The sequence below is a fragment of the Sporosarcina sp. FA15 genome (assembly GCF_051550195.1).
Lineage (GTDB): Bacteria > Bacillota > Bacilli > Bacillales_A > Planococcaceae > Sporosarcina > Sporosarcina psychrophila.
On the sequence record NZ_CP188818.1, the window covers coordinates 1,328,945 to 1,559,630 of the forward strand.

234 protein-coding genes, 15 pseudogenes, 2 riboswitches and 1 other annotated feature (2 of these 252 cut by a window edge) are annotated in these 230,686 nt (G+C 38.4%); of the genes and pseudogenes, 47 read left to right on the plus strand and 202 right to left on the minus strand.

What is annotated here, in order from left to right:
• The 4 genes in view from ACP8HG_RS06330 to ACP8HG_RS06345 are tightly spaced (at most 45 nt apart) and all read right to left on the minus strand, a layout consistent with a single transcriptional unit that may run on beyond the window.
• A protein-coding gene (locus tag ACP8HG_RS06330; protein ID WP_438298368.1) for an ABC transporter ATP-binding protein crosses the window boundary here: on the minus strand, positions 1–1,003 show its 5' portion. Its footprint begins 860 nt before the window's first position; 1,003 of the gene's 1,863 nt are visible here — the first part of the coding sequence; the start codon lies at positions 1,001–1,003; the stop codon falls past the left edge of the window.
• On the minus strand, positions 1,000–2,724 hold the full coding sequence (locus ACP8HG_RS06335; RefSeq protein ID WP_438298369.1) for an ABC transporter ATP-binding protein: 1,725 nt from the start codon (positions 2,722–2,724) through the stop codon (positions 1,000–1,002). The genes ACP8HG_RS06330 and ACP8HG_RS06335 overlap by 4 nt, the downstream gene beginning before the upstream one ends.
• Positions 2,725–2,769: 45 nt before the next feature.
• Positions 2,770–3,804, minus strand: coding sequence for a HAMP domain-containing sensor histidine kinase (locus ACP8HG_RS06340; RefSeq protein ID WP_231885836.1), 1,035 nt, complete (start codon positions 3,802–3,804; stop codon positions 2,770–2,772).
• Between the two features lie 5 nt (positions 3,805–3,809).
• On the minus strand, positions 3,810–4,484 hold the full coding sequence (locus tag ACP8HG_RS06345; RefSeq protein ID WP_067209392.1) for a response regulator transcription factor: 675 nt from the start codon (positions 4,482–4,484) through the stop codon (positions 3,810–3,812).
• 589 nt (positions 4,485–5,073) lie between these two features.
• Here ACP8HG_RS06345 and ACP8HG_RS06350 point away from each other — a divergent pair.
• The gene (locus ACP8HG_RS06350) at positions 5,074–5,373 is read left to right on the plus strand and encodes a DUF3243 domain-containing protein (RefSeq protein WP_067213947.1); all 300 of its coding nucleotides are present in this window, start codon (positions 5,074–5,076) and stop codon (positions 5,371–5,373) included.
• A 519-nt stretch (positions 5,374–5,892) separates the two neighbouring features.
• Here ACP8HG_RS06350 and ACP8HG_RS06355 read toward each other — a convergent pair.
• A pseudogene (locus ACP8HG_RS06355) lies at positions 5,893–6,120 on the minus strand (hypothetical protein); the annotation flags it as partial.
• A 210-nt stretch (positions 6,121–6,330) separates the two neighbouring features.
• Positions 6,331–7,641 (minus strand): GntP family permease, encoded by a 1,311-nt coding sequence (locus ACP8HG_RS06360; RefSeq protein WP_438298370.1) that lies wholly within the window; start codon positions 7,639–7,641, stop codon positions 6,331–6,333.
• A gap of 409 nt (positions 7,642–8,050) precedes the next feature.
• On the opposite strand from ACP8HG_RS06360, the gene ACP8HG_RS06365 reads away from it, so the two are divergent.
• The gene (locus tag ACP8HG_RS06365; protein WP_255428695.1) at positions 8,051–8,668 is read left to right on the plus strand and encodes a TetR/AcrR family transcriptional regulator; all 618 of its coding nucleotides are present in this window, start codon (positions 8,051–8,053) and stop codon (positions 8,666–8,668) included.
• 321 nt (positions 8,669–8,989) lie between these two features.
• On the opposite strand, the gene ACP8HG_RS06370 is transcribed toward ACP8HG_RS06365, so the two are convergent.
• The 15 genes and pseudogenes from ACP8HG_RS06370 to ACP8HG_RS06440 form a co-directional block, all read right to left on the minus strand.
• Positions 8,990–10,009 (minus strand): ketopantoate reductase family protein, encoded by a 1,020-nt coding sequence (locus tag ACP8HG_RS06370; RefSeq protein WP_187044870.1) that lies wholly within the window; start codon positions 10,007–10,009, stop codon positions 8,990–8,992.
• A gap of 92 nt (positions 10,010–10,101) precedes the next feature.
• The gene (locus ACP8HG_RS06375; RefSeq protein WP_354313097.1) at positions 10,102–11,013 is read right to left on the minus strand and encodes a fumarylacetoacetate hydrolase family protein; all 912 of its coding nucleotides are present in this window, start codon (positions 11,011–11,013) and stop codon (positions 10,102–10,104) included.
• A 297-nt stretch (positions 11,014–11,310) separates the two neighbouring features.
• On the minus strand, positions 11,311–12,018 hold the full coding sequence (locus ACP8HG_RS06380; RefSeq protein WP_067209409.1) for an ABC transporter ATP-binding protein: 708 nt from the start codon (positions 12,016–12,018) through the stop codon (positions 11,311–11,313).
• A gap of 4 nt (positions 12,019–12,022) precedes the next feature.
• Positions 12,023–13,837: a branched-chain amino acid ABC transporter ATP-binding protein/permease gene (locus ACP8HG_RS06385; RefSeq protein ID WP_438298371.1), complete on the minus strand. Its 1,815-nt coding sequence runs from the start codon at positions 13,835–13,837 to the stop codon at positions 12,023–12,025.
• Positions 13,791–14,678 carry a branched-chain amino acid ABC transporter permease gene (locus ACP8HG_RS06390; RefSeq protein WP_067209413.1) on the minus strand — a complete coding sequence of 296 codons (888 nt, stop codon included), beginning with the start codon at positions 14,676–14,678 and terminating at the stop codon, positions 13,791–13,793. Before ACP8HG_RS06390 ends, ACP8HG_RS06385 begins: the two co-directional genes overlap by 47 nt.
• 32 nt (positions 14,679–14,710) lie before the next feature.
• Positions 14,711–15,454: an SDR family oxidoreductase gene (locus tag ACP8HG_RS06395; protein WP_438298372.1), complete on the minus strand. Its 744-nt coding sequence runs from the start codon at positions 15,452–15,454 to the stop codon at positions 14,711–14,713.
• Positions 15,455–15,724: 270 nt separating this feature from the next.
• Positions 15,725–16,939 (minus strand): ABC transporter substrate-binding protein, encoded by a 1,215-nt coding sequence (locus ACP8HG_RS06400; protein ID WP_438298373.1) that lies wholly within the window; start codon positions 16,937–16,939, stop codon positions 15,725–15,727.
• Positions 16,940–17,258: 319 nt separating this feature from the next.
• The gene (locus tag ACP8HG_RS06405) at positions 17,259–18,443 is read right to left on the minus strand and encodes an acetyl-CoA C-acetyltransferase (protein ID WP_438298374.1); all 1,185 of its coding nucleotides are present in this window, start codon (positions 18,441–18,443) and stop codon (positions 17,259–17,261) included.
• A complete protein-coding gene (locus ACP8HG_RS06410; RefSeq protein ID WP_399632400.1) occupies positions 18,440–19,405 on the minus strand; it encodes a 3-hydroxyacyl-CoA dehydrogenase family protein in 966 nt (321 codons plus the stop codon). Before ACP8HG_RS06410 ends, ACP8HG_RS06405 begins: the two co-directional genes overlap by 4 nt.
• Before the next feature lie 52 nt (positions 19,406–19,457).
• Positions 19,458–20,111, minus strand: coding sequence for a 3-oxoacid CoA-transferase subunit B (locus ACP8HG_RS06415; protein ID WP_438298375.1), 654 nt, complete (start codon positions 20,109–20,111; stop codon positions 19,458–19,460).
• Entirely contained in the window at positions 20,098–20,784 is a 687-nt protein-coding gene (locus tag ACP8HG_RS06420) for a CoA transferase subunit A (RefSeq protein WP_342538247.1), read from the minus strand. The genes ACP8HG_RS06415 and ACP8HG_RS06420 overlap by 14 nt, the downstream gene beginning before the upstream one ends.
• 997 nt (positions 20,785–21,781) lie before the next feature.
• Positions 21,782–22,414 (minus strand): type 1 glutamine amidotransferase family protein, encoded by a 633-nt coding sequence (locus ACP8HG_RS06425; protein ID WP_438298376.1) that lies wholly within the window; start codon positions 22,412–22,414, stop codon positions 21,782–21,784.
• 72 nt (positions 22,415–22,486) lie between these two features.
• The gene (locus ACP8HG_RS06430; RefSeq protein ID WP_187044879.1) at positions 22,487–23,452 is read right to left on the minus strand and encodes a helix-turn-helix transcriptional regulator; all 966 of its coding nucleotides are present in this window, start codon (positions 23,450–23,452) and stop codon (positions 22,487–22,489) included.
• A 99-nt stretch (positions 23,453–23,551) separates the two neighbouring features.
• Positions 23,552–23,915: pseudogene (locus ACP8HG_RS06435) on the minus strand (DUF6262 family protein).
• Between the two features lie 146 nt (positions 23,916–24,061).
• Positions 24,062–24,730 (minus strand): DNA alkylation repair protein, encoded by a 669-nt coding sequence (locus tag ACP8HG_RS06440; RefSeq protein ID WP_438298377.1) that lies wholly within the window; start codon positions 24,728–24,730, stop codon positions 24,062–24,064.
• 276 nt (positions 24,731–25,006) lie between these two features.
• Here ACP8HG_RS06440 and ACP8HG_RS06445 point away from each other — a divergent pair, with 276 nt between their 5' ends.
• Together ACP8HG_RS06445 and ACP8HG_RS06450 are read left to right on the plus strand one after the other, a co-directional pair.
• The gene (locus tag ACP8HG_RS06445; protein ID WP_354313108.1) at positions 25,007–25,207 is read left to right on the plus strand and encodes a hypothetical protein; all 201 of its coding nucleotides are present in this window, start codon (positions 25,007–25,009) and stop codon (positions 25,205–25,207) included.
• A 12-nt stretch (positions 25,208–25,219) separates the two neighbouring features.
• Positions 25,220–25,447, plus strand: a complete 228-nt coding sequence (locus tag ACP8HG_RS06450) for a tyrosine-type recombinase/integrase (RefSeq protein WP_438298378.1) — start codon at positions 25,220–25,222, stop codon at positions 25,445–25,447.
• Between the two features lie 136 nt (positions 25,448–25,583).
• Here the strand turns inward: ACP8HG_RS06450 and ACP8HG_RS06455 are convergent, their stop codons facing one another.
• The 5 genes from ACP8HG_RS06455 to ACP8HG_RS06475 all read right to left on the minus strand — a co-directional run bounded on the left by ACP8HG_RS06455 (position 25,584) and on the right by ACP8HG_RS06475 (position 29,805).
• Complete coding sequence (locus ACP8HG_RS06455; RefSeq protein ID WP_067209436.1) at positions 25,584–25,829, minus strand: hypothetical protein; 246 nt, start codon at positions 25,827–25,829, stop codon at positions 25,584–25,586.
• A gap of 841 nt (positions 25,830–26,670) precedes the next feature.
• Positions 26,671–27,081 (minus strand): MarR family winged helix-turn-helix transcriptional regulator, encoded by a 411-nt coding sequence (locus tag ACP8HG_RS06460; RefSeq protein WP_067209437.1) that lies wholly within the window; start codon positions 27,079–27,081, stop codon positions 26,671–26,673.
• Positions 27,082–27,226: 145 nt separating this feature from the next.
• Positions 27,227–27,610 (minus strand): sporulation protein, encoded by a 384-nt coding sequence (locus ACP8HG_RS06465; RefSeq protein ID WP_067209440.1) that lies wholly within the window; start codon positions 27,608–27,610, stop codon positions 27,227–27,229.
• A gap of 3 nt (positions 27,611–27,613) precedes the next feature.
• The gene (locus ACP8HG_RS06470) at positions 27,614–28,819 is read right to left on the minus strand and encodes an AI-2E family transporter (protein ID WP_187044880.1); all 1,206 of its coding nucleotides are present in this window, start codon (positions 28,817–28,819) and stop codon (positions 27,614–27,616) included.
• A gap of 26 nt (positions 28,820–28,845) precedes the next feature.
• Positions 28,846–29,805, minus strand: a complete 960-nt coding sequence (locus ACP8HG_RS06475; RefSeq protein ID WP_067209453.1) for an LCP family protein — start codon at positions 29,803–29,805, stop codon at positions 28,846–28,848.
• A gap of 256 nt (positions 29,806–30,061) precedes the next feature.
• On the opposite strand from ACP8HG_RS06475, the gene ACP8HG_RS06480 reads away from it, so the two are divergent.
• Together ACP8HG_RS06480 and msrA (ACP8HG_RS06485) are read left to right on the plus strand one after the other, a co-directional pair.
• On the plus strand, positions 30,062–30,160 hold the full coding sequence (locus ACP8HG_RS06480) for a YjcZ family sporulation protein (RefSeq protein ID WP_082786576.1): 99 nt from the start codon (positions 30,062–30,064) through the stop codon (positions 30,158–30,160).
• Positions 30,161–30,325: 165 nt separating this feature from the next.
• Positions 30,326–30,856, plus strand: a complete 531-nt coding sequence (gene msrA, locus ACP8HG_RS06485; RefSeq protein ID WP_187044881.1) for a peptide-methionine (S)-S-oxide reductase MsrA — start codon at positions 30,326–30,328, stop codon at positions 30,854–30,856.
• A 217-nt stretch (positions 30,857–31,073) separates the two neighbouring features.
• Here msrA (ACP8HG_RS06485) and ACP8HG_RS06490 read toward each other — a convergent pair whose 3' ends face one another.
• Positions 31,074–31,592, minus strand: coding sequence for an NUDIX hydrolase (locus tag ACP8HG_RS06490; protein WP_255428430.1), 519 nt, complete (start codon positions 31,590–31,592; stop codon positions 31,074–31,076).
• Positions 31,593–31,678: 86 nt separating this feature from the next.
• Here ACP8HG_RS06490 and ACP8HG_RS06495 point away from each other — a divergent pair.
• Together ACP8HG_RS06495 and ACP8HG_RS06500 are read left to right on the plus strand one after the other, a co-directional pair.
• Positions 31,679–32,691 (plus strand): annotated as a pseudogene (locus ACP8HG_RS06495) (IS30 family transposase).
• Positions 32,692–32,781: 90 nt separating this feature from the next.
• Entirely contained in the window at positions 32,782–33,555 is a 774-nt protein-coding gene (locus tag ACP8HG_RS06500) for an alpha/beta fold hydrolase (protein ID WP_187044882.1), read from the plus strand.
• 473 nt (positions 33,556–34,028) lie between these two features.
• Here the strand turns inward: ACP8HG_RS06500 and ACP8HG_RS06505 are convergent, their stop codons facing one another.
• The 9 genes from ACP8HG_RS06505 to ACP8HG_RS06545 all read right to left on the minus strand — a co-directional run bounded on the left by ACP8HG_RS06505 (position 34,029) and on the right by ACP8HG_RS06545 (position 47,282).
• On the minus strand, positions 34,029–34,175 hold the full coding sequence (locus ACP8HG_RS06505; protein ID WP_156476029.1) for a hypothetical protein: 147 nt from the start codon (positions 34,173–34,175) through the stop codon (positions 34,029–34,031).
• Between the two features lie 377 nt (positions 34,176–34,552).
• Positions 34,553–36,472 (minus strand): threonine--tRNA ligase, encoded by a 1,920-nt coding sequence (gene thrS / locus ACP8HG_RS06510; RefSeq protein WP_342538252.1) that lies wholly within the window; start codon positions 36,470–36,472, stop codon positions 34,553–34,555.
• A 49-nt stretch (positions 36,473–36,521) separates the two neighbouring features.
• Positions 36,522–36,746, minus strand: a binding site (T-box leader).
• A gap of 921 nt (positions 36,747–37,667) precedes the next feature.
• On the minus strand, positions 37,668–39,518 hold the full coding sequence (asnB, locus tag ACP8HG_RS06515; RefSeq protein ID WP_354313117.1) for an asparagine synthase (glutamine-hydrolyzing): 1,851 nt from the start codon (positions 39,516–39,518) through the stop codon (positions 37,668–37,670).
• Positions 39,519–39,581: 63 nt separating this feature from the next.
• Positions 39,582–40,907 (minus strand): type I glutamate--ammonia ligase, encoded by a 1,326-nt coding sequence (glnA, locus tag ACP8HG_RS06520; RefSeq protein ID WP_342538254.1) that lies wholly within the window; start codon positions 40,905–40,907, stop codon positions 39,582–39,584.
• Between the two features lie 2 nt (positions 40,908–40,909).
• A complete protein-coding gene (gene dapF, locus ACP8HG_RS06525) occupies positions 40,910–41,821 on the minus strand; it encodes a diaminopimelate epimerase (RefSeq protein WP_438298379.1) in 912 nt (303 codons plus the stop codon).
• Between the two features lie 13 nt (positions 41,822–41,834).
• The gene (locus tag ACP8HG_RS06530; RefSeq protein WP_438298380.1) at positions 41,835–43,073 is read right to left on the minus strand and encodes an LL-diaminopimelate aminotransferase; all 1,239 of its coding nucleotides are present in this window, start codon (positions 43,071–43,073) and stop codon (positions 41,835–41,837) included.
• A 247-nt stretch (positions 43,074–43,320) separates the two neighbouring features.
• On the minus strand, positions 43,321–44,115 hold the full coding sequence (locus ACP8HG_RS06535) for a helix-turn-helix domain-containing protein (RefSeq protein WP_438298381.1): 795 nt from the start codon (positions 44,113–44,115) through the stop codon (positions 43,321–43,323).
• Positions 44,116–44,559: 444 nt separating this feature from the next.
• Positions 44,560–45,072 carry a GNAT family N-acetyltransferase gene (locus ACP8HG_RS06540; protein ID WP_438298382.1) on the minus strand — a complete coding sequence of 171 codons (513 nt, stop codon included), beginning with the start codon at positions 45,070–45,072 and terminating at the stop codon, positions 44,560–44,562.
• A 1,061-nt stretch (positions 45,073–46,133) separates the two neighbouring features.
• Positions 46,134–47,282, minus strand: coding sequence for an MFS transporter (locus ACP8HG_RS06545; RefSeq protein ID WP_438298383.1), 1,149 nt, complete (start codon positions 47,280–47,282; stop codon positions 46,134–46,136).
• Positions 47,283–47,399: 117 nt separating this feature from the next.
• On the opposite strand from ACP8HG_RS06545, the gene ACP8HG_RS06550 reads away from it, so the two are divergent.
• Positions 47,400–48,269, plus strand: a complete 870-nt coding sequence (locus tag ACP8HG_RS06550) for a LysR family transcriptional regulator (protein WP_187044888.1) — start codon at positions 47,400–47,402, stop codon at positions 48,267–48,269.
• A gap of 129 nt (positions 48,270–48,398) precedes the next feature.
• Here ACP8HG_RS06550 and ACP8HG_RS06555 read toward each other — a convergent pair whose 3' ends face one another.
• Positions 48,399–49,598 (minus strand): MFS transporter, encoded by a 1,200-nt coding sequence (locus ACP8HG_RS06555; protein WP_438298384.1) that lies wholly within the window; start codon positions 49,596–49,598, stop codon positions 48,399–48,401.
• A gap of 666 nt (positions 49,599–50,264) precedes the next feature.
• Positions 50,265–50,507 (minus strand): hypothetical protein, encoded by a 243-nt coding sequence (locus tag ACP8HG_RS06560; RefSeq protein ID WP_338656604.1) that lies wholly within the window; start codon positions 50,505–50,507, stop codon positions 50,265–50,267.
• Between the two features lie 378 nt (positions 50,508–50,885).
• Here ACP8HG_RS06560 and ACP8HG_RS06565 point away from each other — a divergent pair, with 378 nt between their 5' ends.
• Both ACP8HG_RS06565 and ACP8HG_RS06570 read left to right on the plus strand, forming a co-directional pair.
• Positions 50,886–51,125, plus strand: a complete 240-nt coding sequence (locus tag ACP8HG_RS06565; RefSeq protein WP_438298385.1) for a hypothetical protein — start codon at positions 50,886–50,888, stop codon at positions 51,123–51,125.
• Between the two features lie 178 nt (positions 51,126–51,303).
• Positions 51,304–51,921 carry a cupin domain-containing protein gene (locus tag ACP8HG_RS06570; RefSeq protein WP_438298386.1) on the plus strand — a complete coding sequence of 206 codons (618 nt, stop codon included), beginning with the start codon at positions 51,304–51,306 and terminating at the stop codon, positions 51,919–51,921.
• Between the two features lie 352 nt (positions 51,922–52,273).
• Here the strand turns inward: ACP8HG_RS06570 and ACP8HG_RS06575 are convergent, their stop codons facing one another.
• Together ACP8HG_RS06575 and ACP8HG_RS06580 are read right to left on the minus strand one after the other, a co-directional pair.
• Positions 52,274–52,516 carry a hypothetical protein gene (locus ACP8HG_RS06575; protein WP_438298387.1) on the minus strand — a complete coding sequence of 81 codons (243 nt, stop codon included), beginning with the start codon at positions 52,514–52,516 and terminating at the stop codon, positions 52,274–52,276.
• Positions 52,517–52,607: 91 nt separating this feature from the next.
• A complete protein-coding gene (locus ACP8HG_RS06580; protein ID WP_338656599.1) occupies positions 52,608–52,850 on the minus strand; it encodes a hypothetical protein in 243 nt (80 codons plus the stop codon).
• 607 nt (positions 52,851–53,457) lie between these two features.
• On the opposite strand from ACP8HG_RS06580, the gene ACP8HG_RS06585 reads away from it, so the two are divergent.
• Positions 53,458–54,093: a pentapeptide repeat-containing protein gene (locus tag ACP8HG_RS06585; protein WP_438298388.1), complete on the plus strand. Its 636-nt coding sequence runs from the start codon at positions 53,458–53,460 to the stop codon at positions 54,091–54,093.
• 378 nt (positions 54,094–54,471) lie between these two features.
• Here ACP8HG_RS06585 and ACP8HG_RS06590 read toward each other — a convergent pair whose 3' ends face one another.
• The 13 genes and pseudogenes from ACP8HG_RS06590 to ACP8HG_RS06650 form a co-directional block, all read right to left on the minus strand.
• Positions 54,472–54,909, minus strand: a complete 438-nt coding sequence (locus ACP8HG_RS06590; RefSeq protein ID WP_338656598.1) for a GNAT family N-acetyltransferase — start codon at positions 54,907–54,909, stop codon at positions 54,472–54,474.
• Positions 54,910–55,069: 160 nt separating this feature from the next.
• Complete coding sequence (locus ACP8HG_RS06595) at positions 55,070–55,405, minus strand: hypothetical protein (RefSeq protein ID WP_438298389.1); 336 nt, start codon at positions 55,403–55,405, stop codon at positions 55,070–55,072.
• A gap of 575 nt (positions 55,406–55,980) precedes the next feature.
• Positions 55,981–56,307: a MazG-like protein gene (locus ACP8HG_RS06600; RefSeq protein ID WP_338656595.1), complete on the minus strand. Its 327-nt coding sequence runs from the start codon at positions 56,305–56,307 to the stop codon at positions 55,981–55,983.
• A 128-nt stretch (positions 56,308–56,435) separates the two neighbouring features.
• Positions 56,436–56,654, minus strand: a complete 219-nt coding sequence (locus ACP8HG_RS06605) for a hypothetical protein (RefSeq protein ID WP_338656594.1) — start codon at positions 56,652–56,654, stop codon at positions 56,436–56,438.
• A gap of 299 nt (positions 56,655–56,953) precedes the next feature.
• Complete coding sequence (locus ACP8HG_RS06610; protein ID WP_438298390.1) at positions 56,954–57,190, minus strand: hypothetical protein; 237 nt, start codon at positions 57,188–57,190, stop codon at positions 56,954–56,956.
• An 81-nt stretch (positions 57,191–57,271) separates the two neighbouring features.
• The gene (locus ACP8HG_RS06615) at positions 57,272–57,658 is read right to left on the minus strand and encodes a hypothetical protein (RefSeq protein ID WP_438298391.1); all 387 of its coding nucleotides are present in this window, start codon (positions 57,656–57,658) and stop codon (positions 57,272–57,274) included.
• A 338-nt stretch (positions 57,659–57,996) separates the two neighbouring features.
• Positions 57,997–58,698 (minus strand): class I SAM-dependent methyltransferase, encoded by a 702-nt coding sequence (locus ACP8HG_RS06620; RefSeq protein ID WP_438298392.1) that lies wholly within the window; start codon positions 58,696–58,698, stop codon positions 57,997–57,999.
• Between the two features lie 76 nt (positions 58,699–58,774).
• Complete coding sequence (locus ACP8HG_RS06625; protein ID WP_438298393.1) at positions 58,775–59,257, minus strand: GNAT family N-acetyltransferase; 483 nt, start codon at positions 59,255–59,257, stop codon at positions 58,775–58,777.
• A gap of 1,371 nt (positions 59,258–60,628) precedes the next feature.
• A complete protein-coding gene (locus ACP8HG_RS06630; protein WP_399632462.1) occupies positions 60,629–60,859 on the minus strand; it encodes a DUF3953 domain-containing protein in 231 nt (76 codons plus the stop codon).
• Between the two features lie 101 nt (positions 60,860–60,960).
• Entirely contained in the window at positions 60,961–61,593 is a 633-nt protein-coding gene (locus ACP8HG_RS06635) for a histidine phosphatase family protein (RefSeq protein WP_438298394.1), read from the minus strand.
• Between the two features lie 555 nt (positions 61,594–62,148).
• A pseudogene (locus tag ACP8HG_RS06640) lies at positions 62,149–63,234 on the minus strand (IS3 family transposase).
• Between the two features lie 123 nt (positions 63,235–63,357).
• Positions 63,358–63,699, minus strand: a complete 342-nt coding sequence (locus ACP8HG_RS06645; RefSeq protein ID WP_438298395.1) for a hypothetical protein — start codon at positions 63,697–63,699, stop codon at positions 63,358–63,360.
• 674 nt (positions 63,700–64,373) lie between these two features.
• A complete protein-coding gene (locus ACP8HG_RS06650; RefSeq protein WP_438298396.1) occupies positions 64,374–65,039 on the minus strand; it encodes a GNAT family N-acetyltransferase in 666 nt (221 codons plus the stop codon).
• Positions 65,040–65,423: 384 nt separating this feature from the next.
• Here ACP8HG_RS06650 and ACP8HG_RS06655 point away from each other — a divergent pair, with 384 nt between their 5' ends.
• Positions 65,424–65,978 (plus strand): GNAT family N-acetyltransferase, encoded by a 555-nt coding sequence (locus tag ACP8HG_RS06655; RefSeq protein WP_438298397.1) that lies wholly within the window; start codon positions 65,424–65,426, stop codon positions 65,976–65,978.
• A 106-nt stretch (positions 65,979–66,084) separates the two neighbouring features.
• Positions 66,085–66,567 carry a GNAT family N-acetyltransferase gene (locus ACP8HG_RS06660; protein ID WP_438298398.1) on the plus strand — a complete coding sequence of 161 codons (483 nt, stop codon included), beginning with the start codon at positions 66,085–66,087 and terminating at the stop codon, positions 66,565–66,567.
• Between the two features lie 212 nt (positions 66,568–66,779).
• On the opposite strand, the gene ACP8HG_RS06665 is transcribed toward ACP8HG_RS06660, so the two are convergent.
• The 5 genes and pseudogenes from ACP8HG_RS06665 to ACP8HG_RS06685 form a co-directional block, all read right to left on the minus strand.
• Positions 66,780–67,391, minus strand: a complete 612-nt coding sequence (locus tag ACP8HG_RS06665; RefSeq protein WP_438298399.1) for a hypothetical protein — start codon at positions 67,389–67,391, stop codon at positions 66,780–66,782.
• A 106-nt stretch (positions 67,392–67,497) separates the two neighbouring features.
• Positions 67,498–68,321 (minus strand): annotated as a pseudogene (locus ACP8HG_RS06670) (methyl-accepting chemotaxis protein).
• Between the two features lie 297 nt (positions 68,322–68,618).
• Entirely contained in the window at positions 68,619–69,122 is a 504-nt protein-coding gene (locus ACP8HG_RS06675) for a hypothetical protein (RefSeq protein ID WP_342538269.1), read from the minus strand.
• Positions 69,123–69,505: 383 nt separating this feature from the next.
• Positions 69,506–69,946 (minus strand): NUDIX domain-containing protein, encoded by a 441-nt coding sequence (locus tag ACP8HG_RS06680; RefSeq protein WP_438298400.1) that lies wholly within the window; start codon positions 69,944–69,946, stop codon positions 69,506–69,508.
• A gap of 544 nt (positions 69,947–70,490) precedes the next feature.
• Positions 70,491–70,694, minus strand: coding sequence for a hypothetical protein (locus ACP8HG_RS06685; protein WP_399632476.1), 204 nt, complete (start codon positions 70,692–70,694; stop codon positions 70,491–70,493).
• Positions 70,695–71,298: 604 nt separating this feature from the next.
• On the opposite strand from ACP8HG_RS06685, the gene ACP8HG_RS06690 reads away from it, so the two are divergent.
• Together ACP8HG_RS06690 and ytzI are read left to right on the plus strand one after the other, a co-directional pair.
• A complete protein-coding gene (locus ACP8HG_RS06690; RefSeq protein WP_338656575.1) occupies positions 71,299–72,159 on the plus strand; it encodes a manganese catalase family protein in 861 nt (286 codons plus the stop codon).
• 192 nt (positions 72,160–72,351) lie between these two features.
• Positions 72,352–72,504 carry a YtzI protein gene (gene ytzI / locus ACP8HG_RS06695; RefSeq protein ID WP_338656573.1) on the plus strand — a complete coding sequence of 51 codons (153 nt, stop codon included), beginning with the start codon at positions 72,352–72,354 and terminating at the stop codon, positions 72,502–72,504.
• Positions 72,505–72,634: 130 nt separating this feature from the next.
• On the opposite strand, the gene ACP8HG_RS06700 is transcribed toward ytzI, so the two are convergent.
• The gene (locus tag ACP8HG_RS06700) at positions 72,635–72,790 is read right to left on the minus strand and encodes a DUF6877 family protein (RefSeq protein WP_354313136.1); all 156 of its coding nucleotides are present in this window, start codon (positions 72,788–72,790) and stop codon (positions 72,635–72,637) included.
• A 376-nt stretch (positions 72,791–73,166) separates the two neighbouring features.
• On the minus strand, positions 73,167–73,397 hold the full coding sequence (locus tag ACP8HG_RS06705; protein WP_342538271.1) for a hypothetical protein: 231 nt from the start codon (positions 73,395–73,397) through the stop codon (positions 73,167–73,169).
• A 296-nt stretch (positions 73,398–73,693) separates the two neighbouring features.
• Between ACP8HG_RS06705 and ACP8HG_RS06710 the strand changes: the two genes are divergently transcribed.
• The 3 genes from ACP8HG_RS06710 to ACP8HG_RS06720 all read left to right on the plus strand — a co-directional run bounded on the left by ACP8HG_RS06710 (position 73,694) and on the right by ACP8HG_RS06720 (position 76,183).
• On the plus strand, positions 73,694–74,092 hold the full coding sequence (locus tag ACP8HG_RS06710) for a hypothetical protein (protein ID WP_340742155.1): 399 nt from the start codon (positions 73,694–73,696) through the stop codon (positions 74,090–74,092).
• A gap of 213 nt (positions 74,093–74,305) precedes the next feature.
• Positions 74,306–74,391: riboswitch (cyclic di-GMP riboswitch) on the plus strand.
• Between the two features lie 57 nt (positions 74,392–74,448).
• Positions 74,449–74,790 carry a response regulator gene (locus ACP8HG_RS06715; protein ID WP_438298401.1) on the plus strand — a complete coding sequence of 114 codons (342 nt, stop codon included), beginning with the start codon at positions 74,449–74,451 and terminating at the stop codon, positions 74,788–74,790.
• 913 nt (positions 74,791–75,703) lie between these two features.
• On the plus strand, positions 75,704–76,183 hold the full coding sequence (locus ACP8HG_RS06720) for a BclA C-terminal domain-containing protein (RefSeq protein ID WP_338656566.1): 480 nt from the start codon (positions 75,704–75,706) through the stop codon (positions 76,181–76,183).
• Between the two features lie 169 nt (positions 76,184–76,352).
• Here ACP8HG_RS06720 and ACP8HG_RS06725 read toward each other — a convergent pair whose 3' ends face one another.
• The 3 genes from ACP8HG_RS06725 to ACP8HG_RS06735 form a co-directional block, all read right to left on the minus strand.
• Positions 76,353–76,559 (minus strand): hypothetical protein, encoded by a 207-nt coding sequence (locus ACP8HG_RS06725; protein ID WP_342538273.1) that lies wholly within the window; start codon positions 76,557–76,559, stop codon positions 76,353–76,355.
• Complete coding sequence (locus tag ACP8HG_RS06730) at positions 76,552–76,743, minus strand: hypothetical protein (protein WP_338656562.1); 192 nt, start codon at positions 76,741–76,743, stop codon at positions 76,552–76,554. The genes ACP8HG_RS06725 and ACP8HG_RS06730 overlap by 8 nt, the downstream gene beginning before the upstream one ends.
• Before the next feature lie 632 nt (positions 76,744–77,375).
• On the minus strand, positions 77,376–77,879 hold the full coding sequence (locus tag ACP8HG_RS06735; RefSeq protein ID WP_067209635.1) for an RrF2 family transcriptional regulator: 504 nt from the start codon (positions 77,877–77,879) through the stop codon (positions 77,376–77,378).
• 210 nt (positions 77,880–78,089) lie between these two features.
• On the opposite strand from ACP8HG_RS06735, the gene ACP8HG_RS06740 reads away from it, so the two are divergent.
• Complete coding sequence (locus ACP8HG_RS06740) at positions 78,090–78,533, plus strand: carboxymuconolactone decarboxylase family protein (protein ID WP_067209638.1); 444 nt, start codon at positions 78,090–78,092, stop codon at positions 78,531–78,533.
• Between the two features lie 164 nt (positions 78,534–78,697).
• Complete coding sequence (locus ACP8HG_RS06745) at positions 78,698–79,333, plus strand: FMN-dependent NADH-azoreductase (protein WP_438298402.1); 636 nt, start codon at positions 78,698–78,700, stop codon at positions 79,331–79,333.
• A 608-nt stretch (positions 79,334–79,941) separates the two neighbouring features.
• On the opposite strand, the gene ACP8HG_RS06750 is transcribed toward ACP8HG_RS06745, so the two are convergent.
• Both ACP8HG_RS06750 and ACP8HG_RS06755 read right to left on the minus strand, forming a co-directional pair.
• Positions 79,942–80,331: a YybH family protein gene (locus ACP8HG_RS06750; RefSeq protein WP_067209643.1), complete on the minus strand. Its 390-nt coding sequence runs from the start codon at positions 80,329–80,331 to the stop codon at positions 79,942–79,944.
• Between the two features lie 731 nt (positions 80,332–81,062).
• Positions 81,063–81,947, minus strand: a complete 885-nt coding sequence (locus ACP8HG_RS06755; RefSeq protein ID WP_067209646.1) for a GNAT family N-acetyltransferase — start codon at positions 81,945–81,947, stop codon at positions 81,063–81,065.
• Positions 81,948–82,817: 870 nt separating this feature from the next.
• Here ACP8HG_RS06755 and ACP8HG_RS06760 point away from each other — a divergent pair.
• Complete coding sequence (locus ACP8HG_RS06760) at positions 82,818–83,486, plus strand: toxin C-terminal domain-containing protein (protein ID WP_438298403.1); 669 nt, start codon at positions 82,818–82,820, stop codon at positions 83,484–83,486.
• Complete coding sequence (locus ACP8HG_RS06765; protein WP_354313143.1) at positions 83,455–84,039, plus strand: hypothetical protein; 585 nt, start codon at positions 83,455–83,457, stop codon at positions 84,037–84,039. The genes ACP8HG_RS06760 and ACP8HG_RS06765 overlap by 32 nt, the downstream gene beginning before the upstream one ends.
• 302 nt (positions 84,040–84,341) lie before the next feature.
• Here the strand turns inward: ACP8HG_RS06765 and ACP8HG_RS06770 are convergent, their stop codons facing one another.
• Genes ACP8HG_RS06770 through ACP8HG_RS06780 form a run of 3 tightly spaced genes read right to left on the minus strand, consistent with a single transcriptional unit; the run spans position 84,342 to position 85,972 of the window.
• Entirely contained in the window at positions 84,342–84,953 is a 612-nt protein-coding gene (locus ACP8HG_RS06770) for an FMN-binding negative transcriptional regulator (RefSeq protein WP_354313144.1), read from the minus strand.
• Between the two features lie 22 nt (positions 84,954–84,975).
• A complete protein-coding gene (locus ACP8HG_RS06775) occupies positions 84,976–85,494 on the minus strand; it encodes a GNAT family N-acetyltransferase (protein WP_338656550.1) in 519 nt (172 codons plus the stop codon).
• Positions 85,495–85,519: 25 nt separating this feature from the next.
• Entirely contained in the window at positions 85,520–85,972 is a 453-nt protein-coding gene (locus ACP8HG_RS06780) for a MarR family winged helix-turn-helix transcriptional regulator (protein WP_067209658.1), read from the minus strand.
• A 113-nt stretch (positions 85,973–86,085) separates the two neighbouring features.
• Between ACP8HG_RS06780 and ACP8HG_RS06785 the strand changes: the two are divergent.
• Positions 86,086–86,716 (plus strand): annotated as a pseudogene (locus ACP8HG_RS06785) (YczE/YyaS/YitT family protein).
• Between the two features lie 564 nt (positions 86,717–87,280).
• Here the strand turns inward: ACP8HG_RS06785 and ACP8HG_RS06790 are convergent.
• Entirely contained in the window at positions 87,281–88,156 is an 876-nt protein-coding gene (locus tag ACP8HG_RS06790) for a LysR family transcriptional regulator (RefSeq protein ID WP_438298404.1), read from the minus strand.
• A gap of 145 nt (positions 88,157–88,301) precedes the next feature.
• Between ACP8HG_RS06790 and ACP8HG_RS06795 the strand changes: the two genes are divergently transcribed.
• A complete protein-coding gene (locus ACP8HG_RS06795; protein WP_438298632.1) occupies positions 88,302–89,060 on the plus strand; it encodes an NAD-dependent epimerase/dehydratase family protein in 759 nt (252 codons plus the stop codon).
• 294 nt (positions 89,061–89,354) lie between these two features.
• Here ACP8HG_RS06795 and ACP8HG_RS06800 read toward each other — a convergent pair whose 3' ends face one another.
• The 9 genes and pseudogenes from ACP8HG_RS06800 to ACP8HG_RS06840 form a co-directional block, all read right to left on the minus strand.
• Positions 89,355–89,480 carry a hypothetical protein gene (locus ACP8HG_RS06800; protein ID WP_257722477.1) on the minus strand — a complete coding sequence of 42 codons (126 nt, stop codon included), beginning with the start codon at positions 89,478–89,480 and terminating at the stop codon, positions 89,355–89,357.
• A 56-nt stretch (positions 89,481–89,536) separates the two neighbouring features.
• Positions 89,537–89,935, minus strand: a complete 399-nt coding sequence (locus ACP8HG_RS06805) for an N-acetylmuramoyl-L-alanine amidase (RefSeq protein ID WP_438298405.1) — start codon at positions 89,933–89,935, stop codon at positions 89,537–89,539.
• Between the two features lie 37 nt (positions 89,936–89,972).
• On the minus strand, positions 89,973–90,461 hold the full coding sequence (locus ACP8HG_RS06810; RefSeq protein ID WP_438298407.1) for a glycoside hydrolase family 73 protein: 489 nt from the start codon (positions 90,459–90,461) through the stop codon (positions 89,973–89,975).
• Between the two features lie 89 nt (positions 90,462–90,550).
• Positions 90,551–90,817: pseudogene (locus ACP8HG_RS06815) on the minus strand (holin).
• Positions 90,818–90,909: 92 nt separating this feature from the next.
• Positions 90,910–91,119, minus strand: coding sequence for a hypothetical protein (locus ACP8HG_RS06820; RefSeq protein WP_438298408.1), 210 nt, complete (start codon positions 91,117–91,119; stop codon positions 90,910–90,912).
• Between the two features lie 147 nt (positions 91,120–91,266).
• Complete coding sequence (locus ACP8HG_RS06825) at positions 91,267–92,112, minus strand: GNAT family N-acetyltransferase (RefSeq protein ID WP_338656542.1); 846 nt, start codon at positions 92,110–92,112, stop codon at positions 91,267–91,269.
• 330 nt (positions 92,113–92,442) lie between these two features.
• The gene (locus ACP8HG_RS06830; RefSeq protein ID WP_067209675.1) at positions 92,443–93,456 is read right to left on the minus strand and encodes an alpha/beta hydrolase; all 1,014 of its coding nucleotides are present in this window, start codon (positions 93,454–93,456) and stop codon (positions 92,443–92,445) included.
• 209 nt (positions 93,457–93,665) lie between these two features.
• On the minus strand, positions 93,666–95,036 hold the full coding sequence (locus tag ACP8HG_RS06835) for a sensor histidine kinase (protein WP_342538282.1): 1,371 nt from the start codon (positions 95,034–95,036) through the stop codon (positions 93,666–93,668).
• Positions 95,033–95,707 carry a response regulator transcription factor gene (locus tag ACP8HG_RS06840; RefSeq protein ID WP_342538283.1) on the minus strand — a complete coding sequence of 225 codons (675 nt, stop codon included), beginning with the start codon at positions 95,705–95,707 and terminating at the stop codon, positions 95,033–95,035. The genes ACP8HG_RS06835 and ACP8HG_RS06840 overlap by 4 nt, the downstream gene beginning before the upstream one ends.
• Positions 95,708–96,800: 1,093 nt before the next feature.
• Here ACP8HG_RS06840 and ACP8HG_RS06845 point away from each other — a divergent pair.
• Positions 96,801–97,718, plus strand: a pseudogene (locus ACP8HG_RS06845) (beta-propeller fold lactonase family protein); the annotation flags it as partial.
• 244 nt (positions 97,719–97,962) lie between these two features.
• On the opposite strand, the gene ACP8HG_RS06850 reads toward ACP8HG_RS06845, so the two are convergent.
• The 11 genes from ACP8HG_RS06850 to ACP8HG_RS06900 all read right to left on the minus strand — a co-directional run bounded on the left by ACP8HG_RS06850 (position 97,963) and on the right by ACP8HG_RS06900 (position 104,309).
• Entirely contained in the window at positions 97,963–98,085 is a 123-nt protein-coding gene (locus ACP8HG_RS06850) for a hypothetical protein (RefSeq protein WP_342538284.1), read from the minus strand.
• A gap of 361 nt (positions 98,086–98,446) precedes the next feature.
• On the minus strand, positions 98,447–98,692 hold the full coding sequence (locus ACP8HG_RS06855) for a hypothetical protein (protein WP_342538285.1): 246 nt from the start codon (positions 98,690–98,692) through the stop codon (positions 98,447–98,449).
• A gap of 468 nt (positions 98,693–99,160) precedes the next feature.
• Positions 99,161–99,637 (minus strand): hypothetical protein, encoded by a 477-nt coding sequence (locus ACP8HG_RS06860; protein WP_342538286.1) that lies wholly within the window; start codon positions 99,635–99,637, stop codon positions 99,161–99,163.
• Positions 99,638–99,648: 11 nt separating this feature from the next.
• A complete protein-coding gene (locus ACP8HG_RS06865; RefSeq protein ID WP_438298409.1) occupies positions 99,649–100,473 on the minus strand; it encodes a hypothetical protein in 825 nt (274 codons plus the stop codon).
• Positions 100,474–101,026: 553 nt separating this feature from the next.
• Positions 101,027–101,350 (minus strand): hypothetical protein, encoded by a 324-nt coding sequence (locus ACP8HG_RS06870; RefSeq protein WP_354313147.1) that lies wholly within the window; start codon positions 101,348–101,350, stop codon positions 101,027–101,029.
• Between the two features lie 219 nt (positions 101,351–101,569).
• Positions 101,570–102,505 carry an alpha/beta fold hydrolase gene (locus ACP8HG_RS06875; RefSeq protein WP_342538289.1) on the minus strand — a complete coding sequence of 312 codons (936 nt, stop codon included), beginning with the start codon at positions 102,503–102,505 and terminating at the stop codon, positions 101,570–101,572.
• A 500-nt stretch (positions 102,506–103,005) separates the two neighbouring features.
• Positions 103,006–103,236 carry a hypothetical protein gene (locus tag ACP8HG_RS06880; RefSeq protein WP_342538290.1) on the minus strand — a complete coding sequence of 77 codons (231 nt, stop codon included), beginning with the start codon at positions 103,234–103,236 and terminating at the stop codon, positions 103,006–103,008.
• An 11-nt stretch (positions 103,237–103,247) separates the two neighbouring features.
• Positions 103,248–103,412, minus strand: coding sequence for a DUF3954 domain-containing protein (locus tag ACP8HG_RS06885; protein WP_342538291.1), 165 nt, complete (start codon positions 103,410–103,412; stop codon positions 103,248–103,250).
• Between the two features lie 67 nt (positions 103,413–103,479).
• Complete coding sequence (locus ACP8HG_RS06890; protein WP_354313149.1) at positions 103,480–103,773, minus strand: hypothetical protein; 294 nt, start codon at positions 103,771–103,773, stop codon at positions 103,480–103,482.
• Positions 103,770–104,075 carry a hypothetical protein gene (locus ACP8HG_RS06895; protein WP_342538293.1) on the minus strand — a complete coding sequence of 102 codons (306 nt, stop codon included), beginning with the start codon at positions 104,073–104,075 and terminating at the stop codon, positions 103,770–103,772. Before ACP8HG_RS06895 ends, ACP8HG_RS06890 begins: the two co-directional genes overlap by 4 nt.
• Positions 104,076–104,117: 42 nt before the next feature.
• Positions 104,118–104,309, minus strand: a complete 192-nt coding sequence (locus ACP8HG_RS06900) for an IDEAL domain-containing protein (protein WP_438298410.1) — start codon at positions 104,307–104,309, stop codon at positions 104,118–104,120.
• A gap of 187 nt (positions 104,310–104,496) precedes the next feature.
• Here ACP8HG_RS06900 and ACP8HG_RS06905 point away from each other — a divergent pair, with 187 nt between their 5' ends.
• Entirely contained in the window at positions 104,497–104,673 is a 177-nt protein-coding gene (locus ACP8HG_RS06905; protein WP_156476032.1) for a hypothetical protein, read from the plus strand.
• Between the two features lie 148 nt (positions 104,674–104,821).
• On the opposite strand, the gene ACP8HG_RS06910 is transcribed toward ACP8HG_RS06905, so the two are convergent.
• The 3 genes from ACP8HG_RS06910 to ACP8HG_RS06920 form a co-directional block, all read right to left on the minus strand.
• Positions 104,822–104,971, minus strand: coding sequence for a hypothetical protein (locus tag ACP8HG_RS06910; protein WP_342538295.1), 150 nt, complete (start codon positions 104,969–104,971; stop codon positions 104,822–104,824).
• Between the two features lie 37 nt (positions 104,972–105,008).
• A complete protein-coding gene (locus ACP8HG_RS06915; RefSeq protein ID WP_338656534.1) occupies positions 105,009–105,140 on the minus strand; it encodes a DUF6877 family protein in 132 nt (43 codons plus the stop codon).
• Between the two features lie 639 nt (positions 105,141–105,779).
• On the minus strand, positions 105,780–106,139 hold the full coding sequence (locus tag ACP8HG_RS06920; RefSeq protein ID WP_338656532.1) for a hypothetical protein: 360 nt from the start codon (positions 106,137–106,139) through the stop codon (positions 105,780–105,782).
• Positions 106,140–106,239: 100 nt separating this feature from the next.
• Here ACP8HG_RS06920 and ACP8HG_RS06925 point away from each other — a divergent pair, with 100 nt between their 5' ends.
• The gene (locus ACP8HG_RS06925) at positions 106,240–106,728 is read left to right on the plus strand and encodes a GNAT family N-acetyltransferase (protein ID WP_338656530.1); all 489 of its coding nucleotides are present in this window, start codon (positions 106,240–106,242) and stop codon (positions 106,726–106,728) included.
• Between the two features lie 292 nt (positions 106,729–107,020).
• Here ACP8HG_RS06925 and ACP8HG_RS06930 read toward each other — a convergent pair.
• The 8 genes and pseudogenes from ACP8HG_RS06930 to ACP8HG_RS06965 all read right to left on the minus strand — a co-directional run.
• Positions 107,021–107,179 (minus strand): annotated as a pseudogene (locus ACP8HG_RS06930) (RusA family crossover junction endodeoxyribonuclease); the annotation flags it as partial.
• Positions 107,180–107,993: 814 nt separating this feature from the next.
• A complete protein-coding gene (locus tag ACP8HG_RS06935) occupies positions 107,994–108,350 on the minus strand; it encodes a hypothetical protein (RefSeq protein ID WP_342538296.1) in 357 nt (118 codons plus the stop codon).
• Between the two features lie 274 nt (positions 108,351–108,624).
• A complete protein-coding gene (locus ACP8HG_RS06940) occupies positions 108,625–108,804 on the minus strand; it encodes a YolD-like family protein (protein ID WP_342538297.1) in 180 nt (59 codons plus the stop codon).
• A gap of 1 nt (position 108,805) precedes the next feature.
• On the minus strand, positions 108,806–109,069 hold the full coding sequence (locus ACP8HG_RS06945) for a YolD-like family protein (protein WP_067209680.1): 264 nt from the start codon (positions 109,067–109,069) through the stop codon (positions 108,806–108,808).
• Positions 109,070–109,074: 5 nt separating this feature from the next.
• Positions 109,075–109,449: a hypothetical protein gene (locus tag ACP8HG_RS06950; RefSeq protein ID WP_067209682.1), complete on the minus strand. Its 375-nt coding sequence runs from the start codon at positions 109,447–109,449 to the stop codon at positions 109,075–109,077.
• Positions 109,449–109,670, minus strand: a complete 222-nt coding sequence (locus ACP8HG_RS06955) for a transcriptional regulator (protein WP_067209684.1) — start codon at positions 109,668–109,670, stop codon at positions 109,449–109,451. Before ACP8HG_RS06955 ends, ACP8HG_RS06950 begins: the two co-directional genes overlap by 1 nt.
• 203 nt (positions 109,671–109,873) lie before the next feature.
• On the minus strand, positions 109,874–110,314 hold the full coding sequence (locus ACP8HG_RS06960) for an NUDIX hydrolase (protein ID WP_187044901.1): 441 nt from the start codon (positions 110,312–110,314) through the stop codon (positions 109,874–109,876).
• Between the two features lie 218 nt (positions 110,315–110,532).
• A pseudogene (locus ACP8HG_RS06965) lies at positions 110,533–111,015 on the minus strand (DinB family protein).
• Positions 111,016–111,568: 553 nt separating this feature from the next.
• Here ACP8HG_RS06965 and ACP8HG_RS06970 point away from each other — a divergent pair.
• A complete protein-coding gene (locus tag ACP8HG_RS06970; RefSeq protein WP_338656519.1) occupies positions 111,569–111,739 on the plus strand; it encodes a hypothetical protein in 171 nt (56 codons plus the stop codon).
• 2,178 nt (positions 111,740–113,917) lie between these two features.
• On the opposite strand, the gene ACP8HG_RS06975 is transcribed toward ACP8HG_RS06970, so the two are convergent.
• The gene (locus tag ACP8HG_RS06975; RefSeq protein WP_187044907.1) at positions 113,918–114,580 is read right to left on the minus strand and encodes an MBL fold metallo-hydrolase; all 663 of its coding nucleotides are present in this window, start codon (positions 114,578–114,580) and stop codon (positions 113,918–113,920) included.
• A gap of 462 nt (positions 114,581–115,042) precedes the next feature.
• Between ACP8HG_RS06975 and ACP8HG_RS06980 the strand changes: the two genes are divergently transcribed.
• A complete protein-coding gene (locus ACP8HG_RS06980; RefSeq protein WP_438298411.1) occupies positions 115,043–115,765 on the plus strand; it encodes an SDR family NAD(P)-dependent oxidoreductase in 723 nt (240 codons plus the stop codon).
• A gap of 440 nt (positions 115,766–116,205) precedes the next feature.
• Here ACP8HG_RS06980 and ACP8HG_RS06985 read toward each other — a convergent pair whose 3' ends face one another.
• From ACP8HG_RS06985 to ACP8HG_RS07005, 5 genes and pseudogenes are all read right to left on the minus strand, one after another.
• The gene (locus ACP8HG_RS06985; RefSeq protein ID WP_438298412.1) at positions 116,206–117,594 is read right to left on the minus strand and encodes an MFS transporter; all 1,389 of its coding nucleotides are present in this window, start codon (positions 117,592–117,594) and stop codon (positions 116,206–116,208) included.
• 136 nt (positions 117,595–117,730) lie between these two features.
• The gene (locus ACP8HG_RS06990) at positions 117,731–118,156 is read right to left on the minus strand and encodes a MarR family winged helix-turn-helix transcriptional regulator (RefSeq protein WP_342538303.1); all 426 of its coding nucleotides are present in this window, start codon (positions 118,154–118,156) and stop codon (positions 117,731–117,733) included.
• A 160-nt stretch (positions 118,157–118,316) separates the two neighbouring features.
• Positions 118,317–118,799, minus strand: a pseudogene (locus ACP8HG_RS06995) (UV damage repair protein UvrX); the annotation flags it as partial.
• Positions 118,799–119,020, minus strand: coding sequence for a transcriptional regulator (locus tag ACP8HG_RS07000; RefSeq protein ID WP_342538304.1), 222 nt, complete (start codon positions 119,018–119,020; stop codon positions 118,799–118,801). The gene ACP8HG_RS07000 and the pseudogene ACP8HG_RS06995, both read right to left, overlap by 1 nt.
• A gap of 134 nt (positions 119,021–119,154) precedes the next feature.
• The gene (locus ACP8HG_RS07005) at positions 119,155–119,355 is read right to left on the minus strand and encodes a dihydrofolate reductase family protein (RefSeq protein ID WP_438298413.1); all 201 of its coding nucleotides are present in this window, start codon (positions 119,353–119,355) and stop codon (positions 119,155–119,157) included.
• A 382-nt stretch (positions 119,356–119,737) separates the two neighbouring features.
• Here ACP8HG_RS07005 and ACP8HG_RS07010 point away from each other — a divergent pair, with 382 nt between their 5' ends.
• The 3 genes from ACP8HG_RS07010 (at position 119,738) to ACP8HG_RS07020 (ending at position 123,424) form a co-directional block, all read left to right on the plus strand.
• Entirely contained in the window at positions 119,738–120,907 is a 1,170-nt protein-coding gene (locus tag ACP8HG_RS07010) for a tyrosine-type recombinase/integrase (RefSeq protein ID WP_438298414.1), read from the plus strand.
• 99 nt (positions 120,908–121,006) lie between these two features.
• Positions 121,007–122,623, plus strand: a complete 1,617-nt coding sequence (locus ACP8HG_RS07015) for an ABC-F family ATP-binding cassette domain-containing protein (RefSeq protein ID WP_187044951.1) — start codon at positions 121,007–121,009, stop codon at positions 122,621–122,623.
• Between the two features lie 132 nt (positions 122,624–122,755).
• A complete protein-coding gene (locus ACP8HG_RS07020) occupies positions 122,756–123,424 on the plus strand; it encodes a hypothetical protein (protein ID WP_338656517.1) in 669 nt (222 codons plus the stop codon).
• Between the two features lie 130 nt (positions 123,425–123,554).
• On the opposite strand, the gene ACP8HG_RS07025 is transcribed toward ACP8HG_RS07020, so the two are convergent.
• On the minus strand, positions 123,555–123,851 hold the full coding sequence (locus ACP8HG_RS07025; protein WP_067209719.1) for a DUF1033 family protein: 297 nt from the start codon (positions 123,849–123,851) through the stop codon (positions 123,555–123,557).
• Between the two features lie 201 nt (positions 123,852–124,052).
• Between ACP8HG_RS07025 and ACP8HG_RS07030 the strand changes: the two genes are divergently transcribed.
• Positions 124,053–124,715: a 5-bromo-4-chloroindolyl phosphate hydrolysis family protein gene (locus ACP8HG_RS07030; RefSeq protein WP_438298415.1), complete on the plus strand. Its 663-nt coding sequence runs from the start codon at positions 124,053–124,055 to the stop codon at positions 124,713–124,715.
• Complete coding sequence (locus tag ACP8HG_RS07035) at positions 124,702–125,886, plus strand: toxic anion resistance protein (RefSeq protein ID WP_187044954.1); 1,185 nt, start codon at positions 124,702–124,704, stop codon at positions 125,884–125,886. Before ACP8HG_RS07030 ends, ACP8HG_RS07035 begins: the two co-directional genes overlap by 14 nt.
• Positions 125,887–125,937: 51 nt before the next feature.
• On the opposite strand, the gene ACP8HG_RS07040 is transcribed toward ACP8HG_RS07035, so the two are convergent.
• The 6 genes from ACP8HG_RS07040 to ACP8HG_RS07065 all read right to left on the minus strand — a co-directional run bounded on the left by ACP8HG_RS07040 (position 125,938) and on the right by ACP8HG_RS07065 (position 134,742).
• Positions 125,938–127,845 (minus strand): hypothetical protein, encoded by a 1,908-nt coding sequence (locus ACP8HG_RS07040; RefSeq protein WP_399632532.1) that lies wholly within the window; start codon positions 127,843–127,845, stop codon positions 125,938–125,940.
• A 10-nt stretch (positions 127,846–127,855) separates the two neighbouring features.
• The gene (locus ACP8HG_RS07045) at positions 127,856–128,719 is read right to left on the minus strand and encodes an ATP-binding protein (protein ID WP_342538392.1); all 864 of its coding nucleotides are present in this window, start codon (positions 128,717–128,719) and stop codon (positions 127,856–127,858) included.
• A 325-nt stretch (positions 128,720–129,044) separates the two neighbouring features.
• On the minus strand, positions 129,045–129,242 hold the full coding sequence (locus ACP8HG_RS07050) for a DUF6501 family protein (protein WP_186670502.1): 198 nt from the start codon (positions 129,240–129,242) through the stop codon (positions 129,045–129,047).
• A gap of 107 nt (positions 129,243–129,349) precedes the next feature.
• Complete coding sequence (gene odhB, locus ACP8HG_RS07055) at positions 129,350–130,570, minus strand: 2-oxoglutarate dehydrogenase complex dihydrolipoyllysine-residue succinyltransferase (RefSeq protein WP_067209736.1); 1,221 nt, start codon at positions 130,568–130,570, stop codon at positions 129,350–129,352.
• Positions 130,571–130,653: 83 nt separating this feature from the next.
• Complete coding sequence (locus ACP8HG_RS07060) at positions 130,654–133,464, minus strand: 2-oxoglutarate dehydrogenase E1 component (protein WP_438298416.1); 2,811 nt, start codon at positions 133,462–133,464, stop codon at positions 130,654–130,656.
• 201 nt (positions 133,465–133,665) lie between these two features.
• Complete coding sequence (locus ACP8HG_RS07065; protein WP_187044959.1) at positions 133,666–134,742, minus strand: undecaprenyldiphospho-muramoylpentapeptide beta-N-acetylglucosaminyltransferase; 1,077 nt, start codon at positions 134,740–134,742, stop codon at positions 133,666–133,668.
• A 118-nt stretch (positions 134,743–134,860) separates the two neighbouring features.
• On the opposite strand from ACP8HG_RS07065, the gene ACP8HG_RS07070 reads away from it, so the two are divergent.
• Positions 134,861–136,207 carry an MATE family efflux transporter gene (locus ACP8HG_RS07070; protein WP_067209744.1) on the plus strand — a complete coding sequence of 449 codons (1,347 nt, stop codon included), beginning with the start codon at positions 134,861–134,863 and terminating at the stop codon, positions 136,205–136,207.
• A 40-nt stretch (positions 136,208–136,247) separates the two neighbouring features.
• On the opposite strand, the gene ACP8HG_RS07075 is transcribed toward ACP8HG_RS07070, so the two are convergent.
• From ACP8HG_RS07075 to ACP8HG_RS07135, 13 genes are all read right to left on the minus strand, one after another.
• Positions 136,248–137,318 (minus strand): Ger(x)C family spore germination protein, encoded by a 1,071-nt coding sequence (locus ACP8HG_RS07075; protein WP_187044960.1) that lies wholly within the window; start codon positions 137,316–137,318, stop codon positions 136,248–136,250.
• Positions 137,315–138,334, minus strand: coding sequence for a GerAB/ArcD/ProY family transporter (locus tag ACP8HG_RS07080; RefSeq protein WP_187044961.1), 1,020 nt, complete (start codon positions 138,332–138,334; stop codon positions 137,315–137,317). Before ACP8HG_RS07080 ends, ACP8HG_RS07075 begins: the two co-directional genes overlap by 4 nt.
• Positions 138,331–139,761 carry a spore germination protein gene (locus tag ACP8HG_RS07085; protein WP_338656509.1) on the minus strand — a complete coding sequence of 477 codons (1,431 nt, stop codon included), beginning with the start codon at positions 139,759–139,761 and terminating at the stop codon, positions 138,331–138,333. The genes ACP8HG_RS07080 and ACP8HG_RS07085 overlap by 4 nt, the downstream gene beginning before the upstream one ends.
• Positions 139,762–139,937: 176 nt before the next feature.
• On the minus strand, positions 139,938–140,756 hold the full coding sequence (locus ACP8HG_RS07090) for a CAP domain-containing protein (protein ID WP_399632548.1): 819 nt from the start codon (positions 140,754–140,756) through the stop codon (positions 139,938–139,940).
• A 146-nt stretch (positions 140,757–140,902) separates the two neighbouring features.
• The gene (locus ACP8HG_RS07095; RefSeq protein WP_067209754.1) at positions 140,903–141,826 is read right to left on the minus strand and encodes a CobW family GTP-binding protein; all 924 of its coding nucleotides are present in this window, start codon (positions 141,824–141,826) and stop codon (positions 140,903–140,905) included.
• A 246-nt stretch (positions 141,827–142,072) separates the two neighbouring features.
• Positions 142,073–143,572 (minus strand): S41 family peptidase, encoded by a 1,500-nt coding sequence (locus tag ACP8HG_RS07100; protein WP_067209755.1) that lies wholly within the window; start codon positions 143,570–143,572, stop codon positions 142,073–142,075.
• Positions 143,573–143,767: 195 nt separating this feature from the next.
• Positions 143,768–144,472 carry a purine-nucleoside phosphorylase gene (gene deoD / locus ACP8HG_RS07105; RefSeq protein ID WP_067213956.1) on the minus strand — a complete coding sequence of 235 codons (705 nt, stop codon included), beginning with the start codon at positions 144,470–144,472 and terminating at the stop codon, positions 143,768–143,770.
• Positions 144,473–144,553: 81 nt separating this feature from the next.
• Complete coding sequence (locus tag ACP8HG_RS07110) at positions 144,554–144,775, minus strand: YozE family protein (RefSeq protein WP_067213957.1); 222 nt, start codon at positions 144,773–144,775, stop codon at positions 144,554–144,556.
• A 30-nt stretch (positions 144,776–144,805) separates the two neighbouring features.
• Entirely contained in the window at positions 144,806–145,225 is a 420-nt protein-coding gene (gene msrB / locus ACP8HG_RS07115) for a peptide-methionine (R)-S-oxide reductase MsrB (protein WP_067209758.1), read from the minus strand.
• Positions 145,222–145,752 (minus strand): peptide-methionine (S)-S-oxide reductase MsrA, encoded by a 531-nt coding sequence (msrA, locus tag ACP8HG_RS07120; RefSeq protein WP_438298417.1) that lies wholly within the window; start codon positions 145,750–145,752, stop codon positions 145,222–145,224. Before msrA (ACP8HG_RS07120) ends, msrB begins: the two co-directional genes overlap by 4 nt.
• Positions 145,753–145,764: 12 nt before the next feature.
• Positions 145,765–146,340: a YpmS family protein gene (locus ACP8HG_RS07125; RefSeq protein ID WP_067209763.1), complete on the minus strand. Its 576-nt coding sequence runs from the start codon at positions 146,338–146,340 to the stop codon at positions 145,765–145,767.
• 11 nt (positions 146,341–146,351) lie between these two features.
• Positions 146,352–147,167 carry a GDSL-type esterase/lipase family protein gene (locus ACP8HG_RS07130; protein WP_438298418.1) on the minus strand — a complete coding sequence of 272 codons (816 nt, stop codon included), beginning with the start codon at positions 147,165–147,167 and terminating at the stop codon, positions 146,352–146,354.
• A 38-nt stretch (positions 147,168–147,205) separates the two neighbouring features.
• Entirely contained in the window at positions 147,206–148,045 is an 840-nt protein-coding gene (locus ACP8HG_RS07135) for a DegV family protein (RefSeq protein WP_438298419.1), read from the minus strand.
• 73 nt (positions 148,046–148,118) lie between these two features.
• Here ACP8HG_RS07135 and trhA point away from each other — a divergent pair, with 73 nt between their 5' ends.
• Positions 148,119–148,754: a PAQR family membrane homeostasis protein TrhA gene (gene trhA / locus ACP8HG_RS07140; protein WP_338656500.1), complete on the plus strand. Its 636-nt coding sequence runs from the start codon at positions 148,119–148,121 to the stop codon at positions 148,752–148,754.
• A gap of 57 nt (positions 148,755–148,811) precedes the next feature.
• On the opposite strand, the gene ACP8HG_RS07145 is transcribed toward trhA, so the two are convergent.
• The 5 genes and pseudogenes from ACP8HG_RS07145 to ACP8HG_RS07165 form a co-directional block, all read right to left on the minus strand.
• Positions 148,812–149,291 (minus strand): dihydrofolate reductase, encoded by a 480-nt coding sequence (locus tag ACP8HG_RS07145; RefSeq protein ID WP_438298420.1) that lies wholly within the window; start codon positions 149,289–149,291, stop codon positions 148,812–148,814.
• Between the two features lie 16 nt (positions 149,292–149,307).
• Positions 149,308–150,249, minus strand: a complete 942-nt coding sequence (locus ACP8HG_RS07150) for a thymidylate synthase (RefSeq protein WP_067209777.1) — start codon at positions 150,247–150,249, stop codon at positions 149,308–149,310.
• A gap of 280 nt (positions 150,250–150,529) precedes the next feature.
• Complete coding sequence (locus tag ACP8HG_RS07155) at positions 150,530–152,761, minus strand: YcdB/YcdC domain-containing protein (protein WP_187044972.1); 2,232 nt, start codon at positions 152,759–152,761, stop codon at positions 150,530–150,532.
• Positions 152,762–154,271: 1,510 nt separating this feature from the next.
• Positions 154,272–154,688, minus strand: coding sequence for a VOC family protein (locus ACP8HG_RS07160; protein ID WP_399632559.1), 417 nt, complete (start codon positions 154,686–154,688; stop codon positions 154,272–154,274).
• Between the two features lie 388 nt (positions 154,689–155,076).
• Positions 155,077–155,635 (minus strand): annotated as a pseudogene (locus ACP8HG_RS07165) (cysteine hydrolase family protein).
• A 166-nt stretch (positions 155,636–155,801) separates the two neighbouring features.
• Between ACP8HG_RS07165 and ACP8HG_RS07170 the strand changes: the two are divergent.
• Positions 155,802–156,365: pseudogene (locus ACP8HG_RS07170) on the plus strand (ATP-binding domain-containing protein); the annotation flags it as partial.
• 371 nt (positions 156,366–156,736) lie between these two features.
• Here ACP8HG_RS07170 and ACP8HG_RS07175 read toward each other — a convergent pair.
• Entirely contained in the window at positions 156,737–157,510 is a 774-nt protein-coding gene (locus ACP8HG_RS07175; protein WP_187044976.1) for an SDR family oxidoreductase, read from the minus strand.
• Positions 157,511–157,890: 380 nt separating this feature from the next.
• On the minus strand, positions 157,891–158,223 hold the full coding sequence (locus tag ACP8HG_RS07180) for a hypothetical protein (protein ID WP_438298421.1): 333 nt from the start codon (positions 158,221–158,223) through the stop codon (positions 157,891–157,893).
• 482 nt (positions 158,224–158,705) lie between these two features.
• Here ACP8HG_RS07180 and ACP8HG_RS07185 point away from each other — a divergent pair, with 482 nt between their 5' ends.
• The 3 genes from ACP8HG_RS07185 to ACP8HG_RS07195 are packed head-to-tail and all read left to right on the plus strand — an operon-like array spanning position 158,706 to position 160,401.
• Positions 158,706–159,248 carry an RNA polymerase sigma factor gene (locus ACP8HG_RS07185; RefSeq protein WP_438298422.1) on the plus strand — a complete coding sequence of 181 codons (543 nt, stop codon included), beginning with the start codon at positions 158,706–158,708 and terminating at the stop codon, positions 159,246–159,248.
• A complete protein-coding gene (locus ACP8HG_RS07190) occupies positions 159,238–159,792 on the plus strand; it encodes an anti-sigma factor family protein (RefSeq protein ID WP_438298423.1) in 555 nt (184 codons plus the stop codon). The genes ACP8HG_RS07185 and ACP8HG_RS07190 overlap by 11 nt, the downstream gene beginning before the upstream one ends.
• A 6-nt stretch (positions 159,793–159,798) precedes the next feature.
• Positions 159,799–160,401 (plus strand): hypothetical protein, encoded by a 603-nt coding sequence (locus tag ACP8HG_RS07195; protein WP_438298424.1) that lies wholly within the window; start codon positions 159,799–159,801, stop codon positions 160,399–160,401.
• A 671-nt stretch (positions 160,402–161,072) separates the two neighbouring features.
• Here the strand turns inward: ACP8HG_RS07195 and ACP8HG_RS07200 are convergent.
• Positions 161,073–161,186: a GNAT family N-acetyltransferase gene (locus ACP8HG_RS07200; RefSeq protein ID WP_187047900.1), complete on the minus strand. Its 114-nt coding sequence runs from the start codon at positions 161,184–161,186 to the stop codon at positions 161,073–161,075.
• Complete coding sequence (locus ACP8HG_RS07205) at positions 161,158–161,358, minus strand: hypothetical protein (protein ID WP_438298425.1); 201 nt, start codon at positions 161,356–161,358, stop codon at positions 161,158–161,160. Before ACP8HG_RS07205 ends, ACP8HG_RS07200 begins: the two co-directional genes overlap by 29 nt.
• Positions 161,359–161,874: 516 nt before the next feature.
• Between ACP8HG_RS07205 and ACP8HG_RS07210 the strand changes: the two genes are divergently transcribed.
• Entirely contained in the window at positions 161,875–162,705 is an 831-nt protein-coding gene (locus ACP8HG_RS07210; RefSeq protein ID WP_187044981.1) for a squalene/phytoene synthase family protein, read from the plus strand.
• A 296-nt stretch (positions 162,706–163,001) separates the two neighbouring features.
• Here the strand turns inward: ACP8HG_RS07210 and ACP8HG_RS07215 are convergent, their stop codons facing one another.
• The 4 genes from ACP8HG_RS07215 to ACP8HG_RS07230 form a co-directional block, all read right to left on the minus strand.
• Positions 163,002–164,183 carry a NupC/NupG family nucleoside CNT transporter gene (locus ACP8HG_RS07215; RefSeq protein ID WP_187044982.1) on the minus strand — a complete coding sequence of 394 codons (1,182 nt, stop codon included), beginning with the start codon at positions 164,181–164,183 and terminating at the stop codon, positions 163,002–163,004.
• 138 nt (positions 164,184–164,321) lie between these two features.
• Entirely contained in the window at positions 164,322–165,245 is a 924-nt protein-coding gene (locus ACP8HG_RS07220) for a pseudouridine-5'-phosphate glycosidase (RefSeq protein WP_438298426.1), read from the minus strand.
• Position 165,246: 1 nt separating this feature from the next.
• Positions 165,247–166,311, minus strand: coding sequence for a carbohydrate kinase family protein (locus tag ACP8HG_RS07225; protein WP_438298427.1), 1,065 nt, complete (start codon positions 166,309–166,311; stop codon positions 165,247–165,249).
• 491 nt (positions 166,312–166,802) lie between these two features.
• A complete protein-coding gene (locus ACP8HG_RS07230) occupies positions 166,803–167,675 on the minus strand; it encodes an EamA family transporter (protein WP_187047901.1) in 873 nt (290 codons plus the stop codon).
• A 284-nt stretch (positions 167,676–167,959) separates the two neighbouring features.
• On the opposite strand from ACP8HG_RS07230, the gene ACP8HG_RS07235 reads away from it, so the two are divergent.
• Complete coding sequence (locus ACP8HG_RS07235) at positions 167,960–169,051, plus strand: carbohydrate kinase (protein ID WP_187044985.1); 1,092 nt, start codon at positions 167,960–167,962, stop codon at positions 169,049–169,051.
• A gap of 247 nt (positions 169,052–169,298) precedes the next feature.
• On the opposite strand, the gene meaB is transcribed toward ACP8HG_RS07235, so the two are convergent.
• The 11 genes from meaB to ACP8HG_RS07290 form a co-directional block, all read right to left on the minus strand.
• A complete protein-coding gene (meaB, locus tag ACP8HG_RS07240; protein WP_438298633.1) occupies positions 169,299–170,333 on the minus strand; it encodes a methylmalonyl Co-A mutase-associated GTPase MeaB in 1,035 nt (344 codons plus the stop codon).
• Positions 170,334–170,374: 41 nt separating this feature from the next.
• A complete protein-coding gene (scpA, locus tag ACP8HG_RS07245) occupies positions 170,375–172,534 on the minus strand; it encodes a methylmalonyl-CoA mutase (protein ID WP_067209838.1) in 2,160 nt (719 codons plus the stop codon).
• Positions 172,521–174,203 carry a methylmalonyl-CoA mutase family protein gene (locus ACP8HG_RS07250; protein WP_438298428.1) on the minus strand — a complete coding sequence of 561 codons (1,683 nt, stop codon included), beginning with the start codon at positions 174,201–174,203 and terminating at the stop codon, positions 172,521–172,523. The genes scpA and ACP8HG_RS07250 overlap by 14 nt, the downstream gene beginning before the upstream one ends.
• A gap of 121 nt (positions 174,204–174,324) precedes the next feature.
• Complete coding sequence (locus ACP8HG_RS07255; protein WP_187044988.1) at positions 174,325–175,641, minus strand: dihydrolipoamide acetyltransferase family protein; 1,317 nt, start codon at positions 175,639–175,641, stop codon at positions 174,325–174,327.
• Positions 175,642–175,661: 20 nt separating this feature from the next.
• On the minus strand, positions 175,662–176,645 hold the full coding sequence (locus ACP8HG_RS07260) for an alpha-ketoacid dehydrogenase subunit beta (protein WP_067209847.1): 984 nt from the start codon (positions 176,643–176,645) through the stop codon (positions 175,662–175,664).
• Positions 176,645–177,652: a thiamine pyrophosphate-dependent dehydrogenase E1 component subunit alpha gene (locus ACP8HG_RS07265; RefSeq protein ID WP_067209849.1), complete on the minus strand. Its 1,008-nt coding sequence runs from the start codon at positions 177,650–177,652 to the stop codon at positions 176,645–176,647. Before ACP8HG_RS07265 ends, ACP8HG_RS07260 begins: the two co-directional genes overlap by 1 nt.
• A gap of 60 nt (positions 177,653–177,712) precedes the next feature.
• Positions 177,713–179,140: a dihydrolipoyl dehydrogenase gene (gene lpdA, locus ACP8HG_RS07270; protein ID WP_187044989.1), complete on the minus strand. Its 1,428-nt coding sequence runs from the start codon at positions 179,138–179,140 to the stop codon at positions 177,713–177,715.
• Positions 179,141–179,168: 28 nt separating this feature from the next.
• A complete protein-coding gene (gene buk / locus ACP8HG_RS07275; protein ID WP_067209854.1) occupies positions 179,169–180,269 on the minus strand; it encodes a butyrate kinase in 1,101 nt (366 codons plus the stop codon).
• A gap of 172 nt (positions 180,270–180,441) precedes the next feature.
• Positions 180,442–181,536, minus strand: a complete 1,095-nt coding sequence (locus ACP8HG_RS07280; RefSeq protein ID WP_067209859.1) for a Leu/Phe/Val dehydrogenase — start codon at positions 181,534–181,536, stop codon at positions 180,442–180,444.
• 212 nt (positions 181,537–181,748) lie between these two features.
• A complete protein-coding gene (yqiS, locus tag ACP8HG_RS07285; RefSeq protein WP_338656478.1) occupies positions 181,749–182,654 on the minus strand; it encodes a phosphate butyryltransferase in 906 nt (301 codons plus the stop codon).
• Between the two features lie 28 nt (positions 182,655–182,682).
• Positions 182,683–184,725, minus strand: coding sequence for a sigma 54-interacting transcriptional regulator (locus tag ACP8HG_RS07290; RefSeq protein WP_338656477.1), 2,043 nt, complete (start codon positions 184,723–184,725; stop codon positions 182,683–182,685).
• Positions 184,726–184,852: 127 nt separating this feature from the next.
• On the opposite strand from ACP8HG_RS07290, the gene ACP8HG_RS07295 reads away from it, so the two are divergent.
• A complete protein-coding gene (locus ACP8HG_RS07295; RefSeq protein WP_067209866.1) occupies positions 184,853–185,089 on the plus strand; it encodes a DUF2627 domain-containing protein in 237 nt (78 codons plus the stop codon).
• A gap of 89 nt (positions 185,090–185,178) precedes the next feature.
• Here the strand turns inward: ACP8HG_RS07295 and ACP8HG_RS07300 are convergent, their stop codons facing one another.
• The 26 genes from ACP8HG_RS07300 to ACP8HG_RS07425 all read right to left on the minus strand — a co-directional run bounded on the left by ACP8HG_RS07300 (position 185,179) and on the right by ACP8HG_RS07425 (position 207,976).
• Positions 185,179–185,886, minus strand: a complete 708-nt coding sequence (locus ACP8HG_RS07300; RefSeq protein WP_187044993.1) for a glycerophosphodiester phosphodiesterase — start codon at positions 185,884–185,886, stop codon at positions 185,179–185,181.
• Positions 185,879–187,441: a DUF342 domain-containing protein gene (locus ACP8HG_RS07305; RefSeq protein ID WP_438298429.1), complete on the minus strand. Its 1,563-nt coding sequence runs from the start codon at positions 187,439–187,441 to the stop codon at positions 185,879–185,881. Before ACP8HG_RS07305 ends, ACP8HG_RS07300 begins: the two co-directional genes overlap by 8 nt.
• A 1,251-nt stretch (positions 187,442–188,692) precedes the next feature.
• On the minus strand, positions 188,693–189,484 hold the full coding sequence (gene spo0A, locus ACP8HG_RS07310; protein ID WP_067209873.1) for a sporulation transcription factor Spo0A: 792 nt from the start codon (positions 189,482–189,484) through the stop codon (positions 188,693–188,695).
• Positions 189,485–189,737: 253 nt separating this feature from the next.
• Positions 189,738–190,706 carry a SpoIVB peptidase S55 domain-containing protein gene (locus ACP8HG_RS07315; protein ID WP_067209875.1) on the minus strand — a complete coding sequence of 323 codons (969 nt, stop codon included), beginning with the start codon at positions 190,704–190,706 and terminating at the stop codon, positions 189,738–189,740.
• 163 nt (positions 190,707–190,869) lie between these two features.
• On the minus strand, positions 190,870–192,567 hold the full coding sequence (gene recN, locus ACP8HG_RS07320; protein WP_067209878.1) for a DNA repair protein RecN: 1,698 nt from the start codon (positions 192,565–192,567) through the stop codon (positions 190,870–190,872).
• 15 nt (positions 192,568–192,582) lie between these two features.
• Positions 192,583–193,032, minus strand: coding sequence for a transcriptional regulator AhrC/ArgR (gene ahrC / locus ACP8HG_RS07325; protein WP_067209880.1), 450 nt, complete (start codon positions 193,030–193,032; stop codon positions 192,583–192,585).
• A 91-nt stretch (positions 193,033–193,123) separates the two neighbouring features.
• Positions 193,124–193,945: a TlyA family RNA methyltransferase gene (locus ACP8HG_RS07330; RefSeq protein WP_438298430.1), complete on the minus strand. Its 822-nt coding sequence runs from the start codon at positions 193,943–193,945 to the stop codon at positions 193,124–193,126.
• A complete protein-coding gene (dxs, locus tag ACP8HG_RS07335) occupies positions 193,942–195,843 on the minus strand; it encodes a 1-deoxy-D-xylulose-5-phosphate synthase (RefSeq protein WP_067213960.1) in 1,902 nt (633 codons plus the stop codon). Before dxs ends, ACP8HG_RS07330 begins: the two co-directional genes overlap by 4 nt.
• A 96-nt stretch (positions 195,844–195,939) precedes the next feature.
• Positions 195,940–196,824: a polyprenyl synthetase family protein gene (locus ACP8HG_RS07340; RefSeq protein WP_338656471.1), complete on the minus strand. Its 885-nt coding sequence runs from the start codon at positions 196,822–196,824 to the stop codon at positions 195,940–195,942.
• Positions 196,817–197,059: an exodeoxyribonuclease VII small subunit gene (locus ACP8HG_RS07345; protein ID WP_082786596.1), complete on the minus strand. Its 243-nt coding sequence runs from the start codon at positions 197,057–197,059 to the stop codon at positions 196,817–196,819. The genes ACP8HG_RS07340 and ACP8HG_RS07345 overlap by 8 nt, the downstream gene beginning before the upstream one ends.
• Complete coding sequence (gene xseA / locus ACP8HG_RS07350) at positions 197,060–198,415, minus strand: exodeoxyribonuclease VII large subunit (protein WP_338656470.1); 1,356 nt, start codon at positions 198,413–198,415, stop codon at positions 197,060–197,062.
• Between the two features lie 72 nt (positions 198,416–198,487).
• Positions 198,488–199,363 (minus strand): bifunctional methylenetetrahydrofolate dehydrogenase/methenyltetrahydrofolate cyclohydrolase FolD, encoded by an 876-nt coding sequence (gene folD, locus ACP8HG_RS07355; protein ID WP_338656838.1) that lies wholly within the window; start codon positions 199,361–199,363, stop codon positions 198,488–198,490.
• 24 nt (positions 199,364–199,387) lie between these two features.
• The gene (nusB, locus tag ACP8HG_RS07360) at positions 199,388–199,768 is read right to left on the minus strand and encodes a transcription antitermination factor NusB (protein ID WP_067209891.1); all 381 of its coding nucleotides are present in this window, start codon (positions 199,766–199,768) and stop codon (positions 199,388–199,390) included.
• A gap of 114 nt (positions 199,769–199,882) precedes the next feature.
• The gene (locus tag ACP8HG_RS07365) at positions 199,883–200,284 is read right to left on the minus strand and encodes an Asp23/Gls24 family envelope stress response protein (protein WP_067209894.1); all 402 of its coding nucleotides are present in this window, start codon (positions 200,282–200,284) and stop codon (positions 199,883–199,885) included.
• 17 nt (positions 200,285–200,301) lie between these two features.
• Complete coding sequence (gene accC, locus ACP8HG_RS07370) at positions 200,302–201,648, minus strand: acetyl-CoA carboxylase biotin carboxylase subunit (protein ID WP_338656468.1); 1,347 nt, start codon at positions 201,646–201,648, stop codon at positions 200,302–200,304.
• A 13-nt stretch (positions 201,649–201,661) separates the two neighbouring features.
• Positions 201,662–202,171, minus strand: a complete 510-nt coding sequence (gene accB, locus ACP8HG_RS07375) for an acetyl-CoA carboxylase biotin carboxyl carrier protein (protein WP_067209900.1) — start codon at positions 202,169–202,171, stop codon at positions 201,662–201,664.
• Between the two features lie 389 nt (positions 202,172–202,560).
• Positions 202,561–203,106: a SpoIIIAH-like family protein gene (locus tag ACP8HG_RS07380; protein WP_067209902.1), complete on the minus strand. Its 546-nt coding sequence runs from the start codon at positions 203,104–203,106 to the stop codon at positions 202,561–202,563.
• Complete coding sequence (locus ACP8HG_RS07385) at positions 203,093–203,563, minus strand: hypothetical protein (protein WP_338656462.1); 471 nt, start codon at positions 203,561–203,563, stop codon at positions 203,093–203,095. Before ACP8HG_RS07385 ends, ACP8HG_RS07380 begins: the two co-directional genes overlap by 14 nt.
• Before the next feature lie 22 nt (positions 203,564–203,585).
• Positions 203,586–203,753, minus strand: coding sequence for a hypothetical protein (locus ACP8HG_RS07390; RefSeq protein WP_156476043.1), 168 nt, complete (start codon positions 203,751–203,753; stop codon positions 203,586–203,588).
• Positions 203,754–203,761: 8 nt separating this feature from the next.
• Entirely contained in the window at positions 203,762–204,661 is a 900-nt protein-coding gene (locus ACP8HG_RS07395; RefSeq protein WP_187044999.1) for a stage III sporulation protein AE, read from the minus strand.
• Between the two features lie 15 nt (positions 204,662–204,676).
• A complete protein-coding gene (locus tag ACP8HG_RS07400) occupies positions 204,677–205,054 on the minus strand; it encodes a SpoIIIAC/SpoIIIAD family protein (protein ID WP_067209909.1) in 378 nt (125 codons plus the stop codon).
• Entirely contained in the window at positions 205,054–205,263 is a 210-nt protein-coding gene (locus ACP8HG_RS07405) for a SpoIIIAC/SpoIIIAD family protein (protein ID WP_067209912.1), read from the minus strand. The genes ACP8HG_RS07400 and ACP8HG_RS07405 overlap by 1 nt, the downstream gene beginning before the upstream one ends.
• A 135-nt stretch (positions 205,264–205,398) precedes the next feature.
• Entirely contained in the window at positions 205,399–205,956 is a 558-nt protein-coding gene (gene efp, locus ACP8HG_RS07410) for an elongation factor P (protein ID WP_067209913.1), read from the minus strand.
• Positions 205,957–205,981: 25 nt separating this feature from the next.
• Complete coding sequence (locus ACP8HG_RS07415) at positions 205,982–207,091, minus strand: M24 family metallopeptidase (RefSeq protein WP_304626826.1); 1,110 nt, start codon at positions 207,089–207,091, stop codon at positions 205,982–205,984.
• The gene (gene aroQ / locus ACP8HG_RS07420) at positions 207,045–207,485 is read right to left on the minus strand and encodes a type II 3-dehydroquinate dehydratase (RefSeq protein ID WP_438298431.1); all 441 of its coding nucleotides are present in this window, start codon (positions 207,483–207,485) and stop codon (positions 207,045–207,047) included. Before aroQ ends, ACP8HG_RS07415 begins: the two co-directional genes overlap by 47 nt.
• A gap of 62 nt (positions 207,486–207,547) precedes the next feature.
• Positions 207,548–207,976 carry a hypothetical protein gene (locus ACP8HG_RS07425; RefSeq protein ID WP_187045001.1) on the minus strand — a complete coding sequence of 143 codons (429 nt, stop codon included), beginning with the start codon at positions 207,974–207,976 and terminating at the stop codon, positions 207,548–207,550.
• Between the two features lie 129 nt (positions 207,977–208,105).
• Here ACP8HG_RS07425 and ACP8HG_RS07430 point away from each other — a divergent pair, with 129 nt between their 5' ends.
• Positions 208,106–209,086 (plus strand): DUF1385 domain-containing protein, encoded by a 981-nt coding sequence (locus ACP8HG_RS07430; protein WP_338656455.1) that lies wholly within the window; start codon positions 208,106–208,108, stop codon positions 209,084–209,086.
• Between the two features lie 54 nt (positions 209,087–209,140).
• Here ACP8HG_RS07430 and ACP8HG_RS07435 read toward each other — a convergent pair whose 3' ends face one another.
• From ACP8HG_RS07435 to ACP8HG_RS07450, 4 genes are all read right to left on the minus strand, one after another.
• Positions 209,141–209,977: a lipoate--protein ligase family protein gene (locus tag ACP8HG_RS07435; RefSeq protein WP_067209926.1), complete on the minus strand. Its 837-nt coding sequence runs from the start codon at positions 209,975–209,977 to the stop codon at positions 209,141–209,143.
• 54 nt (positions 209,978–210,031) lie between these two features.
• Positions 210,032–210,712 carry an ABC transporter ATP-binding protein gene (locus ACP8HG_RS07440; RefSeq protein WP_438298432.1) on the minus strand — a complete coding sequence of 227 codons (681 nt, stop codon included), beginning with the start codon at positions 210,710–210,712 and terminating at the stop codon, positions 210,032–210,034.
• A gap of 3 nt (positions 210,713–210,715) precedes the next feature.
• The gene (locus ACP8HG_RS07445) at positions 210,716–211,783 is read right to left on the minus strand and encodes an ABC transporter permease (RefSeq protein WP_187045003.1); all 1,068 of its coding nucleotides are present in this window, start codon (positions 211,781–211,783) and stop codon (positions 210,716–210,718) included.
• A gap of 461 nt (positions 211,784–212,244) precedes the next feature.
• Complete coding sequence (locus ACP8HG_RS07450; RefSeq protein ID WP_187045004.1) at positions 212,245–212,658, minus strand: pyridoxamine 5'-phosphate oxidase family protein; 414 nt, start codon at positions 212,656–212,658, stop codon at positions 212,245–212,247.
• Positions 212,659–212,732: 74 nt separating this feature from the next.
• Here ACP8HG_RS07450 and ACP8HG_RS07455 point away from each other — a divergent pair, with 74 nt between their 5' ends.
• Together ACP8HG_RS07455 and ACP8HG_RS07460 are read left to right on the plus strand one after the other, a co-directional pair.
• Entirely contained in the window at positions 212,733–213,206 is a 474-nt protein-coding gene (locus ACP8HG_RS07455) for a hypothetical protein (RefSeq protein WP_156476045.1), read from the plus strand.
• Positions 213,207–213,496: 290 nt separating this feature from the next.
• The gene (locus ACP8HG_RS07460; protein ID WP_187047903.1) at positions 213,497–213,814 is read left to right on the plus strand and encodes a rhodanese-like domain-containing protein; all 318 of its coding nucleotides are present in this window, start codon (positions 213,497–213,499) and stop codon (positions 213,812–213,814) included.
• Positions 213,815–214,753: 939 nt separating this feature from the next.
• On the opposite strand, the gene gcvPB is transcribed toward ACP8HG_RS07460, so the two are convergent.
• The 22 genes and pseudogenes from gcvPB to ACP8HG_RS07570 all read right to left on the minus strand — a co-directional run.
• On the minus strand, positions 214,754–216,214 hold the full coding sequence (gene gcvPB / locus ACP8HG_RS07465; RefSeq protein ID WP_067209940.1) for an aminomethyl-transferring glycine dehydrogenase subunit GcvPB: 1,461 nt from the start codon (positions 216,212–216,214) through the stop codon (positions 214,754–214,756).
• On the minus strand, positions 216,207–217,553 hold the full coding sequence (gcvPA, locus tag ACP8HG_RS07470; protein WP_187045005.1) for an aminomethyl-transferring glycine dehydrogenase subunit GcvPA: 1,347 nt from the start codon (positions 217,551–217,553) through the stop codon (positions 216,207–216,209). The genes gcvPB and gcvPA overlap by 8 nt, the downstream gene beginning before the upstream one ends.
• A 34-nt stretch (positions 217,554–217,587) precedes the next feature.
• Positions 217,588–218,685, minus strand: a complete 1,098-nt coding sequence (gene gcvT / locus ACP8HG_RS07475; protein ID WP_067209946.1) for a glycine cleavage system aminomethyltransferase GcvT — start codon at positions 218,683–218,685, stop codon at positions 217,588–217,590.
• A 136-nt stretch (positions 218,686–218,821) separates the two neighbouring features.
• Positions 218,822–218,914, minus strand: a riboswitch (glycine riboswitch).
• 231 nt (positions 218,915–219,145) lie between these two features.
• On the minus strand, positions 219,146–219,661 hold the full coding sequence (locus tag ACP8HG_RS07480) for a shikimate kinase (protein ID WP_187045006.1): 516 nt from the start codon (positions 219,659–219,661) through the stop codon (positions 219,146–219,148).
• Positions 219,662–219,691: 30 nt separating this feature from the next.
• Positions 219,692–219,871, minus strand: a complete 180-nt coding sequence (locus ACP8HG_RS07485) for a hypothetical protein (protein ID WP_187045007.1) — start codon at positions 219,869–219,871, stop codon at positions 219,692–219,694.
• Positions 219,852–220,301, minus strand: a complete 450-nt coding sequence (gene comGF / locus ACP8HG_RS07490) for a competence type IV pilus minor pilin ComGF (protein WP_187045008.1) — start codon at positions 220,299–220,301, stop codon at positions 219,852–219,854. Before comGF ends, ACP8HG_RS07485 begins: the two co-directional genes overlap by 20 nt.
• Positions 220,286–220,585: a hypothetical protein gene (locus ACP8HG_RS07495; RefSeq protein ID WP_187045009.1), complete on the minus strand. Its 300-nt coding sequence runs from the start codon at positions 220,583–220,585 to the stop codon at positions 220,286–220,288. Before ACP8HG_RS07495 ends, comGF begins: the two co-directional genes overlap by 16 nt.
• Entirely contained in the window at positions 220,578–221,027 is a 450-nt protein-coding gene (locus ACP8HG_RS07500; RefSeq protein ID WP_067209959.1) for a type II secretion system protein, read from the minus strand. Before ACP8HG_RS07500 ends, ACP8HG_RS07495 begins: the two co-directional genes overlap by 8 nt.
• Positions 221,014–221,307, minus strand: coding sequence for a competence type IV pilus major pilin ComGC (gene comGC, locus ACP8HG_RS07505; protein ID WP_354314064.1), 294 nt, complete (start codon positions 221,305–221,307; stop codon positions 221,014–221,016). Before comGC ends, ACP8HG_RS07500 begins: the two co-directional genes overlap by 14 nt.
• 282 nt (positions 221,308–221,589) lie before the next feature.
• Positions 221,590–221,835 (minus strand): DUF3006 family protein, encoded by a 246-nt coding sequence (locus ACP8HG_RS07510; RefSeq protein WP_340764302.1) that lies wholly within the window; start codon positions 221,833–221,835, stop codon positions 221,590–221,592.
• Complete coding sequence (locus ACP8HG_RS07515) at positions 221,832–222,917, minus strand: MBL fold metallo-hydrolase (protein ID WP_438298433.1); 1,086 nt, start codon at positions 222,915–222,917, stop codon at positions 221,832–221,834. Before ACP8HG_RS07515 ends, ACP8HG_RS07510 begins: the two co-directional genes overlap by 4 nt.
• 312 nt (positions 222,918–223,229) lie before the next feature.
• The gene (locus tag ACP8HG_RS07520) at positions 223,230–223,559 is read right to left on the minus strand and encodes a YolD-like family protein (protein WP_438298434.1); all 330 of its coding nucleotides are present in this window, start codon (positions 223,557–223,559) and stop codon (positions 223,230–223,232) included.
• Between the two features lie 13 nt (positions 223,560–223,572).
• Positions 223,573–224,832, minus strand: a pseudogene (locus tag ACP8HG_RS07525) (DinB/UmuC family translesion DNA polymerase).
• Positions 224,829–225,050, minus strand: a complete 222-nt coding sequence (locus ACP8HG_RS07530) for a transcriptional regulator (protein ID WP_438298435.1) — start codon at positions 225,048–225,050, stop codon at positions 224,829–224,831. The pseudogene ACP8HG_RS07525 and the gene ACP8HG_RS07530 overlap by 4 nt, the downstream one beginning before the upstream one ends.
• A 136-nt stretch (positions 225,051–225,186) precedes the next feature.
• Positions 225,187–225,719: pseudogene (locus ACP8HG_RS07535) on the minus strand (dihydrofolate reductase family protein).
• A 187-nt stretch (positions 225,720–225,906) separates the two neighbouring features.
• Positions 225,907–226,686, minus strand: coding sequence for an alpha/beta fold hydrolase (locus ACP8HG_RS07540; RefSeq protein WP_438298436.1), 780 nt, complete (start codon positions 226,684–226,686; stop codon positions 225,907–225,909).
• Between the two features lie 315 nt (positions 226,687–227,001).
• On the minus strand, positions 227,002–227,427 hold the full coding sequence (gene fabZ, locus ACP8HG_RS07545; protein WP_438298437.1) for a 3-hydroxyacyl-ACP dehydratase FabZ: 426 nt from the start codon (positions 227,425–227,427) through the stop codon (positions 227,002–227,004).
• A gap of 183 nt (positions 227,428–227,610) precedes the next feature.
• Positions 227,611–227,916: a helix-turn-helix domain-containing protein gene (locus ACP8HG_RS07550; protein ID WP_438298438.1), complete on the minus strand. Its 306-nt coding sequence runs from the start codon at positions 227,914–227,916 to the stop codon at positions 227,611–227,613.
• 977 nt (positions 227,917–228,893) lie between these two features.
• The gene (locus ACP8HG_RS07555; RefSeq protein ID WP_438298439.1) at positions 228,894–229,295 is read right to left on the minus strand and encodes a group-specific protein; all 402 of its coding nucleotides are present in this window, start codon (positions 229,293–229,295) and stop codon (positions 228,894–228,896) included.
• A 164-nt stretch (positions 229,296–229,459) separates the two neighbouring features.
• The gene (locus tag ACP8HG_RS07560) at positions 229,460–229,612 is read right to left on the minus strand and encodes a hypothetical protein (RefSeq protein WP_438298440.1); all 153 of its coding nucleotides are present in this window, start codon (positions 229,610–229,612) and stop codon (positions 229,460–229,462) included.
• Positions 229,613–229,811: 199 nt separating this feature from the next.
• On the minus strand, positions 229,812–230,210 hold the full coding sequence (locus tag ACP8HG_RS07565) for an N-acetyltransferase family protein (protein ID WP_438298441.1): 399 nt from the start codon (positions 230,208–230,210) through the stop codon (positions 229,812–229,814).
• A 204-nt stretch (positions 230,211–230,414) separates the two neighbouring features.
• On the minus strand, positions 230,415–230,686 hold the end of the coding sequence (locus ACP8HG_RS07570) for a DEAD/DEAH box helicase (RefSeq protein WP_438298442.1). 2,299 nt of this gene lie beyond the right edge of the window; 272 of the gene's 2,571 nt are visible here — the last part of the coding sequence; the start codon falls outside the window, past its right edge; the stop codon is at positions 230,415–230,417.

Consider the following 230,686-nt stretch of genomic DNA (forward strand, 5'->3'; position numbering starts at 1 on the left):
TAATCGGCTGTGTGAATTGACGTGTATACGTAATGAACGCTTGAATATCCCCGATTGAAATAGCGCGCTGTGTTACTAAAATACCACCAACTACACAGATAACGACATAGCTGAGGTTCCCAATCAAAGACATCACTGGCATGATAATCCCGGAAATGAATTGGGCTTTACGGCCAGCATCATATAATTGTTCATTCACCTCATCAAATTCAGCAACGGACTTTCGCTCATGGCCGAATGCTTTGACGACTTGGTGACCTGTGTACATCTCTTCAACATGGCTATTCAATTGACCAAGCGTACGTTGTTGGGCAGCGAAATGCTTTTGTGACCTCTTCAAAATTGGCCGAATGCCAAACAACGATAGGGGTAAACTGACGAGCGCAATAAGTGTCAACACAGGGCTGATCGTTAACATCATGATAAGAATCCCAACAATTGTAACAACTGATGTGATAAATTGCGTCAAACTCTGTTGCAATGTGCTTCCAATTGTATCAATATCATTCGTTACCCGGCTAAGTGTTTCACCAACCGGGCGGCCGTCGTAATATTTAAGCGGTAGTTTCTTAAGCTTGCCGTTGACGTCTTCCCGTAAATCATACACCGTTTTTTGTGCCACACTCGACATGATGTATTGTTGAATATAGCTAAATAGGCTACTGATGACATATAACCCTGCGAGTAAAAGGAGTAACTTACCGATTGCCTCAAAATCAATTCCTGCACCAGGCACACCTATGGCCTTGCCATAAGCACCTTCAAATAATTCGGTAATCGCATTCCCCATTATTTTAGGTCCTACAATCATAAAGACTGTACTTAAAATTGCCGCAAAAAATACAGCGATTAATGAATTGCGACGGGGTTTTAAATAACCAATCAGGCGGCGTAATGTACCTTTAAAATCCTTGGCCTTTTTCCCTGTCATCATCATCATATTTCCTCCGCCAGGTCCCATTGGGGCTCCGCCTTGAGGTCGTGACTGTTTTTGTTCACTCATGCGATTTCCTCCTCCGAGATCTGTGATTCGACGATTTCACGATAGACCTGATTATGTTCAAGAAGTTCCTCGTGCGTACCAATGCCGGCAATTCCGCCGTTGTCTATGACAATGATCTGATCCGCATCGATAACGGTACTAACACGTTGTGCAACGATGAGGACAGTCGCTTGCTCCGTTTCATCTTTTAAAGCAGCACGTAAATTTGCATCCGTTTTGTAATCAAGTGCAGAGAAACTATCATCGAAAATGTAAATATCCGGTTTGCGAATTAACGCACGCGCAATGGACAATCGTTGTTTTTGACCTCCTGACACATTCGACCCACCTTGAGAAATAACAGCATCGTAGCCGTCATCCATCCTTGAAATGAAATCTTCAGCTTGCGCAGTACGAGCAGCATGCTCGATTTCAGCTTGCGTTGCATCTTGTTTGCCGAAACGAATGTTTTCAGCAATCGTACCGGAAAAGAGCAGCGCTTTTTGTGGAACGAAGCCGATTTTCGATCGTACTTCTTCTTGTGATGATTCGCGAATATCAACACCATTGACGCGAATCGTACCGGTAGTAACGTCATAAAAGCGTGGAATCAAGTTAATAAGCGTTGTTTTTCCCGCGCCTGTTCCGCCAATAATAGCGGTCACTTTACCCGATTTTGCCGTAAAGCTAATATCCGATAATGCTGGCGCCTCGGCACCTGGGTAGCTGAATGATACACTGTCAAATTCAAGTGTTCCGGGCTCTTTGTCCGCTTTTTTAGTACCTTCATCCAGAAACGTTGGTTGCATCGCAAGAACTTCGTTAATCCGTTTTGCTGAAACAGCAGCTCGAGGTATCATAACAAACATCATCGATGCCATAACAAGTGCGAACATAATCTGCATAACGTATTGTATAAATGCCATCAAATCCCCAATTTGCATGGCACCATTATCAATTCTAAGTCCACCAAACCAAATTACCCCAACAACGGTTAGGTTCATAACGAGCATCATAACAGGCATTAAAAATGCCATCATCTTGTTAACCTTTATCGATACATCAGTCAGATCTTTATTCGCTTTCTTTAAGCGAACCTGTTCTTGTTTTTCACGGTTAAACGCACGAATCACACGAATACCTGTTAAGTTCTCGCGTAAAACAAGGTTTAGCCGGTCCAATCGCGTTTGCACAGTTTGGAACAGTGGTACTCCTTTATAAAGAATAAGTAACACTGAACCGATTAATATAGGCATCGCCGCAACAATAATTAACGATAACTTTGCATCCTTTGAAACAGCCATAATTATACCGCCAACCAGCATAATCGGAGCACTTACGACCATCCTTAGCATCATAATGACCACTTGCTGCACTTGCGTGATATCATTTGTCGTTCTAGTAATCAGTGATGCCGTGCCAATTTCATCAAAATCTTGAAGTGAAAAATTCTCCACATGATCAAATACTTTTCGGCGGATATCCCGACCTAATCCCATTGCCGCTTTTGAAGAGTAGTAACTTGCAACAACAGATGCAATCGCCCCAAGTGCAGCAACTAAGAGCATGATTCCTCCAATCTTCCAAATATACGGGATATCACCAATAACGACTCCTTTGTCGATAATATCCGCCATTAGCGTCGGCAAAAATAGATCCGACATCGATTGAATGAAAACAAGTCCTAATATCGCTAGTACAATCCATTTGTAGACGGATAAATTTTTTAACAATTTTAACATTCCACAGATTCTCCTTGTTCTATAGACTTCCTGACAATCACTTTCTTAAATTAGCAAAGTAACTGTAAAAATAGTGCCTTCATTCAATTTACTTTGTACTTGAATAGAACCATCATGCATGTCGATGATTTTCTTCGTAATGGACAAACCTAAGCCGCTTCCACCTAGCATACGATTACGTGATTTATCCACTTTATAGAAGCGCTCAAATATATGCGCTTGATCTTCCTCAGCTATACCCATTCCTGTATCCGCAATGGTCACAACTGCTTCCTGCGCACGCTGATATAGAACTATTTTCAGACTACTACCACTAGGTGTGAACTTGATACTATTGTTAATGAGATTAATCCATACCTGACTCATCAGCTCTTCGTCAGCGATGATTTCCACTTCATCTAATGAAATATCCAACTCCAACGATTTAGCAACCCATTGAGGTTCACAAGATAGAATGATTTCACGAATTTGTTTATCCAAACGATACGCTACTGGCTCAAAAGGATGATGTTGAGATTCTATGGATGTTAGCTTCAGTAAATTATCGCTTAGATTGGCTAATCGCCTACTCTCGGTTTCAATAATCCCAAGATAATGTTCCCGTTCCTTTAACGTTAAATCGCTTTGCTTTAAGACAGTAGCAAAACCACTAATCGAGGCAAGTGGCGATTGGATTTCATGCGAGACATTGGAGATAAACTCTTGACGCATTTGCTCTATTTGATTCAGCTCTACCGCCATCTCATTAATGCTCTCTACTATTTTTCCAAAAGGATGATTCTTTTTATGTTTAAATTGATTCGCCAACTTGACATCATAATCGCCCTTGGAAATTCTTCGCATGGCATCAATCATCATTGTGAAAAAATCCATTCGGCGTGGAGAAACAAACCTCGAAAAAATCCAGCTAGTAAGAATAAAAAGGAAGATCATTGCAAATAGTGTAATCAGCCCTCTAGAGAAGTCACTGATATGCAAATCCCATTTCTTATGAATGAACGAAGTTCCTAAGTAAGCTAGCGACCAGTAGCAAACAGTTACGATTAACCACGCAATTACGGCCGTTCCAATACGCAGCACTTTTCTCAACCTTCTACCTCTAGGCGATAACCTAATCCACGAATGGTGCTAATCTTAAAGGAATCACAGTGATCGGAAAAACGCTCGCGCAATCGATTAATATGCACGTCAACCGTTCGATCTGTACCTTCGTAATCATACCCCCATATATCCTCAATCAACTGCTCCCGCGAAAAGGTTTTACCTGGATAGCTCGCTAATTTAAACAGCAATTCAAATTCTTTCAGCGGTAGCTCCACGTTTCGATTTTCCAAGAACACTTCATATGTTTTGCGATTCATCATCAGTTCGCCTACCTGAACCGTCTGCGAAATTGCAATTCGATAGCGTTTAAGTAGCGCTTTTACCCGTGCAACAAGTTCAGCTGGCTCAAATGGTTTCACAAGATAATCGTCTGTACCCAACTCAAACCCTTTGACTTTCTGTGTCGTATCTCCTTTGGCTGTCAGCATCAGCAACGGGATATCATACTGCTTTCTAATTTCTCGGCATAACTCCCATCCATCCATGTTTGGCATCATTATATCTAATATAACTAGGTCTGCCTTAAATGACTCCAGTGCTGCCAAAGCTTCAACACCATCACATGCTTCAACAATTTCAAGGCCGTCTGGACGTAAGAAAAGTCCGACCAACTCGCGCATATGTGGATCATCATCTACAATTAATACCTTTGCCATGCTTGAACACCTTCTTTCTTTGCTCAACAATTAATTCATTTTAATAGATGCATGTAAACTCAATATAAACAACGGTTATCAAATGAAGGTATTTATTAATTACTAACCCAGTAATATCAGCGTTTAGCGCTTCTTCACATTATACAGCTTTGTAAAAGAAGTGATATAAAACAGGATGGTTGGGGAGGATTTTAAAAAACGCTGATAGGCGCACAACCCATAACGAAAAAAACAGCTATCATCTCGATTGAGAAGCTGACTGCTTTTATTGTTCAGCTTTTCAAGTATATTGCTGACTTTATCGCGCACGTCTTCGGATTCTTCTATAAAAACTTCATATTCAATTTACCGATTAAATAGTCTTTCGCCATGTACATCCTTTACAATGACTCGTTATATTCAACAGACGTAACTAATTAATTGAACACACTTGCTTCCCCTTTTGATTCACCATACCGAGTTATTGTTTGTAATATAAATAAAAAACTCATTTCCATAAAGAAATCGAAGTAATTATTTTCCTGTTTATAGCACTGAGTTTAAGTGAACACTATAAGTTCAAACAAAAAAGGGAGTGTTTTTAGTGGATATGAAGGATAAAGTACAAAAAGAATTATCTCAGATTGACGTCGAGAAAAAGGACGAAATTTTAGAAAACTTTAATCGATTCAAACAGTATCTTTCGGAGAAAGTTGAGTTAGGGGAAAACATGGGCTTGAGTGAAGAAAAACTTGCCAAAACTACAGAATTAGTTGCAAATTATCTCGCCAAACACGAAGAGCCCCGCAATAGGGAGGAAAAAATGCTAATGGAACTTTGGAATTCCGGTTCTAAAGAAGCGCAACACACATTAGCGCATATGTTACTGGAAATGGTACGGAAAGCTTAGTAAAACGAGTAGTTCATGTTTATATTAAATAAATGACTGTAATTAATCAAAATGCGACCTATCCGCTAATCTGTGGATGGGTCGCTTTTACTTTATCTTACTTATTTATCGCAACAAGTATATTAACCGCTAACACCCATACAGTTACAGCTGCGGAATATTTTGGACCAGCGGATTTCAATGCAAATAGATGGCCCGTATATGATCTCACGCCCACCTTCAACTAAAGTTCCTTATTAGTTGAAGAAACGATTTGTAAAAACAAACATTATAGGCTCCATTAAAAAATAAAATCAAATCGCCAAGTGTACCAACACAAAAAAACACAACATAATAACTTGCAATCGTGATTTCATTGTTAAACAGTTCTTTGAATGCCTGAATAAACAACGCATTAAACTTAAACTAACTTAATATCCAAACGATTAAAAGAAAACTTACAATCATCATTGCTCTTTCTTGTCCCCTTCTTTAAAACAAATAGATTCGCTATCTTCTTATTCATTTATTATCCATGCTTCAACTAACTTTGAGGCTAACTCTCCGTTTGATGAAAAGCGTTATCCCGAACTTTTCAAGTACTTGTGTAGCCGTTATTTCTACTTCTTCGTTGTTCGACACATCTTCTTTGAAAAAAGTCTCGTCAATACCGGATGAATGTAATTCCTGTACTTTTGCATCCCCAGCTTGTTGATCAAAATCAAGAACGACTACCCATGCACCTTGTTTACCAAATAACGTAGCTGCAGCTGCACCAACAACTGGTACTCTTTCACATTGCCCCTATAATGATTACGACACCTTGACCACCTCCAACACGGAATATAACAAGTCCTAATGACTTACTAGACTATTAAATTCTCTGAAGCAGGATAGTAACAATTACCTCTCCGCAAGATATTTTTAAGTAAATACCGAATTCCCGCTCTAACAACATAAACATGATTAATCAAATAATTAATAGAACAAAATTGCAACTATTAATGCCGGAATAGCTGATAGAATAGGAGCTATTACGCAAGTCATAAAAACATGTATGTATCCATCTTTATGTGTTAGTCCTGTTACAACTAAAGTCGTTATTATTGCTCCATTGTGAGGTAAGGAATCCAAACCACCAGATGCCATTGCTGCAATCCTATGAATTGCGTTCGGATCTAAGTCTAAATTCACATAAGTCTCTGATAAAGTTTCCATCGCTATCCCTAAACCGCCGGATGCTGATCCAGTAATACCAGCTAGAGCCGTTGTTGCAATATAAAGTGAAATCAACGGACTTCCCGGAACATTTGTCATTATATCTACGAAAATAGCAAAGCCTGATGTTGCCGCAATAACAGCTCCATAGCCAACGTCCGCACTTGTATTAATTAGTGGTAAAACTGCATTCGTTGCACCGATGTTGATTGTTTCTTTTTTCATATCGATATAATTCCAAAAGACGATTGTACAAATTAAAACAGAAATCATTAATGTATATAAGACTTCTATTTTTAATAAGTTTAATAAAACTAATAAAAGTATTGGCGGGGTCATACTTAACATTAAATTGGGTAATTTTTTGTTAGCATACTTATCGATGATTTCCTCATCTTTTTTATCCTCAAGATTTTTCATTGTTGCATAAGTTTCGCCTTTTTTCTCAGACCTATTTAAGGCATATTTTAAATACCAAAGATTAAGCACAAGGACAGTGATGGTTCCTGCAATTCCAATCCATGCTCCCGATGTAACACTAGTGTTTAAATAACTGATTGGAATAATATTTTGAATTGAAGGTGTTCCAGGTAACATTGTCATCGTAAATGTTCCGATTCCAATGAAAAAGGGTGCCAAAAATAAATGCCAAGGTATATCCATTTCTTTGAAAAGTGGTTTAGCAATTGGTAAAACTGCAAAAATAACAACGAACAAACTAATACCGCCATATGTTAAAAATGCACAAATCACCATAATTGAAACCAATACTTTATATTTACTGTTTTTACCTAAAACTTTCAACAATGATTCTGCGATTCTTCTTGCTGCTCCACTGTCATCCATGAATTTCCCAAACATTGCAGCAAAAAGGAAAATTAAGTAGTAATTCTTTGCATAGTTAACAAACCCAGCCATATAGTCATTTTGAAATGTTTCTAAAATTGGCATACCGTTTAGCACTATAACAAATAAGCTGACAATCGGGGCAATAATGATAATTGTAAATCCCCTTAACGCAAGGAATATTAATAAAATTAATGAAAGAACTATCGTAGTTATACTCCACATTCCCATTCCCCCTTGTATATTTCTTTAAGCTAGTACTCTACCCTTTAAATACTCTAGTTCGAAGCGTACTTTCATAATTGATGACTTCAAACCTATGAAAGTGCTCTCTATTACTTGAGTATTTATCACCAACAAGATTAAATTGTTTTTCAACCAAACTGCAGCACAATTTAAATCAGACTGTAGTCTAATTGTAATTCAAGAAGCAATATTCTGTCAACAGGATATTAGAGTACCATTAAAACAATTCCAAAACCCAGTGTTTACTTGAGTATTAATTGCTAAAATGATTGACTTACTATAAAATAACTTTCATAACCAGACCCAAGTACAAATTCAACTGGATTGCAGCCTGATTATGATATAATAGATAATATTCTGACAACACTATATTGGAGTGATTTTTTTGATGAAAAAAGAAAATAAACAAAGTAGAGGTAAAATGACTCAAAAAAGAATTTTAGAAACTGCATTGAAATTATTCACTGAAAAAGGCTATGATAAAGTAACCGTTGATGAAATTTGCGAAAAGAGTGAGTCATCTAAAGGTTCTTTTTATCAGCATTTTTCATCAAAATCAACTATATTTTTAGTGAAATTCTTTGAAGTAGATAACCACTATGCCCAAGTAATAGAAGCTATGCCGGAAGATATCGATGTGTATGAAAAAATATCAATATTTTTTCATGAGGCTTTGTGTATCATTAATGATCAGATGGGAAAGGACTTAATGAAAGTCATTTATAGTTCCGCGCTTGTTTCAAATGACCATACTTATTTCTTAAATAAAGATCGAGAACTAACTCGTATTTTCATATCTTTCGCTGAAGAAATCCAAAGAAACCAACCGATAGATTCTGCTTCTCAAGTAGAGGATTTATTAATGATGATGAGTCAAACAATGATGGGCGTTATATACTATTGGAGTGTTAGCCAAGACGATCGAAAGTTACCTGAGCTGGCTCAATACGTTACAAAAACAATGATTAAAGGTCTGAAAAGTTTGAACGAGGTTCATTTGCCCTAAGTGGATTATCCCCATATTTAAATGGGCACTTACACATCAGAAATTATGAAAGTTTAATTATTCGAGAATGTCCCCCTGCAAGCACCCCTTTCTATAAGCCACTATTCGAAGGGAATTTATCAAATAGCTTGGTCCTATTAATTCACTCATACTGCATAAAAAAGGCAGGAATCAGAGGAGATAATCTTCTCTGATTCCTGCCTTTCAATATGCGGTCTATTATTGATTATTCACCTAACCAAAAGAATCGAAACCTTACATTGCGACTGGATTCGCTTCGTTCAATTGCACCTATACAGCCTCAGAAATTCTAACATCTTTTCACTTAAAGAATTCATCAATATAATGAAGCGTTTTAATTTCCTTGTTCTTTTCTTTGGCTTTCACAATTTTAACTACCATATCATTATAGGGGGTTGCAATACCGTATTCTTTTCCTTTGTTACTAACAACTCCGTTTATGTAATTAATCTCGGTTGTTCTTCCTTTCTCCAAATCTTGCAACATGCTTGCTTTCGTGTCACGGTGTTGATCCCAGGTCTTTTTAAAGTAAGGAAATTTACTTAGTATTTCTTTTGGGGTACGATCATTTAACTCCAGAAGTCCGAGATCCTGGTCCTGCATTTTAACTAAATCTATACCTTGCGCGTAGGCTACTTTAATCGTTTCGTCGGCAAGATGTGCAAGACACCAATAGCCCCTAGGATCGTCTAATACCTCACCAAAAGTACAGCCAAGCGCGGCCGACATCCCACTAAAAGTAGCATTCATTAATATTTTAGACCATCTAATGCCAAGCAAGTTATTAGATACTTCAGAACCACCCACATTTTGCAGAATTGCGTTAACTGCTTTAATTCTTTCAGTAACTTCTCCATTCATTTCTCCTATTTCAAAGGCAAACTCTTCTAAAGCCTTTTTCTTCGATGTTAATTCAGTAACACCGGGTTTAATCCATGTTGCTCCAAAACCCACAGCTCCGCCAATCGTTCTATCTTTTCCAATAATTTCTGCTACACTTTCTTCGGGAGCCCCGTTTTGAAGAGTACAAATAATACTAGTAGAATGAAGATGTGGTAAAAGCTTATTTAAGACCTCTTTGTTATCGAATTGCTTTGTTAGTAGAAATAACAAATCGTATTTATCAGTTAAGTCATCTAGATAATAAGCATGCCCATGTGTTTTCACTTGAATAGAGCCTCTTATTTCAGTACCATTTTTTTGCATTGCTATTACATTTTCTTTAAAGCCATCTATTAAATCCACTTCAATGCCTTTTGAGTTTAATAATGTTCCTAACACAGTTCCTATTGCTCCAACGCCTACTATACCAATTTTCATTTTCAAGTCACCTTTCTCTTATAATTAACTTACTATGCAGCATGTTAATATCGTGTCCTATATCTTAACTTCCTTGTGCGAAATCAATTTAGTTATTCCACAATCGTGTTTTTCAAAATACCTAACTCAGTTACTTCTAATTCAACGGTATCACCTGGTTTTAACCAAGATTGTTGGACTCCACTCAATTCTAATAGACATCCTGTTCCAACTGTTCCTGATCCAATAATATCTCCTGGGTATAACGTGGCGTTGATTGACGCCCTTTCAATCATATCTGCAAATGAATAGTGTATATCTTTTAAATTACCTTTGGAAATTTCTTGCCCATTAATTCTCGCCGTCATTGTTAAATCATGTCTATTTTCAATCTTATATTTCTGTAGAGATTCTTTAGTGACAATATACGGACCAATTGACGTCGCAAAGTCTTTTCCTTTTGCAGGTCCTAAACCTATTTTAATTTCCTCCATCTGTATATCTCTAGCCGACCAATCATTGAGAATCATGAATCCAAAAATATAATCTTCAGCATCTCCAGCTTTAATGTCTTTACCTTGTTTTCCAATTACACAGGCAATCTCAAGTTCAAAATCCAAACACTTTGTAAAAGAGGGATAAGATAATGGTGTTTCCGGACCGATAATCGCATGATGATTAGTAAAATAAAAAGCCGGGGCTTCGTACCATTCTTTAGGTATCTCTTTTTCTAAATTTTTATATGCATTTTTCAAGTGCAACTCAAAACTCATAAAATCTCGCACACTTGGCGGTCTTGGAATAGGAGCTAGAAGCTCAGTATCCCCTAGGTTATATGTACCGCTATGCTCTTCTTTTAATAATTCTTTAAGAATAGGGGTATATTTTTCATGGTCTTCAATAAATGTAAGTAGCTTAGAAGGTAATATCCCATCAGATAGCTCATTCATGTCGTAAACTTTTTGACCTTCAATCCATCCAGCTCTTTCTTCACCATTTATGTTTATAAAACTTACAAATTTCATTCTTTATCCCCCTGTTCTTATTATTTTTGTTCAACACCGATCAAGTTATGTGAACTTCTGTTTTTTATTAGAATGAACATCGTATTGAAGCAATTTTACTGCCTTCCAGCAAGCCCGCAACTCCAACTAGTTGAAGGCTTATGAAAGCATCAATCTTCTTGTATATAAACACATTCGCGTTCACTTAAGAGCAGATAATCAAGCCCTCTACAAGAAATTGATATGGAAAAATGTTTAAAGAAAATTCTATTTACATTATTAGAATTCTATTTTTTTATCCGACGCTAGTGAATTATTTCATACATTTCCAAGGTACGCTTTTGCGACATCTGGATTATTAAGTATCTCTTCTCCTGTACCCTCTAAAACAATACGCCCAGTTTCTATGACGTAGGCACGATCGGATATTTTTAATGCACTATTTGCCATCTGCTCAACCAAAAGCACCGTAACACCCGAGGAATTAATTTGCTTTAAAAGGTCAAAAACCTCATTTACAATGATAGGTGCAAGTCCTAGTGAGGGTTCATCAAGAATTAAAAAGGATGGTTCCGTCATAAGCGACCTTGCAATGGCTAGCATCTGTTGCTCTCCCCCAGAAAGGGTCCCCCCTAATTGCATTTTTCTTTCCTCGAGTCGTGGAAAACGTTCGAAAATCGACTGTATTAGAACATGCGTTTTCTTAGAATCCTTTACAATATGCGCTCCTAAAAGAATGTTTTCCATTACAGTATGTTGAGGAAATATCTGTCTCCCCTCCGGTACTATTCGAATTCCCTTGCGCACTAGCTGATCGGGACGATCATTGGAAATCTCTTTGCCTTGAAAGCAGATACTTCCACCTTTCCCCTTATGAAGTGCAACAATTGTATTGAGAATGGTGCTTTTTCCAGCACCATTCGCTCCTAATATTGTAACGATCTCACCTTGACTTACTTGGAAAGAGATATTATGAACAACTTCAGTTTTCCCGTAGCCTACAGTTAAATTCTTTACTTGTAACATCGTTTCACGCCCCTTCACCCAAATAAGCGTTTCTGACAACTTGATTGGAATTTATGCTTGCCGGATCACCCTCAGCTATTTTTTTGCCATAATCAAGTACTGTAATATAATCGGATATTTCCATTACTAAATCCATGTGATGTTCAATCATCAAAACGGTAATCCCAGCCTCCCGGACTTTATTAAGCAACTTAGAAAACTCCATAGTCTCTGTATCTGAAAGGCCAGCACATGGTTCATCTAGTACTAGAAGTTCTGGTTTCATACTCAGAGCTCGCGCCAGTTCTAATAACTTCTGTTGGCCCGCTGAAAGGCTTTCCGGTTCATTATTCGCTTGATTACTTAGATCTATTAAATCAAGGTAATCCATTGCTTCATAAATTGATTTTCTTTCTTCATTCTTCATTTTCCTTGTACGGAACATGGTATCGGTCAGTGAATAGCTATAAAATAGACGTCCCCCCATTGCAACATTTTCAACCACCGAAAGATTGTTAAAGAGTCTCACATGTTGAAATGTTCTCGAGATCCCCTGCCTAACTAGATCAATAATACTTTTACCCGTAATGTCCTTATCATTAAAAATAACCATTCCTGTTGATGGCTTATCAACTCCAGTAATTATGTTTAAAGTTGTGGTCTTGCCGGCACCATTCGGACCAATTAGTGAGTGAACCGTCCCTCTTTTAATCGTCATGTTTAGATTTTCTACAGCTGTATGTCCCCCGAATTTCTTAGTAAGATTCTTGATAATTAAAATATCATCATTATCAAAATTATTACCATTACTCACAACATTCCGCTTAATATCAAATAATTTTTGGTCCCTTTTTTCCATAATATATTGATTATCATCTATTTCTCTAAAATGCTTCTTAATGGTTCCTGCGATACCCGCCGGAAGTACTTGTGGGATTATGACAAGAAGAGCGCCATAGACAATCTGTTTCAAGTCAGGTGCTGCATTAAATAATTCTGGTATCATCGTAGCAATGATAGCACCGACTATTGGACCACTCAGAGTCCCTTGTCCACCCAAAACCACCATCAAAAGAATGAATACTGTAAATTGAAAACTGAAGGTATCAGGGCTTAAATAGCCACTATAACTAGCATAAATACCTCCGGCTATTCCAGCCAGTAATGAACTAAAAAAGTAGCCTATTATTCTATATTTACTAAAGTTAATTCCGACCCCGGCTGCTGCAATCTCATTGTCTGTCATTGCAATTAAATCTCTACCCCATCGACTTTTAACGATGTTCCTCTGTACGATAACACAAATTACTACTATTAGTAATATGAAATAGTACTTTTGAAGGGTATCTAGAGTGAATCCGAAAATATTCCAAGTAGGGACGAATAGCCCCTGTGAACCACCAGTAAACCAGGTCCATTCATTAAACACTCGATGCGCCATTTCTAGTAAACCAATACTTATAAGAGCTAGGTAATGGTGTTTTACTTTAGATGCCGGAAGGGAAACTAGTAAACCCACTAAAGCAGCTGCTATTGCCCCTGCTATAAGTCCCGCGAAAAACGGCATGTTGTAGGCGGTAATGGCCACTGCTGAAACATATGCCCCAACACCAAAATGTGCGGCAAAAGCAAAAGAAGTTATACCACTAAAGCCTGCAGAAATGTTATATCCAATTGCTAGGATGATATATATGAATATTAAACTTACTAATCGCAAGTAGTAGCTACCTGCCATTAGTGGAATAACTAAACTAATCAATAAAAGAGCAACCCAAAGGATAGTGAAATAAATTCTATATTTTTTCTGCGCTGAAGTTGCCTTTATTGAAAATTTTGGCACCTAATATCCCTCCCGGTAAAACTATAATGAATATAATCATAACTAAAAAGATAACGGCATCTTTTAATCCACCAGGGATCATCGTTCCAACAATTCCCTCTAACAAACCTAAGGTAATCCCACCAACAAACGCTCCTTTGGTATTACCTAAACCCCCGATTAACGCTGCTGCGAAAGCCTTGATACCAACTGCATATGTCATTGTATAGCTAGCAAAAGTTATGGGTGCAATAAGTGCACCTGCTATTGCCGCAACACCACCTGATATCGCGAAACAGGTCAACACAACGACATTACTTCGAATACCCATGATTCTTGCTGTATCCGGTTTATAAGATACAGCCCTAACAGCTCTACCAAAACTAGTTTTCTGAATTACAAATTGATAAACTATACCTATCGATATTGCAATGATAATCATCATGATTTCGTGCAACATAATATTTGCACCGAAAATACGGATATCCTGACCATCAAAAAGGAATGGGAAAGCTTTTGGTTCCGTTCCGAATAGCATTCGGGCAATATTGTCTATAATGATACTTGCACCGAAGAGAGTTACAATCCAACTTGAATTTTTCGATAAATCTCCTAATCTTTCGACCGCTGTCTTATAAATCAATATACTTAGTAATATGTTAATAAGTATTGCTAACAAAATAGCAACTAAGTAATTCATATTAAAAGCACTTATGAACCAGTAGCTTGTCATGGCTCCTATCATAATAACGGAGCCATGTGCAAAGTTAATGATACGTGTTGTAGAATAAATTATACCTATGGCAAGCGCCATTAAGGCATACATGCTTCCATTAGCAAGAGCAAATATTAGTTCCTGCATATATACTCTCCTCTCTTATCTTCCCAGTCTCATCATGTTGTAGCAGCGCCACTTACAATTATGCATTGCCCTGATAAGAAACTTGCATCATCACTAGAAAGGAAAGACACAACACTGGCAATTTCATTAGGTTTTCCAAGTCTTCCTAAGGGGGTGTTCTTTATATGTTCATCCATAATTTCCTTTGGGACAGTTTTATACATGTCTGTTTCAATATAACCAGGAGCAACGCAGTTCACGATAATATTCTTTGGTCCCCCTTCCTTCGCCAGAGTTTTTGAAAAGCCAATTAATCCTGCTTTTGATGTTGCGTAATTAGCCTGACCTACATTACCAAATGCAGATATGGACGAGATGTTTACAATCTTTCCGATGGCCTTATTCCTCATAATGGGTATAACGTGTTTACAAAGGTAATATGCACCTTTAAGATTTACATTTATAACAGCATCCCAAGCCTCTTCTGACATCTTGTGAAACATACTGTCCTGTGTAATACCAGCATTATTGACAAGTATGTCAATAGTACCGAAATGTTCCATAGCTTGAGAAACAGCTATTTCTACTTGTTTTTCATTTGATACATCACACTGAATGAGCAGAACTTTAGCACCACTATTATCGAGTCTTGAAATCATTTCTTTCGCCATGTTCAGATCATATTCAAGTACTGCAATACCTGCAATACCATCCTTTAGAAAACGATCAACTATAGATTCACCGATACCTTTACCACCCCCAGTAACAATTGCGTATTTACTTTTTAATTTTCCCATAATATTACCCTCCCAAAAATTAAACCGAATTTCATCTCTGAATTCTATTTTCCAAATGATCACGGCTTCAAAATTTAAACTTATATAAGATTTTCTTTTATTGATTTCCTGGTCATATATAAAGGATAAGTCTCCCACTTACATAAAACCCAAGTTAAGTTGGCCTCCCCAAATTCCTTCACTACCCTAATACTGCTCATCATTGTCAGCTAACCAGATAAAGAAGGATCACATTAAAAATTAAGGAGACCGACATCATATAGTTCTAAACTATTTTTTTATATAAAGATCGCCATTAAACATTTCTGAGATGCTGGCCATATCCAATTCTGCTAAAGGGTATCCCTCGTGAGATTCCTCCGAAAAGGCATATTGTTTTACAAAAACCGATTCGAATTCCTCCACACTATTTTCCAATACCTTTTTAACTTCATCGGTATCAATTGTACCTGCTTTTTCAATTGCCCACTTTAGTAAATAAACTGCCTCATAACTTGGTACTACGGAAGTAGGGTTTGTATCACGTTTTTCATATTCGCCGTATTCATTAATAATATTTTGATATATCTCCCAATATTTTGGCTCTAACTCTGTTTTACCAGAAGCCACTGCCCAGTTGTTCATAGAAATAACTGACACTTTATTAGCTCCAGGGCCAGCCAGTTCCTTAAAGTTTGGCATGGCCACTCCTGTATAGCCTAAAATATTCAATTTATCAATATAGTCGATTCGTTCCAGAGACCTTACAATCTTTGCCCCGTCAGCTCCTAAGGTCCAGAACAGTGCAACATCTGCGTTAGCCTCTTTTATTTTTTGTGCGATAGGCGTCATGTCTGGATCATCCGACTTATAAGTAGCTATTATAGTAGGCTCAACGCCATATTCTTTTAGCGTCTCTTCCATAACAGCAATTCCATCCACGCCAAGGGCAGAGGTATCAGCAACCAAAGCAATATTCTTATATTTTTTCTCTACTGCAATTTTGACAAGAGCCTTTGCCTGTGTAGCATTAGACGGCGTTATTCTAAAAGCATAGGGATTGTCTTTGCTGATAAGATTTGTACCTGTCGCTACTGGCAACATAGAAATAACTTTACTTTCCTGAAGATATGCCATTGAAGCTGCTGCTGGAGTCGAATTTGTAGGTCCAATCAGAAAGTTTGCCTTTTCCTTGTCCACTAATTCCTCCACAAATGTTTTGGATTTTGTCGGGTCAGCCTCATCATCACGTGTGGCGATTCTCACCTGAGCGCCCATGATACCTCCATTCTCATTAATTTCTTTTACCGCAAGTTCTACTCCTTGTGACTGCGCTTTCCCAAGTACAGCACTTGTTCCACTCATCGCTCCGATATTACCAATTACTATTTCACTAGGTGAACTATTACCTTCTTTAGGTGAACTACTACCTTCTTTTTCATTACTACAAGCGGTAACAAGTAATAAAACGCTTAAAAGAATTGAACTAACAAGTTTTTTTCTCATCTTAATCCCCCTCATTTTTTTCTGATAACAAAGTTAAGTTTAGTATTAAGAAATATTCTGTGACCAACAAATATATCCAAGATACCAATCCCAAAAGCGTGTAAACCCTTACATAATAATCAGCCTCCTTACTATTTACTGAGAGTTGATCACTAGCGTCGCATAAAAAACAACATCTGCGATTGATGAGTTAATGCCTTTCCACACGCCTAATCTAACGAAAACGCTTTCATCATTAGCAACCAAATACATTTTCTTCATACATATTGCCATCGATTGCAATTAGCACTTATGTTTTTATTTGATAGAATTGAATTATTTAAGCCTCAGTATTTTCAATAATAATGGCAATACCTTGTCCACCACCGATACAAAGTGAAGCTAGACCATACTTAGCTCCTCTTTTCTTTAACTCTAAAGCTAATGAATATGTAATACGGGTCCCGCTTGAGCCGACCGGATGGCCTAGAGCAATAGCACCTCCATTAACATTAACTTTACTCGCATCAAGTCCTAATTCTTTAATTACCACTAAAGACTGAGCTGCAAAAGCTTCATTTAGCTCAAATAAATCAATATCTTCAAGTGTTAAACCTGCTTTTTCTAAAGCTTTTTTGCTAGCTGGTACAGGACCAATTCCCATAATACTAGGATCTACCCCTGCAACGCCCCACGAGACAATTTTCGCAAGCGGTTTTATATTATGTTCGTATATATATTCCTCAGATGCCAATAATACAGCAGCCGCCCCATCGTTAATTCCACTAGCATTACCTGGCGTGACAGTTCCCTCCTTCTTAAAAGCAGGCATCAACTTGGCTAAACCTTCTACAGATGTGCCTTCACGAATATGCTCATCCCTATCAAAGATGATTTCCTCACCTTTTCTACCTTTTAATCTAACCGGGACGATTTCTTCTGCAAAACGACCACTATTTCTTGCAGCAATTGCCTTGTTTTGTGAATCTACGGAAAATTGATCCTGTTCTTCACGCGAAATCGAATATTTTGTTGCTAGGTTCTCAGCCGTCATTCCCATTCCACATCCAACATGATTATCTGTTAACGTCTCCCATAACATGTCCTCAACAATTGGCGCCTTGTTTGGTGATCCAAAACGTGTACTTCTTAATACATGTGGGGATAAGCTCATATTTTCTGTCCCACCCGCTACGATTACATTTGCATCCCCTAAAGCAATGGACTGTGCCCCAGATACAATCGACTGTAAACCTGATCCGCAAAGTCGATTTAATGTTAATGCCGAAGATTTCTCTTCTAAACCACTTTTTAAGCCAATATGTCGAGCCAAATACGCTGAATTTTTATTCGTTTGAATGATGTTACCAAATATAATTTCATCAATATCCGTAACTGGAATACTACTTCGCTTAATCGCCTGTGTTGTTGCGATCACTCCTAAATCGACTTCGCTAATATCCTTTAAAGATCCTCCAAAGGTACCAAATGCAGTTCTTGCACCATCAATAATATAAGTATTCATTTATTAGCTTCCTCCTTTTGCTTTTTTAAACTTGGATAGGTACTTAGTAAATGTTTAATTAAGTCCGTATCACGTTCAATAACATAACCATCAAGGCCCTTGCCTGGATAGTTGTAAAATCCTTGTCCAGACTTCACACCAAATGCACCTGCCTCAATTCGATCATCAATAATTTTGTAACTTCGGTCACTCGATTCAATTTTGGACTGTAATTCGCGAATGGTTATGTTCCAAATATCTAGCCCACCAAAATCCATAATTTTCATTAAACCACTAGAAGAAAATCTAAAACCAGGACCGGCGAAAATAGCTGTATCGAGATCTTTTTCACTGACCACGCCATCTTCAACTAAGGAAAGTGCCTCTCTTGCAAGTGCTATCTGAATCCGATTAGCAACAAGGCCAGCTACTTCTTTTTTAACTTCAATCGTTACTTTATTATTCACTTCTAAAAAATCTTTTACTTCATTAAATACCTTATCATCTGTCTCTTCAGTTCTTAAAAGTTCTACAAGAGGAACGATATGGGCTGGATTGAAAAAGTGTGTCAACATTACTCTATCTTTGTGCTTCTCAACATTCACAGTAATTTCTGAAAGTCGTAAACTCGACGTGTTAGAAGCTAGAATTGTTTGTTCCCCGCAAATAACATCTAATTCTTGAAAGATCCTTTGTTTCAATGCTAAATTTTCTGAAATACTTTCGATGATGAAATCACGGTCTGCCAAATCATTTAATTTTGTTGTAAATGTTATATTGGACATAACTTCTTCAACACTTATAGGAATGTTATATCCCTCTTCACGAAATATTTTTAAGTAAATACCGAATTTCCCCTTCGCAATATCAAGCGCTTCTTCAGATAGATCACATAACATCGTCTTCGTTCCATTAAGTGCAAATTGAAAAGCAATCCCAAAACCCATCGTACCAGCGCCAAGAATTCCAACTTGTTTAATCAAAACGTTTCACCCTTTCCTACTGAATAGAACTTAATCTCAATAACCAAGCTTTCTATCGTTCTAGTACCTTGTCCTTCAAATACGTTAATTCGAAGCCCACTTTCTCACTTAATGCTTCAATAGTGATATCTTCAAGTATTTCAACCACTTTAACACCATTTTCAGTAAATTTAAAAACAGCATATTCAGAAACTAATAAGTCTACCCACCTTATACCACTTGTGTTATATGTTAGATTTTTGACGAGCTTAGATTCTCCATGTTTGTTAAATAATGTTGCCGCGACAATGACTTTCTTAGCTCCTATTAATAAATCCATCGCCCCACCAACACCTAGAATTGGTTGATTCGGAACCGCCCAATTAGCAATTTCTCCGTTTATATCAACCTGCAACACTCCTAGTATTGCAACATCTACATGACCACCGCGAATGAGTCCAAAAGAGTCAGCACTACTAAAAAATGAAGAACCTTTTAAAATACTCACTGGCTCCTTACCTGCACTAATTAGATCTATGTCAATCTTCTCCTCTATGGGTGAAGGCCCCATGCCTAGCAGCCCGTTCTCCGACTGTAAGTAAATCTTCCTACCTCCTAAATACTCGGTAACTAAAGTAGGTATGCCAATTCCTAAATTTACAATTTGTCCTTCTTCTAACTCTTCTGAAATGCGTTTGGCGATTAAATACCTTTTATTTTGAACCAACGTATGTGCCACCTTTCTTTACATATTTACTTTCAATAATGTAATCTACATAAGCGTGTGGTGTCACAATATATTCTGGGTCTAATTCTCCAACATCGACAATCTCATCCACCTCGGCGATGACAATTTTACCAGCCGTCGCAATCATAGGATTAAAGTTTCTCGCAGTCGTGTGGTAAATTAAGTTACCTAGTTTATCTGCTTTCTTAGCTCTAACTAGTGAAACATCTCCCTTAATGGCCTTTTCAAAAATATAACGTTCTCCATCAATTTCACGCTCTTCCTTACCTTTAGCCAGCTCTGTTCCTACAGCTGTTTTTGTATAGAATCCGCCAATGCCCGCACCGCCAGCTCTAAGCGCCTCAGCAAGTGTTCCTTGGGGTATTAATTCAATTTCTAATTCACCATTTTGCCAAGCAATTACTGCTTCTTTGTTCGTTGTAAAAAATGACCCAATCGCTTTCTTAATTTTCCCTTGCATGAATAATTTGTGTAAGCCTTGACCGTCATCTCCCAAATTGTTACTTACAATTGTCAAATTCTTGATGTCAGTTTCCAATAACTCATCTAAAATTGTTAATGGGGTTCCCGACAAACCGAATCCGCCAACTAATAACTTATCGCCACTTTTAACTAAATCCCTTAATTCCTCTTTTTCAATTACCTTTTTCATTTTTCATCCCCCTTGAGAAAGTGTTTTCTTGTGATTGATGATTAGTTGCTAAAGATTCAGTTGCAATAAATAAAGTCTGTCAGTAAACAGATGCATTCTAATTACTAGACTAGAGTCTAGTTGGACTGTGGTCTAATTGTACTTTAACCGGGAAGATTCTGTCAATGCGGATTTTGATTTTTTAAAAAAATTAATCAATTTAAAGGTGTGTAATTTTAATAAATCAAAGAGAAACAGAGTTTTAAGGATTTATTAAAGAGACGAATGATAGGGCGAATAACTTTTGACATAAGCATACTTCCCTCAGATTGAAGCAGGGGGCAGTCGTACAAGATATCCAAGAGCGATTAGGTCATTCAGACATCAATATATTAATACAACAATTCACATTTACGCTAATATGACCAAAAAACATCGAAGAAAAGACCTTTTGTGAGTTCAGTGAACTTACAAAAGATCTTCTCTAAATAGCAGTTTAATATCGTATTAAAATTTGAAGAAGACATTACTCTAATTCTCACCTTACAAATCCTTACATATCAAGGGTTCAAGATTCTTCTTACATCATGCCGCCCGTAAGGTGAAAGTGTGTAATATCTTTAACGATGTGTTCTAAAAGTACGGTATATCAAAGTTTTAGCTAATCAGAGGTGTAACATCTTTAACGAGAATTAAGCGTTTTTCATTTGATTGCGTGAGCAAAATGTTAGCATCTATTCACACTCTCTTCCTTTGCGGAGTGTTCATAATATCAAGAGTAAAGTGAAAAAATATTTTGACAGCAACCTCTTTGCTTTGACTACATGACTTCAAAGTCGGCATAATTAAATTACTTATTTTATGAAAAACAGGTAAAAAGAATGAAAGATCAAGTTGCATTTATACTGCTTCTTAAGGTCTTTATTTTAAGTTATATACAAAAACCATGCTTTAGACATCGTCTAAAGCATGGTAATTATTTAAACTAATATTAAACTGCTAAGTTGATTTTTTTAGCTCATCTACTTATTGAGTCTATTAACTGGAAAAAATATTCGGGTTTATGAGTCTTATTTAGGTTATACCATGAATGCAATGTATCTGGTGCAAATACATCTAATTTCTTCATTACTTCCATCGCAAATTCCAGAGGAGCTACCCCTGATGCAGTAACCAAATTCTCGCCAGATACTACAGGTTCCATCTCATAAAATTTTTCTCCTTTATAATTAGGACAGACCATTTTAATATACTCTAAGTCATTACTTGTATGCTTTCTAGAATCTAGGTATCCAACATTCGCTAGTCCCTCAGTTGCACCACAAATTGCAGCAACAATAGTGCCTAGCTTTAAAGCCTCGCCAATTTTTTTCAAAATAGGTTGATGAATATCTTCTCCCCAAGTATTCCCTCCAGGTAAAATTATAAGATCCGTACTCTCAAGAGTACACTCATCAAGGGAAATATCTGGTTTTATGCTCAGTCCTCCCATTGTAGTAATAATTTCTTTATTACCTCCTACTGTAATTACTTTTAATGGTGCTAAATCTTTTTTGAAATATCTTCCTGAGTTTAGTTCAGCAATTAAATATCCATATTCCCAGTCCGACATTGTATTAAATACATAAAGAAAAACTTTTTTTGTTTGCATCCAATAACACTCCAATCACATTTAATATAGCCAAATATAACATGACTTCCCTGACACCTAGCGTCAGGGAAGTTAACAAATTTGATGAAATTTTATTAATTCCGACAAAACTTCAACCAGCCTTTTCTTAAGACTGATTGGCTCAATAACTCGAATAGATTTACCGTACGGTAAAAGCAAATAAGGTACATATGTATGTATCATATCTTTCTCAAGGAGAAATACTGCTTGATTTGAAGTCCACTCTTGTAAATAATGTCCTAAAAACCAATGTTGGCAAATATCACCCAATGCCCTTTTATCTCCATTAATAACCAAAGAAATAATCCCTTCCTTATCTTCTATAGTTGGAACAAGGTTTTTCATAAAGAAGTCACGTGCTGAAAAATTTTCTGGTCGGTTAAACTTATTTTCGGTTAACATTAGACTTTCCATTCGATCTACTCTAAAACTACGGATATCATTCCTAAGATGACAAAATCCAATCACATACCACTTATTATTCCAATAAATAATCCTGTACGGATCCACCAATCTATACTTTGATTGCCCTTCGCCACTTTTATAGTATAGAATTTTTACAGAGTATCCGTCAGCTACGGCCTGCTCCAATTCCTTCAAAAAAGGTTCCATAGCGAGGGAACTTAATCGACTTATTACTTCAAGACTAGTTAAATGTTGATTTATCTTTGTTTCCTGCTCTTGATTCGAATATTTTCTTAGCTTTGAAATAGCCCTATTTAGTGCTTCACCTCCATAATATCCCGCTTCTTCTGCAAAAATAGCAGCGTGAAATAGCGAGGTTTGCTCCTCAAAATCAAAAAAAAGTGGAGCTTCAATAAAATTGTTCAATAAAGTGTACCCACCGTTATGTCCTGCGTCTGAAATTATAGGTACACCACTTATTGAAAGTGTATCAATATAACGATATACAGTTCTTATATTCATCTCTAGCTTTTCTGAAATTTGTTTTGCAGTAATTTTTTCACCTGAACTAAGCATCCATAGAATTACTAGTACATTGTCAATTTTAGCCACAGAATCCACCTCTATATGGAAATAGTTTTATTTTAAAATCACACTAAAAACACTACCTATTCATTGAATTTCTATTTAAAAGTAAGAAAACCGAAAAAGCTAAAACAACTTACCATGTAATTTTTGAACTTGATCTTTTAATTGTTTGTTCTCTTCTTCTAGTGCCTTTATACGTTTTTTTAAGGTCTTTATTAATACTTCCTCTGAACGGACACTTTTACTAGTTTTTCGAGGGTTTAACTCACTCATTTGCATCCCTTAATGTCTCCACTCTAGTTCTAATATCTTTTTGTTTGTAAAGCCATGACTTTGAAACATTTGCTTTTTGTGCAACGGAATTAAAATTAATCTTCTCTTTTTTCAATGTCATCTCTGAAATTGTATTTTCAACCTTAATTCTTGTCTTCTCCGACTTTTCTTTGGATAGTTGAATTATTGCAGTTGTGTTACTCTTTCTAGTCATCTCAATTCGTCTCCTTTAACGAATGAATAGATGCCAAAACGCGTTGTTTTCTTTATTTTCCGGTCCAAGCCTATTACAATTTTCATATTGAGGCTTTGAATTCCTTTATTTTTTGCATCAAACCCTAATGAATTTTTCAGAGGTAACTAATTATTAAGTCGTTTGTTAACTTCAATCCTAATGAACTCTGGCAAATAGCTGGGAGTACATCCTTTTGCTACTATTTCTTCTTTGTAAATACCCGTTTTCTCACCAAGTTTAATACAACGTGCGCGATTCTTTTCATCATAAACGCCTATCCAGCCTGCGGTGAAATTCATAGCCCATTGAACTTCCGGTTCTTCCTGCGTAATATTAGCTTCTAATGCAGATAGCAAGTCTGCGGTGTTATCAGGCGGTGTTTGTCCAGTCCATCTCAATCGCCCTTGATAATACCAGAAAGCTCGCCTTTGAAGAGCAGAAGGACTATTTCCCCATGACTCCATCAATGCAATTTTCTTCTTGTCTTTGGTGAGCTGATTAGCCATTAACCAATCCATTAAGTTATTTCGCTCATCAAAAGTGTGAGTTTGCATATCCTTATCAAGCTTATTTAGCACATCTTGTGAAAGAAGTTTTTTGTCCATAATTAAGATTGCTAATAGTCTGGGCAAGAACTCTTCGGTTGACCAAAGTTCCACAGCTAGTTCGTGATCTTTTTTAATGTCCTTCGCGATTTTTCGTAAGTCGCCTAGCTTAGTTTTACTATTGATCTGAGGGAGAATGTTTTCTGCTTTTGATGAGCGTTTTATTTCTGTACCTTTATTTTCATTCATTTTATACAACTCCTTTATTAAAGCATTGTTTCTTAATATGTCCTTGACAGGATATATCAAGAACTTAATTTCGTTATAAGTCTCATTGCAGTGGTGTGCCTCCAAAGTTTACCTTTTTTAATATTGTAGCATATATCGTATTAAAGCTTTCTCCACCTATAATAGAAAAGCAACCTTCTTTAATATAAGTAATAACATTTAATTCATTTTAATTGGAAACGAAATCAGTTTCAGTTGGTGACACCAAAAACGAAAAAATCTAGACGGAAAATTGTTGTGGATGAAGATGTGATCAAAGCTTTGAGCCTTCACAAAGAAACTCAAGCAAAAACCATTCAGCAGTTAGGTGATGCTTACAATAATCAAGACCTCATCTTTGCTAAAACAGAGAGACATCCAAGATATCCTATCGTCATTAAAATGGTACAACTCAGGATAGCTAGACTTATTGCAATCACAAAATTAAACAAAGACTAGACACCTCACTCATTGAGACATACACACACTTCACTTTTAGCAGAAGCAAGTGTCGCACTCGAACAAATCATGGGTAGACTTGCCCATTCAGATGATCAAATCACCAAGAATGTCTATCTCCACGTAACACAAGAAAAGAAAAAAGAATGTTCCCAAAAGTTTACACAACTCATGAGAAGCCTCGATAATAATCCTCTATGTAAGAAAAAAACTCTTTTAACCTATATTGCCCCGCTGTAAGTAGCTTTCTGATTTCTACATTCATTACCTTGGAAATCATCCAAAACAATTCCGTTCTCTATTGTTTATTCCAGCAAAGCAAGGGCGTACGTTCTCATCAGATTTTAACAAAGCTACACCTAAAAAAGAGTAACGATTACTCGTCACTCTTCTCTACAGTGTTTTTAGCACTTGAATACAATCCTGAGGCTGATAACCCTAACATTGCACCAACTAATATACCCTGTTTTAAATCAAAGTCAGCCACATAAATCACACCTACAGCAATACCGATTACTAAAGCGATAAACGGCAACACTTTTTTACTCACGCCAGCCCTTTTAAACAACTCCACAATCCCCAATATCAGAGGAATTAAGACTACATCGTAAACTTCAAACATTTAATCACCTCTTTCCCTTCTACTATTTTATGAACTACTCGTCCTTTCGGTAACGGCCTATTTCCTGTATTTCCATTGAATGTTTTGCCACAACAAAGCTACCATTACTACAATGTGGACTCCTACAGTCACTGTGCCGTTCAACATACAATATCGTCTTACCCCCTTATCGAACTTGTAATAAGCCGAATTAGCGGATTCTAAAGCTTCAGTCATGTCATTTTTAGCCATTGTGCTAAAAAAAGTCTTAATGCCCGTTAGATGATCATTTTAACGTCTCTGTCAGCCATTCCATCACTCCTTATTTTGGGTAATTAAAAAGAACGCCTGATTAGACGTTCTTGATTTGTCCCTTACTATTCTTTTTGAAGTCCCTCTTTTTTTACTACTGATAAATTAATCGCGAATTCTTTCTTCACAAACTTATTACGAAATTCAGCAAGCGAGATTTAAAGCAAAAGCTATAAAAACCTTATAATAGTGTTTGGTGACAGCTATTCAAACCGTCACTTAAACACATTTCGTTAATAAAAAGACCATGAATGAACGGCTAGAAATGTATGAACCCTTTCCTTTATCAATCTTATTAAAAAGGTCTGTCCATAAATTATTCTTAATACGTAAACACCAAGTAGTTAGTAACTCGTATACATATAAAGAATAGTTGCACTCTACAAATAATTAGCAAAACCAACCTACCCTCATGAAAAAAGCGAAGTTATTCACTTGCATTTTGCAAATTATTTACCTCATCAATTTACATGCCGCAATTTATCGACAATTTAATCACTTGCAATATGCAAATTTCACACATAGTAATCACCTCATCCCTGATTACTACTTAGTTCCCTCGCAGCTTTACCTCCAATACATGCATAGAGCGAAGGACTGTTTCACGTTCAAAGTCATTCATAGAAGCCAAGGCATTCTCCATTTTGGAAGCAATGATTCCATTGATGGCCACCACCATGTCACTGCCCTTTCCAGTTAACGACAATAAATATATTCTCCGGTCTCCTTCATAAGGAGTTCGGACGACCAGCTCTTTCTTCTCCAACGTACCAATCTGTCTGGAAAACGTCGTGATGTCCATACCGACAGCTTCAGCCACCATTTGCATGGACGGTTTATTCATTAATGAAATCTCATAAAGTATTGAACTTTGAACGATTGAAATCACATTGCAACTCGACTTATGAATGCCACGCATGCTTTTAGATAACGAGTGAAAAATAGGAATAATTTTTTCCATTAATGAATTCCCCCCACCAACTCTTTCTACAATTATACAGCAAGAAAAGTATAAGTAACTGTATTGATAGAAAATTCAATCCCTTGCATATGAGTGGCTTTGGCGAAATGCAAAAACGCGTCCATATAGTTGGACGCGTTGGATATCATGTATATGTAATTTCGCCTTCATCTTGGATATCAATTCCATTTTTGAGATGAACCGTGGTCTTTAAAATAAGCGTTTGGATTCGAGTTTCCGATTCGCTCTCCCATCGCTCGTCAGGTACCATTTCAAACGAAATCATCCATGTTTCTTTTGATTTGATGTCACTCATTATTTCAATAGATTGTTTTGCAATAATCACTTCATCAATTTCCGACCGTTTCAACAACTCAATCACAATAAAATCGACGAGTTCATCACTGGCATCCCCATCGATATAAACCGTGCCGGAAAGTGTTTCACCAAAAGCGACATTCGGTCCATCGACGTTTGTATTAACGGTCATTTCTCCATATTCAATCGTTGATAAAAACTGCCTTACCATGTTCTATTCCCCCAATCTTCGACCATCCGGATCTTCATAATATAAGCCTTCAGCAGCTACATGTTTATTATACCGTATTTTGAACAATTTAAATAAATGTGTTACCCCAACTTTAATGAGTGCATATCCCGGGATTCCGAGAACGACACCGGGCACACCGAACAACGATCCTGCAGTGAGTAAAACAAAAATGATAGTGACCGGATGTGTATGCAATGATTTCCCCATAATTTGCGGTGAAATAAACTTCCCTTCGATGAGTTGAACAATTGTCCAAACGATTGCTAACTTGATAAGCATGAAGGGCGATGCCACAGCGATAATGACTGCAGGAGTAATTGCGATAAGCGGTCCTAGGTACGGGACGACACTTGTAAACATTGCAATGACACCGAGCAGTAACGCGTATTTCATTCCGATGATAAGAAATCCAATTGAAACCATGACACCAATGCAAATCGCGACAAGAATTTGCCCCTGGATATAAGAACTAATTTGGTGATCCGCATCGCGAAGAATGGTTTTAGCGTCATTACGCATGTGCGGAGGCAGCATCTGAACAAAGTAACGTGGCAGCTTCTCCCCATCTTTCAATAAATAGAAGAGAATAAAGGGCACCGTAATAATTGCAAGAACAAAACCAGTTAAAGCAGAAATGAAAGAACTAAGACCACTTGCAATTCCACCGACCGCATCCGTGAAATACTTTCCGATATCCCCTTGCCCAGATTCAAGGATATTTTTTACATTAATATCCAAACTTTCATAATAAGAAGCGAAAATCGATGTTCTTAAAAACTCATCGATTTTCAGCACCATCTGGCTGAAATATGTAGGGAAGTCTTCGACAAGGTTATTAAACTGTATTTTCAAGAATGGAAATACCATAAAGACCAGCAAGGTGATAAGACCCATGGCTCCGATGAATAGAATTAATATACCCCAGATTCGTGGTATTTTGATTTTTTCTAATAAACGTAAGATGGGCCTTAGTAAGTAATAAGCAATTGTTGCAAGAATGACTGGCAATACTACCGTCGAGAAAAAGACAGTAATCGGATAAAAAATGAAAGAAATCCGATTAAAAATAAGTATGATTAAGCCAATCAATAATAGTGAAATGAGAACAAACAACGTGCTACGCCCACCTAAAAAACGAATTATATTCGAAATCGGTTTATTTCTATTCTCATCAGCTTCCATGGGCATCCTCTACTCTCGTCAAGTTTGTGCTATTAATCCAACTTCATATTAAGGAATTTTGAGATCGCCTCTTTATTTTTCACTTTATCCACTTCAATAACAGATCCAGCGTGTGGATACGAATTAAATGAATAGGATCCCTCTATTGGAACAGTCATCGTTTCAACTTCTGCACCTTTTTTCATTATAAGGGAGATTGCACGTGAAATTTCGTCTTTTGACGTTAAGTCCGTATTGATGAAACCTGATAATGCTCCTGCAAGCTTCGGCACATTTGCAATCATTCCTGGTCGCATCGCTTCGTCCTTCATCGCAGAGATTACTTCTTGTTGTCGTGCAACTCGACCAAAATCACCTTCTTCATCTGCACGAAAACGCGCATAGCCAAGTAATTCCTTGCCGTTCAACTGTTTTTTTCCTGGCATAAGTGTAACGCCAATCTTTTCTGACATTTCTTTTTTAACATCAATCTCTACTCCGCCTGGAAACGCAATATCAACAATCGATTCAAAGTTAGCAAAATCAACAATTGCATAGTGATGAATAGGGACACCAAACATCCCTGTTATCGTGTCTTTCGTAGTCTGCAGTTTGCCGAGATAATAGGCGGTATTTAACTTATACGACTTGTATGCTGGAATCTCCGCATAAATATCACGCATAAATGAAATCACCCGTATCTTCCCAGCACCCTTATCCCAAGATAGCACCATCATCGTATCTGTCCGCGATTTCCCACTGCCATCATCGTCCACACCGAGCAGTAAGTAATTTTCAACGGATGTATACTTCGGATCTGTAGCATCCCCTTTAAACGGACCCGGGTCAATCCCATTGTTTTTTGCCAACGATTTCCCCGCATTGTATTCAGTATATGAATACAACCCAGCTCCGATAAAACAGAGTGTGACTATTAAAAAGATGACCCTGCCGATGCGAAGTTTTTTCTTTCTTCTTCTTTTCGGTACTGGCCCTTCATAATGTTCTTCCATTATTGATTCCTCCAAAAAGTGATATCTCCATTAGGACGAACAGGAAGTCTCTTGGTTGCGTCTAATTATTTCAATTATAACACGATGGGCCCTTGAGGTTAACCTTAACTATTTTTTGCGCGGATCTAGGTCTGTTAATGTAGTTATATCCATTAATATTTATTCTATAATGGTCGATTTACAACAGTTCCCCACTCCCCCCATTACATCCCTGCATATGTTACATAGATGTTGGTGAAGAAAGGTGGTGTAAGATATGGGACGTGAACATGGTGGTGGAGAAGGTAGCTCGTTTGCTTTGCTTGTTGTGCTTTTTATACTATTGATAATCATTGGCGCAAGCTTCATCTATTAATATAAAAAACAATCCAATCTCAACCGCTCATTAGCATCTCTCAACTGTAAGAGCGCTTAGTAGGCGCTCTTTTTGCTGTTGTACTAAACAGAGGCAAACAACTATTTTCTACTATTCTAATTATGATACAATTTACTTATAAGCAATGAAAGGGTGTTGGTAACGATGACTAAAGAAATAGTTGAAAAAGCCACATTTGCTGGTGGTTGTTTTTGGTGTATGGTGAAACCATTTAAAGAGTGGGACGGTATCCACGACGTCGTATCCGGTTATATGGGAGGACATGTTGTGAATCCTACATATGAAGATGTCAAAAAGGGCGACTCTGGTCATTTAGAGGTCGTCGAAATCACATATGATCCATCCGTTTTTTCCTATGATAAATTACTGGATGTATTTTGGCAGCAAATCGACCCGACCGATGCAGATGGACAATTCCAAGACCGCGGACATTCGTATTCAACAGCTATCTTCTATTATACAGATGAGCAGCGTCAAATTGCCGAAACGTCTAAAGATAAACTTGGTGCAAGCGGTACATTCTCTAAACCGATTGTGACACCAATCCGTCCCACTGAAACATTTTACCGTGCAGAAGACTATCACCAGGATTATCACGCAAAAGAACAAGAGCATTACGAAGAAGACCGCGCACTTTCTGGTCGGGATGAATTTATCGCAGGGCACTGGTCGTAACAGTAAGAACTGGAGTGCCCGACAATGTATTTCGTTAAACTACTAGCAATTTCTATGATATTCTTTATTTTTGGGATTAAAGCAGGACTTCCAAGCTAAGTCCCATCATATATGTAAAAAACTGAATAATGAGCGCTTATCAAAGTACTCATTATTTAGTTTTTCCTGTTCTAAAAGAATAATCAATTTTACTAGAATTAAGATTGATAAACTTCTATTATTTAACTACAAAATGTTGGATATACGGCGTCATATCTTTTAAAACGGCACGTAAACATTCAGGGTATAATGCGACTTCATTCAGTTCTTTGATTGGTGTCCATTTAAATATTAATCGCTCGCCTTCAATGCCATGAAAAGGGGCTTCGTTATATGAAGATGGATTCCCCTTTGATGTTATCGCATAATAAAAGCCAATTTCATGAAAATCTCTCCCGCCATGTTCAAAGAAATTCTCGATGACCAAAGCCATTCGGTCCACATGCACGTCAATTCCCAATTCTTCACGAAATTCCCTTTTAAGGCTGCTTTGCGAATCCTCCGCAATTTCAACTCTTCCCCCAGGAAGCGACCATTGCGACTCATTTACATCCCGATGTAATAAAACATGCCCATTTTCAATCCAAATTCCAGCTACTCGATAATTAAATACAGCTTTTTCAGTTTTAAATACAACATCCATGAATTTCATTCCCTTCAAGTCAAGCTTTCTTATTTTGACTAGTTGTATAATCAAATGCAACAACCTTAAAACATGAAAAGCCACAGACAAACCGTGTATGATCAGGTCGACTAAAACACAATCAATACGGAGGTTTATCTATGGCACAAACACATTCTACCACATTTAAACGCACCTATAAACGAGGCATGATTGCAGCGCTTCACGGCGAAGGGAAAATCCATGCAGGACATCTCAAACTCGATCGACTATGACCGTAGTATAATCTGGCGTGAATTAAAGCGTGGTACCGTAACACAGTTGAAAACCGGCCGCACCATGTACGAAGCCCACTTCCCAGAGACAGCCCAGGTCAAATACCAAGAAAATCAGAAAGCTTGCGGTGCCAAACCCAAGCTTGATGAAACCATTGAATTTATCAAGTTTGCAGAGGCTAAGATATTGAATGATGAGTGGTCACCCGACGACGTCTGCGGATTTGCGTAGCGCAACAATCTCTTTGATAAGGCACGCGTTTGTACAAAAACATTTTACAACTATATTGAGCTCAGACTCATCACTGTCAAAAATATTGATTTACCTATGAAGGTTCGCCTAAACACAAAAACAAAAAGAAGCCGGGTAAACAAGCGTGTTCTTGGTCGTAGTATCGAAGAGCGCCCGACTGAAGTCGAGGATCGTGAAGTATTCGGCGATTGGGAAATCGATACTGCCATCGGAAAGAAGAGCCAGGACGAGGCACCTTTCACAATTACTGAACGTAAAACCCGTAAGGAGATCACCTTAAGGATTCTTGCCAAGAGTAGCTAAGCGGTAAGTGCTGCTTTCTGTGAACTACGAGACTAACTTCGCAAAGCTGTTTAAAACAATTATCGCTGATAACGGATCCGAATTCTCCGAACTTAATACTTCCGTCTTCCGTGAAGGTACAGAGGTCTTCTTTGCCCATCCCTATACATCTTGCGAACGTGGAACGGATGAGGACCATAATGGATTAATCCATCGTTTTATCCCGAAGTGGAAAACAATCACTTCAGTTTCTGAAGATACAATTCGCTATGCAGAAAACTAGTGTAATCGCCTGCCTAGAAAGATTCTTGGGTATCAAACGCCTGAAGAATGCTTCTTAGAAGAACTCTCCAATATAGCTTGAGTAACGGTTCGTCTGTACTTTCATGATTTATTGCATTTAAGGTAGAAAAATTAATAGTGTTTAGCTTATAATTTAAATGGGTGATTAAAAGTGACTATTCAACGTAAAAAGTTAATTGATACCTGCGATAACCGCAGGCTGTACAGTAAATATTCACAAAAAAGTACACCGAGCGTAATTTTCATAGCTGGATTAGGCGATAGTTGTGAGACTTGGAACGAGGTCCAAGGCCGAATATCTCAGGAAACATCTACCTTTTCTTACGACAGGGCGGGTGTTGGCAGGAGCCGTGTGACATCCGCCCCGCGGACTTGCCTTGATCTGGTAGAGGAGCTTTCCGAATTGTTGCTAGAGCTTGAGGTCCAACCGCCCTATGTATTGGTGGGGCATTCTTTTGGCGGTTTGGTCGCCAGATTGTATGCAAGCCTTTATCCGCAGGTCATTTCCGGTATAATTTTGGTTGATGCTGCGCCCGAATATAAAGAGCTTGCGTATGAAAAGGTTTTGCCTGAAAAGTTGGTTGCAGGAAATAGGGAATATTTCGAGAATCCTATGTTAAATAGTGAGAAGATCGATAAGGTACAGAGTTATAAACAAATCGTTGATTATTTCCGAATAAGTGACATTCCTCTCTCAATTATCACAAGAGGCTTACCGGATAAGAGTGACGGGGAATGGCCTGATAAGGAAATACTGGAAATTGAGCAAAGGCTGCAAGTAGATTTCCAGTGGCTGTCAACGTCAAGCAAACACCGGATTGCTTGTCGGAGCGGACATTATATTCATCACGATGAACCGGAAATTGTGATCGAGGAGATTATTATAATGCTGAAGGGGATGGGAAAGCAAACGATGCAAGGATGAAATTTATGTTGGACCTTCAAATAATTAATAGTGAGCATTACCGGCCTTGTGAAGGTGAGTTGCTGCAGGATTTCGTAACTCTGATGTGGAAGAAACAATCCGTTACGCCGAGGACTGGCGCAACCGTCTACCTAGAAAGATTCTAGACTACCGCACGCCATAAGAGTGCTTGTTAGAAGAACTCGCTAACATCGCCTGAGTCATGGTTAATGGGGACTTTTATGTTTTGTTGCATTTAATATTACATTTTACGTAAAAATAATAGCAATAGTATCGGAAAGTAAAGATAAGTATTAAGTAAACGTATGCGTCAAACTATGCCCAACTAAAAAATGCCTACTCAGAACTGAAATAACTAATCCAGGTAAGCATTTTTTATTATTCGATGTCGGTTTGAAATAATTCGTAATGGACGATATCATCTCGATTCAATATTTTTTTGACTTTTGGTTTTTCTATAGGAAAACCAAGACCTAGAATTGCAACAATTTTAGGTCTGACGGGATGTTTAAAGCTTCCCTCACATCTGTTTCACGAACCCTCGACTCTTCTGCATCCTCTGAATGATAGACAGCATCAAACCCAACGCCGAGCTGTAGATCCGTTGCAGCTAACCACATAAATGCTGTCGCGATGGATGCATCTTGCAGCCACTATTTACTGATACCAGGTCGCCCAGTCACAATAATCGCCACTTGCGCAGTAGACAGCCATTTCATGAAGGGTGTCGTTTTTCAAAACAGCCACTTTTTCCACGTTTTTCAATGACGATAAATTCACGGGAAGGAAAATTATTCCCTCAAGGTGCATAAAGCTGAATCTATGATTTGATCCAGTAGGTCCCCAGAATTTCTTTCTCCTGAAAACTAGTGATTTCACGTCTTAAACGTATAACTTCTACTATTGACAATTCCCCCCTGTACTTATAGGAAAGATATACTTTTAACTAATTATACCGTCAATTCCAACTACTCACAATTTCGAAGATTTGAGATTCTTAAAGGACACGCTGCTCTATCTGTTGTTTAATCAACAAAGCAAAGCCTTCAATAGATAAACACTCCGTTTTCTGACTACCAAATTCCCGAACATTCACCGTTCCATCACTAACCTCTTTGTCACCAAGAATAAGTGTATAAGAAACCTTCTGAAGTTGGGCTTCTCTTACCTTGTAACCTAACTTTTCGTTCCGCTGATCAATTTCAACACGTATGCCTTCATTTCTTAAAACGGACTGTACACACAATGCGTAATCCAAATGTACACTTGAAACAGGAACAATTTGTACTTGCCTAGGAGCGAGCCATGTTGGAAAAGCACCTGCAAAATGTTCAATCAGTATGCCGAAAAAACGATCGATTGAGCCAAAAATTGCACGGTGAATGACCACCGGCCGAACTTTTTCGTTGTTTTCATCAATATACGTGAGGTCAAACTTTTCAGGCATTTGGAAATCGAGTTGAATTGTGCCGCATTGGTGGCTGCGTCCAAGTGCATCTTTAATATGGAAGTCAATTTTTGGTCCGTAAAATGCACCATCCCCCTCATTTAATTGATAAGTAACCGCTAGATCCTCTAATACATTCTTTAGAGCCTCTTCTGAATCATTCCAAATCTCATCACTTCCTAGTGATTGTTCTGGCCTAGTTGAAAGTTCAATCGAATATTCAAAACCAAAAGTTCGATAAACTTCATCAATAAGATGAATAACTTGCTTTATTTCGCTTTTAATTTGATTATGTCTCACAAAAATATGCGCATCGTCTTGGCAAAATGTTCGAACCCTTAATAGTCCGTTAAGAGCACCACTAAATTCATGGCGATGGACTTGACCGAATTCAGCCATACGTATTGGTAAATCACGGTATGAATGAAGACTATTTTTGAAAATTAGCATATGGCCAGGACAGTTCATCGGCTTCATCGCAAATTTTGCGTTTTCCACTTCTGAAAAATACATATTCTCATGGTAATGATCCCAGTGCCCCGATTGCTCCCACAGACGTTGATTCATCATGAAAGGCGTGCGGACTTCTGCGTACCCCGCCTTCGTCTGAAGTGCACGTGAAAAGTTCTCTAGCTCAGTGCGTATTATCTGCCCATTCGGTAAATAGAACGGCATGCCTGGTGCTTCCTCAGAGAACATGAATAATTCAAGTTGCTTTCCAAGTTTTCGATGATCCCTTTTTTCTGCTTCCTCCAAAAAATACAAATGCTGTTCTAAGTCTTTCTTTTTCAAAAAGGAAATTCCATAGATACGTTGCATCACTTGATTATCACTATCTCCCCGCCAATAAGCACCTGACACCTGCGTTAACTTGAATGCTTTTATCCATCCAGTTGACGGTAAATGTGGTCCGCGGCAAAGGTCTATAAATTCTCCTTGTTTATAAAGGGAAATTTTCTCGTCCGCTGGTATGTCTTTTAATAGTTCTAACTTAAACAATTCGCCACGCTTCTCAAATAGTTCTTCTGCCTCTCCATACGTGACTTCTATACGTTCAATTTTCAAATCTTCTTCGATAATAGCTTGCATCTTTTTTTCAATCATTACTAAATCATTCGAAGTGACGCTTGTATCCGATAGAAGGTCATAGTAAAAACCGTGTTCAATTATGGGTCCAATCCCTAACTTCGAATCGTCATAAAGTCTTTTAACCGCCTGCCCTAGCACATGTGCAGTTGTGTGCCTTAGAACTTCGAGTCCTTCTATCGATTCCTTTGTGAAAAGTGTAATCGCAGCATCCTCCATAATGCATTGTGATAAATCATATAATTGTTCATTCACTTTTCCCGCTACAACATTCTTTCTCAAACTTAAGCTAATGGACTGTGCAATATCCGCTAATGTAATACCTAGAGGAAAATTCTTTCGGCTACTGTCTGGAAATCGAATCTCAATTTGCTTGTCATTCATCTTAAAACACCCCATCCAATTTTTTGTATAAAAAAATACCCGTCCCAAATAAAGGGACGAGTATGATTTACCCGTGATTCCACCCAAATTTCTAACACCATCCAACAATGGTGTTAACTCATGGCGCTGTAACGTAGCATTAACGGAATTAGTTACTTCATTTCACTAATACAGCTCAAAAGTGGTAAATTATCTTCTGCGTTAGGAAGTTCTCAGCAATACTTCCCTCTCTGGAAACCATCAAAATAATTCATGTCTTTGTCATCGCTTTTATCGTTATTCAGTTATATTTCTATACAAATAAACACACCCATCCCTAGTAAAGGGACGAGTGTGTTTGCTCGTGATTCCACCCAAATTTCTAACACCATCCAACAATGGCGTTTGCTCATGGTGCTGTAACGTAGCATAGACGGCTTCATGCAGCTCAAAAGTGGTAAATTGTTTTTCTAAGTTAGGAAGATTTCAGCAATACTTCCCTCTCTGGAAACCATCAAAACAATTCATGTCTTTATCATCGCTGTTACAAGTATAGTTAAAATTCATTGAAATCGAATTAGTTAATATCCTACAACAAAGAAAATGGATTATCAAGCTTTTTTTGGTTGTATCCAATACAGTTTATGTATGATTAGTTAAAAAGGATACTCATAGTTAGGTTCATACTGGCCCGTATCCTCAAATCATTTCATACCTAAAAAAGTAAAGCCGACCTTTTCCAATACCTTTAGTGACCTTTGACTATCAGGACTTCCAGATGCTGTGTACACGTGCACTTCTACATGATTTCCGGCAATTTCTAAGTAAGACTACGCTGTTTCTCTTGCGAAACCTTTGCCACTATATTTTTCATTATAATGATAAGTTAATTCTATATTACTTAATAAATTCATACAATTAAATTCAGCAGTATTTATAATTTCATTAGCTACGTCAAAGGAGTAATTAATTATGAATATATCCTGAAATCCATGTTCATTTTGTGGTTATATTCTCAGGGGTTTCCTCTCTTTCTTAAGGTAAGCGAAAAAACCTTTTGAACGAAATAATATGGGAATAATAACCCCAAGGATTATGCTAATTCCCGTGGGGTTACTTTATTCACACGTCAAGCAAGCTATATAAATGAGCGGAGTCACTGACATAAAACGTTTGCTGCTTGCGGCCACTTAATAACAATAAAGAACGAAGGAGATTAGTTATCAATGATGTTTATGTTGTAGTTTACTAACCACATGTTAATTTGGGATAGGTGGGCGATGAGTTGGGGGCCTGTCATAAGCTGACCGAACCAAGGAACTTTGAATGAGGATCCGTCTGAATCGATGATGTCCTTGACTCTTTGTTTTGAGACAAGTTCTAGTAGGGGAGATGTTTTATTATCTAGGATGTTGTTTAACTTAGTCTTTACGAGTTTCATATATGTTTGATGATGTGTTTTAGGGTACGGACTCTTTTTCCGGTATAGAATTTCATTAGGAAGTACTCCTTCTAAAGCCTTTCGTAATATTCCTTTCTCTTGGCCGTTCAGCATTTTCATTTCCCACGGTATGTTCCAGGCATATTCAACAATTCGGTGATCGGCGAATGGAACCCGTACTTCTAAACTTGCTCCCATACTCATGCGATCTTTTCGCTCCAGAAGCGTTGACATAAACCAAATCATATTTAAATAAGACATTTCCCGGTGCCGTGCTTCTATTTGGGTTTCTCCCCCTAGAAGAGGCACTTCACTAATCGTTTCGTTATAGCGATCCCTCACATACCCTTCCAAATCGAGTTTCTTTTGCCAATGTGGAAGCAACAGCTGCTGTCTTTCCGTTTGTGACCGCATCCACGGAAACTCCTTTCCGTGCAGCAGTTCTTCTTTATAGAACCATGGATATCCTCCGAAGATCTCATCCGCACACTCACCAGACAATGCAACTGTATAATCTTGTTTCATCTGTTCGCAAAACCATAACAATGATGAGTCTACGTCTGCCATACCAGGTAAATCTCTCATCATCACTGCTTCTTCCAACAGATTTGCCAGCTGATCATTATTTATAATAGCCGAGTGATGAATAGACCCCAAATATTGTTGCATTTTCTCTATCCATGGTGCATCTTGATCAGGCTGAAAGGAACTCGCTTTGAAATATTGATTGTTGTGCTCGTAGTCAATGGAGTACGTATGAAGGGTACCGCGTCCCTCTTTTTTAAAATATTCTGAAGCAAATGAACTAATAGCACTCGAATCAATTCCTCCAGATAAGAATGTACAAACAGGTACATCAGCAACTAACTGGCGCTCAACGGCATCCTTTACAAGAATTTTTACTTGTTCAGCCGTCTCATCTAACGTATGATGATGCTTTTTGCTTTCTACATTCCAATACCGCCAAGTTTTCAGTCCATTTCGATTGTAAATTAATGCATGAGCTGGGCGAAGTTCATTAATGCCCCGAAAGACACCATGACCAGGAGTCCGGGATGGACCTAATCCAAATATTTCCTGAAACCCCTCTCTGTCCACTTCACTTTTCACTTTTGGATGTGCAAGTATTGCTTTAATCTCTGAACCAAATATGAGCGATTCGTTTTCTTCACGATAAAATAGAGGTTTGACACCAAGTCGGTCTCTTGCCATAAAAAGCTGCTCTCGGTGTTGATCCCAAACAGCAAATGCAAAAATTCCATTTAGATGCATAACGCAATTTTCTCCCCACTCGATATATGCCGTCAGTAACACTTCCGTATCGGAATATGACTGAAAAGAGTACCCTCTTTGTAGTAATTCCTTTCTAATTTCTTCTGTATTATAAAGCTCTCCGTTATATACGATAGTAAAAGTATGGTTGTTTTTTTCTATTGACATCGGCTGTATACCTCCGGCAGGATCGACAACTATAAGCCGGGTATGACCAAGTAACAGATGGCGCGAACTCCATACATTAGAAGCATCCGGACCACGCTTCGCCAATGAATTCGCCATCTTTTCCACAATGAATACTTGCTGTGTCAAATCTTGATGCCAATCAATCCATCCTGTTATTCCACACACTCGCAATCACTCCTTCTCATTAGAAATTTACATATTAGCTTTTTTTCACTATCCACCGCTTCATTAATATTGCGACAGATATTGATCGCGTTCCCATGGGTGTACTTGTGTCCTATACATATCCCATTCAATTTCTTTTGCTTCAATAAACCGTTCCAACAAATGGCTGCCTATAGCTTGAGTAATCACTTTGTCTGCTTTTAATTTTTTTAGTGCCTCAGCTAAAGTAGCCGGCAAATCAATGATTCCGGTTTTTTCCCGTTCTTCTTTTGACATCAAATAGATATTTTTGTTAATTGTTTCAGGAGGTGTTAATTTATTTTTAATGCCATCTAATCCCGCAGCTAACAAGACTGCCATGGCTAAATATGGATTTGCAGCAGGGTCAACACTACGAACCTCTACACGTGTACTCATTCCACGTGATGCGGGGATTCGAATAAGTGCACTTCTATTTCTTGCTGACCAAGCCACATAGCATGGCGCCTCATACCCGGGAACTAACCTTTTGTAGGAGTTTACAGTAGGGTTTGTAATAGCAGTAAAACTCTGAGCATGTTTCAGAATTCCTGCCACAAAATTTCTTGCAGTATCACTTATTTCTAGCGACCCGTTTGGATCATAAAATGCATTTTCGCCATTTTTGAATAAGCTCAAGTTACAATGCATGCCAGATCCATTTATGCCGAATAATGGTTTAGGCATAAATGTCGCGTGTAGCCCATGTTTGCGAGCAATTGTTTTAACGATAAGCTTAAAGGTTTGAATATCATCACAGGCTCTTATGGCACTTTGATATTTAAAGTCAATTTCATGCTGGCCCGGTGCTACTTCATGATGGGAAGCTTCAATCTCAAATCCCATTTCTTCCAGTTCAAATACGATATCGCGACGGCAAGTTTCCCCTAAGTCAGTTGGTGCAAGATCAAAATAACCGCCATGATCATTCAATTCCAATGATGGTTCACCCTTGTCATTGAGTTTAAATAAGAAAAATTCAGGTTCAGGTCCAACATTGAAATCAGAAAACCCAAGTACTTTCATTTCATTTAAAATCCTTTTGAGATTATTGCGAGGGTCACCTTCAAATGGTGTTCCATCTGGATGATAAATATCACAGATGAGACGCGCGATCTTTCCTTTTTCTGTTGTAAAAGGAAATATAATAAACGTATCTAAATCTGGGTATAAATACATATCAGATTCTTCAATACGTACAAATCCTTCAATTGATGAGCCATCAAACATCATTTTGTTATCGAGTGCTTTCGGCAACTGACTAATCGGAATTTCAACATTTTTAATTTTTCCGAATAAGTCTGTAAATTGTAGTCGAACATACCTTACATTTTGCATCTTAGCCAAATCTAAAATAGATTCTCTGTTCATACTTAGATCCTCCCCTTTTGTCTAAAATCATTGCCTTCATCGATTACTGAACCATTAATATAGGTGTCTCTCCCCAATTCTCCATGGCAGATATATGTTGCTTTTCCTCTTTTCCAAATGTGGCCATGTTCATCCCAGCTTACCGTCAAGTCTCCTCCAGGTAGATGAACGGTTATCGGAAGATGTCTATCCAACATATCGTTTAATGTGGCAGCTACTACCGCAGCGCAAGCCCCTGTTCCGCAAGCCATTGTTATACCCGATCCACGTTCCCACACTCGATAATCAATTTCTTGGCTGTTCTTGACATGAACAATTCCGACGTTTATTCGTTCCGGGAACAAATCAGAGTGTTCAATTACAGGACCTATTTTATCTAATGGCACTTCATTCACATCATCAACAAACATGATTGCGTGTGGATTCCCAATCGATACACAAGTCACGTAATACACATCTCCTCCAAAAGAATGCGGTTCATTTATCGCAACCGAGAATGGATCTCCTTGCATCGGTATCCTATTTTTTAGTAGTTTGGGCTCGCCCATATCAACAGTTACATACTGCACGTACTTTTCATGGTCTACATCTACTTCCAAACTCACCACCCCACCCAACGTTTCAATTGTAAAAGGAGATGTTGTAGCGTACTTTTGATCAAAAAGAATCTTTGCTACACAACGCAAGCCGTTGCCACAATTCCTTGCTTCCGATCCATCCACGTTAAAAATTCTCATTTGAAAATCTGCTATATCCGAAGAGCCTATTATTATTATGCCGTCAGACCCGATACCGAAGTTCACATCAGATACTATTTGAGCAAGCTGATTATAGTCTTGGTAGTCCATTTCAGTTTCTAATTGATTGAAAATAACGTAGGAGTTTCCCAAACCATGCATTTTAGTAAACAACAACTTTATCCCCCCCTTAAAAGATGAATTTGGATGTACTCAACCTCGCTTTGATTTCAGTGATTACTCGTTGCTCTTCTTTCACTCCTTTCGCTTGAAACGTAACCGAAAATCGCACATAGTGTCCGGCATCATCCCATGGAACACTGGATATTAAATGTTCACGTAATAAATATTGGCTAAACTCTTCCGCTGACTGAAAGTGAGGACCGCTTGCTACCGCTTTTGGTATCTTTGTATATAAGAAAAATGATCCTTTCGGTTTTTTAACATTAAAGCCACACTCACGTAAAACTTTTTCCAAAAGATTGTGACGCAGTGAATACTTAGCTACAGTTTGTTCTGTAATTTCTGGATGAGAAAGGGCAAATGCCGCTGCTTTTTGTATGGCGATAAATTGACCAGAGTCAATAGTGTCCTTCACTGTCTTAATCACTTTGACAAGTTTCGAATTTCCTGCCATAAAACCAATGCGCCAGCCTGTCATATTGAATGATTTCGATAAGGAATGAAGCTCTATTCCAACCTCCTTTGCCCCGGGTACAGAAAGGAAGCTTAACGGCTTTTCATCATCGAATACGAGAGCAGCATAAGAAGCATCATGCACAACGATCAATTGATTTTTCTTTGCAAATTGGACTACTTCCTCAAAGAATTCTACAGTTGCTACAGCCCCTGTTGGGTTGTTCGGATAATTCAAGTAAAGTAGCTTCGCTTTCTTGAGAATACCCTCATTCAATGAATCTAGTTTTGGCAGAAATGAATTACTCTCCAATAGCGGCAGATGGACAATTTCTCCTCCGTAGTATTCTGTGTGAGTGCCTAAAATAGGATAACTGGGCGATGGCATAAGTGTAATATCACCAGAATTGATGAAGGCTGCAGGAAGCATCGCCAAGGCTGACTTTGATCCGATCGAATGGTTGATTTCGGTTTCTGGGTCGAGGTCATACACTCCAAATACATGTTTCATATATTTGGCAGCTGCATGCTTCAACTCAACTATCCCATTATCCGCATACATGCGATTTTCAGGCTTCTTTGCTTCTTCTGCCAATATTTCCACAACTGCTTCATCTGCCATTGCATCAGGCTCTCCAACGCCAAGATCGATCAATTCCATATGAGGATTTGCCTGCAATGCTTCTTTTTTTATTCTTTTTATTTTTTCAAATTTATAGATTTCCTCTTTTAAACCAAATTGCGGACCCCCTAAACGGTCTGCAAACAGTTGTTGTATATAATCAGCTGACATATCTATTCCCCCAAAACATTCATGACATTTTGCTTATGATGTACTCATTACATTCAATGACTACCTCCATACTTCTTGAATAGCCCAACCTACCTCTGTTCTCCTCTACTATTTGAATTCATTTTCTACTTTTATAATATCGATTATTAAATGGAATTGATTTAGACTTATTGCTTAAACATTTGCACTTTTTTAGTGATACCGTAAATTTGCAATAAAAAAAGCCAAGCATAAGAGCCTGGCGAGTTTAACGAATTTCTGAAGGGTTTTTACCTGTGTACTTTTTAAATTGTCTGCTGAAAAAATGGAGATCGCTGTATCCAAGGACATACGCAGCTTCTGTCACTGTCATACCTGAATAACGGAGTAAATGTTCCGCTCGTTCAATGCGCGAACGAATGATATATGATCTAACCGTATGGCCAATTATTTGTTTAAACTTCAGAGAAAAATATCTTGGAGAAAGATTGGCTCGAGCTGCTAAACTTCCAATTGAATGTTGTTCACCGGGATGCTGCTGAATATAGTTAGCTATTTCCCGAACAGTTTCCAGCAAGATATTGCTCGTGTAAGCCATTTGCTCTACCTTTTCTTCTTCTTCTTCTGCTCTCAATAGGTGAATCATTAGTTGCTTTAAGATGAGCTTTGCCTCTATTTCCATTCCAAATGTTTTCACTAATAACAAGCGAACGTATTGAGTTAAGAGTGATTCAAAACTGAAAGTATTTTCAACCATCCGATGGGCGGTAGGGACCAATTGTGGTGTTTCAGTTAAGTCGAAATGAATATAGGTTAATACTAGGGGGTCTTGGGGATTATGCGTGGCAGTTGTCACGTCTCCATGTTTAAAAAGAAAACAGTGCCCTTTTTGTATATCATAAGACTTTCCGTTTAGTACCAATATTCCTTCACCGCTCCAAACATAAAATAAATCATAATTAGGGAACGGTTTATCGCGCTTTTTCCATTTCCAAGTCGGCTCACAATGAATAGTGGCAAATGCCGGTTTCAAAATAAATTGATCCGGATTCAAATCTAACATGCAGCACCCCCTTATTTTTCAGCAAACCTTTTTAGGTAATTCCTAATAATGCTCGTCTACCTTTTGTCTTCGATTAACTCTATGTAACCATATTCGGTAAAACTCGCTAAAATTACTATCAACAGTGTATTCAATACAGTCTTAAATGGATAGAAATCCTTTACTTGCTATTATATGTCGTAGATGTACCGCATAAAGCTTCCAAGCACAGATAGCAAGTAGGTATGAAAAATTTGCCCATCTTGAGGTGATTGTCAAACTGTTTTTTAAAGCAACAGTATTTCAACCGTTGATACATACGCGCGACGGTAACATAAAAAGCGAAATCAGAGTTGCGCGTGAAGCATAAGGGACAACTCTATCACGAAATAGGAAAAAAAGAAAAGAGGTTTTAGAGATTTTTTTATTATCAATTCATTATAGTTCGTAGATTATTTATAACTTCTATATCCTATATTCATAATAAAGTTCTTCTTGCTCTGTATCTTCAAACCATTTCATGCATTTAAAAGGAAATCCAATCTTTTCTAATACTTTTAAAGACCCTTTATTCTCTGGACTTGCAGAAGCAGTGATAACCTGTACTTCCCCATGATTTATGGCGATTTCTACACAAGCATACGCCGCTTCTGTTGCGAAACCTTTGCCCCAAGACTTTTTACTATAATGATAAATTAATTCCACATTGCTTAATGAATTCACACAATTAAATCCAGCAGCACCTATAATTTCTTTAGATTCTTTATCTTTTACTGCGTACACGGATAAACCGTTAATTTCATGACATTTCCTATAGCCTTCGATAACTCGGCCCAACACATCACTTGAAGAAGCACCATCGCATAACGCCATCACTTCTTCATCACCCCAAAACTTTTTCACTGAATCTAAGTGAGAGTCATTAAACACACATAGATATAAACGTTTAGTCTCATATACAATTTCCACTTTTTTCACCTACTTATTTATTGTTAACTCAATTTCTGTGATTTTATCAGCTTTGGTAAATGTTATTGTTGATTTTTCTCTCCAATTTTTCACAGTTAAACGTAGCTACTATTCTAAATTCTACCTTCTTATTGTAGAATCACAATACAAAGAACAATTGTTGAGCATGCCCATTTTATAGAGGCAGTTTATTAGGATTGTTGAATGACCTTTCAATCAATACAAATCTGATAGTGAAATTCGTACAAAGGGTTTTTATTACTTATAGAACGGTAATAACACACTTGTTGATTAACCAAAAACAACCAATTAATAACTTAATTGACTACTAGGCGCTCGGTTTACAGTTGCTTCTGGCTCGCTTTGGATTGAACAACTTCTATACATAACTGAGCTATTTTTATGTATAGGAATGCGACTTCGCCGCATTCCTATACATTTTCTTCAGTAATTGTCTGGTGGTCGTTCATCCGTCGCTCTCCAAAGGCAAAGGTACACGAAGTGCTAATGCTTTTGGGAACGAGGGAATAGAGGGGTTCCTAATTGGTTAAAAGCCGCCAAAGATGCAATTTTGGCGGCTGAAACTTTCTTTATGGTCTTTTCTTTTCTTATTTTAGGAAGTGTCACTTTCTATAGGGTCATAAACCTTACTAAAGAACACCCTGTACAATGTACCAGGGTGTCCGAAATTGCATCTTCGGGCACTGATACCTTTTGAAAAAGGTAGCTATTCTTTACTTCTAAAGCAGCTGCACTTTTCACTTAAACAGTGTAGGTTTGCGATAGGTACTTATTCACAATAAGATGATCGAAAAGAGTGTGCCGAAAGCTAACCGGAAATGGTCCAGTGAAAATGAAGGTTTTCAAGCCTCTTCTTACTTGTTATTTATGCAAGAAAATGGTTAATCAACAGACGTGCGTTAATAATTATTATCGAAGGCTCAAGGGTGGATACAATGTTTTAACGGGGTTGTAACAAAGTGTCTTGACAATCATCCTACTTTGCTTTAAGTATTAGAAAATATTAAACACCCAATTAAAAAACAACATTAAATTTTCACAGTGCCAAATCAATGAATCGATTGTTCATTGTTCCCTATTTTTAAGATTGTGAAAAGCATTACACATAAAATGATCAATAGTCCTCCCAATGCTGGAACAAAGTTATCAAAAACATCAATTGTTAATCCAATAAATGCAGGACCGAGGGCCCCGAGTAGATAACCACCAAATTGCATCATCGCAGACCAAGACACTGTTTCTTCAATATTTTTGGCCTCTTGAATAGGTAGAAGTAGTGCCAAAGGAAACAAACCACCAGCCCCAATACCAAGGAAAACTGTAGCTATCCACGGAGAGTAATTTAGCAGTAAAATCAAAATCCCTATTATTTCTGAAAAACTACAGACTAGTAACCAAACTTTTCTATTACCCGTTTTGCTAACGAGTATAGGTATTAAAAAGCTTATGGGAATTTGGATTACTGTAAATAGAGTCAGAATCAAACCGGATTGAGAATAGCTGAAACCCATTGATTGTACGATTGGAGCCAACCAAGCTGTTAGCGAATAAAAGATAGCCGCCATGCACCCAAAAAACAACATGAATAATGTCACCCTTTTATTTTTTACAAACAAAGCTGAAATAGGCAAGGTATCTGTACTCTTTTCTGCTTTGTTTAGAAGTGGTATAAGTAGTAAAAATGCAGGAACCGCTAATATACTCCAAAAACCTAATGCGTGTTGCCAAGATTCATTCATCCTCTGGTATGTAGGCACGGAAAGACTGGATGCAACCGCTGCCCCAATCACCATTGACACGGAATAAACCCCCATTAAACCATGATTATTGGGAAAGTATTTTTTTATAAATCCTGTAATTAATGGTCCAGCAATCCCTATTCCAATCCCGGAGAATAAAGCTGTCGCAAACAACAAAAAGCTATTATGAACGAACATACGAAGGAATGTAGCAACGAATATCAAAGACATTGCTATAAGCAGAGACTTCTCCATTCCCAAACGTTTATTTAACTTAATGGCCAATATGGAAAATAGCCCCATACAAAAAACCGGTAGTGCGGTTAGTAAACTAGCTGTCACCCCGCTCATACCTAAATCCGTTTGGATGATATCAAGTAAAGGCCCAACAGAAGTAATCGACGGTCTTAAATTTAATGAAACAAAAAATATAATCATCACAAGATAAACAAAACGCATGTGAAACATCTCCTTCATTAAGCATTGCATTCATTGTATATTTGCGCTTATAATAGTTCAATACTATTTTTTCTATACAAACCATAGCTGTAAGCTATCATAAAAGGAGCATGTTAAATGGAAATCAGGCAGTTACACTATTTCCTTATGTTATGCAAAGAACTTCATTTTACTGAAGCTGCCTACAAACTAGGTATTTCACAACCAACCCTAAGCCAGCAAATACGGGTATTGGAAGATGAATTAGGCCAACCTCTGTTCGATCGCCTCGGAAAAAAAACCGTTAAGACCGAAGCAGGTAATCTCCTTGAGCACTACGCATTGCAAATTGTTCAACAACTAGAAAACGCAAAAAATGCTATAGAAGATCTTACAAATCTGAATACCGGTCACTTACGTGTAGCAGTATTACCATCCGATCTTGATTATCGATTAACAGCATTACTAATCGATTTTCACAAAGAATTTCCAAATACTAAAGTGCAAGTGATTCCATCTATTGATATTTTAAATAAGGTGTTAGAAAATGAAGTTGATATTGGTTTTGGGCTAGCGATTCAACCAGACAGTCGTTTAAATCGCATCCCTTTTCATACCGAATCGTATAGTCTTTTCGTTACTAAAGATCATGAATTAGCAGACAAAGGTATTATCTTGCCGGCTGACTTGGTAAATCTGCCTTTAGTTATGTATCCGAAGGGATTCTCTGGACGTGATTTGATTGAGACTTGGTGTTTAAGTCAAAAAATTGCTATCGATGCCCTGATGGAAACAGGATCAGCCACATCTTTGTTTCAACTTGTAAAAGCAGGGATTGGGGCTACTATTCAACCTAGTCAACTAATTGAAAGTTTCCAATCACTCGGTATCCGTGCTATTCCAATCAAGGATTCCCCTACTAGGAACTTAGAGATGTTTTATCGTACTGATAAATATTTAAGTCAATCTGCAAAAGCATTCTTGAACCGAATGGAAACCTTTTTTTAATGTAAAAATACCATTTAAATGTTTATTTATAGCTGAAGTGTAAAAATAGTTCTATTCTAAAAGCTCTTAAATTGAATAAACCCCACAAAGAACATATTTCTCTGTGGGGTTTTCACTCTATTTACTTCATTATTCTTCACGCATTTTTTTATCGCCAATCATAAACGTCAGGATGAGCATCATCACATACAGTAACATGATAATGCCGAACGTATAATGATGGTTCGCCGTCCCGTCATAAACAACTGCAATCAGAAGAGGCAATAATCCCCCTATGATGAAACCGCCTGTTTGCATCATTGCAGTCCAAGAACTTGCTTCCTCAGCTGTCTTTGTCTCGTCAAGTGGTAAAAGAAGTGCTATGGGGAATAAACCGCCAAGTGGTATCCCCATGATGAATGCGCCTGCCCACATGAGTGTATGGATCCCTGTCCAGAACAGCGCGACTGCGAGCATCCCCGCAATAAGCATTAGCATAAGCCAAAACTTTCGTGCTGGAAAACGCTCCATCAGCAAAGGTAGGAGAATGTTTAAAAAGATTTGGACCGTCGTCATAATGCTAAGGAGAGTTCCCGCCTGCAGCAATGTCATTCCGGAAGAAATTGCAATTGGCGCGAGCCAAGTAATAATTGAAAAGAATGCAGATGACTGCAAACCGAAAAATAGTAAGAATAGCCATGCCTTCCGTGTTTTCCATGGGGATCTCACCTTTTTCTGTTTCCCCTTTACGACAACGGAATCGAGTTGACGTACTTCCATGTTCCCTCTCATTGCTAAAAACCAGGCAACTAGACCGAGAAGTGCTAGCATGGACCAAATACTAAGTGCAAACAAGTAGGATCCTGTTCTATCAAAAAATACAGCCGTCAGTCCTGCACTAGCTGCAGACCCGACCCCCATCCCGAATGAATAAATTCCGATAACAGATGCAGCGCGGTCCGGGAAATACTGCTTGATCATTGCGGAAAGGAGTGGCCCGATTACTGCAATAGCGATACCTATAAGGAAGGCTGTTCCGATTAGAATTAAAAAACTGGAAATGAACCCGCGTAAAGCGGTCATTAGTCCAATTAGTATAAGCATTGCATAGATTGTATACTTCAATCCAAATTTCCGGTTCAACACCGGTGCCATTGAGGCAAAAACGCCCATACAAATGACAGGTACCGCCGTCAATAGACTCACCTGTGCATTAGATAACGTCAACTGCTCACGAATTGTTTCAAGCATGGGCCCAATGGAAGTGATAGCTGGCCTCATGTTAATGGATATCGCAAAAATCGCGAAAATAATAAGAAATGCGTTTTGTTTAGTTACTTTTTTAGACATTTACTCGTTCCTTTCTTTCAGTAAAACAAATAGCTCTGGGCGTTCATTGCTGAGGGAAACTCTGGTCATCCCCCTAAAACGGACAAAGTAGGGTATAGTATAGTCTAGTCTATGCAAGAACTCTAACTATCCTATCTAGGATGGAAGGTTTTCTTCTCCATATTGATCAAGGAACTGTCTTTACATCACTTCAACACCATAAACAATCAAAGAAACTTGGCTTTATTCCAAGAATGTCAAGAAGAGAAAACTGCTGGGACAACACTGTAATGGAGAGTATCTTTTCACACTAAAGTGGCATGTAACACTAAATAAAATAAGCCGTCTTACAATTAAATAAATCGTCATAGACGGCTCTTTGTCATGCGTACCCAAGTGGTTCGCTATTTTTTTAATTCGAGCTTTCTGTCTAGCATAGCAAACCGTAGATTTAAAATAATAATTAGTGTGTGGTGCTACAATCACATATCCCAGTGAAAACACAAAATAACCAAACATTCAATAGAGTGTCTAGTTTACATTCTATCACGTTATGAGGGTAGTGTTGCGAATAGTACCATGTGTGTATAGCTAACCGGAGTACTTATCCACTATAGCAAACTCTATTATTAATTCCGCCATTACCAATCCCCTCCCAGTGTTATACGAGAGGAATTCGGACTTTTTTCATTGCTCATAACTTCTCTTTTCAAACTTATATGCTGAAACCTTATAATCAATAAATGCACCAATGAACCCTATAGGTATACCGCCTGCAGAGGTTGAAAGTAAAATAATAAAAAGATCTACCCTCCCTACTTTTTGGTACAAAAAATAGAAGACTAAAACGGTTCCAATTGCTGTGAATATCACCGTGAAATAATAAGTTATATTCACACATTCTTCCTCTCCCGTCAATTTCTCACTCATACCATACCCTCATTTCTTGGAACAACAATAATGTACTTTTATTATTCACTTACTTTTGTTGTTTCAATCAATTTAGGCATGATATCCGTATTATCCTCACTCGGAAATACGTGCGCGATATGCGTTTGATATGTTTGCTATTAAGTTTATCGGATTCATATATTGCTCTTTCGCTTAATGTTCAAACTGCGTATTAAACAGTTTTCATAATGTGTTCCGATTGCCTCTGTGGTACTATCATTTAATACATAATGAAAGGAACTAAAGCCATGATTATATTAATACAGTTGATCAGCTCAATACCCAGCTTGTAGGGCGTGCTGCAACACCCATTGACGTGCCTTGCAAGCTCGGGTTTCTCCAAGGGAGCTGATCCAAATGAAAAACCGTTCCAAAGCCTATACTCGCCATCAGCGAGAGAGAATCATTCAAAGAAAATGGGCAATTCTAAAAGATGCTCTGCAACGAGAAGGCGAGTCCATGCCCGTGCGTGGGACATTAAGCAAAGGAAAAGTCCATTGTTCTTGTAGAATGTGCTGCTATGAACAGTATCATGGCATCCCAAAATCTAAATATAAAGCACAATGGGAAGCGATGCAGAAGGAAATAGACGATTAAGTCTATTTCTTTTTTTAATGGCTTTTTTTATTTCACATAATGTGTCCACCGTTTATCGCACCGCACATGTATCAGCGCAAGAAAGTAAATGACCCTTCACACTAAAGTGGATTCATACATATCCTGTAAAAGTATGCTACCAATGCATATTTGACATCATATAAGGAAGGATGTACTTATGAATTCGAATATTGATTACACTTCACCAGCAACTCAGTTCACTTTTGACGTAAATGACAGTCCGATTTTCAAAAAAGACAATCAAAATTTTATTAATGTGTTAGGTATCAAGCAATTAAACACATTAGAAAATGTGTCCTTACTTGATATCTTTCTTAGCGCTGGCAATGTCATCGAGCCACATTACCATCAACATGCTGCAGAGCTTGTTTATTGTATTTCTGGAGCTTGTACTGTTTCATTTCTGAATCCTTTTACAAAAGAAATCCAAAATTATCCTATTACCCCTGGGCAAGTTGCAAACGTGCCGCAAGGATGGTGGCACTATATAGTAGCTACTTCTAATAACACTCATTTTTTAGGTATTTTTAATGCACCAACTCCGGAAGTAATTCTAGGGTCTGACCTCTTAAAATTAACGCCTTCGAATATTATGGCACATACCTATTGTATGGATGAGAGTCAATGGAAAAAAGCAATTGCTCCCGTTGAGCCTTCTACATTTATCGGACCCCCAAAGGGCTGTAACAGAGTGAAAGAAACCATCTCATATCCAGTCCCACATTCTGTAGAGCAATACGCCGACCAAATGTGTCCATATACTTATCAAAAATAACAATTTATCGTTCTTTCTCTTTGAACGCATCCATCCCATTCACTACTTTACTTGACGTTCGAATTGGCGACCTCCTCACTAATCTGTGGACGGGTCGCTCTTGCTTTGTTCAATTTAACCTTCTCACTGACGACGAATCGAGCTGTTGACGATTGTGTCGGTTATTTTTTCACTTCAAGTTGAATTTCTGAATAGTTCTACTCCAGACTGATAATCCTCTTTTCCGGGTCCTGTACTATATCCTGCATGTTCTTCCCCTCCATTTGTCTCCTCACTCCCCTTTTCTCTATTTATGGGTAAATAAAAAAGAACGCCCGGATAGACGTTCCTGTTAATCGATTAATGCATCCAGTTATTTGTTTTTTATATAGTCCATTCCTTGCGTTGTTATTGCTAATACTAGATTATCTGACCCTTGCCCACTGTCTATGGCATATTCCTTTTCGATTAGGTGTTCAATAGCCAGTTTGCTGTTTAAATCTGCATTTATCATTGCTTTGGGTAATTTATAACTTCCTCCATTATTAGCGAAATGATAATCATAAAGACTTTGTAATAGTATATCCGATAACTTATTTCTTTCTTCATTAGTCATATGTAATCCCTCCTCTTCCTTCTACCATTCGACAAATGAAGAAGGAATCCTTTAAATAAATAATCGCCAGTGACGGACGAACGTTATAGTATTACTCGATTTCACTTAATTTCAATTCCGTAAAACTTTTTCTGATAATTTCTTCAGAATAAAAATTTATTTTCCCACATTCTGTAACCTCTTTGTATTTTACTCGGTAGCATTTATTGCTTATCCTAACAATGTCCGCATCCATCATCAATTGCGCAGTTTGAAAATCAACAATTCCTTCACTGCTCCCTCTAGCTCCCAGTCCAAATTCAGTAATAGCATAAACTTTGACAGCCCCACTCATAAAACCACTCCTCATATATCTAATACTTTAACACTCTAACACCTTAATGCTTAAATACTATAATATCCGACAAAAAAAGGAATATCAATCCTAATAAAAGGATTCAGATTGGTCATAAAAAATACACCTCTCAACCTAGGTGTTCGTTTGTTGTAGAAATAGAATCGAACCAAGATATTTTATAGAATTGATTAAAGCTGAAAATCATATCACCTTGACTATGGCGACATAGTAATTCAGGTTCCCCCTTAATGATTGCATTGAGTTCTGTCTTTTCGCTCGCAGGTCTTTTAATTTTCTACCATCATCTTCAGACACATCTTGCCCAAATACCCATAACTTTCTATTCTGAGTATCCATCGATAACAAAAATTAAAGTGAAATGAATACTTTATTTTCTTGATGTTGATAAGTTAGCGTTGGAGAAACTTCGCGTATTTAACTGAATCTCGCCGTTAATTTAAGAAAAGCTCCTAACGTTGCACACAGATTCCCTTAAAAATATAGTCTTTTATAATAATCAATAATAGCTTAGAGTTGCTATTCAAGGGATGAAGTTCTTTCCTTAAACAAATGCACAAAATTTATATTTGAGAGAGGTAGTTAAATGAAAATCGATTCACCAAGAATACCAAACGATTTACCTACAATCAATTTCCAAGATATTTTTTACCAAGAAGATCCAGAACTTGAATTATGTATAATTAATGATTCCTTTTTTGCTAATGAAGTGTTGCATAGAGTGCGATTATCTAAAATGTCTTTAAAAAATTGTAAGTTTAACAATACTAATTTTAGTAATATCGACATTACTGATGTTATTTTTGATAACTGCGATTTTTCAAATGCTAACTTGAGTAGTTCTTCTATACATAGGACGGTATTTAAAAATTGTAAATTATTAGGTCTGGATTTTACAGAGTCTCGATTTGGCAATGTTGAGTTTGATAATTCTTCACTGAACTTAGCCTCATTCGGAAATTCAAAACTAGAAAGAGTTAAATTTCTAGACACATCATTAGTAAGCTCTGATTTTTATGATTGTATATTTAAAAACGTCGAATTTAGATTATGCAACATAAACAGAGCAAACTTTGAAAAGACACCACTTAAAGGAATCGATATTAGTAATTCTACTTTTGAATCACTTACAGTATCTCTAGCAGATCTTAAAGGCTGCAAAGTGAGTTCTTTCCAAGCAATTCAATTTGCTTCTCTATTAGGCTTGATAGTTACTGATTGAATTTATTCTAGTTATATAATTAACTTTGCCAACTAAACTTAGACAAAAAATGGCCATTATAAAATCCCATTCATCATAGTCGTTAGCTGACTAACAATAAGAGGAATTTTTATAATGGCACACCACTGAATATCATACAAAAACGTAAGATGTTTCTTCTATAAGATTGATGTAAGGCCCCTTTAATTGGTTTTGCATAGAAAACAATTAACACGGAATGATACTTCTCCAACCTGTAGCACATTTATTATGCACACTAGTTTCCTCTTTTCACCAAACGCACAGAATGAATGCTCTTATTCCGAACAAACAAGAGAAGACCGTCAATAGACAATCTTCTCTTGTTCAACTATTACATCCATTAGTGAAATATCATATTTATTTTAAAGTTGTTTTAAACACATAACTAGTTTTGGCATACTTCATTTTATCCTCATAAAAACGGTGTGCATCTGTACGCTGTAATCCTGAAGATAAAGAAACACTTTCATAATTATTTTCTTTTGCCCATTCATGAACATATGTAAGTAGTTTTTCACCGTATCCTTTTGAACGTATAGTAGTATCTGTAACCAAGTCACAAATCCAAATAAATCTGCCACTAGAAAGTGTTATCATCGGCTTCAAACCAGTAACTGCAACAATTTCACCACCATCTAGTAAAGCGAACATTTTATATCTATCATTCTCTTGCGCAGCAATTACTATTTCAAGATAAGTATTTTCATCCAAGTGAGTTCGTAACTGCTTCATAACAGGAAATGCTTCAATAATTTCATTGCGTGATTGAAGTTCTTTAATTGTTAACGTATCCATAAGTGGAAACTCCTTTCCAATTTTTCGCCGAATTGAATCTAACATAGTTTTTCGTCTACCTTACTTATTGAAGAAGAATCGGCTATTCTTAAAGATTTTATCCTTTTTCCAACTGATGCTCCAGTAAGTTGAATAAGTATTAATTTGAACAAGCCCTAATTTAAAGCACAAATACTATAATCATAATGAATGAATTAATATTTATTAAACAGCTACCACTTGGTGCACCTGTGGTTGCTTGTGCCCACGTATTATTTAAAGTGCTACCTGGATTTTTCTGTTGTTCTTTTGCCTTTAATCTCTCTCTTTCTTTTTCTTCTGCAGACATATTACCACCACACCCATTACATTTTTTATATTTACTACTATCAATAATTTGTTTATCCTTTTTTGATAATTCGTTATTAGTGAATGATTCATCATTATATTTTCGACAAGGATAATTTGCAAGGTCACTTTTCATTAATACGATTAAGTTGTTTCTATCGTAACGCATTTACATCTTCCCCCACACTTGTAATTCGACTTACAGTGAGGAAGTCCTCTTTTTGGTTTGATATTACGCAACTTTTTGCTTAACGTAAAAAAGCGACCCAGCCACAATTTCAATTTGTGGACAGGTAGCTTTGGTTTTGTACTTATTTAACCTTCTCATGGATAACTAGGCAACGTTGATACCACAGTGTTCTCGGATTATCCATATTAAAGACTGTCAATAGATAATCTCCTGTTGTTCGACTAATGCGCATGCTAGCCATACATGTAGCGCAAAACCAGAGCTACACCATAGAGGATGAAAATGTGTGCTGAACGGGTATTGGGTCGATCTACTATGATGGGCAGAGAAGCCCTGGCTCCAACGACCACAGTGCATCACAGACTGTCGTACCCAATATTGGCAGCACTTACGGGAGATCAATCCTACTCTGGTTACTGCCCCAGCCTTGCCTATATTCTAGGGTGGGTGGGTGGATGTATGGGGATGATTTTTCATTTACCTATCCATTCCATATTATCATTCTTATAGCTCAGCTTTTTTGGTTATGCGCTATTATCAATAAGCTTATTAGCTCAATCCCCTATTTTCTTTTCGGTTTTGGTTAAGAATTTTTCCAATGCTTCACTAATATCAATATCCGTGCGGTCAGCCAAATTAATCAGCCACCACATACATTCACCAAGCTTATGTTCAAGTTCAGATTCAGTTTCTCCATTTGTTGGCCAACGCCCTTGTTGAGACATTGTTAGACGACCTACCAAACCAGCATCTGTCAGGAAAGCTAGCGCATCTTCTTCTACTGTCCATTCTTTTTCATGATACTGTCGTTCTAAATTATGGTAGGTTTTTCTTAATTGTAAAGAACGTTCAACGGCTTCACTAAAATTCATATTTTTCATTTTGTTTCCTTTCTTTTATAGACATGTATTGTTCATCTGTTTGTGGTTTGATAAGGGCATCTAATCTTACTCCTATAAAATAAAAATAGCGCCAATTCCTCTTTAATAGAAATCAGCACTTCGTTTATTCACTCTACGCTGCGTGACGCTTTTGGCGGTTGGCACACGTCACATTTACGTTGGTTATTATTATTAAATTTCGTAAATGTTTTTTCAAAGTTGCTACCACATGCACATTTAAATTGTAACTTTTGAGAAAAACCGAGATATTCATTCGTTAACAACTTACTTTCCGAATTTTTCTCAACAAATTCTCTAATTTTATCGATCGTCCATCGTTTAATCATTCTCTTACACCTCCATATTTTATCTATAGGCGGAGGCTTTTTTGGGGCATCCGTTCTATTATGAGTTAAAGTCGTAATTATCCTAAGCTCCTCATTATAACATGAGCTGTCACACAATCAAACAGATGGAAGGGAACTTATTTAACGAATTTGTCCCGCCAGTTGAATAAGAACAGAGCATTGTTCTTTATTTGCCCAAATTTATACGAATACCACTTTATAATCAATAGATTTATGGTTGATTCTTAGATTGATATCTTGCTACGTCTATAATCAACTCGTTGTACTGGTTCGAGACGTTAATTCCATAATTTCGCATAAACCGAAAAACCTCGCTGATTTTCTATATCTTTAACGACTCCTGTAAATGATTCATACCACTTATGGGCAAATATCATGATTCCAACTTCTACGGCGAATTCTATTGATTCACCAATTCTCCCGCCAATTTCAAGAACATCTGTTCCTGTTAGTTTTGGGCCTACCGCTGCAGCCTTTGATTTCGGTGGTTTTGGAAGTGCTACCATTTTCATCATTCTTTCTGTACCAGTCTCTTAATTCCGCTAGGTGTTCCCTAAACATCAGTGATATGGCCAACTCTTCAGCGCTCTGATCAATCACGTTGTAGCAACTCCCCTTATGCCTTGATTTTCTACCATTGCAAAATAAATACCAATCAATTCTTCCGTCCTGTTACGTAGCCGTATATTCAAGTAGCGTCTCTTGTCCTCATAGCCGCCATGAATAAATGCATACTCGGTGAACGTCCCATCTTTTCCCCTTTTAATTAACTTCATGTTTTTTCTTCGTGCATAATTATTCGTTTCTGCCAATTCAGCTCGAACGGTCTTTAACGCACTTTCAACGATATAGGTGTAAGGTCCTTTCAACTTGAATGAGCTTGTTTTAATCACTTCTCGGTCTCTCTCCAAGATACTTATAATCATCGGTAAATAAATCATATTCTCGAAATACGGTAATGCTTCTCCTGGGATTAACGGCATTAGATCACCATTCTTTCTTTATATACGATGGGAACAAGCGCCAGCACGTTATCAAGTGTAAATTTCTGATTGGGGTTACGTAGAAACACTAGGCATGGAATGATACCTCAGCGACCTGCAGTACATTGATTCTTCGTTTGCTGATTAGATTCGTCTGCAGCCATGTATATCCATATCTAGGGATTCGTCATATTCAACTGACTTAATTAACCGATTACGTACATTCGTTCCCTGTCTTGATTCACTATACCGAATAAACGTTCGTCTAGCAAGCAAATGTAAGACCGTCAATAGAAGATCTCTTTTTGTTCAACTAACGCTCCCGGTTATTTCAAAAACTATTTCATTTGCATTAAGCTTGTCCACAAAAACTCTTCTCCGAAAAATTCACTTGGTTGAGTAATCTTTTTCATTCTCCTGAAATTAAGGATGTCAAAGTCCTTTGTGAATACTTCTTTAAGTCTCTTTTCTGTATAACCTATACCTTTATTTAAACTACCCGCTCTATAAAATTCCCAATCAGAAGTATCTAATGCACCATCTGTATTGAAGCACACCAAACCAAAATAGCCATTTGGTTTAAGTGCTTTTTTAATTACTTCTAAATATGATAACCGCCTATGTGGCGCTAAATGATGAAGTAAACCACAATCGTAAACAAAGTCATATGAATTAGGTTCAAAGGGAAAACTAAATAATGAATGGCAATAAAAGTTTATATCTACTTCATCTTTTCTTGCCCTTTCCATTGCCCAATCAATAGCATTCTGTGAAATATCTAGAGCATCCACTTTACAACCTTTTTGAGCCATATAAATAGCGTTTCTACCTGGTCCACAACCAATTTCTAGTACACGAGTCGGATTTAGACCATTCTCGTAATTCTCAACTAAGTTCTCATCAGGACCTTTTATTTTAAAGAATGGTATTTCCTTATCACGATTAGAATAAAAACCTTCCCAAAATTCTCTAGGTTCTCTTAATTGATTATCTAACATATTTAATAAATCATCGTAATTTAAAATAACTTCTTTCGTCATTTTGACAACCTCTTCCTTTTAATTATGCCGAAAAATAAGTAATTGGAATAGTTAATTAGTTATTGATTACCACTCTTTAATTGATTATTTTTTTATTGTTAAGATCAAACTTGAAAACATCAATTTTTTGACCTATATCATCTGTAATAGTCTCAACAAAACTCCATCCTCTATCTCGATAGTAATCTGAAGCATTTTCTGTTCTTAAATATAATTCTTTATAACCTAATTTCTTTACAACTTTTAAAGTTTCAGTTATCAGCTTTTGCCCTACTCCTTTACCCCGATGCTCAGGTTTTGTATATAAAGAAGCGAGCCATGGTTTGTACAATTCCCGTTCCTTTAAATCATTTTCAAATATTGATATAGTACCTGTACACTCGTTTTCTTCTATTGCAATTAAAGTAATTGGAAATCGTTCGGAATTTGTATTTGAAAAGTATATACAGACTTCTTCAAAAGTCATTTTACTACCTGTATTTACTACAAATTCTTTATATATCATATTTGAAACATCATTAACATAATCAGACCGGTTCGACAATAAATCAATAAGCATTATTATCCCCCTCGTATTTCTATACTTCTACAATAACTGATTGTTGTCCTAATCTCCCCAATAGTTGAAGAAAAACAGAGCATCGCTCTTTATTCGTCCTGATTCATACGAATACCTTTTTAATTCGACAAACAAAAAAGGCCCCCACTCTACTCTGTATGATTAAAGACAAGAAATTGTACATGATGTTTTATTACATCATAGATTGTTTATAATGTTACACATATTATTAATATGCACATTACCAAAAGGAAATTTTAGAGGTATACATTTTTATTTTACAATTACAAAGTGCTTACTCCCCTTTTTTAGTGGCTAGAGGAAGAAATTAACTATCGGGAAAACCGGGTGGGATGGAATGAATCGGAAGGAAAGATACGAGTAGCTGTTGAGGATTATTTGCTGAGTGAAATGAGCTGTAAGGTTCGTGATAAAGATCGTTTCGTTTTATGAATTTAACAAACAAACGCCCTAATACCATTGATTAATAGCGGTTGAAAATACATTGTGAAAAATCAAGAGCGATGGGTAACTAATCAATTTGAGCAGTTCAAATAGAAGCCGCTCACTCTATAAGAGGGTCAAAAACCTATCTTGGAGCAATTTATAGGCGTACAGCAGCACGGAAAGGAAAAAAACGTGCAGGTATTTCTGTCGCCATGCCAATTTGAAGATTGCCTATTATCTCTTAACACGCAAAGAAATTTATGTAGACTTAGACGAAGATTATTTCGACAAACAAAAACAACAATCCATTGTACGGTATTCTGTTCGAAGGCTCGAAAACTTAGGATACAACATTACAATCACTGAACCAGAAGTCTCCTAATCCAACAAATAATCTGAGTCAGGAACTAGACGCTGCACTCTTTTTTAAAAAATATTGAGCAGTATCTCCTTTAGTGTTGTCATTTTTGCGAAGTTTGGCGTTTAATTTTCATTGGAGTTCAAGTAAAAAAGGAGATGCTTTAGCAACTCTATGATCTTCCACTTAAGCAGCCTTTCTTTAATGGAATAACAATGAATTGAAAAGTTCTTCCAGAGAGGTTCTTCTTCATTGCATAATTAATAAATGAATGGCATATGAACGGTTGCTAAAGCCAGCAAAATAACATTGATTCCTATAATACTAGAATAGAATAGATGCGAAGTTAATAAAAAGAATTGAATAATAAGGACTGGAAGATATAAAAGAGAAGCACGTACCCTTTATTTTGCAGATAAATACTGGACACCTTCACAATAAGGACATCTCAACTTGATTCTAAATACCTGAGTGATCGTGTCTTTCCAACTCCATTTCCGACCACAATTCTGACAAGTTGGTATTTATACAACTCCCCTCTTTATTTAGTATCCTGCCCCGTAAGCTTAAAAAGTGTAAATGGCAACAAAAAATAAAAATGCTGCTGCAAGGATAAAAGATATCGCACTTGTTTTCTTTTTTGCTTGTAGTTCCGAAATCCCCGTAACCAACATAAACACACCTAAGAACAACATCATATATGGCATAAACTCAAAGTTTTTAGTAATTAGACCATAACCTGCTAATGCTATAACAATAACTGATAAGATAACTTTTAATATTTTCAATATTTCCATCTCCCCTATTAAGCCCCTGTACAATTTCTTGTTTAATCATATTATTTCGAACTCTTTTTTGTTATAAAAAATGGAATCCCTTATTGAACTAACATGCTGCGTTAGTTCAATAAAGGAAAATGAGAGGTATCATTAAACTTATTTAAAACATTCTGCTGAAAACTATTTTGACTTAGAACTGTAATACCTCCTACTGCTGAAGAAAAGTATGCGTTAACAATCCTTTTAGGTTCAAATTTCATCCACCAAGCCATAATATAACCCAAAGTACCACCATGTGTGACAATCAATAAATCCCCCCCCTTTTCCATTTCATATATCCTATCCATACAACTACAAACACGACTATAAAACTCTCTCCATGTCTCTCCATCTTTAAATTCTTGATAATCTAAATCAAATCCACTATTTTTCCTTGGTATTCTATTTTCTCTTGCCCAATCCTTTGTTTTTCCTGCTGCAACACCAGTATTTATTTCACGAAGTCCTTTATTTTTGATGACTTTTAAGTTTATCTGATTGCCAATTATTTCTGCTGTTTGTGCTGCTCTTAATAAATCAGATGAATAAAAAGCATATTCGTTATTATCTACTATTTCCTCTTTTAATTTGTCCCCTATAAGTTTTGCTTGTTTTCTCCCTAAATCTGTTAAAGGTGTATCTGTCCATCCTCCTGACATGTTATTTATATGGTGTTCTGATTGACAATGCTGTATCAAGATAATGTTTCTCATTCAGACTTCCCTCCCCTAAAAATTAATTTATTTCAAATTATCCTCACTTGTAGAATTATATTAATATTTTAATATCTTATTAAGCTAAACTGCTTCGTTAGTTCAACAAGAAAAAAAGCTAACTAAGACCTCTCGATCTTAAACTAAAGCATCCGTTAGTCTGACCCCCATGATCCCGGTGCATCACAGACTGTCGCATTCTATACGAATAGGACTCACGGGAGATTAGTCCTACTCTGGTTATTGCACCAGCCTGCCTTTATTCTATGAAGAATGGAGTTGGTTACTGACTAACTTTCAACTTAATATAATCATTTTGTAGGCTCAGTCTTTTTTGTTATGCTATTTTATTGATTTTGATAGTTCTTTAATTTTCATGTGAGTTTAAGAAGAACAGAGGCACTTATTAAACAATTGCACACTATTATGGAATAACGAATATAGAAACAAGAATGCTAATTAGCTTTATTTTTCTTCAACTAACAGTCTCTTATTATAACAAAAGCCCCTTTCAGTTGGCACTAACTGTCGTTTTTGAGACAGTAAGAAAACACCTTATAGTGCAGCCAGTTGACGGTATTTTACCGGCGACTGGCTGTTTAATTTCGTTTGAATACGGATATTGTTATAATAATCAATGTAGTCTTCGACGATTTGGATGACATATGCATTTGTTGTCCGGTGAATTTCGTCGAGATAGAACGTTTCAGACTTTAGTGAGGAGTGAAACGTCTCAATTCGGGAATTATCAGCGGGCGTGCCTTTGCGGGACATGCTCATGGTAATTCCTTTTTCTTTCACTGCGTGTTGATAGGCATACGACGTGTAAACCGAACCTTGATCACTATGCAAGATACAGCCCTCTGGCAAGTCTGGCAACTGCTTGAGTGTATCTAAGACAAATTGTGTATCTTGCGTTTGCCCAATCGTTTCGGCAATGACCTCGCTATTAAACAAATCAATAATACTTGAAAGATATAACATGGATTGACCAAAAGGCAAGTAAGTAATATCTGTGACCAGCTTCTCAAACGGTTTCTCCGATCTAAAATTACGTGCTAATAAATTCGGCGCAATATAAGCTAGCTGTCCAGTACGCTTACGTTTCTTCACTTTCACACGACATTGCCACCCGTATTTTCGCATCACATCTTGGACTGTTTTCTCACAAATTACTTGTTCACTTTGTAAGATGCTTGTCCTTCTTTGTTTCAATTCCACTTTCCTTTTTCCAACGGTAATAGGTTGAACGAGGTACACCCAGATGCTTACAAATTTCCGTGATTGGCATAATTCCGCTTAATTCCTCGACAAGCTGCACGACTATTTTGGGAACCACGTCATCTCCAACTCTGCGTACTTTTTTAAGACCTCAATCTGTTGTTTTAAATAACGATTTTCTACTTGTAATTTAGCTGTCTCTGTTTCGTACTCAGGACCTTTGCCGAAGGCATATTGTTTTCCAACTGGTTGTTCTAGGCGGTGTAATTGACCCTCACGATACAATTTCATCCATGTCTTTAATTGAGAGTGGTTCCGAATAGTTAACGTCGCTAATACCTCTTTCACGGGTATTCCGGCCAAACGCATCTCAATTGCCTTCATTTTCACTTCTACTGGATAGCTCACTCTTGTTCCCATAAAAAAACACCTCCACGTTGTCTAGTTAGGGTATCAATACCCGTTTTTCAACGAAAGGTGTTTTTATTTGTCTCATATTTCTAGGTCAGTGCCGTTTACGGTTGAACTAAAAGGAGCTTTTTATTATTTGTTATTATCATATAAATCTTTATACATAATACCAACAAGAGTAAAAACAAATACAGGGATTAAAAAAAACCTATTATTTGTCAGGCTATTCTCTGAAGTATTATCGAATAGTATACTTACTATTAAAGCAATTATAATAATCACGCTAAAAATAATAAATATCATTTTATTTACCAAAAAATACTCTTTTTTTATTTGAATCACTAAAAATACTATTGTAAAAACAATTAAAACAATACGAGTTATAAATAAAAATTCATATTGAAGAAAAAAAGTTGCAAATAAATATAAAAGAACTATTAAATTAAAAATTATAGGGAAATTAATTTTTTTCATAATAAACTCCTAAAAGTAGATTGATTGGCGTTGTTCAACAACCTGGTCCGATTGTTGAACACAAATTATAAAAAACTCTTCAAGTAACCTGCCCCGTTAGCCATACATGTAGCGCAAAATCAGCGCTACACTACAGAGAATGAAAATGTGTGCAGTACGAGTATAGATTAGGACGGCTGGCGAAGAAGGTCGATGAACTATGATGCCGTAGAGCCCTATCCGTTAGTCTGACTCCAACGACCACGGTGCATAACATAATGTTGCACCCTATAAGGGTAGCACTTATGGGAGATTAATCCTACTCTGGTTACTGCACCACCCTTGCTATATTTTTTTGAAGAATCGAGTTGATCCTTGATCTACCTTTCAATTCAATTTTATCTTTTGCAGGGCTCAGTCTTTTTTTAAAAATTTTTTCTGAGCTTTTTATTATGTGCTATTATCAATAATGGGAGTTTTTTATTTTCACGGGAGTTGAATAACAGTCCACTAATACTATTCAGATTTTTAAGCATATATCTTTCAAAAATCATATCCCATTAATAATTAGTACCCTTTTATAGACTGAACGGCTTAGCTATAACTAATGCTTTCTATTTTGAATACGTTTAATAATTCAACTAAATTAAACCTACTCGTTAGCTGAAGAAGGAGTCTTACATTTTACGGTTACTTTAACTTATATGAATGTCTGTTCCATACCGAAGCAATTCTAGCCTCCTTGCCAAAGATTGGGATGCAAAGTTATCCCACGATGTGCTATATAAAGCAATTCGTCCTTGTTTTTGCACCTCTGTTGCCCAAACATTTGTAACATCTATACCGTATCCTCGTCCACGGTAATCTTCATGTGTGAATATACTTGCTTCGTCTGCTTTTGTTGTACTCCTTGCACTACAACAAATGGAAACTGGAATATCGTCCTCAACTATTACAAAACAAGGTTGCTTATGCTCAAAATCCTCAAATGTATATGGAAAATAAGGCTTTAAAAGCTCTTTATTTTCATGAGTTACTTGTATTGCTTGTGTATGGGCCTTGCCCCTTACAACAGAAAACACATACGCTGGTCCAATCCATAAATTATTTAATTTACTGTCTATGCTTAAAACATTGATTACTTCTCCTAGAAAAGCATCAGGAACCTGTTCTAACTTCCCTACAAGGCTCGCATCCAGCTTATTTGAATACCTTACTCCACTCCCCAGGTTGGTGCCGCCAATGAAAATTCTTGGTGCAACATCGTATGGTGGTTCATTCACGACTGTTACTCGATTTTCAGTATCGTGTTTAAATAACATGTTTACATAATTTTCCATCAATTCTAAGTCAGATAACATAAACATTCCTCCATAATTTAAACCTATCAATCTAGGCGTTGTTTTTGTATTTTGATGTACTGACCTGTCCGTTAGTTGAATACAAAAAACTAACAATAGACCTTAATAAAGCCTATTGTTTCAATGCAAATACAAAATACCCTCTCGCTCTATACGTTAATAGCTTATTTAACTACGTCCAATGAAATGTACCCTCCTTGACATGTTTTTTACCGTTTCATACCTTCTGGATGATCAAAGGTAGGAAATCAGTTTTTCCGGAATTGATAATGTTATACTTGTTATATAAATTTGACTGATTTTCAATAAGATCAACCTTTCGCAAACGGGCCAGATTGATTGTTAGATAGAGATTTAAATATCAATATTTTTGGGGGGATAAGATTGTTAAAGGTTTCATTAGTGCCGCATAATAAAACCTATGCAAAATCAATGTCTGCACTATCATCAGCACCCCAGGTAAAAGATGCATTAGGACTTACCAATGACCAAACTTCACTTGGAGGTACTATTGATTTTATCAAGTTTATTCTGGTGCAAGAAAGACTAGGTAAGCAATATTCAAGAGTCATTCTTGATGAAACCGAAAATTTAATTGGCGTAATCACACTAAAAGACATTGATAGCATCACTAAAACTTGTCATATTGGTACTTGGATAGGGCATCAATATTGGGGAAAAGGTTATAACGCATTAGCTAAATCAGAAATTCTATATATTGCCTTTACAATATTGAATTTAGAACATGTATTTGCAGGAGCGAAGTTATCAAATGTCCGTTCTCAAAAGGCCCAAGAGAATCTTCCTTATATAAGAATTGGTGTACAATCAGAGTTTCTAGAGGAACATAGTAAGTTAGAATCGCAAGTGAATTCACCATGCATTTTGAATGTAATAGAGAGAGAAATGTTTTTGAAATGGCATCCAGACAACAAATAATTACTCTTCCACAATCGGGCCAGATAATTAAGTAAGGATTAAGATATTTATTGACTATACAATTTGTTAATTAATATGCACACAAAATAATAATTTGGGGGTAAATATGGACTTAGAATTATTAAAATTTCAAGAAGATGATTTTGATAGTTATTATAGTCTTGTTTCGAACGAGAGTGTAATGGCGCAAATAACAGAGCGGGCTATCCCTTATGACGAAGCCAAAGTAGATTTTCAAAAGTTGTTAAAACGCAATGAAAAATATGAAAAATACGGATCGTATAAAGTCTATGATTGTTTCGATGAGACCTTTGTTGGACTTGGGCATTTGACACTAAATGAAAAACAAATTAGTGAAGCAGAAATTGGATATATGTTGCTACCAGAATACTGGGGGAAAGGTTATGGGACAGAGACGGCCAAAAAAATAATTGAAATTGCAAAACAATTAGAAATTATGGTGTTAAAAGCTATTATTGATCCAGAGAATCTCCCTTCTAAAAAGATATTGAGTAACCTGGGTTTTGAATCCCAAGAGTTTTGTGTAATAGACGGTTTATCAGGGGAAGTCCTAAGTAAAAAAATATAAATCACTTTACCAATCCATTGTTCCATTAACGGGTGCGATTATGGAAGATCATAAGCCTAATTCCTCTTTCAAGATACGATAGGATGAAAATGTATGCAGAGCGGGTATAGATTAGGACGGCAGGCGAAGAAAATCGATGAACTATGGTGCCATAGAAGCCAATCCGTTAGTCAGACTCCAACGTCCACGGTGCATCACAGACTATCGCTCCCTTATGGGAAGCACTCATGGGAGATTAATATTTGTTGAAAATGCCAAGCATGACCTAATTCATGTGCAAGTCTTCTAGCACTCTCTATGCTATTATCATAATTTAATGAAATCCGCGATTCGCCTTCTGGAGTAAACGGAGCACAAAACCCACCCGAAGATTTTGTTTTACGTTGTTCTGCATCTACCCATCCCTTTGTAATTAATTCTTTTACAAATTCACACATACTGCTATCAATATTTACAAGAGACTTTGTTATTCCATCGCTCGCTTGTGAGAAAATAATCTGAAGAGAACCTTCTTGAGATGAAGTCATCAACTCATGCCAAGAAATATTCTTTTTCCCTACTTCTTCTGCTTTAATTCTTAAATAGCCAGAAAGGTCATGTATATTGGAATCTATTGTATCCCACATAGCATTAAGTGTTGGTTTGGATATGCCATTCAATTGTAATGATTCATCAAGGTAATCTACTTTTCTTATCGTGTTTTCATTAAGTCTTAGCCCAACCATTTGATTATAAATAGAAGCAAAAATATTTGCTTCTATTTCAAGGGTTTTGTTTAGTTCTCTGAATACATTGTGCCTTTTATATCGTTCCGTCTTAGACAAGGATATTCACTCCCCTTCGCTATTTTTGAGCAAAGAAAAAGAACGCCCAGTGGAACGTTCTGACTTGTTGCATATAATTAATTTACAAATAAAATACGCTAGTTTACTACTTAGTAATACCTTCAAATTCCTTCATTGTCTCATTAATTTTAGATTGAGTTGAAATAACCGCCCTTTGCGAATTCTCCGTTACTTCACTGACCTTCATTACTTCTTTTGTAATGTTGTCTACGTTGGCATTCACTTTTTTATCGCACCTTCGACATCACCAGCCAATTTTCGAACCTCTGTTGCCACCACATTAAAACCGAGTCCATGTTTCCCTGCTCGAGCCGCTTCAATAGCTGCATTCAATGCCAAAATATTAGTTTGCGAAGAAATGTTTCGTATTGATTTAGAAACTTCACTTATTAAATTGGTTTGTTCCTTCAAAGATTGAAATGCTTTTATGTTCTTCGTAGAGTTATCAGTAACCATTTCCCCTAAGTCCTCAGACAACTTTTTTAATTGAGAAACTATTTCTATCGTTTTATTTTCGCGTTCTGTAATATTTGTTGCGATTTTAAGTACAGCATTTACTTCACCTTTATCGTTTAGAACGGGAATATAAGTAGCTTCTAGGCAAAGTAAATCCTTTGCTTTACTAACCCTATGAATCTTCTCTTGAAACTTTTTACCTTTCCTTAGATTATCCCATAGCTCAGCATATTCCTTACTATTCCGGAATTCTAAGGTGCAAAATTGTTCATGTGACATATTCTTCATTACGTCGACACTATACCCCAAAGTCTGTGCAAAGTTCTGATTTGCCCAAATAACCTTCCCATCCAAATTGAATTCTATCATAGCTAAATTAGATTCTAGTGAAGCTAAAACCGCTCTTTCATTCAATACTTGGGTACTAATATTGATATTTGTAGCAATGTTCATGTTCATGTGCCTACTTCCTTTATAATAGATTTCCTATTCTTAAAAACATAATAGAAAAGAGTGGAATTACAGATTTTATTTCCCATAATAATTCCTCTACACTATACTACTACAAAGGAGGACGAAAGACCTTTTTATCACCATCAAGTATTACGGTACCAAATTACCTAACTCATCACCTCCACCATCATCGACTCAACACAGCATCGGTTTACAAATGTAAAAAACGCCCGAATGGACGTTTTCACATTAATAATTATTCAATTTCCCTACTTTGCAGTTTGTTCCTGCTGCGCGTTACGCATTTACACTTTCGGCTTTGCGACCCTGTCTTGCATGTAATCTTTTCATCGCAAATCTTGCTATTGGCTGTGCAACCAACAGTTCAATCCAAAATGCTATACCAAAGTTTCTTGGCCAAATGTGAAAGAAATTTTTAAATGGTTCTAGGCTTATTTGTTTCGTACCAACCCAAGTTCCGATAATCGATAGAATAATAGATAATACCGTAACATTCAATAAAGTATTCAATAGAATTCTGGCATTAAACCCATCTGATTGTCCCACGAATTTTGGTATCAGCTTACCAACAATCGGTCCCGCAATCAATCGTACTGATAAAATTACGATTATCCACATAAACGGAATAATCTTTAATGTATCTAGATATACCTCTTTACTGAAGCCACGTTCCAACCCTGTAATAATAGGGGCGATTGTGTTTACTGAAATAATTGAAATGATTAATAAAAATAATATACCTTCTCTTCCGTTTCTAGGTAGTCTTGTTTCTCCATGCATGTTTGTCATCTCCGCGAATAATATTTCAGATGGCAGACGTATCATGAGACATATATTTTTGGTTAATGAGAAAGCCAATATCTCTACACACTGATTTACTAATCATAGCATTTTCTTCAAATGAATGTCACCTCTCCGTCAGCCATTCCACACTCCTTATTTTTGGATAACCAGACTAATCGCATTGCTATCCTAGCCTTATACCTTCTCTATCTTTCGGCTTTCGTTTCGCGTATGCAGCATGCCGTCAACGGTAGATTTGTTTTCTTTTCCCTTAATTAATAGAAAACCACCAAACGCATTGTTTGCCAGTTTTCTTTTGGGAAAGTAAAAGAACGCCCGGTTGGACGTTCTCCATTTGTACTTATTCTTAGCGCTGAACCTTAACGTATAAACGCCAAATCTCTCTCAGCCAAAGCATCTTTCAGCCAGCAAGGATGCATTTCCAACAAATCTGATGGCAAATCTTGTTGTTCGAAATATTGAATATCGAGTGATTCCGAAGAATTGCATCGAAGTTCTCCGCTTATAATTTCAGCTAAAAAACAGGTTGTTATAAAATGAACTATTTTTCCTTTAGGGTATGAAAACACCTGTGAATCTGGATCAGAGTAAACACCGATTAGCTTAGTAATTCGTATATCTAAATTCGTTTCTTCCTTCATTTCCCTAATAGCTGCTTCGGATACTGTCTCCCCGATCTCTACATGTCCTGATGGGATCCCCCATAGCCCCACATCAGCTCTCTTCTGCAATAATACTCGATTATCTTCATCTAAAATAATAATAGCGACTCCTGCTTTAAGTTCGTTAATTTCCTTCATTTCAATTATCCCCTTAAGTAATAAAATAAGGCTGATTGAGAAAGTTTCAATGCATCATATGCTGAAATTTTCCCCCTCGAACCTTTTATGTCAATAGGCACCTTATGCAACCTGTAAAAGATACGATCCTTGGTTTCAGACGTTTATAAGCAAAACCCTAGTTATAGTTCTCCAATATATTGATTTGATGGACTATAAATCATGATACCTATAGTACTATTTAAATTCAAGAGATACTCCAAGAATTCATTCAACGACAATCAAAATCTCGCGAACACACGTAATTGCATCGTTAGCCATGAACCCCAGCTCCTCGATTCGCTGCTTGTCGCTGAATCTGGGCGCTAATAATAATGCGGGGTTTGAATCGGATGGTTACTAAGCTGTTGGGTTGGGTTGTAACTTCGGAAATTGTTTAGTTGGCCATTGTTGCATCGAGATTACAGGTCAGGTTCAATCGGTGTATGCAGCAAGCAAGCCCACGAAAACACTTGACTGAACGTAAGAAAAGCACCCAGCAAGATGCTAAATAAACTCATAACTTTTACCTGTTGGATACATGAAAACGTTGTACCATAGCAAGATTATATCCTTTTATATAGGAATTCCCCATTATATCTTGATGAATGTGTTTATCTTGTATCATTTGAGTAACTTTTATCGACGCATCTTCTAGACTACTCGCAGATAAGTTCATAATGAAAGTTTCATTATCATTAAAATGAAGTGTTATCTGAAATTCAAGCATTTTCTCACCTCCCGCAACCGATGTTATCAGAAATATAGGTAAACTAAAAGTTAACACTCGTATGTAATTGGACTGTTGCATAGTTCTACATACAAATTATCGCACTCCCGACTTGCCTTTAAGTTTATCTTCTTTATTCTCTAAGAACAATATCTCGACGTATTTGGCATTTCTGACATTTGCATCACGATGGAGCCTTTCAGGTGTCGGATGGGACGTGCTTATCCAAGAGTACTTCTTCACCTCAAGAATCCAACGAAGAACTTCTATCCCTCTCACATTTCCAACTACGTGGATACGCTCTTGAATTATCCTTAACTTCGTTCCTATCTAATGACTTGTTGGAGATGCTTACTCCTTCGAAAAACATCTCTAATCCTTTCAGTTTGATTGATTCCCATCGACTTTTCCTACTTTGGTGCCCCATTAGCTGTTTTCGGGCAAAATAAGTGCAAAGACTAAAATCCAATAATAAAACTAAAACAACCGTTAAGTTGAATCAGTGTCCTCATTTTTTCCGATAGACGATTATTTTGATTGTGAATAAAATTTTCATTTTGCTTGATACTACTGTTAGTAAAAATATATAAATGAGGTGCTAAATGTGTATTACTACAAAGAAGAATTGATCAATCCCGTCACTCCTCCCGATAAACCCGACCCTGAAGCTGCAAAAGTAATGCAAGAAATTCTAGGTGGGCATTTTGGAGAAATGCGTACCATGATGCAGTACTTTTTCCAAAGCTCCAATTTCAGAGGTAAGGAAACACAATATCGCGACTTACTTCGTGGTGTGTTTTTGGAAGAAATCGCTCATGTTGAACTTGTCCAGAATACAATCAATCAATTGTTAAATGATTCAGGTGAATCTGCTGTACCAGGTAATGCTGGCGTCGATCAAGCACCTCTCGATGATGCCGTTAGACACGCAAATCCTCATCACTACATTATTGGTGCTCAAGCCTCTCTCCCTGTAGATGCTACTGGGAATCCTTGGAACGGTTCTTGGGTTTATAGCCATGGCAATTTGATTAGTGATATGCTCGATAACCTGGTGTTAGAATCAACCGGTGTCTTGCAAAAAACTCGAATTTACGAAATGAGTTCTAACAAAACATTTCGCGAGACATTAGCTTTCCTAATCGTGAGAGATAACGCACATCAGAATGCGTTTGCAAAAGCATTGGAAACGCTCGGCGTTGATTGGGGCAAGCTGTTCCCTGTCCCGAATTACGATATAAATAAATATCCTGAATGCAGAAAATATGTGGAGTTAGGGTATCATAATGCCCAGTTCAATTTCAGATTAGACCCAACTAGAATCGGGGAAATTTTCCAAGGACAGTCCCCTAGCAGAAATAATGGCGAACTTAAAGTTACTCCTCCACCTGCTGGATTCCCGGTTCCTTTACTGCCTGACATGCCAAATGAACATAGTCCAGGTATTCAAGACATGAATAACTAAATTCTTTCAGTCCCTATATAAGGGACTGTTTTTTTATCTCTTCGTGTAACTAACCTCATTAAATAGAACCTCACAGAACTCAGATTTATAGGATTGTTTCCAAACTGTCACCGATCCATAACTGACTAACCTATAATTAAGCAGATTTCGTAGTAAACTTACATTAGATAAAGTCAGAATGGAGACTATCAAATGACAGTTACAACATGGATTTGGATATGGATTTGTATTATTATCTTTGTTTTAGAACTCATTTTCATCTATTTCGTCGTCCATAAAAGTTATCGATATAAACATACGATTGATCCGATTGATGATCATATAGAAGAAATGAATAGAGAGTGAATCGATATAGATTAATGAATTATTTCTATGAAAATTAATTTATACATATAGAGCGGACCGGCATATGACAGTAAAAGTCCTTTCTATCATTTTGACAGCGCATCAAAAATAGTAAGTTGCTGCACCACGGTTAACACTCCCTCACAGAATGTTTGGTGCTGACGAATATACGGATCGTCCTATCGCTAGCACTCCACATCCAATCCCTGGTGCGTCGTTCAATATCTTTCAGCACCTCTAACAGTAACCGGGTTAAAAGTTTGATTATTTCTTCGTATGAGGTCATTCAGTTATCTACTTCGCTTTTTGGTCAGACTATGCGTTCCCACTTATTGCACTAGCTTGTAAATTTGAAATAAACTCCTAAAAAAAACACTTTTAGTTACAGTAACCATGGTACAATCATTCTAAAGGAGGGATATCCTTGAGATACATTCTAAGTGTTATTATTTCGATTCTTGTAATAGTTTTACTGCTTAAGCTAATAGGCGTACTGTAAACAGTCACATTATCTTTAAACTAAAAGTCAGTGGTTTTTTTCCAGGTTCTGCTTCTATATCGCTTAGGTGCCTGGGGGAAGAAATTGATTTCGTTATGATAATATCTAGTCCTCTTCTTAATTTACTGCATATAATGGGTCTCCCATTTCCTCGTACTGTGCGTTAAAGTAACGAACTGTCAGCCTGCAAAAAGCCATTTGTGGTGCTTTCAAATTCCTGTAATAAATCCCTATCTGTGTGATCCTGCGTATTAGGCGCATTCATGAATTTCATAAATGCATATTCTTTAGTCCGTAGATTCGGTTCGGCCTCGTTTAGAATTTCATCCACACTTTCCGCTACAATGACTTCGATATACATTTCTGTTGCCTTTTTATAAGGAGTTGTCTTCAAGTCGTTTTCCTCCACGTTCACCGCTACCAAGCCTTAATGCTCGTTTTTATTACATTCGCAATAAAATAGTTTAATAAGTTTCCATCACATCTGCTACATATTTTGGTCGAACTGCGTACTACATTTTGATGGCTTTCACTGCATTTTCACTTTGCAAAAAAGCAAGAATCGTCAAGGAACATTGAATGTAATAAGCTAATAAAAAGCATAAAGAATATTAAGGTATAGCCAGTCATACATTTAATCAATGTTGTTGTTTGTAATAGATATCAAAGTATTACAGAGGGAGAATAGCTATGAGCGTTGAGTTTGTTTTAATGGCACCAACAGCTCTTCAAGTGTTTAAGGCAGGAGAGTCCAATCCAAAAAAAGTAAAGCGGATTGTTTATGGGCAAGCTACATCTGACGCAAATGGTATAGCCACACTTTATTTCACAGAAAACGGATTATCTAATGGTATTCCATTATTAACAACTATTGACTATGCTGTATCAAGCGTATATTCTACAAATCCTTCGATAAATGCAAGACCGAGAGTACAAATGCGAGAAAAGAATGTTGCTGCAAAATTCGTCTCTGCTAATGTCACAAATAATAGTAGTATAGTAGTACTAGGAATTAATGTATTAGGTTCAGAAAATCCAGTGAGTGGAATTCTTGTAGATTTTATGATTTTAGGTAGCTTTGATAGGTAAGAGAAAGCGACAATAATTTTGAAAAACGTGGATTAACAATGGTTGTTCGAAATTTCCGGGCATAAATCTCAAGATGACTGTGATAAAGACTGCTGATTATTTTTAATCAGTGGTCTTTTCTTTTCGGACAGCACATGTTAATAACCCACCTATTTGCCTACTACTCCTTTGTATTAGACTCTTTCATAAGATTGTTCTATCAAAGTATGTTAGTTTGTATATAGGCAAACTTATCGAAAGGTAAGGACGCAAAGCCAAGGGCCTAATACAACTATTTGTAATGGTAGCCGGTTACCAAGTGTATTGCTTTCTATCACTTGTTAAAAAGGATGAGGATCATTTTCAATAAATCAGTAATGCTCGTAGATGATTCAAAATTCATGAGAAATCTATTAAGAAATATTATCGTAAGTAACGGTTATTATGTCGTAGCTGAAGCTGGGAGTGGAGAAGATGCTGTGCCTCTTTATAAATCACACTTCCCGCATATCGTTTTATTGGATATCACTTTACCAAATATGAACGGTATCGCTACGCTAAAAGAAATTAAGAAAATAAACCCCAATGCTCGTGTTGTTATGTGCTCAGCCTTAGGGACTCAAGATTTAATAATTGAGGCTTTAGAAAATGGAGCCGCAGATTTTATCGTGAAGCCTTTTTTTGATGGACTTATTACCCAATTAAATAAAATCTATTGAAAAACATAGTACACTAACATAAAAGACCAAGAAATTACGGTCTTTTTTTCATCTTAAATGTACAATTCGTGTTTACTCCATCACTTCCCCCGCCCATGCATCCAACCAATTTAATAAAATCCTAACGCGATTAACAAAGTCAAAATAATGAATGTCCATCCTTCAAACGAGGTCATTACTGTCGCCATAACTTCCAAGCCTCTTGCCTTTTCTCATACAACTCCCGCTGCAACAATGGCTCGTACACCACAACCTTGTAACGGGATGGCCACTCATTTAAAAACCTCGAAGTCAAATTAGCGAAAGCCTACAGTGACACATTCACTTTTCAAATTGGTGGAATATTTGGAGATTGTTTTCATTTAAACCCCTCATAAGCCTTGAGGCATAAGCATTGTTGCTACTATGAATTATTTCGTGCTAGACTAATCAGCCGTTTCGTACGTACGTTCTGCAGGTGTGATAATATGATAGTTTCAGCATCCAGGTACTAATCGACTATGCCACGCCGTTAAAGTAAAGTCGTAGGAAATCTTTTGAATTCGTGTGGTTGGGGGACATTCAGGGGGACACATTAAATGCGGACAGGCGCACGACTTATAACATAATAACAGCCACCTTCTCAATCGAGTTGGTGGCTGTTTTTTTACTCACTTTTCATTTCCCAGCTTTTCAAACAAGTGGTTGACTTTATCACACATTTCTTCAGTTTCACCAGGATCAATCTCTTGTCTATTTCTTTTTTAGTAATCAACAAGGTGTTTGCCCTTCATTTCCTCTTTTGCAAGAATAGGATACTACAGATGGAGGTGAAAGAATGAATTTTAATAACCACTTCTCTAATCGTAAATGTAGTAAATGTCACATCAGTCCATGTTCTTGCAAAAATATATGTAGAGTACCAAGAGTGTTCATGGGGCCAATCAGGGCTATCGGGCAGGCTGGCTCCACTAGTACTATCGGAGCCACATGCGGGTTATGCGAATACGGGTATATTTACAATCTAACTCCTCAAACGGTACCTATAGAAGCTGATGTTTTGTTTGATTCAAATGGATTAATGACACCTGGAATTGTGCATACCCTTGGAACCTCTCAAATTATGATTAACGTTCCGGGAGACTACGAGGTTACTTTCTCTGTATCAGGTACGGAACCTAACCAATTTGCACTGTTTTTAAATGGATCGCTGGTTCCCGGAACAGTCTATGGTTCAGGTGCTGGCACTCAGCAAAACAACGGGCAGGCTATTATTGCCATAGTAGCCAACGATGTTCTTACCCTTCGAAATCATTCTTCTGCTGCAGCAGTTGGTCTTGCGTCTGTGATAGGTGGTACACAAGCTAATGTAAATGCTTCTATTGTCATTAAGATGTTGAATCCCAATGCTTAGGTAGAAATTATTCGGTATAAAACATCTTGGTTTCACTGGATTTTAATACAGGCTTCAACAATCACCTGATGCAAAACTTCTAAAAATAGAGGTGAAAAGTCGGAAGTAATTACTATCCATAGAAGAAACTCAAAAACAAATCGACCTTTCCCTATTCGGATTGGTCGTTTTAATTTACCGGTTCAATTAAACAAGTCGATGCCTCCTTAAACAAACAAACGATTCTAATTTGCGCACCGACAAACTTCAACATGTTCGCTGCATTACAAATGAATGCAATATTCAATAAATTCCTATCCGGTATTATCCCAGATACCAGATTGAAAAGGCGACCTTCTTTCGTCGAGAGGTCGCCTTTACCCTGTTTATTATTCAACACATTCCACTCCGATTATGTCCTCCACCGGCATACGGTCCCTACCGAATGGACTATCGACCGTAATCCACATCGCCTCAACATTTATTTCTTTTATGACAACCATGTAAAAAATGACTTTCCCTTTATCCCACAACTTTACGTGTACTTTGCATTCCCTTTTTTGCGCAACTTCTATTTCCATGCCAGTCGTGGACGGAAAATTTAAAGTTTCCAGTATTTCCGCTTGTATATCCTTGACTGTTTGTTCTGGATCACCCCACAACTTTTCAGTTCCAGTTAGATCAATAAATCATTCATCGTTTCTGTTGTCAAGTAATTGTTTACTATTTGTCTTCTAAATCTTGGATTTTGTGTCACTTAGAAGTAAATTTCGGTCAACAGCGTCATGTAAACCTGCATTTTTCTGTAATTTAAAAGAATCCATATTGAAAAATTTAATCAAAATAGATTCTTTTTATTAAAGCCTGAGTTTACATAAAAATTATTTAATTAGAAACTTAAACATCTATTAAATATACTAAAAAAGATTTAGGGCATCTTGGGATAAGTCTGTTCAAAATCCCTTTTTTACAAGCCGCTAAATGGAAACTGAAATTTTTGAAAGAAGAAAAACAGTAAAGACTTTAAAGGGGTTCGAAAACAATGGATTTGGATTAACCGGTTGTTTGATTGGTCAAGTATGAATAATTCAGGATGAAGATAGTTTTTCAATCCTACCCATTCAGCGTGTTGTATCCAAACGATTTCACATTGAATTTGCTCCCGACTTCCCCATAATAAGTGAACCAGAAACTTCCCCATTTAAATTCACCATTAAACATTGTTGCTATTAGCAAAATATTCACGAGTATCTTTGCGCGATTGTGGGGTTAATACGCGATCAAGCTCTTCATTCAACCAAGTAAGTGACTTGTTACGAAGAATATTGCGCATACTATCTTCTGCTTCGAGCATAACTAAGTTAATCACACAGGGAGAAGCTAGAGCGCATGCTGCATAGTCTTCATCCCGGCATAGGTAGCTATTATTTTTAATATTTTTACATTGAAAAATGGGGGAAGCACCTTCAACAGCTTCAATTACATCCCAAAAAGAAATTTCCGCAGGAGACTTGGCCAGTTTATAGCCTCCTTTTACACCTGGAACAGAACTTACGATACCCGCTTTTGTTAATTTACTAAAAATCTTCGAAAGATAGGTCTCTGAAACGCCTTGAAAAGCGGAAAGTTCTTTAATCCCAATTGTGTCATTAGGAGGAATATCAATTAAATATACCAAGCAATGCAATCCATATTCAACACCAATACTATACTGCATGCAAACACCTGCTTTCTACATATAAAGATTGCTACTAACCATCTTAGGTGGATTTAAAACCCTTGTCAAATATGGAAATTTTCAGCTATTTTTTTTGTTGACAGCCATAAACTAAAGAGTTATATTGTGGTCATAACCTATCGTCGATTGATGTTATCGACGATAGGTTGTAGAGGCAAGGACAAATTTAGATTCACGGAGGAGATTACTATGAAGGTTAGATTAAATCATATCAGTGCAAGCCCAGGTGCTTTGCAGGCAATGATGAAACTGGAAGGGTTTATTAAGACAAGTGGATTGGATGCTAAGCTATATGAATTCATTAAGATCAGAGCATCACAAATTAACGGGTGTGCTTATTGTATGGACATGCATACACGGGATTCAAGGAAAATGGGCGAGACGGAGCAGCGGATTTATTTACTTAACGCGTGGCGTGAAGTACCCTTTTATTCCGACAAAGAAAGAGTGGTGCTTGAGCTTACGGAAGCTGTAACCCGTATTTCAGAGCAAGGTGTGTCGCAGGATTTGTATGAAAGAGTTCGGGCACATGTGGATGAGGCAGAATATGTGGCAATCATTATGGCGATTAATACCATTAATGCATGGAATCGAATCGCCATCTCCACGGGGATGTTCCCTGAAAAGGAGTAAAGAGAAGCTTACTGAGAATAGTGAAATTTAATAAGAATAACTTTAGGATAGCTCTTACAATTGTATGTCCATTGAAGACCGAGGCCGGTCTTCATGGCTTACCTTAATGAGCATCGCTAATCAATTAAATTCAGGTCCTAGTTAACCTCGAGGAGAAATCAATCATGTCAACCGTCTTATACGTAACCGCACACCCACTAGATAAGAGTGAATCCAATAGTTTGTCTGTAGGCCACGAGTTTATCCAAGCTTACCATGGAGCAAACCCAAACGATGAAGTTATTCATCTAGATCTATATAAAATAGATATCCCGCAACTAGACACCGAAGTGTTAAGTGGTTGGGGCCTATTGAGAAGCGGCAGTTCTTTTGATCAATTGAGCGCGGGTTCTCAGGCTAAAATAGTTCGTTTGGGTGAACTGGTTGATCAATTTCTCGCTGCAGATAAAATCGTAGTCGTCAATCCAGTTTGGAATTTCTTATTCCCACCTGTATTGAAAACTTATATTGACGCCATATGTGTACCAGGAAAAACAGTTAAATATACGCCAGAAGGCTTTATTGGCTTAGCATCTGACAAAAAACTGCTTCATATTCAAGCTTCCGGCAGCGTGCTCTCCGAGGGACCAATGGCAGGGTTCGAATTCAGCCACCGATACTTGACAGCTGTATCTAAATTCATAGGTATACCTTCAATTGATGTTATTTATATCGAGGGCATGAGCGCTGCACCAGATCAAGCACTTACGATTAAAGAAAAAGCTATTCAACAAGCGATCGAACTAGCCAAAAGCTTCTAAAGTTCGTGAACTAAATAACTGAATCGGGTGTGACAATGAATCAAATATTTCCAGTATCATCTCAGCACCATGCTGTATTTGGTTGGTTAAACAGTAACTTGAGTTTCTCATTTGCAGATTACCATGATCCTAAAACTACGAGTTTTGGACTCATGCGGGATTTGAATGGTGACTTTATATTAAGTCTTCGTGGTTTAGCGATACACCTCTATCAAAACAGGAAAGTCGTATCTATCGTTCTGAGGGGTCAGTTAGAACTCAAAAAAGCATCGTGAATACATTTTATTTGTTTTAGCTGGGGCATGCAACTTCGGTTTATTATCTAATTTTGTAAAGAAGACTTATGAGTCTGGTTTCCATGTCGGTGATGTCGTCGGTAGCCATGTACATCATATCTAGGTGTTCACGATATTCCACTGACCTAACTAATTGATTATGCACACTCGTTTCCCATTTTTCATTAGCATACAGAACGATCGTTCCTATCACAACTGAATATCAGAAATTAATAAATTATACCAAATGATATTTGGATAAATAAAAAAGCGGCATTCCACAATCTAATCTGTGGAGGAGCCGCTTTTGCTATGGTCTTATTTAACAAAAGTCTACTTATTGATTAAGTCTGTACCATATGAGTTGTCGATTGCACAAAGCCATTCGCCTTGTGAATTTTTCTTAAACACATAGGTTGACCTTCTATCCATAGAATATTTCGTTTCATTTTTATCAGCCTCAAGTAGCGTTTGAGAAATAACTAATGCAGTATCTCCAGCTTCTAAAATAATCATTTCTCCCTGTACTGGGACAAGACTGTTATTGAAATATTTCGCAATTTTAATGAACGCTTGCTTAATTTCCTCTTTTCCTCGTGCAATCATATCTGGTTTTACTACCAGAATCGCATCATCAGTATAGTAATTCTTCAGAGTGTCAAAATCTTCCTGTTTTATTGCTTTATCACACTTCTTGATAAACTCCTTTAATTCGTGTTCCAAAATACACCACTCCTTATCTTTATAATTTTAAATTTCCCAATTAATTTCCAATATCCTGTTAGTTGAAGAAGAATAGAGCATTGTACTTGATTCGTCTCCATTAATACGAATACCTCTTTTATTCGACAATTGAAAAGCGACGGTCCATGTAGAAATACTTCTCCTTTTGAATTTTCGCATTGCAAGCAAATAAAAAAGTACCTCGTGAGAGATGCTTGAATAAAAATCAATGACAAAATGGAATATTTATTTTATCGACTTACGTGTATAGAAAATATATCTATTTCTACTAATTGGGCGTTCCATATGTGAATTTTAAAGGAGTAAAAATGCGACATCAGCAACATTTGTTTATTTGAACCGCCACATCATGCCGCTTAATGTGAAACGTAAGAGTTCTTATGAAATCGTGTAACTGGAGGACTATGCTGGGGGACGTTTGGGGAAACTTTAAATAACGCGGGCAGGCGTACGACTCATAACAAATAACAGCCACCTTCTCAACTGAGTTGGTGGCTGTTCCTTCTATTACAATTAACCCTTCACACTGCGCCCCGATGATATCCGACACCGGAATCCTCTCGATGTTATCAAGTATGACAACCATGGTCCGTAAATCGATTCCTTCTATAATCCTCCGTTTTGATTCCCGCCATAGCACCATGTGTGGCACAAAATCCTAAAGTGCAAGCTGTATCAATACTAACTCCTGTATAGGTATTTCACTCCAATTAACAATGTGATGTTAACGGGAACATAAAGTTACCCTTCAGCAATGACTTTTTCGTTAAGACGAATAAAGCATCATCATCATTTGGCATAATGGTTGCTGTCATGCCTTCGATTGTAAAATCAGGTGTGAAATAAAATACCACTTTTTTCGTTGTTTCCTTTACAATGCTTGCTAATACAGCCTCTATATTTGGCACTTTTAACGAAATGATATCGAAAATATGCAGTGTGTCTTCCTCTTCCTCCATTAGCACAATCGTTTCTAAATTCTCCACATAGAAAATGGCTTCACGGAATGCTAATGTGAAATAAAACATTAATAAACTTTCATTATTCTCAACATCTAAAATCGTTGAGTTTACATGGCGATTTTCCGCAAATTTTTCAAGTAATGCAAGGTCAATTTCAATAGTAAGCCGCTTTACTTTCGCATCCTTATTCATTTGAATTGAACTTTTTGCTAGGTCTAAGCTAAATTCACTTTCATTTAGACGTGTAAATCCAAACTTCGGGTAAAAATCTAATACAGTATCATTCGCAAAAAGATACATGAAATCACAAGTATTTTCGTATTCTTTCATAATATGCTGCATTAATTGCTTAGCCAAACCTTGATTGCGATAATTTTCATCTGTCATTACTGTACCAATCTGAATCCCTTCACACATTTTACCATTAATAACTATTGACATTTTATTAATTGAAGCATTTGCGATAACCTTACCTTCATCGACAAATGAATATGGTATATATTTTTCATCCCAGTACCCTTTTTTGTACCAGCCTCGAAAATCTAATTCGAATGTTTTCATAGCTAAGGTATTAAAATTCTCCTTCAAGCTTTCATTATTACGATAATCACTTACTAATTCATATTTCCCCATTTAAATTCCCTCCGATTTTTGTTTCATTCACCTTGGTGCATTACATGTGTATATGGGAATTATCACCTCCTAAAAACAGAAAAAAAGACTTTATGAGAATAAACTCATAAAGTCTTCTTATACGCAAAAAATAAAATTAACCGGCCTAAATCAAGTGTTTGCCTTTAGTCGGATTAAATATATCTGCTTATATGAATTAGACATTATATTGCTTCTCTTAGTTATCGCAAAAGGACATCACAAATAAATCTATAAATAAATTATAGAATAGCCCTCCTATTAAATTCATTGGAATTTAAATTGCGATAATAAGTTTTAGCATAAAAGTCTAATCTCCCATCTGTTTTTAAGAATGAATCTATAGTAACACATTGTTAGATTTCTGTCTTATTTTTGTTTCATGATTTTTTAGTATCAATGCTCTATAAAGAACGACTTATACTGAAGTAGTTTTATTTATATAAATTATTCGTTTCTCACCTTCTTCTCTTCGACATAAAAACACCCCTTTGGCTAAACGCTACCAAATAGGTAAAACAGTATAACTTTTTTTGGCAATTTGTATATCTTTATTTGTTGAACTCTGCAGACTTAATTAATTTATCACGCACACTCGTTCTCTCCTTTTGATTCAACATACCGAATGAACGTTCGTGTCGCAATAGAACATTCTGGATGTATTGTAATATTATTTATTCACTTTCAACTGCCAAGAACAAGTCTTTCCTACCTATCTTCTTAATTATTTATGAGAGCTACCATTCCTTCTACTGTAACGCCTTGCTTAATGCATTGTGTTTTCCGGGTATTTTGTGTGTAATGGAATTTGCGTTAATTAAAGTAAATATATTAATTTGGAGATAATTATTTATGAAGAAGATGCAGAGGGTTCTTGCTTTATTATGTCTATTCGCTTTATTCACTACTACTATCTCAGTTCCTTTGGCCGGTGCAGAAGAAAGAGATTTACCAATTTCTAGCGATTTTAATCAACTTGAAGGGGTTTTCCCTAACAGCATTGATGAGTCTGAGCAGAAATTACTTGAAATAATTAAAGAGTTAGAACTATCCCAAGGAGAGGTTCTTGGAGAAGAACCTCTAGAAGAAGACTTAAATACACTATCTCTTCGTGGAAGCACAGTGGCAGGGGAATATCAGCTCGCAGGTATCGGAACGGTTACCGTGCTTGTATCAGGTGCTATTATTATTAATAATGTAATATGGGAAGCCGGATCAGCGATGGCGAAGAAAGTAATGGATCTAATTTTCCCCGCTAAAGCCGAACCTGTATACAAGACAGATGCAGAGGCAAAAACAGCCGCAGACAAACTAGATTATACTAAAGTAAGTGAACGATGTAGTAAAGTTGCGATTTTCAGCAAGGATAAAAAGACCAAAAAGGGACCTGATTATATTTCTTGTGATATAGATGGTCATATTGGTGGAGCTTGGAAGGGCGGCTCTTCACCCAAAAAAATCTGTAATGAAACTACTAGGAGTGGTACATATGATAAGGACCTCAACCGTATTGGCAAATAAATCCATTAAGGCAAAGTCTGGAGTTACATTAACCGAGCCGTGGGGTTCTTCAATGTATTTTGATTCACCGATGGAAAACCGTGTTAGATTTTCAACGGATTATTTTAGAGAAATTCGAGTAAAAGGGATTCAAATGTTTATCGATTACCTTACAACGAATGAACCAACTGTCGATTTATTCATTTCTCTAGAATATAATACAAGAAATAAATATATCACTAATAACTTATCAAAGCGCTTACGGTTAACAAATTGGAAGGAATACAAATTCACTAGTGAAGAATTTGATCTTCATGAGGGGTTTGGCAAAATTGCTTTAATAAAAGATGTTTCAGTAAATGAAACGATATTATATACAACAGACGCACTTCTCTACAAAAATAATCGCGCCACCAAAGCTTTGTTTATTATTGTCACAAGTAAGTATCTGATCCATATCGGAGGGAGTGGAGACGTAATCAATATACTTTCTAAAGACCCTAAGAATATTGAAAATTTAAAAATGAAGTATAAAGGTATTTTCGATACTTTTTACGATGAACCTTTAGACTAATTTCAGAAGTTAGAGTGAAAAAACTTTATAAAACTACCACTTAGAACCGAACAAAAAAAGCGACCATCCACACAATCTGTGGATGGTCGCTTTTACTTTGTACTTATTTAACCTTTTCACAGACAACTGGGCAAATAAAAAAGACCGTCAATTGACGATCTCCTGTTGTTGAACTAAACCAGCACCCGTTAGTTTAAGTACAACCTCTCACAACCTGGAGAGAAACTGCCAAAATGGCAGCTATGCCCCGTTCTTAAACTCTTGCGTCTGAGGGTTGAATATAAGTGTGCTTATATGTAATTTTACATTCTATTTTTCATCAGCTCCGCCATTTGCTCCGAATTTGAATTCCCTTCATTTTGTAATTTACTAATGATGTTAATATAATCCGATTCATTTCGGTTCTGACTTAATTTATATGCAGCCTGAATTTCTCCCACCTTAATCTTAAATCCAACTATCCCTTTCAGTTCCTTTTCTAAAAGATGAGTAGAAAGTTTATCCCATAAAACAGGGTTTTCACGATTTCCTTCATATTTTTCCAGCATTTTTGTTAAATCTTCTATTAACTCATCATTCTCTAAAATGATTGCTTTACCATATACATGGACAGCTTGATAGTTCCACGTCGGGACATTTTCCTGATTATACCAAGAGGAAGAGATATAAGCGTGTGGTCCTTGGAACATAATCAATACATCTTTACAGGTTTCGAATGTTCTCCATTGAGGGTTCCCATAAGCCATATGTCCAGTAATATAGTAATCATCCCCTTTTTTATTTAAGCCTAAAGGCAAATGAGTGGCAATTGGTTTACCTTTTTTCGTTGTGACAATCGTACCAAAAGAGTTTTTTTGAACAAAATCCAATATTCCATCAACATTTTCAACTTTAAAATATTTTGGAATATACAAAGTGATCCACCTTTCAAAATGGTTATATGAGTGTTTTGGTCATTATAAAGTCCAATTGTTCATCCTCACCCATATAAAAAGAGTGGGCTCCAGTTTGAACAAACCCCTTTTTCTTATAAAAGGCAATCGCATTTTCATTTTTTTCCCATACGCCTAGCCAAATTTTATTTTTCTTACATTCCATCGCAATTTCCATCGCTTTATTTAGGAGGCACTTACCAAGTCCCTGTTTTTGAAACTTGTTCCTAATATAAATCCTCTCAATTTCAAGTAATTCATCGCCCATTTCTTCAGACTGAGCATTATCAGTGTTAACCTTCAAATATCCAGCGACTTCATTATTAAAATAAACAAAATAGAATTGCGAAGAAGGATTGGATAATTCTTTTGTTAATTGCATTAAGTTAAATGCCCTTTCCAAATAGACATTCATATTTTCGGCTGAATTATGATGCTTAAATGTCTCATTATACGTTTCATGACTAATTTCTCGAAGTTCACGTGAATCTTCAAGGGTACACTTTTTTATATTTATAACCATTTGAATATATCACTCCTTTATATAATCAATAATTTCTCTTGTTTCCTTTTTTTACAAATACCCAGTCTTTTTCTACATTTTTTCTTATTCTTTGAAGAAGATTGAAAGTGGTTTCTGCTTCTTTCTCGGAAAATCCTTCTAATGCCATGATATTGGAATAATCATTTTCTCTTTTTATGAAAGGATAAACATTTTCCCCCTTCTCTGTTGGAATCAGTTGTTTATTTTTTTTGTTATGTGCATCTTCCCTCTTTTCAATAAAGCCATTCATTTCAAGTTTTTTTATAGCACGAGCTGCTGTAGTTCTATCTACTTTTATCATCTCAGCTAACTTTTCTTGAATGATTCCTGGATTTTCACATATTCGTACAAGGTACAAATACTGCCCTTTTGTAAGGTCATATTCTTTAAATTCTATATTACTAATAGAGTCTAATGCCCTTGCTATCATTCCAATTTCACGAAGAATTCCCTTCATAACTTTACTCCTTAGAACATATTTTTATTGCTTTTGGGATAAAAATAACATACATTAAGTTTACCTTATTATTGTTGCATTTGCAACAAAAAATAATAAAGGGGTCGAGTGAAGTGAAATATGTTTTTTATGTATTATGTATTTTAATATTAACTCTAGGTATTTCTTTCACTATACAATCAGACCTTGGAACTTCACCTTTTGATGCACTATTGGTAGGGCTGTCTGTAAATGTGGGGCTTACTGTGGGAAGTTGGGAAGTAATAACAGCTTTAATATTGATATGTTTTAATTCTTTTTTAAAAAGAAAAAGGCCAGAATTTTTGGGGTTGTTAACGGCATTTATAACGGGTATTGGTATTGATATGTGGCTTTTTTTATTACACAATTTGATAACGCCTGAACTATGGTACAGCAAAATTGTTTGCTTTGAAATAGGCTTAGTTGTGATTGGAATAGGAACTGCAACATATTTACACACAAATTTCGCACCGATTCCAGTTGATCGATTAACATTAATCATACAAGAATTAACCAGCACAACTATATTTTTTTCGAGAACATTCATTTACCTCTTATTCTTGATAATGGCACTGATTTTTAATGGACCAATTGGCGTTGGTACTTTATTAACTGTTTGTTTAGGGGGGGCAAATACTTAATTACTTTATGAGATTTACTAGAAAAGTATTAGACCACATATTAACACAATCCAATACATCACTAAATTATGATAAAGATTAAACCATTCACTATAGAATGGTTTTTATTTTTCTTGTTGAACTAAACTGCTCCGTTAATTCAATAAGAACAGAGCATTGTTTTTTATTCGTCCATATTCATATGAATACCTCTTATTCGACAAACAATAAAGGCATCCGCTTAATTAAATGAGTAGTCACCCTTTGCTCTCAATAATCAATTTTATCTTTCCACGTTTACTTTTGTAGGGATAAGTGAATTATGTATGTAAACCAAGAATAGATGACTGTGTCTTGGCAAATAAAAAAAGCGGCCTACCACAATTAAGTCTGTGGAGGTTCCGCTTTTTCTTTAGTCTTAATTAACCTTTCCTCAGATAACTGGACAATCAAAAAAGACCGCCAATAGACGATCTCCTTTGTTTCAAAAATTGTTTTCGTTTGTTCAAAAACAACAGGTTAGAGAAATAGATATAAATTGCCTCACTGGTTGGTTAACAACTTTCCACTTAATTCATAATCAAACCACATTCTAGAATAACATTTCACTCAAATTATTAGTACTACTGAACAAGAATTAATTATAGGTGATATTGTAATTTGTATTTTAAGTATATTTAGATAGTACCCATCTTCTAGTAACTTCAGAAAATTTTTTAGTTGCTGGTGAGGGCGGTTTTCTTACTGCTAATCCAATCGTTCGATAGCTATCTATTTCAAGTGGAATAGCCTTTATAGAATCGATAGATTTCGGGATAATCATTTCTGGCATAATACTAATCCCCAGATTATTCTCTACCATCCAAAATACCGAATTCTCATTCATATTTTCGAATCTAATATTAGGAGTTACTTTGTTCTCCTCAAAGATTTTTTGTATATCATGATAGCATTGATAAATTGGCATAATAAAAGGGACACTTTCGATTTGTTGAATAGATATTTTTCTTTCCTTACTTAATGGAGATTGGTCTGATACAACACATAAGAGGCGGTCTCTCTTCAATTGCGCGATTTCAAACGACTCTAAATATGTTTCATTATTAATAAACCCACAATCTAATTTCCCACTTTGTAACCATTGCTTAATCTCTGTATAGTTGCCTTCCAATAGTTCTATTTCTATATTAGGATAATAATCTTCCATTTCTTTAACAATACTTGGAATCCAATTTGTTGAGATACTAGTAAAAACTCCCACCCTTACTGTTCCTTTGTTTAGACCATTGATGGCGTCCACTTCTTGTCTCAACATGTTGTTGTAATATAGAATTTTTCGAATAACAATTAATAGACCTTCCGCATTTTTTGTCAACGTAATTGTTGAGTGATTACGAATAAATAAAGGGAGAGAAAACTCTTTTTCCAAACTGGTTATAGCATGGCTAACAGCAGATTGAGTAACTCCCAAAGCTTCTGCAGTTTTGGTAAAACTATTTAGCTCTGCTACCTTGTTAAAAATTTCATACTTAACTAAGCTCATTAACGCTACCTCCTCATGAATTTTATTCATGAGGTTCATTATAATTTTTCGCTTTATTAATTACAACCCTCTACTTATACTAAGTTCATGCTTTATTTTACAAATTGTTTTGATAGATAATTTAGTGGTGAGAGGATGAGATATGATGCAAAGAGTATTAATAACAGGTGCGGCAGGTAGGATTGGTCAAGATGTCGTAAACATTTTAGGTAGACAGAGAAACTACCAGTTAAGATTAGCAGATATTAACTTATCTGCTTTAGAGGTTTTCAAAGATGCGAGTCATGAGATAATTTATTTAAATGTATCTGATTCAGCAGCTTGTCAAGAGGCTATCAAAGGGATGGATTTAGTTATACACTTAGCTGGTGATCCTTCACCAGAAGCTGATTTTTATGACTCATTATTAGAAAATAATATAAAGGGGACATATAATATTTTTAGGGCCTCTAAAGATAATAACGTATCCAAAGTGATAGTTGCTTCTAGCGCCCAAACAATCGAAAGCTATCCACTGGATTACCAAGTGAATACTAATTCACCTATTAGACCTAAAAATATGTACGGAGTCAGTAAGTGTTTTGTAGAGGCGGTTGCTTCATATTTTGCTTATGCAGAAGATTTGCAAAGCATTGCTATCCGCATTGGAGCGTATGATGATTATAACCCAAATGGAAAACCTCTCTCAGCCCGAGATATGAGTGCTTACCTAAGCCCTGAAGATTTTATTGACCTTCTTTTGAAGTCAATGACTGCAAAGAACTTACCACCCTTTTCGATTTTACACGGCATTTCGGACAATAGGTTTAAACGGCTTGATATTGAAGAAACGAAAAAATTAGTTGGGTACAACCCAAGTGCGGATGCATTTGAACTAAGCGGGGTTAAGTTATTTGATAAATAGAATGTCCAAATAAGGAAAAGGTTAAATTTTGATTGTCCTTCAAAAAGGTCATACCCCGCGAAAACATCTTGAAAAACCACGACATATTGTGTCAAAAATCCATTTAAACCTTTTTGGGTTTGAATCAAATTTTAGTGAATTCTTGGTATTGACTCTAGAAAAGAAAAAATATAGCGGCTCTTCCACAATCTAATCTGTAGAGGAGCCGCTTTTTACTTTGTTCTTACTTATTTACCGCAACAGTATATTTAACCGCTAACCCCAATACATCCGCGTCTGTTAGCGTGCCATTCGCTAACTTGTCAGCCCACGATGCATGAGCCCCGCCTCCACAGCTGCAGCTACGATGATTTGACGATGCGCTTTACTCGCTAGAGATGTTTCTGTTTCAAATTTTAATGCCGGGCTTGAAAATTTCAATTCCTCATCCTCCTCTTTTGGTGGTGTAGGCGTGGGTGTCGCCGTTATTTTTAGTTTCAACTTGAAGTACTGAAGTACACAGCTAGACCATCCGCGATAGCCTCACCTTGCGCTTTCAGTTTCGCATCACTTCTTAATGCGCCGATGTCTGTTGTCGAGTCCATGAAGCCACCTTCCGTTAAGATAGCGGGCATGCTTGATTCTCTCAACATGTGAAGGTTGTCGGTTTTTACTCCTCTATTACGTAGGCCCATTGCTTGTACAATGCGTGGCTGAATAATTGCCGCGATTTCTTTCGATGCTTTACTTACGGTAGTCTCTTGAACAAGTGGTTCAACACCTCCGTGACTGCCCCACTTACCATCAAAAGCATTGTGATGAATAAGATGCTCCCCAAGCATTTGCCTTATTGGTACGCGTCGCAAGGGATACATCTGTGTTTCCAGTCGGGCCATCCAGTCTGAGGATCTGAACGTCCTGGTATTTATTCAGTCAGACTGAACATGCCAATAACACTTTGTTATTAAATGACCATTCACGTTCACCATCAGGTGTTAGTTTGCCCGCAGTATTGATACCATGTCCGGAGTCTAGTGCGATTTTGACCAAGTTACCATCCTCCTTGTCGTATTTAGTTAGCTCATATCGCTCAATCAATTTATTAAGCTTTTCAGGGTAGTTAACATCTGTTGCATAACCGGCGTCTTTAACTGCAGCTGTTGCCTTCATATAATCTGTTTGATTTAAAACTGCTGCGTATCGGTTGTGAGACTCCCATCCAGTTCCGTTAACGTATTTACCGCATAAATCAATAACACATCCATCTAGGGCTGGATACTTCCTGAATTCTGCGGTTACACGATATGGCGTCTCGTCGGTTCGTTTTTCGTAAACGGGACCAGTCCAGTCACTGCCTTTTTTTATTCCAAAATGGTTGTTTGCGTTCTTGGCCAATTCAGATGGCCCGAATGCTGATTCCAAAATGCCCTAGGCGATAATTAAAGAAGGAAGGACTCCATGAGCCCTCCCGTGTTTTATTTCATATGGTGTGAGGGTGTCAATGAATGACATTAGCCCTCATCCTTTGTGTAGCCTTCATTTTTATTCCCCAACTCAAATAGTCCAGTTGCTGATAATCCCGCTAGTCCTCCTACCCACAATCGCAAGACTAAATCCAAATCCGTAAACAGAGATGCTGCAAATCCTATAAAAATGCCCACCACGAATGCGATGAGCGGAACGAAATTCTATTTTATTGGTGCAGTTATTTTAATCAGTTGGAGTGCCGCCAAAATGATTGGTGCTAGAATTGTTGCGAAAATTAATACGTCTGTAATTATTTTTCCTCCTTTTAATTAAAAAACTGTGTAGCAGCATAAATGATGACACCAATAGTTCCGGATGCTACCGATAAATTAAGTGCCATTTTTCAAAACTGTGACAACTTAATTTTATTTGTGTCGAGATGATGGTCGATTAGTCTATTGAGTAATGCTTTTTGTTCGGCTCCCTCTGTTTCCACTGCGGTTTTCACGCTATCCATTTTGTGAGATAGCCCGGAAACTGTTGTCTCAAGAATAGTTATACGTTGTTCTTGATTTTGTAAAATAGGCATGCCTTCCGATATCCATTCAATCACTCCTTAATTTTGGATAAAGAAATAGAACGCCCGATATGGACGTTCTTGTTAATCGCTTAATGCATACAGTTACTTGTTTTTTATATGTGACCGCAAAACTAAAAAGCAACCAGTCCATACGCTCTTTCGGGTGATCGACCGGATATTTCAGAAACTTTTCGTCATAAAAACTTGTGATACTGGAGTATTTTCAAAACCACTTGCCAGTAAAGATGAAACTACACAACCATTTCCTTTTAAGAAGTTATAAGTTGTACGATTGACAGATTGGTCATATTCTAATGCGTAAGCAAGGAGTTTGTTTAGAGCATCTTCATTCCCATTTTCCTTCACCTGAAATAAAGTAATGCTTTCCGTTTTATTGCCAAAAACACGTTTTTTCCGAATAAGACAAGCTGCCTGCACCTCTCCATTCTTTGATATCATCACAGCTTCTCCACCTAGTTTTGACGTGTTACTAGCATCCGTTTGCCAAGGGACGATAGTTGAAAATAAATCTGATCCAATAGATTGGGTAGCCGGAATTCTTATTATTTCATAATCGTCTAGATCCGGTAACTTACTATCTAAAATTTCATTTGCACGTAAAAAGAGTAAATCGTCCTCTACTTTGTAACCACACTTTTCATATAAAGATATAGCAGCCTTATTTTCAGAAAGCGCCTCTAAAGTTGCTATAGAAACATTAAGTTCCTTTATGATTTTTTCCGCTTCCTCCATCAAGGAATAACCCAATTTCCTCCCCCTGTATTCTCGATTAATACCTGTTCCACCATTCCAAGAAATCTTTTGACCATTCACTTCTCTAATTCCTTGGAGCACAAAGCCGATTGGATCTGTTCCATCATATGCAACGATGGATAATGCCGCAGATAATCCATCATTACCAAAACGACTTACGAATGTATCAAAAGTTAAATTCATCGGCACTAAATAACCTTCAAATCCACGATTAAATAGGATATGCGCTTCTTTAAAACTTAATGAAGACATCAATTTATACGAAATGTTCATGGCTTACCCTCACTTTTTTAATAAAATACGAAACACCTTATGATAAATATTTTCTTAATATTCCCCTTGATAATCTGTCTAGCCTACAAATTTATTCAGATCTAAAGCCTTGTTTAGCTCCTTCAACTAACACTTTAGCTATCCCGCTGCCAAAACCTATTTAACCATAAAAAAGCTTTAACAATAAAGCTACTTCTAAAATGAAGTTAAGCAATCTTCATTGACTGGAGATATCCCTAGGAGCACTGCATTTACTTCTTCTCGTTTATTATAATAGCGCATAAGGATCTGACTATTCCCATAGCCAATCTAGCCTTCAGGCATCGGTGCGCTTCCTTCTAACAACTTTACTTCTTTCATAAATACTCTAACGTTTTCAGCAATTTCTTTGAATTTGGTATGGTGCAAATAATGTGAACCATCCATGGTTACTACTTTTCCATTTAACGAGTCTTTGATCTGCCCTTCATGCAGGGGTATCCATCCTGCTACACCTTCATTATTCGCTTGTACAAAGAGAAGAAGTGGAAGAACTTTAGGGAAGGCTAAACCTTGAGCCCCTTTAAAATTAGACGAAATATTGTCCATCTCATTCAAGGTAGTCTCATTATACATGTTTTTATTCGAAATCATTTTCATTTGCTCTACGGTTTTTTCATCAAATGCCAGTCCAGCATAGGGATCAGCGCTTATTTTCATGGCCAATCTTAAGAGACCTGATTTTTTGAGGAATGCAAACGTTTTTAATGGGAATTTAATATCCATTCCCGGTTGTGTTGCAACACTGCTATCTATTCCGACAAATGCAGTCACCTCGTTTGGATATTTGTTCACATAATCAATTCCATAGATGCCTGTAATGGAGTGGCCCATGAGTATGTATCTATTAATATTAAGCTGCTGTAGAGCTTCATGAACTTCACTTACCATATTCTCCGTGGTTCGCTCTTTTTCAGTTTCATCACTTAATCCATAACCGAAAGGCTCTACCGCAACAACTTTGTAAAATAGAGATAATTCATCGATAAGAAGCTTAAAATCAAGCCCTGGTGTAGCTGTTCCATAACCAGGCAGGAGAACAATCGTTTCTTCGCCCTCGCCTTGAATTAACACATTCATATTTTTCTCGTCTACAGATACCTGCTGACCGTAGGGCACTATTCGTTTTTTCTCCGAATGACTACTCATCCCATTAGCGATATAAACAATACCTAGAAAAAGAACAATGGCTATAACGATTGCTCCTACTATTTTAAGCAAAATGTTTCGTACTTTCTTTATTTTCGTTCCATTCCGCATTTTCTTTTCCTCTTGTTGTGTCACTGTCATTCTCTCCTGTCCTGATCTGTTTGTTTGGCTTTCTTCATGTGCTGCTAATGAAATCTTAACTAATGAATATGTACTCCCCATGACGACAATATGAACTGAATATGAACAAGCAAAAAAACTACGGCTCACATACAAGATTGCTTGCATGTGAGCCGTAGTTTAGAGAATATCGGTTTAGACAATCCGATGGATATTTGGTGTATCTAACTATCGGTTGGTGTAGTGAGTGGCAACGTGACAATGAAGGTAGTTCCTTTACCAAGTTCACTTTCCACTCGGATGTCACCTTGATGAAGAGCTACGACCTGTTTTACGATTGCAAGTCCCATACCGCTACCGTCATACTTTCGACTGTGCGAACGATCGGCCTTGAAAAACCGCTCGAATATACGCTTCTGGTCTTCGAGAGGAATACCGATGCCCGTGTCGGTTATTTGAACTGTCACGTTTTTGATGTCTTGTTTGGTACTGACGTTAATTACCCCGCCATCCTCGGAAAATTTGATGCTATTGCCAAGGATGTTCGTCCATACCTGATTCAACTGGTCATGATCACCCATTACTTTAACGGTCTGTAGATCAAGCTCAAAATGAATGATGCGAGCAGACCATTGCGGCTGGAGCGCCACGATTACCCGTCGAATTTGTTCATCGAGACTGAGCGTGACGAGCTGCAGTTGCTGCGACTGCGATTCAAGCAAACTCAGCTTGAGCAGGCTATCGCTCATCTTGGACATTCTTTTCGCTTCAGCGATGATAATATCTAGATATCGACTTCGTTCGTGATCTGAGAGGTGAACCTGTTTAAGCGCTACAGCATAACCGGATATCGAAGTGAGCGGAGACTGAACCTCGTGCGAGACGTTCGTTACGAATTCCCTTCGCATCTGCTCAAGTTGCTGCAGATCGTGCATCATTTCTTCGAAGCTGCGAGCCAAAATACCAAGCTCACCCGTTTGCTTAATATTCAGCTTGACGTTGAAATCTCCAGATGCTATACGCTTGGTCGCTTTTGTCAGCTTTTTGATCGGTCTTACCAGGAATAAAGAGGCAACTAAAATGAACACGCTTCCTGCAATCAACGAACAGGTTGCAAAAATCAATGCCCACTTTGTGACAAAAGAAGCAGAAGGCGGGGCGAGCGTTTCCAAAAACATCGCTTTCGTTCCCATTTCCGTTTTCAACGGCAACCCTAAGAGGACCGTAGCAATACCATTCGGAGTGTCCTGAACAACGCCTCCATCTAATACTTTCTTTAGTTGCTCCATCGTGACAGGCGCAGGTTTGTGTCCGTGAAGTTTTCCGTAAGATTGGAACTGACCCGTAGCTTCGTAAATTCGAATATAATAAGAATCGAGCTGCTTCATTTCACTTACGAACGAGTCCGCTTCACGTAACGGAAGAGTCTTGTAAAGCTGGACGATATCATGGCCAAAGTTACGTAAGTTTATTTGAGCGTTTTCGTTCAATTTATCTTCGAATATCCAAGTTGACACAAAAAAAGAAATAATCGTGCCTCCGATGACGGAAATTAGAAATGTCAGGACAACACGTATATATAAAGATCTGATCATTCATAAACCTCAAGCCGATACCCAAGCCCACGCACCGTTTCGATCCGAAAATTGGGTGTCGACGCGAACCGTTCACGCAGTCGTTTAATATGTACGTCTATCGTTCGATCATCTCCAGCGTAATCGATACCCCAAATCTGATCGATCAACTGCTCGCGCGTATAGACTTGTCCGGGTGTTCCAGCTAGCTTATACAGCAATTCGAATTCCTTTAGCGGCAACGTAAGCGACTCCGTCCCTCTCATCACCTTATAGGTCTGTCGATTAAGAATGACGTTCCCGAAATGGATTGTCTGAGTGGAGCCAATCTTGTATCGTTTGAGTAGTGCCCTAACACGAACCGTCAACTCTAACGGATCGAATGGTTTCGTTAAGTAATCGTCCGTCCCAAGTTCGAAACCTTTCACTTTTTCCCATGTTTCTCCTCTCGCAGTCAGAATAAGTAAAGGAAGATCAGGATTGGCTCTTCTGAGTTCCTTGCATAACGTCCAACCATCCATATTTGGCATCATAATGTCGAGCACGACAAGATCGACATGCGTTGAGGTGTAGACGGCCAGTGCTTCCTTGCCGTCTGCGGCTTCGGCTATTGCGAATCCGTCGTTGCGTAGAAATAAACAGACGAGTTCACGAATGTTCGCATCGTCGTCAGCAACCAGTATAGTAGGCATCAGTTCCCTCTTTTCCCTGTTTTCCATCGCATTATTGAAGTAATCATTATACTATAGATCAAATTGATATACTCCCATTCTTCCTATAATTAAGGACAGGAATATCATTAAACGCGCCCTCGTTTGCTTATTCGATTACCAGAATGCCAAACTTTATATGTAATTGTTTAGCTCTTCCCATCCTTCTAGAGTTCGATTGGCGACGGGATAAACGCGGACATATCTACGTTTGTGAAGTGGCCAAGAGCTTAGGAATCTACGACTTGGGCGCTTTTACTTATTTACGGCAATAGTGTATTTAACTGCTAACCCCAATACATCCGCATCTGTGAGTTTAATATTCATCTGGTAATATTTCTTTTAGTTCTTCATTATTGCCGTCGATATACAAAGCGGAAATCTCCATTTGTGAAATCTAAAATTTTTCATCTAACAGATTCCACCAATTTTTACTCATCGCTTTAGAACCTTCATTTCGATCAGCTTTTATCGAGTTTGACAATGCATCCCACTTAATATGATCAGAACCTTTTTATACGATCATGCAGTGCTTCCCCTCAAGCCGTCTTCCTGTAACGGGACCCGTAAATAACGTAAAACTCTTCGTCTATAATTTCGAATAATGGCCGCCTTTTTGATTTCAAAATAAAATAAGAATCTGAATATTATTTGCTTTGTTTTTTTCTAAACTTGTAAATAAGATAACATATTACGCCTGGAAGAAGTGCTCCGAATACGGGTGTTGATATATTTACCATTTATAACATTCATCCCCTTACAATCTCAATCAGTTTATATTAACACAGCAAAGTAAGTGTCAAATACACCTTCTAACCTCATTTCATCAGAAGTATTTGGTTAAGGTTAGACGTACAAGAAACATAACTCTGTTTGAATATAGTATCAATATACGATAGAAAGGGTGTGCCTCGTGGGGAAAGAACAGAAATATTATAAAACGATCAAGTTTAAATCAAATCCAAGTTGTCGTTGTCGTTGTTTTTGCTGTTGTTGTAGTTGTAGTAGTTGTTGTTGTTGTTTTTGTTTTTGTTTTTGTAGTTGTCGTTGTACAAAGCCACCATTTTTACCTGTACCACCAATTTGTAGCTTTCTCGTATATGTTACAGACGCTGGTCAGTTAGAAACTCCTGATAATAGAGCATCAGTGATTGATACAGCGACAAACACTATAGTCGCTACCATTCCAGTAGGAAGCGCTCCTCTAGAAGTAGCGATTACACCAAATGGAGCATTTGGTTATGTTACAGCTTTCTTCTCGAATAATGTAACGGTTTTTAGTACTGCAACAAACACTCCAATCGCTACCATTCCAGTAGGCGTTAACCCTCTTGGTGTAGCAATTTCACCTAATGGAACACTTGCTTATGTAGCAAATCACGGATCTAACACTGTATCAGTAATAAATACAGCAACAAATACCGTAACTGCTACTATTCCAGTAGGACTCGCTCCTCAAGGTATAGCTTTTACTCCGAATGGTGCGTTTGCTTACGTTGCAAATGAAAACTCAAATACAGTATCTGTCATTAATACAGTAACATATACGGTGGTTGCTACAATCCCTGTAGGAGTTCGCCCTAGATCAATCGTTTTCACACCGAATGGACAATTTGCTTACGTTACAAATCAAGGTAGTAACACAGTATCTGTAATCAATGTAGCAACAAATACGGTGGTTGATACAATCCCTGTGGGAACAGAACCTGTGGGAACAGCAATTACACCTGATGGAACACTTGTTTACATTGTAAATAAAGGTAGTAATACTGTATCTGTCATTAATACAGCAACAAATATGGTAATTGCTACAATCCCTGTAGAAGAATCCCCTGACCAAGTAACCATATTGCCGGATGGAACACTCGCTTATGTTACAAATCAAACCGACAATACTGTGTCTGTCATAAATATAGCAACAAATATGGTGATCGCAACAATCCCAGGATTTAGCGGGCCAACTGGTATTAAAACCGGGACAATCTGCAAATAAAAGATAAACATTTTATATCAACGAGTTGATTTCATAATCTAGGGCCCTTGAGGCCCTTGAGGCTCTTTAGGAACAAGTTTCACTAATTATAAATATATAGCGTAAGTACTATTCAGAATATCGAATTAAAATCAACAAAAAAGGTGACCGCTCAAATTAAGATTAGTCGCCTTTTGCTATATTTCACTTATTTACCGCAACAGTATATTTAACAGCTAACCCCAATACATCTGCATCTGTGAGTTTAATATTTATCTGGTAATATTTCTTTTAGTTCTTCATTATTGCCGTCGTTATACAAAGCGAAAATCTCCATTTGGAAAATCTCGAATTTATAATCTAACAGATTCCACCAGTTTGTACTCATCGCTTTAGAACCTTCATTTCGATCGGCTTTTACCTAATTTTCCAATGCATCCCACTTTATATGATCATGCAGCGCTTCCCCACAAACCACCTTCCTGTAACGTGACCCGTAAATAACGTAAAACTCTTCGTCTATAATTCCGACTAAATAACACTTTCTTTTTAGCATACTGCGATAAACCAATAAATCACCAATCGTGATTTTTATGTTGCACTCCCACCTCTCTAAGCCATTATTCGAGGAGGGAGCAAGCCCTTCTACTATCCTTTAAACTCTATTTGTCACCTCAACTACATGATCATCTATTTAAAACAATAAAAGGCGACAACTCCGTAATGGAATAATGACCGCCTCAGATTTCTTAATCTCTATTATTAAAAACGTTTTCAGAGTGCCGAATGGTTAATATCATATCTTTCGCATTGATCGAAATAACACAATCCCAAGTTGGTTTAATTTGCATCTCGTTTTCCTCATCAATCCAAATCATTGCATTTAGTTCTAGGGCACCTTCCATGATAACCATTTTTTTCGTTGAAGTATCAGTGACTGTCATCAAATTATCTTGTAAACGTATTTTCCAATCAAAAAATGATAATTCCTTCATATTCTCATCCTTTCTTTTACTTATCTTTGAAACATACTTGTTTTAGCTACATATACAAACGATTATTTTTGCAATTGTCTTCCTAGCAAGCAAAAAAACCTACCTAATGTACACAAATTTTCTTGAATGGCACGGATTTTAAATTTAGCGTTATATTGAATGGCGCGATCTGATACGGATGTGACATTTGGGTTTGAATCTAGTTGTCTCATTTGATGTTCGCCGAAAAGTATTCTACTTATTTAAAATTCTCCCGTTCCAAGCCATTTTTTCTAGTATAACGGGTTTTTAAACTAAAAAACCCCGAATGGATCACTTTTTTTAAAGTGTCCACTATTCGAGGCTCAGTTGAATTCGAATTTAAAGTCACCTTTTTTAGAAAGTCATTTTTTAAAAAAGTGAGTTTTTCTGCGACCTCGAACAATACCAGAGTTATCTTATTGCAGTAAAACTATTCACTTTTTCTGGTCAATACAAATCCTCAGCCGTATTCTTCATTTGCAGATATGTCATAGGATTATGAAAATCTTCTTTGACAATGCAAAGACTTTCACAGGAAAAATAAAGATGTTCAAGCCAATCAGCGTCGTTACATTTGATGGCTTCGTCACATTCCTTTTCTATATACGGAACACTTATTGTCTTCCCTAAAATCCTAAAGAGCTCGATAGTATCTAATGCTCCTGGCCAATTTCTATCTTGTAATAGGCTTGCTAGTTTCGGCAAAGCTTTTCTATTTCTCGGATAACCCATTTCTTTCAAAATGTACACTCCGTTTTCCCAACACGACTTGCCATATTTCGGGATTATCATGTCAACTTTCTCAGGTGGAATTTTAGATAGTATCTCAATAGCCTCTTCTTGAATTTCCTTTGGAAGTTGCCAATTCAAGTTATATACATAATAATTGATTTCTTCGTCTTCTATATTAATATAGTCTCTCATAATTACCATCCCTAGTTGTTTGAAGATATTGAAATTGCTTGCAGTAGTCGAGTAAATTTATGTGGCTTCTTATCTGCTTTCGCCCTAGAATCTATCCATCCCTGCATATCAGAAGCTTTTACGGGCTTGACAGAAACATGATTTCCACCATCAAGAACAGCCTTAAGTACCTTTGTACTGTCAACTGCTTCCTTTGTTGTAACTGTAAATTTACCTTTAGGCATTGTTTTGTAATAAGATAATCCATTCTTATCTGTAGTTATTAGCGTATGATTAGTTGCTGTCGAAGAACCTCCCCTATAAATTATAGTAGGATTCTTACGTTTTAATCGCTCTTCTAGCTCAGCTTTTATTTTATCTTTTGAAACAACTATAACAGTTACTAAGCTTGCCGCAAGTGCCATTGCTATTAAATGTTCTAAAACCCATCCCGAAACAGGAATTAATGGAAGAGCAAACCTCTGGGTTACAATACCACTCTCAATTCCATCCGGAGCCGGGAGTACTTTCCCTTCTCTAATTTGTGCTTCTTTTAATTCTTGAATGTCTAATTCTTCTCTAGTATTAACGTCGTACGCTTTCGCTTCATAAGTGTCATCGGTTATAAAATAGGTCAATACATATTCGATATCATCGTAGATAGTCGAAAAAATTCGTTGATTAGGAGTTTCAGCAAAATCGATTTTCTCAGTTTGTAAATAACTTTTTAATTCTGAAGTGACTTCTACACTTTCAAGATTAGTCTGTGCTGATGCCATATTGTGATTTTGAAATACACCAAAAAAGAACATACTAAAAACTAGTGCTAGAGTGATAACTTTTTTCATTAATTTCATTGTCTTTTCCTCCCCTTCGATAGAACTGTTCATTAGTTATTACTGCCCAATACTGCCATTTCGTGGTTAATTATCAGCGGTAAGTCGAACACCATCTACCTGGAATGTTTTACAGTATACAAACACGGAGATATTGGAAACTGTAATATATGTCAAACACAATATGAGGGAATCTTGAAAATCACTATGACCCCCAGCCGCTTTCGGCATAGCTGCCTCTAATCCATACTGAGCTGTAAAGTTACCACCAACATCATTCAATCCTTCACGCATAATTTTTACGAATTAATAATCCAGTGATAATCCTTCAACAGCTGTTCAATTTGCTTTTCTGTCATATGCCCGCCCCCTATTTATCGTTTACGAATAGCCCCGTTCACCCGTTTATAGGTCTGTCGATTAGTACCCATCAATTCAGCCCATTCCCTATCAGACAGCTGTTCTGATGACCTGTCTTTAGCCTTAGTACACTTCTTATCTACTTCGCCTGTACGAGCATCAGGTAGCCTTTTTCAACCAGTTCCGTTTGCAACGATCTCATTTCCCCACTCCTTCAACGAAAAATTTTGCGGACCATGAATTTCGGTTTATTCGACAAGACTTGACTGCGTTTACGCGTATCCCAATCTAGATTCCAACCGTGCATCGCTTCGCTTTCTGTATTCCATAATGCTTTCTCATGGTTTTCTAGAATGATTTCTTTCATCGAGTTCCATAATTGAGATAGCCCCTCTACAAATGGTTTAAGCCATTCTGAAATCCCCGGAACCCCGACTATCACACCGTCAATCATTCTTGAAACTTCCTCTATTGGCATCTGGTGGCGTTCTGCAAGTTCTGCCTTTATCTTATCCAATCGCTCTTGATTGATTTCCATCGTCTTTTCCTCCTTTTTGAAATAAAAAAAGAGGACAACAAATGACACAGCGCAATGCTGTAATCAATCGGTGTCCCCGGTTGTTCCAGTAGACTTATTTAGTTATGCATACCCTTTCATAGTCCCGTTTTTACACCAACCAGATGTGATAACAGTTGATATACTGCCATTTAAAGCGTGGTAAATTACAAGCGTTACAGAAATCAATAGCCTGTAAAACTAATTCTGCTTTTTGATACTTATCAAAGCCTGATTAAACTTAACTGACTCTTCCCATTGTGGAAAATGACTTGAATTTTCGAACCAAATGAGTTTTTTTGTCGTTTTTATTGTGTGATAGTAATCCTCTACTAATGCGGAAGAAACATGCCTATCATGACGCCCCTCAAAAAATGTAATAGGGACATCGAAACTCTTGTATTTACTAAAATCAATTTCCATGAGCTCTTGCCACAAATATTGTATTGATTGTAGACTCCCTTTTTCACGATTGATTAAATCTTTAAATGTGTACTTTGATGAAAAAATGAAATCCCTTACCAGTTGGTTATAATTGCTTTTTCCATATAAAGAATGTCTGTATTGAACCACTAATTTAGTAACAAATAATAAATCGTTTAACCAATCTTTTTGAGTCAATGAAAGGTCAATATTTTCCAATCGCTGAATAATCTTTTTTTTATTTCGTTCTTGACTTTCTTTCAGAACAAAATCATATTGACACTTCAACCCTTTTTTCATGTTAACTACTTGACCGCATCCAAAATAACTGTGTACTAGCTGAGGATATTTTTTAATGAAAATTAAGCCTAGGACACTTCCCCAAGAGTGCCCTAAAATATAAACTTTTTCTTTTTTATACGTTTCTAACAAATAATGAATTAAACTGTATAGGTCTTCAATATAAGTTTCAATAGATATTTGTTCCTCTTTCGAAAAAGTATAGTAAGATTTCCCAGCCCCTCTTTGTTCCCAGACTACAATATTAAACGTTTTTCCAAGTTCTGAGTTATATTTATAAATCAGTGGTAAAGCAGCATCACCTGGACCACCATGCAAATACACTAAAAGAGGCAGATTGTTATCTTCACCAAAAATAGAAATAAATTGTTTTGAAGTGCCAATTTTTATATAGTTTGACAGTTGAGTTTTCATTTCCTTCTCCTACCTTACTATCATTTTTGAGATTCAAGATAACATCTTTATATTTGTTCCACTAATTGTAATCGCCTCGCCGCTTTAAATAACGAACAATTCAGTTTTCGATTTGTGACTCTTCATCAAAATGTGTACTTGACTGTATATTCCGTTACAGGTGGATGCTTTCCGCAGGCACGGCTTTCCTGTACTTGCCGCTTTACTTTCGGTACAAAAACTCGCCACCTTCCACACCAGATCCAGTCTATTGAATTGCAAATACATATTTTGGTGTTGCCCCTGAACTATATTTATTGTATCATTTCCCCATTTTCTTCTTGACGTATACTGTTTTAATAGGGAACTTGAGTATTGAACGTCTAAGCAACAATCATCCTGCCTTTGTGATGATGGGTAAGCCTGTGTAGTTGAAATATGGCTATCTCCTTTGCGACTAGGAAACAAGTAGATTGTGCTTTATGGTAGCGTTTCAATCTACGCCATTACATGGGATAAGATCACTGTACACAATTTCCGTGCTGATAAATCTTTCCGCTCAGACCCAACTCTGCCCATGCATAAATTACTTCATCTCTATTTATCTGGTCAGATATTTCATTAAGTGTCAGCATCTCGATGCCCTCATCACCTTCACGCAATTTCAATTGATTAATGTCGATAACGTGTTGATTAATGATTATCATCAAAAATCCATCACGGTAAATCATAGTGTTTCCTACATCCTCCATACAAATCCCTCCTACCTCTTCGTATAACTAACCTCATAAAATAAAGGCTTGTCATCTTGCCATGTAATAACCTGTTTCCTAAACCCAACACCCGGCTTATCCACCTTCTTGATTTCACCGTCTATCACCCTGTACACCGCGTTTTCTGATAAAATTACTTCTGCTGTTTTACTCACAGGACCCCTCCTCGTGTGCTATACTTTCCTTGTCAAGGACGGGAGGAATCCTGTCTTTTTTATTTGCTCAAATCTTATACCCAATCGTCCTCATCATCTTCTCCGCATCCGCTACATAATCCGCTTTAAACTTCGGAAAAGCATCAAACAAAAACCCTTCATAATCCAATCCAAAGTAGTCACAATACCGAATGACGTCTTGCAAATCTGCCCTTTCGACACCAATTTCTAAATTCATAATGCGTTCACGATACAGTCTCCCCCCTGCTGCCAAGTCTTTCAGATTCATTCCTTCAGACGTTCTGAGGAATTTAACCTTTTCAGCGATGTGTTGGATCTTGCGTTTTTCTTCTAAGCTCATTTCAATCCCTCCAATAACTCAGCAGCCTTTGCTCCGCCATCCATCATGACCTTAATTTCTGGTCCCCACTGATCAACAACATTAATTTCGTAGTTTTTGTTGTCTCCATAAAACTCCAACGCTTCACGCAATCGCATGTTTTCACGTCGATAATCCAAGGTCGCTTGAAAGTTCCCTCTTGATTCTTCTGAAAGGGTTTGATTTCGAGCTCCCAACTCTTGCGCCCGTTCTGCTTGTTCGATTAGCGATTGCAAATCATCAAAATGTTCGCTCGTACCTGCTAAAATTTTGATCCGCTCCAATCGTTCCTCATTCGTCCCGTTTACAACAGCACCTCCATCCCTTTACAATTCATTAGTAAGCCTCATAAACAACTCCATATCCCCATCATCAAGCGCCATATCAATCTGCAGCAACAGCATGTCCTTGTCCGTGACATCCGTTTCAATGCTCGGGTGATGTTCCAAATATTCACGGGACATCTTGGATCCTTCCGACATCTCAGTCATAAGTTTCCGAGAGTTGATTTTCCCCATTTCCCCTAAAGCATTCGTATACACAGCGAGAGAAAGCCCTCCATCAATCTTTTAAATTTTTCACGTTCATGATCATTGTTCATCCCTACTCACTCCTCTTCAATTCATCCTGCCTAACTGTCACCAACCCGTAACTGACTAACCTATATTTTTGTAGTAAACTTACAGCAAGAAAGGAGACTATCAAATGACAGCAACGACTTGGATGTGGATTTGCATTTGTATTGCTACCTTGATTTTACAGTTCATTTTTATTTTTATCGTCCTCCATCAAAGTAAGCGATTTAAACATACGATACATACGATTGATCCGATTGATGATCGTATAAAAGAAATGAATAGAGAAAAAACCGACATAGAGTAATGATTGTATACTTACGAATGGGACGATACACGACAGTGAACGTCCTTACTGTCATTTCACTCACTCCTCCTCAATTCACCATGCCGAAATATCCTAACCTGATTAGACTTCGCAAACAAAACCTCATACTGCCGTTTAGGTAAAAACCTCACAATTCTTCCCTTCTTCCCCCATACAATTTGAGAAAGGAATAATCCTCAACATCTTTCTCCTCCACATTGACGACGACTTCAACCATGTCCCCAAGCTCAAACGCTATTGTTGGCACCGCATCAAAAATAGTAAGTTGCTGCACCATGTCGTCACTCCTTCACAAATCTCTTCGCATATCGCAACTACTGATGAATATAAGGATCATCCTCATTGCCACCGCTCCACATCCAGTCACCAGTACGTCGTTCAATATCTTTCAGTACCTCGAACAGTAACTGGGGTAAAAGCTTGATTATTTCTTGATATGCGGTCACTTGGGTTCACTTCCTTTAATTCACTATTAATCAAAATACTTTCATGAGACAATGAAATATCTTAAGAAAGGATGATCCGCGTGCTAATTATTTTCGAAAACGTAGGAGTCTTTTTCTCACCAATTTTATGTTTCGTTTTCATTTCCAACTGCGTTGCAATAGCTAAAAGATTAAAAAAGGGGATGATAATACTTCAATAAACACTTTTATTACCTGTCTTTCTTTTACGCTGATTGTATATTCAATTATCTTGATAGCATATTAGAGTTAAAAAAATAATTACTGAAATGCACTATTGTTGCTTGTCATTGTCGAATTATGACTCATTTATTATTAAAATATTTGAAACTTATTGATTTTAAATGCGTATTCTGGATATGCTTAATTATTGAAAGTTGGTGTTCTACCATGTTTAAATCAGAAATAACTAACAAAGTTCTAAATATTATCTTCTTGCTTGTATTAATGGCAGTATTATTATCCAACGACTTAAATACCACATTTTCTAGAGTATTTGTAATCCTAGTATTGTCGGCAACGATTTTACATGATTTATATCAAATAATAAAAATCAAGAAACAGAAAGCTGATTAAATTTAATCGACTTTTTTATTTGCGCATTCTGTGACACGCTGTGTACTAACTTGCTATCGTATCTACCCATTTCACAAACGCACTCATTAAAGGTGGTTTGTTACCACTGTCCGCCCAACCTGCAAATCCTATAAAGCCGTCTGAATTAAAGCTGATTGCTTCTCGTTGAGTGAAGTAATGACTATTCAAGAATAAATAACATTCCTTTACATTTCCGGTTGTATTGTACTTGCTTTTTATTTTTCGACTCATTCTCATAGTGTTTGTGGACATTATGCCTGCCTTATTGGCTTCCTTAACGTGCTTGTTAAGGAAGGTGAACAAAACACCAATATCGCTTTCTGTAATATTTTCATAAGTTAGTCCTTTTTCGGAGAAAAGTTCTCTAGCTTGTTCTGAAGTCATTTTCTCAGCTCCTTTTGGTTGTATTGTGCTTTACAGTAGAATATTTCTAAATTAATTACATTTAAGATATAGTTGAAAGAAATGCTAAGGAGGTTTTTATATGTCTGTTTCTCTTCAGGAAATTTTTGAAAATGAAAAAATAATTTTACGCAACTTATATTCCTTTTATCTTCATGATCTGTCCAAGTTCACAGCTAACATTACTATTGATGAAAATGGATTTTTTAATTACGAGGATCTAAACTCATTTTGGACAAATGATGGCATTTCTCCTTACTTCATCAAATTTGATGGCAACATTATAGGATTTATTCTTCTTTTGGAAAGGCCATTTTTAAAAAAAGAAAATGATTTCGGCATTAATGACATCTTTATTCTAAATAAGTACAAAGGTAAGGGTTTTGGAATACAGGCAGTAGAAGAGTTATTTGAAAATAAAAAAGGAAAATACTTTGTTATTGAACTTGTTAATAACCTTCCCGCTGTATCCTTTTGGAGAAAAGTATATAAAGATTTTAAAATTGATTATGAAGAAAAAAATCAATTAATTGATGATGAACCTTGTATAATCCAAACATTCAAAGTCTAAGCTTTATTAAAGAACGGTAACTAATAAACCGTTCTTTTTTTATTTCTTTTGCTTCACATAGTGTGTCTACTTTCACTTACTCAACCGCCCACACCCATAACTACGAGTACAACTCCTTCCCAAAATGGAATAACTGTCATCCCCCCCATTTCACTTCCACAACTTCCAACCTTCTTGCCTCTTGTCGTACAATTCCCGCTGCAGCAGAGGCTCATATGTCCAAACCTTATAACCGTCCTCACACCGAAACAACAATTGCCAAACACCGTTCATTGCCCTCCCTCATTTCAAGTCAGTATTTGATACAAACAACAACTATTGGTGACAAACTGTAATAATTCTGAACCGTCAGATTCACCACTTGACTGTCATCCTGCCAAATGACTTTTGTAAGGCCGTCCTTGATTGCCTTCACATAATTGTCGACATCCGGTTTCCTCGTCGGTCGCAATCACCCGACTTGATAAGAACCTGCTTCGGCTTCGTTTGAAGCGCCTTAGGCCGTGATTACCACGGAGTACGTAAAGCAAAACGAAAAATAGCAATCGAACAATTTTTGTCGACGATTCCCTTTTAAATCAATTGAAGATGTATAGAATATGGTGTAAAAAGATCATGCTCACTTATGGGAAACGATGGATGAAAACAGATTACGTACTGACATCAGAAAGATTCGGAACTCCCGTTAGTGAAAAAGCTATTTCAAATCCAATTAAACGCAACCCCAAGAATCAGGAATGAAATCTATTTCTCACACAGTTTTAGACATCCCAATGCAATAATTGGGTTGAGGAAAGGTATTCCACTACAGACTATGGCAGAACGACTAAGAAATACTTCTTTGATGATTTTAAGTATATATAACCACTCATAAATAAAACCTCGAAGTCAAATTAGCGAAATCCTACAGTAATGCATTCACTTTTTAAATTGGTGGAATATTTTGAGGTCGTTTTTATTTAACCACCTCATAAGCCTTGAGGCATAAGCATTGTTGCTACTATGAATTATTTCGTGCTAGACTAATCAGTCGTTTCGTACATACGTTCTACAAACATACAAACATGATAGTATCAGTATCCAGTTAACTAATCGGCTATATCACGCCATTAAAGGCAAGTCGTAGGAAATCTTTTGAATTCGTGTGGTTGGGGGACATTTAGGGGACACATTAAAAGCGGACAGGCACACAACTCATAACATGACAACAGCCACCTTCTCAATAGAGTTGGTGGCTGTTTTATGTTCTCTTCTATTCCTCAGTTTTAATGCAAAACGCGATTACTATTTACACCGTCATCAAAATTGAAATCCGGATTATTCATCATGAGTATTAATTCTAATGCAGACATATTCGGTAGATTCGTTAAAAATTCGTATGCGGATTCAAGGTCATTAAAAGCAAATGCCTCTAGCTCCATTTCTATATAGTATTTGAAGTTTCTTTGGTTCAATAGATATAGCCTTATTACTGATAGCCCATTCGTATATTGTTTAGGTTCCATATTTTCGCCCATAATCAAAATGCCGATATCTTCTTTCGTCGGACTCATTACGGTACTAAGGATTATCATATTCGCTTTCAGTTCTTCCGGGATTACAATTTCATTATCTTTTATCATATACACCCCTCCTATTGTCACTATTCGACAGATGGGAATTAAGTACTTTTATAATATTTAGACAATTAATAACAAGTAAAAGTCCCCATCCAAGACAGGTTAGGGATTTTATGCATTACTCTGCGCATTGGACACATATAATATCCTCCACCGGCATACGGTCCCTCCCAAAAGGACTATCAACCGTAATCCACATCGACTCGACATTTACTTCTCTAATGGTCCCCATGTAAAACACGACTTTCCCTTTATCCCACAACCTTATGTGTACTTGTCATTCCCTTTTTTGAGCAACTTCTATTTCGTACTGGATAGCTTGTAAATCATAATCATCAAGCTCAGGACGACCTTCGTAGTTATCTTCATTTTGCCATCTATGCAACTCTGCGACGTGCTCTGATAGCATCATCGCAGTCCATTTAACGTTTCCTCTATCCCGAATGTTTTCTAGCATCTCATTTCACGCTCACTATATTATTCATGTTGATTTTTATGTTTTCGTAGCCCACTTGTAGCGACAATTTGCCTTGTTGACCATCGATTTCTGTAACCATCCCTGTAACTGACTCGAACCGCTTTTGGGCATAAATTGTGATTTCAACCTCTACGTCGAATTCTTTTGATTCCCCGATTCTCTCGCCTATCTCAAGAAAATCAGTCTCTGTTAGTTTTGGACTTGCCACAACCTTTGATTTTGGTGGTTTTGGAATTGCTGTCATTTTCATCATCCTTTCAGATTTGGGCTTTCTGACTTAGCGAAGTACACATTTATCAATTCTTCCGTCCTGTTACGCAGTCGTATGTTCATGTAGCGTCTTTTGTCTTCATAGCCGTTATGGATAAATGCATACTCAGTGAACGAACCATCTTTCCCCTTTTTAATCAACTTCATATTTTTGCTTCGTGCATAATTATTTGTTTCTTTCAATTCTGCTCGTACATTCTTTAATGTATTTTCAATGATATTGATATAAGGCCCTTTCAATTTGAATGAGCTTATTTCAATCACTTCTCGGTCTCTTTCCAAGATACTTATTATCATTGGCAAATAAATCATGTTCTCGAAATACGGTAATGCTTCGGTTGGGATTAACGGCATTAGATCACCATTCTTTCTTTATGTACGATGGGAACAAGTGCTAAAACGTTATCAATTGTAAAAATACGTTTGAATTTACGCAGAAAACAGTATGCACGGAATGATACCTCACCAAACTGCAGTACGTTGATTCTTCTTTTGCTAATTGAACCGTCCGCAGCCAAGTACATCATATCTAGGTGTTCACTGTATTCCATCGACCTCACTAATTGGTTACGCACACTCGTTCCCCCTTTTCCGTTAGTATATAGAACAATAGTTCTTATTGCAACTGGATAACGGAAATTATAAATATTACCAATTAACCTTTGATACGATACATCTTAGATATTTGGGCAAATAAAAAAGACCGTCAATAGACGATCTCCGCTTGTTCAACTAAACATCTGTTAGTTGAACAAGTGAGTCTCTCAAAATTTACTTACTACGAAATAACTACTGTATTATTGTTTACCAGTTTTTCAGCAAGTTTAATATTTCCCTTTAAATAAATAGGTAAATTAGAGTTATTCAGAATTTGCTGGGTAGTCATCCAAATAACGTCGTCAACTTCATCAGGACTCTTAGCAAATGCTTCGCCTGATTCGTGGTCACAAAGAAAAACAATGTCAACCACATTTATTCCTGAATCAGTAACGAATGATGAGCTATTTACATATCGAAGATTCGAAACCTCTATACCCACTTCTTCAGCAATTTCTCTTATTAGTGTCTTTTCTAAAATGTCTGATGAGGTACCTTCTTTTTCTACCTTTCCCCCAACAAGAGACAATGAACCTCCAGCGTGTTCTTCTTTCTCGCTTCGTCTTATTAACAACCATTTTTTATTTTTGTAAATTGCACCCTCTACATTAACTATAAACACAATATCTCCCCTTTAAAATAACCCTTAAGTGTATTTCTATAATTCAAGACATTGCTTAGGTGCTTGTTCAACTAACCTGTTTCGTTAGTTGAATAAGCACAATATTCTGTTTCTTTATTCGTCTATATTCATATGAATACCTCTTTACTTCGACAAATAAAAAAAGCGGCCCATCCACAATCTAATCTGTGGAGGACCGCTATTTTGGACTTACTTAATTATTCATCTATTCCCCAGCTTTTTTGCAACTTACGAATATAAATGATTTGACCAATATGATATGCGTTATGGGTTGTAATATTTGCGAGTATCCCCCACCACTTCACAGGTTCAGAAAAACCATTAACTTTACTTTCACCTTTATCTTCAGTTAATAATTCTTGCCAATGCAACAGTACCTCTAAAAGTTGTTTTTTCAATTCGATAAATGCGTAACCCTCAGGAATTACAAAGATTTCATTATTATTTTCTATGGCTGGAACAGCATTGACATTAGACTTTTGGTACCTCGTTTGCCATGTTTGATTCCAATATAAAAGATGCCAAACAATTTCAGCAATGCTATTACTATCTTCATTTGGCTTTCAGAATGCTTGTACCTCAGACAAGTTTTCCACAGAATCCGAAAATGGCACATACCAGCTAGGATCATTAGCATTTGCTAACAATTGGTCAAACAAAACATCTTTGGAATGAAACATATTTCCACCCTCCTGCTATAAAATGATTTATCATTAAGAACAAAATCCTGTTCCTTAATTCTTTAATTTTATTATTCTATTCTATTAATAGGAAACCCTCTTTTGGTCAAATAAAAGGCGACCCGTCCATAATGGATAGGCCGCTTTTTCTAGGCGTATTAGATGTCCTTCATACTTTAATTATATCACACTCTTACTTATTTACAGTCACAGTATATTTAACCGCTAACCCCAATACATCCGCATCTTTGAGTTTAATATTAAGCATCTGGTAAAGTTTCTTTTAGTTCTTCTCTATTGCCGTCGATATATAAAGCGGATATCTCCATTTATACTGTGATTCGGAAATTTCCTTCGTTTTTATGTTCGAGGTGAGTATCAGTAATTCTCCTTCTCTCTTTACGGTATTACTCACCTGCAAATAAATGGATAATTGATTACAATTCGGTAACAAAATGGTAACAATTCTCCGATAATGTATACTAAAATATTATTTGATGAGACAATTCTTTTAGAACAAGTCATTGTTCATGCCATAAATTGGAGGTGACTCATGTTTGTAATCATACGAAACAATGATGGTGAAACAGAGTTCTTAAAGGACTCCAGTACCCAGTCAGACAAAACCTTTGCTGATTTTTACACAGCAGATTTGTTAATGCAGCAACTGAATCAAAACGTAATTCCTTCCAAACATTGGACTGTTTCTGAAAAGTTACAATAAGTAGCTTAAAAAGTGCTTAGTTACTTAGCGTTAATCTTGGATGTTTATTGACCGGGTGATTCGCCAATACTGTCGCTATATCACAAGGTGACTGTGATAAAGACTGCTGATTATTTTTAATCAGTGGTCTTTTTGTTAGGAGTACGAATCAACTAGCTGTTGATTCTCCCCATTCCGCAAATGCATTTGTTAATGGCACCATCATCTGCCCAACCTGCAAAATCTATAAAGCCATCTGGATTCAAGCTGATCGCTTCTCATTGAGTGAAGTAATGACTATTCAAAAATAAGCAGCATTCCGTTACTGTTGTATTTACTGTTAATCTTTTGGCTCACTCTCATGGTGTTTATAGACATTGTGCCGGCTTTATTAGCTTGCTTAACGTGTTTGTTGAGTAAGGTTAACCAACACACAAATATCGCCTTCTGTAATATTTTCATAAGTTAGTCCTTTTCCAGAGAAAAGTTCTCTAATTTGATCCACTTTGTAAGTCGCGAACTCATTGCGTAATTTTTTAATTTCATTCTGTAATTTAATAATTTCCTGTTTCCATTATCAGTCGTTATCCACTATGACCACTCACTTTCAAAGTTTCACCAGACTGCTAAGATGTAGTACAACGTCATTTCCCGTCGATTCTAAACGCCCTACAGTTGATTTGGTGTAAACTCCATATTCACTTTGACCTACTAAAGCTGATAAAGGCCTGTTGTGCTGGATTTCAATGGAATAAAATAGATTTCGAAAAAAAGACCATCACAATCAAGCGAACCCGTACTACCATGGAGTTCATAAACCAAATAGCAAATTAACAAACTTTGTCGACGATCTTCTGCTAAATCAATTGAAGATATACAGATTTTGGCGGAATAAGACTTTGCGCATTTTTTTGGAAAGAAGTTTGGAAACTGATTATGTACTTACCTCAGAAAGACTCAAAACTCCCATCAGCGAAAGATCTGTTTCAAATCCAATTAAACTCAACCTTAAGAATCAGGAATGAAATCTATTTCTCACACAGTTTAAGACATCCCCAAGAAAAAATTATGTTGAGTAAATTCATTCCACTACAAACTATTACAGAACGACTAAGAAATACTTCTTTGATGATTTTAAGTTTATATACCCACTCATCAATAAAACCTCGAAGTCAAATTAGCGAAATCCTCCAGTGATGCATTCACTTTTTAAATTGGTGGAATATTTGGAGGTTGTTTTTATTTAAACCCCTCATAAACCTTGAGGCATAAGCATTGTTGCTACTATGAATTATTTCGTGCTATAAAATTTTTATTACGCATTATACATCTTTATTACATCGAAAACCCCGTCAATTCAACTGTTTGACGAGTTTTGTATAAAAATCAACTATGCAAGATAAAGCATGATAAAGCATGCTGTTGGGGCTACATTGGGGCTAATAAAAAAACGCTTGGTGGCATATTTTATAAATGGCTAGTGTTGCTAACTTCCGTAAAAAAAATGAAATAATGTACCCGCCGCAGGTAATGATATGAAATACATGCACGATTGATCCAGAGATCGTATAGGCAAAGTTGATAAATGGCTTGCATCAATAAATCAATAGATAGAGGCAGAAACACTTATATTATAACCAGCCAACCTTTCAATAGAGGTGGCTGGTTTTTAATTGTTTGATTAACGAACTAACGTTCTGTATAGCGGGATTTAACAAACACTAATATTTACAGGGAAGGTGAACTTATTGAGATTTAAAGATGTAACTTTTGATTACCCGGATATAGTATCAACATGCAGTAATAACGGAAACGGTCCAGAAACAGTCATAGTATATATGAACATGAGGATACTAGAATTATTTACAGTTTCAACGACCAAGGTAAACACCTCAGTCTTTCTAATCCGTATAGGGATATAACGGGTTCTGAAATCGCTTATTCAATAGAAGAAATTATGAAAGAGGATCCTGCGAACCTCACAGGCTACATTAGCAATAATGGCGTTTATCATTTTAAACACACAACACTAAACCGGCACGAACAATACCCTGTTAGTGATATTTTACAGTGATGGGACTTCTCTAATGGGAATAAACGCAAAAAGGCGGCCCGTCCAATTTGGATAGGTTGCCTTTACCGCGTTTTTATTGCACCTAATAGACCATCAATAAACGATCTCATGAGGGTTTTAGAAGTTTAATATGAAATTACCTTTTGAATCTGATCATTAATATTTACCTTACTTAATCCACCGTGGTAACAAACCACAGATTCTAAGTCGAGGTCTAAGTATTTCTTCAAAGAAAGTCGAGCCGCCTTTATATCCAGTGTGGTTGGGGCATGAATTCCCCCAATTATTCCGTTTACGCTGTACATCGAATCTCCGGCAATGAGTGTTTTACTTTGTTTCAAAAAGATACTGATATGGCCAGGAGTATGCCCTGGGGTATGGATGACATGAATCCCGCCGCAATACGGCAATTCTTGACCGTCTTTCAAGGTATCGTCCACTTTGCCTTTTGGAGGGTTATCTAGGTGCCCATCTTTCAAAAGAGGTAAATCCCCTTGAATATAAGGCTTATCCAGATCATGAGCATATACTTTAATATTATTACCACACTCCTGTAATATCTCAGGAAGACTGCCTATATGATCTATATCCTGATGCGTCAAAATCACAACTTTTAGTTTGTCGAACGACACCCCTACTTTACTCATTTCCACACGTAAATCTTCAATTTGACCAGGGAATCCAGTGTCTATTAAAACAGCCATTTCTTGATCCCATAAAAGAATTGGATGAATAATAGTTCCATGAAAATCAAGTTGGAGCATCTCTACTCCTTTAGAAAGTTCCATAACTTTAAGCTCCTTTGTATTAAATTATATTGATGCAGAAAAATGGGTTAAGTTACATAAAAAGGCCGAAATAATAAAGCTAATTTTGTACGTAAAATACTATATTGCATAGTATCACTAATCACTCATTACCACACCTGCAAGCTAATTGAATAACATAAAGCATGCTATATATATTCAACTTGCTTCACAAAAATTCCTGCTTTTGTGAAGTAATCCGGCCCGTTAGTCTGACTCCAACGACCACGGTGCATCACAGAATGTCGCGCCCAATACGGGTAGCACTTATGGGAGATTAATCCTACTCTGGTTATAAAAAAAATTGATAAAACTTTTAATTATTCTTAATCTATAATAATCTAACTTTGTTTTAAACCAACATTTCAATAAATCACTTTAGTTGTTACTTATTTTTATAATAATTATACTTAATAAGTATAGTTATTTAGAAGGGGTGATAGGATGAGTATGAACTTTATTATATTTGGAGCAAGCCATGGGCTAGGCGATGCATTTGTAAAAGGCTTACCCACTAAGGGAGATACAGTATGGGTGGTGTCACGCACACGACCAAGTAGTTTAGATATAAATGATGGCGTAAATCGTAAATGGCTTACAATTGATTTATCTAGTCAACAACAAATTCCTTCTTTAAAAGAAACATTAAAAGACATTCCTATTGATGTATTAATTTATAATGTCGGAGTATGGGAAAAGCGTGGTTTTGAAGATGACTATACGTTTGATAAGGATGAAGTTGAGGAAATTTCGAACATAATTAATATTAATTTAACTTCGACTATCACTTATATTCAGGCGCTTTTACCTAATTTAAGACAAGCGAAAAACGGAAAAATTATATTAATGGGTTCAACAGCAGGTTTAGATAATACGAATAATGCACAAGTTTCATTTGTCACATCTAAATTTGGCTTACGTGGTATTACAAATGCTTTACGCGACCATGTGAGAAAAGATAGGATCTCTGTAACGTGTATTAATCCAGGAGAGCTTGCTGCTGAAATACCTTATGAAGAAGGTGTAGAAAAGGCAATTATGATGTATCAAGGTACACGTATTCCTGTACAAGACATTGTAGCTATTGTCCATTGCGTTATTAATTTATCGCCTGTTTCATGTGTAAAGGAAATAAATATTCCAGCCATAACAGACTTAAATGCATGATTGTATAGCATATGAGTAGAGTCTTTCCATATATTGTTATTAATCATTCGGTACTACATACAGCTCCCATTTTGATCAATCTCTTTTCAAAATGGGAGCTATTTTATATACCTATAATCAACGTTTGCATTCACACGCTAGAAGATCTTATCACCAAAGACACGTTTGAACTGGAGGGTACGGGTCCGGTATTTAGGAAAGAGTTAGAGGAAGAAATTAACGAGATTAAGTTAGAAGTTCAATAAAACAAATAAAACGACATTTCCCTAATCGGATTGGTCGTTGTTTTTTAATCGATAGCTCACCAATTTTGAAAGATAAAGAAGGGGTGCTCTCTAAGCCAGCTTCACGGCACGGGGAGCACCTTTTCATTGCTTATACGGATTGGTGTATAAGACCGTAGTGAATGATGCTAGTTTATAAAGTAGTTCAGAATTACCTTATAAGGTGGCACTTAAATTAATACGGAAGGAGATTATAAAACAGAATAGTAGGCAGAGGAACTGGATTGATAAGGCCAGCATGATTCCAGTTAATACTCCCCAGCCAAAAGTTTCACTCATGGCGATTAGAGCACCGCCTATTCCAATGCTTAATCCAGGACCAAACGCATCAATAAATTGGATATTCGCGGAAACCGCACCTGCTTCCCCTGCTTTGGCATGCTGTAGGGCAATGGCTCCCGTTGTTGGATGTGCTAACCCTATGCCAAATCCAGTGAGTATTTGTGATAATACCGCGAATGCGATTCCATTACCTGGAAGTCCTATAATTATGATGACCAGCGCAACTCCGACAATCATCAAACCAACACCGATGATTACCCGTTGTTTTCGGCCATTTCCATGGTCTCTTTCATCAAACTTGGATTGCAACCAAGCTGCTGTTGACCAACTTATTGCTCCAGCAGCAACAATTAAACCCGCCACGTCCGCCGATAAGCCTTTAACCGTTGTTAGAGCTAGAACAACGTAACTTTCAACAGCAAAGAAGCACGCAACAAACAGACCTCTTGAAACAATGGTTGCTGGCAAGCCCTTTCTAACTAGAAAAGCGCCCTCTGGTAGTAGCTTCCGTAAAGGTTGAATCATCATCATGACCCCTACAGCTGAAATCATAATTCCCTTCCAATCGGGTACAAATCCTAAGCCGATTAACAATAGACCCGTTCCGAACGTCAATAAAACAGCGTAGATTTCTTTATAGTTTCCTTTTTCGGTAGAGAGCGCAGATGTATTTTCAGCTTGTAATTTACGAAACAATGGGAGTGTTAAGAAAACAGATAGAACAATGAAAGGCAGAACAAACCAGAACACAAACCTCCATGATAAAGATTCAGCTAAAAGTCCTGCGACGTAAGGACCAACCAATGCAGGAAGAACATAAGCACTTGAAAATGCTGCAAGAATTTTAGTTCTAAGTTCATCAGGATAACTTAATGTAATGCTGTAGTATACACAAGTTAAAAGGGCACCTGCTCCGAAACCTTGAAAAGCTCTTCCTACGATTAGCATGTGCATATTGATGGAAGTTGCTGCAATGACGATACCTACAACAAAAATTAGAATAGACACGACATATGATTTAAACACGCCATTCTTATCAATCTGCTGACCGATAACCATTGTGCCAATAATTTGAGATAAAAGAAATGCGCTAAAAATCCAGCCATATAAATGGATGCCATTTAAACTTTGTGCTAATTTCGGCGCAATCGTCGTAATCGCTAGTCCCTCGAATCCTACAGTTGCAACAGCCAAGATAATACCGATTGTCATTGTTTTATACTGGACATCAAAAATCCCTATTTTATCAATGTTTTTTTTCATCATCGCAACCTCCATATAATTGTTAAGTTTGTCATCATGGCAATTTAACCGGTACTTCCAAGTTAACGGTCCCAACAATAGTTGTCATGACAACTATATTACAGAATGAATTGCATACTAATAAAAACAATATCTGCTATAAATACTCTACATTACTATATATTTTAGCAAGTATCCTTCTAAATGTTTCAACTTCTTCATCAGTTATTCCATCAATGGTCTTCCTATACGCTTCAAGCGATGGAACAAGAATTTCATCTTTTATTTCTTGACCTTTAGAAGTTAGATATACGCGTAAGGATCTTCTATCCGTCTCATGGGTTACACGATAAATAAAACCTTTCTTCTCAAGCTTGAATAGCATTCGGGCAATATTCGTCTGGTCTTTAAACAGTCTTTCTGCAAGTTCTTTTTGAGTAATCCCTTCCTTCCCCCAAAGGATAACCAGTATCTCCCATTGATCCACTGTAATATCAAAGGGATTAAGCACCTTTTGATAATAATTAGTGAGTTTCAAATCTGCCCGGTGCACAATAACACCTATATATTTCTCTAATTCCAAGGTTACACCTCCATAATAATAGACATGATTATAGTTGCTATGACCACTATAATTCCAATCCCTTCTAACGTCAACCTATAAGAGCCTGTCATGTGGCGGGCTTTAATTTATTTTACAAATAATATGAAATGCAGTAAAGAACTTTTTTGTTATACAACTCCATTAACATGTTTGGTCCCATGCCAGCTGTGGAAGGTAAATTTATAGTTTCCAGTATTTCCGCTTGTATATCCTTAACAGTTTGTTCTGGATCGCCCCACAACTTTTCAGTTCCTGTTCCTGTTAGATCAATAAAGCATTCATCGACTGAATAAACATGTATAGCCTCTGCAGGCACATATTTGTGGAGGATGCGAGTGATGGCCATTGACACATCAAGAAAATGTGCCATTTTCGGCTCAAATAATCGAATTTCGGGATGGCTAGGAATTTCAAACAATCGATTACCCGTCTTGATTCGAAATCTCTTTTTCATGGGTGGACTGGCAGCCAAAACAACCGACCCACTTTGTTTAAAACTGCCCACAACCGCAATAGGAACTGCTTGGACATCTAAATTATGCAATGTAGCCATGCAGCTCGCGTAGAAGCTCATCATATCGATACAGGCGATTTGTCGGTTGCGGAATTTACTGTAGTCCATCATATAACTGCACGTTCTTTTGTAATTAAGGGAACAAGTGCTAAAACGTTATCAATCGTAAAAGTCCGCTTGGATTTACGTAGAAAACAGAAAGCACGAAATGATACCTCACCGACCTGTAGCACATTGATTCTTCGTTTGCTGATTGAACCGTCTGCAGCCATGTACATCATATCTAGGTGTTCGCTGTATTCCACTGACTTGACTAATTGACTACGCACACTTGCTCCCTCCTCCGCCTCCAGTATAGAGAATGAACGTTCGTATTACAACTAAAAATAAGTTGTTAATTTTGACCATAAAAAGGCCGCCAATAGACGACCTCCTGTTGTCATGTTATTTCAAGAACACGTTATTAATTTCGAACTCCATAATGTAGTTCAACAAATTGATTGAAGTTTCTTGTACCTTTTAAAGAAAGGTCTAATTGATAATCTCCCTCTTTAAATAATGGAATTCCTTTTCCTATTATAGTTGGGGCAACTGTTAAAATAATTTCATCAACTAATTTTTTCCCACAAAAGATTGTAACAATTCTCCTCCACCAACAAGCCAAATGTTTCTTCCTTCTTGATTTTTCAATTTATTTGTAAAACGAACTATATCATCATTAATAAATTTGACATCTTCAGTATCTTCAATTGAAGACCTTGTAAAACATCAAAAACATACTTCCCTACGAGCAAAATAGAGACTGAGGCAAATCAATTCATGATAGAACTTCTATTTAACCGAGGAACAGCGAGTACGATAACTGTCTATGAAGCTACAACTAGTTATGGTATCCCTGTAGAGTTAATCGAAAGTCTAAATGGTAAAAAAATTTAACTATAAAAAGAACATCCATTCCCCTTTAAGGAGGTGGTGATTAAAGTAACTCAGCTCCCCTACCCATTCCTATACATTATGCCGCCAAGCGATGGAAGGAACGGTTTGGTATGGAGCTACACAAATCAAATAAAGATCCTGAGCTATATTATTATCTCAATACAAAAGGCGAAAAACTATGGATGTACCGTCATAAATATAATGACAAGTCAGGAAAACGAAGAGAGAAAAAGAAGAGTTCATTTACAAACGAAAAGTCGGCTCTTCAAGCGCTTTTGGAAGTTAAGTCTGCTACATTACGTGGCGAATCAACACAAGTAGAATACGATCAAATGACCGTCGGAGAATGGTTAGGTATTTGGTTCGACATGAATCAAAAAAAGTGGAAGCAAACAACGAGTGTCCACAGAGAAGTTGCCATTCGACTCCATTTGAAACCCATGTTAGGTAAATATAAGTTACAGAAACTTGATAAATTAACTTATGAACGAGAATTCATAAATAAACTAGAAGTAAAATACAAAGACAGTTCCATTCGTCAATGGCATAATATTTTTAAAATCGCAATTAATGCTGCCGTAGAGAGTGAAATACTTATTCGTAACCGCTTCACGAAAGTTGCTATTGTTACAGATGAATTGGAAGTAAATAATAATTACTACTCGCCTAGTCAATTGGTGGCGTTCTTGGTTGACGCAAAAAAACAAGAATCCATTACAAATTACAGCTTCCTATTGACTGTCGCCTACACAGGCATACGAAAAGGTGAGGCATTGGGACTCCAATGGAAGAACATCGATTTTGAAAACAACACAATCACAATTGAACGAACGAGGGATGGTTTAGGGGTACGTACTCCTAAAACCAAAAATTCTTATCGGACAATTTCCATTGATGAGATGGTTTTAGATCAATTAGAGTCCTATAAAAAGTGGTGTAAAAAAACACTATTTGCTTATGGGGAGAAAATAGTTGACGAAACCTTTGTCTTTATCACAGATCACGGAGCAGCACCTCTCTCAAGTATTGCACGTTCTGTAAATAGAATCCTAACAAGAACATCACTACCCAAAATAACAGTTCATGGTTTACGGCACACGCACTGTACCATATTATTAAATCGTGGGCGCAACGTGAAAGTAATAGCTGAGCGATTAGGGAATACTGCTGCAATGGTTTATGATGTATACGGACATGTTCTAAAGGAATCTGAACAGGAGTCTGTAACCTTGTTTAGTCAGAGTCTAGAAGTAAGTGGGGCTGGTTTTGGGGCTAATTAGTAAATTGACTACTCAGAAACCGCTACCTCACAAGCTTTCTTGCATCTTGGTTTTATTTCGTGCTATAATGGGAGCATTGTGAATTTAGGAGGATTTTGAATGATAGCAGTCAGTAATGTAAGTCTTCAATTCGGCGACCGCAAGCTATTTGAAGATGTGAATATACAGTTTAATCCGGGCCATTGTTATGGTCTAATTGGTGCAAACGGTGCGGGAAAATCGACATTCCTTAAAATTTTGTCAGGTGAACTAGAACCACAATCTGGAAATGTAATTATGAACAAAGACGAACGTCTTGCTATTTTGAAACAGAACCATTTCGAATACGAGGAAAGTGTCGTACTTGATACAGTCATTATGGGCCACAAACGTTTATATGACATTATGATGGAGAAAAACGCCATCTATGCAAAAGAGGAATTCTCAGATGAGGACGGCATGCGCGCAGCTGAACTTGAAGGTGAATTTGGCGACTTGAACGGTTGGGAAGCTGAATCTGAAGCAGCAATCCTTTTACAAGGACTTGGTCTCGCAGATGAATATCACCAATTGAAGATGTCTGAACTAAACGGTTCTGATAAAGTGAAAGTGCTTCTTGCACAAGCTTTGTTTGGTAAGCCTGACGTTCTTCTTCTGGATGAGCCTACAAACTCACTTGATCTGAAAGCAATCCAATGGCTCGAAGAATTCCTTATGAACTTCGAAAACACGCTTATTGTTGTTTCCCATGACCGTCACTTCTTAAACAAAGTTTGTACGCAAATTGCGGATGTCGACTTTTCTAAAATCCAGATTTATCCGGGTAACTATGATTTCTGGTACGAGTCAAGCCAACTTGCACTAAGAATGTCACAAGACCAAAATAAGAAAAAAGAAGAAAAAATTAAAGAGCTTCAAGCATTCGTTGCCCGCTTTAGTGCCAATGCTTCGAAATCTAAACAAGCTACTTCACGTAAGAAAACGTTGGAAAAAATCGAATTGGATGATATTAAACCATCTTCAAGACGTTATCCTTTCGTCAACTTCCAAATGGGCCGTGAAATTGGAAATGATGTTCTAAGTATCCAAGAAGTTAACAAAACACAGGATGGCAGAGTAATGCTTAAAGATGCTTCATTTACAATTGACAAAGAAGACAAAGTCATTCTTCTTGGAGATCCTCTTGCAAAAACAGCGCTCCTTCAACTGCTTGCCGGAGAGTCTGAGCCTGATTCAGGAGCTATCAAATGGGGAGTTACGACAACACATGCATACCTTCCTATCGATAACAGTAAATACTTCCAAGGTTCGGAAAGTTCACTTGTTGAATGGTTACGTCAATATTCACCTGACGACCAAACCGAGACATTCCTACGCGGATTCCTTGGCCGTATGCTGTTTTCAGGTGATGAAGTGAACAAGAAACCATCCGTTTTATCCGGTGGGGAAAAAGTTCGCTGTATGCTTTCAAAAATGATGCTGACAAGTTCGAACGTTCTTCTTCTGGATGAACCGATGAACCACTTGGATCTTGAATCAATTCAAGCGCTTAACAACGGACTGATTGCATTCAAAGGTGCAATGATCTTCACATCACATGACCAACAATTCATCCAGACGGTTGCGAACAGAATCATTGAAATCCATGATGATGGTACAATCTTCGATAAATTGATGAACTATGATGAGTACCTAGAGTGGAAAGAACAACAAGAAAAACAAAATAAAAAGAAATAATTTTAAGCCGTTTCCCTTGATTGGGAAACGGCTCTTTTTATTGCTAAATGATGTTGGATTTCCGATTGCAATTCCTACACTTGCGTATGATATCCGTCGAAATGGGTATAACCAATAGAAAGGAGTGTTTTCATGAGGAAAATAAATCTTTTCATTTTTCTGTTAGTAGCGGTCCTTGTCTTTTCAGGGTGTTCGAAAAAACAACCGACTGCCCTTGATAATTCGGGGTCAACCAATGGCACAATTGGTGAAGGTATCGTCAAAGAAAGCGAAAGTGAGAGCGATGGTGAAATTTCTTTAACTGATCTTTTTCTACCGGATGGTTCAAAGGCGCATTATCTAGGTGAAGGAAATGAATTTGCAGAACTTGATGTTGAAGTCGCACGACCATTTGAAAATTATGTTGTCGTCCATGAGAATAATGGCGGCTCCCTGGTTCGCCATATTTATAAAATCGAACCTGACAAAATAAGCATCTTAGACGAACAGACTGTCGAATTAGTCAAAGACTTCCCCACCCTGGCAGAACTGGATGCAATGGATCCAACTGGTGTTTATCTTAAAAAACCCATAAAAAAAGGAACAACATTTGATACGTGGACGATTGTTGAAATAGATACAACTGTCGATACACCGTATAAGAAGTTTGATCATGCTTTCGTCATCGAAATGAAGACGGATGACTTCGTCAACCGTAAGTATTTCGTTGAAGGGTTTGGTGAAGTCAAACGGGAATCTATCATGCAGACGGATGACGGTGAATTCGTTGTTACCTCCACGTTGAAGACAGTCGACAAATAGCGATGTAAAGAAGCGTCCCTCGTTAGGACGCTTCTTTACATCGCAGAATAAATTCACATCTTCCAAAAGGTACCGAAACTAACGATTACCTTTTGGAAGATGCGAATCCGTATTTATTTCCAATGTTTTTTTAGCAGAAAGCATTGGGCATCCCGTCCTTCATTAAGATAACACCATGATACAGTTGGAGATCTTCATCACAGCCTTCACAGAAATTTATTTCGTCTTCAGACCAAAAGGCAAAAAAACAGTCTTTTTTCATAGCCTCACGTTTATGCTTTTCTCGTAATTCACTAGTCAATTTTTTAAAGTGTACCTCAGCAAGTACTCTATCATCGAATGAATGGCGTGAACGGATTGTTTCTTCCCACTCCTCAAACATCCACCATGGCTCATAATCTGCTTTCATATAAATCACTTCATACATTTTCTAAACCTCCTATGTAACTCTTAGTTGAATGTCCTTCATTTTAACAAACTCCCTCCTGATGTCCAATTAATTGCTTCCCTTTTGAATTCAAATGGTAGGTGTAGATTGCATTTATCGGGTATAATTGAACTACTGACATGAAACTTTATCCGTTTTGAAACGTATACAGTATAGGGTCAAAGGAGGTATGAATATATCATGAAAGAAGTTAAACATTTTTTTATAAGACATTTTATAACAGCTCCAATCAGTTTTGGATCCTGGCTCTTCTTTGTTATGGGTGCAGGTATGAATATTTTTGCGGCTACTGGCCTTTTGGTAGCAATCTACTTTGGCGGAACGTTTACCCTGAAGCAGATTCAACTTTCATCCAACTTAAAAAAACTCGGGATGTCCCGTTCTGAATACAGTCATATAAAAGGTCAGATTACTGGTGCGAAAATGAAAATCAAACGCCTGAATGGTCTTTATGGACAAGTCAGGTCAATCCAGGCATTTAGGCAACTTCATGAAATGAATAGCCTATCTAGAAGGATTCTTGGCCTCGTCCGATCAAACCCTAAAAAGTTTTACGACGTAGAGAAGTTTTTCTATGCCCATCTTGATTCCGCAGTCGAATTGACTTCGAAATATGCGTTGCTTGTCAACCAACCATTGAAAGATAAAGAACTTCGCATCGCATTACAAAATACGCGTGAAACGCTTGGGGATGTTAACAAGCAATTGGAGCAAGACCTACGAAGCGTTTTAGCGTCTGATATCGACCAGCTCCAAATGGAAATTGACTTTGTTGATGTATCCATGAATAATAAAAAGCCGCTTCTTGAAATGAAAGGAGATCCACATAATGACCGAAAATAATCCTATAAAAACAATTGATGATTTACTTGATAGTCCTTTTGATTTTCAAGAACCCCTTCTTCCTAAGGAAATGCAAACAGAAAAGAAAGAGGCTGAAACAAGCGTTAAACTGATTGACCGTCTAACTCCTGAAGAGAGGGAGAAGGCAAAAGTCCTTGCACAACAAATTCCTGTCGGCAACTATGAAGCAATTATAACGTACGGCGCAAATGCACAAAGCGAGCTTTCAAGGTTCTCCACTCAAATGCTCGATCATGTTCAAGGCAAAGATATTGGACCTGTTGGAGATGTATTGAAAGATTTGATGGGTAAACTTTCTGAAATAGACCCTGACGATTTATCAGACAAGAAGAAGTCAGGTCTAAGCAGATTGTTTAATAAAGCAACGCGATCTGTTCAAGAAATGATGACGAAATATCAGAAACTTAGTACTCAAATCGACAGGATTGGTGTTCAACTTGAGCATTCGAAACGTGGCCTTTTAGAGGATGTTAGAATGCTTGATAATTTGTATGATCAAAATAAAACCTATTTCCAAGCGTTAAATATCTACATAGCCGCGGCTGAATTAAAACAGGATGAACTCGCCAATGAAATCATCCCTGAAATGCGCAAAAAAGCTGAGCTATCGAATGATCAAATGGCATTCCAGGAAGTGAATGACATGGCACAATTCCTTGACAGGTTGGAAAAACGCCTTTACGATTTGCAGTTATCACGACAAATCACCATTCAGAGTGCACCTCAAATCAGGATGATTCAACAGACAAACCAAACACTTGCAGAAAAAATCCAGTCATCCATTATGACATCCATTCCCCTATGGAAAAATCAGATAGCAATTGCCTTAACGTTAAACCGACAAATGAAAGCTGTAGAGTCTCAAAAACTTGTTACGAAAACGACAAATGACTTGCTGTTGAAAAACTCGGAAATGCTGAAAATCAATTCAATTGAAACAGCTAAAGAGAATGAACGCGGCATCATCGAAATTGATACGCTGAAAAAGACGCAAGAAAACTTGATTCAAACTATTGAAGAGACACTTATTATCCAAGCAGATGGTCGTGCAAAACGTAAAGCTGCTGAAATAGAAATCGGACGAATGGAAGATGAGCTGAAACAGCGCCTTCTTGCTGTTCATGAAAAAACACAAAACCGTCCTCTCTAAGGGCGGTTTTGTGTTTTCACCTTGTATATTATCTAGGAGTTTACTCGCGGTTCACGTATTTCTTATTACAATCGCGAGTAATTTTCTAAGTATCCGCAATGTCTGATCTGTGAAACTATCGACCGAGTTGGATGATGCGGTTTTATTGCCAAACATCATTGAAAAAAGTGCTTTTTGGTCAACAGTCGGTTCTTCAGTTGAAAGGAATAGATGAATGATGGAAATACCTTTTTTTTCAGTTTCCATTACCGCTTCTGCTGTATCTAGGATACCGTTCCGATCATAACCAAATGCCGATGGCTCCCCGTCTGAGAAGACTAGCAAAAACTTGTGCTTCTCCTGCCTCATCGCAAGCTGATCGGCCATCCATCTAATCGCGAATCCGTCACGGTTGTCTTCATTAGCATCAAACGACAATATCGATAAACCGTTATCCTTATTGCGATCTGTAAACGTATGCATAAGCTCAAATACATTCGGTTGCACTTCTTTTGTAGCGTTATTTGCATCCTCATAATAGGACGAAATTTCATGAAATACACCAAGTTGACGGAGTACATCATGAAACAATAGTACAGCCTGTTTTGTTTCGTCTAATTTGTCGAGCATCGAAGCTGAACCATCAACTAGTAGACCGAATACCGCATCTAGATTAACAGATGGTGCACTCTTCCTATAAAATGGTTTCGGTCGTTCATCCACAACCATCGTCGTTAATTTCGTAGACAGTCGTCCCTTCATAAGGCGCTCACGTTTTGAATCCTGTTTCAAATCGATTCGTTTCTTCATCTCCTCGACGAAGGAACGAACATACGGCTTTTGCTCTTCTCGCCAAACGGTCAATAGTTGACGATTTTCAACCTCGTCTATGACTTCTATCCGTTGTTCCTCATACACGACGTTCACATGCTCTTTTCCAAACATCTTACCCGCTTTCATCTTTCGATCGCGTTTGTCTGTCTTATCACTGGTGTCATCCGTCCAACGATCGCTGTCATTCCCCTCTGAATCACCTGAGCCCGTCTCTTCGACCTCAGCATCTTCATGGCCTGGCGTTGCATCGTTGGCATCACTCTTCCCAGAGCGTCCGTGTTCAAGTTCAAATTCAAGGTGGACGCCTGATTCACTCTCGCTTTCACGATGCCAGGATCTAAACACTTCTTCGATTGTCTCTTTTGGACCTTCCTCGCCTTCTTCGGCGTCAGACATCCCTTTATGATAATGAAATACAGTATTTTCTTCTGTAATGGAATCCCCCGCTGAATAATACTGTTTGACAAGATCCTTGTCAATTGACCTTTCTACAATCCCTGTAATTCTATCCGCAATAAATGTATTGTCCTCTGTACTTTTTGAATCGTATGCGTGTTGCAGAACGGATTGAATGAGATCATAGTCGATGGAATGAGCATCCCAGTCGATGGACGTTTCTGCAAATAAGCCTTCATGGAGAGATATGAATAACTGATTCATCATTGCATCCGCAAGTTGATTTTTCTGCATATTCGAAGACTGTGCATTGCGGTGGAGGTAAACGTAGGCTTCCCTTCTAACTTCGAATGCACTTGCGGTTCCAGGTCTTTCCTTCGTAATTACATCAATTAAACGAAACTCTTCCAACATCAATAATAATTCAGATGTGAATTTCCGGAGTGGATATAAGCTAATTGACCGGCTAAATTTAATCCATGACTTAACACTAAAATGCTTCCAATAACCTGATGTTAACAAATAGATATCAGACAGACGGCCAGCGTGGATCACTTCGTCTGTTCGGTGACGCCAAAAAACACTCATCGAGATAATACCTTCTTGAGGCCGGAATTCAAGAAGCTTTCGTTCCGTTAATTCAATGAATGGTGCATCTGCTAATGCGCGCCCTAATCGTTCATACAATAAAAGCGTCTTGGCATCGACCGTTTCATCATTAAATTGAATGAATCGATTCATCTTCACCATAGCAATCGCCTCATTTCACCCAAGTATCGACTAATTCCATGACAAGTCTACGTTCAATTGTATCATCTAGCTTTTCAGCGATGGCATACTGGACTGCACGTTTCACAGGGATATGTTCTGCAAGTGCCATAGCGTCTAGCAGACTTCTCACGGATGCTGCCTCATCGGATAATAATCCGTTCATTACCTGTTTCTTCAAATCGATACTGATATGAAGGAATGTCTCAACAAGCTGTTTTGAGGCAAATGGATACGTATCCTTCATAACTAATTCTAATTGTTCTCCAGTCAGGTACGGGACTGTGAACGATACAAAACGGTTTTTCAATGCTTCATTCATTGGAGATGTTCCAACGTATCCTTCGTTTATGGCTGAAATGACCGTAAAGTCTTCATGCGCATAAATGACTTCACCTGTAAACGGATTTGTCAGCATACGACGATGGTCCAAAACACTATGAAGGATGGGTAACGTTTCAGGTCTGGCCATGTTGATTTCATCAATATATAAAATATGTCCTTTTTTCATAGCTTGTACTACGGGACCTTCTACAAATTCAATAATAGTCTCTCCGTCTTTGCTAATTATCGTTTTGAAACCAAGCAATGCTTCAGCATCCAAATCAACCGAACAGTTTATGCTTTGCATTGGCTGATTGAAATAATGTGAAATTGTTTGGGCTAACTTCGTTTTTCCAGAACCAGAAGGCCCTTTCAATAACACTGGTTTTTTCAATACAATACTGATAAGGACGTCATCCAATAAATAGGGACTTGGGGAAACGTAACCACCTTCTTGTATTAATCGTACTGCTGCGGTATCATGCGTTTTCGTTGAACGAAGCTGCTGTTCTTTTTCTACTAGCGAGTTCATAACCTTACCTCCTTATAAAAAAGCCCGCACACCAACAAGTGGGTAGCGGGCTTTAAGTTCACGTCTAGAAAACAGTAAAATCTTGTATTGTGAATAAATTCTAACATGGAGATTTCACGTCTAGACTCCGGGCGCAAAATGCCGGATCATAATTCAGCCCAGCTGGGAAGGATTGAACTGCATCCTTCCCGGGCAAAAAACGCCGCGTCGGCCGGTCCCCGTCATGTCTGTCGCGGGCCCCCTACAGGATGTAAGGTCACGCAGCCTATTGCCACAGGACGTGGCAATGGCTGCGTACCTTTATAACGGCGCACTGTGCCTTTGTTTATTCAAAATACGTTTTATAATAGCCTCCGACTTTACCGGAATTATCGAGAATGAAAATGAATTCATCTGTTTCGTTTTTCACTTCATACTCTTTACCTGGTGTCAGAACATTGTTCACTACATACTTTTCAGCGTCTGCATGCTTACAGACGACAGTACGGATTGCAGGTGCAGTCATCCAATCTTTGAATGTCATTGTTAATCACGCCTTTTCTATGGAGTGTATAAGGAAAAATCGACCCGCTAACAATAACGGGCCGATTACCTAACTATTTTTTGTCTAGATTTCGAGCGCTTTTCTTATTAAGAACCTAGAAGTAGATCTTCCGGATTTTCAATCAATTCTTTTACCATTTTCAAGAAGCCAACTGAATCTTTACCATCGATAACACGGTGGTCATAAGAAAGAGCAACATACATCATTGGACGGATTTCAACATTGTCACCAATAGCTACTGGGCGCTTTTGGATTGTATGCATGCCAAGGATTCCTACTTGAGCACCATTCATAATTGGTGTTGACATAAGTGATCCGAAAACACCACCGTTTGTAATTGTGAATGAACCGCCTGTCATATCTGCGATTGTCAATTTGTTGTCGCGTGCTTTTTTCGCAAGTTCTACGATAGTTCCTTCGATTTCTGCGAAGTTTTTACGATCAGCATCAACTACGTTTGGTACAACTAGTCCGCCATCTGTTGATATAGCGACCCCAATATCGTAGAAGTTTTTAAGAATGATTTCATCGCCATCGATTTCTGCGTTAACATAAGGATATTTCTTAAGTGCAGCAACAACTGCTTTCGTGAAGAATGACATAAATCCTAGACGAACATCGTTTTGCTCGAAGAATTGGTCTTTCTTACGTGAACGTAGTGCCATAACGTTTGTCATGTCGATTTCATTGAATGTTGTAAGCATTGCTGTTGATTGTTTAACTTCAAGAAGTCGTTTTGCAATTGTTTGGCGACGACGTGTCATTTTCTCGCGAGTTACACGTCCGTCCTCTACTACTGCTGCTGCTTTTGGTGCGGCAGCTGCTGGTTGTGCTTTAGGTGCAGTACCGTGTGCTTCAACATCTTGAACACGAACGCGTCCCATTGGGTCAACTGGTGATACCGCTGCAAGGTCGATGCCTTTTTCACGAGCTAGTTTACGTGCTGCTGGGCTTGCGATTGTACGGTCTGATCCGCTTGCATCTTCAGTAACTGCTGGAGCAACTGGTGCTGCTTCCACTTTTTGAACTGCTTCCACTGCTGGTGCAGATGGAGCTGCAGCAGGCGCGCCTGAACCAGAACCAACGATTGCGATAACTTGGCCGACTTGGACTGTATCGCCTTCTGCTGCCAGATGTTCTTGAACAATTCCTGCTTCTTCTGAAATGATTTCAACGTTTACTTTGTCTGTTTCAAGTTCAACGATGAATTCACCTTTCTCAACGCTTTCACCTGGTTGTTTCAACCACTGTGCAACCGTTCCTTCTGTAATCGATTCTGCAAGTTCTGGTACTATGATCTCTGCCACAATAAATTCCTCCTCGAGTCTACCGTTAGTACGGTGTTAACAATCAATATTTCATATGTTGATTAAATTAAACTAAATAAGGCTTACTTCTTCAATGCCTCATCTAGGATGCGGTTTTGTTCGATCTTGTGAGATTCGCCGTCACCTTCTGATGGGCTTGAACGATGAATTCGTCCAACATAGGATACTTTCTTACCATCCGCAACTTCGCGGATATAAGAATTTGCAAAATGCCATGACCCCATATTTTTCGGTTCTTCTTGTACCCAAACAAGTTCTTCGGCGTTTGGATAACGAGAAATGATATCACTAATTTTATCAGCTGGGAACGGGTAGAGCTGTTCCACACGGACGATATGCAGATGATCGAAGCCTTTGCCATCTTTCACACGTTCAGCAAGATCAATCGCCACTTTACCACTTGCAAATAGGATTTTCTCAACTTTATCAGTATTCTTGCCTGTTCCAGGTTGTTCAAGCACCGTTTGGAAGTGGCCTTCTGTCAAATCGTTGACATCAGCACCGACAAGCGGGTGACGAAGAAGCGATTTGGGTGACACAATAACAAGTGGACGCATCGATTTATCACCAAGCATTTTTGCTTGTCTGCGAAGTATATGGAAATAGTTCGCCGCGCTAGAAAGGTTAGCGACCGTCCAGTTATTTTCCGCACAAAGTTGCAGATAACGTTCAAGTCTTGCGCTTGAGTGTTCAGGTCCTTGCCCTTCATACGCATGCGGTAATAGCAAGACGAGTCCGGATTGCTGACCCCATTTAGAATAGCTTGAAGAGACGAACTGATCGAACATTACTTGTGCCATATTCGAAAAGTCTCCATATTGCGCTTCCCAAATTGATAATACTTTTTGGTCTTCTAAGTTATAGCCAAATTCATAACCGACAATTGCAGCTTCTGTCAATGGACTGTTATATGCGACGAATGATGCTTTCGAACCGCTAATATGGTGAAGTGGAACAAGTTCGTCACCTGTTTTTTCATCGTGAAGGACTACGTGGCGGTGCGCAAATGTACCACGTTGAACGTCCTGACCTGTCATACGGATTGGATTACCGTCTTGAAGGATTGCACCGAATGCTAGTGTTTCGGCATGTGCCCAATCGATTTTCCCTTTTCCGTTGAACGGATCTTCACGGCGTTTCAGGATTTTTCCAAGCTTCCCAAATACATTGAAGTTTTCAGGATAAATGAGTAACTCTTCATTGATGCGGCGAAGATTAGCTTCGTCCGTGCCAGTTTCAAGATCTCTTGGATACCCCGCAAGTACTTCTTCAGGCGTAGCGTTTGAAATCAATGTTTTTTCTGAAGTATGTTCTTTCACTTTGTCGTATGCTGCTTGCATCGTTGCAAAAACTGAAGCGTCCAGTTTCGTTACATCTTCTTCTGTCAAGATGTTCTCAGATGCAAGTTCAGATCCGTATAGTGCACGAACTGTAGGATGCTCATGGATTGAATGGTACATAACCGGATTCGTCACAAGAGGTTCATCCATTTCATTGTGTCCATAACGACGATAGCCAAGAAGATCAATCAGAATATCCTTGCTGAACTTTTGACGGTATTCGAATGCGAATGATGCAGCTGCGATAACTGATTCAGGGCTATCCGCATTGACGTGTAATACTGGAACTTCATAGCCTTTTGCAGGGTCTGAAGAATAATGTGTTGATCTAGAATCGTAATATTCAGTTGTGAATCCAATCATGTTATTCGCGATGACATGAATAGAACCACCTGTCTTGAATCCACGAACACGGCTATAGTTGAATGATTCTGGCACAATTCCTTGTCCTGGGAATGCTGCATCCCCGTGGATAAGTACTGCGTAAGCAGCATCTGTTTCTAGTACAGGAATACCCGGGTTATCCGTATTTTCCTGTGCAGCCCTTGTTTGTCCTGTAACAACAGGATTGACGACTTCCAAATGGGATGGGTTATACGCAAGGAAACGCTGCATGCCCGATTGCCCCTTGTATAAGGCACCCATATGGTATTTCACATCGCCGAACCAACCGCGTGTAGTTTCAAGTGAACCATCTGTTGGAAGGAATGGTTCTTCAGGAACACCCGCAAATTGTGCAAACATTGTTTCGTAAGGTTTATTTAAAATATGTGTAAGTACGTTTAGGCGACCACGGTGGGCCATCCCAATCAATACTTTTTTCATTTTTTGTTCTTCAGAAAGACGAACAAGTTCGTCAAGGAAGACAACTAATGTATCAAGACCTTCAATAGAGAACCGTTTCGCTCCGACGAAAGTCCGGTGGATGAATTTTTCAAACCCTTCAATTTTCGTCAATCGTTCGAGAAGTTCTTTTTTCTCATCTACAGATAGTGTAGCGGAAACATTCCCGTTTTCGATTTTAGATTGAATCCAGTTTCTTTCTTCTTCGTCAATAACATGATCGAACTCATAGGCGATTTTACCTGTATATAATGACTTCAAATAATTCACTGCTTCAAGCCCATCTTCTACACTTGCAGGAACATTTTTAAAGAAAAGAGATGCTGGCATTGCTTGTAAATCACTTTCTGTAAGTCCATAAGTGGAAAGTTCAAGACGTGTTGAATCTTTTGGACGATCGCTAAGCGGATAGATATCTGCTGCAAGATGTCCGTATGTACGGATGGCTGTTTGCAACTGATAGGCGGAGAATACTTTACCGAAATCGCCAGGAGCTACTGCCCCGACCGCTTTGTCTTGCTCTGTGTTGCTCATTGTAGGCGCACCAAAACGGCTGAACATCTCGGCAAGTTCAGCATCTATAGATTCAGGTGACGTTTTAAACAGTTCGTACATTTCCATTATATACCCAAGGTTCGGACCCGAAAAAGCAGCATAGGGGGAACGATGAGCGTCAGCATTGTTCGACATGTAAAATGACCTCCACATTTGCCAAAAGGCATATTGTGTTTATATTTTTTTATCCTCGTTAATTTTAACACGCAAACACTTTAACTTAAAGGGTTTAGCGTTAACTCTTTAACTTTATTACCGTCAACAAGAATACACTGGATTCTCATTACTTGCAACCATTCATTAACCCACCGAAAAACTGAGAATAGTCTCTTCCAGCTATTTTCGGTGTGACAGGATCATTTCAACCATTTCTTCCGGTATTTTGGGTGTTGCTACTTTCTTCATATTCCCGATCAAACTGTCTTTCTCATCTACAAAAGATGCGAATTCTTCGGATAGTGGGCGTAGCTCCACATCTTCCTCTTTCAATACATGTGCGAGTCCGAGCGATTTAAAATGATTGGCATTCAAAATCTGATCCCCTCTGCTTTTTGCAGCAGAAAGTGGAATAAGCAGCATCGGTTTACGTAATGCCAGTAATTCAAAGATTGCATTTGACCCAGCTCTAGAAACCGCAAAATCAGACGCCGCTAATAAATGTGGTAACCCTTCTGTTACGTATTCAAATTGTGTATAGCCGGGTGTACCTTCAAGCGTTTCATCTAGATTCCCTTTCCCGCAAAGATGAATAATATCGAAATCATGCAAAATGGCAGGTAAATCTTTTCGAACAGCATCGTTGAGTATTGAGGAACCCTGACTTCCGCCCATTATAATTTGGACAGGTTTCTCACCTGACAGGCCGGCAATGCGCAAGCCTTCTTCCCGAGTGCCATTGAACAACTCGGGTCTGATGATTGCACCGGAGCAAGTCGCTTTGCCAGCGGGTACATAATTTAGGGTTTGTTCGAACACTGTAAAAATATGATTTGAAAAAGGTAAAGCCATTTTGTTCGCAAGTCCTGGCGTTACGTCAGATTCGTGAATGACAACAGGTACTTTCGCCATTTTCGCCGCCAAGACGACAGGCACTGATACGAAACCGCCTTTGGAGAAAATTATTTCTGGTTTGACTTTCCTAATAACCGCTAACGCTTGTAGAACCCCCGCACCAACACGGAACGGATCTGTAAAGTTTTTCATAGAGAAATAGCGCCGCAGTTTACCACTTTGAATGGGATGATAGACAACTTCAGGATAACCATCGCCAATCAGTTCTTTTTCAATCCCTCGATGCGACCCAATGTAATGAATTTCATACCCTTTTTCGCTAAACACAGGGATAAGCGCTTCATTCACGGACACGTGTCCTGCCGTGCCGCCCCCTGTCAATAATATAACCGGCCGTTTCATGGGCCATTCACCTCTTCTATATTAAGAAATATATTGTAACTTAACTTTACCTCATTGCCATTATAGCAAAGGAGTCATGATATAATGATGTTTAATTGAAGAATAAAGGGTGATTTATTTGGAAACTGCAGTTCCACTGAAGAAAAAGCCGTTCAGATTGGCAACAATCGTCTTGCCAATCCTCGTTACACAAGTCGCTCTGTATATGATGACGTTCTTCGATATTCTTATGACAGGGCGATATGATACATACCATCTTGCCGGAGTTACTATTGGATCTTCTTTCTGGGTACCCGTTTATACAGGGCTTGCTGGAATTTTAATGGGGCTTACACCGATCATCGCTCAATACATCGGAGCACGCCTCCACGCGGAAGTCCGACCTTCCGTTCAACAAGGCCTTTACGTATCGGTCGCACTGGCTGCAATCGTCTTTGCCATTATTCTATTCGCAGTTGCACCTATACTAGAAGCAATGCCGCTCGAGGCTGAAGTACGCATTGTAGCAGCGGACTATTTGACAGGAATGAGTTTCGGCCTATTTCCCCTCTTTGCCTACACAGTGCTACGCTCATTTTTTGATGCGCTTGGAGCGACACGCGTTTCGATGTTCATCATTTTATTATCTGCCCCTATTAACATCTTCATAAACTATTTGCTTATTTACGGGAATTGGGGCTTTCCTGAACTTGGCGGAGCTGGGGCCGGATATGCATCCGGTATAACGTATTGGCTCGTATTCTTCATTGCTTGTTCTGTCGCGTGGAAGCATAAGCCCTTTAAGGAATACGCACTTTTCAAAGGATGGGAAAAGATTTCATTTAAAAAATGGAAAGTGATTTTATTCATTGGTGTGCCAATCGGGATTTCAATTTTTGTAGAGACAAGTATCTTTTCCGCCGTCACACTGATGATGAGTAACTATTCAACGGCTGTAATTTCCGCACACCAGATTGCGCTTAACTTCACTTCGTTGTTGTATATGTTGCCGCTAAGCATTTCGATGGGGGCGACAATACTTGTCGGTCAGGCCGTCGGTGCAGGACAGATGCGCGATGCTAAACAGTACAGTTATCTTGGTGTCGGGCTTGCCGTTGCGTTTAGCTTTGTGTCAATTGCTATTCTTCTCGTTTTCAGGGCGCCAATTGCTTCGCTTTATACAACAGACGGACAGATTATCGGATTGGCAACTCAGTTCTTCATCTACGCTGCACTGTTCCAATTATCTGATGCAATTCAGGCTCCGGTCCAAGGCGCCTTACGAGGCTATAAGGACGTCAATATGACATTCGTCATGGCGATTGTCTCCTATTGGGTCCTTGGTTTACCCATTGGTTATATGATGGCAACGTTTACTGAACTCGGACCATATGGCTACTGGGTTGGCCTTATTGCTGGATTGACAGTTGGCGCGATTACACTGACTGTACGGTTAATCTATATTCAGAAAAAGAAATTTATATAAACACTAAAACCCGTAATGCATTATGCATTGCGGGTTTTCACTAATTTAATATACCGGTTCTTAAAATCTCAGTTTTCACCTTGACGCTAATGGGCAGTTCGGAAAATGTGTCATTCCAATCCCCTTTTTCCCAAAGTGCGGGATGGAATGCACGGACTGGTCGTCCGAACCCTATAGCATCACTTTTAGCTGCCTGTAGTTTTTTAATCACTTTAGTAAAATCCTTTGTTAATTCCTTTGATAAGAAATCCTCAACTTCCTTTATTGTTTTCTTTTCATCTAGACTGTCATGCGGAAATTCCTCAACAGAAATTTTTAATTCATAGGTCGCATCGATCTTGTTATCTGAAATTTCCCAGTCCTTATTAATTCTTATCACCTCAACTGTAAGTGGACTCTCTGCCTTACCACTTTTCCACATATAAGAAAGCCGTGTATATTTGCCCTGTTTATTTCTTAACAAATTGAAAAGGACCGATTCCTCTTTATCTAAATTTTCTCCAGTATATTCCCTTTTATTAAACAACGCAGTACCGGCAATTTCGGGTATACCGCTTTCTTTCCCAATTTTAATATAGGGAAGTGCCAGAGATATATCTTTTTCAAAAAGTAGTCTACATACTTGTTGAATATCCACTTTAGGGACCAATGTATATCGGACCGCAGTATCAATCAGCTCTGAGTAATACATTGAAATATCATTCCCTAGATTCTCGTGCTGTTCAAAATAGGGAGCCAGTTCCCCTTCGACAATTGCCAAATGAGCGCTAAGTCGATTGCGTGGAGCTCTGTATAACGCATCGATATACTTATATAAGTCAGATTTAGCTGATTCCTCCGTTATAAGCAACACTTGAAGTTCAGCTATATCGAGCCCTTCCGTCGTATTCGTGTCGTTTTTCGCGTCAAGAACAGTGGCACCACTTCCTGTGATTGTTGTATAACTTATAGACCCATCTTCAAATATCGGAAACGCAAATTGAGCCTTGATCTTGCCCGGCTGGCCTTCAACTCCAAAAAGAGACACATTGGTTACATCCTTATAATGTTTTTCATCCCAGCAGCCGCTTAAAAACAATGAACAGACCAATAGGATTAGTAATCTCTTCATTTCCTTTTCCTCCTGTTCACGAGTATGACTATAGTTGGAACAACAATTATGAAAAACAAATGGAAATAGACGAGTGAATTTTGAATCATATCAACACGTTCTTTCGAATTTAAGAACAGCGGTAATATGACGAGCAGGATATGAAAAATAATCGTATTTCTTTTCCGGTGACCTTTCGCATGCAGCTGATGCACGTACATTGTAGTAAAGGCAAAAAGGGATATCGTGATGATACTCCACATCATCCACATATAAATGAAAAATAAATCAAGCCGTTCTACAAACGAGAAAGTTTGCGATTTCAAAATATACATGATTGGCTCAGGAATCCTTTCTATTTCCTTTAGCGGGAAATAGAGAAGGGTGATCAAGACCGTACTGAAAAAAAAGAACATCCATAGCATTTGATATATGAACAGTGGTAAGCCTTTAATTTTTTGTGTGCTATCTACATGCTTCCTAAAAAATAAAAACAGTTCAATACCAATGAATGTAAACTGCGAAGCGAGAATCCCTTTTAACAAATCTGAACCGTCTATCTTAGCTACAGGGAATAAATTCGTCCATACGAATTCAGGCCATGCGAGTAACAAGACAAAGTAAAAGATCGGTATCAGTGGGACGAGAATGACTGTTAGATTAATGACGGTTTCGGAACGACTTAAGTTTGCATACAACGATACGCCTACCATGATTGAAATGACGACGATCTGGGGCGTTTCAGGGAATGCCCATACCGCGAGCGTATAATCAATATAAGCAATGAAGGAGACGATAATAAGGAGCCAATAGCCTTTATATAGCCAAGATACAATCGGACCTGGCGTGAAGAATTTATAATTCCTTTCATATAACAGCAATAAAACATAATGAAAAATGCCTACTCCGATGAAAATAATCCATGCATCACGCCCTGTTACATTGATGAATGGCGTTTGAAAGGATAGAAAAACAGTGCCTGTTTGTATAACAAACAGAAATAAAAAAAACTGGATTCTTGACAATTTAAACGTCAACGGCCACCACCTTCTTTATTTGCACCATGCGTAAACGTTTTCTGTTGTTTTTTAAGACGAACATATGGTGACCTGAAGAAAGCATCTTTAAATTTCGACGGATCAAAAGGAACGATAGGCGTAAAATAGGGCTGTTTCAATGATGATACATTCATCAGATGGATGAAAAGCACAAGTGTACCAATTGCTATGCCGAAGAAGCCAAACAGCGAAGCGGCAAGCATAAATGGAAAACGAATAATTCGGATTGTCATATTCATTTCCCAAGAGGGAATGACAAAACTCGAAATGGCTGTCATCGCCACGACGATTACCATGAAATTCGATACGAGACCGGCATCAACAATTGCATTACCAATAACCAGACCACCGACAATCCCTATCGTTTGCCCAATTGGGGTGGGGAGACGGATAGCTGACTCCCGAATGAGCTCGATAAACAATTCTAAAATGAGCGCTTCATAAATAGGTCGATACGGAATTGCATTCACCGCCAGCTTCACTTGTTTACCTAATTCCAGTGGAATGATTTCAGAATGAAAACCGATGACAGCTATATAAAATGCAGGTAAAAAAATAGCCGTCACAAAACTTAATATGCGGAGAATCCGATAAAATGAACCCACTAGAACACGTGCATTATAATCATCTGGAGACTCATAAAAGGAAAAAAAATTGACCGGTGCTATCAGTGCGGTTGGAGAATTGTTCGAAAAAATCGCTATTTTCCCTTCCAGCAAATTTGCAACAACACGATCAGGTCGTTCCGTATTGAGAAATTGTGGAAACGGCGACCAAACGGAATCTTCTAAGTAATCCTCTATTTGACCTGTACTAATAACTTTATTCGACTTAATGTTCTCCAATCGTCTTTTCACATCGGCAACGACATTTTCATCCGCTATTGAGTCAATATATATATAATTAACAAGGGTTTGAGTATCATTCCCGATCCTCAGTGAATGGACGACGAGATCTGGAATCGCAAGCCGTTTGCGAATCAAGGACATATTTGCATCAAATCCCTCGACGAACCCTTCGTGCGGACCGCGGATAACATGTTCGTTTTCCGGTTCGTTAGGGCTGCGAACAGTAAACTTCGGCATCATGATTTGCAATAACAAATTTGTTTCAGGAAAAATAACGGCTACGAAACCTGAACTAATACTATGGGTAAGCATAGAAACGGAAAAAGCATGAACAGACGAGATTGCAGTTTTTCCCCAATCGGCAAGTCCGTCCGCTGCCCTTTTCCTGATTAGTTCAAGCTGTCGGTTCACTTCTGCCCCTTCAGTCATTGTAGTGAAATAACAAATGACAGCTGGACCATTCTGCCACTCCATTTCTTCAACATATAAATCGGAAGAATTATGAAATACCTTTTTTATGTATAAAATCAAACTGTCAGTCGATACAATGTCCCCCATCATGCTCACCTCCTAAGAAGAGTTTGAGCATGCCAGAAAACTTTTAAACATTTACTTGGAGAAATCCGTTTATAGGTACGACAGTTTAAGACAGTATGTACACGAAAATATAGTAGGAAAAAAGCTATCCTCCAAACCGAATTAGTATCAGTTTGGAGGATAGCTTTTAACTTTTCTTATTTTTGAATGAACTGTTGTGTCCAGTAGTTGCCGTTTTTGTCATAGCCAATGCCGATGTGTGTGAATCCAGGCGTTAAGATATTTTGTCTATGTCCTGGCGATTCCATCCATCCTTTTACAACTTCTTCAGCCGTACGTTGCCCCATAGCAATATTTTCCGCTGCCGATTTATACGTTATACCATTAGACTTCATTTGATCAAACGGTGAGCCGTATGTCGGGCTAGTATGTGAAAAGTATCCTTTTGAAGCCATATCTGTTGATTTTTGTCGTGCAGAGTTCATCAACTTCGCATCTGTTTGTAACGGTTGAAGACCAGCTTTTTGTCTTTCAACATTTGTAAGGTCAAGTACTGCTTTTTCAATCGCAGAAACAGATGCATCTGATGCTGTTTCAACAGGTTTAACTGGTGCTACTTCAGCAGGTTTTTCCGGTGCTGGCTTAACCGGTGTAGTTGCTTCCGGTGTTGGTACTGGATTAGTCGTAGCTGGTTTTTCTACCGGCTTGACTGTAACTGGCTTATTCACCGGCTTCTTGATTGGCTTGACTGTAACTGGCTTATTTACCTGTTTGTCAACAACCACTGTATTTTTTGTATAAGACTTCGCTAAACTGTAAAGTTGCTCAAAATTAATATTTTTTTCAAGCAATACCTTGTACATATCGGGTTGTTTGTCCCCCCCTATGTAACTTTGAATGTACTGTTGTGCTTTTTGCACCTGTACATTGTTGTCCAATTGTGAAGCTTCTACATTATTGTTGTTCGGCAGTAAGAGCGCCGAACCGAGCATGAGTACTGCAATCGATTTTTTCATCTCATTACTCCTCCCTTCGCAATCTATCATAACGCGTGGGAGATTTAGAATATCGGGTTTCTTTTCCAGTTCACCCAGTTCTTAAATAAATACCCTAGCAAAGGACCTCATATTCTATGGAAATGGATAAGTCTGGTCAACTATCTTTAATTTTCATCTAAAAAGGGGTTGACGGCCTTATAATTCAACGTTTCGATCCCTTCCCCGATGATTACAATACGGGCTTCCATCTTGACATATTCGGGGAGCCAGTTGACCATCCCATACGCATATTGAAATAAAAACGGATTTTTATAACCGCTAATAGGTACATAACCTTTCATCCGATAAACTGTATCAGGAAGGGATTTCACCCAATTCTCGAAATCTTCTTTCGTAACACTCTCAGTGAATGTAAGGAGTTTTGAAGAAAGCGGTAAGCCTTTTCCTGATATGATTTGCTTATCAGTCCCTTTTTTCGATGAACTTAAGGTTTTCTCAATGAAGGAGAATGCAACTTTTGCGCCCACCGTTTGTATAATTGGAGCAGATTCATTGAAACTCGATAGTTCAAATGTTACTTTCGCTACTTCCTCTTCAGTTAGAAGATCGACTTTATTCGCCAGTAGTAAATGAGCATGCCGAATTTGCTCCATGAATAAAGCGCGTACTTGCGGAGATAGCTTATCGCGTTCCAGCCAACGCTTCGAATCGGCAACCGTGACAATTCCTTTTATGTTAAGACGGTCTGCGAATAAAGGTGAGTAAATAGCGTCGAGTGCTTCCACTGGGTGTGCAGCACCCGTTGTTTCTATTAAGATGACATCGATATCATCGTTTTCTTCAAGCAGTCCCTGAAGCTGTGCCTCTGTTTTCTCTGAACCTGTACAACAGATACATCCATCTAGCAGTTCTTTAAGCGGAACTTCAGCTCCCCCTTCTACAGTATTTGAATCGAAAGGCAATGCTCCAAATTCATTCATTAATACAGCCGGTTTTTTTCCTTGTTCTTTCAATTGTGCAATTGTATGAAGTAACAGTGACGTTTTACCGCTTCCTAGAAAACCACTAAATAAGTAAACATCAATCATATGTACGCCTCTTTTCATTTTATTAGAAAAAGTCATAGCATCCTATCGGATTAGAACACGATGGACTAGATGGGTTGAAATAAAGAATTCCCTAGAATCCGCTTCAGCGCGAGGGGGTGTCTCTCGCCCTAAAACTAGCTAGATTAGCGCTATCTTAGGGCTGGGCTCCCCATGAAACACCCTTCGTTCAGCTTGTATAGACATTTAAAAAAGCGTCCGGCCGGATTAGGACTGGACGCTTTTTAGTTATTTCCCTACTTTTTCAAGCAGAACTTCTTTTGCTTTCATCAGCTGTGGATCGTCTTCTTGAATTTTCGTCCGAAGTTTTTCCATCAGACCGTAAGTTGTTTCTCCTAAGAGAATACCGTTCGTGTCCAGCGCTAAATCTTTTTGCAACTTTTTGACAGCCTGAGTTGTTTTTTCATCAAACATGCCATCAATTTCACCTGGTTCATACCCAACGGCTTTAAGCATTTCTTCCGCTGATTTAATGGAAGGTGAAAGCATGCCCACTTTCATTTCTATTGTTGGATCAAGAAACGGAAGCATTGCATAAGATGGATACGGCACTTCAATATCGGGCTTAATTCCTTCTTTATGAACCCAATTGCCATCAGGCGTCAGCCATTTTGCTGTAGTTAATTTTAAATTCGAGCCGTCAGGAAGATTTTTAGGTGATTGAACTGTTCCTTTACCGAATGTTTTCACACCAATAAGTGGCACATTGGCAGATTCTTTTAACGCACCTGCCAGTATTTCTGATGCCGAGGCACTACCGTCATCGATGACGAGCGTTACCGGAACTCCTATTTTTCTTTTTCCAGAGGCTGTAAAAATTTCTGGTTGTATACCTTTTTCTTTATACTGGAAAATGTTCTTTCCATTTTCCAAAAACAGATCGGATATTTTGATGGCTATGTCGAGTCTACCGCCTGGATTTTGGCGTACATCGACAACTAACCCTTTCATTCCTTTAGCTTCCATCTCATCAAGGGCAACAAGCAACTCATCGTATGTTCCTTCCGAGAAGCTTGTGAGGTGAATATGTGCAATTCCATCGTCAAGCATTTCAGCATAGACTGTTTCAATCGGTATAACGTCACGTTTGATTTTTACGTCTACTGGCTCAACTGCTTCTCCACGTTTAATGCTTAAAGTGACAGTTGTCCCTTTTTCTCCTCTAATTAGAAGAACCGCTTCTGATGATGACATTCCCTGTATACTTTCACCATCGACCGCAATGATAGTATCGTTCGGTAATATCCCTGCGCGTTCTGCGGGTGAATTTTTGATTGGAGAAACAACGTTGATGTATCCGTTTTTCTCTTGAATTTCAGCACCAATTCCTTCGAAACTTGACGAAATACTCTCGTTTAATTGTCGAGCTTCCTTCTGATTTAAATAATCGGAATACGGATCTCCTAGTGCATCAATCATCCCATTGATGGCACCATCGATGACAGCTGTTTCATCGATATCTTCGAAGTAATTCCCTTTCATTTCATCATAGGCATTATATAACTTTTCAAATTCTTTTCGGTCCTTTAGCGATTGCTTTTGTGGACTCACAACTTCGACAACTTTATCATCACCTGTTGTTAACACGAAAAACGTTATGGCGGCAGTGGCCAGTACAAGTCCGAATACAAGCATGACAAAAGAGAACGGTTTTAATTTTATATATCGGTTTGCCGGCGGTTGACTATTTGGTTCAATTTCTTGTCCGTGGCCATTATTCTCTTCCATCCCATTCCCCACTCTCTACTATTAATACAAAATTCAATTCAATCTTATCCAGCAGTAATGGCTTAGTGGCCCAACATCCTATGGACCTCCGAGCGGCTAACGCCTGGAGCTAGATACTATTCTAAGTCAAAAAAACGTATACTTTCTTACCTGCTAAAAAAGGACCGCTGTATAGTGGGCGGTCCTACTTCACGCTTATTCCTGAATTGCTGCTTCGAGCGCCACTTCAATCATGTCGTTGAATGTTGTTTGGCGCTCTTCTGATGATGTCGCCTCACCTGTTAAGAGGTGATCGCTCACAGTAAGAATTGCCAGTGCTTGGCGGCCAAATTTCGCAGCAAGTGTATACAAAGCTGCAGCTTCCATTTCAACAGCTAGGACGCCATACTGAGCCCATTTTTCATGTTGTGCATATTCATTATAGAAAACATCTTCTGTAAATACATTTCCGACCTTCAAATCAAGCCCCTTTTTAAGCCCAGCATTATACGATTTCAAAAGAAGATCGAAGTTTGCAGTCGGTGCATAGCTGATACCATTGAATATGATTTCGTTCATTTTAGAATCGGTCGAAGCACTTTGTGCGAGAATAACGTCACGTACATGAACGTCTTTCTGAATCGCACCACAAGTTCCGACACGGATTAGTTTTTGCACGTCGTATTCTTGCATCAATTCCGTTACATAAATAGAAATGGATGGAACACCCATACCTGTCCCTTGAACAGAAATTCGTTTTCCTTTGTATGTTCCCGTATAGCCGAACATATTCCGGACTTCGTTATATAGTGTTACATCTTCCAGAAATGTTTCGGCAATGTATTTTGCACGAAGCGGGTCGCCTGGAAGTAAAATCGTATCCGCGATGTCACCTTTTTTTGCATTGATATGTATACTCATACTAAATAGCCTCGCTTTCAAATTTTCTTTTTTAATCATACATTCAACTAATCCATTATGCAAAGAAGATGCAGGTGCAACTTATAAAAATCTCTCTTCATATAATAGAAACAATTCATCGAAAACGACGGATGGCATTTTAGCATCCGCCTTTTCTTCGATATATCGCGATAATGGGTCAAAAGATTTTTCTTCTTTTGGAAAACTCGAATCCTTAAACATATATTCCGCAAACGTTGATTTTAAATCATCCATCGCCCCACCACGGAAGGATAGGGCGAATCGATAAAAGGACCGATCCATCCGTTCATCTCCCTTCTCAGCTTCAATCAATTAAAATAGTTTCGAGTACTCTCCGAAGCCTTCTTTTTCAAGGTTGTCAATGGATACAAAGCGGAGTGCAGCTGAATTGATGCAATAACGCAATCCGTCTTCACCCGGTCCATCCGGAAATACATGACCGAGATGTGAATCCGCGGTTTTACTGCGCACTTCTACTCGTTTCATGCCGTGGGTTATGTCTGTTTTTTCTATTACTTCCATTGATTCAATCGGTTTCGTAAAGCTTGGCCATCCACAACCAGCATCATATTTATCTTTTGAACTAAAAAGTGGTTTTCCTGAAACGATATCGACATAAATCCCATCTTCATAATGGCTGTCGAATTCATTTCGAAACGGTGGTTCAGTCCCATTTTCCTGTGTGACGTGGTACTGTATTTCGGTTAATTTCTTCTTCAATTCTTCTGTCATGTTTCTTCACCCCAGTTGTCAGATTTGAATCGTTCACGGCCAGAGCCAGTTGCATATCTATTATAATGTGTCGGGTTTTTCATGTAATAATCTTGATGTCCTTCTTCAGCCGCGTAAAATGGCTTCGCAGGTATAATATCCGTTGCGATGGGTTTGTCAAACTTCCCAGAAGCATCTAGTTCAGCCTTTGTTTGCTCAGCGAGTTGTAGTTGTTCAGGTGTATGATAAAAAATGGCTGTCTGATAGGATTCACCCCGGTCAAAAAACTGGCCACCCGAATCAGTTGGGTCAATCTGTCTCCAAAAGATGTCAATCAGTTCGCGATAAGAAATAACTTCATCTTCAAAAGTAATTTGAATTGCTTCACGATGACCGGTCGCATTCGTACAAACCAGTTCATAAGACGGATTTTCGACATCGCCGCCCGTATAGCCAGAAATGACTGAATGGACACCTTCATATCGGTCAAACGGTTTCACCATACACCAAAAACAACCTCCTGCAAATGTGGCCAATGCTTTCGCCATTGTAAAACCTCCCTATTCTTTTGGAATTATAATTTCCAAGATAATCTCATCATCCGCCAAGTTAAATGTTTTTGCTTTTACTTGTAAATCACCTGATAACGGGATTGCAGAGAGATCGATGAACAGTTCTTCCTCCTTAGGACGAACAATCATCCAAGGGGGAAGCTTCACAGAATCCCTTAGTACTTTTAAAACAGTCGCAGGCGGGATGTTCAATTGTCCGATTTCCATCGACGATTGTTTTAATATTAGATTACCGTCTTCTCTAACAATTGGGTCAAAATGCATAATAACCGGCAATGTATAGGAAAACACCGTCATTTCTGAAAACAAGACCACATCATCTTCAACTTTCATCGTAACCGGAAGCGGCTCACCTTTTACTGCTTTTCGTATAAATGTGTTTGCAATACCTTCAAAATCTTCTTTTGTCGCCCTCACTGTTAAAACATGGTCCGCTTGATTCGAAACTTTCATTTCAGGAAGCGGAACCGACTCGGCGGAAGATCCAATAAGTACTATAACAGCTGCAAATGCTGCCGCAATAAGTCCTGCAAGTACAAAAAAACTAATTTTCCATCGATTCATGCGATCAGCTCCTACATTTCCAATTCCCCGTCCGATAGTTTTTGCAAGCCACATTCTTTCAGCTTTTCAAGGTAACGTTCCGCCATTGAGTCATAGCCCTTTGCATTCGGATGAAAGAAATCGGTGTGGTACACCATGTCTGTATTTGAATCAAACAAGTCCACAACTGGTACAAAGCATGACCTTCCGTCCATCATGGCACGAACTTCAATCGCTTCATTCCAGTCAGCAATAATATCTTCAAATTCATTTGTTTCATCCGTCACAATTGAAAACGGATTATAAAGACCTGCTACAATAATGATCGCATCGCCATTCAAGTCTCGGATAATACTAAATAATTCATCGAGCCTGTTTTCAAACTTACCGAGTTCAACGTAAAATGGTTCCGTCTGCAAATTGAATAGATTGGACTTAACGACTTTCATAATATCATTTCCGCCAATTGTCAAAAAGATTAAATCTGCCGTTTTCACAGAAGATTGAACTTCAGGGTCTACCAGTTTGTCGATGAGCTGGTCACTTCTTCGACCCCGCTTTGCCAAATTGGCCGCATCGACATCCTTAACCCCTTTCCATTCATCCATCTTGTTAGTTACTCGGCCAAAATAACCTTCTTTTTTCAGCTCATCCCCGACACCCTGGGTCAGTGAATCACCTAAACCAATCACATGGATATTTTTAGGAATGAAGTACCCTGGGATTGCCCACTCAGTAAATGCAATCTCTTGTCGATCAGAAAAAGCACCTGTTTTTTCGATTAGCGTTTGTTGACAGCCGGACAAAAATAATGAGAAGGCGACCACAATCAGAAATACTCTTCTCATACGTAGAGTTCCCCTTTTCTTCAATAAAGAATCATTTATTAATCTGCGTAATACATAAAACCTATCGCTCCCTCACCAGTATGCGTACTGATGATTGGAGCAGTAAATGTAAGTTTCACATCTTTTATGCCCGAGTCTTGTATCATTTTCTTCAATGGTTCACCCATTTTCAAACCATTGGCGTGTGAAATGCCGACTCCTCGAATAATCTTGCCAGCAGTCTCTTCTTTGAAAACTTTGAATAGATGGGCTACAACTTGTTTGTGACTGCGTGCTTTTGCGACGGGTGTATAGACGCCATCCTGCAAAGTCGCAATCGGTTTTATATTCAACAAGGAACCAATCATTGCTTTCCCTTTTCCGATACGGCCGCCTTTCACCAGATTATCAAGTGAATCGACAACAACGAAAAGCGTTGTATTATTACGGATTGAGTTCAACCGTTCAACGATCTCAGTAACTGACTTTCCTTGCTCGGCCAATTTCGCCGCTTCCATTACCTGAAACATCAACGCATGTGAGATGAACATCGAATCAATGACAGTAACTTTGGAATCCGTCATTTCAGCGGCTGCCTGTGCAGATTTCACAGTACCACTCATGCCACCAGTCATATGTATGGAGATGATTTCACTGCCATCCTCACCCAGCTTGTCATATAACTCCTTGAAAACACCTGCTGCCGGTTGGGAGCTTTTAGGCAATTCCTCAGAATTTCTCATCATAGTTAGAAATTCTTCGGGTTGTATATCTACACCATCGATATACGTTTTGCCATCAATTTGGATGGTTAGTGGAACAACATGTAGGCCATATTTTAGAATGTCCTCTTCTTTTAAATCGGCAGTTGAATCCGTGACGATATGGACTTTTTTCATAATGCGCACTCCCCTCGATTAGTAGCAGTTCTCAATAAATTTTAGTATAGTAAAAGGTAAGGAGGTTAAAATCATGACTGTTGCATTTGATTTTAAAAATGGACGAGAAGAGTTGTGGAATGCGATCACACACGGTATCGCACTACTTCTCAGTATACCCGCCCTTGTGTTTTTAGTACTTGACGCTGTTCGGCATGGCACAGCGATGCATGTGGTCAGCTACACCATTTTCGGTTTTTCTATGCTTCTCTTATTCCTTATGAGCACACTGTTGCATAGCATGCCAATAAAATTCAAACACTTGTTTTCCATACTGGATCACTCAGCCATCTATATTCTGATTGCAGGAACCTATACGCCGTTTCTCCTTGTCACTGTAAAAGGAGTACTAGGCTGGACACTGCTCAGTATCGTCTGGGGTCTGGCCATTGCAGGTATTCTATTCAAAGTTTTTTTCATTCATCGTTTTGAATTTGTTTCGCTTATCTTTTACATTGTTATGGGCTGGCTTATACTAATAGCCATCAAACCATTATACACCCATTTAACACTCGCTGGATTCGCGCTACTCGTTATAGGCGGTCTATTGTATACGTTTGGTTCGATTTTCTATGCGTGGAGAAAGATCCCGTACAACCATGCAATTTGGCATGTGTTTGTTATTGCGGGCAGTGCCTCAATGTATTTCTGCGTCCTCTTATATACATGAGGACGTTTTTTATTTGTCTTGACTCCAGTGCAAAACCTCTAGTCGCATCCGCTTTAGTTATTCCTTTTCGTACATGAGAAATGAATACGGAATTTCATCTTCTGTACTGTGTTCTTGCGAAGACGATATGAGCTTCCATTCAGGGCCATATGAAGGAAAAAAAGTATCCCCTTCGTATTGTTTTTGAATATACGTAATGTAGAGGCGATCCGCTATTACTAGTGCCGCATGGAATATTTCCGCACCACCGATAATCATCACTTCATCTGCATACTCTTCTGCTCTTGCAATCGCATCATTTAGATTGTGTACGACAACAGCACCCTCAGCTGTATATGCTTCATTTCGTGTAACGATAATGCTAAGCCGCCCAGGTAAAGGTCTACCGATTGACTCAAACGTTTTACGTCCCATTACCATCGCTTTTCCCATAGACACCTTTTTAAAGTAAGCAAGGTCCTCTGGAATATGCCAAGGCAAATCGTTGTTCATACCAATGACCCGGTTCGGATCATGGGCTACAAGTAGTGAAATCATGGAAATCCACCTTTCTTTAGACAGCAATTGGTGCTTTGATTTTTGGATGTGGTTCATAATTTTCAAGTTCGATGTCTTGCGTTTCTAATTCAAAAATCGATTTGCCTTCAATATTCAATTTTAATGTCGGAAGAGTTCGCGGTTCCCGAGTCAATTGCTCATTCACTTGATTGACATGATTCGCGTAAATATGAGCATCCCCCAATGTATGGACGAATTCGCCAACACCAAGTTCGCATTCATGTGCAATCAAATGAACCAGAAGTGCATAGGATGCAATATTAAATGGTACGCCAAGGAAGATGTCCGCACTTCGCTGGTAAAGCTGGCATGATAGCTTTCCATCTGCTACATAAAATTGGAACAACGCATGACACGGTGGCAAAGCCATATCTTCGACTTCAGAAGGGTTCCATGCAGTAACAATATGCCTGCGGGAATCGGGATTGTTTTTGATGCCTTCAATTAAATTGGCAATTTGATCAATCGATTGTTCTCCATTTGACCATGATCGCCACTGTTTACCATATACCGGTCCAAGATCTGCGTATGTCGCAGCAAATTCTTCATCTTCCACTACGCGTTTTTTGAATGCATCCATTTCAACTTTATAGACAGCCGCAAATTCTGGTTCTTTTGCAGCGCGACGTCCGAAGTCTCTCATATCTGGACCACTATATTCGGAACTTGTCACCCATTGTTCAAAAGCCCATTCATCCCAGATAGGATTTCGATCTTCAATAAGCGTTTTGACATTCGTATCGCCTTTTAAGAACCATAACAATTCAGATGAAATAAGACGGAAAGCCGTTTTTTTCGTTGTCATAAGGGGAAATCCTTCATTTAAATCGAAGCGCATCTGATAACCAAAGACACTGATTGTCCCTGTCCCTGTGCGATCTTCTTTTTTTTCACCTGTTTCAAGAACGTGTTTACATAATTCTAAATACTGTTTCATTAAAAAGCCTCCTTGCGCTAGTGTTCAGTATATCAAATAAGATCTAGCTATCATAATAAAAAACACAGCGCTGGCGTGGTTATTCTAAATAACCATGTCAGAACTGTGTTTTTCGTCCTTGATAACGAGAAGACTCTTGGATTACCCCATTGTTCATTACACTTATATGAATATTTACTCAAGTGAACTTCTAGCACAAACTAAACCCCTTTACCATTTGAGAACTCCAATGGTAAAGGGGTTTTAAAAAATCACATTGCGAGGCCTAGATGGCTATATTTTAATAACCCAAGCCTCTGCCTTTTTCAGTCATTTTGTGAGCAAGACGAATAATTGAAACTGCCAATTCTGCGTATGTCGCTTCTCTATCAGGATTAAATTGGTTTTGTTCTGTCTTTAACAACCCTAATGAGTTCGCCAAGGCAACATGACCAATGTATTCTGTTTGGACTTTATTTGCATCAGCAAAACTAAGTTTATAAATACTATTATCTTTAGCTGCTTGTTCAAGTCCTAGAACGCGTATATACCAAGCTGCTAATTCATCCCTTTTGATTGGAGAATCAAGTGAAAAACTTTGACTATCCGGCTTAATAATGCCCATTTCAACTGCCCGTTCAATCGATTGATATAACGGATGTTTCGGGTCTATATTCTCAAAAGTTTGGTTTTTGTTTTCTTTTTCAGAATAATAACCACCGTAATAAATATAAGTGAGTGAATTCATGATGACTTTTAGTGCTTCTCCTTTTGATACTGAGGCATCCCCATTAAAGTCTTTACTATCTTTTATCTCTAAGACTTTAGCATTGATAAGATAATTAAGTTCCTCTTCTGCCCAAGGATGTGAAATAACAGATGAATTTTTCTCACCAAACAGACTATTCCATTCTCCCGTGTTGGCATTTAAATAACTAAACGGATTTTCGTTAAATACAGGTAAATATACTAAATCATAATGATTTTCGTCTTCACTTTTCTCTTGTTTCATATAGGTAAGTTTTAGACTAAGTGCCTTTTTCAATAGAACTATTGCTTCTTCCTCAGAAATCACTTTATTAATCGTTGGCCATTGTTCAACTTCTTGATAATTGACATTAATGCTATTTAAGGAGCCATCAGCTGCTATGCCAACATTAATTTGATCACCTATCACAACAATGCCATTCTTAATTCTAGGGAAATTGAATTGATAGGCACCTAGTCTCTCTTCAAAATAGGGTTCTTCTACAGGCATAGCATAGTTGTGCAGAGAGGAAGGAGCCCATTCTTTCACATATTTTACTGCTTGCGCAAGGGCTTCCTTACTAGAAAGAGAGTCCTTTTTATTAGGTTTCTCTCCAATTTGCTCTAAAATCTGGCTTGTTATATCATTATATTGAATAATTTCTCCGGTATTTTTACTTATTTCCATACTTGTTCCGTGTCCGCCATTCTCATAATTATACATGTACTGAATACTAATTACTGCCTGTCCATTATAGTTTTCTATCTCATCGATAGATTGAATACTTAATTTAACCTTTTCAGAATTAATTTTAAGGAATTGCTCTGCAATTTTCTTTGCACCCTCTAAAGTCATTCCATCTTGTTTTGGCGGTAGTGGGTTAGCTATAACCTTTACAATCTTTGTCTCCTCAGGTAAATCTGCTGAGTACCCGTTTGCAGTTAACCACTTACCTGAAGAAGCATGAACTCCACGCAACTTTGTTGTTGGTTGGTAAACAAGTTGAACACTGCGATCACCCGTTTGATAATCATGATTAATTTGATATTGCAAATCGACTGAAAGATTTCCTTTTACTTTCTCTAAAGTTTCATTTTTATCTTTTATTTGTTTTATATCATCATAAGTTGATGAGTCCAACTTCTTAGAATCTCTGTAAAAATTAACGACTTCACCATTTCCAAGAACAGATACTTCTATTCTTTGATCAGAAATGGATATTTGATTTTTAGTACGAGAAAATGAGAATGAGTACCGAATTGGTTCTGTTAATATTTGTTGTGGAAAGTAGTTGAAGGGATCTGTTTCTAATTGATAATTCTCTCCATCAATAAATTCCCCAACAAAATCAACTGCTATTTTTCTAGCCTCTTCCTTTGAGGTCTTTGCGGGAAATAACGCTTCTGCTTCATTAGACGGTTGATAGTAAAATTGCTCAATTTCTAATTCCTCTCCAACAAATACAACACTACCATATAACTGCTTACCATTAATTGTCTTAGTGAACACTAAATCATAACGTAACTTATCGTCATTAGGATAAAAGTGACTGCCACCCATTTGAAAATCACTTTTCGTTAAGAAGTCAAACCGATTAGGAAAAAACTCATTAAACCTCTTTATTAAATCGTCTTTTGTGAAAACTGTTTCTGTTGAAGCAACCTGAATTTGTACTTTTCCAGGCTGCCCACTCACTGTGGTTGAAGCACCGGCAACAGACGCAAACATTCCAAAAGATAAAGCAGAAGAGCTTAATACAATACCAATTTTCTTTAAATTAACCAATATAACCCTCCTAATATCAGTAGTCCCTAAATCGTACATCTAACTCCATTAATTGTTAATTAATTCCGCATTTCATTTACTCTTTATTAAAATATCCCTACACTTCTTTAAACAGTACCGAAGTTTCAGGAGTAATTAACCATTATTAAAATAATATCTGAACAATTCCCCCCTTTGCGCACAGCTTGTATTAAAATTATTCAATCCTCCATTTCTATTGTTGATTTTAAACAATTAAATTTATTTTATGATTGCTACTAATATAATATACCTATTTTTTCCACCTATTTGATAACTAGAATGACCCAGGTATGCAATAATGTTCTTCTTATTCTTATTTGCGGGATATGATTAGTCCTGGATGTTATATGATCGGTTGGCTACGGGGTATGATTTGTCCTGGTGTTATATGATCGGTTGGCTACGGGGTATGATTGGTCCCAGTGTTATATGATCGGTTGGCTACGAGGTATGATCGGTCCCGGCGTTATATGATCGGTTGGCTACGAGGTATGATCGGTCCCGGCGTTATATGATCGGTCAGCTGCGAGGTATGATTGGTCCCAGTGTTATATGATCGGTTGGCTGCGGGACGTGATTGTTCATATACTATTCTCGTCAAAAATCAAAAAAAACATCGAAGATTTACCAATAAATCTAAAGGCGATAAGAGACTATTTATTAGTAGGTATTGTAATTAATTTTCTACAAGTACTACTCTTATGTAACTGTTCAAGATCATTATTGAACTGTTAGTGGTACTGTTTTTGAGTGCTTAAAGGGGATTGACATCAGAAAGTTGAATCATTCTTGTAATGATTTTTCGAGGTTGTGCTAGAAGGCCAGACTATGAAACAGTAGATTAGGGAATAAATATTAAGTATGTTTGCACCAATTGAAAAAGATGCTTGAGTACAAGATAACCAAATCAGAAAGATCGACTTCCCTGATAAGCAATCGACCTTTTAAGCTTAAATGCTACATGCGTGTAATAGTAGACATCACATCCGTTATGGGAGCTGCTGAAGTATTTTTTATTAAGAATTATATCCAAAAGAAATTATAAAAATCAATGAAAATAACGAAAAGATTATTAATAATCCGAAAATTATTATTGTTAGTGTAGCTAACGATTTAGGGATGTTGACACGTTTTTTCCAAATGGAACCTATTATTAATAAGCTTAGAAGCATTATGATTATAAAAATAGAAATAAATACATAACTTTGTTTAATTATAATCCATAGGTCCATTTTACATCTCCTTTGTCTCAAAATTCTTGAATGTCTTTGATCAGGATTAAAAGCCATGATTTCACATCTTGAATAGTCCTACTTCTGTGTCAATAATATTTATGAAATAAGATCTGCTCATCAATAGAAGGAATTTTAGGTGGCTATCTATAATCCCGCGACTAATACTATTTGTTTAACAAAAATATACTCCTCGTCCACCAAATATCCATCACTTTAGATGGAACATACAAATCATTAGATATTGTTTCTACTAATTAAGTTTTCGTAGAATAGCTACAAAGTTCAATTAATGTTCCATCAGTTGAGGCGGGATTAATATAAATGAGTCTTCTTCCACGTGCATTAGTACGTAATGTGTCCTCTAGAAAACGAACTCCATTTTCACTTGCCTCGAGTATTGCTTTGTCCAAATCGTCAACTCGATATGCAATATGATGCACTCCTTTTCCCCGTTGCTTTATAAACCTAGCCATTGGAGAGTTCTTGTTGGTTGGTGCGAGTAATTCAATTACTTTATCATTAGTTCTGACAACAGCAACGTGCACTTCAACGCCAGGTGTATCACTTGTATAACGGTCCTCTACTAATCCATTTAACACATTAAGATAAAAGGGAAGAGCATCATCAATACTTCTAACAGCTATTCCAACATGATCTAAAACATATTCCAATTTACTTCCTCCGTTCAATATTATTATCCTTAATAAAGACTTATTCTATTTAAGTTGAATTTATTATCATCCAAGTTTAATATATTTCTATTATAATTATTTGGGCACTAGTTTTAATATAAATTGAAATCCCCTTCTAATCCCACATTTAATTATACTGTATCTTTACTGGAAGAAGTAAAGATACAGTATAATTGTCCGAGTAATGCACTCATTAGTTTAAGTGCACCAATTCACATACTTAGTTGAATTCACTTAGAAGTTACAATTTGTTTCAAACTCATTTTCATTAAAACATCCCGATTCCTTAGTTACTATGCCAAGGAATCGGGATATTAATCTCAATATTTTCAATTACTAGCAAACATTTCCGTATTGCACTCTTAAATTATCTATATGAATCATGACTTGGATGAAACAAGTCTTCCTTTGCATTTCTCACAATTGAAAAGTGTTCAACATTGTAATGACCATGAAGTGTTTCATTATGGTGCTTTATTATTTGTTCTGCACTTAAAAAACCACTGTCTGTTGTTGAATGGGCATCACCAACTAATGTAACATCAAAACCATTAATAGTTGCTGTTCTGACTGCACTATCTATACAGTGTTGTGTTTTACAACCCATAATAACAATATGTTCAACCTCTTGCAATCTTAAATGATTGAGAAGTCCTGTCCCATAGAAGGAGTTAGTTGCAGTCTTATCGAAAAATTTTGTATCAGTAGGCACATTAATTTCATCGTGAACTTGAAACCCTTTACCTTTACCTTCAGCAACATCTAAATCCCTAACAAAGACAACTGGAACATCAGATTCCCATGCTTTTTCGATCAGAAAAATTTATATTCCTAATAAGTTGCTCTTTATTAAAAACTGCACTTTCTACTTGATTCCCATCAATTAATTCTTGTTGAGCATCAATAATTAACACTGCTTGATTCAAATGTTTTTCCCCTTTCAAGTGTCAGGTAACGCAATAAAATAAATTTATTTAGACGTATACCTCTTAGTATTTTTTTGTTATTAGTCATAATATCTACTCTTGAATTAGCTTTCAAAATCCTTAGATGATTTAATTTTAGCACAATTTCTTTTAATGATAAATGGATGATTTCCACACACTTATGAGCTTATACGGACAGATTGAAACGGAAGTGATTAACATCACACGCAGCTACCAATCCACAAAACAAATTATCGAATTTACACGCAGACTAGTACCTAACGGATTATCCCTTTCGAACGCGACGGCGAGCTACCCGCGCAGACACAATTGCTCGATCACACAGAACTCCACCGCAACATCGCATCAAAAGTCGTGGATTTACGAGATCTTGGCTATAATAGTATTGCCATAATATGCAAATCAGCTAAGGATAGTTAAAGTGCATATGAAGCCCTGTCTAACATTAATGAAATTATGCTCTTGAAGAACGGCTCCATTGAATATGAAAAAGGAGTTATTGTCATACCGTCGTATTTATCCAAAGGTATCGAATTCGACGCTGTCATCATTTATGACGCATCTGAGCTAGTATATGGTGATGAGGACCCTGCGTAGAGTTTTTTACACAGCCTGCACCAGGGCTATGCATTTTTTACAGCTATACAGTGTAGGTAAACCGAGCCCATTCTTGCGAAACGTTTTGCAAGAAAATTTTATCAAAGCTTGAATTAGTCGTAATTTTAACGATAAACACTTTGGGCAATTACCTAAATAAGAATAATATTACTCAACCGAGAATATGTAAGTTTTTATTCACTACTTACATATTTCTCGGGTTTTTTACATTAAAAATATCATTAATTATTTATTTAATGTGAATCCTCTCTAACATTCACCACATTTTTCAGATAAAGATTAAGATTAAAATGAAAAAGTAATAACTTATTAAAATAAACTCGATCTTCAGTTGAACAAGAAAAAAGAGTAGCATTGCAACTCAATGATCTACCAATAAAGCACCAATTAATAGTTCTTAATTAGATATACATTGAAATTAAATACAGTAATATGGTTCTAGAATCAAAGCTTTTAGTTTAATTATCTTTTAAATCCACCTTCCGAGTGTATAATCTGACCTGTAATCCAATCTGCTTCGTCGCTCACTAGAAATTTAATCATTTTTGCTACATCTTTCGGTTCACCAATTCTACCAAAAGGGAACATTGGTTTTAATTCACTTTTTATTTCCTCTGTCATCCACCCTGTATCAGTTGGACCTGGATTTATTGCATTGACCGTTATTCCCAAAGGGGCTAGTTCGGCCGACAATGTGATAGTTAAAGCATCGACGGCTCCCTTTGTTGTTGCATATGCTAATTCACCAGGCATCGGTCCTTGAAATTGACCTGAAGTAATATTGACTATCCTTCCACCACATTTCTTATCAAAATTTTGGGCAAATTTACTACTTAATAGTGTCGTCGCACGAACATTTACCATATAATGTTTATCTAATTCTTCGCCAGTTATATTAGAAAAATCGTTATTAGTTGAATATGCTGCGTTATTGATCAAGATATCGGGATAACCAAGTTGTTCAGAAACTCTACTTAAAAGTTGTTCAGGAGCATCATATTGAGTTAAATCCAACTCCATACTTGATACCTTAACACCTTTTTTTATTAATTCTTCTTTTAATATCATTGGCTCATTTAAATCAATACTCCAAGGCATTTTTTTATCATATTCTGTCCAATAGGTAAAAAATATATGATAGCCCGCTTCAGCTAACTCTTTACAAATAGCCGCACCAATCCCTTTTAGGCGGCTTACACCTGTAACAATAGCAATTCCCCCTATTATTTGGTTCATTAAAACATTCCTCCATTACAATATTAAATTTAAATACATCTCTACGATTGCCCGTTAGCCATACATGTAGTGCAAAATCAGCGCTACACCTAAAAGGATGAATATATATGCAGAATGGGTACTGGAGACTCCGGTGCATCACATAGACTGTCGCACCCAATACGGGTCGCACTTATGGGAGATTAATCCTACTCTGGTTACTGCCCAGCCTTTATTCTCTGAAGAATGGAGCTGATTCTTGATTTACCTTTCAGTTCAATATTATCCTTCTCAAGGCTCAGTCTTTTTTCAAAAAAACTTTATCTGAGTTTTTTTCTTATGCGCTATTATCAATAATAAGAGCTTTTTTTTTTATTTTCATGGGAGTTTAACAAGTAAACTTATTTTTTCTCTTTTTCAAAATAGAAACCCGTTCCATTTGCTTGTGGAATAAACCCTTGTTGAGCTGACATATTTCCGACTATTTCTTGCTCTTTCGCTGTTATAACTGTGGAAACTTCTTTTCCTTCAGCTAACATACTTTCTCTAATTTCTTGTTCCTCTCTTGTTATTACTTTGTATTGATCTTGGCTATTAGTGTCTGTTTGTCCATCTTCTACTCTTGGTTGTTCATTTTGTGCAAATACCTTTGTACCTTGCAAGTCTTTCATAAAACCAATTGATAGTGCGAGAACTCCTACAAAACCAAGAATAAGAACTGATTTTCTTTTCATAAATAAACCTCCCAGTATTTTTCTGAATTGTTACATTCTATTACTGTAAATATAATACCATGAATAAATTATTTAACCATAGCTCACACTTGTAGCTCCTTCACTAGATTTGTTCGTTATACGGGCGAGCTGTACCACCTATTTAATCCTAAATAAATAATTTCGAATATTAAATTGACTTATTATTTAATTTTTTATAACTACGGGGAAAAATGACAACAATTCAAGCCCACAAAACGTTAATCTGAGCGGGCTTTTCGTGAGTCTATAAAACGGAGGTTAAAAATTCTGAAAGTTAGAATCCCGAGTTGTTTAGAAAAGAACAAATTTCCCAAAAAAATTATCAAATATTAAAAATAGAGAAAAATATTGTTTTTTTATTCAATAAAACAGTAAATAAGTTTCTCTTAAATAGAAAAAATTAAAATTATCTTGAGAGGAAATAATGATTTGTTCGTTATAGTAGTAAGGAGGTGAATCGGATGGAGATGGATGAAGTGATTGCACGAGTAAAGCACGGAGGAGATCATTACTTTGCACACGTTATCAAACATTATGAACAGAAAGTATTTAACACTGTTATACGAATTGTCCGAAATCGTACTGTCGCAGAAGATATCGTTCAGGATATTTTTATTAAGGTGTACTATAACCTACATAAGTATGAAAATATAGGGTCATTTAATGCATGGCTCTATCGAATTGTGGTCAATAATTGTTTTGATCATTTACGAAAGCATAAGTATCAAACGACACCAATCAATATCGAAGTAACGGATAGTCGTTATCCGGAAAAAATATTGTTATTACGTGAAACAAATGAGCAATTAGAGCATCTTCTTCAGCAGTTAGATGAAACTGAACATTCCGTATTGTTATTAAAATATGTGAATGGGCTTAGCTACGATGAAATCGGGCAAGTGCTACAAATTTCTTTAAATGACGTTCGTAACAAACTGCACCGTAGTAAAAGAAAACTAAGGTCAATCGGAACGACAAAGGGAGGTTATTATTATGAAATGTAATTCGAACTTGTTGGAAGATTATATAGAAGGTTTTTTAGAAGATAGTGAGCAACAAAAAATGGAAGCTCATTTGCAATACTGTAAAAATTGTCAGAGTGAATATGAGCAATTAGTAAATGAACAAAAATCTTTATTTGCACAGCTCAATAAGCCAATGATGACACATAGTCAAGCTGATTTCATTATGCAACGTATTCAAACAAATACAAAGCGTAAAAAATCTTGGCATACATTAAAAATTAGTGTAATCGGTGCAGCAGTTATTGTGTTAAGCTTCGCACTTTATTCTTTAAATCGTACACCGAATGAAGTAGCACAGCAGATTGACGAGCCAACTCAATTAGCTGAAGCTAACAGTCGTGAGCAGAAAGACCTTTTAGCAGCCGAACAAGTTCCTAACTTAAATGAGCCATTTTTGGATGTTTCGATTAATGAAGTTGTAGAAAATGGAGATAACATTGATATTCATTTTCGAGTCAAATTTAAGGATAAATACCAGCAATATTATGATAATTTATACAAGGAAATTCGAACTCGATTTTAATATAAAGTGAGTGCTGACCCATTGCTACTCGATACGCATTACGCCTTTTTCGGTAAAATGAGATCAAAAATTGAATTTGCGATTAGAAATGAAGCAGGACAATTAATTATACGAACAAAGTATTTACCAGAAGGCGAACGACCTATGATCAATATTCATAGTAGTAGTGGTAGAGGTACAGATGTATTAGGGGAAATGATTTATACGACTTCTGTTCCGAGACATACAAAGCCAGCGACATTCGAGGTGCTTGAAATGAAAGCGGATGTTTTCGATTTATATGAGACGGAAGTGAATGCAGCACAGTTACAGCCATTTCAATTTGAAAATGAAACATATATAATCGATGCATTAGAAATCAAACAAGACATATTACATTTACAAATTTCTACGGAAGGTGAGCCAGAAGTTCGTGCAAGTAGTTGGGAAATGGTCATTAACGATCGATTAATTGCTTCTGACCGAGCAAATGTAGATTTTATTAATAATCGTACCGTTTATAAACTACAATTTGACGGTTACGAACAAATTCCAAGTACATTCAAATTAGTGCCGGTTACTGTAGAGATAAAAAAACAACTTGAACCGATCGTATTAGAATTAGACTGATTACAAGACTCTCACTTAGTAAATAATTGTAGTGAGAGTCTTTTTAGTGATGAAAAAAATTTAGTTGTTCAGCATTTTAAAATTGATAATAATCTTTAATCATCAATAGCAAAATTTCCAGCGCAAAGAATATTAATAGTTTTATTATATGGTATCCCAATTGAGTCAAGTACTATTGTGAAGTACAGCCAGTCCGAAATCATGATATCTAGTCCGACTTTTTATCAATAGGTTCACTTATATTGCCATGAGCTATATAGTTTCTAATTTTTCCAAGTCATGTAGCCCGTATCAATGAGCAATAAAAGGATGAAGTATTTCTTTAAGGCATGTCCCCCAATTTCATAAATCGAAAACATTATGTTGCTAAACGGGTTTGTATACGCCATACACAACAGATTGACATAACACCGATTCAGGAAAGTAGTTAACTACATTACTCAATAAGAACATAACAATAAGTCAATAAATATTCTTGATTAATCGAATTATCATTCTCGGTATAAATAATAAAATACTCCAAATTAATTCAAATAAGATTGAATTTTGAATCTCATTTAGTATGTTTTTAAAAAAACCTTCTTGACTTTTTTCTTTTTTCATCTTCTCCCCCCATTAAATCTCATTTCACCATATTTATCTAAAATATTTCTTTGACTCCCTTGCCAGTTCTAAACGATGTATATTAGATGTATATTATGGTTAGATGCCCATTGTTCCAACTCTTTAAATAACATTCTTCCCCTTCCTTGTCCCCTATAATCCTCTACTATTCCAATAACAATATAGGAAGAATGTTTCTTCTTCTTGCATTACCGCCAACAGCCATAAGTACCCCACTAACACATTGTCAGTTTCAGCAACAAATATAGTAGAGGTCTCGTTTTCCTCTATACCCTCTATAATTTTTCGTTGTTGTTCGGGTTGAATATTTCTTTCTCCTACTTCCCAGAGCATATATTCAGTACTTCCCTCGACTTGCCGAGTAAGATAGACAAAATTTTCTGCATCTGAAGTTTTTATTTCTCTAATCTAAGTCACTTACTGCTTAATGTACTTCATATAATTCTGTTATCAACAATCACACCTCTTTTTTAAATATTATATTCTCGCAACAGTTTGCCACGTTTTTAAATTATTCACTACAACACAATACTTTTTCACCCATTATCTCATATTAAGTGGCTTTAGTGACTTTAGTGACTTCCGTTTTTCACCTAATTATGATTAAATGAAAGTATAACTATTATTTTCAGCTGCTCCTAGAAATAGGGGTATATTTGGGAAGTTCTAGGATTGTTATTTAACGTTCCCTTGAAAATCAGATTTTTGCATCTAACTAGTTAACACTGTAGGTACCTTGAGTTTCAGTTATTGAGCCTGCGTTCAAAGTTATAATGACAAGTCAACAAAAAGCGTAAACATGCTAATTAATCTACTAACACTGCCATAGGTTGAAGGGGGATAATCTCAATGAGTAATGAAGCTAAATTACAAAAAGAAGCTATGCATGTACTAAAGCTAACAAGTAGAACCTTTTATATTCCAATTAAGCTGCTCAATCCGACATTAAGAAAGACGGTCGGCTCTGCCTATTTATGTATGCGTGCGATTGATGAAATTGAAGATCACGAGGACTTAGAAGCTGAAACTAAGCAGCACTTGTTGCGTTCGACTAGCAAACTTTTACAAACTGATTTTGATGACGTAGCCTATCAACAACTTTTAAAGCCCTATGAGAGTCTTTTACCAGAGGTTACGTTAAGACTGGGTGATTGGCTTTCCGTATGCCCGGAAAGTATTATTGACAAGGTTAAAGAGTCGACGAGTATTATGGCCGATGGTATGGCCCGTTGGGTAGAAAAAGACTGGGTTGTAAAAACGAAAGAAGATTTAGATGATTATACATATTATGTAGCTGGCTTAGTTGGCATTATGTTATCTGATATATGGGAGTTGTATGACGGCACGAAAACGGATCGAGACTTAGCGATTGGCTATGGCCGAGGCTTGCAAGCTGTCAATATGCTACGCAATCAAGATGAAGATGCTGATCGCGGCGTACGTTTTATACCCGATGGTTGGGATAGAAACGATATGTTTGCCTATGCAACAGCGAATTTGAATAAAGCCGATGAATATATAGAATCGATTGACACAAAAAATATTTTGTTGTTCTGTAAAATTCCGCTTGCCTTAGCAAAAAGCACTTTAAAAACATTAAAAAATGGTAAAGAAAAAATGTCACGTACAGAAGTAGAATCCACTGTGGACGAGATTATTAATGATCAAAAACACGGTTAGATTGTTTCAGTGTTTTTAATGACTTTCGAAAAAAGACGACTGTACATTCGAATTTTGAATGCGCAGTCGTCTTTTTGATTAGCCATTAGGCCACTTATGCTTTTTGTGTAAGCATTAATCTAAATACAGAATCCTTTCTTTTAAAAGCAAAGAGCATAATATACAAAAAAAGAAATCAACCACATTATACAGCTGAATTCTTCCTTCCATTCTTTTATCTATTTGGAAATGACAATAGGTGTCGGATTTTAAAACCATAGTGAGCCATCATTGCAAACGTGTTCCCTTTTATACACTCACATAACTATACCAATGATAGTAGCCGAAATTACGGAGGCTAGTGTTGCACCTAATAACAGTTTTAAAGCAAATTTCGAAACATAATGACCTTGTTTTTCACTAATTGATTTGATTGAGCCAGCAACAATACCAACAGTTCCAAAGTTTGCAAAACTAACCAAATAAACCGATACAATTGCCACTGTTTTATCAGAAAGATTTGAAGAAATTTCACCAAAACTCAACATTGCAACAAATTCATTAGTAACAAGTTTTGTAGCCATAATTCCACCCGCTTGTACAGCTTCTGCCCATGGCACACCCATCAAGAAAGCGATTGGTGCAAAGATATAACCAATAACTGTTTGGAATGAGACTTGAAATACGCCGAGAAAAATCACATTAATTAATTCCATCAAAGCAATAAACCCTAATAGCATAGCAGCAACGGTAACTACGAGTTTAAAACCATCCATTACGCTATCTCCAACCATTTGGAAGAAAGGAACTCTCTCATCTTCATCCACTTGAATTAATTCATCATCACTTTCTAAATCATACGGATTAATAATATTTGCAATTATGAGTGCACTAAAAATATTTAAAACAACAGCAGTTACAACATATTTCGGCTCTAACATCGTCATATAAGCTCCAACCATTGCCATACTTACTGCACTCATCGCGGAAGTACAAATTGTATAAAGTCTTTTTGAAGATAAATGAGGTATTTGTCTAATAATTGTCAAAAATACTTCTGGTTGTCCAAGTATTGCAGTAGATACTGCAAAATAGCTTTCAAGTTTACCCATTCCAGTTATTTTACTTAAAAATAAACCTAGATATTTGATAATGTAAGGTAATAATTTGATATAGTTTAGTATACCTATTAGGACCGATAAGAATACTAGAGGTAATAACGCTACAAATATAAAAGATATTTCACCTTCATTCACGATACCACCAAATACAAATTGAATTCCTGTATCAGCAATAGCTAACAGTTTCTCAAAAAACTTACCAACACTGGTAATAGCAATAAGACCTATACTAGTATTCATCATGAAATAAACTACAACGATTTGTACAGCTAACATAATCAGAATACGTTTATATTTTATCTTTTTTCTATCATTACTAAATATAAACGCAATAAAAAAAACAAGTAATATCCCTGTTATTAAGAATAGAAATTTCATGTAAATCATCCCCTTTTATGTTAGCGCTTTCAATTAATTGATAATACTAGTTCCTTTTCATATTTTTGTAAAAATACGAAAAGGAACTAGATGAGTGAATTTATAGTAGTAAAGATCAGCTGATCTTAAGTATTAATTTTATTGTTCGTATGTTTTGCTGTTTAAATTAACTGCAATTTGAGCTCCTACTTTAGCATTGTGTTTTACTAATTCAATATTTACATCAAGGCTTTTACCATCTGTTAATTCTTTAATTTTACCAAGTAAGAACGGTGTAGTATCTTTACCAATAATATTATTTTCTTCTGCTTCTTTGATTGCTTGGTCAATAATTCCATTGATATAGTCTTCATCCATAGCAAATTCTTCAGGGATTGGGTTAGCAATTACTACCCCACCTTTAAGATTTAATTCCCATTTAGTTTTCAATACATCAGCAATTACATCAATTGAATCCGTAGAGAAGTTTAATTTAAATTCACTATTTCTTGTATAGAATGCTGGTAGACACTCCGTTTCATAGCCAAGCACAGGAACCCCTTTTGTTTCAAGGTATTCCATCGTAAGCGCTAGATCTAGGATTGATTTAGCTCCTGCACAAATTACCGCTACGTCCGTCTGAGCTAATTCTTCAAGGTCAGCTGAAACATCCATTGTAGTTTCTGCACCTTTATGAACGCCACCAATACCGCCTGTTACAAAGATTTTGATGTCCACTAATTCAGCACAAATCATTGTAGTTGCCACAGTTGTTGCACCTAGTTTTTTTGTAGCAATAATTTGTGGTAAGTCGCGTCTTGACACTTTAGCAACATCTGAACTTTTACCGAATAACTCCAACTCTTCATCTGTTAAACCGATTTTGATTTTCCCATCAATAATAGCAATTGTTGCTGGAACAGCCCCGTTATCGCGAACAATTTGTTCAACCTCTCGAGCCATTTTTACGTTTTGGGGATAAGGCATCCCGTGAGAAATAATTGTAGACTCTAATGCCACAATTGCTTTCCCATCCTCTTTTGCCTGTTGTACCTCTTTTGATAATTCAATATACTTTTTCATTTTAAATTTCCTCCATATCTAGTTTAAATTGTTTTTGGGATAATTCTTGTCTAACTGTATGCTTTGACAAAATTGTTTTTTGGGCATTGACCAAACCGGACTTAATAATGTAATCAAAGTCTTTCTTTTGTAACCAGGAATAAATAACTCCCGAACAAAATGAATCCCCCGCACCTGTAACATCCACAACTACTGGTTCTTCGATAGCTGGGAAATAACGAATCTCGCCATTTTCACTACCTGTAAGCACACCTTTTGATCCGTTAGTTACAATAACATTTTTAACTCCTAATTCTAACCATCTCTCAACTGATTTTTTCCAATCTTTATCATCATTAATTTTTATATTCATAAAAGTTTCTGTTTCATCTTTATTTACGATGAGCCAACTAACCGCATCCAGTGTTTTGGGAAGTCGATTCATTTTTGGAGACGAAACAGGAATGATAACTAGTGGAATAGTATGCTCAGTTGCGAAAGAACAAAGAAATTCAACCGTTTCAACCGGACAATTCAAATCAACTACAATACATTTAGCGCATTTAAGAATATTGCTGTCTTTTTCCAATAATTCAGGAGTAATTTCTTCGAAAATATCCATATCTGCTAATGCAATTGATAAATCACCGTTCTTATCCAATACCGCGGTATAGGAACCTGTTGATGCATTTTCAAATTGAGTAACATGCTCTAAATTCATAAATGGAGAAGACATATCATAAATCTCTTTCCATTCTAAATCGTTACCACTTGCTGAGATTAATACAACTTGCTCACCCAGTCTACCTAGATTTTCAGCAATATTCCTTGCTACTCCTCCAATCGTTCGAGAAGATTTTACTGGATTAGACGTTCCATTAGATATCTCAAACTTTGCATAGAGTTTTCTATCTACATTAGCTCCACCTATACAAATAATAGGTGAGTTCTCATTTAAAACATAAGCATTCCCGGAAATATGCTCATTCTTGATTAGCCCGGAAATAATTTCAGCAATTGAAGAATTTGGTAAACCTGTTAGTTCCGACAATTCGTGTTGAGAAATAAGTGGTCTTTCTTTAATCATACCTAAAATTAAATCCTCATTTTCATTAGCGATTTTTTCACACCCCCTCACCCTTGAAACAAAAGTTTATATTGTAAACATATGTTTAGTATACGACTTTTTTATAAATTGTCAATAATAAATTGCTCTATTTCCACTATTGTCTCAACAAGATGAGAAAAGAGTACTGCTCCCGCTAGACGTTACAGACAGAAGCCGATCCAGCAACATAACTCTCTTTGCCACATAACTATCACCGATCCAATTAGAAAAACTTATACTTATCTTTTAAAATAAAAAGGACTCATTTCAATACATCATCTCTTTTAAACGATTATACCAACAATAGAACTTGTAATTATTCGTGATTCAGAACCAGTAATCGAATATATATAACTAAAATAACCCATCTGAAAATCTACTCTAAAAAAAATACCCCACCCTTTTTATCAAATTGGATGAGGACTTGTCTATTTACGATTATGTTTAAAATGCTTTAAATTTTTTTCAATCTACAATTTATCCTTTTTTAAGACTGTTGGTAAAATGATACCCATAATAATGATTACTATACCTACTATTTGTAGTGGAGTAACGATTTCACTTAATAATATAACTGAAACCAACACCGCAATCGGCAATTCAAAAGCACTCAATATTGACGACATACCCAATCCTACTTTAGGAACTGCGATGGTAAATAAATAAACCGGTATGATCATACCGAACAATCCTAATGCCAAACCATATACCCAGAGTCCCTCACCAAACAGTGTTCCATTCCAAATGATTTCTGGAGACTGAAAAGTAGCTGTTGTCATAAAAGCAAAAAAGGAAACCAATAGTAATCGGTTAGATGTATTCATACTCTTAATTGGCTTGCTATTAACAAATAAAAATAAAGAAAAACAAAGAGCTGCAGTTAAACCCCATAACCAACCTTGAATAGGTATTTGAGATAAATCTACATCAATCAAACCTGCAGCTGGTATAGTTCCTGCAAACAAAACGATTAACGAAATAAACTCGATTCGACTTGGGAGTTGCCGTTTTGCTATACAAGAAATCAACATACCTATCCACGTAAATTGAAACAGAAGTACCACCGCTAAAGAAGCAGGTAAATAGATTAAAGAGCGACCATAAAAAATATTCGTCAATCCTGTTAATACTCCTGCTAAAATAAGAATTTTAATCCCTTTAAAGCTTATTTTTTCTCTATTTGTTAGAAGAAAAATACATACCGCTATACAAAACCCTATAAAAAATTGGCTTGTAATTGCTTCTGAGACCGAAAAACCACCTTGTATTGCAAGTTTAATGATAGTTGACACTAAACCATAACTACTAGCTGCTAAAACTACTAACAAAGGGTATAACCACATTTTCATTGTATTATTTCCTCCAATTGTTTTGTATATATATGGATGTAGTGCATTTACCAAACGATAAGATTGATGTATGATTGTCGTATCAGGTTTCCTTTATAATGGATTTGGACAAGCGTACCAATTCCTAAATAAAGGATCTTTTTATACTTAATGCGTAATTTTCAGGTTATGAACGAGATTCTCAACACCCATGAATTACTTTCCCTTATTTCAAATCAGCATTACAGACAATAGTTTACATTGTAAACTATTGTCTAACTAAAAGCGAGGTTATTTTAATGTCTAAAGAACATCAAATATTACATCATATTAGAATAAACCCTTTTATTTCACAGCAAGAACTATCAAATAAAGTCGGTTTATCACGTTCAGCGGTTGCTAACTATATTGCTACACTGACAAAACGCGGTGAAATCAAAGGGCGTGCTTATATTCTCCAAGAGGAATCTTCCATCGTGTGTATCGGTGGAGCAAACACAGACCGGAAAGCGCGATCGAATCAAAAAGTGCATTTGTATTCATCCAATCCTGTTGAAACAACTGAAGTTTGTGGTGGTGTGGCACGAAACTTTGCCGAAAATTTAAGTCGGCTTGGGTATAACACTTCTCTTATGACTTCTGTGGGAGACGACAAGGAAGGTAACTGGATACTGAGGGAAACGAAAAGCCAAGGAGTAGATGTCAGTCAAGTATGGGTATTGCAGACAGAACGAACAGGTACTTATACCACTTTATTGGATGTTAATGGTGAAATGATTGTCTCTATGGCCGATATGAACATCTACGAAAAAATAACGATTTCTATGATCGAAGAGAAATGGTCCTATATAGTGGCCTCACAAGCCGTTTTTTTGGATACTAATATTTCTAAGGATTGCATAAGTTATTTAATTAAACGTTGCAGGGATGAAAATATTCCCTTGTACATTGATCCTATATCTTCAGCCAAGGCGCAAAAACTTCCTTTTCAACTTGAAGGAGTAGAACTATTGCTCCTCAATCAGGAAGAAGCAGAAATACTTGCTGAGTTGAAAATCACTTCGTTTGAGGATTGCCAAACTGTCTGTGAAAAGATTAGACTACGCGGCGTACAAAAAGTTATTATCACGCTTAATGATCATGGAGTTTATTATTCTTCACCACAAGAATCTGGGCATTTATCCCCTTTCAAAACTGAAGTTGTAGATGTCACAGGGGCTAGTGATGCATTTTCTTCATGCGCAATATATGGGCTTATGAACGAAGAATCACTATTGCGGGCTTGTCAATTGGGGCTTGCAGGTTCTGCACTTACCCAGCAAACTGAGGAATCTGTCTCTACACTTTTAAAACCCGAAAAAATTCATGAAATAGTTGAGGGATTTATGTGAGAATACATTGTTCTACTTTCACCGTGAAGCGAAACTTTAGTATGAAGTGCAAGAATAAACGCAAACCATTCACTTATATACAAAAAAGATCAGACATTTGTGTAAATGTCTGATCTTTATTTTATTATTATACAATTGTAGTTTATTTATAGGATAGTATCGTGTTCGTTTATTCGTTTTATTAGGCATCCACTTGAACAGCGAAAATATCTCATGCCATTAAACGGCCTTCTTATATCTTGTAGCTTTATCCAAACAAACGATCGACTGCGCCCGTCACAGTAAGATTTCCCTCAAGTAGCCCCTTCTCGAGTTTTACGACTTCCTCTTTCTTCCCAGGTTGTGCAAAAAAACTATCGATAAGTCGATCATTAATCATGGAACGGAACCAATCTTTCGTCTGTGATTGCCTGCGCCCTTCCCAGAATCCGCTATCATCCATTGTCTCTTTAAATGATACTATCATTTCCCAAACCTCTTCAAGACCTGTATTTTTAATTGATGAAACAGGAAGTGCAGTCGAAGTCCAACCGGGTGATGCAGGCTGGAGGAAGTGAAGAAGCTGACGGTATTCCCGTACTGTCTTTTTCGCCAACCTTAAATTATCACCGTCAGCTTTGTGAACAACAACCCCGTCTGCCAGTTCCATAATCCCTTTTTTCATCCCTTGCAGTTCATCTCCGGCACCAGTTAGTACCAGCAGCATGAAATAATCGACCATTCCACGGACAACCGTTTCACTTTGCCCGACTCCGACCGTTTCTATTAAAATAACGTCATAACCTACCGCTTCACAAAGTAACATCGTCTCGCGCGATTTTTTGTGAACACCACCAAGTGTACCTGCAGACGGTGAGGGGCGAATGAACGCGTTCGGATGCCTTGCAAGTTCTTCCATCCGCGTTTTATCACCAAGGATACTACCGCCTGTTACAGTTGAGCTTGGATCTATAGCAAGCACGGCAACTTTGTGGCCTGCATTAGCTAGCATTAAGCCGAATGCTTCAATAAACGTGCTTTTCCCTGCACCTGGAACTCCGGTGATGCCAATCCGGATGCTATTGCCCGTTTTAGGAAGCAAATTGAGCAACAGCTGCTGCCCGGCAACTTTATCATCTAGAATAATACTTTCGAGAAGCGTAATCCCTTTTGCAAGATGAAGCCGGGAGCCATTTGATATCTTTTCCGACAACTCTTCAACCGGGATTTCGCGGCCCTTTTTCACAAAACGTTTCCGCGCCGTTGCTGCCATGCCATCATGTGAGGAAGTAATCCCACCCATCACATTCAATGCACTGTCATCAGTTAAACGGTTGTTGTCTTTCAATCCGCCACTTCCTCATAGCCAAGCCTACGATAGATTTCTTCAATGACTTTTTGCGCTGCAACCGGAATGACGGTTCCTGGACCGAAAATTGCCGCAGCACCATTTTCACGTAGGAATGCATAATCTTGCGCAGGTATAACCCCACCGACGACAATAAGAATATCTTCTCGACCAATTTTGGCAAGCTCTTCACGTAGTGTCGGAACAAGCGTTTTATGACCCGCAGCAAGTGAACTTACACCGATGACGTGGACATCATTTTCAGCGGCTTGTAGTGCCGTTTCTTCTGGCGTTTGAAATAATGGCCCGATGTCTACATCAAAACCAAGATCTGCAAATGAGGAAGCGATTACTTTTGCACCGCGGTCATGACCGTCTTGTCCCATTTTTGCGATAAGGATACGTGGACGACGCCCTTCATTTCCAAGGAAATCTTCTGCCATCATTTTTACTTCGTCAATTTCTTCTGTGTTCGAGAAATTCGAACTGTAAACGCCACTCACCGAACGAATCACCGCCTTATGTCTACCTGATACACTTTCAATCGCATCTGATATTTCACCGATGGTTGCGCGTGCACGTGCTGCATTAACGGCACATGCTAAAAGATTACCGTCGCCACTACGTGCAATTTCAGTCAACTCGGCTAGGATAGTCGTTACTTTCGCTTCGTCTCTGTCTGCTTTCATCTGATTGATACGATCGATTTGTTTCTGGCGTACTAGCGTATTGTCAATGTCCAAAATATCGATTGGATCTTCAGTATCTAAACGGTATTTATTTACACCGATAATTGATTCTGCACGGGAGTCGATTTGAGCCTGACGTTTTGCGGCCGCTTCTTCGATTTTCATTTTGGGTAGGCCGGTTTCAATCGCTTTCGCCATTCCGCCGAGTTCCTCGATTTCTGTGATTAATTCCCAAGCTTTATCCATCAACTCATCTGTCAATTTTTCAACATAGTATGAGCCGCCCCATGGATCAATCACTTTGGTCATCATCGTCTCTTCTTGCAGGAACAATTGCGTATTCCGAGCAATCCGTGCTGAGAAATCTGTCGGCAATGCAATTGCTTCGTCAAGCGCATTGGTATGGAGTGACTGTGTATGCCCCATCGCTGCAGCATTTGCTTCTATTAATGTTCGCGTTATATTGTTGAACGGATCTTGTTCCGTCAAACTCCAGCCTGACGTTTGTGAATGTGTACGTAGCGCAAGTGACTTTGGATTTTTCGGTTCAAACGTCTGCATCATTTGCGCCCACATTTTCCGTGCCGCGCGCATTTTGGCAACTTCCATGAAGTAATTCATGCCTACCGCCCAGAAAAACGATAGTCTAGGTGCGAATGAATCGATATCAATGCCTGCTTTCAAACCTGTCCTGACATATTCAAGACCATCCGCAAGTGTATAGGCAAGCTCGATATCCGCCGTTGCGCCCGCTTCTTGCATATGATAGCCAGAAATTGAAATCGAGTTAAATTTCGGCATTTTAGTGGATGTGTAATCAAAAATATCCGCAATGATTTTCATCGACATTTCTGGCGGGAAAATATACGTATTTCTCACCATATACTCCTTCAATATATCATTTTGGATGGTACCAGCAAGTTTTTCAGGTGACACTCCCTGTTCTTCAGCCGCAACGATATAAAACGCCATAATTGGCAATACCGCGCCGTTCATTGTCATAGATACTGACATCTGATCGAGCGGAATACCATCAAATAGGATTTTCATATCCTCTACCGAATCAATAGCAACGCCTGCTTTTCCGACATCCCCAGTCACACGTGGATGATCAGAGTCATAGCCGCGGTGAGTCGCAAGGTCGAATGCGACAGATAATCCTTTTTGCCCCATTGCCAAATTTCGGCGGTAAAAGGCATTGCTTTCCTCAGCAGTTGAGAATCCGGCGTATTGACGGACTGTCCACGGTCTAGAAACGAACATTGTCGGATAGGGACCCCTAGTATTTGGTGCGATGCCAGGTAAATCAGTCAAGTGGGATAGGTTCTCCGTGTCTTTACCGGTATAGAGCGTTTTAACATCGATACCTTCATTTGTTCTAAAAAGTTGCCCTGACTGGGTTACTGTTTTTGCCGAACTGCTAGCAATCTGCCGCAAGTCTACTTTGTTGAAATCAGGCTTGTTCATCAGACGCAGCCCCTTCCAATTTGTCGTTGATAGCTATTAGTTTTCCTACTTTATCTTGACCCGCATAGATGAAGCCATTTAGACCGGCATTAAGCCATGTTTCTGACAGTGCAGAATCGTACTTTCCTGCCACATCCAAGACAAGTCCTTCTGGGCGTCCTGCCAGCAATTGTTCCATTATCGTTTCAGTTAGGCTGGATGTTGCACAAACAATTGCATAATCCGGCTTGTCATCCGCAAGCCATGTAACAGCTTGTTGTGCATTATCGAATGTTGGACCCCATTCAGCGCGCATACCACCTGTCGCTAAAAAGCCGCCGACAAAATCTGCACGTGGTTTGAAATCTTTTAACTCGCCGAACGTCAGCAATGCAATTCGCGTCGCACTATCTTTTTGCAGTGCAGCTAGTTTTTCGAAAGGTTCTGCAAGACGTCCTTCAAATTGAATGCCATCCCAATCAGTAAAGTTCGTATCCGTCAATTCAGCGTAAACATTTGTACCAATCAACGACTGTTTCCCTTTCGAAACATCGCCCCTACGTTGCTCAAGTAATTTCCCGAACTTGTCACTGGCAATGAATGCATCATAGCCGCCTGTAGACTGTATTTCCAAAAAGAGTGTCCATGATTTATCAACAAGTTCAGACGACAAGGTTTCCATGAAATAAGAACCGCCTGCAGGATCAATTACTTTATCGGAATGAGTTTCTTCTTTAATAACAAGTTGGATATTTCGTGCCATACGTACAGAACTGCTTGTCGGTCCAGTAATAATATTGTGTGGGTGAACTGTAATAACGTCAGCGCCACCAAGAACTGCGGCGAATGTTTCATTGCCTGCACGCAAGACGTTGACATACGGATCTAGTTTTGAGTAAGAACGCAACGATGTTATTGCAATGATTGGTACATATGGAGCTTCAGCTACCCCATACGCAGAACTGAATGCTTGCCAAAGAACACGAAACGCACGGAATTTTGAAATTTCCATAAAGAAATGCGTATCAACTGCAAATCGAACAAAAAAGTCATCGGCAAAATCACTAAAATTATCCACTTTTGAAGCTTGATCCGCTGCATATGCGAGGACTAATGCAAGTTCAGTCACTGCATCCGCGCCTTTGTGATGTGCAACCCACATATCCGCGCTAGCTGTCCGGACGTTTGTGTATCCTGCTGGAAGAGTCCAACCAGAGACCGAAATTGCCCCGTTAACGGAGGAACGATCCATTTCTGGGACAAGGGAAAACGCTTTCAGAAATGAGTTATCATGCTTCATATTTGTAATGAAAATCGGATATTGCTTCATAAGTTGGGCGATTTCAGCGAGAGAAGACTCTTCCCAGTGAAGTGTTTTTGCCCCATCGCAAACAATCGCTTCATTGCCACGTTCAATCGAACTTTTCAGGTCAGCGACGAACTTTTGTCCATCCGTAGCATATGGTTGCTGTGCAACAATCCAGCCTGTCTCTTTTTTTGCCGCACGAATTAGCTGTGCACGTTTCGCAAGACTTTCCTGCGTATATAATGGCTGAAGGTCAATCCCTTCAATCGTTTTCGTGATAAGCGAATCGAAAGGCTTTCCTTTCAATGACTGGACAGCGACTTCTTTCCATTGTTCAAATCCCGCTTTATCGAATGTTGTTGTTTGCATGTTATGTATGGTCATATTTTGCGCTTCCCTCCTCAAAATAATCAATCTATTACTAGTTTACCCGAGTAACGCTTTTGTTGAAAGATAAAATAAACCCCAGCGCTATATTTTACGGCACTGGGGTTTACAATTTTGATCAGTAAATGGATGTATTTTCTGCAGTTACGTTTTCGAGTATCGCTTTCACTCGTGCGAGGAATTGTCCGCAAACAAGACCGTCAAGAACGCGGTGATCGAGTGATAGACATAAGTTCACCATATCACGCACACCGATCATGCCGCCGTCCATCACAACAGGACGTTTAACGATTGATTCGACTTGTAGTATTGCTGCTTGCGGGTGGTTGATGATACCCATTGACTGAACAGAACCGAATGAGCCGGTATTATTCACTGTGAATGTACCACCTTGCATTTCGGATGATTTCAGTTTACCTGAACGCACTTTACCTGCAAGCTCCTGAATATCACGTCCAATGCCTTTGATTGTTTTTTCATCAGCATTATTGATGACTGGAACGTAAAGGGAATCTTCCGTCGCCACTGCGATGGAAATATTGATATCTTTTTTCTGAATGATTTTGTCGCCGGCCCACATTGAGTTCATCATAGGGAATTCTTTCAATGCTTGAGATACTGCTTTCACGAAGAATGCGAAGTATGTCAGGTTGAAGCCTTCCTTCTTTTTGAAATCATTTTTCAAGGAATCGCGGTATTGAACAAGACTCGTAACATCGACTTCAATCATCATCCATGCGTGTGGAGCTTCGTGTTTTGAGCGCAGCATATTGCTAGCAATGGCACGACGCACGCCTGTAACAGGGATTTCGATATCGCCTACTGCAACAGGTACATTGGCTGGCTCCGCTGCTTTCGGTGCAGGTGCCGCCTGTGTAACCGACGTTGGAGCTGCCGTTTCTACAACAGGCGCTTCAGTAGTTACTGCTGCTGTCGGAATGTTGCCACTCTCGATTATAGCAAGCAAATCTTTACGCGTGATGCGTCCTTCTTTCCCTGAACCTTCCACAAGTGACAAATCAATGCCGTTATCCTGTGATAGACGAAGTACTGCAGGAGAATAGCGTCCTGCTGCCGTTCCTTTTTCACGATTCAAAGATGAAGCCGGTTTTTGAGAACCTGCAGCAGGCATTTCGTTTGCAGGTTCTGCCTTAGCTGGTACCGCTTCTACTGCGACTTCCGCAGCTCCTCCACCTTCAGTTTCAATCGTACAAACAAGCGCTCCAACTGCAAGCGTCTCTCCCTCCTGTGCGATCAATTCCTTGATGACACCTGTAAATGAAGAAGGTACTTCTGCTGTTACTTTGTCTGTATTAACTTCTGCAAGTGAATCATATTTGTTAACTGTATCCCCCGGTTTGACAAGCCATTTCTCGATTGTGCCTTCTGTCACACTTTCACCGAGTTGGGGCATTAAAATATTTTCAATAGCCAATTGATTGACCTCCTTCCCGATTAAAATTCTGCGAGTTCACGCGCTGCCTTCTCTACTTTGTCTGGATTGACCATGAAGAATTTCTCCATTGTCGGTGCATATGGCATCGCTGGAATATCTGGTCCAGCAAGACGTTTAATTGGCGCATCAAGTTCAAACAGGCAGTTTTCAGCAATTATTGCTGCAACTTCTCCCATAATGCTTCCTTCTTTATTATCTTCAGTAACTAAGAGGACTTTCCCTGTTTTCGAAGCTGCTTCAATGATTGCTTCTTGGTCAAGTGGATAGACAGTCCGAAGGTCAAGGATATGAGTAGAAATTCCATCTTCTGCAAGACGTTCAGCGGCTTGCAATGCAAAATGGACACATAGTCCGTAAGTGATGATTGTAATATCATCGCCCTCACGTTTAACATCTGCTTTGCCAATTGGCAATACGTAGTCATCTAAAGGCACTTCGCCTTTAATTAAACGATAAGCGCGTTTATGTTCAAAGAATAATACTGGATCTTCATCGCGGATTGCCGCTTTAAGAAGCCCTTTTGCATCATATGGCGTTGACGGTATAACGATTTTTAATCCCGGTGTGCTTGCGAACATCGATTCGACAGACTGCGAGTGATACAGCGCCCCGTGGATACCGCCTCCGAATGGTGCACGAATAACAATTGGACAAGACCAGTCGTTATTCGAACGGTAACGTATTTTTGCTGCTTCCGAAACAATTTGGTTCACAGCCGGCATGATGAAATCAGCAAACTGCATTTCAGCAATTGGACGTAACCCGTACATTGCTGCACCAATTCCGACACCTGCAATTGCAGATTCCGCAAGCGGTGTATCAAGTGCGCGGTATTCTCCGAATTGATCGTAAAGACCTGCCGTAGCCTTAAAGACTCCACCTTTACGTCCAACGTCTTCTCCGAGAACGAAAACGCGGTCGTCTCGTTCCATTTCTTCTTTCATTGCAAGTGTGATTGCATCGATATAAGACATAACAGCCATTATTCGTTCCCCCCATCTTCAGCATACACATGGAGCATCGCAGATTCAGGTTCAGCGTACGCAGCGCTTTCCGCATAATCGGTCGCTTCGTTCACTTCTTTCATGATGCGTTCTTCCATTTCTTTTTCAAGTTCATCAGTTAGTGCGCCTACTTCTTTCAAATAAGCTGCGAACATTGGAATCGGGTCAAGTTTCTTTTCATTTTCAAGCTCTTCTGCATCACGGTATTGACGTTGATCATCGTCTGATGAGTGAGCCGTCAATCGGTAACAGATTGTCTCTACAAGACTTGGACCTTCTCCACGTCGTGCACGATCTGCTGCTTCTTTGACCACTTTGTATACTTCAAGTGGGTCTGTTCCATCAACTGTAACACCCGGCATTCCGTAACCGATTGCACGGTCGGAAACATTAACACAGCCAAGTTGTTTTTCAACAGGAACTGAAATTGCATATTTATTATTTTCAACCATGATAACAGTCGGTAATTTATGGACACCTGCAAAGTTCATGCCTTCGTGGAAATCTCCTTGGTTAGATGAACCTTCCCCAAGTGTAACGAAAGTAATGAAATCTTCCTTCTTCATCTTCGCCGCAAGAGCTACCCCAACTGCGTGCGGTAGTTGCGTCGTAACAGGAGATGATCCTGTCAAAATACGATTTTTGCGCTGACCGAAGTGACCAGGCATTTGACGACCACCTGAGTTCGGATCTTCTGCTTTTGCGAATGCGGACAGCATCAAATCTTGCGGAGTCATTCCAAAATGTAGAACAACGCCCATATCCCGATAGTATGGTGCAATCCAGTCTTTATCTTTATCAAGAGCGAAAGCTGCTCCAACTTGTGCTGCTTCCTGCCCCTGACATGAAATAACGAATGGAATCTTTCCTGCACGGTTAAGGAGCCACATACGTTCATCAATACGACGAGCCATTAACATCGTTTCAAAAATTTGCAGTGCATCTTCATTTGTTAAACCTAGTTCTTCATGACGCGTTTTTGCCATTTCTAAAATCCCCCTTCTATGGTTCGCAGTCTTGTGTCTTAGACTAATTGAGACTCTTTTTTACATATGAATTGCTTTGCCATCTACGGCTAAAGCGGCTTCGCCCATTACTTCAGAAAGCGATGGATGTGGATGAATCGTGCTTGCCACTTCCCACGGCGTCGCATCGAGCACCATCGCGAGTCCTGCTTCGGATATCAAATCAGTCACGTGTGCACCTATCATATGAACACCTAGAATATCGTCTGTCTTTTTATCGGCAATGATTTTTACAAAACCATCCGAATTTCCATTGACAAGTGCTTTTCCGATGGCCATAAACGGGAATTTCCCGACTTTGACATCAAAGCCCTGTTCTTTCGCTTGCTTCTCTGTTATGCCGACGCTTGACGCTTCGGGACTAGAATAAATGCAACGCGATATTTTTGTATAATCAATCGCTTCATTTTTTAGACCTGCAATATGTTCAACAGCCGCAATTCCTTCGTGAGAAGCAACATGCGCTAGTTGCAGCCCGCCAATAACATCACCAATTGCATAAATATGATGTTCTTTTGTTTGAAATGTTGGTCTTGTTTTAATATAACCATTGATGATTTCAATTTCCGTATTGTCCAGACCAATTCCTTCGACATTTGCTTGACGACCGACAGAAACAAGCATTTTTTCAGCTGTGAACGCCGTCGTTTCGCCATTCATTTCCGCAGAAATTGTGACAGTTCCTTCTTTTTTAACGAGGGTTTCTGGGAGAACTTTCGCACTTGTCACAAAAGTGATTCCTTTTTTCGTCAATAGCTTTTTCATTTCTTTCGAGATGTCATCGTCTTCAGTCGGAATAATTCGATCTGCATATTCGAGAACAGTGACTTCGACACCGAAATCATTGAGCATAGAAGCCCATTCTATACCGATGACTCCACCACCAACGATGATAATCGACTTAGGAAGTGCTTCCATAGAAAGCGCCCCATCAGAAGACATGACTTGATTTTCATCAATTTCCAAACCGGGTAATGTACGTGGTCTAGATCCTGTTGCGATAATCAGGTTTTTCAAGATGAGCATTTCGTTTTCGTCACCATTGTTCATTTCAACCGAAATAGTACCCGGCATTGGCGAAAAGATTGATGGTCCAAGCATTCTGCCAAGTCCATCAAATACGTCGATTTTCCCTTTTTTCATTAGGGCAGTCACGCCAGCATGTAGCTGTTTAACGATACCGTCTTTTCGTGCTTGTACACGACTGAAATCCAGTGATACGTCTTTTGTATTTACCCCAAACTCTGCAGCCTGATTTTTTGCCGTATCGAATACTTCAGCACTTTTTAACAATGCTTTACTCGGGATACACCCTTTGTGCAAGCATGTGCCGCCTAGTTTCCCTTTTTCAACAAGTGCTGTTTTCAGTCCCAATTGAGCGGCGCGAATCGCAGCGACATAGCCACCCGTTCCGCCTCCTAAAATAACTACATCATATTCCCTCGCCATTATAGATGGCCTCCCTCACAACGACCCGTCAAGACGGGTAGATTTTAGCTATTTCTTCACCAGTTAGAACGCGGAGTGCGCCTTCTGCAAGTGCTTGTAGTTCATCTTCTCCAGCATACACAACTATATCCGCTATCCAGTCGATTCTGGATGTAATATCCTTCACAAATCCTTTGCCGTAAGCAAGGCCACCCGTAAGGATAATCGCATCCACTTGGCCGTGAAGGACAGCAGCCGCACTACCAATTTCCTTAGCAACTTGGTAGGCCATTGCCTCGTAAACTAGTTTTGCTTTTTCATCACCATCTTCAATTCGTTGTTCAACGCGAACTGCATCGTTCGTTCCGAGATAGCCAACGAGACCACCTTGACCAACAAGTTTTTTCATTACTTCGTGACGGAAGTACTCTCCAGAAAAACATAGTTCGATGAGATCCCCCGCAGGTACGGTTCCCGCACGTTCAGGGCTGAATGGTCCATCTCCGTGAAGTCCATTGTTTACATCAATTACTTTGCCGAATTCATGTACACCGACAGTTATACCCCCGCCCATATGGGTGATAATCAACCGGAGTGTGTCGTATTTTTTACCGACTTGTTTTGCGTAGCGTCTTGCAACCGCTTTTTGGTTCAGCGCATGGAATATGGATTTTCGATTAATGGCCGAAAATCCAGAAATTCGCGCGATTGGTGCAAGTTCATCGACGACGACGGGGTCGACGATGAAAGCGGGAAGGTTTAGGCTGGTTGCGATTTCATGCGCAATTATGCCCCCGAGGTTCGATGCATGTTGACCTGAATAACCTGTTTTCAAGTCTTGTATCATCGCTTCGTTAACAGGGTAAGTACCACCTTCGATCGGACGGAGAAGCCCGCCCCGACCGCAAATGGCAGCTAGTGTAGTGATGTTAATACCTTCTTTTTCAAGTGACTCAAGGATTGCCTCTTTACGAAAACTGTATTGATCGATGATGGAAGGGTACTGTGCAATTTCTTCTGAACTATGCCTCAACGTACTTTCCATCAGTTGACTTTCGCCTTCAAAGACACCTATTTTTGTTGATGTAGATCCTGGGTTAATAACTAGGATCCTATGGTGATTCTCATGCACAATAGGTCCTCCTTCCATATCAATGCAGCCTTTTCTTTTCTTTATGTCTAGCTACAGCGACCAGACGCTCGGGTCATAAGCTATCTGGGAGGGATTGAATTGCATCCCTCCTGTGCACGACAAAGAACGTCGTGCAGCCGGTCTAGCTTATGCCTGTCGCGTCTAAACAGGTCGCTTTCGCTTTTCTTTATTAGCGTCTTGAAAGTACGCTTTTTTCGTTTTGTAGGAAAGTGCTTCTTGTATTAGCAACACGTGCAATACGCTCTTCCGCCATGCGGTCAGCTGCAACATACGTTGGGATATTATCACGTTTTGAGATTGCGAAAATTTTCCCGATTACGTCATAGATTCCTTCTACGCGTTTAAGTGCACGTTCACGGTTATAACCATCAAGCTCATCTGCAACGTTGATAACGCCGCCCGAGTTGATAACGTAGTCAGGTGCGTAAACAATACCCATTTCATGGATTAAATCGCCGTGACGCGTTTCTTTCAATTGATTGTTAGCAGATCCTGCAATAACTTTTGCTTTCAATTGTGGAATCGTCTCATCGTTTATGATTGCACCTAGTGCACATGGTGCGAAGATATCTGCTTCTTGAGAGTAAATTTCATTGATGCCGACTGCTGTTGCACCGAATGCATCAACTGCACGCTGAACTGCTTCTTCGTTGATATCCGTGATGATTAGTTTTGCACCTTCTTCGTGCAAATACTCACAAAGTGCATAAGCAACGTTTCCGACACCTTGTACCGCTACTGTTTTGCCCGCTAGCGAGTCGTCTCCAAATGCTTCTTTTGCTGCTGCCTTCATACCGTAATAAATACCATAAGCAGTAACAGGCGAAGGATTACCAGATGAACCCGCTCCAGCAGAAGTACCTGTAACATAATCTGTTTCAAGATTAATTAAGTCCATATCCGCTTCAGTTGTTCCTACATCTTCTGCAGTGATATAACGACCGTTCAATCCTTCAATATAACGACCGAAAGCACGGAACATTTCATCGTTTTTGTCTGTTTTTGGATTCCCTATAATAACTGTTTTTCCGCCACCAAGATTCAATCCAGCAGCCGCGTTTTTGTAAGTCATACCGCGCGCAAGGCGAAGTGCGTCTTCAATTGCTTCTTCTTCACTTGCATACGTCCACATACGTGTTCCACCAAGCGCCGGGCCGAGTGTCGTATCATGAATAGCGATGATCGCTTTTAGTCCTGAAGCTTTATCCTGACAAATAACAAGTTGTTCATAATCCTGATGTTCCATATATTTGAAAATTTCCATTGTAAATTCCTCCTAAGGGTATCGTTCATTTTTATTTTTAAGAAACTAAAAATCTCGTACTGTGGATAATTTATTCAATAGAGTGTTCACGTCTAGACTCCAGCGCCTAGAGACTCGGGTCATAAGTTGGTCAAGCTGTGCGGCAAAGAACGCCGCTTCGCCAGCCCGTCTTATGTCTGTCGCCTCTGAACAGGCGCTTACGCTTTTGTTTTTTACTTTATCGAAAGAATTGCTAGTGCTAGTGAGTAAAGTTTACTTTCGGCACTGTCCGCCCTTGATGTAAGGACGATTGGTGCTTTGGCGCCTTGGATAATCGCACCGACTTTCGCGTTGGCGAAGTACATAAGTGATTTGTAGAGAATATTGCCTGCTTCGATATTCGGAACGACAAGAATATCGGCTTTACCAGCTGTTTCCCCTGTAATTCCTTTTTGCGCAGCAGCCTTCTCTGATACTGCATTATCAAGGGCAAGTGGACCGTCAACAATGCAACCAGTGATTTGACCACGTCGATTCATTACTACTAGCGACGCGGCATCTGTCGTTGGTGTCATTGCCGGATTCACCGTTTCGACAGCAGCCAAGGGAGCGACGATTGGTTCAAGCACACCACACGCATGCGCAGTAGCAACTGCATTACGAATGATTTGTGCTTTTGCTTCTAAGTCAGGTGCGATGTTCATTGCCGCGTCCGTCACGAAAAGTAAACGGTCATAACCGGCAACTTCGAACGCTGCAACATGCGACAGTATTTTCCCTGTGCGTAAACCATAGTCGCCATTCAACACCGCCTTAAGGATGGTAGATGTTGCTAAGTTCCCTTTCATCAGGACATGTGCTTGTCCACTTGAAACCGCTTTCACTGAGAGTGCAGCTGCGTAGCTATCGTCTTCAGCATGATGGATACTAATTTTTTCATTATCTAGTAACCAAGGGAAATTTGTTTGAATCATCTCGCTGATACGACTTTCATCAGCGAAAAGCATGAATGAAGCAATGCCTTTTTCACTAGCAATACTAACCGCTTCAAGCACTTCTCGATCTGCTGCAGATGCGACAGCAACAACCGGACCGTTCTTCGATGCGGCCAGACTGATGAGTGAGTCAAGTGTAACCATTGTCTCTCCTCCTTTGACTACATGACGATTAAATGAGGCTGAATTTCTCAAGTTTATAATAAAGTGAGCGCAGTGAAATACCAAGCCTATTGGCAGTTAATGATTTGTTACCAGTATTTTCACGGAGAGCCGTTTCAAGTATGGTTTTTTCGTATTCATCCATAATCGAAGTAAGTGTGCTTTTTTCAGGAAGAATCTGTTCCTCTTCCTTGTTTTCCCTAGATGATAGGGATTTAACCACATCTATCAATTCGATAACGGCATCTCCCGACTCCATGTAAATCATGGCGCGGCTAAGTACATTTTCAAGTTCACGTACATTTCCTGGCCAGTCATATTGCTTAAGACGCTCTTGCGCTTCATCGGTAATTTTCTCAATATTCATCCCGAATTCCTGATTTAACCTTACTAGTAAGTGCCCAATAATGGATGGAATATCTTTTTTCCGAGATCGTAGCGGCGCAATTTGGATTGAGAGTCGGTTTAACACATAATAAAGTTCTTCAATAAACGCTCCTTCGTGCATTGCCTTTTCTAAGTTTTTTGTAGACGCTGCAATGACACGAACGGACAAATGAACGGGATAGGTCCCCCCATTTTTGAAGATTGTTCCGCTTTTTAAATAGTTAAGCAGCCTCGCCTGAACCACAAGCGGCAAGTCAGCCACTTCGTCAAGGAATAACGTTCCCTGTGCAGACTCTTGAAAAAGGCCTTGAGTGCTACCATTCCCACTTTGAGAAACCTCAGATTCTTGTCCAAATAGCTCCGCTTCCAATTTAGATGAATGCATTGCCGAACAATTCACACGGATAAACTTATTAAACCGTCGTTCGGAGCCACTGTGAATGGCATGCGCAAACAATTCTTTCCCAGTTCCCGCTTCTCCTCGAAGAAGGACTGGAATGTCAGATTTGGCAGCTAACTTGGCCTGCTCGATTGAAATTTCAATATCAGACGAACCGCCGAAGATATCATCGAATGTATAGGTTGATTCAAGTTTCCTAATAATTGTCCGTGCCTGGTCAAGTTCTTTCATCAAGTTGCGCATTTCAGTGATGTCATGAATGACACCAACACTACCCTTCACTTGGTGATCGACAATGATTGGTGCAACATTGACAATTACTTCCCTGTTATTTTCACCTATACGCATATTGACGCCACGAACCGGCTTTCTCGACTTAAGTACTCTCATATGAATACTTTCACCTTCGTTGATGTCCGCATTCGCGGGCTTACCTATTATTTCGTCTTCAGTAAGGCCCGTAATCCGTGTATAGGCTGGATTGACAAGGATACCATTCCCCTTATCATCAACGACTGAGATGGCATCGTCACTCGAATGTATGATTGCTTCCAGCATTGTCTTCACTTTTTTCAAATCTGTGATTTCCTCCGCTAGCGCAACTACTTCCGTAATATCTTTAAACACCGCGAATGCACCGACTTTTTTCCCGGCGGAATCAAAGAGTGGATAACGAGAAGTAACTATTTTCAAGCCATTTCCAAGAATCTGTTCCTCATTCAATTCCGCCACGCCTGAATCGAATACCCTTGGAAGCTCTGTCGTCGGAATTACATCCGTAATCATCCGACCAAAAGCCTCTTCAATTGGGAAACCAATCATCTTAGAGGCACTTTTATTGAAGAAATCAACAGTTCCTTCTTCGTCAATTCCAACCATGCCCTCTTCAATTGAATCAAAGATCATTCGCTGCTTATGCATTTCTATATGAATGCGCTTAATGTATGTATCGTTCTCCTCAAGCAGCCTTACAAGGAGATTTGCGACGGAACCAGGTATAAGTACGGTATGGGCAGGCCTCGCTTTTAATAGCTCAGCGAATACAGACTTGTCACCGGTCACATCGAAAATAATATGCAAATCGTCGGTCAGGTAACTTGTCCAATCCATCCCATATGCGATGCCCTGTTTTTTTGCACGTATTATTCCCGGTGCATGTTCATCAGTATCAATGATTGCGTTTACATTCATGAATTCTAAATTTTGGAGAAGGTCCAGTATTATCGATCCGCCTGTCCCCGCCCCGACAATGAGAACGTTTTGCAAGGATGTTCATTCTCCTTTTTTGAACCATGCAATCTTTTGCAATTACAATTTCATCATACATGAAAGCGCTGTTCTTGACAATCAAATTAGAGTAGGTAAAATTAGATTCGGTAAGGAGTTGTCGTATATGGCACGTCTAGCAGCATTTATGGTCTTGCTAATCCCCGGACTTTTTGCGGCCGGCGGTATAAAATTAATGCGAGATTCGATATTTGGCGTATTATTTAACCCATTTCCGTTCATTTGGCTTCAATTCGTTGTAGGCTTATTATTGTTCGCGGGAGGTCTATGGTTTTTTGCGGGCTTTTTATTACGTCGCGATCGACGAAAAGGACGCGTGCAAGAACGGTTTAAACAAAAGTAACAGTGTATATCGTAACTGAGAGCAATCGTCTACAATCTATTTGAGCGAATTGCAAAAGGACCAAGACTGAACAGTCTTGGTCCTTTTGCTTATTTATTGAATCGATTTGGATAATCCGTTATCCAGCCATCTATATAAGGAGGCGGATTAAGAGTGATTGGTTCTGTTCCAGTCATTCCATAAACCCGAATCTTTTTCCCGGTTTGAAGGAGATTGGTCAAAAAGGGCTCTTTCAACAACCGTTTGTGAAAATGGAATCCATCTGCACATGAATACTGTTTAAGATTAGTCCAATCTACGCTTTTCTTTCCAATAAGAAAGGCTGTTTCCATTCGTTCGCTTTCCTCTTTGACCACTTCAAGTAAGCGATAATCAAATGAGGAAATATGAACATTGCCCATAACAGAAACAATATCAACAATCATTTTGATCAATTCAGGGCGATCCGAAACCGTTTCTTTCAATTCAACATTAAGTGCTAAATCATGCATTTCGCAAAATGACACCGCTTCTATCAATGTCGGAATGCTATGACCACAGAATAAACGTCTATATCTTCTTCCCACTCGAATTCTCATGAGCTCTGTACTTGTCATGGATGAAATCATTTTCCGAATGCCAGCAAGCCTAGATAATCCTGGATCGTGGATGACAAACGGCACTCCATCTTCTGTCAATTGGACATCTAGCTCGATGCCGCCAGCACCTTGATCGACAGCCTTCTCAAATGCTTTCATTGTATTTTCAAAGCAGATGCCAGAAGCGCCTCGATGTGCAAAAACTGTAGGATTAGACATTTAAGACGCCATCTACGATTTCAAAAATGCCTTTTGCACCTACATGAAGCGTAGACGATTTCAATCCAATTTGAATGATTGTACCTGGATAAGCTTCTCTTGTCACTTCAATTTGAGCGGGAACTGCTTGCTTAATTTTACGCAACCCAAGTTGAATTTCTTTATCTAGTTCAACTATGGCATCTCTATTCGATTCAATCGTTTCCAACATTTTTTCAAAGGCTTCTGCCTGTGGCCCCTTCAGAAGACTTCCACTATTCCTAAATGGGAGAGCGTGTTGCTCAAGCTTTTCGATGATTCCTTGGCGTTCTTTCAAACTTTTAGCCATTTCTTGAATTTCCATATACATTACTTCCTTGTCAATCCCTTTTGCACTAAGGATTGTCTTCCGTTCATGACTGTTACCCGCAAATGCACATTCAATTTTATAAAGTGCCTCAATTTTCCCACCAATAATTTTACCTTTGTTTTTATCAATAAATACAGATTCTGCGATAATTTCTGCGCCGAGTAAATATAAACCGACATGTACTTCTTTTCCATACAGTTTACAATTGTTCGCGTGTTTAACAAAAATATTACCTCGCGCTTCGACAATCGTCAATCCACCGCCGAAAATCCCACCTTTTATGTAGATGTCTCCCTCAGATGACTGTATCTCCTTCGCATTTATGATACCTTCATTACCTTCTACAGAAATATCTCCAGTCGCATTTACTGAAAATCCTGCAATGACTGTTCCTAATACAACAACTGATCCGTCAAATTTAATCGAGCCAGTTTCAGGTCCTACATCACCGCTGACAATTAACTGCTTCCCTACACTAATGATACCGTCAATGCTTTCCAAAGCCCCACCGTGTGACGCCCTCAGAACTACTTTGTCCGCTTCTTGTTCATCAGTCACTGATTTCCTGTCAAAGTAAAGTTTCACATCATCCCCTCGCCGTGCAGGAAGATCGTTACCTAAAACATCCTTACCATCAATGCCCTCTTGTGCCGATGTTTTCTCGCCAAGCCAATCACCTTGCTTGATAGGCGTAACGAAATTCATTTCAAAATAATCAGCAGAACCGTCTTCACGGATCATCGGCCTTCTTTCAGGTATTTCTATATATGATACGACTGCATCTTTACCTTTTTGTGGCTTTCTCCCTACAGCTGCGATAATCGATTCACCCGGTTTAAACGGCTCATCTTGCAAAGTTGTTCTGCCGTAAATCACTCCGGCATCATCAAGCACTTTTTCAGCCTGACTTAGGATTGATTGTTTATTTTCTTCAAATTCCTTGGTTGACACGTTTATGTAAAGTTGAGCACTCATTTTATCAGCAGCAATAGCTATTTCTATAGTGGGAATCCAATTACCTATTATATGTTCTGCCTCTAGTTCAGTAAGCGCTTTCCTTAAAACTGGGAATGAACTGATTTTTAATCGTGGATGTTCGCGCGTAATTGAATCGAATGATTTAAGTGGAAAACCATTCTTCTTAGTGCGCAAGATCACTTTTTCCTCTTGTACTAAAAGATCGAAAAACTCATTTTGAACTAACACTGCCGCTTCATCCTTTCCCTCTTATCCATTATATAACATCCTCAACCTATTTGTCAGATTAATTAATCTCTAGTTTAAAAAAGCCTACCACACGAAAATAGATTCGGAGAGTAGGCGTAGCTATTACCATAACTAGGTGTTTTTCAATCAGCTAGCCATATGCTCAAGTTGGATTTGATAGGCTTTTCATGCTCTCACTGACAACAATATATTAATTTATGAATGCAGGTGCATCGTCATTTTCAACCTTAGTTTATCACTCGATTAAGCAAATAGGAACCCACCTATGGGATAATTTCTCATGAGTTGTTGTATCTTCTCCTATGGCTCTTCTCTGTTTATAATTTAGCACCAAAGTAAATAGGTTGTTTTTTCACTATTTTTTCAGTCCATATAAAAACAGAGATTCAATTCTTATTTTTAAACATTTAGTTAGCCCAAATGTACTTATATTATGAGTTTCATTTTTTCTATCACTTTCGTTAAAGTAGAAATTGAGGTCAATGTGTCAATTTCTACTTTTTCTAAGGAATGGTTTGCCCCTAGAATTAGCTCAATGTAAAAAGTGGTTTTCTTTTTTTATTTGTTCAACTTGCTCTAAGTTATAATGAGGGTCTTTGTCACAAATAACTAGCAAGCCTTGGTGATTACTTCTTAATATATCTTTATATAACATTTTTGTAATCTACGACATCACTATATCCGATTATTCTATTAAGCTGCCTTATAATTGAACTGTTATATCCTCAATATTTATATGTCCCTATACAAAGGACCTGTTACTTTGTCCAAGTTCCAGTACGTCAGAATACGTTGTTTTTTGCCAATCTCTTACACTTGGAACACAAACCTCTTTGCGACTGCTTCCACTAATTCGCGAAAAATCATCTCGGTTACGAAGTTTTCGCCTTTTACTGGATCGTTTACCTTTTCCTCCTTTTAAGAATCCTGGAGCCAGATGACTCGATGTCACGGCAGTTCAGGATACCTATCAACCACAAGTATCTAAAATCGATTAGAGTCGTCAGAACAGCGTCGTAATGCCTGTAAACGTAAAAATCGACCTGTCCGCATTTACGCCGATAGGTCAATTTTCGATTCCGCAGAAATATGTGCTACACTACGGGCACGTACGGTTCGGTAATTTGTTGCAAAGATTACGTAAATTTCATAGGAATGATGACCGGTTTAATAATAATAAAAGTGCCAATTCACTGTTTCAAATAACATAAAACGCTTTCATAGCAACGATTAGCTCGCCATATGCTCAAGACGAATTTTATCTGCGATCATCGCGATGAACTCAGAATTCGTGGGTTTGCTTTTCAAATGGTGCACAGTGTAGCCAAACATTTTGGAAATGACATCGTAATTTCCACGGTTCCATGCGACTTCGATTGCGTGGCGAATTGCACGCTCTACACGGGATGCTGTCGTATTGTATTTTTTTGCGATCTCCGGATAAAGTACTTTCGTCACTGAACCAAGCAAATCGACGTCCGTATAAACCATTTGAATCGCTTCACGAATGAACGCATAGCCTTTAATATGAGCGGGTACACCAATCTCTTTAATAATTGCTGTAATTGTAGTATCTAGCACTTTTTGGCTTACTGTTCCTGGCGCATACTCTCCGCTAGCTTGGGCTATCGGAACTATCGGTTTTCTTGTTCCTGCTACTTGGAATATCTGGTTTGCAAGTCGGTCGAATTCAAACGGTTTAAGCATGAAATAGGAAGCTCCCAGACTCGCCGCTTGTGTCATAACATCTTCCTGCCCAAATGCCGTCAACATAATTATATGAACATCGGCAGTTTGTGCATTTCCACTCAACGTTTCCAAAACCGCAATTCCATCAAGATGTGGCATGATGATATCAAGTAATAAGACATCTGGCTTTTTTTCTTCCAACATCGACAGACATACTTTTCCGTTATGCGCCGTCCAAATGACTTCGATTTCAGGATGTCTTTCAAAATATGTCATCATAGTCCTCACTAGTTCCTTGTTATCGTCAGCAATCGCGACTTTCAGTTTATCCATTCCCATTTCCCCCTTGTACGTTTATGACGACTTCTTTCCCTAAACATTAGCAACATTCTCTTAACTACACAAGGGAAATTTCGACGAATAGTGGAGTAACCCTCTTTTATTTAGCAAAAATGAAACTTCTGACATATGGTTTCCCTAAACTTCGACTAATTCTATTCTTTTCTCAACGTTTGTCGAATCGTTCTCGCTAAGCTTAACACGACAGGACAAAAGGGCCAACTCATTATACGAGTTGGCCCTTTTATTAATTTTCCCCGCTACGCATTTTCTCCAAAAATAGGGCTGCACCTTTTTTAGGATCATCGACAAACATATGCGTTACCGCGCCTGCAAATTGCCCGTTTTGGATAACGGGACTTCCACTCATCCCTTGTAAAATTCCTCCGGTTGCTTTGAGCAATTCGGGATCTGTTAAAACGAAATGGAACTGGTCTTGTTCTACTTCTATAATTCGAATTGAGAAGGATTCAACTTTTGTCCCTTTAATCGTTGTGTAAATTTCAGCAGCGCCTTCTTTTACTTCTGCTGGCTGCATAATCGTTAAAGGTTCGGTTAACACTTCCTTATAGTCGCTGTTCCACGACCCGAAGATGCCATAAAGACCGTTTATTCGAATCGTCCCTAAAAAATCATCATCATCGACAATCGTTGAAATTTTATAACCTGGAATTCCGGGCACGCTTTTTTTAATTTGATCGATTTCTGAAAGATAAATCGCTCCTGTTTTAAACGAAGGTGGTGATTTCAGTGCACTGTCGATGATCTGATGACCGAGCGCTCCGTATGTCCCTTTGTCCGGATCGACATACGTCAAGGTACCTGTCCCTTCTGTTCGATCTTTCAGGAATGGAAGGAGACGTTTCATCGCTTCGCCATCTGCTAGGATTTGACTGCTTTCCTCGTTTCTGATGACGTGCAATACGATTTCTTTTTTGTCTCGCATTGAGGATGATACTTTTTCGTACTCATGAAGGGTACTGACTGCTACATCGTCTAATTGTCCGATTAGATCACCTGCCTTCAACCAGTTATCTTTACTGATCATGACATCATTTGTGATGTAGACTCCCGACAAATCCATTTTAATACCAATCGATTGTCCCATCGGTATCAGCGTTCCATCTTTAGCAAATGCTGCATTTGTAGTGAATGGCATGACAAGTAAAAGCACAGAAAACGAAACGGCCAACTTAAACTGTCTACTCCATCCCATATTTCACCTCCCTTAATAAGATACTGTTGGTATGTCCGTTCAGGGGAATGTTATGAAAGGGTAAATAAAGCAAAAGTGGAACGTACATTAATTTCATTGCATTTTGTAACCGATGAGTAAAAAAATAAAAAAACGTGCATAATGTAGTATGCACGTTAAGTGATTATCTAAACGATTTCTTACGTTCTGCGGCCAACTTCAACAACTCTTCTGCATGCTTTAATGTTAATGGCGTAGTTTCAGCTCCAGACAACATCCTGGACAATTCTTCAGTCCTGTCTGATTCGATGACATCATGAATTTCCGTCATCGTCCTATCACTTATTACATTTTTTTTAATGAGGTAATGGTGATCCGCCATTGCGGCGACTTGCGGTAAATGAGAAATACAAAGCACCTGAGAATCTGTTGCAATTATTGCTATTTTTTCCGCAATTGCTTGTGCAACTCTTCCGCTTACACCCGTATCCACTTCGTCAAAAATAAGTGAAGTAACTCCTTGATGTTTAGAGAATATTGTCTTTATCGCTAACATTATACGGGAAATTTCACCGCCCGACGCTACTTTTACAAGTGGTTTCAACGGTTCCCCAACGTTTGTCGAGATCAAGAAGTTCACATCGTCATATCCATTTGAATCGAAAGTACCTGCTGCTTTTCGAGTAATTTCCACTTTAAAAGAAGCTTTTCCCATATGAAGTTGCTCCAGTTGTTCCATAATTGCATTTTCTAATTGAATAGACGAATTTTGGCGGATAATTGATAACTCTTCTGCTTCGATTTCAAGATCTTGGAGAAGTTGCGCAAGTTTTTCCTGCTCGGCAAAAAGACGTTCATCCCTACTTACTAAGTTTTCAAGTTCCTCTGTGATTTTATCACGATACAAAAGAATGTCTTCAATCGTTTTGCCATACTTCCTTTTCAAGGAGATGTGGAGTGCTAGGCGCTCTTCAACTACTTCGAGTCTTGCAGGATCAAATTCCATATCATCAAGTATACTTTTGAGCTCGTGTGCAGTATCTTGTAAGGCATAGAAACTTGTTGCAATCGTTTCAGCATGCAGTTTCAAGCTTTTATCGACCGACGCTGCATCCTCCATATCACTCATCGCAGAACCGACCCAGTCAAGCGCATGTGTATCTCCACTGATTGACACATATGCGGTATTCAATCGCTCAAATAAGCGATTGAAGTTTTGAAGCTTTTGTTTTTCTGCTTCGAGTTGGTCCTCTTCACCAATAACGAGTCCAGCTGCATTAATCTCTTTTAGCTGGAATGAATACAAATCGATACGTTGTGCAACTTGTTGCTCATTATCGTCTGCCTTCTCAAGCTTCCGTTTCAGTTTTCGATAGCTTTCATACAGCTCGAAATAGTTTTCATAGGCATGCTCTAGTTTTTCACCCGCAAAATGATCGAGTAAATGAATATGACTTCTTTCATGCATTAATTCCTGATTTTCGTGTTGACCATGTATGTCAATCAACTGTGAACCAATTTCTCTCAAAATTGCGATCGTCACAAGCTTTCCATTGACACGGCAAACCGTTTTCCCATTTGAATTCAAATCGCGCCGCAATATAACGACGCCATCCTGTGCATCAATACCAAATTCAGCTAATTGTGCAATAATAGGATGCGATTCTTCTTCAATAGTGAAAAGCCCTTCCAGTTCGGCTTTTGTTGCTCCATGACGGATAAATTCCTGTGATCCTCTTCCACCCGCAAGTAGTTGGACAGCATCGATAATAATAGATTTTCCCGCGCCTGTTTCTCCAGTTAATACGGTTAGGCCTTCATCAAATGTTATTTCAAGGTTTTCAATGATTGCAAAGTTTTTTATGGAGATTTCACGTAACAATTGCTTTCACCTCTTTCAGAGCATCGCCAACAGTTTTTCTTTCACTACTCCTGTCAGTGATTCATCACGACAAATAATCAAACTCGTATCATCGCCACAAATCGTTCCAAGAATTTCATCCCATCCGAGATGATCCATTAAAGAACCGACAGCTTGTGCATTGCCAGGAAGCGTTTTCAAAACAATAAAATGACCTGCTGCATCAATACTGACAAATGCATCAGTTAGCATTCGGTGAAGTTTTTGTTCTGTATTGTACTTATGTACGGGTGGCAAACTGTATTTATAGCTACCATCAGACAAAGGGACCTTAATAAGATGCATTTCTTTTATATCACGTGAAACGGTCGCTTGTGTCACGTCCACTCCCGCTGCTTTTAGGCTATCTACGAGCTGATCTTGTGTTTCTATTTCAAAATTCGAGATAATATCACGAATACGAATTTGCCTATGCCCTTTATTCATACTAATCACTCCCATACCATAATAATATCTTACTTCATACTGTACCACCCATTATTTCATCCAACAAGAATAGCACGCAAATTAATGCGTGCTATTGCAGTTCCTTGTACGCTTCTTCGACAAGATTGTCGAATGAAACATCGTCAAATGATGTCAAAGCATGATCTTCCGAAGTCAGGTGGAATAGAAACTCAATATTCCCTTCCCCGCCAGTGACAGGAGAATATGAAATTCCGCGAAGACTGAAACCTTCTTGTATAGATGCATCAGCGATTTTTCTTAAAACTTCAAGATGAATGGATTTTTCCCGGACAACACCTTTTTTCCCTACTTTTCCTTTTCCAGCCTCAAATTGAGGCTTTACAAGGACCATGACGTCGCCACCGTCTGCAAGAATGCGTTTTAAAGCAGGTAGGATAAGCGTCAATGAGATGAAGGATACGTCTATTGTTGCAAATTGAGGTATGCCCTCGGTGAAAAGTTCTGGTGTAGCGTGTCTAAAGTTTGTTCTTTCCATTACAGTTACGCGCGAATCCTGACGTATTTTCCATGCCAGCTGATTGTACCCAACATCAAGCGCGTAGCAATGTGACGCGCCATTTTGAAGGGCACAATCTGTGAAACCGCCCGTTGACGACCCGATATCCAACACAATTTTGCCGTTAACGTCAGCATCAAACTGCTCAAGCGCTTTTTCGAGCTTCAGGCCACCCCGACTGACATACTTCAGTTTCGAACCTTTGACTACAAGAGGTGCATCCGCAAAAATTTTTTCGCCTGGTTTATCGAGCCTTGTTTCAGCGGTAAAGATGATGCCCGCCATAATGGAGCGCTTTGCTTGTTCCCTTGTTTCAAAGAGACCACGCGCGACCAGAAGGACATCTACCCGCTCTTTCGGTATACGATTTGTCATACTTGTTCCCTTTCCACTGCTTGCATTTTAATAAATGATTCCATATTCTCAACTAGATGACCTGCAGTCATACCGATTTCTGCAAGTAGTTCGTCAACATTCCCATGTTCAATGAACTGATCTGGAATGCCCATCCGTCTAATTGGGGCAACGTTCTGAAGTGTGTCATGTGCATATTCAAGTACAGCACTGCCGAAACCGCCAGCGAGAACCGCCTCTTCAACTGTTATAATCGGCATTCCTGTTGCAAAAATTGTATCTAACATTGCCGTATCAAGTGGCTTGATGAATCTTGCATTTATGACTTTTACATGAATCCCTTTAGCAAATAATATGTTGGCGGCTTCCAATGCCATCGGAATTGTTGTTCCAAATGTCAAGATGACGCCATCATGGCCTTCACGTAGTACTTCCCATGAGCCAATCGGGATTGGACGTAATGTTTCATCCATAGTTACACCGAGTCCATTTCCTCTTGGATAACGCATTACTATAGGTCCTTCATCATAATCTATAGCCGTTTTCACCATATGCTGACCTTCGTTTTCATCTTTCGGCATCATAATAACCAGATTCGGCATATGCCTTAAGAATGCAATATCGAAGACGCCCTGATGCGTTTCACCGTCTGCGCCAACCAGCCCAGCACGGTCAATACCGATAAAGACGTTTAGGTTTTGTCTAGAGATATCATGAAGCATCTGATCGTAAGCTCGTTGCATAAATGTCGAATAAATTGCTAAGAACGGTTTCATCCCTTGCGTCGCAAGACCTGCTGCCATCGTCGTTGCATGCTGTTCAGCAATACCGACATCAAAGAATCGATCCGGGAATTCCGCTGCAAATGATTCTAATTTCGAACCGACAGGCATTGCCGGCGTTATTGCGACGATACGTCTATCAACTCGAGCAAGTTTTTGAACCGTACCTGCAACAAGTCCACTCCATGAAGGTGCCACTGAAGAAGATTTGACGAAATCACCTGTCTCGATTTTATAAGGTCCTGTGCCATGCCATGTACCGATTTTATCGTCTTCGGCCGGGCTATATCCCTTGCCTTTTTTCGTAATAACATGAAGCAAGACAGGTCCATCCATTTTCTTGGCGTATTGAATATTGCGTTCAAGATCATTGAAATCATGCCCGTCGATTGGTCCAAGATATGTGAAGCCAAGTTCTTCGAAAAAGACACCCGAAACGAGAAGATATTTCAAACTATCTTTCACACGCTCCGCAGCAGCAGCAAGTTTACCGCCAACCGCCGGAATTTTTTTCAATATATATTCAAGTTCATCTTTTGCACTATTATATTTACCGGCAGTTCTTAACTTTCCAAGGACTGCATGAAGCGCACCGACATTTGGAGCAATTGACATCTCATTGTCATTCAAAATGACAATCATGTTGGTTTTTGCATGACCGATATGATTAAGTGCTTCAAGTGCCATACCACCTGTTAGCGCACCGTCTCCGATGACCGGTATTACATAGTTCGAATCTCCCTTGACATCTCGTGCAGCCGCCATTCCCATAGCCGCCGAAAGAGAGGTAGAACTGTGACCTGTTTCCCAGACGTCATGATCGCTTTCAATCATTTTGGGGAATCCGCATAAGCCTTTGAATTGCCTAAGCGTATCGAAATCACCAGCACGACCTGTTAAAATTTTATGGACATATGCCTGGTGGCCGACATCCCAAATGATTTTATCATCAGGACTATCAAAATGACGATGCAAAGCAATTGTCAATTCAACTACTCCAAGATTAGGCCCTATATGACCACCAGTAACTGATAACTTTCCAATAAGAAATTTCCGAATTTCTTCTGCTAATTCCACCATCTGATCCCTATTGAGTTTTTTAATAAAAGATGGATTAGTAATTTCTGTGAGTTCCATCATTATCACACACCTTCACATATTAATTGCCACGGATAATTCTGAACTGCATACATTATATCAATAAGGACGATCAGCACAACAATTTAGTTCGCTTTACGACTCTCGTTCGACGATATAATCCGCGAATAACCCTAGAAGCGGATGCTCCGCTTCCAAAAAAGCAAGAGATTCTCTTGCGGATTGGTGATGTTCTGCCAGACGTGCCATTGCACCCTCTAGACCAAGCAGTGATGGGTACGTGGACTTCTCACTTAACGCATCGCTTCCTGCAGTCTTTCCAAGTTCTTCAGTCGTAGACGTGATATCTAAAATATCGTCCTGTATTTGAAATGCGAGTCCAATATGGTAAGCAAAGTCTTTCAACTTTGCAGACTTTTCTTCATCTAAACCGGCTAATATGGCACCAGCACCAATACAAAATGACAATAAAGCCCCTGTTTTATTTACATGTATTGTTTCAAGCTCCGATAAAGACACGCTTTTTGTCTCGCCTTCAATATCAAGCATTTGTCCGCCGACCATTCCTGTCGCTCCAGAAGCGTCCGATAGTAAACGGATGATTCGAATAGTGTCTTGTGCGGATGTATCTGATAAGTGAGTTAAACTTCCAAATGCCAGCGTCTGTAGAGCATCTCCTGCAAGTACAGCAACCCCTTCCCCATACACGATATGGTTCGTCGGTTTACCGCGCCTAAAATTATCATCATCCATACATGGCAAATCGTCGTGAATGAGGGAATACGTGTGCAGTAATTCAGCAGCACAAGCTACCGTCAATGCATCTTCAGATTCCACGCCAAGATCTTCGAGCGTGGCTAGAACGAGGAGAGGTCGGATCCTTTTTCCACCGGCATTGATTGAATAGGCCATCGAGGATTTCAATGTTTCAGATACATTCGTAGCCGCAAGCAAGCTATTCAATTTGGCATTGATAATAGGTAATTTTTTTGTTATAAATTGTTGTAATTCATTATGCATTCGACTCAGAACCTTTCGCAGGATCGAATTCTGCCTTATTGCCATCTTTGTCGATAATGGAAATGAGTTGTTTTTCAGCATCCTGTAATTTCCCGTGGCAATAAGCGGATAGTTCCATCCCTTTTTTGTAAAGTGTAATTGCATCCTCAAGTGGTACGTCCCCTGTTTCAAGCTTTTGGACAACTTCCTCTAAGTTAAGCATCGCTTCTTCAAAGCGGATTGGCTCTTTTCCCAATTAAATTTCCTCCCCTTCATGCAATGTAATCTTTTGGACCATCGCTTCTACGGTTCCATCTTGCAAGCGTATTTGAATGTTTCCACCAACCTCAAGGGATTTGGTAGAATTAGCAACTTCGTTGTTCTGATAAACAATCGAATAGCCGCGCTCCATAATAGTAAGTGGGTTAAGTGCCTTTAGCATACGAACAGATGCATGGAAACGATCACTTTGTATGCGAACGTCTTGATGAACTCCCCTAGTCAAACGTTCCGTGAGTGCCACTATATTCCTGTGACCTTCTTTGATTCGCTGTTCAGGTGAGAAAGTGGACAGCATACTATTTAACCTTTGGTATTGGGATAGCCGGTGGCCTGTAATATCTTGTCCGCTTCGTAAGAGTCTGCCCTCAAGTCCAATCAATCTATCAGTGAACGGACGATAAAGACGCTCTGGAAATTGAAGTGGATAGGATGTTTGTAAGCTTATAAGATGTTTGCGTTCATTTTTTATCTGATTGGAAAGTGAATTATAAATAGCACGTTTCCGGTCCAATAGCCTTTCAAACAACTCGTCACGTGCAGGAACGGCCATTTCAGCTGCTGCTGTCGGAGTAGGTGCCCTTCTGTCCGAGACAAAATCGGCAATTGTCGTGTCGGTTTCATGCCCGACAGCGCTGATAACCGGAAGTCGGCAAGAAAAGATTGCTCGTGCTACCGACTCTTCATTGAACGCCCATAGGTCTTCTATAGAACCCCCGCCGCGTCCAACGATGAGAACATCGATGGAACCATATGTATCTGCCTGTTCGATTGATTTGACAATGGAAGGTGCGGCTTGCGGTCCCTGAACAATCGCAGGAAACAAAATGATTTCTGCAAGTGGATAACGTCTTTCAATTGTTGAACAGATATCTTGAATTGCGGCACCAGATTGCGCCGTAACTACACCGATTTTAGTTGGAAACAAAGGTAGCGGTCTTTTCCAACGCGCATCGAACAATCCTTCTTTCCCCAGACTCTCTTTCAATTGTTCAAACGCGAGATAAAGCGCACCGATACCATCAGGTTGCATTGATTGGACATATAATTGATAGTTTCCGCTCGTTTCAAAAACTGTTACATCGCCTGTAATCAGTACGTTCATGCCATTTTCAGGCTTAAATTTAAGACTTGATGCGCTAGAACGGAACATCGCTGACTGTATCCTACTTTTTTCATCTTTCAAGGTGAAGTATATATGTCCGCTCGGATGACTTTTAACGTTCGACAGTTCCCCTTTAACAAATACATTACGTAAATGGGGATCTGCATCGAACTTCCGTTTAATGTATTTCGTTAATGCTTGTACAGACAAGTGTGGGTGTCCGGCCAACAGTCCCGCCTCCCGTTTCTTGACGTATAGAAACGCTGTCTTTTCAATGAAAAACAGCGTCCGTCCGGTTTTTTATAGTTGTTGTGAACATCTTCCCTCTGCAGAAGCCTGTTCTGCACTATGAAGTGTGTTTTTCAGTAACATCGTAATTGTCATCGGACCTACCCCACCTGGAACCGGTGTAATAGCTGAAGCTTTCGTTTTTGCTGATTCGAAATCGACGTCTCCGCATAATTTACCATTTTCATCGCGGTTCATACCAACATCTATAACGACAGCGCCTTCTTTAATGTGCTCATCTGTGATGAACTTTGTCTTGCCTATTGCGACAATGAGAATATCAGCCTGTTTCGTAAATGAAGCTAAATCCTTGGTTTTAGAATGACAGTATGTGACTGTCGCATCGCGCTGTAAAAGCAATTGACCCATCGGTTTTCCGACAATGTTACTGCGTCCAACGATAACAGCATGCTTACCGCTGATTTCAGTATCTGTTCGTTCGAGGAGTTTGATGATACCGTATGGCGTGCATGATAGAAATGCTTTTTGACCAATAATCATTTTCCCAACATTTTCAGGATGGAATCCATCTACATCTTTTGTCGGGTCAATTGCACTGATGACTAGGTTTTCGTCAATATGGTCGGGTAATGGAAGCTGAACCAGAATACCATGAATTGAATCATCATTATTCAGCCGTGTGACATGATTGAGTAACTCCTTTTCGGATACTGTGACTGGAAGTTCAATCAGTTCCGATTTCATGCCCACTTCCGAACTTGATTTCTGCTTGTTCCTAACATATGTACGGGAAGCCTGATTCTCACCAACCAGAACGACCGCAAGCCCCGGCTGACAACCGTGCTCTTTCAAAGCAGTTACTCTTTCCTTGATTTCGTCTCTGATCTCTTGCCCGATTACTTTTCCATCAATCAGTTTTCCAGTCATCATGATACCTCCAAATGGTTTCAATTATTTTTCTTCAAACTTGGATAGTACACCGTTCACAAAACGGCCTGATTTTTCATCGCCGAATATTTTACATAGCTCGATTGCCTCATTCAAGACCACTCTATGTGGTACTTCCTCATTGAACAGCAATTCATAAACTGCGATTCTCAAAACAGTCCGCTCAATTTTCGGAAGTCGGTCCAATGACCAGTGTTCCAGTTTTCCTGTGAGGACCTCATCTATTGCTTCTTTATTTTGCACAGTTCCCCGTACAAGCTGTTCATAAAAACGATTTGCTGGTTCTTCAACAATGTAGTTAATTGCTTCATCTACACTCAATTCTGTATTATCAAGTTGAAAAAGGGTTTGTACTGCTTTTTCACGTGCTTCTCTTCGTTTCATCTTCTTATTCTCCTCCACTACCATATCTCTAGGGCATTATCATAGCATAAACAGGTTGCCGGATACAGTAAGACAAGTTGAAAAGCATCATCCGGCTGGACGATGCTTTTCAGATCATTCCGTTTCCGCTCCAGCCTCAAACTGGATCCCTGTAATATGGACATTGACTTCTTTCGTTTCAAGGGAAGTCATGTGGAAAATTGCATGACGAATTTGCTTTTGGATATCCACGGCAATGGCAGGTACAGAATAGCCGTATTCGACAACGCAATATACGTCAATCGTCAGACCCTCTTCAGACCATTCCGTTTTGACCCCTTTCCCATGGTTCACTTTACCGAACTTTTCCGCAACTCCAGTGGCAAAGTTTCCTCTTGTATTCGCGACGCCTTTTACTTCCGTCGTCGCAATTCCGATAATCACTTCAAGAACTTCGGGAGCAAGCTGGACACGTCCGAGCTCACCATCCCCCGCCGGAGCCATCCCGACGAATGTTGGAATTGTTTTATCAGTCATTCCAAGTCCCCTCCCTTTCAGTTCATAATCGTGTATCTTTCAAGAAATTTCGTATCGAAATCTCCTGATTTGAAGACTTCATTATCCATAAGCTTCAAGTGGAACGGGATAGTTGTTTCGACACCCTCAATGATAAATTCATCAAGTGCACGTTTCATCCTAGCTACCGCTTCTTCCCTTGTATCTGCATGAACAATTAGTTTCGCAACCATCGAATCGTAAAACGGCGGGATTGAATAGCCCGTATACATGGCAGAATCTACCCGAACACCAAAGCCGCCTGGAGGCATGTACATAGTTACTTTCCCCGGTGAAGGCATAAAGTTTTTCGACGGATTTTCTGCGTTGATGCGGCATTCGATTGACCAACCATTGATTTTAATATCTTCTTGGCGATAGGCAAGTTTTTCACCCGACGCAATTTTCAGTTGCTGTTGAACCAAATCAATTCCTGTAATCATCTCTGTAATCGTGTGTTCTACTTGGATTCGCGTATTCATTTCCATGAAGTAGAATTTTTGATTGATATGATCGAAAATGAATTCAACTGTTCCAGCACCCTCGTAATTGACAGCTTCTGCCGCTTTGACCGCCGCGTCGCCTACTGCTAATCTCAGTTCAGGTGTCAGAGCCGGAGATGGCCCTTCTTCAACAAGCTTTTGCATTCTGCGCTGAATCGAACAATCACGTTCTCCTAAATGAATTGTATTACCATATTTATCAGCAAGTATTTGAACTTCGATATGGCGGAACACTTCAATAAACTTCTCAATGTAGACGCCAGGATTGCCGAATGCAGCAGCAGCCTCTTTTTGAGTGATTTTGATCCCATTGATTAACTCTTCAGCATCCCTTGCAACACGAATTCCTTTACCGCCGCCGCCTGCTGTAGCTTTGATGATAACTGGGAAACCGATTTCTTCAGCGATTCGGAGACCATCTTGTTCATCAGCAACGATTCCAGTAGAACCTGGAACAATTGGAACACCTGCTTCTCGCATTGTTTCACGTGCTACGTCTTTCGTACCCATCCGTGAAATATTGTCCGCAGTAGGTCCAATAAATTCAATGTTAACCTCTTCACATAGTTCGGCGAAACTCGCATTTTCCGCTAGGAAACCATATCCCGGATGAATTCCATCGCAACCAGTTAGTTTTGCAACACTGATGATATTTGAAAAATTTAGGTAGCTGTCTTTAGATAATTTTGGACCGACGCAATAAGCTTCATCTGCTAATTCGACATGAAGAGCTTCCTGATCAGCTTCTGAATAAACCGCGACTGTTTTCATACCAAGTTCTTTACAAGCCCTGATAATACGTACGGCAATTTCACCGCGATTAGCTATTAAAACCTTCTTCATTTTTCATTCCTCCTTAATTAGCTCTTACAAGGAAGAGAGGTTGTCCGTATTCAACGAGCTGACCGTCTTTTACGAGAATCTCAACGATTTCCCCTGAAACTTCCGCTTCAATTTCATTGAATAGCTTCATTGCTTCTACGATGCACACGATAGCTTCCGATTTCACGCTATCACCTTTTTGTACATAAGCTGGTACATCAGGGGACGATGCTGAATAGAATGTTCCAACCATCGGTGATGTAATTTTGTGCAGCGATGGATCTTCCACTTGTACTTCAACAACGGGTACAACTGGTGTTACCTGTTGAGGAGCAATTACTTCTTCTGTTCTCTGAACTTGCTCAGCAGACACTCCCTGTTGAACAGATTGTTCTTGTTCGACAACTGTTGTAGCTACTGCAGCTTGTGCCGCACTACCTTTTTTTAATACGAGTTTTGCACCATCTGATTCATAAGTGAATTTTTCAATTGAAGATTGATCAATTAGTTTAATAATTTCACGGATTTCTTGAATTTTTAGCATGATCGATTCTCCTGACTCCATTATAATTATGTTCTTTAACTATTTTAGCTGTTTTCGTCCCATATTGAAATAGATAATGGTTATTTACATTAAAGTTTGCTGTTAAAGAGCAAAAGCATAGGCGTATGTTTAGCCCCGATATGTAGGAGGGATGAAGTTCAGTCTCACCCGGAAGGTCTGTAGGCAAAGGCCTAAAGTGACAGAGGAAGGCAGTTTAATTCCGCGACATCCTGTTGCAATAGCTGTATGACCCACGTCGTGTGGGCCAAGGGATAGGCGCTGGAGTCTAGACGTAAAATCTCTACGTTACAACTTCTCCACAGTACGAGATTTTATTATCTCCTATATAATAAAAAAAAGACCCTATTTAGGGCCTTCATTTTCCATATTCATTCCATGTCACCAGTAAAAGTAATATTCACTGCTTTTGCGTCTTTCCAGCTCGTCATGACGTAATGAGTAATCTCTTCCGCCATTTTAGATGAATGGCCTTCGTTGGAAAGGACAGTAATTTTCACTGCACCGTCTTCATTGTAGACAAATGCTTCAGGATATCCCATTGCTTTAATTTGTAATTCCATTAGCGCCTCAGCCGATTCGCGTTTAGTCAGCTGACCCATCTCTTCGTACACCTTGTTTTTTTCTTCGGCTGTATCAGACGTTAATATTTTAGACAACAATTGCTCCCCAATTTTGCTTCGTTCATCACGGATCTGCATTCGCATTTCTTCGAACACAACTGCTTCTGCGAAGACTGGTTGTGTTTTTTCTGCATCATTTGAGTTTTCGACCAGTTGTACAGCGCTTTCTGAGTCTTTAAAAATGTTGATCCCATCGAACGGCATTGGTGATTTTTCCTTGATGTAATAGATGGAAATGACTGCAACTAGACTGAGCAATGTTAAAAACCATACTGTTCTTTTATTCGTTCTCATTAGTGTTCCCCCTATTATTCATTTTAGCGATGACAATTCGATGTTCGGGCAGCTGGAGGACGGTTGACAGGATCTTCGATAGTTCGTTTTGAATTTTGAAGTCTTCCGCACCTTCCGCAACGACAAGAACGCCTTGTAGCTCACTTCCCTTTTTAGCCGATGCAGTGGACGTTGAAAAGTAATCGGTTAGCTGATTAGTAGACTCCCTATTTTCATAATGGAAATATAACGAAATTTCCCCGATCCCTTCAATTTTCATCAGCGCCTCTTGTAGTGCTGCAAATTCCCCGCTCTCCTCCTTCTTTCCCTTCTCCCCCCCGATGACTCCAAGACTAGAATTGATGAAAATGATGACCAGGAGAACAATCGTCCCGAGGAGGATCGTATGGGTTTTCCTTGTTGGTTTGTGCATATTATCACCATTTCCACTCATTGTGCCGCTTGTACGACCTGTCATCAATGAATCATTTTATGCAGTTTCATAGAAGGCTATGACCAAAAATCTTGAAGAATGATTGAATCATCCAAATGCCCATAGCAAGTTTAACAATTGGCAGGAAATTTTCTTCTGTTTCATTTGGAAATAACAACAGAATTGTTGAAGCCAAAAGGGTGATAAGAAGAACACCTATTAAAAAAGACTCCATTCCACGCCTCATTTCATCGTAGTAATCAACTTCACAAGGATTATTGAAAAAAGTGCAGTATAGATAAACGCAAAAGCTATTAAAAAAGAAACAGCACATAACACAAATAACGTTCTCCCAATATCGTCCAAAATTCCAGTGATATCTTCATTCGCAAATGGTTCAATGAGTGCTGCGGTCCATCTGTAGAAAAACGCGGTAAGGAGTGTTTTAAACGATGGAATGAGTGCAACAGTCCAAATTGCCGATATAAGCCAACCTCCAGCGAAAACACTCGCCCCCGACGAATATCGACCCATCGTTCCCATGCTTTCGGTCATAAATGAACCAATAAGAGGGACGTTTTGACGTATCAGCTCTTTAATAGGTTCGCTCGCTAGCCCAGTGAGCGCCCAAGTCATCGTGCCTCCCACGGTTATAAAAATGGAGTAAGCTGCAACGACGGCCGAAACCGTTCCCAGAAGGGTCGTCCGAATTAAATCTGCCATTTTAGTAAACGGAACGGCCGGTAGTATCCTAGATACAAGATCTAAGATAAGTGCAGCTGTTAAAAGTGGTATCAGTACTTTCTCCGTGAGAACAATTGCACCATTTGCAAATAACAGCATTGCGGGCTGAAAGTTCAGCATACTGAATGCTCCACCCGCAGCAACCATGCTGGCAGTCAATATCGGATAAATAGAAATGAACATCATCGATATCGAGTTTGCAATATCACGAATGAGAGTTAGATGTTCAAATGCGGGTTGCAATACAACCGTTACAACAATAAATATCAAAATCATCCTCGTCCATTTTGCAAACGATGGGAACAAAAAATCTACCAACAATGCCATAAAAGTTGCAATGATGATAATGACAAAGCTTGACAATACGGTTCCGAGTATCGATTCTAAAAAAGAAATCATGGATGCCCCGCCTGTTCATTTTGTAATGAGTTTTGAAAGGATTTCGATTAATGCGGACGTCTGCTGCATCCACAAAGTCAGTATGACAATTTTTACAGCGAAATGAGCTACTGCGGCAAGTGAGCCGTATCCTGCCTCTTCGATATGTTTTGCGATGAGCTCAGAGACATAAAACAGAATGGCACTGCCGATTAATAATTTTGCAAATGGATCTGGTAATGGTTCAAACAAAGCGACAAAATATTTCCCGAACGGAAAGACGATTGTATTAAGCAGGTGGAAGAGAAAATAGAAAAAAATAGATGCATACAAAATTGGCTGCAGTTTAGGTACAGTAAATGAAATGAGGAGGAGAATAAGGAAGACAACAATTAACTGAATTAAGGTTAACATCAGACTGACATCGACAACCACTGGAAAAACTCCGTGATTTCAGTGAAGAAAATCTTCAGGAAGCGGAGCATTTCAGCAGTGATATAGATATAAGCGATGAAAAAAAGAAAAAAGGAAAACTCTTTCCTGCCAGTTTGTTCGAAAAAGATATGCAGAAAACCGATGACTAATCCGATACCGGCAACGCGTAGCAAATCATTTAGTTCCATCCGGTATTCCCCCCATTACACTATCCTATGTGCAGTGGACCTGTCATATGCAAAAAACACCTTGCATCCCAATTAGGAACGCAAGGTGTTTTTTTAGTTTTAACAAAGTAAGTTGGCAAAAAGAACGATTCTTCCTTATGCGCGAGAAACGTATTCAGATTCCACTGTGTTGATGATAAGTTTATCTCCGATGTTAACGAAAAATGGCACTTGTACAACAACGCCAGTTTCCATTTTAGCTGGTTTAGAACCACCGCTCGCTGTATCGCCTTTAATACCCGGCTCAGTTTCTGCAACTTCAAGAACAACTGTTACAGGTAGTTCAACACCAAGTACTTCATCTTTAAACAAGATAACATGAACTTCCATATTTTCTTTTAGGAACTTCAATTCGTCTTCAATCTGCTTCTCTGGAAGTTCAATCTGTTCGTACGATTCGTTATCCATAAAGACATGCTCGTCTCCATTTGCATACAAATATTGCATGCGGCGGTTATCAATTTGTGCTTTCGCAACTTTTTCTCCAGCACGGAACGTTTTTTCATTGACGTTGCCTGAACGTAAGTTGCGCAGTTTCGAACGAACGAACGCCGCGCCTTTACCTGGTTTAACGTGTTGGAAATCCATTACGCGCCAAATATCCCCGTCAAATTCGATTGTTAATCCTGTTTTAAAGTCGTTTACTGAAATCAAGATGATTCCTCCAATTGATAATAGATTATAAGATAAGTAGTTCTTTTGTTGAATGTGTTAAACGTTCGTTACCATTTTGCGTCATAATGATATCGTCCTCGATACGGACACCGCCGATTCCAGGCAGATAGATACCTGGCTCAACTGTGACAACCATATTTGGCTCAAGTACCGTTCCAGAACGGAAAGATAATGCCGGTCCTTCGTGTACTTCAAGACCGATACCATGTCCCGTTGAATGACCAAATGCTTCACCGTAGCCTTTAGATTTGATGTAATCGCGTGCAATTGCATCCGCTTCTATTCCTGTCATACCTGGTTTAATCTCTTTTAAAGCAAGTTCTTGTGCTGCAAGAGTCACTGCGTAAATCTCTTTCAGTTTATCAGAAGGTTCACCGACAGCGACAGTACGCGTAATGTCAGAAATATACCCTTCATACAATGCGCCGAAATCGAGCGTAACAAGATCTCCTGATTCGATTACTTTGTCCGTTGCAACTCCGTGTGGAAGTGCTCCGCGTAAACCAGATGCCACGATAATTGAGAAGGAAGATGAAGTTGCCCCTTGTTTACGCATCGCAAACTCAAGTTCATTTGAGACTTCTAATTCCGTCACGCCCGGCTTGATAAATGTACAAATATGCGTGAATGCATCATCTGCAATTTTAGCTGCTTTTTTCAAAATAGCTAGCTCATCTTCTGTTTTCACCATACGCAGTTTTTCGACGAGTCCCGAAACAGGTTTTAGCTCCGCTTCGACTTTTCCATTATATAGTTCGTAAAGACCAAATGACATATCATCTTTTTCAAAACCGATTGTCCGAAGCTTCATGTTTTTCGCTTGCTCGGCCACTTCTTCAATGATGGTAGTCGTATGCTGAACGATGCGGAAGCCATTGATTTCTCGTTCCGCCTGTTCAGTATAACGGAAATCTGTAATGAACACTGCATCGTCAGACGAGATAAGAGCAAGTCCTGCTGTCCCCGTGAAGCCAGTCATATAACGACGGTTGTACGAGTTCGTAACGAGTAGTGCATCAATGCCATTTTCTGTTAACAGTTCACGTAGTTTTGTCAATTTCACAGTTTCATACCCCTTTTCCCCGGAGAAGGAAAGCGTGGAAGGCGAGTTCATATCCGTCCGTGCCGAATCCAGCTAACTGGCCGATACAGACTGGCGCAATAACGGATGTCTCTCTGAACGGTTCACGGCTATGTATGTTCGAAATATGGATTTCGATGACAGGTACATCAACAGACGCGACAGCATCACGCAGAGCGATACTATAATGCGTAAACGCACCTGGATTGAAGACAATACCATCCAAGCCAGCGTCTTCTGCTTCATGGATTCGGTCGATTAAAGCACCCTCCCAGTTAGATTGGAAGAATGATAGTTCAACACCATGTAACAAAGCCATTTTGTCTAATTTACGTTCAACGTCTTCCAATGTTTCTGCGCCATAAATACCCGGCTCTCTCTTTCCGAGCCTGTTAAGATTGGGTCCGTTCAGAATTAGTAACTTCATCGCCACACCATTCCCCTCACCGTTGTCTATCCCATTTTATCATATCGTTCTTTTGTAGCAACTCATTTTACACTTTCATCCGAAAGTTTCTTCATAAAAACGGCCGTACCAGTAATAAACCTGAAAACTATAGCCATAACGGCAAAATATGGGAGTGATATGGATTTTATAGCTTCTAAAGGCGTTTTCGGTGAGCCAATCGTCCATTCGACTGCAAAAACAACGATAATTCCGATGATTAAGGCAGTAATAGATGGAGGAATTGACGTTGTGAATGAAACCGCAAAATAAACAATAATATATAACAATACTAGCGCTACAAAAAGCAAAGCCCATTTAATTGTGAAATGTGCCGAAGCGAACAACTGCCACTTTTTTGCCCAGCCAACAGGCGACCAGCTTATAAAATTAAATGACTGCAAAAATTTAAGTGCTATTGTGGTGAAAAAGGCGCCAATTAGCGCGGTCCATATTAATGTTTTATTAATCATGAAAATCCCTCCTATACAAAGTGTCGGGAGGTTCTGAACATTTTAAACATCATTGTGGAGTGTATGGCTGTTTTTTAGTATAATGAATTATAGGATTTAGTTGATATAAAAGAAAGCGTGGGTAAATGTATGGGAAAAGAACAACAACCTCCCGCTTACGGGGGACAAGCACTTGTCGAAGGGGTAATGTTCGGCGGTAAAAATCATACTGTGGCGGCAATTAGACGGAAGGACGATACAATCGATTACTTCCATCTGCCTAAAGAAAAGAATAGTGTCCGGATGAAACTGAAAAAAATCCCATTTGTTCGGGGGATAGTTGCATTAATCGAATCCGCTGGCGTCGGATCGCGGCATTTAACATTTTCAAGCGAACGGTACGATGTAATGCCGGGAGAAGAAATAGAAAAGGAAGAAGAGACTTCAAAATTAGCGATGGTTCTTGGTGTCGCTGCGGTCGGAGTATTATCTCTGCTTTTCGGGAAATTTGTTTTCACACTTATCCCAGTTTTTCTTGCACAAGCATTGCAGTTTGTTGCTCCCGGGAAAACTGCCCAAATTTTACTTGAAAGTTTGTTCAAACTTATTTTGTTACTGACGTATGTTTCCCTCATCTCGATGACTCCCCTTATTAAACGGGTATTCCAATATCACGGGGCTGAGCATAAAGTAATCAACGCTTATGAAAACAAATTGCCCATGACAGTCGAAAATGTTCAGGCACAGTCAAGACTTCATTTCCGTTGCGGCAGTAGTTTCATGCTATTCACTGTAATTGTTGGGATGTTTGTCTACTTCCTCGTGCCGACCGACCCATTTTGGTTACGCATTGTGAACCGGATTCTTCTTATTCCGGTTGTGCTTGGTATTTCTTTCGAGGTTTTACAATTAACAAACTCACTTCGTAACGTTCCAGTACTGAAATATTTAGGTTATCCTGGATTGTGGCTTCAGTTATTGACGACAAAAGATCCGGATGACAAGCAAGTAGAAGTTGCAATTGCTTCATTCGAAAGATTGTTAGAGATTGAAGAGCATGGCGCTGTGGCTATGGAAGTTGTAACGAAGAGCGATTCTGAAACAGAAACAGAAACTGTTCCTGTAACTTAAGAAAAGCGGAAGCTGCCAATTATGGCTACTTCCGCTTTTTCATTTAATTAGGTATTATTTCTTAAATGTCCAGTCGTCATTTGCATATTTAGTACGTTCAATTTCGAAGACATATTGGAGCTGTTGCTCTGTTAATTCCATAGGTTCCAGCTCCATATCGAGCGCTAATTCAAATCCTTTTGAAAACGCGTCCGCACATTCGCTAACCGTCACTGGACGGTCAACCAATCTATCGATCGCTACCGCTTTCTCAGGCAAGCTTGTACGCATTTGTTCACGCTGCACTTCTGACTTGAATGTAAAAAGGGAAACGAGCTTATCAACATCCAGACTTAGAAGTATCGCACCGTGCTGCAAAATGACACCTTTCTGTCTCGTCTGCGCACTGCCAGCCACTTTCTTTCCTTCAACAACAAGTTCATACCAACTAGGCGCATCAAAACACACGGCGCTTTTTGGTTTTTTTAAATCATCGCTCTGTTGCGCCGTTTGGGGCACTGAAAATGTTGCATCCAGCCCAAGATTACGGAACCCTTCAAGCACACCACCCGAAATAACGCGGTATGCTTCCGTAACCGTTTCAGGCATATTCGGATAACTTTCACTGACAATTACGCTGTATGTAAGTTCATGTTCATGGAGAACGCCTCTTCCTCCAGTAGGTCGCCTGACGAAACCAAGCCCATGTTTTTTCACTTCATCCAAATTTATTTCTTTTTCAACACTTTGAAAATAACCAATCGACAGTGTCGCCGGCTCCCATTCATAAAATCGAAGCACTGGACCAATTTCCCCTTTACTATGCCATTCCAGCAATGCTTCGTCGAGCGCCATGTTGAACGAAGCGCGGCATTTCCCTGAATTAATGAAGTGCCAAACCTTTTTCCCCATCCGAATTCCCCCTTCACAACGACTATCATTTTAACATTCCCTTCAACACTTAAGCTATCTATTTTCATCATCTAAGATCAAAACACCATCCGTCATGTTATATACCTTGTCACAATAGCCAACTAAACGTGTATCATGCGTGACCACAATAGTCGTAGTGTTCTTATTCTTAGTTTCATTTTTCAACAGTTCCATCACTTCATAGGCACGATCTGAGTCTAGGGAAGCCGTTGGTTCATCAGCTAAAATAATAGATGGATTACTATAAAGTGCTTTGGCAATTGCCACTCGCTGACGTTCACCACCGGACAAATCAGCTGGATATTTAGAACGCAAGTCACCAATTCCCAAGTCTTCATAGAGTTCTTCGAGTTGTTTTTTTGTCATATTGTCTTTTTTCACTTGATCCAACAGTTTTAATTGATTTGCGACAGTTAGGAATGGGACAAGATTAGACGCCTGTAAAATGAATCCAATTTCCTTCAGCCGAATTTTTGACCGTTCCTTTTCATTTAAATCCGCAAGATTCTTATCGTTAATTATTACATCTCCTGAAGTAGGCGTAAGAAGCCCGCCCACAATCGTAAGGAATGTGCTTTTGCCCGAACCTGAAGGACCGATAATTGCGATAAGTTCTCCTCTTTCTGCAATGAAGTCAGTTGCCTTCATTGCTTCAACTTGTTTATGACCGCTGCCAAATGTTTTTTTCACTCGAATTAATTCTAAAACTGCCATCATTTATCCTCCTATCGCTTTCAATGGATCGATTCGCACAATTGTAAGGACCGAGAACAATGCGCCCAATATCGCAACGGCAATCAGAATCAGTCCATAGATGAGCATACTTACAAGGTCAAATGCAACAGGCACCGCACTTGGTAAAAATGCTCCCGTAATTAACGCGAATCCAAAACCTATGGCTACACCAATTGCCGACAATAGGAATGTCTGTGCAACGACTGAGCGAGACAGATACCTATTCGAGATGCCTTGTGCTTTCATAACACCAAACATACTTATCTTCTGGACTGTCAATACGTACAAGAAAATTGCTACGATGACCGCCGAAATAACAAACAAGAAATAGATCATGAAATTCAACGTCAAATTCTGTTCTGTATAACCAGGTAAACTCCGTATGAAAGTTTCAATCTCAATAGCTTCGAGTGAATCATCCCGAATGAGACCTGAAGTATCCCCAGTTCGGACAACAATTCCATTTATGCTTTCCTTATTCGCCTCAGCCGCTTCTCCAAACTTGACCCGTTGGAAAGTGGTAAGGTCACTATAAAGTACTGGAGCTGCATTAAATCGCGCTTTGTCTGTGAATCCGACAATTGTTAAAACTTCATCGGAGGAAGATAGTTGCAATTCATCGCCTACTTTAAATCCGTCTTCCTTTAATGCATCACTCGCGACCACTTCGTTACTGCCTGCAAATACTTCTCCTTCCGTAACCTTTGGCATTATGAATTCATCTTTATTTATCCCGAAAATAGAGACGTTGCTCTTCTGATCTCCATTTCCTGCGATAGCATTTATTTGACCAATTACAGCAATTTCCTTTGTATCGATATTATCCACATCAGCCAGTTTAAGAGATGATTGATTCATACTTTTGTCTGATTCCTCAGTCAAAATGATTGATGTCGCTTCCCATTTGTCGACGGATTCTCGATTCATATTTTCCAAGCCATTTGCGAGACCTGATAGAAAGAATACTAAATATGAAACGAGCATTAATATTCCTATGATTAATGTAAATCGCAATTTATTCTTTTTAATTTCATTCCAAGCTAAAAACATTGTCTCACATCCATTCTTTTTATATAGTAATATACCATAAATCGGCTTACACTTCGTTTCATACAATTTTACAAGTTCTATATCCTATGAGGAAGACCAATCTAGTCTAACTTGTTTCTCTATTTAGGATATGTATACGGATTAACCGACAGCATAGATAGTCGTAATTTAGCTTGTTCGGACAGTAACACTTCTTCCATAATACAGTTTCTATATGCATATTGCAGATTTAAACCCTATCCCGTAACCTTTTCCCCTTTGAATAGTCAGAGCGTAAACAACTATTTCTTTTAAAAAGGATTCCAATCTATTATAAATACACGAAAAATTAGCCCTAAAAAATGAGCGCACCGATATTCACCTTATCGGCTCGAGTGCAATCGACTATGCAACTAAGATTTTTTTTGGCAATCCTATTGATCAAAAATAAGGCACCGGCTTGTTTAGCCGGCACCCGCTATTCATAATTCAATCATTTGCGGTTCTTCACCATTGTTATTCATTAAGCGTATTGAATCGGGTAAAACTTTCAAAATGATGAGATTCGGATCTTCTGGACCACTAAACCATGATGCCATATGCTTATTCCAAACCTTCTCTTTAAAGCTTTCATCATCTGAAATAGTGACAGTCCCTTCAATTTCTAGATAGTCATCTCCAATACCTTTTCCATCGTAACCGATTAATATGTGCGTATATGGATTTTTTTCAAGTTCATCCACTTTCTGCGTTTTTTTCGATGTTGCGGTGTAGAGTATAAATTCATCACTGAAAAACGTCATGTATCTTGTATGGGGCTTATTCTGTTGAATAGTCGCCATCGTACCCACGAAGCTTTCTTTTAGGATTTTCAGTGCTGTTTTTTTTGCATTCATAATGATCTACTCCCTTTTTTCAACATTATTGTAGTTTGCCTCACTAATTAAGAAGCTAAACACGGTTTGCGTACATGGAAAAATTTAAAAGGAATGATGGCATGATTTTAACAAAGACAGGATTGAAAAATGCTATTTTATACGGATTACTCTCCGGTTTAGTTTTAGCAACATTTTTGAAAGGCGTTGAACTAATTACTCACTTAACAGTTTACACACTGTTATTAAACGTCGATTATATTCCTTATATCAACACGTTCGCTTTTCCAGAACTAATTGAAGTAGGTTTTCACCTACTCGTCTCAATCGCTTTAGCAATTTGTTTGTATCTGTTGTTTGTTCACCTAAAAATATCTTCCCGAAAGCAAATCATAGTTACGGCTACTACTGTCTGCCTCATTATCGGTATCGCCCTTTTTCCTACAACAACCTTTTCAGACAAAACACCAGACTTCAGGAGTTTTCCTTCTTTTTCATACTGGATGGCTGGGCATATTATTTATGGTTATATATTAGGTTATTTACTAGCTAAGTCGAAGGACAACTAAGTACCTTACTCACTCCGCTCTCTTCTAGTGAAAAAGTATCTTGCCACTTTTACTTCCTGCGATAACACCACATGACCGAAATCCGAATTATAAAAGGAGGGATTAACCAGTAAAAGTTCAAACTTTTGATCATAATGGCTTTTTAACCGACATCAAAAAAGAGCTTGCCCATTGAACAAGTGCTGTTCAATCTTTATAATGAAAAGGTAGAGAGAAAGGGGAAAGTTGTTTTGAATTATATATTTTTAGGAGCCGTCGCTCTCATCGTAATCATTTATTTCGTTGTGACGATGCTACGTCTGCGTAAAGCCGTTACAAACTTGACGCAGGAGCAATTTATCGAAGGGTATCGGAAAGCACAACTGATTGATGTACGTGAGGCAAAAGATTATGATGCCGGTCATATTTTAGGTGCGCGCAATATCCCTTATTCTCAGTTCCGTCAACGGTTTAAAGAGATCCGTTCAGACAAGCCCGTTTATTTGTACGATCAAAATGGCGGAAAAAGTGCACGTGGAGCATTATTCTTAAAGAAAAAAGACTATCAACAACTGTTTCACCTGCAAGGCGGTTTCCGTCAATGGACAGGTAAAGTGAAAAGTAAATAAAACAGAAACTTCTTCCTTCATTGGAAAACGTTCGTAAGTGTGTAAGTTTATTGGAATTTTAAAAAGATGATATTCCGTTCGTATTCGAACGAAATATCATCTTTTTGTTTAGAGTTTCTTGCTCTGATTTCGAAGAAAGCTATAATTGTGAACAAGATTCCCAAAGTTAAAAAGAGATCACATTAACGTTCAAATAAATTCTTACTTCCTGCATTTCTACCTTGAGTAAAATGTAAAACAACTACTAATATTAATGCTAACGCGGGATAAATCATCAATAATCTGACTGCAATCGCCTGTGATTGTTCAGTCATAGAAAACACAAGCATAAAGTTAGAGTAAACAAAAAAAATCAAAAAGAAGAGCCCGCTTATCAAAATTACTTCCGTAACTTTTTCACAATAATTCTTGCTGATCAATAAATATAATAGAAATGGTACCACACATAAAAGAGTAAGTAATAAGTAATTCAGATTGGTTAGTCCACCATCTAATAAAAAATTCCCTAATAGAAGTCGTAAGACGATGGCTGATCCGTAAACTACTAGAAAAACGCCTACAATACACAGTACAAATAAAGTCTTTTTTGACTGTTTTATCTTCCCCACTCCTTTTCTTTAATTATATGTAGTAAAGAAAAGTAAAATCACTTCCATAATGCGAATTGAATATGATCGGACAAAAAGAGAAACCAATGGATTTATAATTGATTTCTCTTTTTCCTAACGAACCAAGCTACGTTTCCTAACCTCCACTAATTATTACAGTACCAATTCAGCATTACCCTCGGGATATAAAGAGAATTCAAACAAAAATTGTTCCAATGTGATCATATCCTTCTCCATTCAAAGTTACTCCTAAAAATGACAAAAAAGCATGCAGAGAAATAAATTACTTTCTCTGCATGCTTTGCTTTTTCACTAGCGACTAATTACAAACTTATGCTTTTGTATAACGAAGTACAGGGAAACGTGCCGCTTTCGTTTCATCAAGACGATTGATAACAGTTGTATGCGGTGCGTTTTGTACGATTTCCGGGTTTTCTTCCACTTCTTTCGCAATTTGAATAAGTGCATCACAGAATGCATCGAGTGTTTCTTTCGATTCTGTTTCTGTAGGCTCAATCATCATGCCTTCCTCAACGTTAAGTGGGAAGTAAATTGTAGGCGGGTGATAGCCAAAGTCAAGCAGTCGCTTCGCCATATCCAGCGTACGCACGCCCAGTTTCTTCTGACGGCGACCCGACAGAACAAATTCATGTTTACAATGACGGTTATATGGCAAATCGAAATGTGGCTCCAATCTGCGCATCATGTAGTTCGCATTCAATACGGCATATTCCGTAACAGCTTTCAGGCCATCTGGCCCCATTGAACGAATATACGTGTATGCACGCAGATAGATACCGAAGTTACCGTAGAACGGTTTAACACGACCAATCGATTGTGGTAAATTGTATTCAAATGTGTAAACTTCATCTTTTTTCACAAGGACTGGTTTCGGCAGGAATGGAATAAGATCCTTCTTCACGCCAACCGGACCTGAACCTGGTCCACCGCCACCATGTGGTCCTGTGAATGTTTTGTGCAAGTTTAAGTGAACAGCATCGAAGCCCATATCGCCAGGGCGTGCTTTAGACATAACCGCATTCAAGTTTGCGCCGTCATAATAAAGTTTTCCGCCAGCAGCATGAACGATCTCAGCCATTTCAAGAATTTCTTCTTCAAAAAGACCAAGTGTATTCGGATTCGTCAGCATAAGCGCCGCCGTGTCATCCCCCACATGTCGTTTCAGGTCCTCAAGATCTACAAGTCCGTCTTCACCTGATTTGACTGTAATCGTGTCGAAACCAGCAACTGTAGCTGATGCCGGGTTTGTACCGTGTGCAGAATCGGGAACAAGTACTTTTGTACGTTTGAAGTCGCCGTTAGCTTCATGGAAAGCCCGAATCATCATCAATGCTGTCCACTCGCCGTGCGCTCCTGCCGCCGGCTGAAGTGTCACTTCATCCATTCCTGTAATTTCTACAAGATGCTCTTGCAGGTCATATAAAACCTCTAGTGCACCTTGAACAGTCGACTCTTCTTGCAATGGATGAATATTCGCGAATCCAGGATAACGTGCAACGGATTCGTTGATTTTCGGATTATATTTCATCGTACATGATCCAAGTGGATAAAATCCTGAATCGATACCATGGTTACGATTGGAAAGTGCAGTGTAATGACGCATAATGTCAAGTTCAGAAACTTCCGGAAGTTCAGCAGCTTCCTCGCGTACAAATCCCTTTGGTAATAGATTGGAAAGGTCAAGTTCAGGGACATCAAGTTCAGGAAGACTATAACCTATCCGTCCTTCTCTAGTAAGTTCGAAAATTAACGCCTGGTTATCTTTATGCATGAAGGGCCTCCATTTCCTGCACAAGTGCATCGATTTCTTCTTTCGTACGCTGTTCTGTAACGGCGATTAGTGCATGGTTAGCAAATTCAGGATACGTCAGGCCTAAGTCATAACCACCGATAATCCCTTTTGTAAATAGGTTTGCATTTACTTCTTTTACAGACCGTTTGCAATCAACGACGATTTCGTTGAAATGTGATCCACTAAATTTAACGTCGAAGCCAGCTTTTTCAAAGGTTTCTTTCGCATAGCGTGTTTTAACAATGTTCTGGTAGGCGATTTCTTGTGCGCCTATTTTACCGAGCGCAGTCATCGCTACAGAAGCAGCAAGTGCGTTCAACGCTTGGTTTGAACAAATATTAGACGTCGCTTTATCACGGCGGATATGTTGTTCACGTGCTTGAAGTGTCAACACGTAGCCACGACGGCCTTCATCATCAGTTGTTTCTCCAACAAGACGACCTGGAACTTTACGCATCAACTTTTTCGTCACCGCAAAATAACCACAATGTGGTCCGCCAAATGATTCAGGAATACCGAATGGTTGTGCATCACCAACTGTAATGTCGGCACCAAGCTTACCTGGTGGTGTTAGTATGCCAAGTGCAAGCGGATTTGATGAAACAACGAACAGTCCGCCTTTAGCATGTGCAATTTCACCAATTTTTTGAATGTCTTCGATTTGACCAAAGAAATTTGGGTATTGTACAAGGACAGCAGCTGTATCCTCATCCATCATTTCTTCTAGCTTAGCCATATCAGTTACGCCATCTTTTTGTGGAATTGTGACCACTTCGATATACTGCCCAGACGCATAAGAAAGTACAACATCACGCGATTCAGGGTTAACTGTTTCAGAAATAAGAAGTTTTTTACGGCGTGTATGACCTGATGCAAGCGTACCCGCTTCTGCAAGAGCCGTTCCGCCGTCATACATAGATGAGTTTGCAAGATCCATACCTGTCAGTTCACAGATCATTGTCTGGAATTCAAAGATAGCCTGCAATTCACCTTGCGAGATTTCCGGTTGGTAAGGTGTATAAGCCGTATAGAACTCGGATCGTGAAATGACATGGTCGACAATGATCGGCTTGTAATGATCATAGACACCTGCGCCAAGGAATGATGCATATGTACGCGCATCCGCATTTTTCGCTGCAAGTTTTGAAAGTTCTTTTGTCAAAGAAGACTCGGATTTCGCTTTTTTAATATTGTACTCGCCTTTAAATCTAACCTTTTCAGGAATATCTTCAAAAAGTTCATCTACGGAAGTAATTCCGATTGTTTTCATCATTTCATCGCGATCGGTTTCAGTCATTGGAATATAACGATGCTGCATGTCCTCTTAACCCCTTTTCATAGATGGTATATGATTAGCGTTTATAAAATGGTGTAGCGATAATTACTGCTTTCAAACGCTTAGCACGAATTTCGACTTCAATTTCAGTTCCTTCAGCAGTGTGTTCACTGTTTAGAAGTGCAAAACCAATGTTCTTTTTAAGTGTCGGTGATTGTGTACCCGTTGTTACTTCACCAATTTGTTCTTCGCCAAGGAATACTTTATAACCTGTACGCGGAATTCCTTTGTCGATCATTTCCACGCCGACAAGTTTACGCGGCACACCATTTTCTTTTTGGGAAGCTAGAACTTCTTTACCAAAGAAATCCTCTTCTTTATTCAACTTCACAACGAAGCCAAGGCCCGTTTCAAGTGGTGAAATATCTTTTGATAGTTCTTGTCCATATAGTGGTAAACCAGCCTCAAAACGTAGTGTATCACGTGCACCAAGACCTGCTGGTACAACACCTTCACTTGCGCCCGCTTTCAGAATAACACTCCATAATGCGACAATTGCTTCAGGAGAGCCGTAAATTTCGAATCCATCTTCTCCCGTGTATCCAGTACGCGAAACAAGAACTTGGTGTCCGGAAATGTCAACATTTTCTTTGAAACGGAAAAACTTAATGTCTGCTAAAGGCTCATCCGTCAATGTTTGAAGTACTTCTTGCGCAATAGGTCCTTGCAATGCAAGCAGTGCGTAAGAAGATGATGCGTCCTCAATTTTGACATCGTCCGTAGTATGGCTATTCATCCACTCAAGATCTTTGTCGATATTTGAAGCATTGACTACCAAAAGGTAATTATTATCCCCACGTTTGTAGATTAAAAGATCATCCACAGTCCCGCCACTTTCATAACACATAGCCGTGTATTGAGCTTGTCCGTCTTTAAGTTTCGATACATCGTTCGTAACCATCTTTTGCAAATATGATAATGCGCCTTCTCCTGTGACAAGCACTTCGCCCATGTGCGAAACATCAAAAAGACCTGCTTTTGTCCGTACAGCTTCGTGTTCAGCTTTAATGCTTGAAAACTGAACAGGTAATTCCCAACCACCAAAATCAATCGTTTTACCGCCGTATTCAGCGTAACTGTCAAAAAGAACCGTGCGTTTCAATGACTCTGACAAGTTCTATTCCCCCTTAAAAATTTGATAAAAAAAGACAGAGGTCCCCTAATTAGGAAACCTCTGTCCTTGTACCTGAAAGTTTGACCTTGCGGCTTTCCTCGTTGGTGACCAGCTTAACCGGCGCTCTCCAGAGATGCGTCATGTATGAGTCTTGTTACCTGAGAGATTCATAACAATAAGTTACTTGCTCCTTCGGCGACGCCATTGCGTGCTCTCCCCATACAATCATTCGCGTTATTCAATTGAAATAAAGATAACTAAGATTCGGACAACTAATGCTCTTTCGCCTTATATCTTAACATTTCATTTTTAAAAGCGCAATACTTTTTAATTGACAGTCGTTTTAACGAACTAAAATAGATATTAACTATAAATCGTTCGTCTTTTTGGTCATTAATTAAATTTTCGTCCAATTAAAGGAATAAGAAAACGATAATCGGTGGTTTATTTTCGTCTTCATTTATATTTCCCCTTTAAGTCTTCCTATTTGGAATGCGATATAATCCACAATGTCACGCAAAGATCGATTTTCCGTTTCGACTTTAAAATGTGCACCATGTAGATATTGAGGTTTTCGATTATTAAACAACTGTTCAAGGTCGGAGCGTGTCGATCTTTGTACAATCGGTCGGTTTCGGTCCGTGGAAATCCGTCGCCATATGTCACGAAACGGAGCATTCAGAAAAAAGACAAGACCTGTTTCCCGCATAATCTCCCTATTTTCTTTACGCATCGCCACACCACCACCTGTCGCAATGATACAAAATTCATCACGGAACGTGCGAAGGAACTCCGTTTCCATTTCACGAAAACGTTCTTCACCATACATTTCAAATATTTGGGGGATCGTCAAACCAGTCATCCTCACGATTTCAGTATCCATATCATAATATGGCATTTTCGTCGCAAAGCTGAGTCGTTTACCGATCGCACTCTTCCCACATCCCATATAGCCAATTAAATACACTTTTTTCATGTCATCACCCACTTGGCAGAACGAATAGTTTTATCCGTTCCGTTTCATTGTTCTCACCGTTTCGTTTTCATAATACGTTTCAAGCGAATCATAACTTCTTTGAATACTATCATGCCATGAAACGAGGGAGAAAAGAAAGAGACTAACGAAAAATAATAAAATAATTGCGGCCGCAAGCATGGCTCCATGTTCATTTCGGATAAAATCCAACCGCAAAACCCCTTACTTTAATGGAATCATTCAACATTGTCACATTAGCAGTTATAGTTATTCCATCAAATGTAAACGTGACTGCCTTTACTCCTGTAACTAAAGGAATATGCCCAGTTGTGTCTACTCGCTTCCGGATAACTGTTCCGCTTTGTTCAATATCAATCAGCCCCCGATTGTTCTTAAGCCGGATTGCACTTCCACCGTTAACCAATCGGATTTCGTTGACGTCAGATAGAAGGTATTGTAAATCGGCCGAGAATAATTCCCATTCAGTTGATGAGTAATCTGTATAGTGTTGTTCTATCGAGCCTTTCCAGAAGAAAAATAATAGGAATAGATGAATGAAAATGGTCATGATGATTAGTTGAAAGATACTTTCTAAAAATGTATAGCCCTGTTCATTTGGTTTCTTCACGAATGAACGCATTTATTGAACACCTTCTCGACTATCTCATAAGACACACAAACGGATTGTCCGTCAATAGTCCAATTATAATCCACTCCATCAACTCGACGGACACCCTCCATCAAACCATACGCTCTAAAATAAATAGCCCCTTGATGAGTAGTTTCCGCCGCATACATATGCGCCTTCTTTATTTGTAACTTTGAGGTCACTATTGAAGCAAATGGAAGTAGTGTCCCAAATATTACAATCACAATCGTCAATGTAAGTACCGCTTCCGGCCATGAGTATCCCCCTTCATTCATAGATAATCATCCTTCCACGCTGAAATTGAAATCGTATTTCGATAATTCCGGAACTCGTTAAGAATGCCATTGTACCAGACTTCAGGATATCTCCATTTCCACGAAATTCAATCGCCTTCAATTGGCTCGTGCCTGCCAAACGCATCCCATTAGGAAAAACGTTTCGTGCAACTTCAACTTTCACTTCCCCGTCCACCAAATAAGATGTGATATATTCAGTTCCCGAATCCTTGAATTGCAATCCTGTTGCTACATAGTTTGCCATCGAATAAGCTTGTAAATTATAGACAGTAGCTATAAATGCTTGAAGCGCGTCATCCTCAGATTCAGCTTGTATCCATTTGTCACCTATAGGCAAAATGATTGCTGTTATAATTGACAAAACAGCTAAAACTAGAACCATTTCAAGGAACGTGAATCCACTTTCCTTAGTCTGCTCCAAAACTGGCGGTTCCCCCCACCTTATCCACTTTCCCATCTCCATCAATTGACAATTGCGTTCCATCAGGGCACTGGGCATTTTCGGGCAGATATTCCTTTTCAGTCATTTCTGCAAGGGAGGTCGGCAGATGTTTTTCATTCATTTTAAACGCCTCAATTTGTCCTTGAACCATTTGCATATAAGCATCACACCCCTTTTCATCAATTGACTTAGAATGCTTTGTGACATTCGGGATTGCAATGAGAATGAGAACCGAAATAATCAAGAGAACGATCATCATTTAAAACAACTTTCCCTGTCATTTTCACATCATGAATTCGGTTATCGAAATCCGGTGTAAAGCGTTTTTGCAATGTTTTTCTTTTCTGCTCTCTTCCTTGCTAGTCTATTTTTGTGATTTAATTGTGAGCGGACCACAAAATAGACCACATTAAAGTGGTCGGAAATGTGGTTTCACGAAAAAAGACCACATTTATTGAAAACCTTCTATGTATAAGCACAGGAATAAAATAATAAAAATAACAACAGCCACCTTCTCAATCGAGTCGGTGGCTGCTTTTATTCACTTTTTATTTTTCAACTTTTCAAGCAAGTTACTGACTTTATCACGCATGTCTTCGGTTTCTTCTATTAATACTTCGAATTCATAAACAGAATCTGTTTTGCTAATTAACACAATGCTTCCTTCTGATATTTCAACATTAATTTCTGCTGCAGGTATGAGTAATTGATTCTCTTCGTTTTGATGCTCCAGGAAGACATACTGGCCATCTTCGATTTTATCAAGCGTGTATTTCACTTTTGTCATTCGCAAGCCCACCCGTCTTTATCTCTGTCCATTTTCGACTGGTATGCCGGGTGATTTTGTGAGACACCATCAGGGTATACTGTTTTCAAATCTGTACAGTTTTTAAAATTAGTTCTTGTTGATGGTGCAGGTTTTGGTTTCGCTGGCGTCTTAGTGACTGGTTTAGGCGCTGGCTTTGGTTTTGGTAGCGGTGTAGGTTTCACAGTCGGCTTTGGTGCCAGAGTTTTAACTACACTACCATTTTTACAAGTACTTGCTACAGAGTGTTTAACACCGTTTGTTGTAACTGTAATATTACAATCAAGTGGCGTTTTGTACACTTTAGCCCCGACTTTCTGCAAACGGCTTTCTACCGATAAATTCGGGTGGCCATATGAGTTATTTTTGCCATACGACAGAATCGCTACGGACGGTTTAACATTACTGATGAATACTGCTGAACTGCTCGTGTCAGATCCGTGGTGCCCGTTTTTAAGCACAGTAGCTTTGACATCATACTTTGATCTGATTTGGTCTTCTATCGCCGTATCCGCATCGCCCATCAGTAAAAATGACACTTTGTTGTATGTGGCTTTTAAAACGATTGATGCATCATTAGAGTCTGCTGCATTTTCATCAGCATGTAGGACGCGGATGATTACGTTTGGATCTAGTGCAAGCTTGTCCAACTCTTTAGCGATAGTAAACTTGATGTTTTTCTTGTCAATCAGTTCAAGCATTTCGAAATATGTCTGCGAAGTATGAACATTCCCGCTGTCTATGAAGTTCGTAACAGGAAATGCATTTATAACTGGAATCAATCCGCCGATGTGGTCCGCGTCCGGATGTGTTGCGACTACGTAATCAAGTCGTTTTACACCTTTCGCTTTTAGGAACGAAACAACTTTTGCACCAGCTGCTTTTGTACCACCATCCACTAGCATGTTTTTACCGTTTGGTGCTTGGATTAGAATTGAATCCCCCTGCCCAACATCGATAAAATGCACCTTTAATTCAGTTGGTGCTGCAGTTGCAATTGAAGCGGGCAATAAACTGATGGCTAATATAAACACCATGATAATCGATAAATACTTTTTCATCATTCATGTTCCTCCTCTAATTCTATTTGCCTACATATTTGATGGTAGTTGATAGATTTGGGAAAGTCTACATGAATTAGCAGTACCTTAAAACAACTGTTAATATTTCGACAATTAACGACAAATAAGAACGACAAACCAATTTTGGTCGGTCGTTGCGAATTTTTTTTATTTCCTACCCTTGTTGACATAAACTGAATCGTTTGATATATTGCAAAAGAATACACAATTCAAATGAATACCGATACGGCGTTATCAAATACACCGTATCGAAAGGCGACCTCTATCGCAAGGAGGTCGCCTTTCCTCCGTCTACTATTCCGCAATCTGCACACAGATGATGTCTGATACCGGCATGCGGTCCCTTCCAAAAGGACTATCAACCGTAATCCACATCGCCTCAACATTTACTTCTCGAATGACACCCATGTAAAAAACGCTTTTTCCTTTATCCCACAACTTTACGTGTACTGCACATTCTCTTTTTTTCGCAACTTCGATTTCGTAATGAATAGCTTGTAAATCAAAATCATCAAGCTGCGGACGTTCCTCGTAATTATCTTCATTTTGCCATCTCTGCAACTCTGCGACGTGCTCTGATAGCATCATCGCAGTCCATTTAATATTACCTCGATCTCTTATCATGATAATCCTCCCATTACTTGTGACCGCCGACTAACTTCGAACGACCGATTGCGGTACCATCTTCCGTGAGCGACACGGCTCTTAGCATTGCTGTGGATCCATACCTATCACGAATATTATCCATAACCATTCCTAATTTACGATTCCGGACCTTGTGTTCATCAAAAAAGCTTAGCTGCATGGACGTTTCATCTTCAAGATTGGTGATTGAAATCGTGATTTTTCGCACAGGACGACCATCATGAAATTTATCGAATATAGCCATGCAAGTTCGGTAAATCTTCATTGTGTCATTTGTAGCTTCTTCTATTGATAGTGACCGACTAAATCCGCCACCAAACGAATGCTTACTGTAACCAATCCCAAGGTGAACAGTCCTGCCCTCTCTTCTTGCCTCTCTTGCTCTACGGGAAACATCCTCACACATCTCTAAGATGACTACGAGGACGGATTCACGGGTTACGTAATCCCTATATAGCGTCTGTCCTTAGCCGTAACTCTTCGCTTGACCTTCCAAGAGTGGAGCACCCAGCTCTGATAAATCGATTCCCCATGCGTGATGATAATATTGATTGCCCATAACACCAAACTTCTTTTCGAGCCTTTTCAAATCTGCTTTCGCTAGATCTCCAACCGAGAATATACTGATGTCGTTTAATGACTTTTCCGTCCGGCTGCCAATACCCCACATTTCACTTAATGGTGATATTGGCCATAGTTTCGTCGGCACATCTTCATAGGTCCATTTTGCAAAGCCTGTTTTCTTTGCTTCGAGATCCAGAGCCAACTTTGCCATTAACATGTTTGGTCCCATGCCAGCTGTGGAAGGTAAATTTAACGTTTCCAGTATTTCTGCTTGTATGTCTTTGATAGTTTGTACGGGGTCGCCCCATAGCTTCTCGGTTCCTGTTAGGTCAATAAACGATTCATCGACCGAGTAGACATGTATAGCCTCTGCAGGTACGTATTTGTGGAGGATTCGTGTGATGGACATTGACATTTCAAGAAAATGTGCCATTTGCGGCTCGAATAATCGAATTTCGGGATGGCTAGGGATTTCAAATAATCGATTACCTGTCTTAATTCGAAATCTCTTTTTCATGGGTGGACTGGCAGCCAATACAACGGACCCGCTTTGTTTAAAACTGCCCACAACCGCAATAGGAACTGTTTGGACATCAAGATTATGCAAGGTAGCCATGCAACTCGCGTAGAAGCTCATCATATCGATGCAAGCGATTTGTCGGTCGGGAAACTTACTGTAGTCCATCATATAACTGCACGTTCTTTTGTAATAACGGGAACAAGCGCGAGCACGTTATCAATTGTAAAAGTACGCTTGGATTTACGTAAGAAACAGAATGCGCGAAATGATGCCTCACCGACCTGTAGTACGCTGATTCTTCGCTTACTGATTGAACCGTCTGCAGCCATGTACATCATATCTAGGTGTTCGCTATATTCCACTGACTTAACTAATTGATTATGCACACTTGTTCCCCCCTCTACCTTCAGTATAGAGAACGAACGTTCGTATTACAACTAAAAATAAGTTGTTAATTTTGACCAAATAAAAAGGCCGCCAATAGACGACCTCCTGTTGTCACGTTAGTTCAAGAACACGTTATTAATTTCGAACTCCATAATGTAGTTCAACAAATTGATTGAAGTTTCTTGTACCTTTTAAAGAAAGGTCTAATTGATAATCTCCTTCTTTAAATAACGGTATTCCTTTTCCGATTATGCTTGGGGCAACTGTTATTATAAGTTCATCAACTAATTTTTCTTTTATAAAAGATTGTAACAATTCTCCTCCACCAACAATCCAAATGTTTTTCCCTTCTTGACTTTTCAGTTTATTAGTAAAACTAATGATATCTTCATTTGTAAACTTTACATCGACCGTATCTTCAATTGGCGACCTTGTAAACACATAACACGCCTTGTTTTTATATGGGAATTCCCCTGTTTCGTGTTTCATTATCCAATCGTATGTTTTTTTGCCCATTAAAACTGTATCTACCGACTCATAAAAATCTGAATATCCATTATCACTTCCCCTTCAACATTAAATAGCCATTCTAAAGACTCATCTTTTGTAGCTATGTAACCATCTAAACTCGTAGCAATAAACAGTACCAAATCACGTTTTTCACTCATAAATATCCCCCTTTTTCACAAGTGTACAGAACATGGGTTCTCACTACAACCATAAACCAGAAATTAAAAAATATTACCAATTAACATTTGTAACGGTACAAGTTAGATATTTGGGCAAATAAAAAAGACCGTCAATTGACGATCTCCTCTTGTTGAACAAAAGCTGAGCGTTAGCACAATAATCATTTTATTTTATTATTACTACGTCTTGAGGTAAAGTACCTTCCTGTATCCACTTCCCTATCATTTGGTTAAAGAAATCAGGATTCACCAAAGATATTCCGTGACCAGCGTTAGGAATAATTATTCCAGTGCAATTTGAATTATTTGAAACTATATCTATCGCCGACTTTTTCATTACCGCTTTTTCTTTTTCACCAACAGTAACTAATATCTTGCCTACTGCTTTTTTAAAATCGTTGGGTATTTCAAACGACATATTTTCTTCTAATATTCTAATAAGTGTATCTGATTTCATTTGAGTGCTTTCCTTATAATATGTTTCAAAATATTCTTCATCAATATAGAGTGTTTTCGCTTGAAGTTTTGAGAAGGATTTAATTTTTACTAAAGGAAAAGTTAATTTTATGGACGGTCTTATCATTTTCCTAACAAATGAATTGGGTCTAACCAATGCACTGTTAATGAACGCATAATCAATCAAATTGGTATTAAAACTTAACATTTGAATAGTTATTTGTGCACCTAATGAGAAGCCAATAACAATTACTTTTTTACCGTTTGCTTTTTTTTCTATTAACTCATTTACTATTTCTGCACTTAATTGAATTGTAAAGTTTTCTGTATATTTACTTGCCCCTTGTTCAGGTAAATCTATTGTAATGCAATGATAATTACTGAAGTATTGAATTTGTTTATCCCACATCCAACTACTTACTCCGCCTCCGTGTAAAAACACCATTAACGGAGCGTTCTTATCCCCATACTCTTGATAATATAAGTCCAAACAATTCACCTCTTATATGTCTTTTGTTATTAAAGTAACGTGCCCCGTTAGCCATACATGTAGCGCAAAGTCAGTGCTACACCTCAGAGGATGAAAATATATGCAGAACGGGTATTGGATACTACGGCTGGCGAAGAAGGTCGATGAACTATGGTGCCATAGAGCCCATCCGTTAGTCTGACTCCAACGACCACGGTGCATCACAGACTGTTGCACTCTATACGAGTAGCACTCATGAGAGTCGAAGAAGCTTTTTTGTAAATTGCTCGTACCCCTCATTCAAGACTCTGAATAACATTTTTTAATTAAGAGATTTTAATCACCAAACGCAAATGTTATTTCTGTTTCGCAAACTAATGTCCCATCAACCGTAGCTATACCTCTGCCTTTTCCAATAGGTCCTTTTAATCGAGTGATTTCAACCTCAAGACGGAGTTGGTCTCCTGGTTTAACTTGCTGTTTAAAACGACATTTATCTATTCCTACTAATAACCCTAATCGACCTTGGTTTCCTTCTTTAGTTAACATCACAACTGCACTTACTTGAGCTAATGCCTCAACAATTAATACACCTGGCATAACAGGGTAGTTGGGAAAATGCCCGTTAAAAAAATTCTCATTTGCTGTCACATTTTTTATACCAACCGCTCTTTTTCCTTCTTCTAATTCCAAAATCCTATCCACTAATAGAAATGGATATCGATGTCTAATTATTTCCTTAATTTCTTGAGTATCTAACATCATTTAATCCCCCATAACAATATTATTAAGACTATTTAATTAATTTTATCATTTGGTATTAATAGTTGATACTATAAAATAGACCTTGTTCAACTAAACTGCCAGTTAGTTTAATAAGAACTATTAAATCTTTTTAATCTGAAGCCCTGCGCGTCCTGTTTCCTGCATTACCTATGTAAAGCGTCAAATCAAGTGAAAAGTGTAGTAGGAGTATGTAAATTGTGCTTTCTGAACAAATTCACGAGTAATTATTGATTTCCCATTTACTTTGAACTCCAGTAAAGCATTAACGGCCTTATTCACAGTAGTTGTAGACATGCCTGTGACTTCGGCAATATGTACTTGTGTCGGGCAACAGTTCCCCTTGTCGTCTATGAATGACGCTATCGCAAGCAGTGTCGTGCAATTTACAGGCCTCAAATCTTTGGCCATCCCTGACCCAAATAATAAAGTATATAGCTTTAAAAAAATCTCACTCTTTTCCTTCATAATGGTCCGTCCTTCCAAGATTCCTGCATCCTCTTTATTTGTAGTTACAGGATTATTTTAAATACCAATAAAGACGCCCCTCCTATTAATCTATTATTCAATCCTTTAGCCTAAATTCTATGGGAAATGTCGGAACCTTGCAAACTCGCTTAAACAAAAAAAACGGCCCATCCACAATTTTATCTGTGGAGGAGCCGATTTTGCTTTGTACTTATTTAACATTTCCACAGACAACTGGACAAATAAAAGAGACCGTCACCAGACGATCTCCTGTTGTTGAACTAGTCGAGTAGAAGGGAACCTCTCTACCTTGCGGTAGATTGTGTTCCTCCCCCCTCACAGAACCGTGCTTGCGCTATTTACGCACACGGCTCCTCCTAGTCACCATTCACAAAATATAGCTAATCTCTTTCGCTCAGATTTTGCTAATTCTGCTATCCTTACTAGTTTTGTTTCCATTTAGTATCCCTACCTCTGTGTGTAGTAAATGTGTCCCTAGTAAGGGTGATAACTTGGTAGCAGCCTTTCCTCCATCGGCATTACCCAACTTCATTGGTACTACGCTGCTATCCGACTCCCTACAACGGCATTTGGCTTCCTTACTTATTATCGCTTGTACACCATACTCTTCTATAAGAAGAAAAGACCGGTAGGGCCTCCCGAGTTGCCGTATCATATCAATGTGTGACGTGCCAAGGTCTCTGACTCCAGAGAGGTTTTATCCTTCTTGCCTTTAACGATGGATAAAATGTAGCTTTCTGCTGTGCTTAAGGCATCAGCCCTCTCGATTCACTAACATTATGGAGCTCAATCCCTTCAACCATTTGGCTTTCGGCCCGCCACCTAACTGTCTACGCTTAAAGGCTACTGTTACCAGTAGCCCTCCAAGACTCGCTACGAGTGAATGGCTAGTTCTTTCTCGACGGGAATCCCACCCGCTATATGATACGACCTAGGCTCGGCCGCACAAGCACTCGTTAGCTTAAAAAACTTTTTGATTTTAAGTCTATAATATCTACTAACTCATCTATTGTTCCAAAGCACTTTTCGATTTCAGGTAAATGATAAAATGTACTGGTTGTTTCAATGTTATCTATTTCTTTATTCGGTGAGTAAAGATAAATTTTTTTGTCATTTCCCATAGCAATTCCTAATTCAATATGGCTTCCTTTTCCTGCTGGTAATAAAACAACAATAAAATCCGCTTCTATTACAGCATTTTTCTCCTTTTGACCTATTGCCTTTAGTTTTTCCAATGTTGTTACGTTCTCATTTACAGTCCAGTCATATGTATGGATAAATCCTTTATTTTTTAACCTTTTACTAACATATCTAACCTGGTCTATATTTTTTAAGCTAGATGCAATATAAAACTTCATAATTTTCCTCCTTTTTATTATCATATATCTTACTAACCCCTATTCAACTAGACTGCGTCGTTAGTTCAATAAGAAAAAGCTACCCTTACAGGCAGCTACTTGTTTAACTAAAGCACCCGTTAATTGAATAAGAGTTATTTCTTCTTTCTTGTTTGAATGTATTTTTACGTCAATAATCCCGCATTAAACACCGATGAAACCATGATGAAGAAAAATATGGTCCCTCTTGTCAAATCAATACTAGAAAAATTAATATAAACAAAGCCAATAGCAACAAATATAGATAAGATTAATTGCCCTTTTAAAGACTTAATCATAAAATCCCTCCTATAAATATGATTGAACTAAAGCACCTCGTTAGTTCGACAAGGAACACACGATTAAATCATTGTTACTCTTATTCAACACATAATACTGAGATATCTTGCCAGCCATACGCAACATCCTCTACTTTGGTTCCTCCAAACGTACTAGTCCTATGAATGTATTCTTTTCCTCCCATATGTTCATAAAAACCTAGTCCAGATTTATTTTTTTCATTACCCAAACCATCATAGTATGTATATCTTTTTCTATAAAATGCTTAGTAATAGCTGAAACAAGATGCCTGCCAACGCCTAATCCTCTACATTCCTCTGTGAGATAAAGTGAATAAAGTTCTCCATCGTAATTCTTATCATCAGTACTTTTACCAGATGCAAAACCTATAAGTTTCCCTTCATCATTAGTTGCAACATAAATAAAAGGTTCATTTTCGTAATTTAAAAAATCAATCCAACTTATTTCTGCCTCTTCGTACGATAGTTCTTTCAGATAATCGTCTGGTACTAGACCACGATAAGTAGCCCTCCAACTATCAACATAAACCCTTGATATGTGCTTTATATCTTCTTTACTTGCTTTATTAATCTCCAAGTTAAGTACCTCCAATGTAAAAACAGTAAAATAATAAAGTTTATTATAGCATCCTTTATTGAACTAACCTGCCCCGTTAGTTGAACAAGTAAGAAGATAGCACGCCCCCCTTCTGCCTTACGCATTAGTTAGAAACCAATACCTACCGCTGTTTTAACGAAAGCATTTCATCTAATTAACTTTACTTTATTATGCTCTTCCAATTTATTCACTTCTTATTTGCTCATAAAAACTAACTACCTTAACGATTTCTTTTATCATAATTGGGGATAGATTGATATTCCGATAATTCAATAAAAGCCATTCGATAGCATCTTCTGGAGTAAAGTTGTCTCTGCTTATTGTTTCTGAAATGGCAATTGCAGTAGAGCGTGACAGTCCTAAGCTCATAAATGAAATCTGAGTTTCAATAGATGAACCAAACTCCAGCCAAATATTCATATTAGGAATATCACCCCATAATTCTGGATCAACTT

Excerpts from the sequence above, each read along its gene's own strand:
- ACP8HG_RS07480 (WP_187045006.1), bottom strand. The coding sequence starts at position 219,661 with ATGAAAAAAGTGTATTTAATTGGCTATATGGGATGTGGGAAGAGTGCG.
- ACP8HG_RS06555 (WP_438298384.1), bottom strand. The coding sequence starts at position 49,598 with ATGTCTAAAAAAGTAACTAAACAAAACGCATTTCTTATTATTTTCGCG.
- ACP8HG_RS06335 (WP_438298369.1), bottom strand. The coding sequence starts at position 2,724 with ATGTTAAAATTGTTAAAAAATTTATCCGTCTACAAATGGATTGTACTA.
- ACP8HG_RS06350 (WP_067213947.1), top strand. The coding sequence starts at position 5,074 with ATGAAGGATAAAGTACAAAAAGAATTATCTCAGATTGACGTCGAGAAA.
- ACP8HG_RS06855 (WP_342538285.1), bottom strand. The coding sequence starts at position 98,692 with ATGAAGGAATTATCATTTTTTGATTGGAAAATACGTTTACAAGATAAT.
- lpdA (WP_187044989.1), bottom strand. The coding sequence starts at position 179,140 with ATGGCGAGGGAATATGATGTAGTTATTTTAGGAGGCGGAACGGGTGGC.
- ACP8HG_RS07510 (WP_340764302.1), bottom strand. The coding sequence starts at position 221,835 with ATGACAAAAGTGAAATACACGCTTGATAAAATCGAAGATGGCCAGTAT.
- ytzI (WP_338656573.1), top strand. The coding sequence starts at position 72,352 with ATGACAGTTACAACATGGATTTGGATATGGATTTGTATTATTATCTTT.
- ACP8HG_RS06630 (WP_399632462.1), bottom strand. The coding sequence starts at position 60,859 with ATGGAAATATTGAAAATATTAAAAGTTATCTTATCAGTTATTGTTATA.
- ACP8HG_RS06940 (WP_342538297.1), bottom strand. The coding sequence starts at position 108,804 with ATGCTAGAAAACATTCGGGATAGAGGAAACGTTAAATGGACTGCGATG.
- ACP8HG_RS07135 (WP_438298419.1), bottom strand. The coding sequence starts at position 148,045 with ATGAAAAAAGTCCATATCGTCACGGATTCAACTGCCGATTTAAAAGAA.
- meaB (WP_438298633.1), bottom strand. The coding sequence starts at position 170,333 with ATGGGTGGGATTACTTCCTCACATGATGGCATGGCAGCAACGGCGCGG.
- ACP8HG_RS06545 (WP_438298383.1), bottom strand. The coding sequence starts at position 47,282 with ATGCGTTTTGTTTATCTTGTGATGATTATATTTTTTGTTTCATTAAAT.
- ACP8HG_RS06825 (WP_338656542.1), bottom strand. The coding sequence starts at position 92,112 with ATGTCTTCATTAAGTTTTAAAGAAGCGCATATCCTATTTAATCGTGGA.
- ACP8HG_RS06890 (WP_354313149.1), bottom strand. The coding sequence starts at position 103,773 with ATGAGCTTAGAAGAAAAACGCAAGATCCAACACATCGCTGAAAAGGTT.
- ACP8HG_RS06775 (WP_338656550.1), bottom strand. The coding sequence starts at position 85,494 with ATGGTTATAAATATAAAAAAGTGTACCCTTGAAGATTCACGTGAACTT.
- ACP8HG_RS07330 (WP_438298430.1), bottom strand. The coding sequence starts at position 193,945 with ATGACAAATCGTATACCGAAAGAGCGGGTAGATGTCCTTCTGGTCGCG.
- ACP8HG_RS06700 (WP_354313136.1), bottom strand. The coding sequence starts at position 72,790 with ATGACCTCATACGAAGAAATAATCAAACTTTTAACCCGGTTACTGTTA.
- ACP8HG_RS07150 (WP_067209777.1), bottom strand. The coding sequence starts at position 150,249 with ATGAAACAGTATTTAGAATTATGTAAACACGTTCTTGAAACAGGTGAA.
- ACP8HG_RS07230 (WP_187047901.1), bottom strand. The coding sequence starts at position 167,675 with ATGTGGTTATACCCTTTGTTAGTAGTTTTAGCAGCTAGTAGTTATGGT.
- ACP8HG_RS06715 (WP_438298401.1), top strand. The coding sequence starts at position 74,449 with ATGCTCGTAGATGATTCAAAATTCATGAGAAATCTATTAAGAAATATT.
- comGF (WP_187045008.1), bottom strand. The coding sequence starts at position 220,301 with ATGCGTTCATTCGTGAAGAAACCAAATGAACAGGGCTATACATTTTTA.
- ACP8HG_RS06380 (WP_067209409.1), bottom strand. The coding sequence starts at position 12,018 with ATGTTACAAGTAAAGAATTTAACTGTAGGCTACGGGAAAACTGAAGTT.
- ACP8HG_RS07060 (WP_438298416.1), bottom strand. The coding sequence starts at position 133,464 with ATGTCGAACAATGCTGACGCTCATCGTTCCCCCTATGCTGCTTTTTCG.
- ACP8HG_RS07495 (WP_187045009.1), bottom strand. The coding sequence starts at position 220,585 with ATGAATGAAGGGGGATACTCATGGCCGGAAGCGGTACTTACATTGACG.
- ACP8HG_RS07295 (WP_067209866.1), top strand. The coding sequence starts at position 184,853 with ATGGCACGTCTAGCAGCATTTATGGTCTTGCTAATCCCCGGACTTTTT.
- ACP8HG_RS07365 (WP_067209894.1), bottom strand. The coding sequence starts at position 200,284 with ATGACTGATAAAACAATTCCAACATTCGTCGGGATGGCTCCGGCGGGG.
- ACP8HG_RS06945 (WP_067209680.1), bottom strand. The coding sequence starts at position 109,069 with ATGACAGCAATTCCAAAACCACCAAAATCAAAGGTTGTGGCAAGTCCA.
- ACP8HG_RS06740 (WP_067209638.1), top strand. The coding sequence starts at position 78,090 with ATGAAGGTTAGATTAAATCATATCAGTGCAAGCCCAGGTGCTTTGCAG.
- spo0A (WP_067209873.1), bottom strand. The coding sequence starts at position 189,484 with ATGGATAAACTGAAAGTCGCGATTGCTGACGATAACAAGGAACTAGTG.
- scpA (WP_067209838.1), bottom strand. The coding sequence starts at position 172,534 with ATGAACAAGCCTGATTTCAACAAAGTAGACTTGCGGCAGATTGCTAGC.
- ACP8HG_RS06535 (WP_438298381.1), bottom strand. The coding sequence starts at position 44,115 with ATGTTAGATTTGAATCCGGATCAATTTATTTTGAAACCGGCATTTGCC.
- ACP8HG_RS06730 (WP_338656562.1), bottom strand. The coding sequence starts at position 76,743 with ATGGAAATAGAAGTTGCGCAAAAAAGGGAATGCAAAGTACACGTAAAG.
- ACP8HG_RS06365 (WP_255428695.1), top strand. The coding sequence starts at position 8,051 with ATGAAAAAAGAAAATAAACAAAGTAGAGGTAAAATGACTCAAAAAAGA.
- ACP8HG_RS07385 (WP_338656462.1), bottom strand. The coding sequence starts at position 203,563 with ATGACAGGTCGTACAAGCGGCACAATGAGTGGAAATGGTGATAATATG.
- ahrC (WP_067209880.1), bottom strand. The coding sequence starts at position 193,032 with ATGAATAAAGGGCATAGGCAAATTCGTATTCGTGATATTATCTCGAAT.
- ACP8HG_RS07445 (WP_187045003.1), bottom strand. The coding sequence starts at position 211,783 with ATGTTTTTAGCTTGGAATGAAATTAAAAAGAATAAATTGCGATTTACA.
- ACP8HG_RS07110 (WP_067213957.1), bottom strand. The coding sequence starts at position 144,775 with ATGGATCGGTCCTTTTATCGATTCGCCCTATCCTTCCGTGGTGGGGCG.
- ACP8HG_RS06480 (WP_082786576.1), top strand. The coding sequence starts at position 30,062 with ATGGGACGTGAACATGGTGGTGGAGAAGGTAGCTCGTTTGCTTTGCTT.
- ACP8HG_RS06850 (WP_342538284.1), bottom strand. The coding sequence starts at position 98,085 with ATGAGTACAAACTGGTGGAATCTGTTAGATTATAAATTCGAGATTTTC.
- ACP8HG_RS06580 (WP_338656599.1), bottom strand. The coding sequence starts at position 52,850 with ATGAGTGGGGCTGTCAAAGTTTATGCTATTACTGAATTTGGACTGGGA.
- ACP8HG_RS06865 (WP_438298409.1), bottom strand. The coding sequence starts at position 100,473 with ATGAAATTAATGAAAAAAGTTATCACTCTAGCACTAGTTTTTAGTATG.
- ACP8HG_RS06465 (WP_067209440.1), bottom strand. The coding sequence starts at position 27,610 with ATGGTAAGGCAGTTTTTATCAACGATTGAATATGGAGAAATGACCGTT.
- ACP8HG_RS06645 (WP_438298395.1), bottom strand. The coding sequence starts at position 63,699 with ATGAAAAAAATTAATTTCCCTATAATTTTTAATTTAATAGTTCTTTTA.
- gcvPA (WP_187045005.1), bottom strand. The coding sequence starts at position 217,553 with ATGCAGCATCGTTATATTCCAATGACTGAAACCGATCGCGATGAAATG.
- ACP8HG_RS06565 (WP_438298385.1), top strand. The coding sequence starts at position 50,886 with ATGAAAAACCGTTCCAAAGCCTATACTCGCCATCAGCGAGAGAGAATC.
- msrA (WP_438298417.1), bottom strand. The coding sequence starts at position 145,752 with ATGGCGAAAGCATTGGCCACATTTGCAGGAGGTTGTTTTTGGTGTATG.
- ACP8HG_RS06610 (WP_438298390.1), bottom strand. The coding sequence starts at position 57,190 with ATGATGAAAATGGTAGCACTTCCAAAACCACCGAAATCAAAGGCTGCA.
- ACP8HG_RS07190 (WP_438298423.1), top strand. The coding sequence starts at position 159,238 with ATGAAATGTAATTCGAACTTGTTGGAAGATTATATAGAAGGTTTTTTA.
- ACP8HG_RS06970 (WP_338656519.1), top strand. The coding sequence starts at position 111,569 with ATGTTTGTAATCATACGAAACAATGATGGTGAAACAGAGTTCTTAAAG.
- nusB (WP_067209891.1), bottom strand. The coding sequence starts at position 199,768 with ATGAAACGAAGAGAAGCACGTGAAAAAGCAGTACAAACCCTTTTTCAA.
- yqiS (WP_338656478.1), bottom strand. The coding sequence starts at position 182,654 with ATGGTTACACTTGACTCACTCATCAGTCTGGCCGCATCGAAGAACGGT.
- ACP8HG_RS06720 (WP_338656566.1), top strand. The coding sequence starts at position 75,704 with ATGGGGCCAATCAGGGCTATCGGGCAGGCTGGCTCCACTAGTACTATC.
- dxs (WP_067213960.1), bottom strand. The coding sequence starts at position 195,843 with ATGGAACTCACAGAAATTACTAATCCATCTTTTATTAAAAAACTCAAT.
- thrS (WP_342538252.1), bottom strand. The coding sequence starts at position 36,472 with ATGAATGACAAGCAAATTGAGATTCGATTTCCAGACAGTAGCCGAAAG.
- ACP8HG_RS07180 (WP_438298421.1), bottom strand. The coding sequence starts at position 158,223 with ATGAAAAGAAAATCAGTTCTTATTCTTGGTTTTGTAGGAGTTCTCGCA.
- ACP8HG_RS06805 (WP_438298405.1), bottom strand. The coding sequence starts at position 89,935 with ATGGCCCGACTGGAAACACAGATGTATCCCTTGCGACGCGTACCAATA.
- glnA (WP_342538254.1), bottom strand. The coding sequence starts at position 40,907 with ATGAACAGAGAATCTATTTTAGATTTGGCTAAGATGCAAAATGTAAGG.
- ACP8HG_RS07520 (WP_438298434.1), bottom strand. The coding sequence starts at position 223,559 with ATGATAAGAGATCGAGGTAATATTAAATGGACTGCGATGATGCTATCA.
- ACP8HG_RS06395 (WP_438298372.1), bottom strand. The coding sequence starts at position 15,454 with ATGGGAAAATTAAAAAGTAAATACGCAATTGTTACTGGGGGTGGTAAA.
- ACP8HG_RS07340 (WP_338656471.1), bottom strand. The coding sequence starts at position 196,824 with ATGCATAATGAATTACAACAATTTATAACAAAAAAATTACCTATTATC.
- ACP8HG_RS07550 (WP_438298438.1), bottom strand. The coding sequence starts at position 227,916 with ATGAAGGAAAAGAGTGAGATTTTTTTAAAGCTATATACTTTATTATTT.
- ACP8HG_RS06875 (WP_342538289.1), bottom strand. The coding sequence starts at position 102,505 with ATGAAAACTCAACTGTCAAACTATATAAAAATTGGCACTTCAAAACAA.
- ACP8HG_RS06405 (WP_438298374.1), bottom strand. The coding sequence starts at position 18,443 with ATGAATACTTATATTATTGATGGTGCAAGAACTGCATTTGGTACCTTT.
- ACP8HG_RS07020 (WP_338656517.1), top strand. The coding sequence starts at position 122,756 with ATGAGGAAAATAAATCTTTTCATTTTTCTGTTAGTAGCGGTCCTTGTC.
- ACP8HG_RS06675 (WP_342538269.1), bottom strand. The coding sequence starts at position 69,122 with ATGCATGGAGAAACAAGACTACCTAGAAACGGAAGAGAAGGTATATTA.
- ACP8HG_RS07425 (WP_187045001.1), bottom strand. The coding sequence starts at position 207,976 with ATGATTAATAAAACATTAATATGGACCGCGCTAATTGGCGCCTTTTTC.
- ACP8HG_RS07145 (WP_438298420.1), bottom strand. The coding sequence starts at position 149,291 with ATGATTTCACTACTTGTAGCCCATGATCCGAACCGGGTCATTGGTATG.
- ACP8HG_RS07515 (WP_438298433.1), bottom strand. The coding sequence starts at position 222,917 with ATGATGAAAAAGTATTTATCGATTATCATGGTGTTTATATTAGCCATC.
- ACP8HG_RS06475 (WP_067209453.1), bottom strand. The coding sequence starts at position 29,805 with ATGGAAGAACATTATGAAGGGCCAGTACCGAAAAGAAGAAGAAAGAAA.
- accC (WP_338656468.1), bottom strand. The coding sequence starts at position 201,648 with ATGAAGAAGGTTTTAATAGCTAATCGCGGTGAAATTGCCGTACGTATT.
- msrA (WP_187044881.1), top strand. The coding sequence starts at position 30,326 with ATGACTAAAGAAATAGTTGAAAAAGCCACATTTGCTGGTGGTTGTTTT.
- ACP8HG_RS06635 (WP_438298394.1), bottom strand. The coding sequence starts at position 61,593 with ATGAGAAACATTATCTTGATACAGCATTGTCAATCAGAACACCATATA.
- ACP8HG_RS06765 (WP_354313143.1), top strand. The coding sequence starts at position 83,455 with ATGATAAGGACCTCAACCGTATTGGCAAATAAATCCATTAAGGCAAAG.
- ACP8HG_RS06440 (WP_438298377.1), bottom strand. The coding sequence starts at position 24,730 with ATGAATGAAAATAAAGGTACAGAAATAAAACGCTCATCAAAAGCAGAA.
- ACP8HG_RS06560 (WP_338656604.1), bottom strand. The coding sequence starts at position 50,507 with ATGAGTGAGAAATTGACGGGAGAGGAAGAATGTGTGAATATAACTTAT.
- ACP8HG_RS06760 (WP_438298403.1), top strand. The coding sequence starts at position 82,818 with ATGAAGAAGATGCAGAGGGTTCTTGCTTTATTATGTCTATTCGCTTTA.
- ACP8HG_RS07430 (WP_338656455.1), top strand. The coding sequence starts at position 208,106 with ATGGGAAAAGAACAACAACCTCCCGCTTACGGGGGACAAGCACTTGTC.
- ACP8HG_RS06530 (WP_438298380.1), bottom strand. The coding sequence starts at position 43,073 with ATGTCAGCTGATTATATACAACAACTGTTTGCAGACCGTTTAGGGGGT.
- accB (WP_067209900.1), bottom strand. The coding sequence starts at position 202,171 with ATGCTAAAAATTCAAGAAATCCGTGAAATTATTAAACTAATTGATCAA.
- ACP8HG_RS07435 (WP_067209926.1), bottom strand. The coding sequence starts at position 209,977 with ATGGGGAAAAAGGTTTGGCACTTCATTAATTCAGGGAAATGCCGCGCT.
- ACP8HG_RS06570 (WP_438298386.1), top strand. The coding sequence starts at position 51,304 with ATGAATTCGAATATTGATTACACTTCACCAGCAACTCAGTTCACTTTT.
- ACP8HG_RS07130 (WP_438298418.1), bottom strand. The coding sequence starts at position 147,167 with ATGAGAAGAGTATTTCTGATTGTGGTCGCCTTCTCATTATTTTTGTCC.
- ACP8HG_RS06835 (WP_342538282.1), bottom strand. The coding sequence starts at position 95,036 with ATGATCAGATCTTTATATATACGTGTTGTCCTGACATTTCTAATTTCC.
- comGC (WP_354314064.1), bottom strand. The coding sequence starts at position 221,307 with ATGATGATCGTTCTCTTGATTATTTCGGTTCTCATTCTCATTGCAATC.
- ACP8HG_RS07215 (WP_187044982.1), bottom strand. The coding sequence starts at position 164,183 with ATGAAATTTCTATTCTTAATAACAGGGATATTACTTGTTTTTTTTATT.
- ACP8HG_RS07400 (WP_067209909.1), bottom strand. The coding sequence starts at position 205,054 with ATGTTAACCTTAATTCAGTTAATTGTTGTCTTCCTTATTCTCCTCCTC.
- ACP8HG_RS07250 (WP_438298428.1), bottom strand. The coding sequence starts at position 174,203 with ATGACCATACATAACATGCAAACAACAACATTCGATAAAGCGGGATTT.
- ACP8HG_RS06900 (WP_438298410.1), bottom strand. The coding sequence starts at position 104,309 with ATGGGGAAAATCAACTCTCGGAAACTTATGACTGAGATGTCGGAAGGA.
- ACP8HG_RS06370 (WP_187044870.1), bottom strand. The coding sequence starts at position 10,009 with ATGAAAATTGGTATAGTAGGCGTTGGAGCAATAGGAACTGTGTTAGGA.
- ACP8HG_RS06680 (WP_438298400.1), bottom strand. The coding sequence starts at position 69,946 with ATGAAGGAAATTAACGAACTTAAAGCAGGAGTCGCTATTATTATTTTA.
- aroQ (WP_438298431.1), bottom strand. The coding sequence starts at position 207,485 with ATGAAGTTACTAATTCTGAACGGACCCAATCTTAACAGGCTCGGAAAG.
- ACP8HG_RS06985 (WP_438298412.1), bottom strand. The coding sequence starts at position 117,594 with ATGAAAAAAAACATTGATAAAATAGGGATTTTTGATGTCCAGTATAAA.
- ACP8HG_RS07040 (WP_399632532.1), bottom strand. The coding sequence starts at position 127,845 with ATGGTGAAGATGAATCGATTCATTCAATTTAATGATGAAACGGTCGAT.
- ACP8HG_RS06615 (WP_438298391.1), bottom strand. The coding sequence starts at position 57,658 with ATGCCGTTAATCCCAGGAGAAGCATTACCGTATTTCGAGAATATGATT.
- ACP8HG_RS07010 (WP_438298414.1), top strand. The coding sequence starts at position 119,738 with ATGGAGCTACACAAATCAAATAAAGATCCTGAGCTATATTATTATCTC.
- ACP8HG_RS06870 (WP_354313147.1), bottom strand. The coding sequence starts at position 101,350 with ATGGAAATCAATCAAGAGCGATTGGATAAGATAAAGGCAGAACTTGCA.
- ACP8HG_RS06975 (WP_187044907.1), bottom strand. The coding sequence starts at position 114,580 with ATGGAACTTTCTAAAGGAGTAGAGATGCTCCAACTTGATTTTCATGGA.
- ACP8HG_RS06345 (WP_067209392.1), bottom strand. The coding sequence starts at position 4,484 with ATGGCAAAGGTATTAATTGTAGATGATGATCCACATATGCGCGAGTTG.
- ACP8HG_RS06935 (WP_342538296.1), bottom strand. The coding sequence starts at position 108,350 with ATGATAAAAGATAATGAAATTGTAATCCCGGAAGAACTGAAAGCGAAT.
- deoD (WP_067213956.1), bottom strand. The coding sequence starts at position 144,472 with ATGAGTATACATATCAATGCAAAAAAAGGTGACATCGCGGATACGATT.
- ACP8HG_RS07185 (WP_438298422.1), top strand. The coding sequence starts at position 158,706 with ATGGAGATGGATGAAGTGATTGCACGAGTAAAGCACGGAGGAGATCAT.
- ACP8HG_RS06650 (WP_438298396.1), bottom strand. The coding sequence starts at position 65,039 with ATGTTATCTGACTTAGAATTGATGGAAAATTATGTAAACATGTTATTT.
- ACP8HG_RS06375 (WP_354313097.1), bottom strand. The coding sequence starts at position 11,013 with ATGAAATTTGTAAGTTTTATAAACATAAATGGTGAAGAAAGAGCTGGA.
- ACP8HG_RS06605 (WP_338656594.1), bottom strand. The coding sequence starts at position 56,654 with ATGATTAAACGATGGACGATCGATAAAATTAGAGAATTTGTTGAGAAA.
- ACP8HG_RS07125 (WP_067209763.1), bottom strand. The coding sequence starts at position 146,340 with ATGAATCGATGGAAAATTAGTTTTTTTGTACTTGCAGGACTTATTGCG.
- ACP8HG_RS06780 (WP_067209658.1), bottom strand. The coding sequence starts at position 85,972 with ATGAAGGGAATTCTTCGTGAAATTGGAATGATAGCAAGGGCATTAGAC.
- ACP8HG_RS07405 (WP_067209912.1), bottom strand. The coding sequence starts at position 205,263 with ATGGAACTAAATGATTTGCTACGCGTTGCCGGTATCGGATTAGTCATC.
- trhA (WP_338656500.1), top strand. The coding sequence starts at position 148,119 with ATGACTGTTGCATTTGATTTTAAAAATGGACGAGAAGAGTTGTGGAAT.
- ACP8HG_RS06710 (WP_340742155.1), top strand. The coding sequence starts at position 73,694 with ATGAGCGTTGAGTTTGTTTTAATGGCACCAACAGCTCTTCAAGTGTTT.
- ACP8HG_RS07075 (WP_187044960.1), bottom strand. The coding sequence starts at position 137,318 with ATGAAGAGATTACTAATCCTATTGGTCTGTTCATTGTTTTTAAGCGGC.
- ACP8HG_RS07045 (WP_342538392.1), bottom strand. The coding sequence starts at position 128,719 with ATGAACTCGCTAGTAGAAAAAGAACAGCAGCTTCGTTCAACGAAAACG.
- ACP8HG_RS07280 (WP_067209859.1), bottom strand. The coding sequence starts at position 181,536 with ATGGAAATTTTCAAATATATGGAACATCAGGATTATGAACAACTTGTT.
- gcvPB (WP_067209940.1), bottom strand. The coding sequence starts at position 216,214 with ATGCATAAAGATAACCAGGCGTTAATTTTCGAACTTACTAGAGAAGGA.
- ACP8HG_RS06905 (WP_156476032.1), top strand. The coding sequence starts at position 104,497 with ATGACAGCAACGACTTGGATGTGGATTTGCATTTGTATTGCTACCTTG.
- ACP8HG_RS06790 (WP_438298404.1), bottom strand. The coding sequence starts at position 88,156 with ATGAGCTTAGTTAAGTATGAAATTTTTAACAAGGTAGCAGAGCTAAAT.
- ACP8HG_RS07460 (WP_187047903.1), top strand. The coding sequence starts at position 213,497 with ATGCTACGTCTGCGTAAAGCCGTTACAAACTTGACGCAGGAGCAATTT.
- ACP8HG_RS06420 (WP_342538247.1), bottom strand. The coding sequence starts at position 20,784 with ATGAAAAAGGTAATTGAAAAAGAGGAATTAAGGGATTTAGTTAAAAGT.
- ACP8HG_RS06400 (WP_438298373.1), bottom strand. The coding sequence starts at position 16,939 with ATGAGAAAAAAACTTGTTAGTTCAATTCTTTTAAGCGTTTTATTACTT.
- ACP8HG_RS06860 (WP_342538286.1), bottom strand. The coding sequence starts at position 99,637 with ATGAGAGACTATATTAATATAGAAGACGAAGAAATCAATTATTATGTA.
- folD (WP_338656838.1), bottom strand. The coding sequence starts at position 199,363 with ATGACTGGAAAACTGATTGATGGAAAAGTAATCGGGCAAGAGATCAGA.
- ACP8HG_RS06460 (WP_067209437.1), bottom strand. The coding sequence starts at position 27,081 with ATGGAAAAAATTATTCCTATTTTTCACTCGTTATCTAAAAGCATGCGT.
- ACP8HG_RS06685 (WP_399632476.1), bottom strand. The coding sequence starts at position 70,694 with ATGCTTGAATTTCAGATAACACTTCATTTTAATGATAATGAAACTTTC.
- ACP8HG_RS06455 (WP_067209436.1), bottom strand. The coding sequence starts at position 25,829 with ATGTTTGAAGTTTACGATGTAGTCTTAATTCCTCTGATATTGGGGATT.
- ACP8HG_RS06880 (WP_342538290.1), bottom strand. The coding sequence starts at position 103,236 with ATGGAGGATGTAGGAAACACTATGATTTACCGTGATGGATTTTTGATG.
- ACP8HG_RS07395 (WP_187044999.1), bottom strand. The coding sequence starts at position 204,661 with ATGATTTCTTTTTTAGAATCGATACTCGGAACCGTATTGTCAAGCTTT.
- fabZ (WP_438298437.1), bottom strand. The coding sequence starts at position 227,427 with ATGTTAGATACTCAAGAAATTAAGGAAATAATTAGACATCGATATCCA.
- ACP8HG_RS06920 (WP_338656532.1), bottom strand. The coding sequence starts at position 106,139 with ATGACTTCAGAACAAGCTAGAGAACTTTTCTCCGAAAAAGGACTAACT.
- ACP8HG_RS06590 (WP_338656598.1), bottom strand. The coding sequence starts at position 54,909 with ATGGATACGTTAACAATTAAAGAACTTCAATCACGCAATGAAATTATT.
- ACP8HG_RS06660 (WP_438298398.1), top strand. The coding sequence starts at position 66,085 with ATGGACTTAGAATTATTAAAATTTCAAGAAGATGATTTTGATAGTTAT.
- ACP8HG_RS07100 (WP_067209755.1), bottom strand. The coding sequence starts at position 143,572 with ATGGAAGAGAATAATGGCCACGGACAAGAAATTGAACCAAATAGTCAA.
- ACP8HG_RS06910 (WP_342538295.1), bottom strand. The coding sequence starts at position 104,971 with ATGGTGCAGCAACTTACTATTTTTGATGCGGTGCCAACAATAGCGTTT.
- ACP8HG_RS06575 (WP_438298387.1), bottom strand. The coding sequence starts at position 52,516 with ATGACTAATGAAGAAAGAAATAAGTTATCGGATATACTATTACAAAGT.
- ACP8HG_RS07085 (WP_338656509.1), bottom strand. The coding sequence starts at position 139,761 with ATGGGGGACATTGTATCGACTGACAGTTTGATTTTATACATAAAAAAG.
- ACP8HG_RS06600 (WP_338656595.1), bottom strand. The coding sequence starts at position 56,307 with ATGAAAAATATGAATTTTAGTGAAGCCGTTGAACGTTCTTTACAATTA.
- ACP8HG_RS07455 (WP_156476045.1), top strand. The coding sequence starts at position 212,733 with ATGGAAAAATTTAAAAGGAATGATGGCATGATTTTAACAAAGACAGGA.
- buk (WP_067209854.1), bottom strand. The coding sequence starts at position 180,269 with ATGGAAGGAGGACCTATTGTGCATGAGAATCACCATAGGATCCTAGTT.
- ACP8HG_RS07225 (WP_438298427.1), bottom strand. The coding sequence starts at position 166,311 with ATGATTAAAGAAAGACCACTTATTTCTCAACACGAATTGTCGGAACTA.
- ACP8HG_RS07050 (WP_186670502.1), bottom strand. The coding sequence starts at position 129,242 with ATGACATTCAAAGATTGGATGACTGCACCTGCAATCCGTACTGTCGTC.
- ACP8HG_RS06950 (WP_067209682.1), bottom strand. The coding sequence starts at position 109,449 with ATGCCGTTAATCCCAACCGAAGCATTACCGTATTTCGAGAACATGATT.
- ACP8HG_RS06840 (WP_342538283.1), bottom strand. The coding sequence starts at position 95,707 with ATGCCTACTATACTGGTTGCTGACGACGATGCGAACATTCGTGAACTC.
- ACP8HG_RS07065 (WP_187044959.1), bottom strand. The coding sequence starts at position 134,742 with ATGAAACGGCCGGTTATATTATTGACAGGGGGCGGCACGGCAGGACAC.
- ACP8HG_RS06745 (WP_438298402.1), top strand. The coding sequence starts at position 78,698 with ATGTCAACCGTCTTATACGTAACCGCACACCCACTAGATAAGAGTGAA.
- ACP8HG_RS07555 (WP_438298439.1), bottom strand. The coding sequence starts at position 229,295 with ATGAAGTTTTATATTGCATCTAGCTTAAAAAATATAGACCAGGTTAGA.
- ACP8HG_RS06595 (WP_438298389.1), bottom strand. The coding sequence starts at position 55,405 with ATGCGTTACGATAGAAACAACTTAATCGTATTAATGAAAAGTGACCTT.
- ACP8HG_RS06470 (WP_187044880.1), bottom strand. The coding sequence starts at position 28,819 with ATGCCCATGGAAGCTGATGAGAATAGAAATAAACCGATTTCGAATATA.
- ACP8HG_RS07380 (WP_067209902.1), bottom strand. The coding sequence starts at position 203,106 with ATGAGAACGAATAAAAGAACAGTATGGTTTTTAACATTGCTCAGTCTA.
- ACP8HG_RS07025 (WP_067209719.1), bottom strand. The coding sequence starts at position 123,851 with ATGTATGAAGTGATTTATATGAAAGCAGATTATGAGCCATGGTGGATG.
- ACP8HG_RS07015 (WP_187044951.1), top strand. The coding sequence starts at position 121,007 with ATGATAGCAGTCAGTAATGTAAGTCTTCAATTCGGCGACCGCAAGCTA.
- ACP8HG_RS07390 (WP_156476043.1), bottom strand. The coding sequence starts at position 203,753 with ATGGAGTCTTTTTTAATAGGTGTTCTTCTTATCACCCTTTTGGCTTCA.
- ACP8HG_RS07035 (WP_187044954.1), top strand. The coding sequence starts at position 124,702 with ATGACCGAAAATAATCCTATAAAAACAATTGATGATTTACTTGATAGT.
- ACP8HG_RS06360 (WP_438298370.1), bottom strand. The coding sequence starts at position 7,641 with ATGTGGAGTATAACTACGATAGTTCTTTCATTAATTTTATTAATATTC.
- ACP8HG_RS07030 (WP_438298415.1), top strand. The coding sequence starts at position 124,053 with ATGAAAGAAGTTAAACATTTTTTTATAAGACATTTTATAACAGCTCCA.
- ACP8HG_RS06390 (WP_067209413.1), bottom strand. The coding sequence starts at position 14,678 with ATGCAGGAACTAATATTTGCTCTTGCTAATGGAAGCATGTATGCCTTA.
- ACP8HG_RS07220 (WP_438298426.1), bottom strand. The coding sequence starts at position 165,245 with ATGAAAAAGTATATTGAATTATCAAAAGAGGTACAACAGGCAAAAGAG.
- ACP8HG_RS06550 (WP_187044888.1), top strand. The coding sequence starts at position 47,400 with ATGGAAATCAGGCAGTTACACTATTTCCTTATGTTATGCAAAGAACTT.
- ACP8HG_RS06755 (WP_067209646.1), bottom strand. The coding sequence starts at position 81,947 with ATGGGGAAATATGAATTAGTAAGTGATTATCGTAATAATGAAAGCTTG.
- ACP8HG_RS06735 (WP_067209635.1), bottom strand. The coding sequence starts at position 77,879 with ATGCAGTATAGTATTGGTGTTGAATATGGATTGCATTGCTTGGTATAT.
- msrB (WP_067209758.1), bottom strand. The coding sequence starts at position 145,225 with ATGACAGAAGAATTGAAGAAGAAATTAACCGAAATACAGTACCACGTC.
- ACP8HG_RS07450 (WP_187045004.1), bottom strand. The coding sequence starts at position 212,658 with ATGAATGCAAAAAAAACAGCACTGAAAATCCTAAAAGAAAGCTTCGTG.
- ACP8HG_RS07260 (WP_067209847.1), bottom strand. The coding sequence starts at position 176,645 with ATGGCTGTTATGTCTTATATCGATGCAATCACACTTGCAATGAAAGAA.
- ACP8HG_RS07300 (WP_187044993.1), bottom strand. The coding sequence starts at position 185,886 with ATGTCTAATCCTACAGTTTTTGCACATCGAGGCGCTTCTGGCATCTGC.
- ACP8HG_RS06585 (WP_438298388.1), top strand. The coding sequence starts at position 53,458 with ATGAAAATCGATTCACCAAGAATACCAAACGATTTACCTACAATCAAT.
- ACP8HG_RS07560 (WP_438298440.1), bottom strand. The coding sequence starts at position 229,612 with ATGATTAAGTCTTTAAAAGGGCAATTAATCTTATCTATATTTGTTGCT.
- ACP8HG_RS07175 (WP_187044976.1), bottom strand. The coding sequence starts at position 157,510 with ATGAACCAAATAATAGGGGGAATTGCTATTGTTACAGGTGTAAGCCGC.
- ACP8HG_RS06425 (WP_438298376.1), bottom strand. The coding sequence starts at position 22,414 with ATGCAAACAAAAAAAGTTTTTCTTTATGTATTTAATACAATGTCGGAC.
- ACP8HG_RS06625 (WP_438298393.1), bottom strand. The coding sequence starts at position 59,257 with ATGCTTATTGATTTATTGTCGAACCGGTCTGATTATGTTAATGATGTT.
- ACP8HG_RS07440 (WP_438298432.1), bottom strand. The coding sequence starts at position 210,712 with ATGGCAGTTTTAGAATTAATTCGAGTGAAAAAAACATTTGGCAGCGGT.
- ACP8HG_RS07090 (WP_399632548.1), bottom strand. The coding sequence starts at position 140,756 with ATGAAAAAATCGATTGCAGTACTCATGCTCGGTTCGGCGCTCTTACTG.
- ACP8HG_RS07205 (WP_438298425.1), bottom strand. The coding sequence starts at position 161,358 with ATGCTCTGGGAAGTAGGAGAAAGAAATATTCAACCCGAACAACAACGA.
- ACP8HG_RS06505 (WP_156476029.1), bottom strand. The coding sequence starts at position 34,175 with ATGTGGTTAGCTGCAACGGATCTACAGCTCGGCGTTGGGTTTGATGCT.
- ACP8HG_RS07265 (WP_067209849.1), bottom strand. The coding sequence starts at position 177,652 with ATGGCAAAAACGCGTCATGAAGAACTAGGTTTAACAAATGAAGATGCA.
- ACP8HG_RS06980 (WP_438298411.1), top strand. The coding sequence starts at position 115,043 with ATGAGTATGAACTTTATTATATTTGGAGCAAGCCATGGGCTAGGCGAT.
- ACP8HG_RS06795 (WP_438298632.1), top strand. The coding sequence starts at position 88,302 with ATGCAAAGAGTATTAATAACAGGTGCGGCAGGTAGGATTGGTCAAGAT.
- ACP8HG_RS07210 (WP_187044981.1), top strand. The coding sequence starts at position 161,875 with ATGAGTAATGAAGCTAAATTACAAAAAGAAGCTATGCATGTACTAAAG.
- ACP8HG_RS06925 (WP_338656530.1), top strand. The coding sequence starts at position 106,240 with ATGTCTGTTTCTCTTCAGGAAATTTTTGAAAATGAAAAAATAATTTTA.
- ACP8HG_RS07095 (WP_067209754.1), bottom strand. The coding sequence starts at position 141,826 with ATGATTGATGTTTACTTATTTAGTGGTTTTCTAGGAAGCGGTAAAACG.
- ACP8HG_RS06620 (WP_438298392.1), bottom strand. The coding sequence starts at position 58,698 with ATGACGAAAGAAGTTATTTTAAATTACGATGATTTATTAAATATGTTA.
- ACP8HG_RS07235 (WP_187044985.1), top strand. The coding sequence starts at position 167,960 with ATGTCTAAAGAACATCAAATATTACATCATATTAGAATAAACCCTTTT.
- ACP8HG_RS07315 (WP_067209875.1), bottom strand. The coding sequence starts at position 190,706 with ATGGGATGGAGTAGACAGTTTAAGTTGGCCGTTTCGTTTTCTGTGCTT.
- ACP8HG_RS07415 (WP_304626826.1), bottom strand. The coding sequence starts at position 207,091 with ATGAACTCGCCTTCCACGCTTTCCTTCTCCGGGGAAAAGGGGTATGAA.